We start from the raw sequence: 228,399 nt of genomic DNA, 5'->3' as shown, positions 1-228,399 counted from the left end.
CTACAAAAACATAGCCTTTCGTACCATTACTATCCTCTGCCAGCGATAAACCCTTAATTGAGTCTGACCGCCATTGTTCGGCATGTGGAGGGCTTGCGGTATTGAAAAGCAGTCCTGCTGTTAGACATCCGGTCAACGCGAATGCCAAAGAACACAAACCGGCAGCCTTAAAAAATCCCTTAAAATTCAACTTCATAATTAATCCTTTAAACGAGTGGCTAAGCCGTTGAAAGCATACTCTTATTTCCCCCCTGTTTAGCGCCCGACATCCCTTTTCAGATTTCTGCCTGAGGCAGGACATTTTCTTACCAGTTGTTCTTTTTGTGATCTAAATTGTAGTACAATAATATTAACCTGTACTACATTACACACACGGCAAACGCGAATGTCATCACGCTGGTACTACAAAGTTGCCGCGTTATGCATCGATCGGGGTAAAGTAGAGAAGAACATACAGAGCACAAGGACTCTCCATGACTCTCAATAAAACCGATCGCATCGTCATTACACTGGGTAAACAGATCGTTCACGGCAAATACGTGCCTGGCTCACCGCTTCCGGCCGAGGCGGAACTCTGTGAGGAGTTTGCAACCTCGCGCAACATCATCCGTGAAGTGTTCCGTTCGCTGATGGCGAAGCGGCTGATTGAAATGAAACGTTATCGCGGGGCGTTTGTGACAGCGCGTAACCAGTGGAATTACCTCGACACTGACGTACTGCAATGGGTGCTGGAAAACGACTACGACCCACGGCTTATCAGTGCAATGAGCGAAGTGCGAAATCTGGTGGAACCGGCGATTGCCCGCTGGGCGGCGGAGCGCGCGACCTCCAGCGATCTGGCGCAGATTGAGTCCGCGCTGAACGAGATGATTGCCAACAATCAGGATCGCGAGGCGTTTAACGAAGCGGATATTCGCTATCACGAGGCGGTGTTGCAGTCGGTGCATAACCCGGTATTACAGCAACTTAGCATTGCGATCAGTTCGTTGCAGCGAGCGGTTTTTGAACGAACCTGGCGAGGGGATGAGGCTAACATGCCACAAACTCTCCTGGAACATAAAGTGTTATTCGATGCGATACGGCATCAGGACGGCGATGCGGCAGAGCAGGCGGCGCTTACCATGATCGCCAGCTCGACACGAAGGTTAAAGGAAATCACATGACAGTGTGCTACATCGCAATTGACTGGGGAATATCTCCATAATCCCCAGCGTGTGCCTCTCTCATGACGATAACCACAATGATATGCGTGGTGAAGAAACCCAATTGCACGGCGCGCAGGCACCGGGCAATCCGTAGAACGTACCACGTAGCAGGCAGCAGCATTTGTTAAGGCGTATCGAGAGGCAGTGCAATGAAAATCACCAAAATTACCACGTATCGTTTACCTCCCCGTTGGATGTTCCTGAAAATTGAAACCGATGAAGGCGTGGTCGGTTGGGGCGAGCCAGTGATTGAAGGCCGCGCGCGCACGGTTGAAGCGGCAGTTCACGAGCTGGGTGACTATTTGATTGGTCAGGATCCTTCGCGCATCAACGACTTATGGCAAGTGATGTATCGTGCCGGATTTTATCGTGGTGGTCCGATCCTGATGAGCGCCATTGCCGGGATTGACCAGGCGTTATGGGATATCAAAGGCAAAGAGCTGAATGCGCCAGTCTGGCAACTGATGGGCGGCTTGGTTCGCGACAAAATCAAAGCCTACAGTTGGGTCGGTGGCGATCGTCCGGCGGATGTTATCGACGGCATTAAAACTCTGCGTGACATTGGCTTCGATACCTTCAAGTTGAATGGTTGCGAAGAACTTGGGCTGATTGATAACTCCCGCGCGGTGGATGCGGCGGTCAACACCGTGGCACAAATTCGTGAAGCCTTTGGCAATCAGATTGAGTTTGGCCTTGATTTCCACGGTCGCGTCAGCGCGCCTATGGCGAAAGTGCTGATTAAAGAACTGGAGCCGTATCGCCCGCTGTTTATTGAAGAGCCGGTGCTGGCGGAACAAGCCGAATACTACCCGAAACTGGCGGCACAGACGCATATTCCACTGGCGGCGGGTGAGCGCATGTTCTCACGCTTCGATTTTAAACGCGTGCTGGAGGCGGGCGGTATTTCGATTCTGCAACCGGATCTCTCCCACGCAGGCGGTATTACCGAATGCTACAAAATTGCCGCAATGGCAGAAGCCTATGATGTGACCCTTGCGCCGCACTGTCCGCTCGGACCGATTGCACTGGCGGCTTGCCTGCATATCGACTTTGTTTCCTATAACGCCGTACTTCAGGAACAAAGTATGGGCATTCATTACAACAAAGGCGCGGAGTTACTCGACTTTGTGAAAAACAAAGAGGACTTCAGCATGGTCGGCGGCTTCTTTAAACCGCTAACGAAACCGGGCTTAGGCGTGGAAATCGACGAAGCTAAAGTTATTGAGTTCAGTAAAAATGCCCCGGACTGGCGTAATCCGCTCTGGCGTCATGAAGATAACAGCGTAGCAGAGTGGTAATTCCTGCCACGTAAGCCCCTCATCGGGCACTAAAACAGCAATACAAAAATATAACCCTCTGTACATTACAGGGCATGGTGAGCGGCTTCGCTATGCCCAAAATCTGGAGACAGCTCGCTATGGATATTCCCGTTAATGCAGCAAAGCCGGGGCGTCGGCGTTATCTGACGCTGGTGATGATCTTTATTACGGTGGTCATTTGTTATGTTGACCGCGCTAACCTGGCCGTGGCTTCCGCCCATATTCAGGAAGAGTTCGGCATTACGAAAGCGCAAATGGGCTATGTATTTTCGGCCTTTGCCTGGCTTTATGCCTTATGTCAGATCCCTGGCGGTTGGTTTTTAGATCGCGTAGGTTCACGCGTGACTTACTTTATTGCGATATTTGGTTGGTCAGTGGCGACATTATTTCAGGGCTTTGCCACGGGATTAATGTCATTAATTGGTCTGCGCGCGATAACCGGTATTTTCGAAGCGCCCGCTTTCCCGACCAATAACCGGATGGTGACCAGCTGGTTCCCGGAACATGAACGCGCTTCCGCCGTTGGTTTTTATACGTCTGGTCAGTTTGTCGGTCTGGCGTTTTTGACTCCGCTGCTGATCTGGATTCAGGAAATGTTGAGCTGGCACTGGGTGTTCATTGTCACCGGTGGTATCGGCATTATCTGGTCGCTGATTTGGTTTAAGGTTTATCAGCCGCCGCGCCTGACCAAAGGCATCAGCAAAGCTGAACTGGATTACATTCGTGATGGCGGCGGTCTGGTGGATGGCGATGCGCCGGTGAAAAAAGAGGCGCGTCAGCCGTTAACAGCCAAAGACTGGAAACTGGTGTTCCATCGTAAACTGATCGGCGTCTATCTTGGGCAATTTGCGGTGGCTTCTACACTGTGGTTTTTCTTAACCTGGTTCCCGAACTATTTAACCCAGGAAAAAGGAATCACCGCGCTGAAAGCAGGCTTTATGACCACGGTGCCATTCCTCGCGGCGTTTGTCGGCGTCCTGCTCTCTGGCTGGGTCGCGGATCTGCTGGTACGTAAGGGCTTTTCACTGGGCTTTGCGCGTAAAACGCCGATTATCTGCGGCTTGCTGATCTCCACCTGCATTATGGGCGCTAACTACACCAACGATCCGATGATGATTATGTGCCTGATGGCGCTGGCATTCTTTGGCAACGGTTTTGCTTCGATTACCTGGTCGCTGGTTTCTTCTCTGGCACCGATGCGCCTGATTGGTTTAACCGGCGGCGTGTTTAACTTTGCCGGTGGTCTGGGCGGTATCACCGTTCCGCTGGTGGTGGGGTACCTGGCGCAGGGTTACGGTTTCGCACCTGCACTGGTTTATATTTCTGCCGTCGCGTTGATTGGCGCACTCTCTTACATTCTGCTGGTGGGCGATGTGAAGCGCGTTGGATAATCTTTCAACTGTGGAATATGCGCCACACCACTGCGCATAATCCACTTTCTTAAAGCCGGTGCGGTCAGGCATCGGCTTTTTACTATCTTGCCGAAGAGTTTTAAACGCAGTTTGCGGGTGGCGCGCCAGTAAGCGGCGTTGCTCTTCTCCGGCTGTTTCAGGAACACTGCACGCAGAATCTCTGCGCTATCCAGCGCATAGCTAATCCCCTCCAGCGAGCTGGCGCTGATAAATCCCGCCGCTTCACCAATCAGAAAGGCGTTGTCCTTACCGCAGACAAAATCCTGCCAGCGTGAGGGAAACAGCACCGTGCATTTTTCGCTTTTCACCGCCTTACCAAACTGGAACTGAAAGGCGCTCATTTTCTCTTTCAGCGCCGTGAATCGTGTCTGACCGTCTTTCATCGGATAGGCACCGCCAAAGATAAAATAACCGTCTTTGCTGATACTCCATGAATAACAGTCAGTTATCGCATTATCAAAGATGCAGGAGTAGAACGGCACCGGATGTTTCTCTGCGAACCACTGCTGGATAGCGACATATTTACGAATTTGATGGTCCGGGTAGAGATGTCGCCGCACCATCGAGTTGGCACCATCGGCACCGACCAGATAGCGGGCAGCAATATGCTGCTCCCAGCCGTCTGCACGAAAAATGACATGCCATTTGTCATCCTCACGCCAGATTTTCCGGCACAGGCTATCGTGATAAACCTCAACGCTGGCGGGGATCAGCGATTTCATCCACAAGTCGAAAGCGTGGCGATTAATATTGATATAGCTTCGCTGGTAGTTACGCGTGAGAGATGCGGCGACGTCGACGGTTTTGACGCTGAAAATCTGCGGATTAGCGATCACATCGACAGGAAGCGTCAGTCCATCGCGAATAAAAGATCGCTGCGCGTCCGGTGCCAGCAGACCGCCACAAGGTTTGCTGAAACCTTCAGTCCCATGCTGGTGCTTTTTATCCAGCGCGATCACCTGCATTTTGCCTGCTAACTTTCGCGCCAACGCCGACCCTGCCGGGCCGAGGCCAATAATCGCCACGTCAAAATGTTCCATCTTTTCACTCACATTCATCACGATGGCAAAAGACTAATGTCTGAAAGTGAAGTCCTTGTGAAGTATGATGGCGGGAACCGTTTTGTATCAGGACCGCGCCATGAAACAGATAACCTTTGCTCCCCGTAATCACCTGCTCACCAATACCAATACCTGGACGCCCGACAGCCAGTGGCTGATATTTGACGTGCGTCCTTCTGGCGCGTCGTTTACCGGTGAAACCATTGAGCGTGTGAATATCCATACCGGCGAGGTCGAGGTTATCTACTGCGCGTCACAGGGCGCGCACGTCGGCGTGGTGACCGTTCATCCGAAGTCAGAGAAGTATATCTTCATCCACGGCCCTGAAAATCCTGATGAAACATGGCATTACGATTTCCATCACCGTCGCGGCGTGGTTGTTGAAGACGGCAAGGTGAGCAATCTCGATGCAATGGATATTACTGCTCCGTACACCCCAGGGGCGTTACGCGGCGGCAGTCATGTACATGTCTTTAGCCCAAACGGTGAAATGGTGAGTTTTACCTATAACGACCACGTGCTGCATGAACGCGATCCAGCGCTGGATTTGCGAAACGTCGGGGTGGCAGCGCCGTTTGGTCCGGTCAATGTGCAAAAACAGCATCCGCGTGAATACAGCGGTAGCCACTGGTGCGTGCTGGTGAGTAAAACAACGCCCACGCCGCAGCCTGGCAGTGATGAAATCAATCGTGCTTATGAAGAAGGATGGGTAGGAAACCACGCTCTGGCGTTTATTGGCGATACGCTTTCGCAAAAGGGCGAGAAAGTGCCGGAGCTGTTTATTGTTGAATTGCCGCAAGATGAAATTGGCTGGAAAGCGGCAGGTGATGTGCCGTTAAGCGGAACGGAATCAACTCTGCCCGCGCCACCGCGTGGCGTCGTGCAGCGACGTTTAACCTTTACGCACCATCGTAATTACCCGGGGTTAGTCAACGTCCCGCGCCACTGGGTGCGGTGTAACCCACAAGGAACGCAAATCGCGTTTTTAATGCGTGATGATAACGGCATTGTGCAACTGTGGCTTATCTCGCCACAGGGCGGCGAACCGCGCCAGTTAACACATAACAAAACGGATATTCAGTCAGCATTCAACTGGCATCCATCGGGAGAATGGCTGGGCGTTGTGCTGGATAACCGTATTGCCTGCGTACACGCGCAAAGCGGCGAAGTTGAGTATTTAACCGAAAATCACGCCAACTCACCTTCAGCGGACGCGGTGGTCTTCTCGCCGGATGGTCAATGGCTGGCGTGGATGGAAGCCGGCCAGTTGTGGATAACCAAAACTGGCCGCTAAATCAGTTCACGGGCATTCTGGCTGGTGGAATGACGGCATTGATGGCTTGCGCGTCGGCTTCGCTTTTTTCCACGCGCGAGCGCACTGAACTGTCTTTGCGGAACGCATCCCATGGCAGAAGTAGCGTATCCATGACTGCGGTAAATGGCATATCGAGAATTGCCAGCGATTTGGTTCCCCAGTTTGTTGTGTCATCACCAATCATGGTGACACTGGCGCGGGTGCCGGGATACGTTCCCTCCTTCCCCCCGGTATGGGACATTACGCTGGAGCATCCTCCGAGTAACGTCATTCCGCTGCATATCATGAGCGCTAACAACACATTTCTTATCATAATAAATTCATCTGTTGATCGTTGGTGTTGGCATGATGTGTTATAGCGATCCCTTGCTGAAAATAACATCATCATCATGTCGCACTGTGGCGGCTATCGCACTTTAACGTTTCGTGCTGCCCCCCAGTCTATGCAATAGACCACAAACTGCAAAAAAAAGTCCGTCGAAAAGACTTGAAAAGTGCATATCCAGACCCATTTTTATACCGTAGCCAATGAGAACACGCCTGATGGGTGTTCTGGCTATCCGACCTGTCCATTGTGGAAGGTCTTACATTCTCGCTGATTTCAGGAGCTATTAATTATGCGTAACTTTGATTTATCTCCGCTTTACCGTTCTGCTATTGGATTTGACCGTTTGTTTAACCACTTAGAAAACAACCAGAGCCAGAGTAATGGCGGCTACCCACCGTACAATGTTGAACTGGTAGACGAAAACCATTACCGCATTGCTATCGCGGTGGCTGGCTTTGCCGAAAGTGAACTGGAAATTACCGCCCAGGACAATCTGCTGGTAGTGAAAGGTGCTCACGCCGACGAACAAAAAGAGCGCACCTATCTGTACCAGGGCATCGCTGAACGCAACTTTGAACGTAAATTCCAGTTAGCTGAGAACATTCATGTTCGTGGCGCTAACCTGGTGAACGGTCTGCTGTATATCGATCTCGAACGCGTGATTCCTGAAGCGAAAAAACCGCGCCGTATCGAAATCAACTAATTCTCTAAGGCCGCAGTGCGCGGCCTGACATTTGATGCTCGCCGTCAGGGAGCATATGCGAATCTTCGGATTTGCAGGTACTTACTCGCTTCTTAGAAGGAGAAATGACTATGCGTAACTTCGATTTATCCCCACTGATGCGTCAATGGATCGGTTTTGACAAACTGGCCAACGCACTGCAAAACGCCGGTGAAAGCCAGAGCTTCCCGCCGTACAACATTGAGAAAAGCGACGATAACCACTACCGCATTACCCTTGCGCTGGCAGGTTTTCGTCAGGAAGATTTAGATATTCAACTGGAAGGAACGCGCCTGAGCGTAAAAGGCACGCCGGAGCAGCCAAAAGAAGAGAAGAAATGGCTGCATCAAGGGCTTATGAATCAGCCGTTTAGCCTGAGCTTTACGCTGGCTGAAAATATGGAAGTCTCTGGCGCAACCTTCGTTAATGGTTTACTGCATATTGATTTAATTCGTAATGAGCCTGAACCCATCGCAGCGCAGCGTATCGCTATCAGCGAACGTCCCGCGTTAAATAGCTAATTAGCTATTCTCTTTGCCCCGCCAGTTTGGTGGGGCTTTTTTTGCCTGCAATCTTCAACAATGTTTTAATTTTCGCCAATTTAAGATGTTCCGGCACTTTCTTTACCGTGATAATGTGCGCCATAAGGCAAATCTGCTTCACCGATTCAGCCATAATCCGTAGCAATTAAAATGTTATTTCAAGAGAAATGGACGATGAGTGATATAGCATTAACGGTCAGTATTCTGGCTTTGGTGGCGGTCGTCGGGTTGTTTATCGGCAACGTCAAGTTTCGCGGTGTTGGATTGGGCATTGGCGGCGTGCTGTTCGGTGGGATCATCGTCGGCCATTTTGTTTCACAGGCGGGGATGACATTAAGCAGCGACATGCTGCATGTTATCCAGGAATTTGGTCTGATCCTGTTCGTTTATACTATCGGTATTCAGGTGGGGCCGGGCTTCTTTGCCTCGTTGCGTGTCTCCGGATTACGCCTCAATTTGTTTGCTGTTTTGGTTGTCATCCTCGGTGGTCTGGTCACCGCCATCCTGCATAAACTGTTCGATATTCCACTTCCCGTGGTACTGGGGATTTTCTCCGGCGCGGTCACCAATACACCAGCGCTGGGTGCAGGTCAGCAGATCTTACGCGACCTGGGGACACCGATGGAGATGGTCGATCAGATGGGGATGAGCTATGCGATGGCGTATCCATTTGGGATTTGCGGCATTTTGTTCACTATGTGGATGCTGCGGGTTATTTTCCGCGTCAATGTTGAGACTGAGGCGTTGCAACACGAGTCTACGCGGACTAACGGTAGCGTGCTGATCAGGACCATTAACATCCGTGTTGATAACCCTAACTTACATAATTTAGCGATTAAAGACGTACCGATTCTCAATGGCGATAAAGTTATCTGCTCGCGATTGAAACGAGAGGAAACCCTCAAAGTACCTTCTCCGGAAACCATTATTCAGTTGGGCGATTTGCTTCATCTGGTGGGGCAGCCTGCGGATTTACATAATGCGCAATTGGTGATTGGTCAGGAAGTGGATACCTCGCTGTCGACGAAAGGCACCGATCTGCGCGTCGAACGCGTGGTGGTCACCAATGAGAATGTGCTTGGTAAACGTATTCGCGACCTGCACTTTAAGGAGCGCTATGACGTCGTTATTTCGCGCCTGAACCGTGCTGGCGTTGAATTAGTTGCAAGTAGCGATATTAGCCTGCAATTTGGCGATATTCTCAACCTGGTTGGACGCCCGTCCGCGATTGATGCCGTTGCTAATGTATTAGGTAATGCGCAGCAAAAATTGCAACAGGTACAAATGTTACCGGTGTTTATTGGTATTGGGCTTGGCGTATTGTTGGGTTCCATTCCGGTGTTTGTGCCTGGATTCCCGGCTGCGTTGAAGTTGGGGCTGGCGGGTGGTCCGCTGATTATGGCGCTGATCCTCGGGCGTATCGGCAGCATTGGTAAGCTTTACTGGTTTATGCCGCCAAGTGCCAACCTGGCGCTGCGCGAACTGGGTATCGTACTGTTTCTCTCGGTAGTTGGCCTGAAATCCGGCGGCGATTTTATCCATACACTGGTGGATGGCGAAGGGTTAAGCTGGATAGGCTATGGCGCATTGATTACTGCAATTCCGCTGATCACGGCTGGCATTCTGGCGCGGATGTTAGTCAAAATGAATTATCTCACGATGTGCGGGATGCTCGCGGGTTCAATGACCGATCCTCCGGCACTGGCGTTTGCCAATAATCTTCATCCTACCAGTGGCGCGGCAGCGCTCTCTTACGCCACGGTGTATCCGTTAGTTATGTTCCTGCGCATTATCACACCACAGTTACTGGCGGTGCTTTTCTGGAGTATCGGCTAACGCTTTTCCGGGTGGAGTCGCCATAAATGGTTCTCCACCTGGCATTCACAATGCATTTCTGAACATTACCGCGTTGCTTAAACCAGTGAACCGCCGGTCAGGAAGGAAAAGATAAGGAATATCAGCAAAATGCTGCACACGATGCCGATACCAAAAAGCAAGGTATGGAAAGCCAGCGTCCCGCCGCCAAATACCAGTGCGCCTCGAATGCCCCAGCGATTTTCCTTACGCATACCGCCAACAAATGCGCAGAGTAGCGCGGCAATGGCCAGTGCGATACCGCCTTGATCGAGGATTTTATCGACATCCACGTCCTCTTTTTTCTCCACGGTGGTAATTTTTTCACCTTTTATTCCGGCGAGAAGACCTCTTTTAATTTCAGCCGTTTTGTCCGCCACGATGCTTTCCAGCGTTGGTGGTGGCGCGGCAAAAGGGCCGAATGAAAAGTGGATAATACCCATCAATAAAGCGATAGCACCGAACAGCATGCCCAGTGAACTGCTTTTATTTTGCGCTATGATACCCATCAGACCTCCTTGTAGTGGATGGCAAAAGCATATCAGGAAACGGGTGGACGAAATTCTTAAAAATAACCGCTAAAGGCAGAGCGTTAGTGAAAGTGCAAAGGAGCAACAATGAAAATTTCCCGCCTTGGAGAAGCGCCTGATTACCGCTTTTCGTTGGCTAATGAACGTACATTTCTGGCATGGATCCGTACCGCGTTGGGATTTCTGGCGGCGGGCGTCGGGTTGGATCAACTTGCGCCAGACTTCGCTACGCCCGTCATTCGTGAGCTGCTGGCGTTATTGTTATGCCTGTTTTCCGGCGGATTAGCGATGTATGGCTATCTGCGCTGGTTACGCAATGAAAAAGCGATGCGTCTGAAAGAGGACTTACCCTATACCAACAGCTTATTAATCATCAGCTTAATATTGATGATCGTAGCGGTAATAGTCATGGGGCTGGTGCTGTATGCCGGATAGTCGCAAAGCCAGACGCATTGCTGATCCCGGACTTCAGCCAGAACGGACATCGTTGGCGTGGTTTCGCACCATGCTGGGTTATGGCGCGCTGATGGCGCTGGCAATTAAACACAACTGGCATCAGGCCGGCGCGTTGTTCTGGATTTCTATTGGCATCCTCGCCATTGTGGCATTAATACTTTGGCGCTATACCCGTAATCGTAATTTAATGGATGTGACTAATAGTGATTTTTCTCAATTTAACGTCATCCGTGACAAATTTATGATCTCCCTCGCGGTGTTATCTCTTGCAATACTGTTTGCTGTAACGCATATACATCAACTAATCGTATTGATTGAGAGAGTCGCATGACAGGAAGTCAGGTTGTAAATGCTGAAGAGGACAGGCATAAACTGGTTGTAGAGTATAAAGATGCGCTACAACCTGCCGATTTTTATCAGAATTTCAAACAGCGGGGTCTTCGCTCCGTGCAACTTATTCCCCATATAGAATTTGATGACCGGGGCGAGCTGACAGCTTCTTCGGTGACGGCTGAACTGTGGGGGCAATTTTTAATCGCTCTGTTCGAGCGTTGGGTACGTGCAGATATTGGTCGTATATCAGTCGAACTTTTTGACGCTACGCTGCAAAAATGGTGCGGGAGCGAAAACGTACAACTTCGGCGGGAGTGTCAGGTGTGCGACTGGCGTCGCTTGTGCCGGCATTCCCTGGAGGATTCTCCTGGCAACGTGCTTTGTGTTGGCTATCAAGCTTTTTATTCCCACTCTGCGCCGCACATGCGGGTGATGCGTGACCTGATAAAGCAGCATCGTTCTCCTATGGAGTTGATGACGATGCTGCGGTGACGTGAGCTTAAACGGGCTGCCCCTGATGCGACATCCGCGTCGCCAGCGGTAGCCAGCACAGCACGATCAACAATCCCATTAAGGTCATCAACAACCCCAGGCTGCCCTGACCGGTTTGCGGCAGCATCGCGGAGAGCGACGCCAGCACGCCGGAACCAATGTTTTGCAGGCCGCCGACCAGCGCACCAGCCGTGCCAGCAAGGAAGGGGAATGGCTCCATTGCGCCGCTGGTTGCCAGCGGAAACAGCATCCCGGCACCGAAAAAGAACAGCGCGGCGGGAACGAGCAACGTCCAGACATTCATCACGCTAAACCAGCCGGGGATCCACATCATCATTCCTGCCAACAGGCAACAGATAACCGACTGCCACATTAACGTAGAGAAACGTTTATTCGGTCGACCAGCAAACCATGCGCCGAAGAATGCCGCTGGAATTGGCAGAATAAACAAAATACTGACTGTCATACTGCTCAACCCTAACACTGCCCCCATCAACACACCGGAACAGGCTTCGAAAGCGGCAATCCCTGCCAGACCACCAATTAACATCAGCAAATAGCAGTTAAAGCTGCCATTGCCAAAGAGTGTTTTATAACTGGTGAGCAGGCGCGTACGCGGCGCATCGGCAGGGCGTGTTTCCGGCATCCAGCGCGCCATGCTGAACGTCACACTGGCACAAAGCACCAGTAAAAACAGATAACAGGCCCGCCAGCTCCACAGGGTATTCAGCAGGCCGCCAATGAGTGGTGCGAGCAACGGACTTACGAGAATCCCCATATTTAACATGCTATTAGCGTGACGAAGCTGTGTCCGTTCATATAAATCACGCGGCAATGTACGCGCCATTACGCCGCCGACACCGGTCCCCATCCCCTGAATCGCACTGGCGGCAATTAACACCGTCAGGCTGGAAGTGGTGACTGCCACCAGTGTCGCCAACATAAAAATGGACATTCCGACGAGGATCACCGGGCGGCGTCCCACTCTGTCGGAAATTGGGCCATAAAATAGTTGTGAGATACCGTAGGTCAGCAGATAAGCGCCCATTACGCTCTGCACCGCCCCTTCACGGACGTTGAGATCTTGTGCCATATCGGCAATAGCAGGAATATAAATAGTTTGTGCCATCTGACCGACGGCCACGAGTAATACCAACATCAATAATAAATTGACGTTTCTATGCCTTTTCATTATCACGGACGCTTTTAAAAATATATTTAGAATAAGTTACTACGCATTCGAATAAATGCAGGAGAGGAATCTATCACATTGATAAATGTTAGCCAGATATATATACGGAATGATGAATAACAAAACGGCAGAAAATATAAACAACAGCGGCAATAAATGTTGCCGGAAGGGACTTTAGCTTAAATAAATACTGTAGGTCGGAAAGATGTGTCAGCATCGCATACGACACCAATCTGCCAGCAGAATATGAAAGGGGAGCGGTTTCCCGCTCCCCTTTGGTGCGACTTGAATCTGAATTACTTCAAGTATTTCAGAACAGCATCAAGCAGTTGCAGTGCAGCAACAATGAGTTTGAGGATAAGAATGGCAATATCCACCAGGCTCATACGCGTCTCCTGTGGTTCAGGAGCACTGCCAGCTGACGTACCTTTCCGCTGCCTGTTGCCAGCTGTTGCGCACGCAGCTTCTTCAGAAGAAACGTTGTGCTTGTTGACATAACACAGTGTGCTCACGCGGGGTTAAGGCGCTGACGGCACCACCCGTTTCAGCCAGGACTTATTGCGCCGGGTAACGATGCGGCCCCGCATAACACATTGCGTACAGTGATATTATAGAATCATACTGTACAAATAAACAGTAAAAATTAGACAAAATCCAAACTGTGATCGATACTCAATTATGCGCTAAATAAGTCAAAATTCGTGCCGAAATTGCGCGTTCTACGCGGAACACGTATACTTTCAGTGTTGACATAACACAGTGTGCTTTGCGGTTACCAGCCGCGGGCGGCTGACAAAACCTCGCTCCGGCGGGGTTTTTTGTTACCTGCATTTCAGTACAAAACGTGATCAACCCCCCAATTATTCCTTGATGAAAAATTTTCCATTGTCTCCCCTGTAAAGCTGTGCTTGTATAAATATTGTTAAACACAAAACCAACAAGGTCCCCAATGACTACTTCCATGCTCAACGCAAAACTACTACCAACTGCGCCATCCGCCGCAGTGGTCGTCGTGCGTGTGGTGGTCGTCGTCGGCAATGCGCCGTAGGGACTGGAACAACACACGATTCCAAAACCCCGCCGGCGCAAACCGGGCGGGGTTTTTCGTTTAAACACCTCCCGGAAAGTCGGCCCAGAAGAAAAGGACTGGAGCATGGCAAGTTCGGGCACAACATCGACACGTAAGCGTTTTACCGGCGCAGAATTTATCGTTCATTTCCTGGAACAGCAGGGTATTAAGATTGTGACGGGGATTCCGGGCGGTTCGATTCTCCCTGTTTACGACGCCTTAAGCCAAAGCACACAAATTCGCCATATTCTGGCTCGCCATGAACAGGGCGCGGGGTTTATCGCTCAGGGAATGGCGCGCACTGACGGCAAACCGGCGGTCTGTATGGCCTGTAGCGGACCGGGCGCAACCAATCTGGTGACCGCCATTGCCGACGCGCGGCTGGACTCCATCCCGCTGATTTGCATCACCGGCCAGGTTCCCGCCTCGATGATTGGCACCGACGCCTTTCAGGAAGTGGACACCTACGGCATCTCTATCCCCATCACCAAACACAACTATCTGGTCAGGCATATCGAAGAACTCCCGCAGGTCATGAGCGATGCCTTCCGCATTGCGCAATCAGGCCGCCCTGGCCCGGTGTGGATAGACATTCCTAAGGATGTGCAAACGGCGGTTTTTGAAATTGAAGAACAGCCCGCGGCGGCAGAAAAAACCGCCGCGCCCGCCTTTAGCGAAGAAAGTATTCGTGACGCTGCGGCAATGATTAACGCCGCCAAACGCCCGGTGCTTTATCTGGGGGGCGGTGTCATTAACGCGCCCGCGCGGGTGCGTGAACTGGCTGAGAAAGCGCAGCTGCCTACCACCATGACCTTAATGGCGCTGGGCATGTTGCCAAAAGCACATCCGCTGTCGCTGGGCATGCTGGGGATGCACGGCGTGCGCAGCACCAACTATATCTTGCAGGAGGCGGACCTGCTGATTGTTCTCGGTGCGCGTTTTGATGACCGGGCAATTGGCAAAACGGAAGAGTTCTGCCCGAATGCCAAAATTATTCATGTGGATATCGATCGCGCGGAGCTGGGTAAAGTTAAGCAACCGCACGTGGCGATTCAGGCGGATGTTGATGATGTGCTGGCGCAGCTGATCCCGCAGGTGGAAGCCCAGCCGCGTGCAGAGTGGCACCAACTGGTGGCGGATTTACAGCGCGAGTTCCCGTGTCCTATCCCGAAAGCGTGCGATCCATTAACACATTACGGGCTGATTAATGCCGTTGCCGCCTGTGTCGATGACAACGCGATTATCACCACCGACGTGGGTCAGCATCAGATGTGGACGGCGCAGGCTTATCCGCTCAATCGACCACGTCAGTGGCTGACTTCTGGTGGGCTGGGAACGATGGGCTTCGGTTTACCCGCAGCGATAGGTGCGGCGCTGGCTAACCCAGATCGCAAAGTGTTGTGTTTCTCCGGCGACGGTAGCCTGATGATGAATATTCAGGAGATGGCGACCGCCAGTGAAAACCAGCTGGATGTCAAAATCATCCTGATGAATAACGAAGCACTGGGGCTGGTGCATCAGCAACAGAGTCTGTTCTACAAGCAGGGTGTTTTTGCGGCCACCTATCCGGGAAAAATCAATTTTATGCAAATCGCTGCCGGGTTCGGCCTCGAAACCTGTGATTTGAATAATGAAACCGATCCGCAGGCGGCATTACAGGAAATTATCAATCGCCCTGGTCCGGCGCTGATCCACGTACGCATTGATGCTGAAGAAAAAGTGTACCCAATGGTGCCGCCAGGCGCGGCAAATACTGAAATGGTGGGGGAATAAGCCATGCAAAACACAACTTATGACAACGTGATTCTGGAACTCACCGTTCGCAACCATCCCGGTGTAATGACCCACGTTTGTGGGCTTTTTGCCCGTCGTGCTTTTAACGTCGAAGGCATTCTTTGTCTGCCGATTCAGAACAGCGACAAAAGCCACATCTGGCTACTGGTCAATGACGATCAGCGACTGGAACAAATGATAAGCCAGATAGACAAACTGGAGGATGTGGTGAAAGTGCAGCGTAATCAGTCCGACCCGACAATGTTTAACAAGATAGCCGTATTTTTTCAGTAACCGCTCAAGGCTTGAACAGTGGCGCGCTTATCGTTAAGGTAAGCGCGTTTTTTTACCCGCCAGGACAAGACCATGATAACCGTTGCCCTTATAGACGATCACCTTATCGTCCGCTCCGGCTTTGCGCAGCTGCTGGGGCTGGAACCTGATTTGCAGGTAGTTGCCGAGTTTGGTTCCGGGCGTGAGGCGCTGACTGGCTTACCTGGGCGCGGTGTGCAGGTGTGTATTTGCGATATCTCCATGCCCGATATCTCCGGTCTGGAGCTGCTAAGCCAGCTACCGAAAGGTATGGCGACAATTATGCTCTCCGTTCACGACAGTCCGGCGCTGATTGAACAGGCGCTTAACGCGGGGGCGCGCGGCTTTCTCTCTAAACGCTGTAGCCCGGACGAGCTGATCGCTGCCGTGCATACGGTTGCAACTGGCGGCTGTTATCTGACGCCGGATATCGCGATTAAACTGGCATCGGGCCGTCAGGACCCGCTAACCAAACGCGAACGCCAGGTGGCAGAAAAACTGGCGCAAGGGATGGCGGTGAAAGAGATTGCCGCCGAACTGGGGTTGTCGCCAAAAACTGTGCATGTACATCGTGCCAATCTGATGGAAAAACTGGGCGTCAGCAACGACGTTGAACTGGCGCGGCGCATGTTTGATGGCTGGTGATGAAGACATTTTTCTCCCGCTTGAATACTGTAGTTTCCTGCTTTTTTATCTTCTCTGCCGCATGGTTTTGCCTGTGGAGTATCAGCCTGCACCTGGTTGTACGACCGGATCTGGCGGTATTGCTGTTTCCGTTCGGTCTGCGACTGGGGCTGATGTTGCAATGCCCGCGCAGATACTGGCTGGTGCTGATGGGCGCAGAATGGCTGCTGATTTACTGGCTGACGCAGGCGGTTGGGTTAACGCATGATCCGTTATTGATGATCGGTAGTTTGCTGACGTTACTTCCTGTGGCGTTGATTTCCCGTTATCGCCACCAGCGCGACTGGCGCACGTTGCTGTTACAGGGCGCGGCACTGACGGCGGCGGCGTTATTACAGTCATCACCCTGGCTTTGGCATGGGTACGGAAACGAGCCCTGGAACGCCCTACTGATGACCTTAACCGGCGGCCTGACGCTGGCCCCCATTTGCCTGGTGTTCTGGCACTATCTGGCGAATAACACCTGGCTGCCGCTGGGGCCATCGCTGGTTTCCCAGCCGATCAACTGGCGTGGGCGGCATCTGGTCTGGTATTTGCTGTTGTTTGTTATCAGCCTGTGGTTGCAACTGGGGCTGCCGAACGAACTCTCGCGCTTTACCCCGTTTTGTCTGGCGCTGCCGATTATCGCCCTGGCCTGGCATTATGGCTGGCAAGGGGCGCTGATTGCGACGCTGATGAACGCCATCGCGCTGATCGCCAGTCAGACCTGGCGCGATCATCCGGTCGATTTATTGCTTTCGCTGCTGGTGCAAAGCCTCACTGGCCTGTTACTGGGCGCAGGCATCCAGCGGTTGCGTGAACTTAACCAGTCGCTACAAAAGGAACTGGCACGTAATCAACATCTTGCCGAGCGGTTGCTTGAAACCGAAGAGAGTGTGCGTCGCGACGTAGCGCGTGAACTGCACGATGATATCGGCCAGACCATCACTGCCATTCGTACTCAGGCTGGCATTGTCCAGCGGCTGGCGGCGGATAACGCCAGTGTGAAACAGAGCGGACAGCTCATCGAACAATTGTCGCTGGGCGTTTACGACGCGGTTCGCCGCTTGTTAGGGCGGTTACGTCCGCGCCAGTTGGATGATCTGACCCTGGAGCAGGCCATCCGTTCATTGATGCGGGAAATGGAGCTGGAAGGGCGCGGCATTGTCAGTCATCTCGAATGGCGGATAGATGAATCAGCGCTAAGTGAGAACCAGCGCGTAACCCTATTTCGTATCTGTCAGGAGGGGCTGAACAACATTGTGAAACATGCAGATGCCAGTGCGGTTATCCTGCAAGGCTGGCAGCAGGATGAGCGTTTAATGCTGGTGATTGAAGACGATGGTAGTGGTCTGCCGCCAGGTTCCGGGCAGCAAGGTTTTGGCTTGACCGGAATGCGCGAGCGCGTAACGGCGCTGGGCGGCACATTGACCATTTCCTGCCTGCACGGCACGCGTGTCAGCGTTTCTCTACCTCAACGTTATGTTTAAGGCTTGATGATGTTGCCGTTTCTGAAAGCACCTGCCGACGCACCGCTGATCAGCGATAAAAGTGAAATTGATGCTCGCTACCGCTACTGGCGTCGGCATATTTTGCTGACCATCTGGCTGGGCTATGCGCTGTTTTACTTCACGCGTAAAAGTTTTAACGCCGCCGTACCAGAAATCCTTGCCAACGGCGTGCTCAGCCGTAGCGATATCGGCCTGTTAGCAACGCTGTTTTACATTACCTACGGCGTATCGAAATTTGTCTCCAGCATTGTCAGTGACCGCTCTAATGCCCGTTATTTTATGGGGATTGGGCTTATCGCCACGGGCATCATCAACATTCTGTTTGGCTTCTCCACCTCGTTGTGGGCGTTTGCCGTGCTGTGGGTGCTGAACGCCTTTTTCCAGGGCTGGGGTTCGCCGGTGTGCGCGCGTCTGCTAACCGCCTGGTATTCTCGTACCGAGCGCGGCGGTTGGTGGGCGCTATGGAATACGGCGCATAACGTCGGCGGTGCGCTCATTCCCATTGTGATGGCAGCGAGCGCGCTGCATTACGGCTGGCGTGCCGGGATGATGATTGCCGGTTGTATGGCGATAGTCGTGGGGATTTTTCTTTGTTGGCGGCTGCGCGATCGCCCGCAGGCGTTAGGTTTACCGGCGGTCGGAGAATGGCGGCACGATGCGCTGGAAATCGCCCAACAACAAGAAGGGGCGGGGCTGACGCGTAAAGAGATCCTCACCAAATATGTGTTGTTGAATCCGTATATCTGGCTGCTTTCGTTCTGTTATGTGCTGGTCTATGTGGTTCGTGCGGCGATCAACGACTGGGGCAACCTGTATATGTCCGAGACGCTGGGCGTCGATCTGGTCACGGCGAATACGGCAGTAACGATGTTTGAACTGGGCGGGTTTATCGGTGCGCTGGTAGCCGGTTGGGGCTCGGACAAACTGTTTAACGGCAACCGTGGGCCGATGAATTTGATTTTTGCTGCGGGGATTTTGCTCTCCGTTGGCTCGCTGTGGTTGATGCCATTTGCCAGCTACGTGATGCAGGCAACCTGCTTCTTCACCATTGGTTTTTTTGTCTTTGGCCCGCAGATGTTAATTGGTATGGCGGCGGCAGAGTGTTCTCACAAAGAGGCGGCAGGTGCGGCGACGGGGTTTGTCGGCTTGTTTGCTTATCTGGGGGCGTCGCTTGCCGGTTGGCCGCTGGCGAAAGTGCTGGATACCTGGCACTGGAGTGGCTTTTTCGTGGTTATCGCCATTGCTGCCGGGGTTTCGGCACTGTTGTTACTGCCCTTTTTGAACGCCCAGGCACCACGCGAAGCGTGATGCATCTCACTTTTCTACCTCATATCCGGCAAAACTAAGAAATTTTCCTGGTTTTGCCTGGACGCTATCTCAAGCCTGATTTGCTGCAGGTTTTTACAATGCCATCATTCGTTAATTCTTTCCCAAAATAATTCAAGTTGCAGGAACGCGAGCAGCTAAGGCACCTGCGGCCTGAAGTATGAAGGGAAATCAGGAGTAACCCATGCTGGCTTTCTTAAACCAGGTTCGCAAGCCGACCCTGGATCTTCCGCTCGAAGTGCGGCGTAAAATGTGGTTCAAACCGTTCATGCAATCCTATCTGGTGGTCTTTATTGGCTACCTGACGATGTACCTGATTCGCAAGAACTTCAACATCGCACAGAACGACATGATCTCGACCTACGGGTTGAGCATGACGCAGCTGGGGATGATCGGCCTGGGCTTCTCCATCACTTACGGCGTGGGTAAAACGCTGGTTTCCTACTACGCCGACGGCAAAAATACCAAACAATTCCTGCCGTTCATGCTGATCTTGTCCGCTATTTGTATGCTGGGCTTCAGCGCCAGCATGGGCAGCGGCTCGGTTAGCCTGTTCCTGATGATTGCCTTCTACGCCTTAAGCGGTTTTTTCCAGAGCACTGGCGGTTCATGCAGTTACTCCACGATTACCAAATGGACGCCGCGTCGTAAGCGCGGGACCTTCCTCGGTTTCTGGAACATTTCCCACAACCTCGGCGGCGCGGGGGCGGCGGGTGTGGCGTTATTCGGCGCAAATTACCTGTTCGACGGTCACGTGATCGGCATGTTTATCTTCCCGTCGATTATCGCGTTGATTGTCGGTTTTATCGGTCTGCGTTACGGCAGCGACTCCCCTGAAGCGTATGGTCTTGGCAAAGCGGAAGAACTATTCGGTGAAGAGATCAGCGAAGAGGACAAAGAGACGGAATCCACCGACATGACCAAGTGGCAGATCTTTGTCGAATATGTTTTGAAAAACAAAGTGATCTGGCTGCTGTGCTTCGCCAACATCTTCCTGTACGTGGTACGCATTGGTATCGACCAGTGGTCAACCGTGTATGCTTTTCAGGAGTTGAAACTCTCTAAATCGGTGGCGATTCAGGGCTTTACGCTATTTGAAGCCGGTGCTCTGGTTGGCACGCTGCTGTGGGGCTGGCTCTCTGACCTGGCGAATGGACGCCGTGGCCTGGTGGCGTGTGTTGCACTGGCGCTGATTATCGCCACGCTTGGTGTGTATCAACACGCCAGCAACCAATATATCTATCTGGCTTCTCTTTTTGCATTAGGTTTCCTGGTATTCGGTCCGCAACTGTTGATTGGCGTAGCGGCTGTTGGCTTCGTACCGAAAAAAGCGATCGGCGCTGCCGATGGGATTAAAGGCACTTTCGCCTACCTGATTGGTGACAGCTTTGCCAAATTAGGTCTGGGAATGATTGCCGATGGTACGCCAGTGTTCGGCCTCACCGGCTGGGCAGGCACCTTCGCTGCACTGGATATCGCCGCTATTGGCTGTATCTGCCTGATGGCGATAGTCGCGGTGATGGAAGAACGAAAAATCCGCCGCGAGAAAAAAATTCAGCAGTTGACAGTGGCATAAACGTAACTGGTGACTTTTGCCCGGCATGACGCCGGGCTTTTTTTTATTATTCCGTGACTTCCAGGGTGGTGAAGGCAAACTTCTCGCCATCAAACAGCCCCTGACTGGTCAGTTTCAATGCGGGGATCACCGGCAGGGAAAGAAACGCCATCTGAATAAACGGTTCATCGGGTAACGGACCACATTCACGGGCAGCGACTTTTAACGCGTCAATTTGCTCCGCCAGTGACTGCGCCGTGTCGGTGCTCATCAGCCCGGCAATGGGCAACGGCAGATGACTCTGTACCTGGCCGTTACGGACCACGCACAGCCCGCCGCCATCCTGAATCACCTGGTTGGCCGCCAGCGCCATCTCTTCTGCGCTACGACCGATCACCACAATATTATGGCTGTCATGGCTGACTGTCGCCGCCAGCGCGCCTTCATTCAGGCCAAAGCCGCCGAGCAAACCACAGGCCGGAGCCAGACGTTGCCCGTAACGCTCAAGTACGGCAATAAAGCACACATCATCGCGATCAAAACCATTTTCGCTGTAGACGCTGGAGCGGGAGTGCGTGATCAGTTCGTTATGGATGACATCAATGACGCGATAGCGTTTTCCGGGGGTAAATTGCAGGGCAAAGTCGCTGGCGGAAACTGGCTGGCGGGCAATGGTATTGCCATATGGCGGGGCGGATTGTGCCAGTCTCGCCGACTCTTCTGCCTGCAAGGTTTGTGCGTCAATCGGTTCGCCTTTCACCAGTACCTGTTGCACTGTGACTTTACGCGCGTCACTTAACAGGACAATGTCGGCCTGCTTGCCGGGAGCCAGTAAACCGAGATGATTCAGACCAAAATGGCGCGCCGTCGACCAGCTGGCTACGCGATATGCCGCATGCAACGGCACATTGTGTTGTTCAATCAGGCGGCGAATTAAGGCGTCGATATGCCCTTCGTGAGCGATTTCCCACGGGTTACGGTCATCAGTACAAAGCATGCATTGTGGGCTGTTAAATTCGTTGATCAACGGAGCCAGCGCGTTGAGATTGCGGGCAGCGGACCCTTCGCGGATCATCAACGACATGCCGAGTTGTAATTTTCGGCGTCCTTCTTCCAGCTGATAACTTTCGTGGCAGTTTTCAATACCCGCGGCAATATAGGCGTTAAGTTCTTTACCGCTTAGACCGGGGCAGTGACCATCCAGAGTCAGATGGCGAAAGGCGTCCAGTTTATCGAGCAGCGCATTTTGTCCACTAATTACGCCAGGGTAGTCCATCATTTCGGCCAGACCAGTAACCTGCGGATGGTCGCGCCAGGCGAGCATCTGTTCGAGCGTAAAACTGGCACCATTAACATCGCAGCCTTCCAGAGCGGGTACGCAAGAGCTGACCTGCAAATACTGGTTTTGCTTTGCCTGTTCGGCACAGCGGGCAAACCAGGCAAATCCAGCTTCGCCCATCACGTTGACGATTTCATGAGGGTCGCAAATTACAGTTGTGAGGCCGCGTGGCAGGGTAGCTGTTTCAAAAGTGACCGGCGTCATCATGCTGGATTCAATATGCAGGTGAGCATCAATAAACCCCGGCACCGCCGTTGCGCCGCGGGCATCAATCCGCCGCAAAGCCTGAGCGTCGGCATATTCTTCGCCAACACCGGCAATGTAACGTCCTTTAATCACAATCGGGCCGGGAATTTCTCCGCCATTGATCAGATCCAGAATAGCGACATTATCAATAATATAATCGGCAACAGCGTCGCCACGGGAAACAGCCAGCAAATCCTGGTATTCAGCTCGACTAATGTGATGAAATTTATGGTTAATAGGATTATTCATATTTTTCTCATTTTGATTTTATCAATTTGATTATTATTTATCATAAAGAAACATCGCGTGATTATTAAAGAATATCCATTAATGTGCAATTGAAATGTGATAATTATCACTGAACCGTTGTTGTCATTTGTTTTACAAAAGCAAAGGATTAAATCTCCTCCAATGGACAAGAAAATGAATAATGATAATACCGATTACGTGAGTAATGAATCAGGGACGCTTTCTCGATTATTTAAACTGCCACAACATGGGACTACCGTCCGCACAGAATTGATTGCGGGGATGACCACTTTTTTAACTATGGTGTACATCGTTTTTGTTAACCCACAAATACTCGGTGCGGCACAAATGGACCCGAAAGTGGTGTTTGTCACCACTTGTTTGATTGCCGGCATCGGTAGTATTGCGATGGGGATATTTGCTAACTTGCCCGTGGCACTGGCGCCGGCAATGGGGCTGAACGCCTTCTTTGCGTTCGTGGTTGTAGGGGCGATGGGCATCTCCTGGCAGACCGGAATGGGGGCGATATTCTGGGGGGCAATAGGGCTATTTTTGCTGACTCTTTTTCGTATCCGTTACTGGATGATCTCTAACATTCCGTTAAGTTTACGTATTGGTATCACCAGTGGTATCGGGCTATTTATTGCCTTAATGGGATTAAAAAATACCGGTGTTATTGTCGCCAATAAAGACACGCTGGTGATGATTGGTGATTTAAGTTCCCACGGTGTGTTGTTAGGTATTTTAGGGTTTTTTATTATAACCGTGTTGTCATCGCGTAATTTTCATGCGGCGGTGTTGGTTTCTATCGTCGTTACTTCCTGTTGTGGATTATTTTTCGGAGATGTTCATTTCAGCGGAATCTATTCTATTCCACCTGATATTAGCGGTGTTATTGGCGAGGTTGATTTGAGCGGGGCATTATCGCTTGAGCTTGCCGGTATCATTTTCTCCTTTATGTTGATCAACCTATTTGATTCATCAGGAACATTAATTGGTGTAACTGATAAAGCTGGCTTAATAGATAGTAACGGTAAATTCCCTAACATGAATAAGGCGCTATATGTTGATAGCGTGAGTTCGGTGGCTGGCGCGTTTATCGGAACTTCCTCTGTTACCGCCTATATTGAAAGTACTTCTGGCGTAGCGGTCGGCGGTCGCACGGGGCTGACTGCGGTTGTTGTTGGCGTTATGTTCCTGCTGGTTATGTTCTTCTCACCGCTGGTGGCGATGGTTCCACCTTACGCCACCGCCGGGGCGTTAATCTTTGTTGGCGTGTTGATGACCTCAAGTCTGGCGCGCGTTAACTGGGATGATTTTACCGAATCGGTACCTGCATTTATCACCACAGTGATGATGCCCTTTACGTTCTCGATCACTGAAGGGATTGCGCTCGGCTTTATGTCTTACTGCATCATGAAAGTGTGCACCGGGCGCTGGCGCGATCTGAATCTGTGTGTGGTGGTTGTAGCGGCATTGTTTGCGCTGAAAATCATCCTGGTGGATTAGTATCTGATAAGCGTTTCCAGATATCATGAGTGCCGGTTACGCAGGAGAACTCATGATCTGGATAATGCTCGCTACGCTGGTGGTGGTGTTTGTGGTTGGTTTTCGGGTGCTGACATCCGGGGCCAGAAAAGCGATTCGCCGCCTCAGCGATCGGCTGAATATTGATGTTGTACCCGTTGAGTCAATGGTCGATCAAATGGGAAAGTCAGCCGGTGACGAATTTTTACGTTATCTGCATCGCCCGGATGAGTCGCACCTGCAAAATGCCGCGCAGGTGTTGCTTATCTGGCAGGTTGTCATTGTCGATGGCAGCGAACAGAACCTGCTGCAATGGCATCGGATTTTACAAAAAGCCCGCCTTGCCGCGCCGATTACCGATGCTCAGGTCAGGCTGGCGCTGGGTTTTCTGCGCGAAATAGAGCCTGAAATGCAGGAGATTAATGCATTCCAGATGCGCTACAACGCGTTTTTTCAGCCTGCTGAGGGCGTTTACTGGCTGCATTAAAACCGCTTTGCCTGATGCGACGCTGGCGCGTCTTATCAGGCCTACAGACCGAGTACGGATAAGGCGTTCACGCCGCATCCGCTATCGGATCTGACAGTAGACGGACGCATTCTCTACGTTCTATTTACAGCAGCACCTCTAGCCCGTGTTTTTGCACAATACTAAGTAGTTTTAATGACATGCCGCTGGGGCGTTTAGCGCCACTTTCCCATTTTTGTACAGTTGAAACGCTGGTATTGAGATAGTGAGCGAAGACGGGTTGACTCACTTTTAATTTTTCCCGTAGTGCTTTTATCTCAACAGGTTGTAAGTCTGGTACGCTGGTCAGGCAGGCTTTGTCAAAAGTACGCATTGTTTCGGCAGAAATGGCATCAACGCTGGACAATCCAGCAGCCGCGCTGTGAATGGCCTCAAATGCAGGGCTTTTGAATTTAGTTTTTGTAGTCATAGCAGATCTCTGTCAGTTCTTTACTGTTAATCATTGCTGTCAGTTGGGCTTTCGTCAGGAAGGCATAATGCTTTGCGAGTTCACGAAATCCAGACAGTTCCTGACTACTGATGTTCGACATATCCTGTTTTGCATATAAAAACGTGTAAAACCAATTGCTACCCCCTTTCGCCAGAATAATCGCACGCTCACGATTTTGGTGAAGGCGCTTTTTAAAAACGCCACCACCAAGCGCATCAGCTTTACCCTGATCTGTTTCTAAAATGGCCCGGCATAACTCTTCATCTGTTATTGCATGAGACTTGGCTTCCCTTGCAAACCATTTGGTTTTAAACACACGCATATCGTTGATGTCCTGTTATTAAAGCATATCACTAAGTGCGATACTTTATCCCTTGTTTCCAACGAAATCGCGTCAATGCATATCACCTTGCCATATGATTTTTATTTCCTCGAGCAGCCTCGAATTTTTCCCACAACACTGTAAAAGTTGCAAAAACGTTAAATGCATCACACATTTCAATGTTAGACTGATCGGCTTTTCCCCTGAAACATGCCACGGGTAACACCATGAGTGAATATATCGAAGAAAACCGCGGCGCGGACGCCATTACCCGACCGAACTGGTCAGCCGTTTTCTCGGTGGCGTTTTGCGTCGCCTGTCTGATTATCGTTGAGTTTTTGCCCGTCAGTTTGTTGACGCCGATGGCGCACGATTTAGGCATTTCGGAAGGGGTTGCCGGGCAATCGGTGACCGTAACCGCTTTTGTGGCGATGTTTGCCAGTTTGTTTATTACCCAGACCATTCAGGCCACTGACCGCCGCTACGTTGTCATTCTGTTCGCCGTTTTGCTGACGCTTTCCTGCTTACTGGTTTCCTTTGCCAACTCATTCAGTCTGCTGTTAATCGGTCGCGCCTGTCTGGGGCTGGCACTGGGCGGATTCTGGGCGATGTCGGCGTCGCTGACCATGCGCCTGGTACCGCCTCGTACGGTGCCGAAGGCGCTGTCGGTGATCTTCGGCGCGGTGTCCATTGCGCTGGTAATTGCCGCGCCATTGGGCAGTTTTTTAGGCGAGCTTATCGGTTGGCGCAATGTCTTTAATGCGGCGGCGGTGATGGGCGTGCTGTGTATTATCTGGATTATCAAATCATTGCCTTCGCTGCCTGGCGAACCGTCACATCAGAAACAAAATACCTTTCGCCTGTTGCAGCGTCCGGGGGTGATGGCCGGGATGATCGCCATCTTTATGTCCTTCGCCGGACAGTTTGCTTTTTTCACTTATATTCGCCCAGTGTATATGAATCTGGCGGGATTCGGCGTTGATGGCTTAACGCTGGTGCTGTTGAGTATTGGTATCGCCAGTTTTGTTGGTACATCGCTTTCGTCGTTTATTCTCAAACGTTCGGTGAAACTGGCCTTAGCGGGCGCACCGTTTGTGCTCGCCCTGAGCGCGCTGGTACTGACGCTGTGGGGAAGCGATAAAATTGTTGCTACCGGTGTGGCGATTATCTGGGGGCTGACCTTTGCTTTAATTCCCGTTGGCTGGTCAACGTGGATCACTCGCTCATTGGCCGATCAGGCAGAAAAGGCTGGGTCTATTCAGGTGGCCGTTATTCAGCTTGCCAATACCTGCGGTGCGGCAATCGGCGGTTATGCGTTGGATAACATTGGTCTGACTTCGCCGCTGATGTTGTCCGGCACATTGATGTTGCTGACTGCATTGTTGGTTACGGCAAAGGTGAAAATGAAGAAATCCTGATATCAGGTAAAGAAGCGTTGGTCAGTGGTTGTTGCCGCTCTTACATATCCGGGCATTCTACCTTACCCAACGCTTCCCAATAATTGCTCTGATTATTACGTTCCATCGCCACGATGGCCTCGCGTATGTGTTGTTTATTGTTTTCATCTGACAACATTAACTTTTCCCACGCTTCATCTGACAACGATGCCTTCGGGGTGCAAATTTTCCGCAAATCCTCTAATACCGTATTTTTCTCTTTTGCGGACTGCAGTGAGCTAAAAGGCGACTCGGCGTATACGATGCCTGGCATAGCGAAAAAAGTGAAAATAAGCAGTAGCGTCGTTGGTTTCATGGATTCAACCTTTTACAAATGTGTATCGAATGAAGCATAAGTGTAGTTTGCTTTTATCGCTCTCATCATGCTGTACGAAACGCGCTTACGCGGTCAGTAAGAAGTGCCAGACCTTATATTCCACTTTTATTCCTTTTTATTCTTATCGATAGCGTTTCGTTTTTTAAACCGCAGCGACCTTACCGCTATAGTCAGGTAATCATTAATAAAAGGATAAAAAAATGAAACTGACAACACATCATCTACGGACAGGGGCAGCATTATTTCTGGCGTGGATCCTGCTGGCAGGCTGCGACCAGCAAAACAGCGATGCAAAACACATTAAAGTTGGCGTCATTAACGGTGCCGAACAGGATGTGGCAGAAGTCGCTAAAAAAGTGGCCAAAGAGAAGTATGGTCTTGAAGTTGAATTGGTTGGATTTAGTGGTTCGTTGTTGCCGAACGATGCAACTAATCAGGGTGAACTGGATGCCAATGTCTTCCAGCATCGTCCTTTCCTTGAACAGGATAATCAGGCGCACGGTTACAAACTGGTGGCGGTAGGAAATACCTTTGTCTTCCCCATGGCTGGCTATTCGAAAAAAATTAAAACAGTCGATCAGCTAAAAGAAGGAGCGACTGTAGCGATTCCGAATGATCCGACCAATCTGGGGCGTGCGCTGTTACTGTTGCAAAAAGAGAAACTTATTACCTTAAAAGAGGGGAAAGGTTTACTGCCAACGGCGTTGGATATTACTGAGAATCCACGCCATTTGCAGATAATGGAGCTGGAAGGGGCACAGTTGCCACGTGTACTGGACGACCCGAAAGTGGATGTAGCGATTATCAGCACCACTTACATCCAGCAAACAGGACTTTCTCCGGTTAACGACAGCGTATTTATTGAAGATAAAAATTCACCATATGTGAACATTCTGGTGGCGCGGGAAGATAATAAGGATGCAGAAAACGTGAAGGAGTTTCTGCAATCTTATCAGTCACCAGAAGTTGCTAAAGCGGCAGAAACCCTCTTTAACGGTGGCGCGGTGCCTGGCTGGTAATGATCAACCGTACCGCGCCGGACGATTACATTTTTCTGGCGCGGCGGCGGGAATCCATTGAAATCAAAATCACCGATGACAGAATCAGTAGCGTTCCCAGCCAATCTGGTAATGTGAAGGTGATCCCCAGCAACAGCAAAGAGAGCAGCGTGCTACTTAATGGTTCTGCGCAACTCAAAATACTGGCTTTCGGCCCGCCAATTAACTGTGCACCTTTCAGATACAGACTAAAGGTCAGCGAAGTTCCAATTACCACCAGATAGAAAAAAGCCAGGATCAGGCTGCCATTAACCACGAAATTTGTTCCTTGCCCGGCATAAAAGGGCAGCAGGACCATCCCACCAATGAGCATACTCCAGCCGACGACGGGCAGCGTGCCGTAACGGGCAATGAGCGTTGAGGGGTATGTCGTATAGAATGCGGCAGCAAAGGCTGAAGCAACTCCCCAGAACAGCGCAGCAGGAGAGATCGACAACGATGTTGGATTACCGTGGGTGACCAGCAAAAATGTGCCTATCAGGGAGGTCAAAATCGCGGTAAATACCAGAATACCGGGGCGCGATTTTCGTACCAGTGAGAACCAGGCCACAATAATCGTTGGTGATAAAAATTGCAGCACCGTTGCTGTAGCTGCATTTGATTTTTCAATCGTCAGTAAGAAAGTTAGCTGGACGGTCAGAGCGCCAACAATGGAAAAAATAAGCAGGCTGATGGCATCTTTATGATTCTTAATGATTGAGAAGACTTTATCGCCGTGGACAAAAGAGAGCGTCAGCAGAATAAATCCGGCAAATATCAGCCGCGTCATGGTCAGAAACTGCGATGACATCTGACTTTGTTCCATGATGTATTGCGCGCAAACGCCTGAACTTCCCCATAATACGGCGGCAATCAGAACGTTCATCATCCCCTTTCTGGTGGAACCCATTTTTCCCTCTGCATACTGTTTTGTCGTTTATGTATGCAGGCATGATAGCAAAAATGGTGAGAATGACCCCTTCCGGTAAACCCGTCATTTGATGGGGCGAGCATTTATGAAACGAGTGAAATACTTGTTAAACCGTCAGGTTATGACGTTATCATTTTGTTCTGACAGCGTGCTACTGTTCGCTTTTTAAACGCGAAGAATGTTATGCAAATCCATAAAGTAGTAACCCCCGAGTTTGTGAAGAAGTTTGCCTGCGTCGGCCCCAACTGCCTGATTTCCTGCTGTCAGGGATGGAAGATACACATCGACAAGAAAACCCATCATACTTACCTCAACGAACAACACCCGAAAATTGCCCAGTTGGCGAAAGAGAATTTATTACGGGTGCGAAATGGTAAAAGCCGCTATTCGATAATCAAACTGGACGCGCAGGGTCAGTGTCCGTTTCTCGATGAAAATAAACTCTGCCTGGTCCATCGCGATCTGGGAGAAAAAGCACTTTCAGAAACCTGTTCTACTTATCCACGTAGCAAAAAACACTACGCGGATACAACTCGCCATTCGATGGTGCTCTCATGTCCAGAAGTAGCCCGACTGGTATTGTTTGATGCCGACAGCATGTTAGTGCACGAACAGGATGATCTGTTGGCGAAGGCGAAAAACACCTGCACCGCCAGCCAGCCGGTTAATCAGATCCACCAGATTGTGCATCTCTTTGCCTGGCACCTTCTACAGGCGCCATCGTTGAACGTTGAAGAAAACCTAATGGCGCTGGCACAGTTTATGGTTTATCTGCAGCGCATTGAGTTCGATCTGCACAACCATTTTGCGCAGGCTGAACAGTACCATCAGGAGCTATTAAGCGAGCTGGCGGCAGGTATTAGCCTGATGAGTCAATCAACGCCTACGGAGTCGGTGGGATTGAAGGTGCGTGCGCTGACGGTATTGGGGTCGCTTGTCGCGAATAAGAGCAGCAGGGATCGTATTATTACTGACTTGCATCGTAAGATGGCGGTGTATTTAGACGTGGCAAACAGCCCGGATAAGCAGGCTCTGGCTGATAAGTTTGCTGTCCTGAATAAACAGTGGCAGCAGCTTTGCCAGGATTCTATCCTTAGCGCCCCGCATGTATTGCGCAATTTACTGACCTACAAAATTTACCACTGCCATTTTCCGGATGCTGATTTCTCAACGGTCATGCGCCAGGTTTACCGTTTAATTCTCGACTATTTCTATATTAAGCATTTGTTGAGTCTGACATCGCTGGAAGCAACTCTGGATGAGGCAACGGTACTGAAAATTGTGGCGAGCCTTGCCGAGAAAACCTTGCATTCGTCAACGATTAACCAGCGGATGGATAAAGCGATCGACATGATCAATGCCGGGGACGATCTCTCCTGCCTGTTGTTGATTCGTTAAATTCGCCTGTCGGGGATTGGGTTAAGCGTTTGTCTGACATCTCGCTTCCGCTGTAATAAATATTAAGAACAACTTCGGTAAAGCAGGTTGAATCATGAACAGAAGAAATTATCTGCTTTAAACGGTATTACAAGGGATTGGTGAACGTCAGAAGAAGCATTTTGGCGGAAGATCACAGGAGTCGAACCTGCCCGGGACCGCTGGCGGCCCCAACTGGATTTGAAGTCCAGCCGCCTCACCGGAGACGACGATCTTCCGCGCCTCGATTGCTACATGGAGGCGGGGCGCATTATAGCTACTTCCTCGCCTTATCACATCCCCCATCACACTTTTTTCCGCTTCGTTTCGCCTTGCCATGATCCTCTTCACAGAAACTCTCGGCAAATCCATAAGTTACGCTTTGGCACAACCGCGCTCCCAGAAAAAAGAAACGTAAGTTGATAACAAAAAATAGCAATATCCGTATTCTTAAGGATGGTTTACGCCGTGCAATGAGCGGGAACGAACATGGTAATTGGATACTCTACTGTTTGTTATTTATTGAAAAAATTCCGGGTACGGCTGTGTCGTACCCGGTGAGATTGATTTTTACTGCATTGGCTCCGTTGACGTAACTTCGCCACTGGAAACGACGCCAGCATTCATGGTTTGGGTCACTTGCTGTTTTTCAGCGTTCACGGCATGGAGTTGCCCGTTAACCGTGGGTTTTAGTGGTGCATCGGCCTGAATATCGCCGCTTGCGGTAAGCTGAATATTGCCGTCGCCAGTCAATGGTAGCTCTGGCCATCCCCACTGTTGCAGGATATTCACCGGCACACCGCGTCCGTTCAGGCTGATATGAGTCTGGCGCTGCGGCGTTTGTGAAACACTGGCAGTGGCTTCCAGAATGCCTTTCTCGGTAAACGCGCTAAGTTCGCTGATATTCACCGTGCTGCTGTTGGCGGCCAGTGCCAGCGACGGACGGCGAACATCAACACGATTGAACGTCGCGGCGGCGGCATTCAGATTCGCTGTGCCACTCCAGACGCCCCATTGGTGATTGGCAACCAGTGTCAGATTCGCGCCATAGCCATCGAGCGCGGTGAGTTGCCACGGGAAGGCCGGGTCGATATCAATGATCAGGTTGCGGCTGGCGCTAAATCTCTTCAGTTGCAGACTGTTTAACCAGCCGGGTGTTGTTTCCATCCATAACTGTTGCCAGTTTTTTGGCAGGGTATATTCCAGCCCGACAATTGCCGCATCATCGAGGATCAGCGTTTTCCCGTCGCGTTGCCAGTTTCCTGACGTTCTCACCATGCCACCTTCCCAACGGCTGGTAAACTGGCGCAGCGCCACGCCCTGCGGGGAAAATTCTGCGTTCATAATCGGGTCAAACAAATGCAGCGAACCATAAATAAACTCGCTGGCATTCATCGACAGCTTTCCTTCCTGTGTCTGCCAGTCATCTTTACTGAAGGTCATGTTGCGTAAGCTGAGATCGAGATCGGTCACCGCCCAGTCCGGGCCTTGCAGGCGAGCATCTATCACTTCCAGGCGACCAATCTGTAACGAAGGCACAGAGCGCAATGGCGCAAAGAAATCAGTCAGCGATTTTTCGCTTTGCAGACGGATATCCGCCATGCGCAGGTTTTCCACCTGCCAGCTACCGTCGGCGTTACGCTGCGCGTTTCCGGTTAATGTACCGCGCGCGATATCGGCACCCAGATTGGTCAGCGTAACGCGATCGTTATCAATACTGCCTTCAACCAACACATTGGTGGCAGGAACATCATTGAGCGACAGGGAGCCAGCACTGAATTGAATCTGCGCTTTCGTTCCCAACACTTTACCGGCTTCTGGCGACCACGGAATAACGCCGCCATTTACCCGCTGAGCACTTAATTTCCACTCGCTATTTGGGCTATTAAATGCCATATCGCGCAGTTGCAGGCGATCGGCTTTGAACGGTAGCGGGGCGGTCTGGTCGGTGAGATTCAGCGTCCCGTTTTCCAGCAGAATGGTATCGACATGGCGCGGTTCGGTCAGTTGCCGACTACTCAAGGCGATATCAACACTTTTTGCCACCAGGGTCGCGGGCTGTCCATCACGACCAAACGTGACGTTCTCCAGTATGATATGAGACGGCGCGGAAAAGCGGTGATCCATTGCCCCGAAGACCAAATGGTAGTCGCTATTTTCGGAAATCCATGCGCTGATATGCTCCGCACCCCAACGGGTTTGCAGAAGAAAATAGAGGCCAGTTATCACTACGAGTAGCGCGACGAAAATGTAGAGAAGCAGCTTCCCAATAAATTTCATAGTCTTCCATCCCGCGAAATACACATAAGGGAGTTATGCACGATTTACGCGCATTCCTCAAGGCGGGAATGGTGAAAGAGAGTCGCTGCGGCGGTAAAGAAACTTACCGCCGCTAAGTGAATTACGGTTTTTCCGGCGGGAAAATCAGGTTCAGCACAATGGCAGTAATACCGCCAGCGGCAATACCTGAAGAGAGCAGGTTTTTCAGCCAGTCAGGGGCAAATTGCAAAATCAGCGGCTGCTGAGAAACGCCCAGACCGACGGCCAGCGACAGTGCAATAATCAGAATTGCCCGACGGTTCAGCGGCTCGCGGGAAACGATTCGTACACCGGATGCGGCGATGGTGCCAAACATCACAAGCGTAGCGCCGCCCAGAACTGGCTCTGGGATGTGTTGCACGAAACCACTCACTGCCGGGAACAGGCCCAGCACGATCAACATCAGCGCCACCACAAAACCGACATAACGGCTGGCAACACCCGTTAACTGAATTACACCGTTGTTCTGTCCGAAGCAGGAGTTCGGGAAGGTGTTAAATACTGCCGAGACAAACGAGTTCAGGCCGTTTGCCAGCACGCCGCCTTTCAGACGTTTCATGTACAGCGGGCCGGAAACCGGCTGTTCGGAAACGTCAGAGGTCGCGGTGATATCGCCAATGGTTTCCAGCGATGTGATCATAAAGACCAGCATCAGCGGCAGCAGTAGGCTCCATTCAATACCAAGACCGTAATAGAGCGGCGTTGGTACCATAATCAGTTCTTGCGTCATCGGTTCGTTGCTTTCTGGCAACATACCCATAAACCACGCCAGCGCATATCCGGCCGCCATCGCAATCACCAGCGAGGCCACGCGTAAGTAAGGGTTACGTTGGCGGTTAAGCAGGATGATTAAGGCTAAGACCACGCCCGCCAGCAGCAGGTTTTTCGGTGCGCCAAAGGTGTTATCGCTCATCGCCGCATAGCCGCCACCAATGGACGTTAATCCAACCTGAATTAGCGACAGGCCGATAATCATCACCACGACGCCAGAAACCAGCGGCGTAATAATGCGGCGCGCCAGATGCAGAACACGGGAGATCACCATCTCCGTGCAACTTGCCAACATCAGGGTACCAAACAGTGCCGCCATCATGGTGGGAACATCAGCACCACCGGTCTTCAGCGCCGTGCCGCCCATAATCAGCGGGGCAACGAAGTTGAAACTGGTCCCCTGAATCGACAACAACCCGGAACCTACCGGCCCCCAGGCTTTAATCTGAATAATCGATGCCACACCGGAGGCAAACAGCGACATACTAATAATGTGTTGTGTGTCCTGTGCCGGTAAACCTAGCGCCTGGCAGATGAGAAGCGCAGGGGTGATCACCGCGACAAACATCGCCAGCAGGTGCTGACAGGCGGCAAACAGAGTTTGAGCAAGCGGTGGACGATCTTCAAGACGATAAATCAGTTCGCTGTTTTGAGTCTGCGCAACCGGTTGCGCATTTTCTGACTCGAGGGTGGAAACAGACATCGAAAACAATCCCGTGGTAGCAAAGCGGGCATTTTAGCTGACCGAAAGGCAAAAGCAAACGTTTGCCAGTCATTCTTCTAAATATTTAAATGCGATAAATGCACTTTTTTATATAACTTTTGGTTGTTTTCTGCTTAAAATCCATGCCATTTTTCTATTTTCAGCTGAGAATTCGAACCAGGAAAGCATGACTCGATACTCGTCATATTTCGCCTTACTGCAAATGCGCGATGATGTATGACGAGTATGAAAGAGTGGTGCGGACACAAAGGAGTAACTATGTTTCATCTCGATACTTTAGCAACGCTTGTTGCCGCAACGCTAACGTTGCTGCTCGGGCGAAAGTTGGTCCATTCCGTCTCCTTTTTGAAGAAATACACCATACCTGAACCGGTTGCCGGAGGGCTTCTGGTGGCGCTGGCGCTGTTGGTGCTGAAAAAAAGTATGGGCTGGGAAGTCAACTTTGATATGTCGCTGCGCGATCCGTTGATGCTGGCTTTCTTTGCCACCATCGGCCTGAACGCCAACATTGCCAGCTTACGTGCCGGTGGGCGCGTGGTGGGGATTTTCCTGATTGTGGTGGTTGGTCTGTTGGTGATGCAAAACGCCATCGGTATTGGTATGGCCAGTCTGTTAGGTCTTGATCCGCTGATGGGGCTGTTAGCAGGGTCTATTACGCTTTCTGGCGGTCATGGGACTGGCGCGGCGTGGAGTAAATTGTTCATTGAACGTTACGGCTTTACTAACGCGACTGAAGTAGCGATGGCCTGTGCGACGTTCGGTCTGGTGTTGGGCGGTCTGATTGGTGGCCCAGTGGCGCGTTATCTGGTGAAACACTCCACCACGCCGGACGGTATTCCGGATGACCAGGAAGTACCGACCGCGTTCGAAAAGCCTGATGTGGGGCGCATGATCACCTCGCTGGTGCTGATTGAAACTATCGCGCTGATTGCTATCTGTCTGACGGTAGGGAAAATCGTTGCGCAACTTTTGGCTGGCACTGCTTTTGAATTACCAACCTTCGTTTGTGTGCTGTTTGTAGGCGTGATTCTGAGCAACGGTCTGTCAATGATGGGTTTTTATCGCGTCTTTGAACGTGCGGTATCGGTGCTGGGTAACGTTAGCCTGTCGTTGTTCCTGGCGATGGCTCTGATGGGCCTGAAGCTGTGGGAACTGGCTTCGCTGGCGCTGCCGATGCTGGCGATTCTGGTGGTACAGACCATCTTCATGGCGTTGTATGCCATCTTCGTCACCTGGCGCATGATGGGCAAAAACTACGATGCGGCGGTGCTGGCTGCGGGTCACTGTGGCTTTGGTCTTGGCGCGACACCAACGGCAATCGCCAACATGCAGGCGATTACTGAACGCTTTGGCCCTTCACATATGGCCTTCCTGGTGGTGCCGATGGTCGGTGCGTTCTTTATCGATATCGTTAACGCCCTGGTGATTAAGCTGTATTTAATGTTGCCGATTTTTGCGGGTTAACCGATGAAGCGGCGGTAGAAGTGCCGCCGCAACAAAGACAAATGCCTGATACGCTTCGCTTATCAAGCCTGCGTATTGATTCACAATTTATTGAATTTGTAGGTTTTTGTAGGGCGGATAAGGCGTTCACGCCGCATCCGGCAGGAAGGTAGATCAACCTGAAACGGCGGTCTTCTCACCGCCGCCTTTTACGCATTCGAGTAACGTTCAGTCTCTGGCATCCAGCGTTCTATCAGGGCTTTTGCCTGCTGTGGGTAACGTTCGTGAATATGTCGCGCCAGGCGCTGAACTTCCGGGATCATCGCCTGGTCGCGCAGTAAATCTGCCACTTTAAATTCGGCATTACCCGTCTGACGTGTGCCTAACAGTTCACCCGGTCCGCGTATCTCCAAATCTTTCTGCGCAATCACAAAACCGTCGTTACTGTCACGCAGCACTTGCAGGCGGATTTGCGCCGTTTTGGAGAGCGGTGTTTTGTAGAGCAGGACACAGTGAGAAGCCACCGCGCCACGACCTACACGCCCGCGAAGCTGGTGTAACTGCGCCAGACCCAGACGCTCCGGGTTTTCGATAATCATCAGACTGGCGTTAGGCACATCAACGCCGACTTCAATAACGGTTGTGGCAACCAGCAGGTGTAGCTCACCTTGTTTAAACGATGCCATCACCGCCTGTTTCTCGGCAGGTTTCATCCGCCCGTGCACCAGACCGACATTCAACTCTGGTAGCGCCAGTTTCAACTCTTCCCACGTGGCTTCCGCCGCCTGCGCTTCCAGTAATTCCGATTCTTCAATCAACGTACAAACCCAGTACGCCTGACGGCCTTCCGTTATGCAGGCGTGGCGCACGCGGTCGATAATATCGTTACGGCGCGTATCAGGAATTGCCACTGTCGTCACTGGGGTACGTCCTGGCGGCAGTTCATCAATGACCGAGGTGTCGAGATCGGCATACGCGGTCATTGCCAGCGTGCGGGGGATCGGCGTGGCGGTCATGATCAACTGATGTGGATGGAAGCCCTGTTGCTGGCCTTTCTCCCACAATGCCAGACGCTGATGCACGCCAAAGCGATGCTGTTCGTCGATAATCACCAGCGCGAGGCCGTTAAACTGCACCTGTTCCTGGAAAATGGCATGAGTGCCAACAATCATCTGCACCTGACCGCTGGCGATGGCTTCTTGCTGAGCCAGTCGCGCTTTACCTTTCTGCTTACCGGCGAGCCAGCCCACTTCGATACCGAGCGGTTCAAACCAGTTGCGGAAGTTATTGGCGTGCTGCTCGGCAAGTAACTCGGTTGGCGCCATCAATGCCACCTGTTTACCGTGAGCAATCGCACGCAGCGCGGCGAGGGCGGCAACCAGCGTTTTACCGGAGCCTACATCGCCTTGTACCAGGCGCATCATCGGTACATCGAGCGCCATATCGCGCTCAATCTCCGCCACTACGCGTGCCTGTGCGCCCGTTGGCTTGAACGGTAAGGCGGCGAGGAGTTTATTTTTCAGCGCGTCACTGGCGCTAAGCGGCTGGGCATGGAAACGTTGCGCTCCGGCGCGTAACGCCAGCATGCTAAGGTTGTGCGCCAGCAGTTCTTCCAGAATCAGACGACGTTGCGCCGGATGCTGCCCGGTTTCCAGATCGCTAAGTTGCAGCGTTGGCGGTGGGCGATGCAGAGTGCGCAACGCTTCCGGTAACGTCATCATTCCTTGTGACAGTTCCGGCGGCAGGAGTTCTTCAATTGCGCAGGTGTCGAGCAGATCCAGCGCCTGGTCGGTTAATTTACGCAGCGTCGCCTGCTTTACGCCTTCCGTTGTTGGGTAAACCGGCGTGAGCGTTTCCTGCAACTCTGGCGTACTGAGATCGCCCTGTACGCGGTATTCCGGGTGGATCATCTCCGCGCCATATTTACCGCGCTTTGCTTCGCCATAGGCCAGCACGCGGCGGCCCGTTGCCAGGCTATTTTTCATCGCCGCGCTGAAATTGAAAAAGCGCATGGTGAGAATGCCGGAACCGTCGCTAATCTGGCAGGTCATCATTCGCCGACCGCCGAAGGAGATATTGCAGTTCAGCACTTCGCCTTCCACCGTGGCATAAACGCCCGGCAGTAGCTCACCGATGGGGTAGAGATGGGTGCGATCTTCATAGCGCAGGGGAAGGTGTAATAACAAGTCCTGCACGGTATGCAGATTGATTTTCGCCAGTTTGTTACTTTGCGCTGCGCCCATGCCCGTTAGGGAACTGAGCGGGACAGCATCTAACAGGCGACCTTTCATGGCGCTTACCCTGCGGCCTGCATAGTGGCCCACCAGTTGGCATCAGCTTCAATCTCGCCTTGCTGATTGACATGAGGGTAGGGCAGACCTTTGCGTTTCGCGACTTTCGCCAGCACCGGATAGCCGCCTTCAAATAACAAACGTTGTTGCTCTGCTTCCGGCAACATACTGTTTTCACGCAGATACATGCCTGCGTTTTGCCGCTGGCGCTGGGCTTCGTAAAGAATGAGGGCTGAGGCAACGGAAACATTCAGCGACTGCACCATGCCGATCATCGGAATGATGATGTCCTGATCCGCCAGGGCTAATGCTTCCTGAGTGATGCCCGTTTTCTCCTGACCCATCAAAATACAGGTCGGGCGGGTGTAATCAATTTCGCGGAAATCGACAGCGTTATCAGAAAGATGGGTTGCCAGAATCTGCATGCCCTGGCCTTTCAGATGGGCGACGGCATCGCCAATGGTACGGTGCGTTTTCACCTGTACCCAACTGTTGCTGCCAGCCGCAGCCGAAGCCATAGTGCGCATCCGGCTGCCAGGCCAGACGGCGTGAACTTCATGTACGCCAACGGCATCTGCAGTACGAATAATCGCAGAAACGTTATGGGGTTTGTGGACCTGCTCCATGCAGACGGTCAGATCAGGCTGCCGCCTGGCGAGCATTTCGCAGATACGTGCATAACGTGTTGGGTTCATAAAACATTAATTTCGGTTTCGGGTGACTTTAATCACGTCTGGCATCACGCGGATTTTGCGCATGATATTCGCCAGATGCACACGGTCACGGGCGGTCAGACGAATAAAGGCGCTGTAGACGCGACCATCCTTTTCTTCTGTATTCAAACTTTGAATATTGGAGTTGGTCGTATTGATCGCTGCCGTCAGGTTAGCTAATGCGCCCTGATGATTGAACATCTCCACCTTGATTTCGGTGATGAACTCTTGCGCCGTCTCTTTATCCCATTCCACAGCCATAAATTTCTCTGGCTCTTTCTGGTAGCCACGGATGTTACGACAGGATTCATGGTGGATCACCAGACCTTTACCGGGGCTGACGTGAGCGATAATCGGGTCGCCAGGAATTGGGCGGCAGCATTTCGCAAAGGTGATCAGCACACCATCGGCACCTTTAATTGGCAGATGTCCGTGACTTTGGGTCGCCGGTGGAATGGAAGCGTCCCCATGTTGCAGATTCTTCGCGACCACCACGCTCATCGCGTTGCCAAGACCAATTTCCGCCAGCAGATCGTCAAGCGTAGCCAGCTTCATGCGGTCCAGTTCACGCTGAATATTTTCCTGCGGGATTTCATTGAGCTTACGGCTACCACCCAACGCATGGTTGAGCAGGCGGCGGCCCAGGCTTACAGAATCATCACGCTTGAGGTTTTTCAGCAACTGACGAATTTTGGCGCGCGCTTTCGAGCTGACGACAAAATTCAGCCATGCGGCATTCGGGCGAGCGCCAGGTGCGGTAATGATTTCAACGGTCTGGCCGCTGGAGAGCGGCTGCGACAGCGGGTAAGGCTGACGGTCGACGCGCGCGCCCACGCAGGCATGACCGATATCGGTATGCACCGCATAAGCGAAGTCGACGGGCGTTGCACCGGCAGGCAGTTCGACAATGCGCCCTTCCGGTGTGAAAACGTAAATCTCATCCGGGAAGAGATCGGATTTAACGCTCTCGATAAATTCAAACGAGCTACCGGCGCTCTGTTGCAGCTCCAGCAGGCTTTGCATCCAGCGCTGGGCGCGGATTTGTGCAGTCGTGCTGGTTTCGCCGTGCTCTTTATAAGCCCAGTGCGCGGCAACACCCATTTCCGCCATCTGATCCATATCTTCGGTGCGGATCTGGACTTCAACCGGCACGCCGTGCGGGCCAATCATCGAGGTGTGCAAAGACTGATAGCCGTTCGCTTTGGGAATGGCGATATAGTCTTTCACGCGACCCGGACGCGGCTTGTACAGGCTGTGCATCTGGCCGAGCACGCGATAACAGGTGTCGGAATCATTGACGATCACGCGGAAGGCGTAGATGTCCATGATCGAGTGAAAACGCTGCTCTTTGAGCACCATTTTGCAGTAGATCGAATAAAGATGCTTTTCGCGACCACTGACGCGGCACGGTATTCCCGCTTCCTGCAAACGCCCTTCGATTTCCGAGAGGATTTTTTGGATCATCTCTTTACGGTTGCCGCGCGCGGCTTTCACCACTTCTTTGATTACGCGATAACGGTTGGGATACAGCGCTTCAAAACCCAGCTCTTCGAGTTCGGTTTTAATGTGGTGGATACCTAAACGGTGCGCCAGCGGGCTGTAGATTTCGAGAGTTTCACGGGCGATGCGGCGACGTTTGTCCGGGCGAAGTGAGCCCAGCGTGCGCATGTTGTGGGTACGGTCTGCGAGTTTGATGAGAATGACGCGGATATCCTGCACCATCGCCATAATCATCTTGCGAAAGTTTTCGGCCTGCGCCTCTTTCTTATCGCGGAACTTGAGCTTATCAAGCTTTGATACTCCCTCTACCAGTTCGGCGACGCTTTTACCAAAAAGCTGTTCCATGTCCTGGTAGGTGGCGGGAGTATCTTCAATCACGTCATGCAGCAGCGCTGCCATTAGCGTTTCATAGTCGAGTTTCATCTCGGCCAGAATGCAGGCAACCGCGACCGGGTGCGTGATATAGGGTTCACCGCTTGAACGTGTTTGCCCCTCGTGAGCATCACGTGCAACGAGATACGCCTGCCGCAGACGTTTGATTTGGTCTTCCGGCAGGTAGTTTTGAATCAGTTGATTCAGGCTTTCAAACAGATACAAGGGCGACCCGCTTTGTGATTAACGACGACCTTCAGCAATAGCGGTAACGGCTTGTAATTCAGCGGCTTCCTGCTCTTGCTGTTCCTGGCGTTCGCGCACGTCGAGGATCTGGTTGTTGATCAGACCTTCTTCGATTTCGCGCAACGCGATTACTGTGGTTTTATCGTTTTCTTCCGGTACCAGCGGATCCTTTCCGCCTACCTGCATCTGACGAGCGCGACGCGCGGCGACCAGTACCAGGTCAAAACGGTTACCAATTTTCTCTACAGCGTCCTGAACAGTTACGCGTGCCATACTTAAAAAGCTCCACAGGTGAAGAAATGACTGGGCATGATACTGAAAGAAGGTTCAGTCTGCCAACAATTTGCTGATTAAAGCGTCATGACGCTGCTTTTGGCGGCTCATGCGCAAGCGTTCGGCGCGAATGATAGTCTTTAGATCACCCAGAGCGGTGTCGAAATCATCATTCACTATTAAATAATCATATTCGGCGTAATGGCTCATTTCTGCAACTGCTTGCGCCATACGCTTTGCAATGACCTCTTCGCTGTCCTGACCTCGACCCCGTAAACGACGGTCTAACTCAATTTTTGACGGCGGTAGAATAAAGATACTCCGCGCATGCGGCATTTTCTGGCGAATTTGCTGTGCGCCCTGCCAGTCAATATCCAGAAAAACATCCACGCCGCTCGCCAGTACTTGCTCAATGGCCTCGCGTGAAGTGCCATAGTAATTACCGAACACTTCCGCGTGCTCAAGGAATGCATCTCTGCTAATCATCTCTTTAAATTCATCATGATTAACAAAGAAGTAGTGTTCGCCATGGACTTCACCCGGACGCGGTGCGCGCGTGGTGTGTGAAACAGAAACCTGAGTGTCGTACAACGGTTGGGTTTTTAATAAAGCCTGAATCAGGCTGGATTTACCCGCGCCACTGGGGGCAGAAACAATATAAAGCGTGCCTTGAGCCATGAGTATCTTTCGTATGTGATTAAGCGAAATAAAGCCTACATACGGGCTTATTATACACGGCGCGGCCATGTGACGTAGCCCTTGCTCACACTTTTTGCGCAAAGTTGTTGCGTTTTGCGTACCTGTTTCCGCAATTCCCGGTCATTTACTGCAACAAAGACGATTCTCTGGAAGCGTCATCTCACACTTTATTTTTGTCCCTCGGTTTTGCATTCATCTCGTTGTATATCTGGCCGCCTGACTACAGCGGAGGTGACGATGAAAGTATGGATTGCAGTGTTAATGAGTATTTTATGCTGGCAATCATCAGCGAAGGCGGTCTGTCCGGCCTGGTCGCCAGCCAGAGCGCATGAAGAAATCTCCCGCCTACAACAGCAAGTAAAACAGTGGGACGATGATTACTGGAAAAAAGGGAAAAGTGACGTGGAAGATGGGGTTTACGATCAGTTAAGCGCCCGCCTTGCACAGTGGCAACGCTGTTTTGGCGAAGAGACAACGGGTGACGCTATGCCGCCGCCGGTGAGTGGCACGGTTATCCATCCGGTTGCGCATACGGGGGTACGTAAGTTAGCGGATAAAAATGCGCTACGTCTGTGGATGCATGAGCACAGCGATCTTTGGGTACAGCCAAAAGTTGATGGCGTTGCGGTAACACTGGTCTACCGTGATGGAAAACTGATTAAAGCGATCAGTCGTGGTAATGGGCTTAAAGGTGAGGACTGGACGCAGAAAATACGCTTGATTCCTTCTGTACCGCAATCTGTTAGCGGAGCTTTGGCCAACAGCACCCTGCAGGGTGAGATATTTCTCCAGCGTGAGGGGCATATCCAACAACAAATGGGAGGAATGAATGCCCGTTCAAAGGTCGCTGGCATTTTGATGCGCCAGGACAATAGCGACACGCTGCATTCACTGGGCGTGTTTATCTGGGCGTGGCCGGATGGACCACAGTTGATGGCCGAGCGATTACAGCAGCTTGCTACTGCGGGCTTTACTTTGACGCAGAAGTATACCCTTGCGGTGAAAAGCGCAGACGAGGTTGAGCGAGCACGTAATGAGTGGTGGAAAGCGAAATTGCCCTTCGTCACCGATGGCGTGGTGGTGCGAGCGGCTAAGGAAGCCGAATCCCGTCATTGGCTACCGGGTCAGGCGGACTGGCTGATAGCGTGGAAATATCAGCCTGTGGCCCAGGTTACTGAAGTAAACGCGATACAGTTTGCTGTCGGTAAGAGCGGAAAAATCTCGGTGGTGGCGTCACTCGCGCCTGTCATGCTGGATGATAAAAAAGTCCAGCGGGTGAACATTGGTTCCGTCAGACGATGGCAGGAGTGGGACATTGCACCTGGCGATCAAATCCTTGTGAGTCTTGCCGGTCAGGGTATTCCACGCATTGATGAAGTGGTCTGGCGCGGTGCTGAACGCACAAAACCGACGCCGCCAGAAAACCGTTTTAACGCGTTGACCTGCTACTTTGCTTCTGATGTTTGTCAGGAACAATTCATATCGCGATTAGTTTGGCTGGGATCAAAACAGGTTTTGGGGCTGGAGGGCATCGGTGTATCTGGCTGGCGCTCGCTACATCAGACGCATCGCTTTGAGCATATTTTTTCCTGGCTTTCATTAACGCCAGAGCAATTGCAGCACACGCCGGGGATCGCGAAGAGTAAAGGTGAGCAGTTATGGCATCAGTTTAACCTGGCACGTCAGCAGCCTTTTACTCGCTGGGTGATGGCAATGGGAATACCGTTAACCCAAACGGCGCTTAATGCCAACGACTTCAGCTCCTGGGCGCAACTTTTGCAGAGAAGCGAACAGTATTGGCAGCAACTACCGGGGACAGGGCTGCGTCGTGCAAGTCAGGTTATGGAATGGAAGGATAATGCGCAAATCAAGATGCTGGGCAACTGGCTGGCTGCCCAGCAGATCACAGGTTTTGTGCCTTAGTGACCTTCGTGGCTGTAATAAAAAACCGGTAATCCCAGTTTAAGACGCAGCGCCAGCAAGCGAGCGAAAAAGCCGAATACCAGGGTGGAAATAATCACCACATCATGGTTGGAAACATAGTGTTGCAGCGCGATATACAGCACGGCGGAAGCAAAGGAAACCCCGGCGTACAGCTCTTTCTGGAATACCAGAGGGATGCGTTTACAGAACATATCGCGCAAAACGCCGCCAAACACGCCAGTCGTCACAGCCGCGACAACGGCAATGATCGGGCCGTGTCCCATATCCAGCGCGACCTGTGCGCCAATGATAGAAAAAACCACCAGTCCGAGTGCATCGAGCACCAGAAAGACTTTACGCAGGTAAGGCATCACGGGAGCAACGATAGTGGTGAACACGGCGGCGGTGGCGACGATAATCACATACTCCGGGTGTTTGACCCAGCCAAGCGGATAGTGGCCCAGCAGAATATCGCGCACTGACCCTCCGCCAATTGCGGTGGCGGTCGCAATGATAATTACGCCAAATGTATCCATGCGCCGCCGTCCGGCCGCCAGCGCCCCTGTCATGGCTTCGGCAGTAATGCCAACCAAATACAAAATGTGTAACAGCATGGTTTTCCCCCTAAAAATCTGCCTGGCAGGGTAGCGACTTGTGTGCATTGTCACGATTGAGATTTTTTAAGGAGAGAATGGATTGATAATTTGTAGTTATGTGAAATTGCTATTTTCTGTAGCAGGAATGCATTTTTCTGATTTTGTGATAAGTAAAATGCATTAGAAAAAGTATGGAGTAAATAAATATGAGGACGAAACTATATGCGTAGCGCCGCTGTAATTAACAACGGCCTACGGAGATATGTCGCTTACTCGATGTTCTGAATCTGCTCGCGCATTTGCTCGATCAACACTTTCAGCTCGATGGCGGAGTTTGTCACTTCGGCATTGATAGATTTCGACGCAAGAGTGTTCGACTCGCGGTTGAACTCCTGCATCATAAAGTCCAGACGACGGCCAACCGCTTCTTTTTTCTTCAGAATGTTGTACGTCTCTTTAACATGCGCTTCGAGGCGGTCCAGCTCTTCGGCAACGTCAATTCGTTGTGCCAGCAGAACCAACTCCTGCTCCAGACGGTTGTTTTCCAGTTGCACCTGGGCGTCTTCCAGCTTCGCTACCAGACGCTCACGCTGCCATTGCAGGATTTCCGGCATATGGGCGCGGACTTTGACCACTTCGGCGGTGACGCCTTCCAGACGCTGCTCGATCAATGCTTTCAGCGCCTGACCTTCGGTTTCACGCGCGATGATAAAGTCGTCCAGGGTGCCATCCAACGCCGCAAGAATTTCAGCAGCAATGGCGTCGAGATCCTGCTCCTGAGCTGCCATCACGCCTGGCCAGCGCAGAATATCAACCGGGTTGATTTCCCCTTCGTCGCTCTGCATTTTTACCCAGTTCGCAGCAGTTACCAGCTGTTTAGCCAGTTTTTCGTTGAGGATCAGCTCACCTTGCGCGCTGACATCTGGCTCATAGCGCAGGGTACATTCCACTTTTCCGCGCGTCAGGCGAGAACGAATACGCTCGCGAACGACAGGTTCAAGGCTACGGAACTGCTCCGGCAGACGAAAGTAAGTTTCCAGATAACGCTGGTTTACCGAGCGCATTTCCCAGGTTGCGCTCCCCCATTCACCCTTGATTTCACGCCGGGCGTAGGCGGTCATACTGCGGATCATAGACGTTCCTGTTTATAAAAGGAGAGGTGGAAGGATTATAGCCATCGATGCCTTGTCAGGATAGGAATAACCGCCGGAAGTCCGTATAATGCGCAGCCACATTTGTTTCAAGCCGGAGATTTCAATATGCGTCCAGCAGGCCGTAGCAATAATCAGGTGCGTCCCGTTACCCTGACTCGTAACTATACAAAACATGCAGAAGGCTCGGTGCTGGTCGAATTTGGCGATACCAAAGTGCTGTGTACCGCCTCTATTGAAGAAGGCGTGCCGCGCTTCCTGAAAGGTCAGGGCCAGGGCTGGATCACCGCAGAATACGGTATGCTGCCGCGTTCTACTCATACCCGTAATGCCCGTGAAGCGGCGAAGGGTAAACAGGGCGGCCGCACGATGGAAATCCAGCGTCTGATCGCCCGTGCATTGCGCGCCGCAGTAGATTTGAAAGCCCTCGGTGAGTTTACTATTACGCTGGATTGCGACGTACTTCAGGCCGATGGCGGCACCCGCACTGCTTCTATCACCGGTGCTTGTGTTGCACTAGCCGATGCCCTGAATAAACTGGTTGAAAATGGCAAGCTGAAAACCAATCCAATGAAAGGGATGGTAGCCGCGGTTTCTGTCGGTATTGTTAACGGCGAAGCGATTTGCGATCTGGAATACGTTGAAGACTCAGCGGCTGAAACGGACATGAACGTGGTGATGACCGAAGACGGGCGCATCATTGAAGTGCAGGGAACGGCAGAAGGTGAACCGTTCACCCACGAAGAGCTACTCACCTTGTTGGCCTTGGCTCGAGGGGGAATCGAATCCATTGTAGCGACGCAGAAGGCGGCGCTGGAAAACTGATTTTTAAGGCGACTGATGAGTCGCCTTTTTTTTGTCTGTAGAAAAGTAAGATGAGGAGCGAAGGCATGAAACCATATCAGCGCCAGTTTATTGAATTTGCGCTTAGCAAGCAGGTGTTAAAGTTTGGCGAGTTTACGTTGAAATCCGGGCGCAAAAGCCCCTATTTCTTCAACGCCGGGCTGTTTAATACCGGGCGCGACCTGGCACTGTTAGGCCGTTTTTACGCTGAAGCATTGGTGGATTCCGGCATTGAGTTCGATCTGCTGTTTGGCCCTGCTTACAAAGGGATCCCGATTGCCACCACAACCGCCGTGGCGCTGGCGGAGCATCATGACCTGGACCTGCCGTACTGCTTTAACCGCAAAGAAGCAAAAGATCACGGTGAAGGCGGCAATCTGGTTGGTAGCGCGTTACAAGGGCGTGTGATGCTGGTGGATGATGTGATCACCGCCGGGACGGCGATTCGCGAGTCGATGGAAATTATTCAGGCCAATGGCGCGACGCTTGCTGGCGTGCTGATTTCGCTCGATCGTCAGGAACGGGGTCGCGGCGAGATTTCGGCGATTCAGGAAGTTGAGTGTGATTACAACTGCAAGGTGATCTCTATCATCACCCTGAAAGACCTGATTGCCTACCTGGAAGAGAAGCCAGAAATGGCGGAACATCTGGCGGCGGTTAAGGCCTATCGCGAAGAGTTTGGCGTTTAAAAATATGCGCTGCGCAGGGTTTTTGCTGTGCGCAGCGTGATGCGTTTTAAGATATCGTGTTAATCTGCTTTCGCCAGCAGTGGCAATAGCGTTTCCGGCCTTTTGTCCGGGAGGGTCGGCGAGTCGCCGACTTAACGCCAGTAGTATGTCCATATACCCAAAGCCGCTTCATTGTACTTAAGTACGCTTCGCGTACGTCGCGCTGACGCGCTCAGTACAGTTACGCGCCTTAGGGATGGTTTGATGGTATTGCCGCTGTTGGCGCCTCTTTTGGCCGCTGTGATGTGGAGAGTGGAATGGATGCTACCCGGATAACCCTTCTGGCGCTCGATTTGTTCGGCTCGCCGGGCTGGAGTGCCGATAAAGAAATACAGCGGCTGTATGCGCTCAGTAATCATGTCGGACGCCATTACCGATGCATTATTCTTTCTAAGCGCCACGGTGGTCAGCGGATGCTGCTAGCCCCTGATTACTTGCTCAAAACCGTACAGCGCAACATTCTTAAGAACGTACTTTCACGATTTCCGCTTTCCCCTTTTGCTACCGCCTACCGGCCAGGTTGCCCAATCGTCAGCAACGCGCAGCCTCACTGCCAACAGTCGCAGATCCTGAAACTCGATATCGAAAACTTTTTCGATAGCATTAGCTGGTTACAGGTCTGGCGTGTGTTTAGCCAGGCTCAGTTGCCACGCAATGTGGTAACCATACTGACTTGGCTTTGTTGCTATAACGACGCGTTACCTCAGGGGGCGCCAACTTCGCCTGCCATTTCCAATCTTGTGATGCGCCGTTTTGATGAGTGCATTGGGGCATGGTGCCAGACACGAGGAATTATCTATACCCGCTACTGCGATGACATGACCTTTTCAGGTCACTTCAATGCCCGCCAGGTTAAAAATAAAGTGTGCGGATTGTTAGCGGAGCTGCTGGGCCTGAGCCTCAATCAACGCAAAAGCTGCCTGGTCGCGGCCTGTAAGCGCCAGCAGGTAACCGGGATTGTTGTTAATCACAAACCACAGCTTGCCCGTGAAGCGCGCCGGGCGCTGCGTCAGGAGGTGCATTTGTGCCAAAAATATGGCGTTATTTCGCATCTTAGTCATCGTGGTGAACTTGATCCTTCTTGCGATCTCCACGCACAGGCAACGGCGTATCTGTATGCTTTGCAGGGAAGAATAAACTGGTTATTGCAAATCAACCCTGAGGATGAGGCCTTTAAACAGGCGAGGGAAAGTGTAAAGCGAATGTTGGTGGCATGGTAAGAAAAGCGTCAGGCAGACGTTTCTGCCTGAACGTTTAGGGGAGAATTACTGCAACTGCGCAGCAATCAGTGGCCAGCGGGCGTCAAAATCATCCGTCGGGCGGTATTTAAACTCGCTGCGGACAAAGCGTGACAGCATACCTTCACAAAATGCCAGCAACTGGCTTGCCAGCAGCGTTTCATCGGTGGTGTAACCTTCACCCTCACGCATTCTCTTTTCACGCAATACCTGACGCAACTGCGCTTCAATACGCTCGAACAGTTGGTTGATGCGCCCTTGCAGGCGGTCTTGTTCAAACATCAGCGCATGCCCTGTAAGGATGCGGGTCAGGCCAGGATTACGCTCACCAAAACCGAGGAGCAACAACACAATCAGACGTAGGCGCGTTGTGGTGTCCTTCTCATCTTTCAGAATCAGATTGATGCGAGTAATCAGGCTATCTTCGATAAACTCAATCAGGCTATCGAACATGCGGGTTTTACTGGGGAAGTGGCGATACAGAGCCGCTTCGGAAACGCCGACGGAGGCGGCCAGTTTCGCTGTCGTGATACGTTGGCTTCCATCGCTGGATTCCAGCATCAGCGCCAGAGACTGAAGTATTTCTTCGCGACGGTTCCTTTTCGCAGTTTGTTTTTCTGCCATGTTACAAAATACCCCTGAAAATAAGCACTTGCCAGGCGGCACCCACGCTATGACCGCAAACGAAATGTTTGCGGCAATGTTATGACGTTATTCGGATGCGTATGTGTTACTGACGACCAGAGTGACCAAAGCCGCCTTCACCGCGGTCGGTGGCGTCAAAATCTTCCACCAGATTAAATTCGGCCTGTACCACCGGAACAAAAATCATCTGCGCGATACGTTCGCCTGGTTGAATGGTGAAGCTGTCCTGGCCACGGTTCCACACGGAAATCATCAACTGGCCCTGATAGTCAGAATCGATCAATCCTACCAGGTTGCCGAGCACGATACCGTGCTTATGTCCCAATCCGGAGCGCGGCAGCATCATCGCCGCCAGTGAAGGGTCGGCAATATGAATCGCCAACCCGGTAGGTACCAGGGTGGTGTCGCCCGGCGCCAGTTCTACGGCGTCGTCGAGACAGGCGCGCAGGTCAAGTCCGGCAGAACCAGAAGTGGCATAAGTCGGGAGCGGAAATTCCTTCCCAACGCGCGGGTCCAGAATCTTAACGTCGATTTTTTTCATCATAACGGGTCACGATCTCGTCGAGTAATAATTGGCCAAGGAGCTCTTTGCGCTCAAGCGGTAAGACTTTATCTCCGTCTTGCCAGAAAAGGTGTAATGCATTGCTGTCGCTGTTAAATCCTTGAGTTGGCCGGGAAACATCGTTCGCGCAGATCAGATCAAGGTTTTTACGAATACGTTTTTGCCGGGCGTATTCTTCCACATTATTTGTTTCGGCCGCAAATCCAACAACATAAGGCCTTTGGTCTTTTAGTGCGGCAACTCCAGCGACGATATCAGGGTTTTTGACCATTTTTATTGTTAATTCATCCCCCTGAGTCGCCTGCTTTTTGATTTTTTCACTGGCGACAGCGGCTGCGCGATAATCAGCCACGGCGGCACAACCGATAAAAATATTTTGCTGCTGTACAGAGGCCTTCACAGCGGCTTCCATCTCCAGTGCGGTCATCACATCCACACGTTTAACAAACGGCGGTGTCGGTAGCGAAACCGGTCCGGAAACCAGTGTAACGTTCGCTCCGCGACGGGCAGCGGCTGCGGCGATAGCAAAGCCCATCTTGCCGGAGCTGTGATTAGAGATATAACGCACGGGATCGAGCGGTTCACGCGTCGGGCCGGCGGTAATCATAATATTCAGATGTTTCAGGTCGTTGACGGGCGAAAAATGTGCGACAGCCATATCCACAATGGTTAATGGATCGAGCATTCGCCCAGGGCCGATATCACCACAGGCCTGACTGCCGCTATCTGGCCCCCAGATCAGTAAACCACGTGAGGCAAGTACCTCTAAATTATGTTGGGTAGCCGCAGCACGATACATCTGCTGGTTCATGGCTGGCAGTACGGCAACAGGCGCAGGCGTGGCCAGGCAAATCGTTGACACCAGATCATTCGCCATCCCGGCAGCTACGCGGGCAATCAAATCAGCGGTGGCTGGGGCGAGAATTACTAAATCAGCCCATTTACCCAGCTCAATATGACCCATAGCCGCCTCGGCTGCTGGATCCAGCAGACTATCGGAAACGGGATACCCAGAAACCGCCTGCAAGCTAAGTGGGGTGATAAAGGCTTTTGCCGCTTCGGTCATGGCTACGCGGACGTCTGCTCCGCGATCGCGCAAACGACGCACCAGCTCAGGGATTTTATAGGCAGCAATACCGCCGCTGACGCCGAGAACGATTTTTTTACCGGCCAGGCTCATGATGATTTTTCCTGTAGGGGGACACCAGAAGTTGGCGATTTTATCACAATACTTTTGTTGTCGTGCTTTCACCTGAGAATCACTTTGCGAGGCGCTTTCCAGGATTGAAAACTGGCCGTCGATTTAACCAAACGACTATGACAGGATGCGCCCTCCACAAAGGAGGTGAAGGTGAAAAGCAATGTAGAATTGTTGATGCCACGCGAAAAAATGCTGAAGTTGGGCATTGGCGCGTTAACGGATGTTGAACTGCTGGCGTTATTTCTGCGTACGGGTACGCGCGGTAAGGATGTGTTAACCCTGGCGAAAGAGATGCTGGAGAATTTTGGGTCGCTTTACGGCTTGTTATCCTCTGAATATGAACAATTTAGTGGCGTTCATGGAATTGGTGTGGCGAAATTCGCCCAGTTAAAGGGAGTTGCGGAACTGGCGCGGCGTTACTACAACGTGCGGATGCGCGAAGAAAGCCCGTTGCTCAGCCCAGAGATGACGAGGGAGTTTTTACAAAGCCAACTTACGGGAGAGGAACGAGAGATCTTTATGGTGATCTTTCTCGATTCCCAACACCGGGTCCTTACTCACAGCCGACTCTTTTCCGGCACGTTAAATCATGTGGAAGTCCATCCACGAGAAATTATTCGTGAAGCGATAAAAATAAACGCCTCGGCGCTGATCCTTGCCCATAATCACCCTTCTGGTTGTGCTGAACCCAGTAAAGCGGATAAACTCATTACCGAACGGATAATAAAAAGTTGTCAGTTCATGGATTTACGCGTGCTCGACCATATCGTGATTGGGCGTGGAGAATATGTTTCTTTTGCCGAACGCGGCTGGATTTAATCCGCTATGCGCGATCCTTCGGGATCTTTGTCTGTTCGGGACTTGAGCACATCGCCGAGTCAGCGTATACTACGCCACCTTTGAGAATCTCGGGTTTGGCATTTGGGCCTGGCAATCGAGAGTTCACATAGAACTGCGATGACCGGGCTGTAAAGCCTGACGAGGCGCCAATACCCCATACGAAGCTCGAGCTAATTTGATTTTTGGAGAATAGACATGTCCCGAGTCTGCCAAGTTACTGGCAAGCGTCCGGTGACCGGTAACAACCGTTCCCACGCACTGAACGCGACTAAACGCCGTTTCCTGCCGAACCTGCACTCTCACCGTTTCTGGGTTGAGAGCGAGAAGCGTTTTGTCACCCTGCGCGTATCTGCTAAAGGTATGCGTGTAATCGATAAAAAAGGCATCGATACAGTTCTGGCTGAACTGCGTGCCCGTGGCGAAAAGTACTAAGTACTTAGAGGAAATAAATCATGGCTAAAGGTATTCGTGAGAAAATCAAGCTGGTTTCTTCTGCTGGTACTGGTCACTTCTATACCACTACGAAGAACAAACGTACTAAGCCGGAAAAACTGGAACTGAAAAAATTCGATCCAGTTGTTCGCCAGCACGTGATCTACAAAGAAGCGAAAATCAAATAATTTTCGCTTTGATGTAACGAAAAACCTCGCTACGGCGGGGTTTTTTGTTATCTGCCTGCCCCCATATTGACTGCATCTGTTCATTCCTGGAGATGCTATGCCTGAATTACCCGAAGTTGAAACCAGCCGTCGCGGCATAGAACCGCATCTCGTTGGTGCAACCATTCTTCATGCGGTGGTGCGCAACGGACGCTTGCGCTGGCCGGTTTCGGAAGAAATCTACCGTTTAAGCGATCAACCAGTGCTAAGTGTACAGCGCCGTGCTAAATATCTGCTGCTGGAGCTGCCTGAGGGCTGGATTATCATTCATCTGGGCATGTCTGGCAGTTTGCGCATACTTACGGAAGACCTTCCCCCTGAAAAGCATGACCATGTTGATTTGGTGATGAGCAACGGTAAAGTGCTGCGCTACACCGATCCGCGCCGCTTTGGTGCCTGGCTGTGGACCAAAGAGCTGGAAGGGCACAACGTGCTGGTCCATCTTGGACCGGAGCCGCTTAGCGACGATTTCAACGGTGAGTACCTGCATCAGAAGTGCGCGAAGAAAAAGACGGCGATTAAGCCCTGGCTGATGGATAACAAACTGGTGGTAGGCGTAGGGAATATCTATGCCAGCGAATCTCTGTTTGCGGCGGGGATCCATCCGGATCGGCTGGCGTCATCACTGTCGCTGGCAGAGTGTGAATTGTTAGCTCGGGTGATTAAAGCGGTGTTGCTGCGTTCAATTGAGCAGGGCGGCACGACGCTGAAAGATTTTCTGCAAAGTGATGGTAAACCGGGCTATTTCGCGCAGGAATTGCAGGTTTACGGGCGAAAAGGTGAGCAGTGTCGGGTGTGCGGTACGCCGATTGTGGCGTCTAAACATGCGCAGCGGGCAACGTTTTATTGCAAGCACTGCCAGAAATAATTGATGCTTGCCGGATGGCATACCATCCGGCATAAACGCTACGCTAACTTCGCCATCAGCGCCTGATGGACATTCTCCGGCAGGAAATGGGTGACATCGCCCTGATGGCGCGCCACCTCTTTCACCAACGATGAAGATATAAACGACCACTCTTTCGACGGCATCAGAAACACACTTTCCAGTTCTGGCATTAAGTGGCGATTCATATGCGCCAGCTGCATTTCATATTCAAAATCTGCCACCGCACGCAGGCCACGAATCAGCACCGTAGCGTGTTGATTGCGGGCGAAGTTTGCCATCAAATCGCTAAATCCGACCACTTCAACGTTTCCCAGATGCGCAGTTGCCTGTTGTGCCAGCGCCACACGCTCTTCCAGAGTAAACATCGGTTTTTTACTGGGGCTGGCGGCAATCGCCAGAATAACGTGATCGAACATCTGCGTGGCGCGCGTCACGATATCGATATGACCATTGGTAATGGGATCGAAAGTACCCGGATAAATCGCCCGTTTTTGCATAACAACCTCAATGCGTTTTCGGTGGCAGGTAAGGTTCCAGCAGTTGAAGCAGACGCTGTAGCGCGCCCTGGTTTTGATACAGCACTTCAACGGCATGACGGCCATAGAAACTACGGTAATCGGCGTCGGTGAGTAAAGAGGAAACCTCTTTTGCAAGCGTAGTGGCATCGGTGACGGTAATCAGCCCGCTTGCCTGCTCCAGCCGCGCGCAAATGTCTTTAAAGTTAAAGGTATGCGGCCCCATCAACACCGGGATAGCGTGTGCGGCGGCCTCCAGCGGATTATGCCCACCGCGTTCAACCAGTGAACCGCCAACAAACGCGAGATCGGCAATACCGTACAGCAACATCAGTTCGCCCATCGTATCGCCAACCACAACCTGCGTGCTGGTGGAGGGGACTTCCCCTGAGGAGCGTGTGATATAGCTTAGTCCAGCCTGGCGGACAAGGTTAATCGCATCCGGGAAGCGTTCCGGATGACGGGGTACCAGGATGAGCAATAAATTCGGGAACTGTTGTAACAGCGCCTGATGGGCGGCAATCACTACGCTCTCTTCGCCATCATGAGTGCTGGTGGCAATCCATACCGGACGATGCGGCGCCCACTGGCGGCGCAGTGTTACTGCTTTAGCGGCCAACTGTGGCGTCACTGAAATATCGAATTTCAGGCTACCGGTAACGGTCACCTGATTATTTTTTGCACCCAGTGTCACAAAGCGCGCAGCATCTTCTTCATTTTGCGCAGCAATCAGCGTAATACGGCGGAGCAAGCGACGAACAAATTTACCCAGTTTGGAGTAACCTGCGGCAGAGCGTGCAGAGAGTCGCGCATTAGCGATAACCAGTGGAATTTTACGTTTATGTAGCGCCGCAATCAGGTTAGGCCATAGTTCGGTTTCCATAATCAACACCAGTTTTGGGTCGACTTTATTCAGGAAACGGTTGAGCGCATCGGGCAGATCGTAAGGCAGATAGACGTGCTGAACATCTTTTCCAAAAGCCGATTGTACGCGCTCCGAACCAGTCGGCGTCATAGTCGTGACTGTGATTGGTAAATCAGGATAGCGATGACGCAGCGCGCGCACCAACGGGATTGCCGCCAGGGTTTCACCGACGGAGACGGAGTGCAGCATAATGCCGCCTGGTGTTAGCGGATGGCGGTAAAAACCGTAACGTTCACCCCAGCGTTTTCGATAGGCCGGAGCCTTACGTCCGCGCACCCAGAGCCGTATCCAGATTAGCGGCTGAATAAGGTAGAGAAGGGCGGTGTAAAGCAATTCGAGCATAATAAATAGCTGACTTATGGATGTGCTGGGGATTCTATGTATTTAACGGTGGCTTTACCATTACTTTTCCCGTTTTTGACTTAAATAGCTTCAGTTTGGTCTGATCTGCCGCTACATCTTCATTTTTTTTGTATTTTTATGCGAATCATTGAAACTCGGCCCCATTTTCAACTCTACATTGGCCGTACCGACATTATCGACATGCTATTTTTTATCTGTTTGATTTATATGATTAAAACATATTTCGTGTATAAAAATCATTCGGGTCGGATTGCTGCGAAAGAAATGATACACTAGCACGTCAAGTAAGTGCGTTATCAGTATTCAGGTAGCTGTTGAGCCTGGGGCGGTAGCGTGCTTTTTTTCTGCTTAACTTAATCAGACAATCACACAAAAGAGTCGCTAGTGGAAAAGCCATTTCGAAAAATTCTGGTCATAAAGATGCGATATCATGGAGATATGTTATTAACTACTCCTGTCATCAGTACGCTCAAGCAGAATTATCCTGATGCAAAAATCGATATGCTGCTTTATCAGGATACCATCCCTATTTTGTCTGAAAACCCGGAAATTAATGCGCTCTACGGGATAAGCAATAAAGGTGCGGGAACATTCGATAAAATTAAAAATGTGCTTTCGTTGATAAAAACTCTGCGTGCGAATAATTATGACCTGGTCATTAATCTTACGGATCAGTGGATGGTGGCGCTGCTGGTACGTTTTTTACCCGCACGGATGAAAATATCGCAACTTTATGGTCATCGGCAGCATGGCATTTGGAAAAAAAGCTTCACCCACTTAGCGCCAATACACGGCACACATATTGTTGAGCGTAATTTATCGGTCCTTGAGCCATTAGGTATTACCGATTTCTACACCGACACAACAATGAGTTACGCCGAAGATTGCTGGAAGAAGATGCGCCAGGAGTTAGATGCCCTGGGCGTAAAAGATCATTATGTTGTCATCCAACCGACAGCGCGTCAGATATTTAAGTGCTGGGATAACGATAAATTTTCTAAGGTTATCGATGCGCTGCAACAGCGAGGGTATCAGGTTGTCCTGACCTGTGGGCCTTCGGCAGATGATCTCGCTTGTGTAGATGAGATTGCACGAGGTTGCGAAACAAAACCCATTACTGGCCTTGCAGGTAAAACACGTTTTCCTGAACTAGGCGCGTTAATTGATCATGCAGTGCTTTTTATTGGTGTGGATTCTGCGCCGGGGCATATTGCGGCGGCGGTGAAGACGCCAGTTATTAGTCTATTTGGGGCCACTGATCATGTATTCTGGCGCCCATGGACTGAGAATATTATTCAATTCTGGGCGGGGAATTATCAGAAAATGCCGACCCGTCATGAACTTGACCGCAACAAAAAATATCTTTCTGTTATTCCAGCGGAAGATGTGATCGCCGCTACGGAAAAGCTGTTGCCAGAAGATGCCCCATCAGCTGACAGGAATACACAATTATGATCGTGGCGTTTTGTTTATATAAATATTTTCCATTTGGTGGGCTTCAACGTGACTTTATGCGCATTGCATCAACAGTTGCCGCACGGGGCCACCATGTTCGGATCTATACGCAGTCGTGGGAAGGTGATTGCCCGAAAGCATTTGAGCTTATTCAGGTGCCAGTTAAGTCCCATACCAACCATGGACGCAATGCAGAGTATTATGCCTGGGTACAAAATCATCTCAAAGCGCATCCCGCTGATCGCGTTGTTGGGTTTAATAAGATGCCAGGGTTGGATGTTTATTTTGCCGCTGATGTTTGTTACGCCGAGAAAGTTGCGCAAGAAAAAGGTTTTTTATATCGTTTAACATCACGATATCGCCATTATGCCGCATTTGAGCGAGCGACTTTCGAGCAGGGTAAATCGACGAAACTTATGATGCTGACCGATAAGCAAATCGCCGATTTCCAGAAGCATTATCAAACTGAATCTGAACGTTTTCAAATTCTTCCTCCCGGTATTTATCCGGACAGAAAATACAGCGAGCAAATCCCAAACAGTCGTGAAATTTATCGGCAGAAAAATGGCATAAAAGAGCAACAAAACTTATTACTGCAGGTTGGATCAGATTTTGGTCGTAAAGGTGTTGATCGCTCAATTGAAGCTTTGGCATCGTTACCGGAATCATTACGTCACAATACGCTTTTATTTGTTGTTGGCCAGGATAAACCGCGGAAATTTGAAGCGTTGGCAGAAAAACTCGGCGTGCGGAGCAATGTGCATTTCTTCTCCGGTCGCAATGATGTGTCAGAATTAATGGCAGCCGCTGATTTATTACTGCATCCCGCTTATCAGGAAGCCGCGGGTATCGTTCTTCTTGAAGCGATCACTGCTGGATTACCTGTTTTAACAACTGCAGTATGTGGGTATGCGCATTATATTGCAGATGCCAATTGTGGAACGGTCATTGCTGAACCTTTCTCCCAGGAACAATTAAATGAGGTTTTACGTAAAGCGTTAACTCAGTCTCCATTACGAATGGCCTGGGCGGAGAATGCTCGCCATTATGCCGATACTCAGGATTTGTATAGCCTGCCAGAGAAAGCCGCAGATATCATTACAGGTGGTTTAGATGGTTGAATTAAAAGAGCCGCTTGCCACACTTTGGCGTGGTAAAGATGTTTTTGCAGAAGTCAAAGAACTGAACGGCGAGGTCTTTCGTGAACTCGAGACGCGTCGCACATTACGCTTTGAGCTGTCCGGGAAAAGCTATTTTCTTAAATGGCACAAGGGGACGACATTAAAAGAGATTGTAAAAAATCTACTCTCATTACGGATGCCCGTTTTGGGCGCAGACAGAGAGTGGCACGCTATTCATCGCCTGAGTGATGTTGGCGTTGATACAATGAAGGGCATTGGGTTTGGTGAGAAAGGTTTAAACCCATTAACCCGTACATCATTTATTATTACCGAAGATCTCACTCCCACGATTAGCCTTGAAGATTATTGTGCTGATTGGGCAGTCAACCCGCCTGATATACGTGTAAAGCGTATGCTGATTACACGAGTGGCAACCATGGTGCGTAAAATGCACGCCGCAGGGATAAATCACCGTGACTGCTACATTTGCCACTTTTTACTTCATTTGCCATTTACTGGCCGGGAAGATGAATTAAAAATTTCGGTTATCGATCTGCATCGGGCACAGATACGTGCAAAAGTACCGCGTCGTTGGCGCGATAAAGACCTGATTGGTTTGTATTTCTCATCAATGAATATTGGGCTGACGCAGAGAGATATCTGGCGATTTATGAAGGTTTATTTTGGGATGCCTTTACGTAAGATATTATCTCTTGAACGGAATTTATTGAACATGGCAAGTGTTAAGGCCGAGCATATTAAAGAGCGAACACAACGCAAAGGATTATAAAAATATTTATCAGTATGTACTGGAACTAACTTCATTATGACTATTTATTTTATAAACTGGATTGCAGATTATGAATTAAGAATGATCCAGTACCTGAAAAAAAAGTACAAGATAAAAAATATAACAACACCAAAAAAATACAACTGGGTTAATAAGAAAATTTCGAAATTAGGGATGGATAATGCATGGCTGGGGCGATTATTCATCAAGCATTACCTCAATGATATCAGAAAAGATGACATAATTATCTTTAATGACAGTGTTATTAATAAAGGTATCAATAAACAAATATTAAAAAACATTAACTGTCATAAAGTTTTGCTTCTAAGAAATACTGTCAGCGAAGATTTTATTTTTGATAACACTAATTATTTTGATATTATCTATGATTTTGAGCATAGATTTATAGGGAATGAAAAGACCAAGGCAATAGAACAATTTTTTCCTATAGGAATGGATGAAATTAGAAATTATAGTTTATCTGACAAAAATAACAGTCAGCCAATATGTTTTTTTCTTGGGCGTGATAAAGGACGTCTTCAAATAATTAATGAATTAGCCGATAGATTAACAACACTAGGATGTAAGTTAGATTTTAATGTTGTCAAAGATAAAACATCATCTCCGACTTCAAAGTATTTGATTGAAGAACAAATACCGTATGAAGAGAATATTAGAAGAACATTAAATGCTAATATAATTGTTGATATAACTAAAGAAAACCAATCTGGCTGGACTCTTCGTATACTTGAGGCACTATTTTTCAATAAAAAATTAATTACTAATAATATAAATATACTTGGTTCAGAAATCTATAGTGAGTCTCGCTTTTTTATAATAGGTCATGATGATTGGGATAAGTTAGAGTATTTTATTAACTCATCTGTTAAACCAATGGATTATGATAGCTTATATAAATTCAGCCCTGATAAAATGATGTCAACAATTGTTTCTGATTTTATAGAAAAATAAAATCATTAAAACAGTGAGCTTTACTCAATTAATGAGAGTTTCAATGAAAATAGCATTTATCGGCGAAGCTGTTTCTGGATTTGGCGGCATGGAAACAGTCATTCGTGATGTTATTACTACCTTCAGGAAACAACATATCCATAGTGAAATGTTTTTCTTTTGTCGTAATGATAAAATGGATAAGGGATGGCTGGACGGTATTAAGTACTCGTGTTCATTTTCCAATATTCGCTTAGGTTTTTTGCGTCGCGCGAAACATATTCATGCGTTAAGCAAATGGCTTCAGGATTATCAGCCAGATGTTGTTATTTGTATTGACGTGATCTCGTGTTTGTATGCGGCCAAAGCTCGTAAAAAATCAGGAATTGATGTGCCAGTATTTTCATGGCCGCATTTTTCTTTAGATCACAAAAAACATGCTGAATATATCACCTGTGCCGATTATCATTTAGCAATCAGCTCTGGCATTAAACAGCAAATGATTAATCGGGGTGTAGCAGAATCGACGATAAATGTTATTTTTAATCCAGTCGAAGCTAAAGACACAGTCATTCCTGCGCCTGAGGAAGGCGAAACGGCAACGTTCATTTATGTTGGGCGTATGAAATTCGAGGGCCAGAAGCGGGTTAAAGACCTCCTTGATGGCTTATCACAAGCGCAAGGTAACTGGAAACTCCATGTATTGGGTGATGGTTCCGATTTCGAAAAATGCCAGGCTTATAGTAGAGAACTAAATATTGATGATCGAATTGTCTGGTATGGTTGGCAACAACATCCCTGGGAATTGGTCCAGCAAGATATTAAAAAAGTGAGTGCGTTATTGCTCACGTCATCTTTTGAAGGTTTCCCAATGACCCTACTTGAAGCCTTGTCATGGGGAATTCCTTGCATCAGCGCCGATTGTGTCTCCGGGCCTGCTGACATTATTCAACCTGATGTTAATGGTCATCTGTATCAATCGGGAGATATTGCTGGTTTTGTAACGCTTCTCAATAAATATATAGCAGGTGAAATTTATATCGAACATGAAACAATTCCTGCGTCGATCGATAAATTTTACCAATCGAAGTATTACGATAGATTACATAAGATAATTATTTCTGCTATTTCCCGGAGGAAATAATGCAGCAGGTGTTTTTCCAGGAAACTGAGTTTCTTAATTCAGTTATTGATTATAATCATAAAGTAGAAACAGAAAATCTTTGTCTGGATATCGCTTATGGGACTGACAGAAATTTTCTATTTGGTTGCGGAATTTCGATTGCTTCAATATTAAAGTATAATGAAGGAAGTCGATTGTGTTTCCATATTTTTACTGACTATTTTGGTGATGATGATCGTAAGTATTTTGATGCCCTGGCGCTGCAGTATAAAACCAGAATTAAAATATATCTGATTAATGCTGATCGACTCCGCTCATTGCCTAGCACTAAGAACTGGACTCATGCAATATATTTTCGCTTTGTTATTGCAGATTACTTTATTAATAAGACGTCTAAAGTCCTTTATCTGGATGCAGATATCATTTGTCAGGGGACTATTGAGCCACTAATTAATTTCTCATTTCCTGACAATAAAGTCGCAATGGTTGTTACAGAAGGGCAAGCTAAGTGGTGGGAAAAACGCGCCCATTCGTTAGGTGTTGCGGGAATTGCTAAAGGTTACTTTAACTCCGGTTTTTTATTGATTAATACTGACCAATGGGCGGCTCAGCAGGTTTCTGCACGAGCCATAGCAATGCTAAATGATCCAGAAATAGTCAAAAAAATAACACATCCTGATCAGGATGTATTAAATATGTTGCTGGCAGACAGACTTATTTTTGCTGATATAAAATATAACACCCAGTTTAGCTTAAACTATCAACTCAAAGAAAGTTTTACAAACCCAGTAACCAACGATACTATTTTTATCCACTATATCGGTCCAACCAAGCCCTGGCATGATTGGGCCTGGGATTATCCTGTATCACAAGCCTTTATGGAGGCAAAAAATGCTTCGCCATGGAAGAGCACGGCGTTGCTGAAACCGAACAATAGCAATCAATTAAGATATAGCGCAAAACATATGCTTAAAAAGCATAGATATCTAAAAGGATTTAGCAATTATCTTTTTTATTTTATTGAAAAGATAAAGCATTAAAACTGGGAAACTATAAAGTAATGATATAAGGGTAGCATTGTGGACTCATTTCCTGCCATAGAGATAGATAAAGTTAAAGCCTGGGATTATCGGCTAGTTAATATAAATACTTCTGAATGTTTAAATGTTGCCTATGGTGTCGATGCTAATTATCTTGATGGTGTAGGTGTTTCCATCACATCAATTGTCCTAAACAATCGACATATTAATCTTGATTTTTATATTATTGCTGACGTTTATAATGATGTTTTTTTTCAAAAAGTCGCAAAGCTTGCAGAGCAATACCAATTAAGAATCACGCTATATAGAATTAACACTGATAAGCTCCAGTGCTTGCCTTGTACACAGGTCTGGTCAAGAGCAATGTACTTCCGTTTATTTGCATTTCAATTATTGGGTTTAACGCTTGATCGTTTGCTTTATCTTGATGCAGATGTTGTTTGTAAAGGCGATATTAGCCAACTATTGCATCTGGATTTAAACGGAGCGGTCGCTGCTGTTGTTAAAGATGTTGAGCCAATGCAGGAAAAGGCGGTATCCAGGTTGTCTGATCCTGAATTACTTGGGCAGTACTTTAATTCCGGCGTCGTTTATTTAGATTTAAAAAAATGGGCTGACGCAAAACTAACAGAAAAAGCGTTGTCTATTCTTATGAGTAAAGATAATGTTTATAAATACCCTGATCAGGATGTTATGAATATCTTACTGAAAGGGATGACAATATTTTTGCCTCGTGAGTACAATACAATTTATACAATTAAAAGTGAATTAAAAGACAAAACACATCAAAACTATAAAAAGCTGATTACAGAAAGCACTCTGCTTATTCATTATACAGGTGCAACTAAACCGTGGCACAAATGGGCAATTTATCCATCGGTAAAATACTATAAAATAGCTTTAGAAAATTCACCATGGAAAGATGACTCTCCACGAGATGCAAAATCAATTATTGAATTTAAAAAAAGATATAAACACCTTTTAGTGCAGCATAATTATATCTCAGGAATTATAGCAGGAGTCTGTTATCTTTGCCGAAAATATTACCGTAAATAACATTTAACTGGGTTATTATGATTCAGAAGAGCAAGATCAAAGACTTGGTTGTTTTTACCGATGAAAACAATTCAAAGTATCTCAATGTATTAAATGACTTCTTGTCTTATAATATAAATATCATCAAGGTTTTTCGTTCTATTGATGATACAAAAGTTATGCTTATTGATACCGATTACGGTAAATTGATTCTTAAGGTTTTTTCTCCGAAAGTTAAGCGTAACGAACGTTTCTTTAAGTCTCTGTTAAAAGGTGATTATTACGAACGCCTTTTTGAGCAAACCCAAAAAGTACGAAATGAAGGGTTAAATACACTCAATGACTTTTATTTATTGGCTGAACGCAAAACCTTACGATTTGTCCATACTTATATCATGATCATCGAGTATATTGATGGCATAGAGTTGTGTGATATGCCCGATATTGATGATGTGCTAAAAAATAAAATTCAGCAATCAATTAATTCCTTACATCAACATGGCATGGTTTCTGGCGACCCCCATCGTGGTAACTTCATTATAAAAAATGGTGAGGTTCGAATTATTGATCTCTCCGGAAAACGTGCTTCAGCGCAGCGTAAAGCGAAAGATCGTATTGACTTAGAGCGTCATTACGGTATTAAAAATGAGATTAAAGATCTAGGCTATTATCTTTTAGTATATCGTAAAAAAATGCGCAATTTTATGCGGCGTTTGAAAGGGAAACCAGCGCGCTAAAATAGAAATATCCACAATTACGTGTCTTCACCAGGACAGTTTTAAGCGGAGTTATTTATTTCACAGGTTTATCATGAAGAATATTAGATACATTGACAAAAAAGATGTTGAAAACCTGATTGAAAATAAAACATCTGATGATGTTATTATTTTTCTTTCTGGGCCTACATCGCAAAAAACACCTTTGTCAGTATTACAAACAAAGGATATTATTGCTGTCAATGGTTCTGCGCAATATCTGTTAAGTAATAATATCGTTCCTTTTATATATGTACTTACAGATGTCCGCTTTTTACATCAGCGTCGTGATGATTTTTATAAATTTAGCCAGAGAAGTCGTTATACCATAGTAAATGTTGACGTTTATGAACACGCTTCCAAAGAAGATAAACTTTATATCCTCCAGAACTGTCTTGTATTACGGTCTTTTTACCGCCGGGAAAAAGGTGGTTTTATAAAGAAGATTAAATTTAATATTTTGAGACAGATTCACAAAGAACTGCTGATCTCTGTACCGTTGTCTAAAAAAGGTCGTCTGGTCGGATTTTGCAAGGACATTAGTCTTGGTTATTGCTCATGCCATACTATTGCCTTTGCTGCAATTCAAATAGCATATTCACTTAAGTATGCACGGATTATTTGTTCCGGTCTTGATTTAACGGGTAGTTGTTCGCGTTTCTATGACGAGAATAAGAATCCCATGCCCTCGGAATTAAGTAGGGATTTATTCAAAATCTTGCCATTTTTCCGTTTTATGCATGATAATGTAAAAGATATTAATATTTATAATTTATCAGATGATACGGCTATTTCTTACGATGTAATTCCATTTATTAAACTTCAAGATATCAGTACGGAAGAGTCAAAGGATAAGACAAGAAAAAAAATGCAATATAAAGCTTCAACTGATTCTTATGCTAATTAGTTATCCTGAAACTAAAATAATATGGTATAAAAATGCGTTTAGGAACTTTTCACAAAAAGAAAAGATTTTATATAAACAAAATCAAAATTAATTTCCTTTCTTTTTTATTTCGTAAGAAAATCAATAACCAAGTTACAGAGCCAGCACAAATTAAATCATGCCTAATCATTCATGATAATAATAAACTCGGTGATCTAATTGTATTAAGTTCGATTTATCGTGAGCTTTATAGTAAAGGAGTTAAAATAACCATTCTCACAAATAGAAAGGGTGGGGAGTTTCTCTCTAATAATAAAAATATATTTGAGTTCTGTATCAAAGAATCGACGGGTTCCCTTAAAATGCTTACTCTATGTAAGCATCTGCGGGATTTACAGTTCGATATTGTATTAGACCCCTTTGAAACAATGCCCTCATTTAATCATAGTTTAATATTATCAAGTTTAAAAGATTCTTACATTCTGGGTTTTGATCAATGGTATAAGCGTTACTATTCATTTTACCATCCCCACGATGAATGTTTAAAAGAACATATGAGTACACGAGCAACAGAAATACTGAAGCATATTTATGGTGAGGGTGAATTTTCCACCGACTACGACTTGCATTTACCTGTAGATGTTGAAAATAAAATAAAAGATTTTATTGGAAATACAAGAATAATCATCATTAACCCATTAGGTGCAAAAAAAATATGCCGACTTACCTTTGAGCAAATAAAAATTATATATCAAGAAGTGAAAGCACAGTTTGAAAATTATCGAGTGATATTTACCGGGTTACCACAAGATTTATTGACAATACCAATACCTGAAATTGAAACACTACCATTTGACGAGTTTATTTATACTGTTGCGTTGACCCGGTATAGTGATTTTGTCATTTCTGTTGATACAGCTCTTGTTCATATCGCTGCGGCTTATCATAAACCAACGCTTGCATTTTATCCTAATTCACGTACTCCGGAATATCCCTCACATTTAATTTGGGCCCCGAATAATCATCAATCTATACAAATAGTATCTCCAACATTTACGATAAAAGATATCGATACTGAAACTTTAACTGATTCAGTAAAGAGATTAAGTTGTATAGATAAGAAGTGAGTTAAAACTCACTTCTTAAACTTGTCTATTCTTGATTAATAGTATTGTTGCGATTATTAATAACGAGTAAGAGGACTATCGCGGATATAACGATAATTGGAATGCTGCGTGCCCATATGATCACATCACTGAGTCCAATCCCCACAATGCCGAGCGTTAATATCAACAAACCCAATGCGCGTTTTTTATATACTGTATAAAATAGTGAAAAATAGAGGAAAAGGGTGGAAAAAATCCCCATCAGACCTTTCAGTGACCCTGCTTCAATTATCTCATTATGTAGGTGTACGTTAGCAAAATCCAATGCCCCTCTTAGTCTATTGTTTTCTGCGACTAACAAATTCATACTTTCAGCGCGCGACTCTGCAGATCTAAATGAAAGAGGCGATTCTTTGAATAAATCAAAACCAATTTCGTACATTGCCAGTCTTGCACCTAAGGAAGTTACGCTATTAGCATTGGTATAACTGTTTAAATCATTTAATGCTTCGTTATAGCGATATTGAATTGGTTTATTAAATATAATTACAACACTGGTCAATATAGCAATTAGAAGAACAATAGCGGAAGTGAATTTTTTTGGGGATTTGTTGTAATATGTAATTAGTGCAACAGCACAAATTACAGGGAAAAGGAGTAGAGTTGCTCTGGTTTGTGTCAGTGCCAGAACATAAAGTACCGCGCAACTATTTAATAAAAATAAAAAAGGATGGTTTTTTTTAGTATAAAGAATTGCAACACCACTAACTATCCCTATTAGCATTGTTGAATATGCTGCTCCTGTTGCCGCTCCTATACCAAAAGAAATGCGGTCATATTCATGAATGCTATTAGTATAAATTGCATATGCAGCAATTATAAATGACAGGGAATATAAAATGTATAACACACTTTCTTTTTTTGTTTTTAGCTGGCTAGTTAGTGCTAAAAAAACAATAAAAGATCCAAATATAAATATTTTGGCAGTATTTAAATAACTGTGGTAAGTAGCACGAAATGGAGAGTTGTCTACTTTAAACACAGAATACCAAATTAAATCAAGCAATCCTATAAAAAATATAGAAAGTGGAAGGATAAGGTTTTTTATATTATAATTTCCTTGTCTGCCACGTAAAATTAGTGATAACAAGCAAACTATAGCAGTGATATTATATATCTTTATGCTGAAAGTGTTATCGATGAATGCAATTATCAATGAAAAAAAACATAATATATAAGTCATTATCTCTAGAATCACAGATGATTTCAGAGTGTAAGGTTTCCATGAGTGAAATTTAATGAAGGTTGGCATGTTTTACCTTTATAATGATGATAATTTTTCCAAAACTGCTTGACCGTTGAGATTAATTAAACTTTTCCCCGGTGCCATGCAAACTACCTGATTCTTCCCATAACCGCCAATTAATCCCGGGTCTGTCGGCCCATAAACTGTGATATTGGGTTTATCGAGTGCCGCAGTTAAATGGCTTAATCCTGTATCGACTGACACAACAAATTTAGCTCCAGCCAGCACACGGGCAACGCCTTCCAGAGTCATCTTCGGCAGTACGTCGACATAATCAAAGCCTTCCGCCAGCCTTTTTGCCCGCTCTTCTTCATGCGGCGCTCCCCACGGTAGTTTAATTCGAATCCCTGAACCTGCCAGTAAACCAATTAATTCTCGCCAGTGCTCTTCCGGCCAGTGTTTATCATCGCGGGTGGTCGCATGAAGGAATACAGCATACTCCCCAGCATCCGGTAGTGGATTTGTCAGGAAATGCTGCGCAATAGCATAATCGCCCTGGGCCTGCGGTTTGCTATACCCAAGGCTTTTTGCAAACAGTTCACGGGTACGTTCTACAGCATGCTGCTGTTTCGCAATATGATGTTTGCGATTGTAAAACAGGCTGGCTAAAGGCTCGCGAGCGGTTTGCCAGTCCATTCCATGTTTAACGCCATGTGCTAAACGTGTCACCAGCGCTGCGCTTTTTACCAGCCCCTGGGCGTCGATAATTGCGTCATAGTTTTCTGCCTGAAGGGCTTCACGAAACGCTTTCCGTTCCGCTTTTATGGGGGCCGAGAACCAGGCTTTGCGCCAGCGTCGTATCGCCACCGGGATAACCCGCTCAACGGCGGCGTGCCAGGACGGAATTTGCGCGAATCCCTCTTCCACCACCCAATCAAACTTAATCCCCGGGATTGCCTGCTGGGCATCGGTGAGTGCGGGCAGCGTATGGAGAACATCGCCCATCGACGATGTTTTAACGATCAGAACCCGCATCCGTCAGGCTTCCTCTTGTAACAATAGCGCGTTGAGTTCTTCCAACACGTGCTGGGGAGTAATGTCGATCAAGCTCTGATGATAACCCTCTGCAGCGTCACCTTTACGCACTTTGTGATAGCCGGTAATCAGGCGGATCACGCGCGCTTTGTGGGAAAGCGGCGGCGTAAAGTCCGGACTGCTCGGCCCATACAGAGCAACCAGTGGACGATTGAGCGCCGCAGCAACGTGCATCAGGCCAGAATCGTTAGTGACAATGGCTTTACAGGCGGCAATCAAAATGACTGCCTGCTCAAGCTGTGTTTCCCCCGCCAGGTTCCGACACCATGCCTGCTGCTCGGTATTCAAAGCGGCAAGAATCTCATTGCCCGCCTCATGATCTTTCGCAGAGCCAAACAGAACCACCTGATAACCTTCATCAATCAGCTGCTTTGCCAGCTCTGCATAGTGGTAGTGTGGCCAGCGTTTCGCCGGGCCAAACTCCGCACCCGGGCAAAAGCCAATCATCGGACGTTCTGATGAGAGCGAAAATTGGTTACAGGCATACGATTTTTCACCTTCGCTCACCTGCAATTGCGGCCATAACAACGGTTTTGGTAGATCTTGTGCGGTACGCATTACGCCTTTGTCATAGGCCAGCGCCACATAGCGTTCCACCATTAGCGGCCAGGCTTCTTTATCGAGCACACGTACATCGTTGAGTAAACCGTAGCGCATCTCGCCGCGCCAGCCGGTGCGATGAGGAATACCCGCGAAGAAAGGCACTAATGCGGATTTGAAGGAGTTGGGTAAGACGTAGGCGCGGTCGTAGCGCTTTTCACGCAGACTATGACCCAGTTTGCGGCGTTCACCGATTTCCAGCGCCCCGTGACCGAGAGGCATCGGGATAGCTTCGTTAACTTCCGGCATCCGCGATAATAATGGACGGCACCATGCCGGTGCCATCACGTCGATTATCGCCTGGGGATAGCGCGCCTGGAGCGTGCGATAGAGACTTTGCGACATCATCATGTCGCCAACCCACGACGGGCCGATCACCAATATTTTCATTCACTTCATCCTTCAAGCTGTCTCTGCGGCGGCTGCCTGCGTTCACTCCGGTCACTTACTTTTGTAAGCTCCCGGAGATTCACTTCGTTGCCGCCTTGATACCGCTCGAATGATTTTGTGAATTTACGTTGATGTCGCGATTCAGCCAGGCCATGTATTCCGTTACACCTTCAGCAACAGTTTTGAACGGTTTGTCGTAACCCGCAGCGCGCAGATTAGTCAGATCCGCCTGAGTAAACGCCTGGTAGCGGCCTTTCAGTTTATCCGGGAACGGAATGTATTCGATCTGACCTTTCTTGTGATAAGCAAGCGTTGCATCTGCTACTGCCTGGAAGGATTCCGCACGGCCAGTACCGAGGTTGAAGATGCCGGAAACGCCATTTTCCAGGAACCACAGATTCACATCAGCCACGTCGCCCACGTAGACGAAGTCGCGTTTAAAGTTCTCGCTACCTTCGAACAGTTTCGGAGACTCACCGTTGTTAAGCTGGGTGTTGAGATGGAAAGCGACGCTCGCCATGCTGCCTTTATGGCCTTCACGCGGTCCATAAACGTTGAAATAGCGGAAACCAACAATCTGCGAGTTCGCTTCTGGCAGGATTTGACGAACATATTCATCAAACAGGAACTTCGAATAACCGTAGACATTCAGTGGTTTTTCGTATTCGCGGGATTCAATAAAGTCGGAGGTGCGACCGCCGTAAGTGGCTGCGGAAGAGGCGTACAGGAACGGGATTTCGCGCTCCAGACAGTAGTGCAGCAGCTCTTTGGAGTATTGATAGTTGTTATCCATCATATACTTGCCGTCCCACTCGGTAGTGGAAGAGCACGCGCCTTCGTGGAAAATCGCTTCGACATCGCCGAACTCTTCACCCGCCATAATCTGGATCAGGAAGTCTTCCTTATCCATATAGTCCGCGATGTTCAGGTCCACCAGGTTCACAAACTTGGTGCCGTCTTTCAGGTTGTCCACCACCAGAATATCGGTGATGCCTTTATCATTCAGGGCCTTAACGATGTTGCTGCCGATAAAGCCCGCGCCGCCGGTAACGATGATCATAACTGTAACCTTCGAATTATGGAGTCAGAGACAATCTCAGACACGAATGCTTCTATCATATCACTACACGGCGTTGGCTTCAGCCATTCGCCGAAAGTGAGGGGGATGGACGTTATTTATTCTAAATTTTACAGAAGTGTTAACGCGTCATCTCGTCGCGAACTATAAGTTTGGGTAATATGTGCTGGAAATTGCCCTGTCTGGAGAACCGCAATGCGTGGAGAATTTTATCAGCAGTTAACTAACGATCTGGAAACCGCAAGGGCGGAAGGGTTGTTTAAAGAAGAACGCATTATTACGTCTGCGCAGCAAGCAGACATCACTGTGGCTGATGGAAGTCACGTCATAAACTTTTGCGCCAATAACTATCTCGGACTGGCGAATCATCCGGAGCTGATTGCGGCGGCAAAAGCGGGAATGGATTCTCACGGTTTCGGCATGGCTTCGGTGCGATTTATCTGCGGCACCCAGGATAGCCATAAAGAGCTTGAGCAGAAACTGGCAGCATTTCTCGGCATGGAAGATGCGATTCTCTATTCTTCCTGTTTTGATGCCAACGGCGGTCTGTTTGAAACACTGCTGGGCGCGGAAGACGCCATTATCTCCGATGCTCTGAACCATGCCTCGATCATCGACGGCGTGCGGCTGTGCAAAGCCAAACGCTATCGCTATGCCAACAACAATATGCAAGAGCTGGAAGCGTGCCTGAAAGAAGCGCGTGAATCCGGGGCGCGCCATGTGTTAATCGCCACCGATGGTGTGTTCTCTATGGATGGCGTAATTGCCAACCTGAAAGGGGTTTGCGATCTCGCGGATAAATACGACGCTTTGGTGATGGTTGATGACTCTCATGCCGTCGGTTTTGTCGGTGAAAACGGACGTGGCTCCCATGAATACTGCGATGTGATGGGCCGTGTCGATATCATCACCGGCACGCTGGGTAAAGCACTGGGCGGGGCTTCTGGTGGTTACACCGCAGCGCGTAAAGAAGTGGTTGAGTGGCTGCGTCAGCGTTCTCGTCCTTACCTGTTCTCCAACTCACTGGCACCTGCCATTGTGGCTGCTTCCATTAAAGTGCTGGAGATGGTCGAAGCGGGCAGTGAGCTTCGTGACCGTCTGTGGGCGAACGCGCGTCAGTTCCGTGAGCAGATGTCGGCGGCGGGCTTTACCCTGGCGGGTGCTGATCACGCCATTATTCCGGTCATGCTTGGCGATGCTGTAGTGGCGCAAAAATTTGCCCGTGAACTGCAAAAAGAGGGCATTTACGTCACCGGTTTCTTCTATCCGGTCGTTCCGAAAGGTCAGGCGCGTATTCGTACCCAGATGTCTGCGGCGCATACCCCTGAGCAAATTACGCGTGCGGTAGAAGCGTTCACGCGTATTGGTAAACAACTGGGCGTAATCGCCTGAGTGAGGATGTGAGATGAAAGCGTTATCCAAACTGAAAGCGGAAGAGGGCATCTGGATGACCGACGTTCCTGAACCGGAACTCGGACATAACGATCTGCTGATTAAAATCCGTAAAACAGCCATCTGCGGGACTGACGTTCACATCTATAACTGGGATGAGTGGTCGCAAAAAACCATCCCAGTACCGATGGTTGTAGGCCATGAATATGTTGGTGAGGTGGTTGGCATCGGTCAGGAAGTGAAAGGCTTCAAGATCGGCGATCGCGTTTCTGGCGAAGGCCATATCACCTGTGGTCATTGCCGCAACTGTCGTGGTGGTCGTACCCATTTGTGCCGCAACACGATAGGCGTTGGTGTTAATCGCCCGGGCTGCTTCGCCGAATATCTGGTGATCCCGGCATTCAACGCCTTCAAAATCCCCGACAATATCTCCGATGACTTAGCCGCAATTTTTGACCCGTTCGGAAATGCGGTGCATACGGCGCTATCATTTGATCTGGTCGGCGAAGATGTTCTGGTTTCTGGTGCAGGCCCAATTGGTATTATGGCCGCGGCGGTAGCGAAACACGTTGGTGCACGCAACGTGGTGATCACTGATGTTAACGAATACCGTCTGGGGCTGGCGCGCAAAATGGGCATCACTCGTGCGGTTAACGTCGCGAAAGAGAATCTCAACGACGTAATGGCAGAACTGGGCATGACTGAAGGCTTTGATGTTGGTCTGGAGATGTCCGGTGCGCCGTCAGCGTTTCGCACGATGCTGGACACCATGAATCACGGTGGCCGTATTGCGATGCTGGGTATACCGCCGTCTGATATGTCTATCGACTGGACAAAAGTGATCTTTAAAGGACTGTTCATTAAAGGTATTTACGGTCGTGAGATGTTTGAAACCTGGTACAAGATGGCGGCGCTGATTCAGTCTGGTCTGGATCTCTCGCCAATCATTACCCATCGTTTCTCCATCGACGATTTCCAGAAAGGCTTTGATGCCATGCGTTCGGGCCAGTCTGGGAAAGTTATTCTGAGCTGGGATTAACACGAACAAGGGCTGGTATTCCAGCCCTTGAAGCTGATGGAAAACACAAAATTGCCTGATGCGCTACGGCTTATCAGGCCTACGTGGTTCCTGCAACATATTAAATTTGCACAATTTGGTATGCCGGATAAAGCGTTTACGCTAGATCCGGCATAAACAAAGCGCACTTTGTCTACAATCTGAAAATCCAAAATTCCAGCCATTTTCCCTGAGGATAATCCGTTAAATATGTAAAATCCTGTCAGTGTAATAAAGATATCGTAATTGCGCTGTTATCTTATATTTCTGCTCTCATTATCTCTCTAGCCTGAAGTTACTTTCTCACCCGTAAAAATAATATTTCACAGGCTTAATAGTTTCTTAATACAAAGCCTGTACAACGTCAGGGTAACTTCAGAGGTCGTCGGTAATTTATGATGAACAGCACCAATAAACTTAGTGTTATTATCCCGTTATATAATGCGGGCGATGATTTCCGCACTTGTATGGAATCTTTAATCGCGCAAACCTGGACTGCTCTGGAAATTATTATTATTAACGATGGATCAACGGATAATTCTGTTGAAATAGCAAAGCATTACGCAGAAAAACATCCGCATGTTCGCTTGCTGCATCAGGCGAATGCTGGCGCATCGGTGGCGCGTAATCGCGGGATCGAGGCAGCGACGGGCAAATATGTTGCTTTTGTCGATGCTGATGATGAAGTCTATCCCACTATGTACGAAACGCTGATGACCATGGCGTTAGAGGACGATCTCGACGTGGCGCAGTGCAACGCTGACTGGTGTTTTCGTGAAACGGGGGAAACCTGGCAATCCATTCCCACCGATCGCATACGCTCAACCGGCGTATTAACCGGCCCGGACTGGCTGCGGATGGGACTTTCTTCTCGCCGCTGGACTCACGTTGTCTGGATGGGCGTTTATCGCCGCGATGTTATTGTAAAAAATAACATTAAATTTATTGCCGGATTACATCATCAGGATATTGTCTGGACAACAGAATTTATGTTTAACGCGCTGCGTGCGCGATATACCGAGCAATCGTTATATAAATATTATCTGCATAATACGTCAGTGAGTCGGTTGAATAGACAAGGGAATAAAAACCTTAATTATCAACGGCACTATATTAAGATTACCCGACTGCTGGAGAAATTAAATCGAAATTATGCCGACAAAATTACAATTTATCCGGAATTTCATCAGCAAATAACTTACGAAGCATTGCGTGTTTGCCATGCGGTGCGCAAAGAGCCAGATATTCTTATCCGCCAACGGATGATTGCTGAGATATTTACTTCCGGCATGTATAAGCGCCTGATTACTAATGTCCGCAGCGTAAAGGTGGGTTATCAGGCATTACTGTGGTCTTTCCGCTTATGGCAATGGCGCGACAAAACACGATCGCACCATCGCATTACGCGTAGCGCCTTTAATTTGCGCTAGCGTTAAACTTCGCCGCTTCGGGCTGTTTGCCCCAGCCTTGCCACTGATGCTGGAAGTAAACGATCAGCGTGCTCTGGCTGATGCTTTCGCTTAATACTTCAAAGAAGCGATTCGCATAAACGGGTTCCAGCGGTTTTTTCGGTTTACACAGCTTCACGCCATGGAACGGATTACGCGGCGCGTTGGGCACCGTATTTTTCGGTGGCGTAGACGTATCGACCTGCGGTTCATTCAGCAAGCTGCTGGCTTTCACCAGCGTAATGTCTGGCGGCAGGTTATAAACCATCTGTTGTAGCACGCGTACCGTTGAAGGGTGAGGATGCCCGATGGCGATGGTCGAACCGTTGCGACGCGCCAGGTCAATTGCGCGATTGAACTGCACACGGATGTCCGCTTCATTTTGCGAATCGTCGAGGAACACCTTCCGTTTAATAACCTTCACGCCAGTGCCTTGTGCGGCGCGCATCGCCTGGGTATTACCGATGGTTACGCTGTCGAGGAAGTAAAGATTGTAACGCGCCAGCGCCTGCATCACTTTCTGCATACCAAACAGGTTAGAGGTCATCTTGCTGCCCATGTGGTTGTTGATCCCCACGGCATAGGGCACGTTATTGACCGCACTACGAATAATGCGCTCAATTTCGTCGCTGCTCATCTCCGGGCGCAGCGTGTTTTTCTCCAGCGGCTGTTTACTCAATGGTGCCATTGGCAGATGGATCAACACCTCGTGACCGCTGTTATGCGCTTTGGTCGCCATCTCTCTGGCGTGCGGTGAGTCGGGCAACACGGCGACGGAGATAGCGGAGGGCATCGCCAGCACCTGGTTTTCGTTGTGCGGGCGATAACCAAAATCATCAATGACAATGGCTAGTTTGCCAGCAAGTACGGGGGAGGAAAGCGCTAACAGAGCGGCAAATGCAAAAACGTTACGACGAAATGGAAACAAAACTTATCTTCCCAACCACGGCTGTGGATTGACCGCCTGACCCTGGCGGCGAATTTCGAAATAGAGTGAAGGCCGACCCTGACCACCACTGCTGCCCACCAGTGCAATTGGCTGGCCCGCGCGAACCTGCGAACCAACGCTCACCAGTGCGCTCTGATTATAGCCGTAAAGACTCATGTCGCCTTTACCGTGCTCAACCACCACCACCAGACCGTAGCCTTGCAGCCAGTCAGCCAGAATCACCCGACCGTCGGCAATCGCTTTAACTTCAGTGCCTTCAGAGGCACCGATAACCATCCCTTTCCAGCGCAGTTCGCCTTGTAGCTGTTCGCCATAGCGATGCAGCGTTGGCCCGCGAACCGGCCAGAATGCCTGACCGCGCGGTGCGCCCAGACCACCGGTACGGGACATTAGCGATTTTTCGCTTTCGGTCGGTTTGTAGGTGGTGCCTTTACGCGTCGCTTCTTTCTGACGGTCGCGAACCGCCTGGGCTTCGCGCGCTTCACGTTCAGCACGCGCTTTCGCTGCCGCTTCTGCACGGGCAATGCTGTTACGCAGACGGGATTCGTTGGCACGCAGTTCACTTAGCTGCTGCTGACCTTGCTGGATGGAAGATTCCAGCCCCGCCAGCGTCTTTTTACGCTCGTTCAGCGCCTGAGTCAGTTTCGCCTGTTGGGCGCGCTGCTCATATAACAGCGTTTGTTGCTCGCTTTGTTTCTCTTCCAGTTCAGCACGCTGCATGGCGACTTCTTCACGCGTTTGCTTCAACTGGGCGATGGTTTCTTGTCGCGCCTGGTTGAGATAGCCGAAGTAAGCCTGCAATCGTTGACCGCGCTGGCTTTCTTCACCGCTGAGAATCAGCTGAATACCGGTATGTTCACCCTGACGAAACGCAGCATCCAGTTGCGCGGCGAGGCTGCGTTCCTGGGCGGCTTTTTGCTGCTCCAGTTTGGCAATCGACGCGTTCATCTCATCAATCTGTTTATTCAGTTGATTGAGCGTGTTTTGCGTTTCGCGCAGCTTGCGGGTGGCTTCGGAGATCGCCTCTTCCTGCTTTTTCAGCTGAGCAAGCAGGCTTGAGCGTTGTTGCTGCTGTTGGCGTACCGCGCGCTCTTTCGCGGCGATATCGGCCTGAATAGACTTGAGTTGGTCGCGGTCATCCGCGTGGGCGGAAAACGTGCACAACAATACGCCAGCGCTAAGAACGCTGGCGTAAATGATGGGCCTGACTGCAAACCTGCGCGGTTTCGTGGCCCGTGTCATGGTATTAATCGCCTTTCCCCTCATGGGGAGGGATTATTCCACGATGAACAGCGGCTTACCAGTCATCTCTTGCGGGATTTCCATCCCCATCAGCGACAACATGGTCGGTGCGATGTCAGAAAGCTTACCGCCTTCAACCGCTTTCACGTTCTTATCACCAACGTAAATCAGCGGAACTGGCAGGTTGGTGTGTGCTGTGTGTGCCTGACCCGTTGCCGGATCGCGCATCTGTTCAGCGTTACCGTGGTCAGCGGTGATCAGCAGTTGTCCACCCACGGACTCAACGGCTTTTGTCACTTCTTCAACACAGTGATCCAGCGCTTCTACCGCTTTAACCGCCGCTTCCATCACTCCGGTGTGACCTACCATGTCGCCGTTCGGATAGTTACAGATAATGGTGTCGTATTTGCCGCTCTTGATTGCCGCAACCAGTTTTTCGGTCAGCTCTGCGGAGCTCATTTCCGGCTGCAGGTCGTAGGTAGCGACTTTCGGCGAGTTGATCAGAATGCGGTCTTCGCCTTTGAACGACTCTTCTACACCACCGTTAAAGAAGAAAGTGACGTGAGCATATTTTTCAGTTTCGGAAATACGCAGCTGAGTTTTGTCGTTTTTCGCCATCCACTCGCCGAAGGTGTTAACCAGAGACGCCGGTGGGTAAGCCACTGCGGTTTTGATGTCGGCAGCGTATTCGGTCAGCATCACGAAATCGACGTTAACCACTTTCTTACGCGCGAAGCCGTCGAAATCAGCGTTCACGAACGCACGAGTAATTTCACGCGCACGGTCAGCACGGAAGTTCATGAAAATCAGCGCGTCGCCGTCTTCCATTGCTGCATCCGGCTGGCCTTCTGCACGAATAACGGTCGCTTTCACGAACTCGTCGTTTTCGTCGCGAGCATAAGCAGCCTGCAAACCAGCAACGGCGGTATCGGCCTGGAATTCACCCTGCGCCAGAGTCAGCAGGTCATAAGCTTTTTCAACGCGATCCCAACGGTTGTCGCGGTCCATCGCGTAGTAACGACCAATGATGGACGCTACGCGGCCTTTACCCAGCGCGGCAAATTTCTCTTCGAATTTTTTCAGCGAAGATTCAGCACTGCGCGGCGGAGTGTCGCGACCGTCAAGGAATGCGTGCAGGTAGATTTTTTCTGCGCCGCGTTCAGCGGCCAGTTCTACCATCGCCATGATGTGATCTTCGTGGCTGTGTACGCCGCCTGCGGAGAGCAGACCCATAATGTGTACTGCTTTACCTGCGTTTTTCGCTTTATCTACCGCACCAGTCAGTACCGGGTTAGCGAAGAAAGCGCGATCTTTGATTTCAACGTCCAGACGAGTCAGGTCCTGATACACGATGCGGCCGGCACCCAGGTTAACGTGGCCTACTTCGGAGTTACCCATCTGACGGTCAGGCAGACCGACTTCCAGACCGGAAGCGTCGATCAGGGTATGCGGACGATTGGCCCACAGTGCATCCATTACCGGGGTTTTAGCACTAAAAATGGCGTTATCCTGCTGTTCTTCGCGATAGCCATAGCCATCCAGAATCACCAGTACCATAGGTTTTTTAGAAACCGACATTGCGACAACCTCATACTCAAGAGTCAAAATTTGCGTAATTTTACTACAGCTGAATCGATAAAATAGCCTCTGAAGATCAAAATATACGACCGCTCGCGGCAAGCCGATGCCAGATTTGCGATTTTTTTTCGTCGCGCCCCGCAAAATTGCATTCCAGTTAACGCGCTGGCTGTATTTGCCGCACTGCGCAGGTATACTCCTTTCCTGGTTTTTTTAATCACTACGTCGGGAGTTGTTACCCCCCATGCAAGAAATTATGCAATTTGTTGGCCGTCATCCCATACTGAGTATCGCCTGGATCGCGTTACTGGTGGCGGTTCTTGTGACTACGTTTAAGAGCCTGACCTCGAAAGTGAAGGTGATTACTCGTGGTGAAGCTACGCGTCTGATCAACAAAGAAGACGCTGTGGTTGTGGATTTACGTCAGCGTGATGACTTCCGTAAAGGCCATATCGCAGGTTCTATCAATCTGTTGCCGAGCGAAATCAAAGCCAACAATGTTGGTGAGCTTGAGAAGCACAAAGACAAACCGGTTATCGTGGTAGACGGTTCTGGCATGCAGTGCCAGGAGCCTGCAAACGCGCTGACGAAAGCTGGTTTTGCGCAAGTATTCGTGCTGAAAGAAGGCGTCGCTGGCTGGGCTGGCGAAAACTTGCCTCTGGTGCGCGGCAAATAATTTACCTGTCGTCTTTCATGATGCAGGCCGTTAGCTGCAATTATGCCCCCAGCGACTTATTGTTATAAGCTTCTGGGGACACTCCATTTTGCTGCCGCCCTGCAACATGAAATTTCAGGGTAAAAAAACAGGAGCTAAGTTATGGCCAATGTTGAAATCTATACCAAAGAAACCTGCCCGTATTGCCATCGTGCAAAAGCACTGCTGAGCAGCAAGGGCGTGAGTTTTCAGGAGCTGCCGATTGATGGCAACGCCGCCAAGCGTGAAGAGATGATCAAACGCAGCGGTCGCACCACGGTTCCCCAGATTTTTATTGACGCACAGCACATTGGCGGCTGTGATGACTTGTATGCATTGGATGCACGTGGTGGACTGGATCCCCTGCTGAAATAACGTGTGAACGTTGGCATTACATTGCGCAGTATTTAAGGACAACACTTAAGGGTTTTCTACACATGTCAGAACAAAACAACACCGAAATGACTTTCCAGATCCAACGTATTTATACCAAGGATATTTCTTTCGAAGCGCCGAACGCGCCGCACGTTTTCCAGAAAGATTGGCAGCCAGAAGTTAAACTTGATCTGGATACGGCATCTTCTCAACTGGCAGATGACGTTTACGAAGTGGTACTGCGTGTTACCGTAACGGCATCCCTGGGCGAAGAAACTGCGTTCCTGTGTGAAGTTCAGCAGGGCGGTATTTTCTCCATCGCGGGTATTGAAGGCACCCAGCTGGCACATTGCCTGGGCGCATACTGCCCGAACATTCTGTTCCCGTATGCTCGTGAATGCATCACCAGCATGGTATCCCGCGGTACATTCCCGCAACTGAACCTTGCGCCGGTTAACTTCGATGCGCTGTTCATGAACTATTTGCAGCAGCAGGCTGGCGAAGGTACTGAAGAACATCAGGATGCCTGATGAACCAACGTAATGCTTCAATGACTGTGATCGGTGCCGGCTCGTACGGCACCGCTCTTGCCATCACCCTGGCAAGAAATGGCCACGAGGTTGTCCTCTGGGGCCATGACCCTGAACATATCGCAACGCTAGAACGCGACCGCTGTAACGCTGCGTTTCTCCCCGATGTGCCTTTTCCCGATACGCTCCATCTTGAAAGCGATCTCGCCACCGCGCTGGCAGCCAGCCGCAATATTCTCGTCGTCGTACCCAGCCATGTCTTTGGTGAAGTGCTGCGCCAGATTAAACCGCTGATGCGTCCTGATGCGCGGCTGGTGTGGGCGACTAAGGGTCTGGAAGCGGAAACCGGGCGTCTGTTACAGGACGTGGCGCGTGAGGCGTTAGGCGATCAAATTCCACTAGCGGTTATCTCTGGTCCAACATTTGCGAAAGAACTGGCGGCAGGTTTACCGACGGCTATTTCGCTGGCCTCTACCGACCAGACCTTCGCCGATGATCTCCAGCAGTTGCTGCACTGTGGCAAAAGTTTCCGCGTTTACAGCAACCCGGATTTCATTGGCGTGCAGCTTGGCGGCGCGGTGAAAAACGTCATTGCCATTGGCGCGGGGATGTCCGACGGTATCGGTTTTGGCGCAAATGCGCGTACGGCGCTGATCACCCGTGGACTGGCTGAAATGTCGCGTCTTGGTGCGGCGCTGGGTGCCGATCCTGCCACCTTTATGGGCATGGCGGGGCTGGGCGATCTGGTGCTTACCTGTACCGACAACCAGTCGCGTAACCGCCGTTTTGGCATGATGCTCGGTCAGGGCATGGATGTACAAAGCGCGCAGGAGAAGATTGGTCAGGTGGTGGAAGGCTACCGCAATACGAAAGAAGTCCGCGAGTTGGCGCATCGCTTCGGCGTTGAAATGCCAATAACCGAGGAAATTTATCAAGTATTATATTGCGGAAAAAACGCGCGCGAGGCAGCATTGACTTTACTAGGTCGTGCACGCAAGGACGAGCGCAGCAGCCACTAAACCCAGGGAACCTTTGTTACCGCTATGACCCGGCCCGCGCAGAACGGGCCGGTCATTATCTCATCGTGTGGAGTAAGCAATGTCGTGTGAAGAACTGGAAATTGTCTGGAACAATATTAAAGCTGAAGCCAGAACGCTGGCGGACTGTGAGCCAATGCTGGCCAGTTTTTACCACGCGACGCTACTCAAGCACGAAAACCTTGGCAGTGCCCTGAGCTACATGCTGGCGAACAAGCTGTCATCGCCAATCATGCCTGCCATTGCTATCCGCGAAGTGGTTGAAGAAGCCTACGCCGCCGACCCGGAAATGATTGCTTCTGCGGCCTGCGATATTCAGGCGGTACGTACCCGCGACCCGGCAGTCGATAAATACTCAACCCCATTGTTATACCTGAAAGGTTTTCATGCCTTGCAGGCCTATCGCATCGGTCACTGGCTGTGGAATCAGGGCCGTCGTGCACTGGCTATTTTTCTGCAAAACCAGGTTTCTGTGACGTTCCAGGTCGATATTCACCCGGCGGCAAAAATTGGCCGTGGCATTATGCTCGACCACGCGACGGGCATCGTCGTTGGTGAAACGGCGGTGATTGAAAACGACGTGTCGATTCTGCAATCCGTCACCCTTGGCGGTACTGGGAAAACCAGCGGTGACCGTCACCCGAAAATTCGTGAAGGCGTGATGATTGGCGCGGGCGCGAAAATTCTCGGCAATATTGAAGTTGGGCGCGGCGCGAAGATTGGCGCAGGTTCCGTGGTGCTGCAACCGGTGCCGCCGCATACTACTGCCGCTGGCGTTCCGGCACGCATTGTCGGTAAACCAGACAGCGATAAGCCATCAATGGATATGGACCAGCATTTCAACGGTATTAACCATACGTTTGAGTATGGGGATGGGATTTAATATATAGGCCGGATAAGGCGCTCACGCCGCATCCGGCAACTTATCCCTATTGTTATTATTATTCTGCGGTAATAATCACCTTGTTTCTCTTATTTTATAAGTTATAAATCGGAGCATCGCAAATAATATAGTAATTTTCTACTCTATATATGAAATCCAAATCTGGTTTTAAGTGTAACGTGATCATCTTTCCTTGCGTTAAATTTTCATATTCTTCTTCACTAATTCAGAGATTATCAGCAAATTTTTGTGGGCTTACATTATCGCTAAATATTTCGGCATTAATAAATATAAGTTTAATTTTTCCCCTACATCGCTTAGGTTTGTTTTCATATTACGTGAGTAGGTTCAAAATATATAAAATGAGCAGTCACCAATGATGCCTTGTAGTATCGGTTAATAATGCCAATATTACAAGGTTACTATTAAAAAACTCACTGATATGATGGTTATCATTTGTCTCGTGAAGGTACTCAAATTTTATCTCTTATTTATCACTAATTAAAAATGTCATATTGAGTATATATATCCCACTATTATAGTAGAATCAACCATCTTCGATGACCACAGGCATAGGGATTTTCTTGAATAAATATGATTTTCTTGTCATTATAAGAAATGTTTGAAGAGTTAATTGATGGTTTTTATTTGTACAAAAGAGTTTAGTATGCAAGATAATCTAAATAAGAATATTTCGCGTCTAATCGGAATTGTTGTCATATTGTTTTTATGTTATTTTATTCTTCCGCGATCATTGTTTATAATATGTGTAATTTCATATATAATATATGCAAGCATTATATATGCTGATGTAAAACATAAACCGTCAAATAAACAGCCACATGAATCGCCACTGCCACCGCTAGCATGGTGGCAGAAAGTTAAAGCCGATACAGATAACTGGCTTGATATATATTGTAAAGGCTGTGAATCTCCGGCGGAAGAGGCTTTTCTTCGTAGCATGGTTGTGGAGTTCAACCTTAAACCTAAGTTTGGGAAATTAGTTTCTCCGGGTTTGGTACTAGAAATGCAGGTACCTTGCGGTCATTATCGCTTCGATTTTGTTGCGAACGGTCGTCAGATTATAGAAATTGATGGTGCTGCGTGGCACTCATCTCCCGAGCAAATTGAACGAGATCGTGCTCGTGATGCATACTCAGTCAAGCAGGGATTCATGGTATTACGTATTTCAGCCAAGACTGTTTTCAACACACCAAACCTTGCTATTGAGCAAGTAAAAAAAGCTCTCGAAAGAACACCAAACTACACAAAACCTGTTAGCAAAGAAGTCGTAACTCAGCCATCTTTAAAGAATTTATCATTTTCAGGTGTGTTGAATGACGTGAACCATTATGTGCATTGTCAAAGTATCAAGCAGGAAGCTTTATCTACTTTTCATTTAGCTATTGAAAAAGAAAAAATTTTACTTGAAACACTTGTATCAGAGATTGAGCGTGAAATACGTGTTGAAAGCATGGAGTCTCAAGAGAGAGAGTTATATGAAAGCGCCAGATCTCAGATTGAATCTTTACTTAAAAATGATGGTAAATTAAATTTCCATTCTACTGAAGTTTATCAGTGGGAAAAAATCATCAAGCCATCTCCAGTTAAGGATCCGAAAATCCAGGCGCAAATTGAGAAGGAGTATGAAAGAGTTATGGATGAGAGAGACCGAAGACTTGCACAACTATCACAACGATGCGCAGCAGAGCTAATATTTTCTATAAAATTTCGGAGTAAACTTAAGGAATATCACTACCCTACTATAAACGATATATTCAAATAGCTACATACTCTAATTTAGTGATATCGCAGAACACACAAATGACAACTCGTAGAATCGGTTTACACTCCCGATTCTACGAGGTTTCAATGACACCACGACAGTAACTTGACCACGTCAAATCCTGCCTCTCAACACCGCTCCCGGATACCCCAGCTGCCGCCAGGCTTCATACACCACTACCGACACCGCATTGGACAGGTTCATGCTTCGGCTGTCCGGCACCATTGGAATACGAATTTTTTGTTCAGCGGGCAGGGCATCAAGAATGCTCGCTGGCAGGCCGCGCGTTTCCGGGCCGAACATCAGATAGTCGCCATCCTGATAGCTTACGGCGCTATGTGCGGGCGTACCTTTTGTAGTGAGAGCAAACAGGCGCTGGGGATTTTCTGCTTCGAGGAACGCGCTGTAGTCATGATGACGCGTAACGGCGGTAAATTCGTGGTAGTCCAGCCCTGCGCGGCGTAGGCGCTTATCGTCCCAGGCAAATCCCATTGGTTCGATGATATGCAGACGAAAGCCGGTGTTAGCGCAAAGACGGATGATGTTGCCAGTATTTGGCGGAATTTCTGGTTCGTAAAGTACGATGTTTAGCATACTGCCCCCTTAGTGCGGGGGCAGGATAGCAGAAAATTGGTGAGCCGTGCGGCCTTTTCCCCTCACCCCGGACTGTGCATCCGAGAGAGGTGATTCAGTCTGAGGGAGCACAAACAACACCGATCGGTCCCCTCTCCCTGAGGGAGAGGGTTAGGGGGCTCAAACGACTATGCCGCATTCCCTTTCGCCATCGGAGCCAGCGCCGCAGGCAACTCTTTACCCAGCCCCTGCACCAACGAATCTTGCGTAATTTCGCTGATCGATTTCGCGCCCGTCAGCGTCATTGCCACTTTCATCTCTTTCTCAATCAGATTCAGTAGGTTAGCCACGCCCGCCTGGCCCGCTGTTGCCAGCGCATATAGGAAAGCACGACCCAGCAGTACGGTATCGGCACCGAGCGCAATCATACGCACGACATCAAGCCCGTTACGAATGCCGCTATCTGCCAGAATGGCGATATCCCCTTTTACCGCGTCCGCAATAGCAGGCAGTGCGCGGGCAGAAGAGAGCACGCCATCTAACTGACGACCGCCGTGGTTAGAAACCACAATCCCGTCAGCGCCAAAACGTACCGCATCACGGGCATCTTCTGGGTCGAGGATCCCTTTGATCACCATCGGGCCATCCCAGAAATCGCGGATCCACTCAAGGTCTTTCCAGGAGATGGACGGATCGAAGTTATTCCCCAGCCAGCCGATGTAATCTTCCAGCCCGGTCGGTTTGCCAAGGTAAGCCGAGATATTCCCTAAATCATGTGGACGACCATTCAGGCCCACATCCCACGCCCATTGTGGATGAGTCACCGCCTGCAAGTAGCGGCGCATTGCCGCATTTGGGCCGCTCATACCCGAATGCGCATCACGGTAGCGTGCGCCCGGCGTTGGCATATCCACGGTGAAAACCAGCGTAGAACAACCCGCGGCTTTTGCTCGTTCCAGTGCGTTACGCATAAAACCGCGATCGCGCAGTACGTAAAGCTGGAACCACATTGGGCGCTTGATGGCGGGTGCGACTTCCTCAATCGGGCAAACGGAAACCGTTGAGAGAGTAAACGGAATGCCATGCGCATCCGCCGCTTTTGCGGCCTGAACTTCGCCACGTCGCGCATACATGCCGCACAAGCCCACTGGAGCCAGCGCCACCGGCATCGACAATTTCTCATTAAACAGCGTCGTTTCCAGGCTTAAGTCGGACATGTTTTTCAGAATGCGCTGGCGCAGCGCCACTTCTGATAAATCTTCCATGTTACGACGCAGGGTATATTCAGAATATGCGCCGCCATCCATATAGTGGAACAGGAACGGCGGCAGAATGCGTTGTGCTGCGGCGCGATAATCGCTGGCTGCAGAAATAATCATGCGTTTTTCTCCCTCGAATGCTCATTATGCTCACCGGGCAGGCGGGTAATACGTGCACGGCGCGCCTGATCTTCATCGAATCTTTTCATGGTGCTGTGGACAAAACTGAGATGCGCCATCATCGCTTTACGCGCCCCGTCGGCATCCCCGGCAAAAATGGCGTCAATGACTGCCTGATGCTGCTCGGTCAGTTGTGAAAAAACGGGCGGCACGAGATACATCCGTTGACGGCTTTGCATCACCGAGGATTGCAGAACATCAAAGAAACCACGCATGGTTTGTAGCAGCACGATGTTATGCGAGGCTTCGGCAATCGCCAGATGAAAACGAACGTCCGCTTGCGAAGCGAGGTCCGGGTCTTCGCTGAGCGTTGCCTCAAAGCAAAGCTGAATTTTCTCTTTGTCACCAGGCGTGGCGCGCATCGCTGCATGCCATGCGGTGCTGGCTTCAATGGCGTAGCGGGCTTCCAGAATATCGAAACTGTAATCCGGATCATCGGCCATCAGCGTTTTCAGCGGCTGGACGATGTTTTGCTCCGACCACGCGTCATGACGCCAACGCACAAATGTGCCACCACCGCGACGACTAAGAAGTACGCCTTCGCTCACCAGTTTTGCCAGCGCTTCGCGCAGTGAATTACGCGACACGCCGAGTTGCATCGCCAGTTGGCGTTCAGCGGGCAACTTCATGCCCGCCTCCAGCTGTTTTTCATCAATCAGCGCCCGCACACGGGAGGCAACCTCGTCTGACAGGCGTCTGGGTGTAGCAATCATTAAGGAATCATCCACGTTAAGACGTAAGCCTGAAGCGTGGTGATCACGCCGACCATGCAGGTGAATATCAGGCTGTGTTTGACGGTAAAGCGGAACAGGTCTGACTCTTTGCCAACCAGGCCTACCGCCGCACAGGCGATAGCGATGGATTGCGGGGAGATCATCTTCCCGGTAACACCGCCGGTGGTATTGGCGGCAACCAGCAACAGGTCAGAGACGCCAATTTGTTGTGCGGCCGTGGCTTGCAGAGCGGCAAACAGAGCGTTAGATGACGTATCCGACCCGGTCAGGAATACCCCCAGCCAGCCGAGGAACGGCGAGAAGAAGGTGAATGCATGACCGGTGTGCGCCAGTGCCAGCGCCAGTGTTGACGACAGCCCGGAATAGTTCGAGATAAAGGCGAACGCCAGCACCATACCGATGGAGTAGATGGGCAGCGCCAGTTCTTTCAGCGTGCTGCCGAAGGTGCTGAGAGCGTCAGACGGTTTCATCTTCAGCCAGACAACCGAGAGCAGCGCAGCAAACAGAATGGCGGTACCGGTGGCAGAGAACCAGTCGAACTTAAACACGGCGGCGTAAGCGGTAGCTTCGCTGACCACCGGCGGCATACGAGCAACCAGTTTGTCGAGATACGGCACCGGAATGTTGATCACCCATTCATACAGCGCGCCGCCCGAAGCGAAAAGTGCTTTAAACGGTGGGATACTCCAAAGTGTTACGGTGGCGGTCAGGAACAGGAACGGTGTCCAGGCACGCAGCACCTGACCCGCCGTGTAACCTGTGTGAGCCAGCGTCATATCAACCTGCGATGCACCCAGATCGCCGAAGCGGAAAACGCGTACTGGCTGCCAGCGTTTGAGGAACAGTGTCAGGCAGAGCAGCGATACCAGCGAAGAGATAATGTCCGGCAGTTCCGGCCCAATGAAGTTGGAGCTGAGATACTGTGCGATGGCAAACGAACCACCTGCAACCACGACCGCAGGCCACGTCTCTTTAATACCGCGCCAGCCGTCCATAATCGCCATGATCCAGAACAGGACGATAATGGTCATAAACGGTAGCTGACGACCCACCATCTGGCCGATCTCAAAGCTGTCGATGCCTGTTACCTGTCCGGCAACCAGAATTGGAATACCCATCGCACCAAATGCCACTGGCGCGGTGTTAACAATCAGGCACAGTCCGGCGGCGTACAGAGGTTTAAAGCCCAGGCCGACCAGCAATGCGGCGGTGATCGCCACCGGTGCGCCGAAGCCTGCAGCCCCTTCGAGAAATGCGCCGAAACAGAAACCGACGATCAGCATTTGCAGACGCTGGTCTGGGGTTATTGAGAGAATAGACGAGCGGATAATGTCAAACTGTCCGGTTTTCACCGAGATCTTATAGACGAACACCGCCGCAATAATGATCCACGCGATGGGCCACAAACCGTAGAAGAAGCCATAAACCACCGAGGCCAAGGCATTGGCGACCGGCATTTTATAGAACAGCAAAGCCACGGCCAGGGCGATGGCAACCGTCCAGGTGGCGGCAACGTATCCTTTCAGTTTGAGCTTAATCAGCGCAAAGAAGAAAAACAGGATGGGAAGCGATGCTATCAGGCTGGAAAGCCAGATATTCCCGGCGGGATCATAGTTTTGTTGCCAGAGATTCATTGCAGGTCTCCTGGAGTCCACGCACATCGTGTAATGAGTCTGTTGCTCATCTCCGTGTCACACGTTGTGTAAAAGTGGTACTGCCAATTTTGTTGTGTAGGGATAATGACAATGAATGGTTAACCAAATGTTATTTATTGGCAACGTTAATGTGAGTTTTAATTGGGAAAATGTGAACCAGAGGTCAGATAAGCGAAGAATTGGTAGGGCCAATTTTTTGGCGAAGGGAGATGTCTGGTAAAGAAAAGGGCAATCCTCATCAGAGAATTGCCCTTAGATTGTTGACCCGGTGCGCCTTATCTTGCCGGAATATTCGGCCTACAGGAATGTGCAGAATCACCCTGTAGGCCTGATGCGCGTAACGCATCAGGCAATTTGGCGTTTACCCATTCGTTAATGGATGATTACCACTGAATACCGGCACCGAGTGCGGCGGAGTATTCACCCTGGCTATTGGTACTACCTTGTAATTTGTAGACCCAACGACCATTGGCGCTCACCATCGACACACCTAAAGCAACAGCTGATTCACCGTTGTAAGTACCGCCACCAATAGAGGCCATGCTGGCACCCGGAGTGTAAGCCTGCGGCAGGCCGGTCATCGCCATTGCAGAAGCGATACCACCACTCAGCTTGCTTTCAGTTTTGGACAGTTTGTTATCCATCTCAACCATGCGCTGATCGGTGTATTGCTTCGTTTCCTGTACGCTTTGCTTCAACTGCGCGTAGTTCACCGCGTCGTTGTTGTTCACGCCAGCGGAAACGTTGCTGATGCGAGTCGTACCGCCGTTGCCACCACCGAGGGTGATGTTGCTGTAGTCGATAGAACCATCAGCTTTGGTGTCGTAACGCACACCGCCTGCTTCAGAAGACTTCAACTGCGCAACGTTAACGGCGTCGGTAGCATTTTTACCGGCGGCTACGTTGGTGATACGACGCTGATTGGTAGAAGAACCCACAGAGATCGTGTTTTCTTCGTTGGCCACGGAGCCTGTACCCAGAGCGACGCTGTTGTCAGCGGCAGCAATGGAACCAGAGCCAATTGCGACGCTATCTTTACCCTGCGCGTTAGCATCGACGCCATCGGTATTGGTCTTGAAGTACTTGGTGCTACCGGTGGTCACGATGTCGCCAATACCGTTTTCGATATTAGTAACGCGAGTATCCAGATTAGTGACCTGATTGTTCAGGTTAGTAATGCTCTGGGTATTCTGGGAAACCTGCGCGTCCGTTACTTTCAACTGACCCACGTTAACCGCATCAGTATCAGCCGAACCTGCTGCGACGTTGGTGATCTGGCGTTGACCGTCTTCACTGCCGACAGAGAACTCACCGACAGAGTTCTGCGGTGCATCCATGTTGTAACCGGTGTAGCCAGTCTGTGCGCCACGGGTAGTCTGAGAACCGTTACCCATCGCAATACTGTTGGCATGGTTTGCACTTGCGTTGCTACCGATAGCAATACCGTTGATCGCATCTGCCAGCACCAGAGTGTTCAGGCCGATACCAATGCCAGCATTACCGTTAACGATAGTTTTCGCACCCATTGCCAGCGAGTCTTCACCGACTGCCAGTGAATCTTCAGCCGTTGAGTTAGCGTGGAAGTATTTGGTCGGCGTGGTAGCGACTGCACCAATGGCATTCTGCAACTGGCGAACCGTAACGGCGTCATGGGCTTCGGAACCATCGGCTACGTTGATGATTTGACGATATTTACCGTCATCACCAATTGACAATGCGCCGAGTAATTCACCGTCAGTGGTGTCGTAGCCAATCTCTACGCCATTTTCCGTTACGCTGGTGTTACGAGAACCTTTAACAATCACACGGTCGGAAACAGAGCTGCTACCCAGTGCGATACCCGTATCAACTTCGCTGCTGCTGTCCTGACCAATAGCTACACTGCTGGCACCAGAGGCAACAGCGTTATAGCCTACTGCGGTAGCACCAATACCAGAGGCGCTGGCGTCGTTGAACGCTAAGCTGTCGTCGTTGGTACGCACATAGTTAATACCTGCACCATTCTCTGCGATGTACGTCGTATCGGTGTTTCCGGCAAGCTGATTGATGATTTGGCTATTCTGCTCGATCAGCAGGTTAGCGGCATTCAGTTGGGAACCGTTGACGGCGTCAGTGCTGCCCGCTTCAATCAGACCATCAGCCACATTGGTGATTACACTGGCTTTGCCTTCATGGTTGGCGCTGTAGGCACCCGCAGCGTCATCCCACAACAGGGCATTATCATCGAGCGCATCCAGAGCTTCACCGACGTTGTTGTAATCGGTATTTGCAATGGTGTAAGTCGGCGCAGTGATAGAACCGTCAGAGTTGACTTCTGCATCTCCACCCAGGGCATCAGCAATGTACTTATTGGTGTCGTAGAGTTGCGAACCGTTAATGGCATCGCTGCTGGTATCAGAAATTGCACCGTCTGCGACATTAGTAATAATGCTGGCCGTTTTATCTATCCCGCGACCGGCGCTAAATGCACCTTGACCGTTATTTGCTGTTGCATCCCACAGCAGAGCATCATCGAGAGTGGTGTCGATTGCGTTCAGAGCTTCACCGACGTTGTTGTAACCGGTATTTGCAATGGTGTAAGTCGGCGCAGTGATGGTGCCATCAGCGTTAACTTCTGCGTCACCACCCAGCGCATCGGCAATGTACTTGTTGGTGTCGTAGAGTTGCGAACCGTTAATGGCATCGCTGCTGGTATCAGAAATTACACCATCTGCGACGTAAGTAATGACGCTGTCGGTACCACCGTGTTTGGCGCTGAATTTTTTGGCGGTAGTATCCCAGAGCAGAGCATCACCGAGCGAATCGGTAAATGACGAGTTAATGGCTGCCAGAGCATCACCGACGTTAGTGTAGGCATTATTACCAATAGTGTAGGTTGGTCCGGTTAATACGCCCGTATCGCTGATATCGGCACCACCGCCAAGATAAGTCGTGAAGGAATCAGCTAAACCATAAAGCTGGCTACCATTAATGGCATCGAAGCTGTTGGAAGAAACTGTGCCAGCCAGTACGTTGGTGATTTTGCTGGTGGCATCGGTACCGTGCGCGGCGCTGAATGCACCAGCATTTGAATTAGCGGTCGCATCCCACAACAGGGCGTCATTATCCAGAGCAGTAAGAGCTGCGCCAACGTTGGTGTATTCATTGCCGCCAATATTATATTTAGGGCCGGTAAATACGCCGGTATCACTCATTGTTGCGCCACCGCCCAAATAGGACGTAATGGTGCTTGCCGTACTCTGAAGTTGTGAACCGTTAATGGCATCGGTGCTGGTGGTAGAAACAGTGCCTGCCAGTACGTTGGTGATTTTGCTGGTGGCATCGGTGCCGTGCGCGGCGCTGAATGCATTTTTAGCATCATTCCACAGCAGGGCATCATCCTTAAGGTCACCAACGGAATTCGTCAGGTTGGAGATGTTGGTGGTGTTGGTTGCAATACTTGCCGTATTCGTGGCAATGTTGCTGGTATTAGTAGCGATATTGGTGGTATTGGCCTCGACATCGTCATTGGTAGCTTTCAGCTGAGAACCGTTAACCGCATCCGTACTGGTAGCAGAAATAGTGCCGGCTTTAACGTTGGTGATGATGCTGGTGGCATCTGTACCATGTGCCGCACTATATCCCTTTTTAAGGGAGTCCCATTGTATCGTATTATTGTTTAGATCCGCTAAGGCGTCGCCAACATTGCCATAAATACCATTTTTCAGTCTGTAATTCGGGGAAGTAACGACGCCTTGCGAATTGACGGTAGCTCCCCCACCAAGATGGTCCGCTACTGACTTACTGATAGCATAAAGCTGTGATCCATTGATAGCATCAGTACTGTCAGTGCTGATATTACCTGCTGCCATATTGACAATTTGTCGCTGAACTGTTGTGTTCCCCACAGAGACGGAATTCTCTTCAGTCGCTACAGAACCAGCGCCCAGAGCAACGGAATTTTTCCCTTGAGCACTGGCTTGACTACCAATTGCAATGCCATTTTCTAAACCGGCATAACTACCTTGCCCTAGAGCAATAGCATTTGCGCCACCTGTAATACTACCATTACCCAGCGCGATAGCATTTACGCCGTCAGCTTTATTCCCCTGACCGATGGCAATTGCACCAGCAGCTACGGCCTGGCTTTGATTGCCCAGAGCAATCGTGTTATCGGCATCTGCAATACCCCCAGAGCCCAACGCGATACTATTAAGCCCATTTGCCTCAGCTTTAGTACCAACGGCCGTCGCATTTTCAGCGGCTTCACTCTCAGCGCCCATCGCAATGGCGGCAGAGCCACTGGCAGTGGCTATTCTGCCTATTGCAAGGCTGTCCAAAGCGTTAGCCTGACTACTACGGCCTATGGCAACGGCGTTTCCCGCAGCGCTAGTACCGAAACCTAATGCCATACTGTAATCGGAATTTGCTTTGGCGGAATGACCGAGTGCTATGGCATTCGAACCACTGGAACCAGAAGAGATGCCTATCGCCATGGAATGGCTTCCAGAGGAAGCAGAGGAAGCCCCTATGGCTATAGCACGATCGCCCGAAGAGCTGGCTTTCACGCCTAAAGCCAGAGAGGAATCTCCTCCTGCACTACTGTATGCGCCGATTGACGTGCTCCATCGGCCCAGCGCTTTGGCGTAGTAACCCAATGCCGTCGATGCACCATTTGTATCGGTCTGGGTACTTGCTTGAGATCCCTCACCAATAGCAACCCAACCGTCGCCATTATTCTGACCTGCCGGGGTAGTTGGAGTACCCGGTTCGTTCCCTGCATTTGCTCCAAACGACGACAACAGCCCACCAGCGACCAGCGCAGAAATTAACAGCTTACTGCGTCCGCTCTTCTTGCCACGACTCTTCGCCGTTTCGCTGGCAACGCTGTAACTGCCCGTCGCCGGATTCCAGATAACTTTAAATATTTTGTTCATTATTGATGCTCTCTATTCCTTGATATAAGCGCAGAAGCTGCATTTATTTTTTGCTTTTTCGCTGCTGATATGCAGCAGAGTGAAGGTCGTCGAACTGAAGGTTTGCCATATTGATGGCGAGCTTCAGGTATTTAAGATTATTAGGAGATACGCCTTTCAGCGTCAGGTTAATGTCTTGCCATTGACCTGGTAATAATTTCAGCGAGGAGTTCATTGAGGTGCTGAAAAGTAATTGCTGCCATTTTGCTAAGTCTTTAGCATCGGCAGGTTTTTCGTTGCCCCAGGTGGCATGAAAACCAATATTGGATACGGGAACGCTTAATAAGTTGACCAGTGAAATACGAATAACGCTGCCATTTTCTACGGCGTCAATAGACAGTATGCGTCCTGCTAGACCGACTGAGCCGTTATTTAAAATGAAGTATTGTGTTTGTGTCGGGTTAAATTCAGTGAAGACAAACTCATTCTGCTTGTCCTTGACTGATTTCACGACGCCAGCAAGCGTTTTGGTACTGTTTATGATGCTATTTTGTTGTTTTTCAAAAAGTTCAATTTTGCTTTTATATTGTTCTTGCTGTTTTTTTAGCGCGTCTATTTGACTTTGTTGCAATGCTTGCTGCCTGGTGAACTCGTCGATTGAGTTTACTTTTTCAATATAGTCACACCCCGTTAATGCACAGAGTGACGATATCGTTAACACATTTAATAGTGCTTTTTTTATGCTCATGGGATGAATTCCTTTTCATAATCCTGATGCGTTGAAAACTACGGTATAATTATTTTTTGTGTGAATGATTTAATATTTTATATTCACAATAAAAATGGATGAGAGAGTTTTTAATTAATGGGCATTGAGAGTGTGTTATTAAATGTCAAATTGTTTTAGTTTGTCGATGATAATGAGTAAATCGCGCGAATTTTAATGATCGGTGTCAATCAATGTCAAATATTTAATGGAGTAAAAGCGAGGAAGGTAAGAAGTTAATATTTGTATGGTGGATGTTTTGATAAAATAAATGTGATGATGGTTGGAAAATATAAATAATTAAGCATTAATACACGAATAATCATATTTAATATTTATATATAGTGCTTTTATTACGCAGAATATTTTCAGAATTTAGCCTGTGACAATGAGGCAAGCGAGCGGGCAACATTGAACATGCGATGTTAAGAATGTTAACGATATTCGGTATCTGAAACCAGCTCCTGCATGTGTCAGCAGGAGCGAGTAAAAATAGAGGAAGCGGTGATTACATTGATTAGAAGGGAACTTAAAACGCAGTCTTTGAGAACCCGGTCATCTCTTCCAGGCCCATTTCACGGCCCAGCGCGGTCATTGGGTGTACAACCACCAGTCCGCGAACGCTCTTCTTCAGTTTGCCCATATCAGCTTGCTCTTTTTTGGTAATCGCACGCTGGAATGGCATCTTCATCAGCTTTTGCGCTTCTTTACTGAGTTTCTGGCTATGAACTTCGCGCAGACGCGCAATTTCAGCTTCCAGCGTGACTTTCTCTTTTTCCAGCTCGGCATATTTGTCTGCGGCTTCAACCAGTGACAGATCGGCTTGCTGATGGCGGATGGCGTCCAGGCGATCGCTGAGACGTTTGATTTCGTTTTTTTCGACTTCTTTCATTTGATGGCTTCTGATAAAGATAAATTTATAGTCCCTAGTATGCGCGACGGGGTGCTTTGTTCACAACTGATGGTGTTGTAATAGTTCTTCCTTGCAACAATTTACATACTCAAAAACCATGTAACATTTTGATTTGTAATAAAATTAAAAGAAAAAGATAACCAGTGAGGATGAACATAGAGGATTAAGCACGTTTTCCTTAATCCCTTCTTTACTGGGATCCTAAACTAAAATTGGCGGCCGCGCATTCCCGGCGCGGGGTAATACGGAGATATTATCATGGGCAAATTAGGTGAAAACGTTCCGCATCTGATCGACAAAGCCGTAGATTTTATGGCATCAAGCCAGGCGTTCCGGGAGTATCTGAAAAAGCTTCCTCCCCGCGACGCTATTCCGTCCGGTATACCTGAGGAAAGCGTGCCGTTATATCTGCAACGTCTGGAGTATTATCGTCGGCTTTATCGGCCGAAGCAGGTTGAGAAGCAGTAATCGCTTACTTTTGAAAGGCTTTTTTTAAGCTGATTTTGGAAATCAGCTCTGTCAGTGAAAGGACCATTGTTGAACGCACAGCTTGTTGGTAACGCTGAATTTGCATCGCATACAAACTGGAATCCGTTGGTTCAAATTGTGGTGGCGGTGGGATCGCCGCCACGCAGTGCAGCTCGCCAAATGGCCCAATAATTTCATCATCGGTAAAGGCGTACTCGTTACCGTCGTGATTCAGCTCTTCACGCAGCGCCATCAAGAGTTCCGCATCTTCATATTCGTTGCGGCTAATCACGCCAAGCCCATAAATCAGCTTTAAGCGCACGGAAAGGTCGCCCAGCGGACCATCGCCGTCGAGTAACGGTTCTACAGCATACTTCACCGCGTAATCGTCTTTGCGGAATACCTGAAGCACCAGAAGATTCACCGCCTCGGTCAGGAGATCAACGGCGGTGATCAAAAAGCTTCGCACGGTTTTGCCAGCATTCAGACGCTCAAGCACACGGTTTTCAAAGGCCTGGGTTTGTTCCATTGTTGCCTGCATATCTGACAATCTGTTGTTCAGGCGCAGGGTTTTCTGCGCCTGGTCTACCATTATTTTGCGTTATAAGCCGTGACTGCTTCGGCGACTACCTCGCTGTTAGCATCAAGCCCGGAAATTTGCGCCAGCGCTTCCTGCGGGCCTTTCTCGGTAATCAGTGCCGCCAGTTCCTGCGCCTGCGGATCATCTTCACTACGGAAATGCATCGCGGCGGCGATACCTTCAATCAGGTTTTTGTGCGGCAAACCGTACTCCAGCGTACCCAACAGCGGTTTTACCAAACGATCGCCAGCGCTCAGTTTACGCAGCGGCTGACGCCCTACACGCTCCACATCATCCTTCAGATACGGATTTTCAAAACGACCGAGGATTTTCTGGATGTATGCTGCATGTTTGTCAGCATCAAAGCCATAGCGCTTGATCAGTACAGCGCCGCTTTCTTCCATCGCACCTTTTACCACTGCACGGATTTTCTCGTCGAGAATTGCATCACGAATGGTCTGATGGCCCGCCAGTTTTCCGAGGTACGCGGTTATAGCATGACCTGTGTTCAGGGTGAAGAGTTTACGCTCGACAAATGCCATCAGGTTGTCTGTTAATTCCATACCTGGGATGTTCGGCAGTGTGCCTTTGAACTGGGTTTTATCGACAATCCATTCGCTGAAGGTTTCTACAGTGACTTCCAGCGGATCGTTAGTTGCAGAAGCGGAAGGCGGTACGATGCGGTCAACGGCGGAATCGACAAAGCCAACATGCTCTTCTACCCACGCTTTGGCATCTTCCGGCAGGGCGTTCATCACATGGCCTTTCAGTTGCGTGGTTCCGCGTACCATGTTTTCACAGGCGATGATGTTCAGCGGGGATTCATTACCTTGTTCTTTACGTTTCACCAGCCCTTTAGCGATGGCAGGAGCTATACGTTCCAGCACGACCGGGCCAACGGCGGTAGTGACTAAATCAACCTGAGCAATCAGATCAACGACATCATCACCAATGCTGCTGACGGCATTTACACCGGAAACGGTATCCACCTGCTCGGTTTCGCCGACCACATGAACCTGATAGCTATGACGGGCATTCAGGGCATCAAGCACCACCTGATTTACATCGGCAAACGTCAGTTGGATACCCGCGTCCGCCAGCAGTTTACCGATAAAGCCACGACCGATATTACCTGCGCCAAAATGTAATGCTTTCATAGTATTAACCTTCATCAATGTTTTTACCCGAGAGGGCTGGGGTGAGGCATTTCCCTCACCCAAACCCTCTCCGTGAGGAGAGGGGCAGCGCCGGATGCGGCGTAAACGCCTTATCCGGCCTACAAGAACGTGCAAATTCAACAAACTGCGCTTTGTTTTGTAGGCCTGATAAGCGAAGCGCATCAGGCAATCAGCCCCACCTTCTCCATGTGGAGAGGGTGGGATTGGATTACTTACGACCTGCCAGCAGTTCCAGCACTTCATCCACGCTGGTAGTGTGTGCCAGACGCTCGATGACGGACTCATCATCCAGGGCGTTGGTCAGGCTGGTGATAACCTGAATGTGCTCGTTGTTACGGGCTGCAATACCAATCACCAGACGGGCAATGTCATCTTCTTCTTCACCGAAGCGCACGCCTTCCGGGTACTGGCAGAACACCACGCCCGTTTTCAGCACGCGATCTTTCGCTTCAACCGTACCGTGCGGCACGGCGATAGACTCACCCAGGTAAGTCGGGGTCAGTTTTTCACGGTCCAGCATCGCCTGTACGTATTCCGGCTCAACATAACCGCCTTTCACCAGCTGCTCGCCAGCAAAACGAATCGCTTCTTCTTTGGTGGCCGCTTTGCGACCGAGGAAGATGTTTTCCGCGCCGAGCTTGAACAGGTTGGCATTAGAATCGTCAAAGCTGTCTTTCAGGCTGTCTTTTACTTTCACTTCGTTTTCAGTATGACGCTGGGCAGCAACCAGACGTTCAGTCAGGCTGGTGTACAGGCCGCTATCGAGGAAGTTAGTCAGCGAAATATGTTGTGCCTGCGGAACCTGGCGCATAGCGCGTTCGGTCAGATCACGGTGAGTGATGACCAGGTCCACATCCGGCGGTAGGTTGTTGATCGCGCTGTTGGTAACTGAAATCTGCGACAGACCCGCATCCTGAATTTTCTTACGCAGCACACCTGCGCCCATCGCACTGGAACCCATACCGGCGTCACAGGCAACGATGATTTTACGTACGTGGCTCAGGTCGTTAGTCACATCGCCAGCAGACAGCGGAGACGTGCCTTTAGACTCAGCTTTCATTTCCTGAACGCGACGTGCTGCAGCTTCAATATCATCTTCTTCTTTTACTTTGCTGGTTTTCAGCAAAATAGCAGAGACAACGAAGGACACTGCCATCGCCGCACACACACCTGCGATGTTAGCGAAATAAGCACCTTTTGGCGTCATCGCCAGTACCGCGAGGATAGAACCCGGAGATGCCGGAGAAACCAAACCACCGCCCAGAATAGTCAGCGTGAACACGCCAGTCATACCGCCGAGGATAACGGCCAGAATCAGACGCGGATTCATCAACACATACGGGAAGTAAATTTCGTGGATACCACCCAGGAAGTGGATGATTGCCGCACCGCCCGCAGACTGTTTAGCGCTACCACGACCAAAGAACATGTACGCCAGCAGAACACCCATACCCGGACCCGGGTTAGCTTCAATCAGGAAGAAGATGGATTTACCCAGTTCATGGGACTGCTGAATACCCAGCGGCGAGAAGATACCGTGGTTAATGGCGTTGTTGAGGAACAGGATTTTCGCTGGCTCAACAAAGATGGACGCCAGCGGCAGCATGTCATGGACAACCATGAAGTTAACGCCCGCAGCCAGCATTTTGGACAGGGCTTCAACCAGCGGACCAATCCCCATGAATGCCAGAATAGCGAGGATCATCCCCATGATACCGGCAGAGAAGTTGTTCACCAGCATCTCAAAACCGGATTTGATTTTACCGTCTACCCAGCGGTCGAAATGCTTAATGCACCAGCCACCCAGCGGACCTGCAATCATAGAACCGAGGAACATCGGCATATCTGCGCCGACGATAACGCCCATGGTGGTGATGGCACCGACTACGCCGCCACGTTCGCCGCCTACCAGCTTACCACCGGTATAACCGATCAGTAGCGGCAGGAGGTAGGTGATCATCGGCCCGACCAGCTTCGCCAGCGTTTCGTTCGGTAACCACCCTGTTGGAATAAATAACGCGGTGATGATACCCCACGCGATAAACGCGCCGATATTCGGCATCACCATGTTGCTGAGGAAACGACCAAAGCTTTGCACTTTGATCTTAATATCGGATGACATAAAAACACCCCTTCTTATGTTTGCTGTCGCGCAGGCTGGAAGCCCGAGGTTTTTTGTTAATGTGGCGGCAGAGGTAGCCGGACCTTGTAGATACTGCGAAATCTGGCACTGAATCGGTTAACTGTCCAGTTGGTGGCCTTTTGTGTGATGCTAGTCACATAAATATAGGGGGTAGAGAGGTAATTGACGTGATGTTCATCACAAAACGCTTGTGTAAAAAAGCAACAAGACGGCGATTTTCGCTAAAAATGGCATTTAAATGTGAGTAACGTCACATTTTTATTTTGACGGTTTGTTGAATCTTTGTGATCTAAATCACAAGATATTTTCTCACGGCGTTCACCTGATGTGATCTACAGCATGTTATGCCTTAGTCATAAAATCGTTATGTAACTAAGCAACTCATCGCTTCTTAAAATTATTCTTCGGTGTGATGGCGAGAATCGCAAACCCGGATTATTGTCAAATAATCAGCCCGACGCGTATCTGGCTGCCAGCCCATAACAACTCTGATAAGCGTGAATTCGAGGCAGCTATGTTTCTAAACTATTTCGCGTTGGGAGTGCTGATCTTCGTCTTTCTGGTGATTTTTTATGGAATCATCGCGATACATGACATCCCCTATCTGATTGCCAAAAAGCGCAACCATCCTCATGCCGATGCCATTCATACCGCAGGGTGGGTCAGCTTGTTTACGCTCCACATTATCTGGCCGTTCCTGTGGATCTGGGCCACGCTTTACCAACCGGAACGCGGCTGGGGGATGCAGTCGCATATTACGCCGCAAGAGAGGGCACCTGACCCGGACATCGCTGCGCTTTCTGACCGTATCTCCCGGCTGGAACATCAACTCGCCGCCGAGAACAAACCTGACTACTCCACGTTTCCGGAGATCTAATCATGGATCTGTTGATTGTCTTAACTTACGTGGCGCTGGCGTGGGCAGTATTTAAAATCTTCCGCATTCCGGTGAATCAGTGGACGCTGGCGACGGCGGCGCTCGGCGGTGTGTTTTTGGTGAGTGGTTTGATTTTATTGATGAATTATAACCATCCCTACACTTTTACGGCGCAAAAGGCGGTGATAGCTATCCCTATCACGCCACAGGTGACGGGGATCGTGACTGAAGTCACCGATAAAAATAATCAGCTTATTCAGAAGGGCGAGGTGCTTTTTAAGCTCGACCCGGTACGTTACCAGGCGCGAGTAGACAGACTTCAGGCTGATCTGATGACGGCGACGCATAACATCAAAACGCTGCGGGCGCAGCTCACTGAAGCGCAGGCTAACACCACTCAGGTTTCAGCGGAGCGCGATCGGCTGTTTAAAAATTATCAACGCTACCTGAAAGGCAGCCAGGCGGCGGTGAATCCGTTCTCGGAACGTGACATCGACGATGCGCGGCAGAATTTTCTCGCGCAGGATGCGTTAGTGAAAGGCTCGGTGGCGGAGCAGGCGCAGATCCAGAGCCAGCTCGACAGCATGGTCAACGGTGAGCAATCGCAGATTGTGAGCTTAAGAGCGCAACTTACTGAAGCAAAATATAACCTTGAGCAGACCGTCATTCGCGCGCCAAGCAATGGCTACGTTACTCAGGTACTGATCCGCCCAGGTACATACGCAGCTGCCTTGCCGCTGCGTCCGGTTATGGTTTTCATCCCTGAGCAAAAACGGCAAATTGTCGCCCAATTTCGGCAAAACTCGCTGTTACGTCTGAAACCCGGCGATGATGCGGAAGTGGTGTTTAACGCGCTGCCTGGGCAGGTGTTCCACGGCAAACTGACCAGTATTTTACCTGTCGTGCCTGGCGGCTCGTATCAGGCGCAGGGGGTACTGCAATCATTAACGGTCGTGCCCGGCACGGACGGTGTGCTGGGAACCATTGAACTGGACCCTAACGATGATATCGATGCCTTACCCGACGGCATCTACGCCCAGGTGGCGGTTTACTCCGACCATTTCAGCCATGTTTCGGTGATGCGGAAGGTACTGCTAAGAATGACCAGTTGGATGCATTATCTTTATTTGGATCATTGAGACTTATATCACCTGTGTTTTGCGTGAGCCTGGGCCATACTGATATTTTTCCTCGCACAAAGGACTCGGCATGAAACTCGTCGGTAGCTACACCAGCCCGTTTGTACGCAAACTTTCTATTCTGTTGTTAGAAAAGGGCATAACTTTCGAATTTATTAATGAACTGCCCTATAGCGCGGACAATGGCGTGGCGCAATTTAACCCGTTAGGGAAAGTGCCGGTGCTGGTGACCGAAGAGGGCGAATGCTGGTTTGATTCGCCGATCATCGCCGAATATATTGAATTAATGAATGTCGCTCCGGCGATGTTGCCGCGCGATCCGCTGGAGTCGTTGCGAGTGCGCAAAATTGAGGCGCTGGCCGACGGCATTATGGATGCCGGGCTGGTGTCGGTGCGTGAACAGGCGCGTCCGGCGGCGCAGCAGTCTGAAGATGAATTGTTACGCCAGCGGGAGAAAATCAACCGTAGCCTGGATGTGCTGGAAGGATATCTGGTCGATGGCACGCTCAAAACTGATACAGTCAATCTGGCGACTATCGCCATTGCCTGTGCCGTCGGGTATCTCAATTTCCGCCGCGTTGCGCCGGGCTGGTGTGTGGACCGCCCACACTTAGTCAAACTGGTCGAGAATCTCTTTAGCCGCGAAAGCTTCGCTCGCACCGAACCGCCAAAGGCTTGATGCGCGATATGTCCTCCTGACCCATCTCACGTTACAATCCGTGGTTATGTTAAACGCCCTTCTCCGTGCGAGAGGGCCTTGATGAGCCTGGTTTCCTATGACAACCGAAACGCGTTCCCTCTATAGTCAGCTTCCAGCTATCGATCGCTTATTGCGTGATAGCTCTTTCCTTTCTTTGCGTGATACTTATGGCCATACCCGTGTCGTGGAGTTGCTGCGTCAGATGCTTGACGAAGCGCGGGAAATGATTCGCGACAGCCAGTCGCTGCCTGCATGGTGTGAAAACTGGGCGCAAGAGGTTGATGCTCGTCTGGCGAAAGAGGCGCAGAGCGCGCTGCGTCCGGTGATCAACCTGACGGGAACCGTGCTGCATACGAACCTTGGGCGGGCATTGCAGGCGGAAGCGGCGGTTGAGGCTGTTACGCAAGTTATGCGTTTGCCGGTGACGCTGGAATATGATCTGGATGACGCCGGACGCGGGCATCGCGATCGTGCGCTGGCGCAGTTGTTATGTCGCATCACCGGCGCAGAAGATGCCTGTATCGTCAATAACAATGCGGCGGCGGTGCTGCTGATGTTGGCAGCTACTGCCAGTGGTAAAGAAGTGGTGGTTTCTCGCGGCGAACTGGTGGAGATTGGCGGCGCGTTTCGTATTCCCGATGTCATGCGCCAGGCGGGCTGCACCCTACACGAAGTGGGGACCACCAACCGCACACACGCGAATGATTATCGTCAGGCAGTGAATGAAAATACCGCGCTGCTGATGAAGGTGCATACCAGTAATTACAGCATTCAAGGCTTCACCAAAGCGATAGACGAAGCTGAACTGGTGGCGCTCGGCAAAGAACTGGATGTTCCCGTGGTGACTGATTTAGGTAGTGGTTCGCTGGTGGATCTCAGTCAGTATGGTTTGCCAAAAGAGCCTATGCCGCAGGAGTTGATTGCGGCGGGCGTCAGCCTGGTGAGCTTCTCCGGCGACAAGTTGTTAGGCGGGCCGCAGGCAGGGATTATCGTTGGTAAAAAAGAGATGATCGCGCGTTTGCAGAGTCACCCGCTGAAACGTGCATTACGTGCAGATAAAATGACACTCGCGGCGCTGGAAGCCACGTTGCGTCTTTATTTACACCCTGAAGTACTGAGTGAAAAATTACCGACCCTGCGTCTGCTTACCCGCAGCGCAGAGGTCATTCAAATCCAGGCGCAACGGTTGCAGGCACCCCTTGCCGCTCACTATGGCGCGGAGTTTGCGGTACAGGTTATGCCATGCCTTTCGCAGATTGGCAGTGGTTCGCTGCCGGTGGATCGTCTGCCGAGCGCGGCATTGACGTTTACGCCTCATGACGGACGCGGTAGCCACCTTGAGTCATTAGCTGCTCGCTGGCGTGAATTGCCGATTCCGGTGATTGGGCGCATTTACGACGGGCGTCTGTGGCTGGACCTACGCTGCCTTGAAGATGAGCAACGGTTTTTGGAGATGTTGTTGAAATGATTATTGCGACTGCCGGACACGTTGACCACGGCAAAACGACGTTATTACAGGCGATTACGGGCGTAAATGCCGACCGTCTGCCGGAAGAAAAGAAGCGTGGGATGACCATCGATCTCGGCTATGCCTACTGGCCGCAGCCAGATGGACGCGTGCCTGGTTTTATCGACGTTCCCGGTCATGAAAAGTTTCTTTCCAACATGCTGGCGGGCGTTGGTGGTATCGATCACGCACTGCTGGTGGTGGCGTGCGATGACGGCGTGTTGGCACAGACCCGTGAGCATCTGGCGATTTTGCAGCTTACCGGTAACCCGATGCTGACAGTGGCATTGACTAAAGCCGATCGCGTGGACGAAGCGCGTGTTGATGAGGTTGAACGCCAGGTAAAGGAGGTGCTGCGGGAATACGGTTTTGCTGAGGCAAAACTGTTTATCACCGCAGCGACCGAAGGACGGGGAATTGATGCCCTGCGCGAACATCTGCTTCAGTTGCCGGAACGCGAACACGCCAGCCAACATAGTTTCCGCCTCGCGATCGACCGCGCATTTACCGTAAAAGGTGCCGGGTTGGTGGTCACCGGTACGGCGTTAAGCGGGGAAGTGAAGGTAGGCGATTCACTATGGCTGACAGGTGTAAATAAACCGATGCGCGTGCGTGCGCTGCATGCGCAAAACCAGCCAACTGAAACCGCCCATGCCGGGCAGCGTATCGCGCTTAACATCGCTGGTGATGCGGAAAAAGAACAGATTAACCGTGGCGACTGGCTGCTTGCCGATGTGCCGCCAGAGCCGTTCACACGAGTGATTGTCGAGTTACAAACCCATACGCCGCTGACCCAGTGGCAGCCGCTGCATATTCACCACGCCGCCAGCCACGTTACGGGGCGCGTTTCGCTGCTGGAAGATAACCTTGCCGAGCTGGTGTTCGACACGCCGCTGTGGCTGGCGGATAACGATCGCCTGGTGCTGCGCGATATCTCTGCCCGTAACACGTTGGCGGGGGCGCGGGTGGTGATGCTTAACCCGCCGCGTCGCGGTAAACGTAAGCCGGAATATCTGCAATGGCTGGCGTCACTGGCACGCACACAAAGCGATGCCGACGCACTGACCGTTCATCTGGAGCGCGGTGCGGTTAACCTTGCCGATTTCGCCTGGGCGCGTCAGCTCAATGGTGAAGGGATGCGCGAATTACTGCAACAGCCGGGCTATATTCAGGCTGGTTACAGTTTGTTGAACGCTCCAGTTGCCGCCCGCTGGCAACGTAAAATTCTCGACACATTAGCAACTTATCATGAGCAACATCGCGATGAACCAGGTCCAGGACGCGAGCGTCTGCGGCGCATGGCGTTGCCGATGGAAGATGAAGCACTGGTGCTGTTGCTGATTGAAAAGATGCGCGAAAGCGGCGACATTCACAGCCATCATGGTTGGCTGCATCTGCCGGATCACAAAGCGGGATTTAGCGAAGAGCAGCAAGCAATCTGGCAAAAAGTGGAACCGCTGTTTGGCAACGAGCCGTGGTGGGTGCGTGACCTGGCAAAAGAGACGGGAACTGACGAACAGGCAATGCGCCTGACACTACGGCAGGCGGCGCAGCAGGGGATAATTACGGCGATCGTTAAAGATCGTTATTACCGTAACGATCGGATTGTCGAGTTTGCCAACATGATCCGCGATCTCGATCAGGAGTGTGGCTCGACCTGTGCGGCAGATTTCCGCGATCGCTTAGGTGTTGGTCGAAAACTGGCAATTCAAATTCTGGAATATTTTGACCGCATTGGTTTTACGCGTCGTCGGGGAAATGATCATTTATTGCGTGACGCATTATTATTTCCGCATAAATAAGATAATGATTAATTCATATTAAATGCGAATTACTTTAAAAGTCTTATAAATTTTGAAAAAGCGCATTAGAACATGAGTCTAATGTGCTTTTTTTAATATACGATTCTAAAAAGAATAATATCGATCAACTTTTTAAATATAAATCCTCTGTAAGCTGCCCGCCCTTTTACCCTCGTTCTGGAGTGTGTTATGGCAGCTTCCACATTTTTTATTCCTTCTGTTAATGTCATTGGCGAAGATTCTTTAAAAGATGCGCTGAATATGATGGAGGAATATGGTTTTCGCCGTATATTAATTGTTACTGACAGAATGCTAGCGAAATTAGGTATGGCGGGAGAGGTACAAAAAGCCTTATATGACCGCAATATTTTTAGCATTATTTATGAGGGTACCCAACCTAATCCGACCACGAAGAATGTCGCAGAAGGTTTGAAAATGTTGAAGGAAAATAACTGCGACAGCGTGATCTCCTTAGGCGGCGGTTCTCCGCACGACTGTGCAAAAGGTATTGCACTGGTAGCCGCTAACGGTGGTGATATCCGTGATTATGAAGGCGTAGACCGCTCTGCAAAACCACAGTTGCCGATGATTGCCATTAATACCACGGCGGGTACAGCGTCTGAAATGACCCGTTTTTGCATCATCACCGACGAAGTGAGACATATCAAAATGGCGATTGTGGATAAACACGTTACCCCGCTGCTTTCGGTTAATGATTCCTCGCTGATGATCGGTATGCCTAAGTCACTGACTGCAGCTACCGGGATGGATGCTCTCACTCATGCCATCGAAGCGTATGTGTCTATTGCGGCAACGCCAATTACTGATGCCTGCGCGCTGAAAGCAATGACCATGATTGCGGAAAATCTACCGTTAGCCGTCGAAGATGGCAGCAACGCTAAAGCGCGTGAAGCAATGGCTTATGCCCAGTTCCTCGCAGGTATGGCATTCAATAACGCTTCTCTGGGTTATGTTCATGCGATGGCGCATCAGTTAGGTGGCTTTTACGATCTACCGCACGGCGTTTGTAATGCCATTCTGCTGCCGCACGTGCAGTTATATAACAGTAAAGTTGTTGCATCACGTTTGCGTGACTGCGCCGCGGCGATGGGTGTGAACGTCACAGGTAAAAATGATGCTGAAGGGGCAGAAGCCTGTATTAACGCGATTCGCGACCTGGCGAAGAAAGTGGATATCCCGGCAGGTCTGCGTGACCTGAACGTTAAAGAAGAAGATTTCCCGGAGCTGGCAAGCAATGCCCTGAAAGACGCTTGTGGCTTTACTAACCCGATTCAGGCAACTGAGGAAGAAATTGTGGCGATTTATCGCGCTGCAATGTAATCCCCATTCTCCTGCGGCTGGCGTATTGTCAGCCGCTATCTCAAAATTTGCGATTTTTGAGATAGTTTCTTTAGTCTGCTATACACTATCTCAATATTGCGCTTTTTTGAGATAAGCAAATGGCTATCAAATCACCTCCCAGACTGATTCCTTTATCACACTTATCGGGTGAGGAACTCCAGGCCCACTTACGCTTTAACCGGGTTACCGATGAAAAAGGACGTTATCTGCCTTTTGATGAGTTGCAGTACCGCATCAAAAAAGGGGAAAACATTGAAGTGGCGTGGACGCTTACCCGGCTGGCGCGCAACGCGGCGATCCAGCGAATCAATTATTGCAATGAAGCGGGTGAGCAGGCCGGATTCAACATTACGCCAGTGATTGCAGAAGCGTGCGAGCTTGTCGACAAACATGCAACCGCGCTGGCGCTGAAAGATCAGACTGAACGGTTACGCGGGGCGGGCGCCGAGTTAAGCCAGTTACGCCTGGAAGAGCCGATTACCAGTTCCCAACTGGAAGGTGCGAATACCACGACGCTGGTGGCGAGAAAAATGCTGGAAACAGGGCGGGCGCCACGCACTGAAGACGAGTATATGATTGCGGGAAATGCCCGGCTGATGGCGGAAATTCCGCAATTACTCACAGAACCGCTGACACCTGCGCTTATACGTCAGTTACATGCTATTGGTATGGGGGGAATAAATGACGCGAAATATCGTCCGGGTGAATTTCGTGAAACAGATGATGTCGTGATCGCCGATTATGACGGCAATATTGTGCACCAACCGCCCGCTGCGGCATTGTTGCCGGAACGACTGGAAAAAGTTTGCCAGTGGTTAAACAGCCATGAAGGGTATATTCACCCGCTGGTCCGCGCCTGCATTCTGCATTTTATGCTGGCCCATGAACATCTGTTTCGCGATGGCAACGGGCGCACCAGTCGGGCGCTGTTTTACTGGTATATGCTGAAATCGGGCTACGATGTCTTTAAATATATTTCCATCAGCCGTTTGCTTCATGTTGCACCAGTCAAATATGCCACCAGCTACCAGTACACTGAATCAGATGGTATGGATCTGACTTATTTCCTTGAATATCAGGCGGGTGTCATTAAACGTGCTGTGCAAAACTGGCAGCAGCATATTGATGAAATTATGCAACGAAGCGCAAAACTTGACCGCCTATTGTTTAGTTCTGGTGTGCTTAGGCGACTGAATCCGCGTCAGGTGACGCTTCTGAATGTGATGCTCGCCAATCCGGGGAAAGAGTACACAGTTTCTGAAACCAGCGCGAGTCTGGGCGTCTCTGATAATACAGCGCGAACTGATTTACGGACGATTGTTAAAGAAGGATTTGCGCAAGAGAAGAAAATTAATGACCAGCAAGTAGTGTACGTCGCACATTACCCGCTGTAGTCCTTGCCAGTAAATTCGTGATAACCGTCGTAAAGCTGTTACCGACTGGCGAAGATTTCGCCAGTCACGTCTACCCTTGTTATACCTCACACCGCAAGGAGACGATCATGACCAACAATCCCCCTTCAGCACAGATTAAGCCCGGCGAGTATGGTTTTCCCCTCAAGTTAAAAACCCGCTATGACAACTTTATTGGCGGCGAGTGGGTCGCGCCCGCCGATGGCGAGTATTACCAGAACCTGACGCCGGTAACCGGGCAGTTGTTGTGCGAAGTGGCGTCTTCGGGCAAACGAGATATCGATCTGGCGCTGGATGCTGCGCATAAAGTGAAAGATAAATGGGCGCATACCTCGGTGCAGGATCGCGCAGCGATTCTGTTTAAGATTGCCGATCGGATGGAGCAGAACCTCGAGCTGTTAGCGACGGCTGAAACCTGGGATAACGGCAAACCCATTCGCGAAACCAGTGCTGCCGATGTGCCGCTGGCGATTGACCATTTCCGCTATTTCGCCTCGTGTATTCGGGCGCAGGAAGGCGGGATCAGTGAAGTTGATAGCGAAACCGTGGCTTATCACTTCCACGAACCGTTAGGTGTGGTGGGGCAGATTATCCCGTGGAACTTCCCGCTGCTGATGGCGAGCTGGAAAATGGCTCCTGCGCTGGCGGCGGGCAACTGCGTGGTGCTGAAACCCGCACGACTTACCCCGCTTTCTGTACTGCTGCTAATGGAAATCGTCGGTGATTTACTGCCGCCGGGCGTGGTGAACGTGGTCAACGGTGCGGGCGGCGAAATTGGCGAATATCTGGCGACCTCGAAACGCATCGCCAAAGTGGCGTTTACTGGCTCAACGGAAGTGGGTCAGCAGATTATGCAGTACGCCACGCAAAACATTATTCCAGTAACCCTGGAGCTGGGCGGCAAATCGCCCAATATCTTCTTTGCTGACGTGATGGATGAAGAAGATGCCTTTTTCGATAAGGCGCTGGAAGGCTTTGCATTGTTTGCTTTTAACCAGGGCGAAGTCTGTACCTGCCCAAGCCGTGCTTTAGTGCAGGAGTCTATCTACGAACGCTTCATGGAACGCGCCATCCGCCGTGTTGAAAGTATTCGTAGCGGTAACCCGCTCGACAGCGTGACACAAATGGGCGCGCAGGTATCTCACGGGCAACTGGAAACCATCCTCAATTACATTGATATCGGTAAAAAAGAGGGCGCAGATGTGCTCACCGGCGGGCGGCGCAAGTTGCTGGAAGGCGAGCTGAAAGATGGTTACTACCTTGAACCGACTATCCTGTTTGGTCAGAACAATATGCGTGTTTTCCAGGAAGAAATATTTGGCCCGGTGCTGGCGGTAACCACCTTTAAAACGATGGACGAGGCGCTGGAGCTGGCGAACGACACACAATATGGCCTGGGTGCAGGCGTCTGGAGTCGTAACGGCAATCTGGCCTATAAGATGGGGCGCGGCATTCAGGCCGGGCGCGTGTGGACCAACTGTTATCATGCCTACCCGGCACACGCAGCGTTTGGCGGCTACAAACAGTCGGGCATCGGACGCGAAACCCATAAGATGATGCTGGAGCATTATCAGCAAACCAAGTGTCTGCTGGTGAGCTACTCGGATAAACCGTTGGGGCTGTTCTGATGTTTTAGGCAGGCAACATTAATTGTTGCCTGCCTATGTTTTAGTTGTATAAAGCGGCAGTCGCTTTTAACTCATCGCTGAAAGAATAAATATCATCGAGAGACTCAATAGGATGGCGGGTTTCGTTTTTCTCTAAGTCAAATAGGCCAATATATTTTTGATTTCGATTGAAATGTAATCTACAGAGTGGCTTTCGATTATTGTCATCTACAAGTATACCAAAATAGCTTTTTGTATCTCTGTGGACTATTCGTGGTGCATCAAGCACTACGCGAACTATAGCTTTAACAATATGAAATCCTTCAAGCTCCTCCATAGTAGTAGCAATATCGGTTTCTTCTTTATTAATACATTCTACTTCTTCATTGTGTGAATTCGAATCAATTACAGATAATGAACCACCACCTATTGCCGATTTCAATCTTTCGTTTATTTGAGAGTTAATATATTGATTGGCAGCTTTCTTTGTTAATTTTGCAAACGTATCTTTTACTTTTTGTGTTAACATACCTTCATAAATTCTTGCTGCAAAGAATTTTACAAAATCCTCTTCAGGATTATTCATTTGTGCATGGAGAACTTTTTTAATTAAACTAACATATTTTAATTCACCTGCAGCATTAATTATTGATTCCAAATCAAATGCTGATTTAGTAAGTTTCTTTATCTCGGGAACAACTGTTTCATCTAAGTCAAGTAGATCTATCTCAAGAAATGGTTTTTCATCCATTTTATTAGGCGCTTCTAAATCAGTAAAAAATTTATAAACTTGTCCATTGGTTAGAATAGATATTCTTGCATTTGTTACATGGAAGTATCGAAAAAGCTGTGAAGCGTGATTTATATTTAGAGGATCGCCGATTTTTTTGCATTCAATGAGAATCTGAACCTCACCACTTTTTAAGATCGCATAGTCAATCTTTTCACCTTTCTTCGTTCCAATATCGCATACAAACTCTGGGATAACTTCGGTAGGATCAAAGACATCATAACCTAACACATTGTTAATGAACGGCATTACGAAAGCATTTTTGGTAGCCTCCTCAGTTTCAATGACCCCGGCTTGTTGTTTTATTTTTGCGGATAATGAATTCAGCTTATCTATAAACTCCATAGACATTATAACTCCTTTTATATATTTAATAAAAATGCGCTTTATAAAAATATAGAAAATATTTATATATTAACGTTTTATCATTGGTCATAGTTAATGTATAACACAAAAAATAATGTTTGCACATTGTAAATACAATGGTGAAACAAGCTTGATATTTATCAAGAAAATAAAACAATGTCTGTTATTCTTTTATTAGTTATTTTAAACGTTCTATGAATACGAGTTGGAGCTATAGCAAGACTGGCTTCGATATCGCATGGATAATCTAATACAAGGTTTTTTAACGCCTAATACTATGAGTTATACGTAAATTGCGAGTCTCCTCGCATTTTTTCAACAAGTTACTGCACGTGGTTATTCTTCTTCCGAGCGACATTCCTGAATCAATTTTAGCCACCTGACGGCCTCTATAAATCGCGCTATCGTGATTGCTATCGCTAATTATATGCGTATCGTATGTATAATCATGGAAGGACAGGGATGTGAAAAGTGCAGACGTGATCGCCATCCTGAAACAGCATGGCTGGGAACATATTCGAACCCGCGGCAGTCATCATCAGTTTCGCCATCCTGTTCATCCGGGCCTGGTGACGGTCCCGCATCCTAAAAAAGATATTAAGCTAGGTACGCTGGCACAAATTGAGCGTCAGGCTGGTTTAACATTTTAAAATTTCAGGAGGCAATATGTTTTATCCCGCCTATATCCATAGCGATTCCGACGGTAGCGCCAGCGGTTTTTTCCCTGATGTTCCTGGCTGTTATTTTGCCGGGGATACGCTTGATGACGCTTTCCAGGATGCGCGAAGTGCACTGGTCGCACACTTTGAAACCTTGTGCGAGATGAATGAAGAGTTGCCTCTTCCTGGCTCCGTAGACGAACATCTGGCTCAGCAGGCACAGGACTTTATTGGCGGGCAATGGTTGCTGGTGGATATCAATATGAATCAGTTCGAAGGTCGGGCTGAACGTATCAATATTACGATGCCGAAAAGGTTACTGAACAAGATTGATACCTACGTGCGCAATAACCCTGATTACGCCAACAGAAGTGCATTTCTGGCAGAAGCTGCCCGGCGTGTTTTGCCAGGAGTTTAATCTCGTGTTTCGATGGTGAGCGGGCGAACCAGGCTGTACAACCACAAACCAAAACAAGCGATAGTGCCAATCACCACGGTGAGGAACACACTGACTGACAGGCCTGCAAGCATTCCTGCGGGCAGGGCCAGCAGGCCGTGGATTACGGTGTCGTTCCATCTGACCTGATCGTAGCCAAACATGCCTAAAACGCCGCAAACCAGGCCGTAAATCACCATTGGTGTTCCGAGACCAATCAATAATAAACGGTAGATAATTGAAGGTTTAATACGCTTAATCTGTACTGTGGATGTTTTACTGGAGTTATTCATTAGTTTGGCCAATAGTTCCATTATTTCAATATGATAAGCCTCGACCTGTTTAAAAGCCAGGCAGCACATTTCAGAAAGTATATAAAAAACAATATGTCGTTATATAAATAAGGAAATTGCACTGCATCATGGCATTTCATAATATGCGTTAATTGTTCTTTTTTATATTCTCTGAGGAAAATATGTTCCTGGATTATTTTGCACTGGGAGTGCTTATTTTTGTATTTCTGGTGATCTTCTATGGGATTATTATTTTACATGATATTCCCTACCTGATTGCGAAAAAACGCAACCATCCTCATGCCGATGCCATTCATGTTGCCGGTTGGGTGAGTTTGTTTACGCTGCACGTTATCTGGCCCTTTTTGTGGATTTGGGCCACGCTTTACCGCCCGGAGCGGGGATGGGGAATGCAAAGCCATGATTCATCCGTTATGCAACTACAACAGCGCATTGCCGGGCTGGAGAAACAGCTCGCCGACATGAAAGCTCCTTCTGCCGAGTAATATTTATGGATTTACTGATTATTTTGACCTATGTGGCTTTCGCATGGGCAATGTTTAAGATTTTTAAAATTCCCGTGAATAAATGGACCATCCCTACTGCGGCACTGGGTGGCATATTTATTGTCAGCGGCTTAATTCTATTAATGAACTATAACCATCCATACACCTTTAAAGCGCAAAAAGCGGTTATTTCCATTCCGGTTGTTCCGCAGGTGACGGGTGTAGTAATTGAAGTGACGGACAAGAAAAATACGCTGATTAAAAAAGGCGAAGTGCTATTTCGACTGGATCCGACGCGTTATCAGGCGCGGGTGGATCGGCTGATGGCGGATATCGTCACCGCAGAACATAAACAGCGGGCATTGGGGGCAGAGTTAGATGAGATGGCGGCGAATACCCAGCAGGCAAAGGCCACACGGGATAAATTTGCCAAAGAGTACCAGCGTTACGCACGCGGCAGCCAGGCGAAAGTAAATCCGTTTTCAGAACGGGATATCGATGTGGCGCGGCAAAACTATCTGGCGCAGGAAGCCTCAGTGAAGTCATCGGCGGCGGAACAAAAACAGATCCAGAGCCAACTGGATAGCCTGGTGTTGGGGGAACATTCTCAAATCGCCAGCCTGAAAGCGCAGCTTGCGGAAGCAAAATATAACCTTGAGCAGACGGTAGTGCGTGCGCCGAGCGACGGTTACGTGACTCAGGTACTGATTCGTCCAGGAACGTATGCCGCGTCGCTACCGCTGCGTCCGGTAATGGTGTTTATACCCGATCAGAAACGACAAATCGTGGCGCAGTTCCGCCAGAACTCCTTGCTGCGACTGGCTCCTGGCGACGATGCGGAAGTGGTGTTTAATGCCCTGCCAGGTAAGGTCTTCAGCGGTAAGCTGGCTGCCATTAGTCCAGCCGTTCCCGGCGGGGCTTATCAGTCGACCGGCACTTTACAGTCCTTAAATACAGCAGCAGGTTCTGATGGCGTTATCGCGACTATTGAGCTGGATGAGCATACTGATTTGAGCGCATTACCAGACGGTATTTACGCCCAGGTGGCGGTCTATTCCGATCATTTCAGCCATGTTTCGGTTATGCGCAAAGTGCTGTTACGCATGACCAGCTGGGTGCATTACCTTTATCTCGACCACTAATCTTTGTTTTCCGCCGCTTGTTCAGGCCGCAGTTGCTGCGACTGGGCAAGCTGGTGGCGAATTTCACGCAGCATCTCGTCCAACACATACTGGACCCGCCAGGGCTGGTATTCCCGTTTACGGAAGATAGCCACCAGATCCAGCCACCATTCATACGGTTGCTGAAAGCAGGGGATCAGCGTGCCGTCTTGCAGGTCGCTCTGCACACTTTTGTCTGGCGCAAACACAATCCCCAGGTGATTTCGCGCTAGCTCCAGCGCCGACTGAGTATTGTCACAGACGTAATTTCCCTTAACACGATAATCACGTACTTCTTTACTTCCGGCGACGTTGAAGCGCCAGATATTCGCGTCATCGATCATCATCGAGTCGATCAAAATACAGGAGTGATGTTCAAGTTCGTCTGGTCGGCTAATGGGGTGTTTCTCAAGATAAGTTTGGCTGGCATAGGCGGTTACTGCATATTGCGTAATAAAACTGGCAACCAGCGATTCATCTTTTGGCGGCGCATAGCTGATTAAAACATCACAATCATCGGGAAATTCGACACCTTCATAAAAGGCGTTGCGCTCAAGATTGCAGGTTTTTAGCGATAAGGTGATTTCACCGATATCTTTAATTTTGTCGATAACGTGTTTGGATAAATAGGTAATAATGCCAGTTGGTGCGTAGATGGTAACCCGACCACGTTTCTCATGCTTATAATCTGCAATAAAATTATTAAGCTGCTCGTTTCTGTCGAGCATATCATTAATGTACGGTAATAGCGCGGTGCCAAAAGGCGTCAGCATCAATTGCCGTGTGGTTCTGTCAAAGACTTTTAAGCCAACTTTTGATTCAAAATCAGCAAGATATTTACTAACATTGGCCTGCGCGATGCCAAGCACGGTGGCAGCATGGCTGATATTTTCACTGGCAGCGATTACCGAGATAATTTTTAACTCCCGGTACTTGAGTTGTAATTTTGTCATCGCAACAGTCCAATTTATATATAATTTTATATATTACTATATAAATATGAATCTTGCACCGGAGAAATTGTAAGTATTACTATGCCGACTCTTTTTTATCTTAATTTAAAATGGAATGTCGGACATGTTAATTAACCGCAATATTGTGGCGTTATTTTTTATGCCTTTTATGGCAAGTGCAACTGCCGCAGAATTATCTGTTGGTGCTGGCGCAGTTTATAATGAATCGCCTTATCGCGGTTATAATGAAAATACCAAAGCAATTCCGCTGATCAGTTATGAGGGCGATTCTTTTTATGTCCGCCAGACGACGTTGGGTTTTATTCTGTCGCAAAGTGAAAAAAATGAACTTAGCCTGACTGCATCCTGGATGCCGCTGGAATTTGATCCTGCCGATAATGACGACCATGCTATGCAACAACTCGATAAGCGTGACAGTACGGCAATGGCGGGAGTTGCCTGGTATCACCATGAGCGTTGGGGGACCGTGAAAGCTTCTGCGGCAGCTGATGTTCTGGATAACAGTAACGGTTGGGTAGGTGAGTTATCGTTATTCCACAAAATGCAGATAGGTCGCCTGTCGCTGACACCTGCTCTTGGCGTTCTCTATTATGACGAGAATTTCAGTGACTATTACTATGGCATTTCAGAGAGCGAGTCTCGTCGCAGCGGTCTGGCGAGTTATACCGCGCAAGATGCCTGGGTGCCTTATGTCAGCCTGACGGCAAAATACCCCATCGGAGAACACGTCGTATTAATGGCGAGTGCCGGATACAGTGAGCTGCCAGAAGAGATCACTAACAGCCCAATGATTGACCGTAATGAAAGTTTTACTTTTGTCACCGGCGTGAGTTGGCGTTTTTAATTGACTGGGTAGAAAAGCTGACCGGAATCATCTCGGGCATTCCCCTATGAAAAGTACGGCATTGATAATCATTTTCAATATCATTTAATTAACTATAATGAACCAACTGCTTACGCGGCATTAACAATCGGCCGCCCGACAATACTGGAGATGAATATGAGCTATACCCTGCCATCCCTGCCGTATGCTTACGATGCCCTGGAACCGCACTTCGATAAGCAGACTATGGAAATCCACCACACCAAACACCATCAGACCTACGTCAACAACGCCAACGCGGCGCTGGAAAGCCTGCCCGAATTCGCTAACCTGCCGGTTGAAGAGCTGATCACCAAACTGGACCAGCTGCCAGCAGACAAAAAAACCGTTCTGCGCAACAACGCTGGCGGTCACGCTAACCACAGTCTGTTCTGGAAAGGTCTGAAAAAAGGCACCACCCTGCAGGGCGATCTGAAAGCGGCTATCGAACGTGATTTCGGTTCCGTTGATAACTTCAAAGCAGAATTTGAAAAAGCGGCAGCTTCCCGCTTTGGTTCCGGCTGGGCATGGCTGGTGCTGAAAGGCGATAAACTGGCGGTGGTTTCTACTGCTAACCAGGACTCCCCGCTGATGGGCGAAGCCATTTCTGGCGCTTCCGGCTTCCCGATTGTGGGCCTGGATGTGTGGGAACACGCTTACTACCTGAAATTCCAGAACCGTCGTCCGGACTACATCAAAGAGTTCTGGAACGTAGTGAACTGGGATGAAGCTGCGGCACGTTTCGCGGCGAAAAAATAATCGCATCTTGCCTGCTGCAATGAGGCGTTTACGCCTCTTGTCAGCATAAAAAACAAACCATCGTGCATAACGGTGGTTTTTTTGTGATCAATTTCAAAAGAAAAACAATGATCCTATAAAATTAAAACGACGTTTCAATTGGTGTGGTGTTGATCACTTTTATTGCCATGATGAATGTCTATCTTCGTTTCCATCAACACTGATGCTCCGTTAAGGAACTTCGCATCAGCCTATAAAAATATGCCAACAGGTGATGGAAATGCAGATAAAACGCACGATAGAGAAAATCCCGGGGGGGATGATGCTCATCCCGCTGTTCCTTGGCGCACTGTGTCATACTTTCTCGCCGGGGGCGGGGAAATATTTTGGATCATTCACCAACGGGATGATTACTGGCACGGTGCCAATTCTGGCGGTGTGGTTTTTCTGCATGGGGGCGTCTATCAAATTAAGCGCGACGGGAACAGTGTTGCGTAAATCCGGTACGCTGGTGGTAACCAAAATTGCCGTTGCGTGGGTGGTTGCGGCCATTGCTTCGCGCATTATTCCTGAGCACGGTGTCGAAGTTGGATTTTTTGCCGGGCTTTCAACGCTGGCGCTGGTGGCGGCAATGGACATGACCAACGGCGGTCTGTATGCCTCTATCATGCAACAGTACGGCACCAAAGAAGAGGCCGGGGCATTTGTGTTGATGTCGCTGGAATCTGGTCCGCTAATGACGATGATTATTCTGGGAACCGCTGGGATTGCTTCGTTTGAACCGCATGTTTTCGTTGGCGCAGTGTTGCCGTTCCTGGTGGGGTTCGCGCTGGGGAACCTTGATTCTGAATTGCGCGAGTTTTTTAGCAAAGCGGTGCAGACGCTGATTCCGTTCTTTGCCTTCGCGCTGGGCAATACCATTGATTTAACCGTGATTGCCCAGACAGGTTTGTTGGGGATCCTGTTGGGTGTGGCGGTGATTATCGTGACCGGTATTCCGTTGATTATTGCCGATAAATTGATTGGCGGTGGCGATGGCACTGCCGGAATTGCCGCCTCCAGTTCTGCCGGGGCCGCGGTGGCAACGCCGGTACTGATTGCGGAAATGATCCCGGCCTTTAAACCGATGGCGCCTGCGGCAACTTCGTTGGTGGCGACGGCGGTAATTGTGACGTCGATTCTGGTGCCAATTCTTACCTCTGTCTGGTCACGTAAAGCCAAAGCCAGAGCGGCGAAGATCGAAATTCTGGGTACGGTGAAATAACCTCTCTTATTCCATATCATCGCCGGATGAATTGACGTTCATCCGGCGTTTTACCTTAAATAACAAATACCTCATCAATCGTCCGACATTCGCTTTCTGTTAACTCCCCACCGGCATTGCGCGATACTCCTGTGCAGTAACCAAACTTACGTGATACCACCGTCTTGATGGTAGTGACAAAATCTTCACCGATGGCGTAGATGGACATATAAGTACCAATCTGTTGCTGAATATCTTGTAAAGCTGCCAGGTCGCCGCGTTTGAAGGCTTCGCGGGCTCCGACAAACAGCTCTGGCATAACGTTATTTAAGCCAGAGATTATCCCCGCGCCGCCAGCCAGCAAATTAGGAATGTAATACTCGTCATACCCCGAAAGCACCGCAAAATCAGGACGCACAGCCTGAGTTGCCTGAATCATGCTGCGGGTGTGTGACTGGCAATCGACAGTATCTTTAATTCCGGCAAACTCAGGAAACTCACTCGCCAGTGTGGCGACCAGGTCTGGGGTTAAATCACAACCGGTCCGCGCCGGGAAGTTATATGCGAACCATTTGCCCTGTAATTCGCGACCCAGGTGACGGAAATAGCTTAATAATTGCTTTGCCGTTTGGCTGTAGTAGTAAGGCGGGAGGATCATCACCGCATCGTAGCCAACGCGATACGCTTCTTGCGCCATAACCAGCACATCATGTGTGCATGTGGATGAGACGTTGGCCACCATTTTTAGCTTGCTCATGGCTCGTGCTTCACGAATAAGCATGAGCCTCTCTTCCAGGGTGAAGGAGGCAAACTCACCAATGCTTCCCATTAGCAATATCACATCGATATTAGCGTCAGTGAGTCGCTGCAGATGCTGCTTCAATCCGTTAAGGTCTATATTCCCGTCTTTATCCATCGGCGTGATGGAAGGACACCAGACGCCAGAAAACAGTGATTTATCAGCCACGCTGTAAACTCCTCATAATGAAATGGTGTTTCAAAAACATCTCATTGATAACATGTCTACAGTTTTGTCATGTGAACCGTGCTCTCATTTTGCGCGCCTGACGTAAAATAAATATGGTCTAATGGGGAAATTTCTCGGTGGAGAGGGAACAGATGCGATATCCGGTTGATGTATACACAGGCAACATTCGGGATTATCCGGAAAGCCGTCCAAGTGCAATTGCGAAAATCCAGGTCGATGGCGAGTTAATGTTGACAGAACTGGGGCTGGAAGGCGACGAACAGGCAGAGAAAAAGATTCACGGTGGGCCGGACAGGGCGCTGTGTCATTATCCTCGCGAGCATTATCTCTACTGGGCGCGGGAATTTCCGGAACAGGCAGAGTTGTTTGTTGCACCTGCGTTTGGTGAAAACCTCTCAACCGACGGTCTGACGGAAAATAATGTTTATATTGGCGATATTTTCCGCTGGGGAGAGGCGTTGATTCAGGTCACCCAGCCGCGCTCTCCGTGCTACAAACTCAATTACCACTTTGATATCAGTGATATAGCTCAGTTGATGCAAAACACGGGTAAAGTCGGCTGGCTGTATAGCGTGATTGCGTCGGGGCTGGTATCTGCTGATGCGCCGCTGGAGTTGGTTTCCCGCGTTAGCGATGTGACCGTGCAAGAGGCTGCCGCCATCGCATGGCATATGCCGTTTGATGATGAGCAGTATCACCGCTTGCTTTCCGCAGCCGGGCTATCGAAAAGCTGGACGCGGACGATGCAGAAACGCCGACTTAGCGGCAAGATTGAAGATAATTCGCGGCGGTTGTGGGGGAAATAACCCCCGGAGAGTAGGCCTGATAAGACGCGACCAGCGTCGCATCAGGCGTCATGCTCAAATGCCGGATGCGGCGTAAACGTCTTATCTGGCCACAAATGCTGCCCTTTGCGTAGTAGAGAGTAGGCCTGATAAGACGCTATCAGCGTCGCATCAGGCATCATGCTCAGACGCCGGATGCGGCGTAAACGCCTTATCCGATCTACAAAAGCGGAGTTTAACTCCGCTTATACAGCGGCAGCCAAATCACCAGACGTAAACCGCCCAGCGGGCTGTCTTCCGCTTTCACCCAACCACGGTGCTGCTGAATGGCGGTTTCGACAATCGCCAGCCCCAAACCTGTACCGCCAGATTCACGATCGCGCGCTTCATCTGTACGATAGAACGGGCGGAAAATCTGTTCGCGATCTTCCGGGCTAACGCCAGGACCATCGTCGTCCACCGTAATGGTGATACCGTCTTTGTCAACCGCAAAGCCCACTTCAATCTTCGTATGGGAATAACGCAGAGCATTACGCACAATGTTTTCCAGCGCACTTTCCAGGGCGTTCGGGTTGCCGTACAGCGGCCACGGCCCTGGCGGGAAGTTAACCGTAAACGACTTGCCCATCTGTTCCGCTTCGAATGCCGCGTTATCCAGCACTTCGTTCCACAACTGGTTGGCTTTGATTGTCTCGCTCACCAGCGCGTTTTTCTGCTGATTACGTGACATCACCAACAGGTCGTTGATCATGCTGTCCAGACGCTGGGCTTCGGTTTCGATACGCTCCAGTTCCTTGCTTTCACCACTACGACGACGCAGTAACGCCGTACCCAGTTGCAGACGCGTCAGCGGCGTGCGCAGCTCGTGAGAGATATCAGAAAGCAGGCGCTGCTGGGAGGTCATCATGCGTTCCAGTGCGGTCACCATCTGGTTAAAACTGGCACCTGCGGCAAGAAATTCTTGTGGCCCCGCTTCCAGTTCCGGATGCTGGCGTAAGTTCCCCTGGGCAACTTCATCGGCAGCGTTTTTCAGCTTACGCGCCGGTTTTGCCAGGCTCCAGGCCAACCACAACAGCAGCGGCGTACTGACCAGCATGGTGACAATCAGCAGTAATAGCGGGCGGTCAAACAGTAAGTTTATGAAATCGGATTGAGAACTGCTGGCCGGGCGAATCAGATACAGTTGGTAATTATCTTCGCCATCACGCACGGAGAATGGTCCCACCAGTTCCACGCGACCATACTTTTTCTTCTGCGGATGATCGGCGTTATCGGCCTGACCAATAAAGTTGCGAATGATTTGCATTTCGCTGCGTTCAGCGCCGATCACGCGGCCTTCAGTGGTCACCAGTAATAAACGCTGGCCTGGTGGCGCCCACTTATCAATGGCCCGGAACAGGCGACGCCACCACATTAAATCGTTGGGTGGATCGTTCGCCAGTTCCGCTTCGACATGCTGCTCAATCATCAGCCCCTGACGCTGTTCGCTATCCAGAAGCTCGGTCATCTGGCGTGAATCGAGCTTGGGTAACATCAAAACCAGCATCAACACCAGCGCCAGCGTCAGCCAGAAGATGGCGAAGATGCGCGCGGTTAAGCTGCCTATCATGAAGCGGAAACCATCAGATAGCCGCGACCACGCAATGTTTTAAACCACGGATGACCGTCTTTACGATCCGGCAGCTTACGACGCAGGTTGGAAATATGCATATCGATAGCACGGTCGAAAGGCGTCAGGCGTTTGCCCAGTACTTCCTGGCTTAAATGCTCGCGAGAAACCACCTGACCCAGATGCTGCGCCAGTAGGTAGAGCAGGGTAAACTCAGTACCGGTTAACTCCAGTGTTTGCCCGTCGAAGCTGGCTTCCTGACGGCCTGGATTCAGCACTAAGGCGTCAACTTCCAGCGTCGGCGAACCGTTATCGCTGTTCTGCTGTTGCTCGCTCCAGTGCGAACGGCGCAGGATCGCGCGAATACGCGCAACCAGTTCACGGTCGTTAAACGGTTTCGGGAGATAGTCATCCGCACCCAGCTCAAGGCCGAGGACGCGATCAAGTTCACTGCCGCGAGCCGTCAACATAATGACTGGCGTCTGGTGTGTCTGGCGAAGTGCTTTCAGCGTATCGATACCATTTTTCTTCGGCATCATCACATCAAGCAAAAGTAAATCAATGCTGTCGTCCAGAAGAGCAAGCGCCTGTTCCCCATCGTGGGCAACAATCACGTTGAAGCCTTCCATCTCGAGCAGCTCCTTTAACAGGGATGTCAGCTCTCGGTCATCATCAACTAACAGGATTTTATTCATTGTTTAAATACCTCCGAGGCAGAAATTACGTCATCAGACGTCGCTAATCCATGACTTTACGTTGTTTTACACCCCCTGACGCATGTTTGCAGCCTGAATCGTAAACTCTCTATCGTTGAATCGCGACAGAAAGATTTGGGAGCAAATGATGCGCATAGTTACCGCTGCCGTCATGGCCTCAACGCTGGCAGTCAGTTCATTAAGCCACGCTGCTGAAGTCGGTTCAGGCGATAACTGGCATCCGGGAGAAGAACTTACGCAGCGCAGTACGCAGAGCCATATGTTCGACGGCATAAGTTTAACCGAACATCAGCGTCAGCAGATGCGAGATCTTATGCAACAGGCCCGGCACGAACAGCCACCTGTTAATGTTAGCGAACTGGAGACAATGCATCGCCTTGTCACCGCAGAAAATTTTGATGAAAACGCTGTGCGCGCACAGGCAGAAAAAATGGCGAACGAGCAAATAGCTCGTCAGGTTGAGATGGCAAAAGTCCGCAACCAAATGTATCGCCTGTTAACGCCGGAGCAGCAAGCGGTTTTAAACAAGAAACATCAACAACGAATGGAACAGTTGCGCGACGTGACGCAATGGCAAAAAAGTTCATCGTTGAAGCTATTGAGTAGTAGCAACTCACGTTCCCAGTAGTAAACCCTGTTTTCCTTGCCATAGACACCATCCCTGTCTTCCCCGCCATGATGGCGGGGTTTTTTTTATCAGGTACTTAGAAAAAATCCTTTTAAATCAGTCTCCCATGCAGCCGCCAGAAGCGGCTACAACGGGTTACAGTGTTTCTTGGCGTAGTCAACGTGTAGTCAAATCGTCAGCCCTCCACCAAGTGGGTTTAACGTTACTGCGTGCTTCAGATAATCAGGGGCCAGGTGTGCATAAACCATTGTCTGCTGTATGCTGGCGTGCCCCAGAATCTGCTGTAACGCAATAATATTCCCCCCATTCATCATGAACCAACTTGCGAACGTGTGCCGAAGCACATGCGTAGCCTGACCACGTGGAAGATCGGGCTTAACCTTTTTGAGCCGTTCGCAGAAGTTTTCATAATCAACTTTGAACAGTGGCCCTGTGTCGCTGGTCTTGATCTCTTTCTCCAGATCTTCCGATATCGGAACCGTTCGCTTTTTCCCGTTTTTGGTTTTGAGGAACGTCACACGCCCGTGATTAACCTGCTCTCCCCGTAACGTACTTCCTTCGCCCCAGCGAGCACCCGTACTGAGACATAGCAGCGCTACGCGTCGATCATCCCCTGTCAGGGTATCCAGCAATTTGCCGATCTCTGATTTTGTGAGATAGGTCATGGCTGGCGGCGTTTCTTTCAGTGGCTCCAGCCCCTTACAGGGGTTTTCCTTCCTGAACTCATCCAGTTTGATCAGCGCGCTGAACATACCTGATAGCCGATACATATCACGGTTGATTGTGGCGGAGCTGATCCCATCATCCAGCCGCTGGCTACGGTGTTGCGCTATCGTACGTTTGCTTAAACGGTTTACTGCTGGATCTCCCAGCGCCCTGATTGTTTTGCTCAGGTGCCGTTTTTCAATCTCACCATTTTCCAGCGTTTGTCCGTACAGCAACCACCAGGTATCTAACAACTCGCTTAAGGTGCGGCGATCTACGCTCGCGCCTAACCATTCTTTTTTGTCGGCATTGACTACAACATACCGCTCAAAAAGTACTGCCTCTTGCTTCTTATCGAAGCGCCTGCGGATGCGTTTTCCATTACGCCCACGCGGGTACACGTCTACTTCATATTGACCACCTTCGAGCTTCTTAATCGACATAGCGAAGCCCTCCAGTGAGGTTGTCGTTATGCGCTTTTTGTTCTAGCGCATAGAAAAACCAGATTTTTAGCCAGCCTTGAGGCCTGATCGGCGTGACATTGTTTTTCCTGGCCCATCAGGGGAGAGAGGCGGGGATACCTGCCCCGCAGATGGTGCAGTTTTGCCAGTCATTAGCCAAAGTGTGTATTTCTGAAATCTTGGGTGGTTTGTGAAGCTAACCATAAACTTTTCAGTAACTTGTATTCCTTTCATTTCATAGTTTGTGATGGATGGATAAGGAATTTCCAGCATTTCAGCTAGTTGTGTCCTTGTTACTCCCTCAGCCTCTCTAATCAGGCGAATTTTTTCGCCCAAGCTTGACGAGTTTGTCATATCTGATCTATCCTCATTTTCGATGGGTCATATCTGACTCATTAAAACATCCGCCAGAAGCAGCTACAGCCAGCTAGAAGCGGCTGAACAACAAAGGGGATTATTACACATGAAAGAGAAATACCCAGAGGGCTACATTGAATTACGCCATCCGGTGGATGCGGTGCCTGCCCCAAAATTTGCCGAAATGATCGGTAAAACCGCCAATGCGGTTGGCGATATGGTTCGTGACGGCAAGCTGCCGGTGGTTCAGATGAAGAATCCTGAGTCTCTGACGAACCGCTCAGAGAACTGGATCTACATCCCTGAATTCAACCGTGCGATGCGTGACGCTTATTTCAATCGTCCGAAAGAGCAGCGCGATGCCTGGTTACTGTGGATTGGGCTTTGATTATGAAAAAGCGCTATTCACAGCATGGGTCACATGCCGGAAGCATTCCGGGATTGGTTCAGGTAAGCAAAAACGTTTATGTCTTTAACGGCTTCACTATCCGCAAATCATCACGCAATGCTTTTAATCGAAGCAATTCGTATTTGATAAATAAGCGGGATGATAACGGCGGTATTGATAATTATTATGGGCGTGATTTTGCCTTAGCTGAAGCAATGCGAACTATTGAACGGCTGAATGGTGGTAAAGGTTATGAAAACTGAAATGGTTATCGGGCTTTCTCTCTTTGCTGTTCTTGCGTTGTATTTAATTCAATTTTTAATCCGACTGCGGAGTAGAAAAGTAAAGCAGCAAAGAGCTAAGGCACTTGCTGAATATAAAACCCGCCGTGAAGAAGTTGAACTAAAAGCCCGTAGGCAACTGTAGCAGGTACACAATATGAACGATAACGCCCCATCACTTGCCAGCCTGTTAAAGCACGGTTGCCAGGTCACGCATTACCGCAATACACGCGGCTGGATTGAATGCCCGGACGGGCGTTTCTTTAAACCGGAACCAAATAAGGTGCGCTTTATTAAAGGTATGAGTAAGCCTTTTGTTTATACGAAGAAGATAAACAAAGGCTTATTTAGTGCCTTAGCAAGATTATTTAGAAAACTGCTTTAGTAATTAAGTAACTGATAAAACTTTTTCTGCCTGTCATCACTTTATTAAGTGATGTGCATTCACTCACCTAAATAACGGGGTTAATTATGTTTAAGTTCGACTTAGGGCAGCAAGTATCAATTAAAGCCAGCGGCGAGAAAGGCACCGTTGAGGCTTGCGCTAAATACATAGCAAGCGGCAACCATTATTACATTCATTATCGCGCGGCTGATGGGCGTGCGGTAACTAAATGGTTCGAAGAACATCACATTGAAGTTTGCGACCCAAATACAACGGAAAGCACCGATTCCATTACTGAGATCGGTGCACAAATCGAATCATTGATTAAGAGAGTTTGCGACGCTTTGCAAAAGCAGGGAGAAGAAGCGCAAGTTCAGCGTGAATTTCTGATGAAACACCTGCAATTGCAGATGGAGAATTTGAAAGAGCAGCCGTCGATTCCAGAGTAGACAAGACTTTTTCCTGTTGCTCAGGAGTTAAGGCATTAAACATCGCTACAGCAAGTAATGAAACGGCATTCGTCTGATACCTGGTCATTTCATTGGCTTGAGTAAGCGTAGAAATCAGCTTGTTAAATGCTCCCTGTGTATCTGGCTTTTTATCGTTAGACACGGTGTCTCCTTTTGGGTGGGTAGTAGTTGTGCCGCTCGCTTCTTGCTGGAAGGCGGCATCACGAAATTACCACAAAACCATGCGCCGGGCATGGCTAAAACCCGGCTCTTATCCGAGGCATTACTTGCGAGTGGTGCGCCTGATAAGTGGCAGTGATGGGGGATAGGATTATGAATATCGGACAAGAGAAACCAGTATCCGGGCGTCAGATGTTCCTTGAACAGCGCGCCCGTTTGCAGTCGAGCATTTCAGTTTCCCGCACCAATGACACGGCGAGCCGTTTCAATCGCCTGGGCGAGACTCAGAAAAAGGTGATCATCCTGCTGGCAAACGAAGCTGCGCAGCGGTTTAAAGATCTGCCGTCGCTGACTCATTCCCATCTCACTATGCCTTTTGAACAGTTCAGCTCTCAGGACAAAGTGAGCCTGATGTTAGGCATTAAGCGCCTTGCCGAGCTTGCTGCGGCGTTGCCGTGGGAGTTTCCCGATCACGCTGCGCCACGCCTTGAAATTCAGGCGTTACGCGAATCACCACCACTCGCGCCGGATGGCGCAGTCAATTAACCACTGAATGATTAACCAGTAGTCAGGCGCATCACCGCGCCGGGCTTCCTGCACCCAGGAGAAAGCAAGATGATTCGATCTCTACTCAAATGGCCCGGTGGCAAAAGCCGCGTGATGCCTGAATTACTGCCGCATTTACCAAAGGCTGGTTGCCTCGTTGAGCCTTTTGTTGGCGGCGCTTCCGTGTTCCTCAATACCGATTATCGCCGGTACATTCTTGCGGATATCAACCCAGATCTGATCCGCCTTTATCGTGAGGTAAAAAGCAATCCTGAGCTGGTGATTGATCTTGCCCGCCCGCTCTTTGCGACCGGCAATTCCAAAGAGGAATACTTACAGAACCGCCGCATTTTCAACGGTACAAAAGGCTTGCTTGATGTGGCCCGCGCGGCTCTGTTTCTGTACCTCAACCGCCACGGCTACAACGGCGTGGTGCGTTACAACCAGAGCGGTGGTTATAACGTCCCGTTTGGTCAGCACAAAAGCGCGCCTTACTTCCCGGAGGCGGAGATCCGCCAGTTTGCTGAGAAGGCCAACGACACCAAAGCTATTTTTCTGTGCAGCTCGTTTCAAAACACCCTCAAAGTGATGGTTGGAACGGATGAAGCCATCTACTGCGATCCCCCGTACCTGCCTGCCAGCGAAACCGCCAATTTCACCCAATACCACACCGAGCCATTCACCGAGAAGCACCACCGCCAGTTAGCGGCGGAGCTGCTGGAAGTGAACCGCAAATATGGCGCGCCGGTTGTCATTTCCAACAGTGACACCGAAACCACCCGCGAGATTTACCACCGTTTCCGCCTGCATGAAATCGACGTGCAGCGCTCTGTTAGCACTGACGCCAGCAACCGCCAGAAGGCCAAAGAGGTGATCGGCACTTTGGGCATCGTTGAGGGATGCCCGGCAGGTGGTTGCGGGAACTGTGAGAGCTGCGGGCAGTGTGCTGAGGGGGCGTGATTGTGACGGCTTATTACAACGAGATCGATCCCTTTGCGGCTCAATGGCTGCGCAATCTTATTGACGCTGGGCACATAGCGCCGGGCGTTGTTGACACCCGTTCTATTGAGGAAGTAACACCAAATGACCTTAACGGATTCACTCAATGCCATTTCTTTGCAGGGATCGGCGTCTGGTCTTACGCCCTGCGCCGGGCTGGATGGGCGGACGATCGCCCTATCTGGACAGGCTCTTGCCCGTGCCAACCTTTCAGCCAGTCAGGCAAAAGAGCAGGGGTTACTGACGAGCGGCACCTTTGGCCCCATTTCCACTATCTCATTGAGCAGTGCCGCCCTGAGACTGTCTTTGGTGAGCAGGTTGCAAGCAAGGACGGCCTCGGTTGGTTCGACATTGTACAGACTGACTTGGAAGGAACGGGCTACGCCGCAACAGCTCTCGATCTTTGCGCTGCGGGCTTCGGTGCCCCGCATATAAGACAGCGCCTCTTCTGGGTGGCCCACTCCGAACGCGAGCAACGTCAAAAACGCGTATCAGGATCCATTGAAAGTTATAGCCAGAATGATGGCGGGCAGGCAGTCGAATCTGCAAGATTTTGCCTGCCTAGCGGGGTGGAATACTCCAACAGCAACGGATGGGAAAGGGGGGTATCAGGGAGGGAGGATTCGCAACGGGAAGCTGTCAACGGATCGGCTGGATGTGACAGCACAGTTATCCGGTTGGACAACTCCGAGTGCATCGGACGGAACCAGGGGCGGGAGGGGGATCACTCCGGCGATGACGGGCAGCAGTCTGACCCAGCAATCAAAAATGATTGGCCCCATCAGGTTAACGGCTTCTGGCAAGATGCTGACTGGCTCTTCTGCCATGATGGAAAGTGGAGGCCAGTTAAACCAGGACTTAAGCCGCTGGTTAATGGGGTTGCCGGAAGAGTGGGCCAGTTGCGCGCCTACGGAAATGCCATCTGCGCGGAAGTCGCAGCAACCTTCATAAGTGCTTACATGGATGCGGTGAAATGACCACCGCAGCCAGTGGGCGTGGCGCTCCAACGCCGCCCCCTCCGTATCCGGGTAGCGCACCAGACGCCACCCGGTACGCTTACGAATGGCAGAAGCCGAAAGCTGCCATTTGTGTTGATAAGACTCCCGTTGTTGATCTAGTCGAGCTGGGTCAAGAACAGGAGTTTTTGGCGTGGGTGAAAGTTACCCTTGCGCCGCTACCTCGCTTTATTCGCCTGCGTCTGGCTTCCCGTATTGACAGCATTCACACCATGAAGGGCAGGCACATCGCCCGTCTGGCGCTACGCGATATTATTCGCAGGGATCTCCCGCCCATCAACATGGTGAATGAGCAATACGCTATTGCGGTGACCGATGAGGCTAAATCTCAGGCTGATACAGCATTCAAAGGGGTAAACCCGCTTTACCACACGTTTCACACTCTTCACGGATTGGTTGAGCGCTTTAACCGCCTGCCGGATTTCACGCCGGAAGATGTTGAGCTGCTGGCGCAGGATATTGCTATCTATATGCGGTCTGTGCTGAGCGAAGTTCACGAAACGGTAGAGACTCAGAGTGATCGCAAATATGCCGGATACCTTTACACCGAAGCGGCTATCCTCGCGCGGCTTTTCTTCCTGACGCCTCCGAGCTGGGCAAAGTATTGCCGGGGAACGCTGTTTATTGATGAGGCTACTACTGGCATCAGTAAGATGCTGGATGATCGCTATTGGCATCGTAACCTGAAAAAGTACGCGGCGCGCTGGCGTGAGCACCTGCATATCGCCTTTGGTGATGTGAAGCGGGGCGCTGCGCCTTATTGCAGTAAGCACCACGTTGATGAGTGGGATGCCAGGCGCAAACGCAGCCGCGCGATCATGGCTCGCCTTGAGCTGGAAGACCAGGACACCAAAGAGCGTATTTCGCTTATTGAGCAGATCGATAAGAGCATTTCTAATCCAGCATTACGCCGCGTTGAACTCATGACCCGCATTGGTGGTTTTGAGAAAGTCGCCACCGAAAGCGGATACGCGGGACAGTTTTTTACCCTGACAGCGCCATCCAAATACCACGCATATACCGTATTCGGTCATCGTAATGCCAAATGGAACGGTGCCAGCCCAAGAGCCACGCAGCGTTATCTTAACCGGGTATGGCAACAGATCCGCGCTGAGCTGGCCCGCCGTGAAATCCCTGTTTTTGGTTTGCGGGTGGCTGAGTCTCATCACGATGGTACGCCGCACTGGCACGGCCTGCTGTTCTCCCTGCCGGAACATTCTGCCGAGCTGCTGGAAGTGATGGAAGACTACGCAACCCGCGAGGATGCGGAAGAGTTGCAGGGCAAACACGGCAACCAACCGCGTTTTGATATGAAGCCGATCGATCATGAAATCGGCAGCGCCACCGGCTATGTGGTGAAGTACATCAGTAAGAATATTGACGGCTACGCGCTCGACGGTGAAACCGACGACGAGAGCGGCAGGCCGCTGAAAGAAACTTCAAAACATGCAACCGCCTGGGCATCTTGCTGGGGCATCCGTCAGTTTCAGTTTCTGGGCGGCGCGCCGGTATCTGTCTGGCGTGAGCTGCGCCGGTTCCGCAATCAGGAACAGGCCGACAAGATAAACCCGCTATTTGCTGAGCTGCACCGTGCTGCGGATGCTGGCGACTGGCAGCAATACACCCAATTGCAAGGCGGGGCGTTGGTTGCCCGCCGTGATCTGCCGTTGCGCATTTGGTACCAGCAGAAAGACGAACCAAATGATTACGGCGAGTATCTGGATCTTATCAAAGGTCTGATGATGCCGGCCGTTCACATCCCACCAATTGAAACCCGCCTGCATACCTACCGCATTGTGCGTAAGAAACCGGAAGTTTTAGACGACTCCGGGCAGGCCGTTGACTTTGATTTTGACCTTCGGGGCGCGTCCGCGCCCTCTAGGACTCGTGTCAATAACTGTACTGAGGTCAAAAAACATACAAATTCAGAGGGTGAAAATTCGCCACCAGTTGAGCCTGAACAGTATGAAATTGGTCAAATGACCCACGAGCAGAAAAAAAGGCTCAACGAAAGCATCAGAAACTACAAACCGGAACGGCAAAAATCACCTGCTGATGAGTTTGAGGCGCTGGCTAATGCCATTACGGCATCAGATTGTGATGATATTGAGCAGGCCAGGGCCGAGAGCTATCTAAAAGTTGCTCAGGAATTGAGGCAGCAGGAAAGGGATATGCCTGCTGTTACCGGGCCAGTTCCTGTATCAGTCGATCGCATTGCGGCACTGGATGATTTTGCCAAATCTATAGGCATAGAACTGAGCACAGGTCAGTTAACGTTATTGCTACGCGGTGAGCGTTTGCGAATTGATGGCTTTATTGTCTCCGCAACCAGCAGCGGAGAGCTGAGGCGCAGAAAAGATAACGGAGCTGACCGTAAGACTGCCGATTTGTGGCAGCATATGAAGCTAAGTCATAATGTTGACAGCAGAGATATCAGGCATGATCCCGTTGGCAGCTATGCGGAAATGTTGAAAAAAGCTGATCCGGCTGCGTGGGACAGGTTGTTTGGCACCAGGAATCAGGGGCAGCGCGTATGTTTGACGAAGAACAGCGAGAGCAGGAAGTAATTGATTTCATCAGTAACAAAATTAAGCGATGCCGTAAGTGTGGTAACGAGCTGCACTACAAGGAAAAGTATTATTTTAATGATCGCATTTGCTGCACCTGCAAGGGGTTAAAACCGTTTGACGCTCCCGACGATATTGCTTTGTCTGAAAGCTGCGAGCCAGAACCAGCGCGGCTGGCAGATGAAGGCCATGATGCGCGAACCAGTACCGAGCGTGAGCTATTTAACCGATATCCCGAATGGCAGTTGATGAATGAGAGGGCGGCAAAGAAATGGCGTGAAGAGCATCCGCCTGAAGAAAGCTGTCTCCCATCTTCCCGATCAGCGGTAAATTCCGCAGGGCCATTGTCTGTTGAGCGAATCAATGAGCTGATGGCTAAATATGACGCCAGTGAAGCCGTGGATATCAGGCAGGAAGAGTTGATATCGCTTCTGTGGGAAGTGCTCTACCACCGCAAAATTAATCCAGTTTTCTGAGATGGGTTTATCTCAGGTGTGTAAGACCACTGGAAAAGAATCAAATGGCAATCGTTATAGCCTTCGCAACTTGTTGCGCAGGTTATAACGATTCTGCGGGCGCGGGCGGCAAAGAGTCCGCTAGCGCCACAACGTGGCGCTTAATGCAAATAGGTCTGGCTCAGGTGATAGCGTTGCTTGTTGTACGTTTTTGATGTACATTTAATATGTACATCAAAGGAGGTTATATGCGAACCTATACCACATCTCAGGCCCGGCAAAATATTGCTGAGGTAATGGAGGCGGCTACGGCTGGCGAGCCTGTAGAAATTACCCGCCGCGATGGCTCTGCCGCTGTGCTTATCAGCCGGGATGATTTCAATGCGTGGCAGGAAGCAAAACTGGATGCTGAATTTGCTGAAATTATGGGGCGACACGGTCGTACCATTAAGGCGCTGGCTGACAGATGAAATGGATCAGCGCTCAGGAGGTGATAGCGTTTCATGATCGTCTGCTTGCAGCTTTGCCCGGCGTTCAGGGGATGCCAGAACCGGGAAGAGCAGAGGCGATCATTTATCGTGTTCAGAACCAGCTTTACTATGAAGGCGTTGAGGATATTCACGAACTCGCTGCGATGTATCTCGTCGCCATTTCGCGTGGTCATATCTTCAATGACGGCAATAAGCGAACCGCCTTTTTCGTTGCGATGGCTTTTTTAAAGCGCAATGGTATTGATATCCGTGATGAAGGTAATGAACTGGAAGAACTGACCGTATCCGCAGCGACGGGTTCATTAAGCAGTGGCGATGTTGCTGCTGTTTTGCGCCGACTATCCATCAATCCCCACTGACATGAGAAGCTGTCTTTTAAAGGCGGCTTTTCTTCCCTCCGGGCCTTCTTTCTCTGTCGCACAATAGTGCACAAATTTGCACAATTTTTTTGATGCTGTTTATGACCTTTCCGCCCTGTGGTGGCGCGGTCTGCCCCCAGATCGGGAAATGCACAAAAAACGAAGCAAATGTCGCGCGCAGGTGACGGGGGAACAGCCCACGCGACGGAGGGTCGGGAGGTGATGCCTTTAATTGCCATTCTCCGGCCTTTTTCGCCTTCTCCGCGCGTTTTCTCACTTCTGGATGTGTTCGGGGTAAAATGCAGATTGCGCCTGCCAGAGTGGCGCTAATGCGCTCTGAGTGAGGGGGGTTAAGGTTGTGCTGAGTGGTGCTCAGGTGGTGGCCGGTCATACGGGAATTGAAAATAACTGAAGGAGAACCGCCGCAGGATGTGCGGCGGGTGGGGCGGGTCACTCGTCTTTGAGTAGAGCGTAGGGATTAAAGCGGATCACTTCCTGACCGAGCCAGTCATTGACGCCCTTCATTGCTTCCATCACGGGCAACATTTCGTTGATGGCGAAGACACGCGCAGCCTTCTCAACATCACCGAGCGATCCGTTGCCTTCCGGCATTGCGCCCATCAGTTGCGGCGGGATGCGGTGAGCGTCGCGCAAATCGTTGCGCGTTGCTGATTTGATGTTAAGAAACTCATCCTTTGCCGATATCTGGCTGAACGGCAACAGTTGCACGCCGTCTTTGCCGCCACCCGGCGCGTGGATCAGCACGTTTTTGAAGGAGCCTTTCCCTCTGGCCTGTGACAGCGTTTTTTGCACCACCTTTATGCTTTCCTGATCCACCTTCTCCGAACCGACATAGAGAATGCATCCGGCATGGGAGCCGTTGTCGTAATAGAGTTTGCGGAATTTATCGGCGGAATGTGACAGGCTGGCGGACAGAAGCGCCCCCATGTATTCCGGCATACCGTAGATTTCCTGATGAATGTCCGGGTTCATGATGTGGCAGACCTCGCCCGCCTTGAACTCATATTCATCTTTCCACTGCCGGATAAACCAGTAGGTATCAAGATCGCTTCCCCGTCGCGTGTTCAGCGCCGGAACATGCTTAAGTTTTAGCGGCTCTCCCAGGCGATTAGACCGACGCTCAAGATAGGCATTGCCGAAGACAAACCAGTCCAGCGCAAACGCAGAGAAGGCCTGCCGCGAGAGTAACGGATGAGGGATATAGCACCCGGTCAGCACATTGCGTTTGAAGTAAAGCGCCGACTGATGCAGTGGGGACTGTGCGAACGCACGGGTTAACCCCTTCCAGTCTATTGGCGTCTCGTAGTACCGGCCGTTATCGACGCAGCACATGCTGTCCAGCAGATCATAGCCGTCTGTTACCGAATATGGCCCGTCAAACGTGAAGGCGCTGAGCGCCGGATCGCTTCTGAGCGCGTCAGAGATATCAGGCTGTCCGGCACTGCCACTGCTGGCGGTGTGTTTGTTTTTGTAGGTGCGCTTCTTCATCAGAACTCCATAGCAAACCCGCCGCTGCCACTCTCCTGGCCCAGCGGTTCGTTAATAATGGCGAGCATATTCGCCCAGGCTAAATCACCGTGGCTGACGCCGCGCGAGCGGTCAGTGTCATAGGTGATGAATCCGCCAGGCGTCTTTACCTTGCGAACAGAGTTAAAGGCGTTGATCAGGGCGCGCTCACTGCGATCATATTCCCAGCGACCGGCGCGGATCAGCTGTAGCATTTTCAGCACCAGGGCGCGCTTTGACGTCATTGACATGGTGTAGGGCATTGCCATCGGGAAGAACTTCTTCACTATCTGGTAAACGGCCTCACCGTTACCGCCCGTCACGTCGATGCCGACATGCTGCACGTTGTATTTGAAGGTGAAGTTTTCGATAACTTTCGCCTGCTCTTCAAATTCAAGGCCGCGCACCTGTTCCGTTTCCACCGTGCGGAATTTACCGCCCGGCACCAGTGGCGGCACCACAACGCAAATCGCGCCGCTGTCACCGTTGCCGCTGCTGCCGTTGGCGTCATAACCTATCCACACCGGGCGGTTACCCATCGGCCTGGACGCAAAAGGTTTCCAGTCCGGCCATTCGTCGTAACCATCTGCCCCGCAGCCAATCAGGGCGTTAAGGTTGAAGGCTGACTCGCCATCGCGCACGAACTCGCACATGTACAGGTTGCGGAATTCATCCTCACTGTTTTCATCCTGAATTTCTTCAAGATCGGTATACTCCCAGCCGTGGTCTATCACATCCTTCAGGGTGACAATCTGACGCCAGGTTTTATCCGGGCATAGCAGGCCGCTGTTCAGCGTTTTCCAGCCCACATCAAACGCTTTGCGCTGTGCCTTCGGGCGTTTCTCATTCCAGCGATCGCCCGTCCAGAACGGGTAAGCCTCATGGGTCTCGCCTGACGGTGTGGAAAAGTAAGTACGTGTCAGCCCCTTCAGCGTTGCCATCGCCCCCGCAACCTTTCGCAGGTTGGTGAAGTTGCTGACCCAGAAGAATTCGTCAAACTTCAGGTTGCCCGTATATGACTGCGCCGTTGCAGCGGACGTGCCGAGGAAATGCAGTTCTGCGCCGTTACTCAGTACGATTTTGTCACCGCCCTTAAGCTCAACGTCCACCTCTTCCGCCATCTTCTGAATGAATCCCCTGAACTGGTGCGCCTGTCGGCGGGATGCAGACAAAAATATCTGGTTGCGCTGGTACGGGTATTTCACATCGTCGCGCAGCGCATCAAGCAACGCCTCGCGTGCAAAGTACCAGGTTGCGCCAATCTGGCGGGACTTCAGTATCATGCGGTTTCGGTGGTGGCGTTGCTCATACCATCCGCGTTGATGCCACGAAAGCGAATCAAGTATTTTCTCCCGCAGCGCGACGATCTGTTCTTCGGTGAAGTGATTTTTCAGCTTGCGCTTGCGCGGCTTTTTGCCCGTGCCAGCCCCTGCCGGTTGTCCGTCAGACAGCTTTTTCAGTTGCCGGGTCAGCAGGTCAATCTCCTTGAAATCTCCCCCGGTCTTGTCTTTTTTGTCCGTAAGCTGGATGAGGCGGGCATCCATAGACTGGCTGACGCGCTGGACGGGTGGCGTTTCATCCCATTCATCGCGTTTCTTCCAGGCGTAAATTGTGTTCTGATTAATCCCCATCAGGCGTGCGATCTCCGCTGGCGGGTAGCCCTGCCAGTAAAGTTGTTTTGCCCTCTGACGTACAAAAGCGTCCTGTATCATCTGCCCTCCACCGTTTATGGAGTGAAGATTACCCCGCGCGCGATCCCGCTATCGCCCCCTTTATGGTCTGGCCCTCCTCCGACAACAAAACCTCGTTGAGACAGCAAGTTACGCTCTGCCATCATGGCCGTACAGAAACCACTCAACAGGATTATCGACATGGCTAGCGCAGCTAAACCAGCCCGTAAGAAATTCCGCGTTGCTGTCTCCGGTGCCACCGTTGACGGGCGTGAGATTCGCCCTGAGCACCTTCGTGATGCAGCAGCAAACTACAGCCCGGACGTGTACGGCGCACGCGTCAACGTGGAGCACTATCTTTCGCCTTTCCCCGGCAGTGATTTCGGCGCTATGGGGGATGTGACGGCGCTGAGTGCTGAAGATATCAGCGAAGGCCCGCTCGCCGGACGCACCGCGCTTTACGCCGAAATTGAACCTTCTGAGCGCATGAAGAAGCTGACGGATGAAGGCAAGAAAATTTACTCCAGCATTGAACTGCACCCGCAGTTTGCGCTTAACGGCAAGGCGTATGTGATGGGGCTGGCGATGACCGATACCCCGGCAAGCCTCGGCACCGAGCGCCTGAAATTTGCCGCGCAGCAGCGTCAGCAGGTTATGTCATTCAACAATCAGCAGGGCGAAGCCCCGCTGTTCACCGATGCCATTGAGGCAGAAATTATCGAACTGGCTGAGCAGCGCAGCGATGAAGGTAAACAGTGGTTCGGGCGCGTCATGGGGATTATCGGCAAAGGCCGTAAATCTGACGGTGAGCAGTTCAGCCAGGTGCGTGACGCCGTGGAGAACGTCGCCCAATCCCATGCCGATCTGCTGGACAGCTTCAACGACCTGAGCCGCGCTCGCGAACAGGACAGCCAGGCCATCCAGAAGCTGACCTCCGATCTTGCCGCGCTGACCAGCAAGCTGGGAAGCACAGACGCCAATTTCAGCCAGCGGGAACCCGCGAGCGGTGGCGCTAACGCGCAACTGGCTGATTACTGATATTCACAAAGAGAGCAGAGAACATGGATAACAATACCCGCCAGCTATTTGATCAGTACATCGCCCGGCAGGCACAGCTCAACGGCGTTTCCACCGCCGCTATTGCTGCAAAATTCGCTGTAGACCCGACGCGTCAGCAGCGCCTGGAGCAGGCCGCACAGGAGAATGATTCCTTCCTGAGCAAAATTAACGTGTTTGGCGTCAACCAGCAGATCGGCCAGAAAGTCCTGATCGGCAGTAAAGGCCCGATGGCTGGCGTAAACAACAGCGTCACCAGTCGTCGCAACCCTGGCTCAAATCATTCAATGGAGCCGTTCGACTACATGTGTCGCAAGGTCAACTATGACTACGGCATCAGTTATGAACAGCTTGATGCGTGGGCGCATATGCCGGAGTTCCAGCCGCTGATCAGCAAGGCAATGGCCCGCCAGATGTCGCTTGACCGCATCATGATTGGCTTTAACGGCGTTAAGTACAGCGATCCGTCTGACCGTGCCGCTAACCCGCTGTTGCAGGACTGTGGCATTGGCTGGCTGGAAAAGATCCGCCAGGAAGCGCCGCACCGCGTCATTTCCAATGTGACGATCACCTCGCGCGATGAAGATAACAAGGTTGTCGCAAAAGGCACCTACGGCAACATTGGCGCTGCGGTGTACGACGCCAAAAACAGCCTGATGGATGAATGGCACAAACGTAACCCGGATAACGTGGTGATTCTGGCGGGCGACCTGCTGACGAGCAGCAATTTCTCAGCCATCAACGCCTTAAGCCAGACCAACCCGAATACCGAAATGCTGGCCGGTCAGTTGATTGTCGCGCAGGAGCGCGTAGGCAATATGCCGACCTTTATCGCGCCTTACTTCCCGGTAAATGGCGTGCTGATCACGCCGTTCAAAAACCTGTCGGTGTACTACCAGCGTGGCGGTCTGCGCCGGACGATCAAAGAAGAGCCGGAATACAACCGTGTCGCAACGTATCAATCTTCAAACGATGACTTCGTCATTGAAGACTACGGCAATGTTGCGTTCATTGACGGCATTCAGTTCGCCCAGGCCGAACCGGCAGGCGAGTGACAGAAGCGGCGGGGCATTGCCCCGCCATGACGGGGAGAAGTGACGATGTTAACACCGGCACAACGACATTTTCAGAAGGTCATGGCAGAACGCCGGGGCCAGGCGGATGAAGAATCCGATATCCAGCGCACCGCGCATGAGCAAATTCTGCATCGCCTGCGTATGGACTTGTCCCGCCTCAGCGGCGTGCAGTCCGAAGAAACCAAAGCCGAAATGAAAAAATCCATGCTGCCTGAATATGAGGGATGGATTGAAGGCACGCTCGACGGCGACAGCGGGCGGCAGGATGAAGTCATTACCAGGCTGATGGTCTGGGCGATTGACTGTCGTGACTATGCGCTTGCGTTGAGGCTGGGGCGCTATGTAGTACGCCACGGGCTGACGTTGCCGGATAACTTCAACCGCACGGCAGCGACCTTCCTGACCGAAGAAATGAGCAAGCCACTGTTGACGCTCGCGGCTGCTGATGCCGACGCTGATTTGTCGTCCGGTATCGCAGTGCTTGACGAAGTGGCGGGAATTGTCGCCGACAGTGATATGCCGGATGTGGTGCGCGCCAAGTTGTGCAAGGCCCGTGCACTTGCCCGCCGCGGTGCGACTGATATCACGACCAAAGTGGAAGCGCTGGCGCTGTTCCGTGAGGCGCTTACGCGCAACCCCAACGCCGGGGTGAAAAAAGAGATTGCCACGCTTGCCCGTGAAGTTAAGAAGCTGTCTGCGGATAGCGGCACGGGTGAAGGAGATACGGCCAGCACCGACAAAACTGACGGTACTGCAGAGCCTGTTCCTGAAAAGACCACCACCGCCAGCGCAGCAGGTAAAGCGACGGCGCGTAAAACCACGACTAAGACGGCAACAGGCAAAGCGATAAAACGCAAGCCTGCCAGCCAGAAAAAGAATTAACGACTTCGGCCCCGTCCGACAGGCGGCGCGGGTGGATATCTGCCCGTTTACGGTCTTTTAACCACCCGCCCACCGCCTGATTTATGGGAGATAAGTGCATGAGCAGCCTTGTGGCTAATAAGCGCGTGTTGCCTGCCGACAGCGATACCCCAGATGTTGATGATGGTGATACCACCGTCAGTGCCGGGGACTTCTGGCCGGTGATTAAACTCGCCGATCTCCGTCTGGCCGCGCGCATCACAGGTGGTATCACCACGTCCAGGCTGATGCACGTCACCACGGAAGCGGTCGCCCATGTCACCTCGCAGTTGCTGGACTGGCGCGCCTGTCAGCTCAAAGCAGGTTTTCAGACTCTGGAAGATGTGCCTTCAGCCCTGCCATCAGGTGAGATGGAAAAGCTGATGATCAATGGTGAAAACGTGAAGGTCTACCGCTTCCTGCGTGCGGTTTATTCGATTGCCAGGGCGCTGGTACTTGAAGGTTATCGCGATGTCGATACCACGGCTAAAGGCGACAAAGACGCCGCCGCGCTTGACCTGCAACGGGATGATCTCTGGCGGGATGCCCGCTGGAGTATTGCCGACATTCGCGACACGCCGCGCCTCTATGCGGAGCTTTGCTGATGAAAGTGAAGGCATTGCAGGGGGATACGGTGGATTTGCTTTGCTGGCGTCACTACGGCACCACCCAGGGCGTGACCGAAAAAGTGTTATCTGCCAATCCCGGACTGAGCCAGCAGGTTTTTCTTGATGCCGGTCAGGAGATTGAACTGCCGGAAATCGCGAGCAAAGCGCAGCGGGAGATGGTGCAGCTTTGGGATTGAGAGGTTGCCATGAGCGACGTACCTACGGGGATGCTGGAACAAACAATGAAATGGATTGCTACATATCTGCCGACGCTCTACGCGGCAGGTGCAGCGTTGAGCATATCGGCGCTGATGAGTCTGTATGACGGCCAGTCAATGCTGAAAACCGCCACCGGTTCACTGGTCTGCGGGATTGTCACGCTGGCGGTTGCCGGATCGCTTGAATATCTGGGCCTGCCATCCAATGCCGTCACCTTCGTGGGTGCGTCAATCGGATTTATGGGGGCTGACAAGGTACGCAACAAAGTGACCGGCTTTATTGAAACCCGTATCGGGGGAGCGAAAGGAAATGAGTGAATTTAAATTCAGTCAGAGAAGTGAAAATAACCTGAAAGGTGTTAACGCTGACCTTGTGAAAATCGTCCGTCGTGCCCTTCAGATTTCAGCCGTCGATTTTGGTATCACCGAAGGGTTGCGCTCTGTTGAGCGGCAAAAACAGCTTGTTGCTGAGGGGAAAAGCCAGACGATGAACAGCAGGCATATTTCAGGCCATGCGGTGGATGTGTTTGCGTACCCCACTCCGGCAGGCTCATGGGACTGGAAATATTACCAGCAGATTTCCGACGCCTTCAAACAGGCAGGCAAAGAGCTGAATATTCCCGTTGAATGGGGCGGCGACTGGAAGACCCTGAAAGATGGGCCGCACTTCCAGCTACCTTATGCGGTTTACCCTGCATGATTCCGGCATGGTTCAGGTCACACTGGCGCGTCCTTCTGGTTGCGCTAATTCTGGGGGGCGCGTTCTTTTCTGGTTCATGGCACGGCACCCGTCAGGCTAATACGGCCTGGGCGCTGAAATGGAAACAGCGTGATGCTGACGATGCTACAGAACTGGCTAAGCGTCAGGTAGAGGCCAGGGAAGAAGAACAACGCCGACAGGGGGAAGTTGATGAGATCAGAAAACAAGCCCGCCAGCAGCTTGCTGGCGTCCAGGCTGATGCCGATCGTGCCCGTGCTGCTTCTCGTGGGCTGCACGACAGGGCCGATAAACTCGCTAAGCAACTGGAAGAACGTGAACGCGCCTGCGGTGCCGGTACTACCGGCAGAGGCGAGACAGAAACCAGCGGAGCCGTATTGCTCGCCGACCTGTTCCGCCGCGCTGACGAGCGAGCGGGAGAGCTGGCAAGAGAGGCTGATGAGGCAAGAGCCAGAGGGCTGGCCTGTGAAGCCGCATACGGTTCAATAGCGACTCCGCCTAAGAGGTAGCGCCATGTTAAAAGCTGATTCACTCCGCGAGACCCTGACCAGCGCTAACAAATGGTGCAGGGCCAACCCTGAAGCCTTCACCGTTTTTGTGGAAGAAGGGAACATCGAGACGACCGGCGAAACACCATCGTTTATGTACCGTTATACCCTGGTGCTGTTTGTGATGAATTTTGCCGGTGATATTGATGATTTCACGTTGCCGTTAATGGCATGGCTCTGGCACAACCAGCCCGATCTGCTGCTGAACCCTGAGAAAAACCGGGACATTAAATTTACGACCCTTATCAACAACGACGATACCGCCGACATTCTTTTTGAAATGCCGCTGCGCGAGCGCGTGAAGGTCACTCTGGATGCAAACGGCATTCCGCGCGCGGAACATTTGCCGGAGCCTAAGCCGCGCATCCCGTCAGCGGACGGTGACTGGAGCGCCATCTTTGAGGATGTGACATGGGAGGCTGACGCCCATGAGTAACGATCTCTTCCGTGAGCTGGATCAGGTCTTCAGCGACATACTGGCGGGCACCTCTCAGGCCGGACGTATTCGCACCGCCCGCGCGGTTGGTCAGGCACTGCGAAAGAGCCAGCAACAGCGCATTAAAGCCCAGCAAAACCCGGAAGGCTCGCCATATCCTGCCCGCCGTCGCCGGGTGCTACGTTCTCAACAGGGCATTGTGTTTGTCTGGCAGGGCGAGATCCGCCGCCTCAAAAACTGGCACGGTGGCCGGGGAAAATACGGGCGAACCATTACCGGCTTTGACGAAGAGCGCAACGATATTCGCACCTTTTACCGCAGCGACATTGAGCGTTACATCGAGATCAATACACGCTCAGTGCGCCGCAGCACCGCAAAGAAAGTGCCGATGTTTCAGAGGCTGCGCAGCTATCGCTTTCTCAAAATGCGCGCTGATGCTGGCGGCACTTCCGTGGGTTATGACGGTGTGGTGGCACGCATTGCGCGTGTGCACCAGTACGGCCAGCGCGATCAGGTCGGGCCGGGTGCCTTTGCTAAATATCCGGTGCGTGAGCTGCTGGGCTTTACCGCTGGCGATGAGCGGATGATTACGGAACAGGTGGTTAACAGCCTGGGGAGTGCCGCACGATGAGCGCTGAACTGATCCGCCTGCTGGAAAATATCCTCCGCGTCGGCGTCGTTATTGCTGTTGATGAAGAGAGCTGGCGCGTGCGCGTGCAAAGCGGCGAGCTTCAGACCGACTGGCTGCGCTGGAACACCACGCGCGCCGGAGCATTCAGTATCTGGGTGCCGCCTTCCGTGGGTGAGCAGGTCTGGCTGGGCTGTATCGGTGGCAACCCTGAAACAGCGGTCATTATCGGCAGTCTCTACAGCAGTGACAACCCTGCGCCGGGCAGCAGCCTGAAAGAGATTGTGCTGACAGCGCCAGACGGAGCCTCTTTCCGCTATGACGCAGAAGCCAGCGCGCTGGAAGCGCAGGGCATGAAGACAGCACATATCAAAGCCTCTGCCAGCGTCACGCTTGAAACACCGATTGTAGAATGTACCGACCATCTGAAAGCGCGGACGTTCGAACTGTCGGAGGGCGGCACGATGAAGGGCAATGTTACCCATTCTGGCGGATCGCTTACGTCTAACGGGGTGACGGTTCATTCGCACGTACATAGTGGTGTGCAGGGTGGCAGCAGCAACACCGGGGGGCCGAAATGACAGTCCGCTATATTGGCATGAACCCGGACGGCACGGGCCAGCTTACCGATACCGATCAGCTGTGGAATTCAGTGCGCGACATACTGACCACGCCGCTGGCAAGCCGGGTGATGCGGCGGGATTATGGCAGCATGATCCCCGATCTGCTGGATGAACCGCAAAACGAAGTGACGCGCCTGCAATGTATGAGTGCGGCGGTGATCGCCCTGACGATGTGGGAGCCGCGTATTGCCCTGAACGGCATCAATATCAGTTATTCAAAGGATGGCGTTGTCACCGCTGAACTGGTCGGCATTATCACCGAAACCATGCAGACGGCAGGCAGTGCGCTGACGCTCAGGAGTGGCAGCAATGGCAACAGTTGATTTATCGCAGCTACCGCAGCCGCAAATTATCGAAGTGCTGGACTTTGAAGTCATTCTCAGCGAGGTCAAAGCCGTCATGCTGGCGGCATTCCCGCAGGAACAGCAGGTTTCTGTTGCCGCCGCGCTGGAGCTGGAATCCGAACCGCTGAACGTGATCGCCCAGGTGGTTGCCTACCGTGAAATGATGCTCAGGCAGCGGATTAATGATGGCGCGGCGGCGTGCATGTTGAGCCATGCCGTATCGTCCGATCTTGATAATCTCGCGGGCAACCTGAACACCGAACGCCTGATCATCAACCCGGAGACGGCAACTACTGACGCGGTAACGGAAAGTGATACCGCACTGCGTTTGCGGGCGCAGGCTGCGTTTGAAGGGCTAAGCGTGGCGGGGCCAACTGGCGCATATGAATATTTTGCCAAAAGTGCCAGCGGCAAAGTGGCGGACGCCAAAGCGATCAGCCCGTCGCCTGCCGTGGTGGTGGTCTCTGTGCTGTCCACCGAAGGCGACGGCACTGCCAGTGCGGAATTGCTGGCGACGGTGGATAAAGCGCTGTCTGCTGACGATAAGCGCCCCGTTGCCGATCGTCTGACCGTTCAGGCAGCGGAGATAGTGAATTATCAGATCAATGCGCTGCTGTATTTCTACCCCGGCCCGGAGTCTGAACCAATCCATACCGCCGCGCAGGACGCGCTTCAGTCCTGGCTGAATCAGCAGGGCAAGATTGGCCGTGACGTTGCCCGCTCAGCCATTATGGCGGCGCTGCATGTTCAGGGCGTGCAGAGGGTAGAACTGCTGGAGCCTGCCAGCGATATTGTGATCGCCGATACGCAGGCGGCGCGGTGTGAGTCCTTCACGATCGAGACTGGGGGCACCGATGAATAACAACATGCTGCCGCCTTCGGCCAGCGGTTTTATGCGCAGTACGGAGAAGGTGACGGAACGGCTTACCGATATTCCTGTTGACCTGCGCAAGCTGTGGAACCCGGACGAATGTCCGGCTGATCTTCTGCCTTATCTCGCCTGGGCGCTGTCTGTTGACCGCTGGGATAAGAACTGGTCAGAACAGACTAAACGGCAGGTGATTAAAGCTTCCTGGCTGGTTCACCGTCAGAAGGGCACCATTTCCGCTTTGCGCCGCGTCGTTGAACCTTTCGGCTTTCTGCTGCGCGTGATCGAGTGGTGGCAAAGCGGCGAAGAACCGGGAACATTCAAGCTTGAAATCGGTATTCAGGAACAGGGGATTACGGAGGAAACCTATCTTGAGCTTGAGCGCCTTATTGACGATGCAAAGCCGAGAAGTCGCCACCTGACTGGCCTGTCCCTTTCGCTTCAGTCGCAGGGGTATATCGAAGTCGGGGCGGGATGTTATATCGGCGATACGCTGACCGTTTACCCTTATTTTCCGGAAACCATATCCGTGGGCGGTGGTGACTACACCGGCGCGGCAGTCCATTTAATTGATACCGTGGAGATCGCAAGTGGCGACTAAATATTTTGCCCTGTTAACCAACATCGGGGCGGCAAAGCTGGCAAACGCCACGGCATTGGGTGCGAAGGTTGAGATCACCCAGATGGCCGTGGGTGATGGCAATGGTGTGCTGCCGACACCGAACCCGGCACAAACCGCGCTGACGCATGAGCTGCGCCGCGCGCAACTGAACATGCTGACTATCGATCCCGTAAACACCAATCAGATTATTGCGGAACAGGTTATACCTGAAGACGTGGGCGGGTGGTGGATCCGTGAGATCGGCCTGTTTGATAAAGACGGCGATATGATTGCGGTTGCCAACTGTGCTGAGACCTACAAACCGCAGTTGCAGGAAGGCAGCGGGCGCGTGCAGGTCATTCGCGTAATCCTGATCGTCAGCAGTACCGAGGCGGTAACGCTGAAAATCGATCCGTCCGTGGTGCTGGCAACCCGTAAATATGTTGATGATGCCGTTATTGAAGTGAAGGCATATGTGGATCAGCAACTGGCCGCACATCTTGCCGCCGCTGACCCGCACCCCCAATATCTCAAAACAGCGGATATTGATAAATATATCCCTGTGGGCTTTCCGCTTCCGTGGCCGCAGGCAACGCCTCCAGAGGGGTGGTTAAAGTGTAACGGCGCAACATTTGATACAGCAAAATATCCGAAGCTGGCAAAAGTTTACTCAACTGGCAAATTGCCAGATCTGCGAGGCGAATTTTTGCGGGGCTGGGATGATGGGCGCGGTGTCAACTCTGGTCGGGGTTTGTTAAGTACAGAATTGGGAATGCTGGAAAAGCACCGACATATTATCGTGGCAAATGAAGGTTACGATACTACGGATGAATGGGATATCGGGGTAATCGTTAAATCAACATACGTGCAAGGGCGAGGGATTGACGCGGCAGCGCCCGGAACTTTGATTGCTTCACCTACGTTGCATACAAAAGGCCGGGTTGGCAATACTGGCGGCGCGGAAACACGCCCACGTAACGTCGCGTTTAACTACATTGTGAGGGCCGCATAATGACGCAGGCAAAATTAAACAGTGAACTTATTGCCACGGTGGCAGGTGAAATCACAGTGTTTAACTACGAGGGCGAGACGCGAGAATACCTTTCTTCATCAGTTGAGTATTTGGCTATAGGAGTAGGTCTTCCCGCAAATTCCTGTACTGACGCCCCGGGCGAGGCTAAAGCCGGTTCGGCTATTTGCCGGACAGCCGATTTGAAAGCGTGGGAATACGTTGCTGATCATCGTGGCGAAACGGTATACAGCACTGAAACAGGTGAAGAGGTTTCCATTACTGCGCCGGGTGATTATCCGGAAAAAACCACTACGCTGGCACCGTCTACGCCATACGATACGTGGAACGGTAGCGAGTGGGTGACGGATACCAAAGCGCAGCACGCGGCGGACGTGGAAGCGGCAGAGCAACAGAAAACAGCGTTATTGAGTGGGGGTCAGGCAACGATCAGTCTCTGGCAGACGGAGCTACAGTTAGGCATTATCAGCGATGAAGATAAAACTAGCCTGATCGTCTGGATGCACTACATCAAAGCCGTGCAGGCGGTGGACACGTCAAAAGCGCCGGATATCATCTGGCCGGATAAGCCGGAATAAGTTTTCATTCCGGCACGTATGGCCGGTTATAACCGTGCTGGCCGTGCGTATCGAGTACAGTCATTTTTAACGGTGCTGTAGCACAGTCAGTTATGGCGGTGTGTTCCGGAAGATAAAGCGGGCAAAGCCCGCTTTAGTTTTATGGGGTGCAGTCAGAACAGGCCCGACAGCGTACTACTGGCAGAATTATAGGCGGACGTGGCTTTATCCTTCAGCCCTGAAAGCAGATCGCCAACAGACGACGCTTGCAGGCGTTCGCGCAGGTCTTCATCGCAGCGCTGGAAGCTGATCGAAAACTCTATTTTTTTCGCCTTTCCGTAGCGGTCAAATTCCGTATGCGTGGCCTGTAGTCCGGTCAGCACATACATCCCGTAAATCTGCCCCGCGCCGCTGATTAAAGGCCACGGACGCCCAGTGTATGCCTGCGTTGCCAGCACGGTAAGAGATACGTCTCCGCCTGTAATTTCAGGGTAGAGCACTCCATCAAGGTTGATCTGCGTCTCACCTGCGCCGATGTACTGCCATTTTGCCGATCGGTTGATGCGATCATTCTTCACATGACGCCAGTTCAGCGAGTGGCGCAGTTGCTGGTAAGGCAGCGTCTTCAGTTCAAAAACGAACATCCCATATATCATCATCATAATGTTGCCTCCCCTTAATCTCTGTCTTTGAAACTGCCGCGATTAAGCCGCGCAAGGCGGGCAATTTCGGCATTCACCGCGTCGGCAGCAATGCGGCCAATTTCGCGCGCGTCCTGCCGGTCAACGCCGTGCAGGTGTACGTGGATTTCTCCCGTAAAGCCGCCAGTGGCAACCGGTATATTGTTGGCGCTGCGGCTGACTGGCGGAAGTTCCGCCTGTTTTACGGGAAGCGATGCCGCCACCACTGCGGGGCGTGCGCTTAACCCGTTGTTCCTGACCGTGCTGGCCAGCTGCGATTCTTTCCATTCCCCACGAACGGCCAGAGCACGCGGCAGGTTTTTAAATACAATATCGCCGGGGCCGATCTTCTTCGTGTTGTCGGCTGTCGCTTTGGTGTTGCTGTCGATGTTCTGCAATCGACGCATAGTGCCGTTATCGCCGGTCAGCGGTGATGTGGGTTGCGGCGTTCCGGGCGGGGGTGTATTCCCGTTATTGTTTTTACCTGATGAGACTGGCGACCAGTTCCATCCCTTTTGCACCATTTTTTTCTGCTGCGGATCCCACTCCCACATAACAGGGTCTTTTTTAAGGCTTTCAGCTTTCAGGCGTGCAGCTTCCAGACCAGAAGGGATAAGGCCGAGTTTTTCCAGTACCCAGCCAATGCCTTCCATGAGGGTTGTCAGAGGTAATAGCAGCAACTGAAGGGCGCTACCCAGGACTTTACCGAATGTTTCCCCTGCTGATGCGCATTTATCAAGGGATTCACGGCTACTTTCCACAGGTGATAAGAGTTTTACAAACCAGTCCCAGACTTCACCAACGACTTTGGCTATTGCTGAGAAGGCCAGCGTCAAAGGGAAAAAGGCATCACGGAAAGGTGCCAGTTGCTGCATAACTCCGCTGAAAAAACCGGTGAAAAAGGCTCTTATCGGCTCCCAGAATCTCCAGATTAGCAATCCGGCAGCGATAAAAGCCGCCGCTATCAGACCAATCGGACTAAGTAGAAGTGAGAGCGCTGCACCCAGTACAGATACTGAGGTCGTGATAATGCTCCATATGGTCGTAAAGCCTGTCAGGCGAAGAGCGAGCATTCCGATGTTTTTGAACAGAGATCCTAATGCAGCCCCTGGGGAAAGAAACGCACCCATAAGACCGGCACGAATGCCGGGCGTGATGATCGATATGCCTCGCAGCTTACTAAGCATTGATGTGAGAACAGGCCCCCAACCGCGCACACTTGCCATTGCCGGGCCGGAAGCTGTTCCGAGCGTTCGTAGGGCGGAGATTGTTCCGGTTGCGCCCCCTGTCAATAGGGTAAAACCTAACTGGAGTTTAGCCAGTGGCCCCATCAGCAGGCCGATCGCCAGCGATGTGCCGCCAATGGCGGCGGTCAGTGCCAGAATGCTGCCGCCGACAACCAGCAGGGATTGAGCGAGCTTCGGATTCTCCTTCGCCCACTGCGTCATATTCCCCACAACATCACTCAGCCCCTGAGTCAGGGCGCGAAGCTGGTTATCGACGAGATCGTTAATCTGGATGCGAAACCCTTCCCATGCGCTGTCCAGATTCTTGAGATCGCCATCAAGGTTATCCGCCATTATTTTGGCGGCTTTCTGTGCCTCACCTTTGGCGTTTTTCAGTGCTTCCAGCAGCTTTTGAAGTTCGCCGCTCCCGGCTGACATAACCAGTGCCTGCAATGACTTTGACGCCTCTTCACCGGCGATATCTTTAAAGAAAGAGAGCTTGTCGGTATCGCCGTACTTGCTGATCTTTTTATAGAGTTCAGTGAGAACCTCTTCAGCAGGGCGCATTTTCCCCGTGGCATCAGCAACGTCTACTCCCAGTTCTTTGAGAGCGGTTTTTGCCCTGCCGGTTGGCGCGGCAAGGCGTGAAAACGCGGCCTGTAATCCTGTCCCGGCGATACTCCCGCGCAGGCCAACGTTTGCCATCACGCCGATCATGGCTGTTGTCTGTTCAACACTGACGCCAAGATTGGAAAGACCTGTCCCGGCGTACTTCATAGCCTCACCGATATTTTGCAGATCGGTGTTGGTACGTGTGAACGCGCCAGTTAATACGTCACTGACGCGATCCATTTCTTTGGGATCGAGGCGGAACTGAGACAGGATGTTTGAGCTGATATCGGCGCTTTCACCTAAATCCATGCCACCGGCCAGTGCCATATTGAGCACGCCGGGCAGTGCTGCCTGAATGGCCTGCGGAGTGAAACCGGCCATAGCGAGAAACGCCTGCCCGCTGGCGGCGTCAGTCGTGGTGAACTGCGTTTCAGCGCCCAGCTTTTTGGCCTGTTCACGAAGTGCTGAAAAGTCTGTTGAGCTTTTATCTATACGGGTCAGCGCCTGCACGCGGGACATTTCCCGGTCAAACCCAACAGCGGGGGATAAGAAGCGTCCCGCTGCGTAACCGGCAGCAGTGGCCCCGGCAACGGCCATCGTGCCACCGCCGCGAAGTTTACCCGCTGTTTGCTGCATCTGGTCATAGCGCGCCCGTGCCTGTGTGACAGCGGCAAGCTGTCGCCGTTCCCGCTCCAGCGTCTGGTTGTACTGTTCGGTTCGACGTATCGCGCTCTGAATGGTGCGATCACTGCCGACCAGTGAAACGCCGTGGCTGCGCAGCGCCTGTGAGGCAGCACGCAGCTTAACCATTTCCTGCGTGCGTGCAGAGTTAAGGCGCTCCAGCTTTGCGGCCAGTGCTGCCATATGTGCTTTTTGCTTGTCTGTAAGCTGTGTACCTTCCCGCTGCGCCTGATTCAGCCCTTCAAGCGTCCGGCTGGCTTCGTCAATTTTGCGAGAGGTCTTTTGTACGCTGTCGCGCAGACGGTTGAACGTGCGGGACTGGCTGTCCAGATCTTTAATGCTGGATTGCGTTTTTTTGAGGGATTCAGACAAACCGCCCGCACTCTGGCGGGCGGCATTGACCGGGCGGGTAAGTTTATCGATCGCGCTGAACGCGACGCGGATATTAAGGCTTTTCACTGTCACTGGCTCCACTTCGGACAGCCGCCCGCTCACGCCAGGCTATGACTTCGCCCAGTTCCATCGTGAAGACTTCAGAGGGCGGCCAGTTGAAAACAACCGCGATATCAGCGACCAGATCGTCGATCAGGTCGAACCGCAGGAGTGTTACTGATTCTCCGTCTCCGCCTCGTTCGATGCTCCAGACCCCGCAGGCGTCAAAAAAGGGACGAGCGCTTCTGACAGGCTGACAAAATCACGGGTATCCATTTCGTTGATCTCGGTTTGTTTGAGGCGCGGTGACGTGACGCGGGTCAGCAATATCGCTACTGAATCCACATCCATATTCATCACGTTAACCAGCTTCAGCCCGCGCAGGGAACCAGCCTGTTTGATCTCATCAGTGATCGTTACCTGAGTAATTTTCTCATCGCCGCGAACAACGGGTTTTGCCAGCGTAATGGCGTTATCGTTTTTTTTGCTCATTGTTGAATACTCCGGGCGGCACGGGTGTGCCGCCACTTATCAGGTTAATCAGTTACCCATTCCCAGCGCAGACGTAATGCGGTCAGGGTAGATATTCTTGCCGTCTTTCTTGTAGATGAAGTTCAGCAGATCAAACTCAAACAACGGCTTATCGTCGATGGTGAGCTTGTAGTAGGTGTTCTTCATCGTGTAGCTGACGGAGGTGTCTTCTCCCTGCTTGCTTTCACCGCCGTCCATTTCGGTGATGCGGCCGCGCAGTTCGACCTCAACCAGCAGGCTTTCACCATCGGTGTAATACTCGCCGGCGAAGCGGAAGCGGGTCTCGTCGATATCGCCGCAGTAGTTCAGCAGAAGCGACTGAACCAGACCGCCAACCACCATCGTGGTATCCAGCGCGCCACTGTCCAGACCGAGATCCACCGCAGCGGATCCAATCATCCCGCCGCCCTGAAAGTCTTCCGTTTTACGTGTCAGCTTTGGCAGCGTCACGGAAGAGACTTTGCCGATGCAGTTGCTGCCGTTCACAAAGCAGGTGAACAGGCGCAGTTTGTGGGGAACCGCCATTTATGCACCTCCCAGCGAAGAGAACGCCGATTCAAAGTATTCATCGGTGAAGGTCTGGTACATCGTCAGATCCTCCATCGGCGGAACCGGCGTATATTTATAGCGAATGCGCACCTGACCCTGTCGAAGCCCGGTTGTCGGGTTATCCAGGATATCAAACCAGCATTCAGCGCCGATTAGCCGCCCCTGCGTCACCAGCGAGCTGAGTTTCCCGCTGATACCGCTCACCACGTCCTTGACGTTCGCTGGGGTAAGCGGTTCGTCAATGGCCTCAAACTGCGCTTCCGCAATGCTGTCAGCCAGAATCTGGGCGGTACGGGTATAAACCTCAAAGATGTAATCTTTGGTATCCGTGACGCGGTTTCCCCAGAACCGGAATCCGTTACGCTTGATGAGCGTCGTGATCTCCTTGTTGTTCAGTTCGTTCGCGTCGCTGTCTTCTGCCTGAAGCGACCAGAAAACATCCTGAGAAATACCCAGCACGTTGTTGACTGATACGTTGGAAAGCGATTTATGCCAGCCCTGATTGTTGTCAATCAGCGCACGCAGGCCGCAGGCATACGCCGGGGCCGGGAAGGTTTCGTTTTCTCCGGTCAGCGGGTTATAGGCGATGAAATCAGGCCAGATAAGCATAAGTTCGCGGTAGGCGAAGGTTGCGCGATAGGTGATGGCTTCCGCCATCGTCTTACAGCCGTAACAACTGGCATAGACAAACGCGCGCAGGTTTTGCGCAATGACGCACAACGCGGAGGTCACTTCTTCCGTGTCGTATCCCGGCACAGCCAGAATGCGCGGACGATAGCCGACCTTCTGTTCTGCCGTCAGGAATGCGTACATGCCGGTATAGCTGCCGTCTTCTGCCGTGCCGCCCATGATAAGCTGTGCCTGCGTTTTACCGCCTTCCTCTTCCGTAGCTGCTGCCACGCGCACAACGATCACCTTCGGGCTGGTCTGGTCAGCGATGGCCTTAAGCGTTTTGTACAGGGAGCCGGTTTTACCCGCCTTACCCAGCACGTTGTTAACCCGCGTCACTAACACGGGGGTATTCAGGGGAAAGGCTTCCGCATCGGCATCATCCGCCACGGCGACGACCCCAATGACATTCGATTCAATGTCATTGATAGCCGCCACAAGGTCGGTATTCTCCCGGATGCGGGCACCATGAAAGCGATCTTCCGCCATAGTTTCCACCATTACGTTATTGAGTTCGCAGTGATAATCCCCCATGTTTGACCGCCACTCACGCTATTACGGGTCTGGCAGGACGGTGACAACAAAAACCGATTTGGTATCTCCCGCGCGCGTGGGATCCTTCGCCGGAAGAAGGGGGAAAGCATGGCACTTACAGACCTGACCAAATCACTTAACGACGCAGTCAGCAGTTATAACGATTCACTGACCGAAGCGGTAAAAAGTCCGGGATTCAACATTACGATGGGCGGCAAGGTACTGACGCAGCTTGATGATCGGATCATGTCGTTGTCACTGACGGACAACAGGGGCTTTGATGCTGATCAGCTATCTATTTCCATTGATGACAGTGACGGTATGGTTGCACTGCCGCCGCGCGGGGCTGAGCTTGCCGTATCATTTGGCTGGCTGGGTGAACCGCTGATTTACAAGGGGCTGTACACGGTTGACGAGGTTTCCCACGAAGGCCCGGCAGATACCATTGGCGTTACTGCCCGCAGCGCTGATTTTCGTGAAGAATTCAACGTAAAGCGCGAAGTCTCATGGCATGACGTGACCGTTGAGCGAGTTGTGTCGGCAATAGCGCACCGCTACGGACTGAAGGCGCAGATCAGTGAAATGCTCATAGATATTGAGATTGATCACGCCGACCAGACGCAGGAAAGCGATATGTCATTCCTTACTCGCATGGCGGACATGCTGGGCGCAATTGCCACCGTCAAGAACGGCAGTCTGCTGTTTATCCTGCCGGGTGGTGGTGTGACCGCTGACGGGAAGGCGCTCCCCTCTGCCAGTATTGATCGCACAAGTGGCGACCGGCATCGCTTTCGTATTGCCGATCGGGATGCCTATACCGGCGTCCGGGCTTACTGGCTGGATCTGAATTTTGGCAAAAAGAAAAAGGTCAGCGTTAAGCGCCGCAAACCTGCAAAGCCCAAAAAAGAGAAGAGCAGCAGCCGCGAGGGCGATTACATGGAGGGCGCAGACGGTAACGTTTATGTGCTGCGCAAAACCTACCAGAATGAAGAGGCGGCGAAACGTGCGGCGGCGGCAAAGTGGCAACAGCTTCAGCGTGGCGCAGCAGAGTTTTCGATCACCCTGGCGCGTGGCCGCGCTGAGCTTTACCCGGAAATGCACGTCACGGTAAGTGGTTTTAAGGATGAAATAGATAATCAGGATTGGATCATTGCGCGTGCTGAGCACGTCATAGACGACAGCGGTTTTACCACCCGGCTGGAGCTGGAAGCGAAAATACCTGACTGGATCGCGGAAACTGAATAAAATGAAATGGAGTTCAACTCCCACAGGGGAGCCATCATTATGTTCAGATGTCCATTTTGCGGCGCTATGGCCCGCACACGTACCAGCCGTAAAATAACCGATATGACAATCCGGCAATATCACCAGTGTCAGAATCTGGAATGTAGCCGGTCATTCACCACGCTTAACAGTGTGGAAAGGGAAGTAACAAAACGCGCAGGTGTTGCATCGCTACCGCCTGACTTCATCCCCCGCGATGCCTTCCCGGCATCACATTACGGCAGAGACCAGCTTAATCTGGCTCTCTGACCATAGTCAAAGCGCCCCCGTAAATCCATTCAGTGCGGGGGCAACTTCAAGTAAAACGCTTTCTCCAGAGAAAATATCTTTGATAACATCGGTCAGCATATTAATAGCGATGATGGGATAGGGATATGAAAAAGGTGTTGTTAATACTGGCTTTGGTTTCTCTCGTTGGATGCAAGCCAAGCGCAGAAAAAGCAGTTGAATTAGGTAAGAAGGAAATAGCAACTGACGTTAGGGATCCAGATAGCGTTAAATTTAGATATTTAAGATTTGTTCAGACTGAGCAATCATCGGAAGGCGCTACTGTTGGCTACGTATGCGGCCAGATCAATGGAAAAAATGGCTTCGGAGCCTATGAAGGATTTTCTCCATTCATCATGAAAATCAGCATGAAACCCAAAGGTATATTTTCAGCTGGCGTTTCATACTATGTAACAGATAAAAAAATCTATACCCGATTTAGCGAGCCAGTACCTTCTAGCTACAGAGATAAGTGCGGCGCTGATGAGTGATAGTCGTTTCGGTAAGATGCCGGGCAATTTGCCCGGCTTTTTATATCGAAGTGTAGTCAAAATGTAGACGAATATTAGAATAAATCCTTTTATTCCATTGTGTTACTGGCTGGATTCCTTCACCATCCCTGTCTTCCCCCACATGATGTGGGGGTTTTTTTTATCCGCAATTTGCCTGTTACTTGATGCATTGCAGATGATTTGCATCCGTTATACTACCGTCAGTTGATAGCGGGAGTATTTATGAATCAATCTTATGGGCAGCTGGTCAGTCGGGCAGCGATTGCTGCAACGGCGATGGCTTCGCTGTTATTACTGATTAAAATTTTTGCATGGTGGTATACCGGATCAGTGAGTATTCTCGCTGCGCTGGTGGATTCGCTGGTGGATATCGGCGCGTCATTAACTAACTTATTGGTCGTGCGTTACTCACTGCAACCTGCCGACGATAATCACTCCTTTGGTCACGGTAAAGCTGAATCGCTCGCCGCGCTGGCGCAAAGTATGTTTATCTCCGGCTCCGCGCTGTTCCTGTTTTTGACCGGTATTCAGCATTTGGTTTCTCCGACACCGATGAAAGACCCGGGTGTTGGGGTTATCGTGACTATTGTGGCGCTAATTTGTACGATTATTCTTGTCTCGTTTCAGCGTTGGGTCGTTCGCCGGACGCAAAGCCAGGCAGTGCGGGCAGATATGCTACATTATCAGTCTGATGTTATGATGAACGGCGCGATTTTGCTGGCGCTGGGATTGTCCTGGTACGGCTGGCATCGTGCTGATGCCCTGTTTGCTTTGGGAATCGGCATCTATATTTTATATAGCGCGTTACGCATGGGGTATGAGGCGGTCCAGTCATTATTGGATCGCGCGCTGCCCGATGGCGAACGACAGGAAATTATTGATATCGTGACTTCCTGGCCGGGAGTTAGCGGCGCTCACGATCTTCGCACGCGGCAGTCAGGGCCGACCCGCTTTATTCAGATTCATTTGGAAATGGAAGACTCTCTGCCTTTGGTTCAGGCACATATGGTGGCGGATCAGGTAGAGCAGGCTATTTTACGGCGTTTTCCGGGTTCAGATGTGATTATCCATCAGGATCCTTGTTCTGTCGTACCCAGGGAGAGTAAACGGTCTACGCTTTCATAATCCGTACAAAAGAGAGCCAGACCCGCATTTTGTGTATAAAATACCGCCATTTGGCCTGACCTGAATCAATTCAGCAGGAAGTGATTGTTATACTATTTGTACATTCGTTGGATCACTTCGATGTGCAAGAAGACTTCCGGCAACAGATTTCATTTTGCATTCCAAAGTTCAGAGGTAGTCATGATTAAGAAAATCGGTGTGTTGACAAGCGGCGGTGATGCGCCAGGCATGAACGCCGCAATTCGCGGGGTTGTTCGTTCTGCGCTGACAGAAGGTCTGGAAGTAATGGGTATTTATGACGGCTATCTGGGTCTGTATGAAGACCGTATGGTACAGCTAGACCGTTACAGCGTGTCTGACATGATCAACCGTGGTGGTACATTCCTCGGTTCTGCGCGCTTCCCGGAATTCCGCGACGAGAACATCCGCGCCGTGGCTATCGAAAACCTGAAAAAACGTGGTATCGACGCGCTGGTGGTTATCGGCGGTGACGGTTCCTACATGGGGGCAATGCGTCTGACCGAAATGGGCTTCCCGTGCATCGGCCTGCCGGGCACCATCGACAACGACATCAAAGGTACTGACTACACCATTGGTTTCTTCACGGCATTGAGCACCGTTGTTGAAGCTATCGACCGTCTGCGTGACACCTCTTCTTCTCACCAACGTATTTCCGTGGTGGAAGTGATGGGCCGCTACTGTGGCGATCTGACTCTGGCTGCGGCTATTGCTGGTGGCTGTGAATTCGTTGTGGTTCCGGAAGTTGAATTCAGCCGTGACGATCTGGTAAACGAAATCAAAGCCGGTATCGCGAAAGGTAAAAAACACGCGATTGTGGCGATCACTGAACATATGTGTGACGTCGACGAGCTGGCACACTTCATCGAAAAAGAAACTGGTCGTGAAACCCGCGCAACTGTGCTGGGCCACATCCAGCGTGGTGGTTCCCCGGTACCTTACGACCGTATTCTGGCTTCCCGTATGGGGGCTTACGCTATCGATCTGCTGCTGGCAGGCTACGGTGGTCGTTGCGTAGGTATTCAGAACGAACAACTGGTTCACCATGACATCATCGATGCTATCGAAAACATGAAGCGTCCGTTCAAAGGTGACTGGCTGGACTGCGCGAAAAAACTGTATTAATGATTTCGGAAAAAGGCAGATTTCTTTAGCCTGAAGCCGATGACAGAGGCAAAAATGCCAGATGCGCTTCGCTTATCAGACCTACATGAATTCTGCAATCTATTGAGTTTGCAAGCTTTTGTAGGCCGGATAAGGCGTTCACGCCGCATCCGGCATGAACAAAGCGCACTTTGTCAGCAATATGAGGCGGATTTCTTCCGCCTTTTTAACTCCCCCATATATACCCGCAAGTTATAGCCAATCTTTTTTTATTCTTTAATGTTTGAATCCCTTTCTGGCACGCTTTGTTCATCACAACACAACATAAGAGAGCCGGGCGATGAACAAGTGGGGCGTAGGGTTAACTTTATTACTGGCAGCGACCAGCGTTATGGCAAAGGATATTCAGCTTCTTAACGTTTCGTATGATCCAACGCGCGAACTGTACGAACAGTACAACAAAGCCTTCAGCGCCCACTGGAAACAGCAAACCGGCGATAACGTGGTGATTCGCCAGTCGCACGGCGGTTCGGGTAAACAGGCGACGTCGGTAATCAATGGCATAGAAGCTGATGTCGTCACGCTGGCGCTAGCCTATGACGTGGATGCCATTGCTGAACGTGGTCGTATCGATAAAGAGTGGATCAAGCGTCTGCCGGATAACTCCGCACCTTATACTTCTACCATTGTCTTCCTGGTGCGCAAGGGCAATCCGAAGCAGATTCACGACTGGAACGATTTGATTAAGCCTGGTGTTTCGGTGATCACCCCGAACCCGAAAAGTTCTGGTGGTGCTCGCTGGAACTACCTGGCCGCCTGGGGCTACGCCTTGCATCACAACAACAACGATCAGGCAAAAGCGCAGGAATTCGTGCAGTCGTTGTATAAAAACGTCGAAGTACTGGATTCCGGCGCGCGCGGCTCAACGAATACCTTTGTTGAGCGCGGCATTGGCGACGTGCTGATTGCCTGGGAAAACGAAGCTCTGCTGGCGGCGAATGAACTGGGGAAAGATAAATTCGAAATCGTCACGCCGAGCGAGTCTATTCTCGCAGAGCCTACGGTGTCAGTTGTCGATAAAGTGGTAGAGAAAAAAGGCACTAAAGAGGTGGCGGAAGCTTACCTGAACTATCTCTACTCGCCAGAAGGCCAGGAGATTGCGGCTAAAAACTACTATCGTCCGCGCGATCCTCAGGTAGCGAAAAAATATGAAAATGCCTTTCCGAAGCTGAAGTTATTCACCATTGATGAAGAGTTCGGTGGCTGGACGAAAGCGCAAAAAGAGCATTTCTCTAACGGCGGTACGTTTGACCAAATCAGCAAACGTTAATTTTGTTGAAGGCAATCAGACCCGGTGGCATCTCGCGACCGGGTTTTTTATTTGTCACGATTTTGCGTTACCCTTGCATCTCTTTGAGGTACAGGGAAAAAAAGATGAAAAAAGCAGGTCTTCTTTTTTTAGCGATGATGGTTATCGCTGTTGCTGCTACAGGCATTGGTTACTGGAAATTGACCGGTGAAGAGTCGGACACGTTGCGCCAGATTGCCCTTGAGCAATGTTTACCCAACCAGCAGCAAAACCAAAACCCTTCGCCATGTGCGGAAGTCAAACCCAATGCCGGATATGTGGTTTTAAAAGACCTCAACGGTCCTCTGCAATATTTGTTGATGCCAACGTATCGTATTAACGGCACTGAAAGTCCATTGTTAACCGATCCTTCAACGCCTAATTTCTTCTGGTTAGCCTGGCAGGCGCGTGATTTTATGAGCAAAAAATACGGCCAGCCAGTCCCCGATCGCGCGGTATCTCTGGCGATTAACTCCCGTACCGGGCGCACGCAAAACCATTTTCATATCCATATCTCTTGTATTCGTCCTGATGTGCGCGAACAACTGGATAATAATCTGGCGAATATCAGCACCCGTTGGTTACCGCTGCCCGGAGGGCTGCGTGGGCATGAATACCTGGCACGTAGGGTAACTGAAAGCGAGCTGGTAAAACGGAGTCCGTTTATGATGCTGGCAGAAGAAGTGCCAGAGGCACGGGAACATATGGGCAGTTACGCGCTGGCGATGGTGCGGCAGAGTGATAACTCGTTTGTATTGCTGGCGACGCAGCGCAATCTGCTGACGCTGAATCGTGCTTCAGCCGAGGAACTTCAGGATCATCAGTGTGAGATTTTGCGTTAAAGCGAGGAGTTGTTGAGGAAAGCTAAGTGCCGGATGCGATATCCGGCACCAGTCAGACTTAAGCCTGTTTAGCCGCTTCTGCAGCTTTAACGATCACTGCGAAGGCGTCAGCTTTCAGAGAAGCACCGCCAACCAGCGCACCGTCGATGTCCGGCTGAGCGAACAGTTCTGCGGCGTTAGACGCGTTTACAGAACCGCCGTACTGGATGATCACTTGTTCAGCGATGTTAGCGTCAACTTTAGCGATGTGGTCACGGATAAATTTGTGAACAGCCTGAGCCTGCGCCGGAGTTGCAGATTTGCCAGTACCGATTGCCCATACTGGTTCGTAAGCGATTACCGCACCTTCGAATGCCGCAGCACCCTGAGTTTTCAGTACCGCGTCGATCTGACGTGCGCAAACTTCTTCCGTTTTGCCCGCTTCGTTTTCAGCTTCGGTTTCACCGATGCACAGAACCGGAGTCAGACCCTGCTCTTTCAGCACCGCGAATTTTTTCGCGATCAGTTCGTCAGACTCTTTGTGGTAAGTACGACGTTCAGAGTGACCGATGATGATGTACTGTGCGCCGATGTCTTTCAGCATAGCAGCAGAGGTTTCACCAGTGAATGCGCCGGACAGGTTCAGATCCACGTTCTGCGCACCCAGCATGATGTGGCTGCCTTCAGCTTCACGCTTCGCCATATCGATGTACATTTCTGGTGGCGCGATTGCAACGCCACAGCCATCAACGCCTGCCAGCTCTTTACGCAGGTTAGAAACCAGCTCATGAACCATGTGGCGGCTGCCGTTCAGTTTCCAGTTACCCATCACTAAAGGATGTCGCATTTTAATTCTCCACGCTTATAAGCGAATAAAGGAAGATGGCCGCCCCGCGGGGCAGCAGGTCTGTGAAACAGTATAGAGATTCATCACTGGAAAGGCTTTGCTTTTTGTCATTTATTCAACCCTTCAAGCGATTCAGATAGCGCCAGCTTAATCGGTTCAACAGCGAAGGTCAGTCCCTTTTCGCCGTTGTCCGCGACAACATAGCGCAGTGCGCCTTCTGTCTCTGTGTAATAACGTTTGTTTTTCCCCGCAGTAAGGAGCGACTGTAGCTTTTTCTGGCTTTGTGTTTTGGTCATCAGCGGGGTGAGTGTGCGGATCACCGCCGCCATGTATTCATGAGCTTTTGCTTTGGCGGCTTTTTGCTCTGGTCCCTGGATTGGTAGCCAGGTAATTTGAATGCTTTTGATTTTTAAAGTGCCACGCTCCAGCGCCGTAGAGGCATACAAGTTCTCGTTAATTTTACTGGCGGCGCGAGTCAGATTGGCTTTGTCGGGGCTGCTGTCGATGGCGCGAAACTCGTTCAGTGGCAGGTTGGGGTTCTGGCTGTTAAAGTTTTCTCGAAACTGGCTGATGGAGAGATCGAAGGTAGGGGCGCCAGCAAGCAGATAGGGCGCAGTGGTCGCCGTACCTGGTGTTTGTGCATGCACCGTTGTGCTAACGGCTGATGCAGAACATAAGAGAAAAAACAGCGTAAACCCTGGCTTCATCGACAGTACCTTTTGTTATGACTGGCTCCGATTAAAACGATATCGGTCTCCCTTGTCAAAAGGGTAGAATCCTGGAAAAGACAACCATCAAGGAACTTACATGACCATACAGCAATGGTTATTCTCGTTTAAAGGGCGTATTGGGCGCCGTGATTTCTGGATTTGGATTGGCCTCTGGTTCGTTGGCATGCTGGTGCTTTTCTCACTGGCAGGTAAAAACTTACTCGATATCCAGACCGCCGCGTTTTGCCTGGTGTGCTTACTTTGGCCGACAGCGGCAGTAACGGTCAAACGACTGCACGATCGCGGGCGTTCCGGCGCATGGGCATTTTTAATGATTGTAGCGTGGATGCTGCTGGCGGGTAACTGGGCGATTTTACCGGGCGTCTGGCAATGGACGGTGGGGCGTTTTGTCCCGACGTTGATTCTGGTGATGATGCTTATTGATCTTGGCGCATTTGTCGGTACGCAGGGCGAAAATAAATTTGGCAAAGATACTCTGGATGTGAAGTATAAAGCCGACAATAAATCAAGTAATTAACCTTTAATATATCTTTTATTGCTATTTTTTTCCGGGATCGTTATTTCCACGCTGGAAATGACAATGCCCGGAAAATCCTCCCCATTTCCTCACCTTAAGCAATATCAAAAAAAATGGTAATCCATAAGATCATTACTTGTTTGTTCTTCTCTTAACGGCGCATTATTCTTAAGTCGTAATCGACAGAGAGGCGAATATACAGAGGTGCCCTATGAAAGATGTCGTAGATAAATGCAGTACTAAAGGATGTGCGATTGATATCGGTACGGTGATTGATAACGACAACTGTACCAGTAAGTTTTCGCGCTTTTTTGCCACCCGCGAAGAAGCCGAGTCCTTTATGACCAAACTGAAAGAGCTTGCCGCCACTGCATCCTCTGCGGATGAAGGGGCCAGCGTGGCCTATAAGATTAAGGATCTGGAGGGGCAAGTTGAGCTTGATGCGGCCTTCACCTTCTCATGCCAGGCCGAGATGATTATTTTTGAGTTATCCCTGCGTTCGTTAGCTTGATGGAGTCGCTTTAGAAGGAGTTAAACATGGCTTATAAACACATTGGCGTGGCAATTTCCGGAAATGAAGAAGATGCCTTACTGGTGAACAAAGCCCTGGATCTCGCCAGACATAATGACGCTCACCTGACATTGATTCATATTGATGATGGCTTAAGCGAGTTGTATCCGGGCATTTACTTCCCTGCAACAGAAGATATTCTTCAACTATTGAAAGATAAGTCAGATAACAAGCTGTATAAACTGACGAAAAATATTCAGTGGCCGAAGACCAAACTGCGTATTGAACGCGGAGAAATGCCGGAAACACTGCTTGAAATTCTGCAACAAGAGCAGTGCGACCTCCTTGTCTGTGGGCATCACCACTCATTTATCAACCGTTTGATGCCAGCATACCGCGGGATGATCAATAAGTTGAATGCGGACCTGCTCATCGTGCCGTTTATCGATAAGTAACCGCTTACCAGTAATGCTCCGCTGTCATGTGGCCCGGTCGACGACGTAAATGTTTCGTCATCTGCCGGGTTTCTTTTAGCAGCTGTTGCGTATCGCGCACCATTTGCGGATTACCACACAGCATCACGTGACTGGTTTCTTTATCCATTGGTAGGCCAACCGCGTTTTCCAGTTCACCGCTTTCAATTAACGCCGGTATTCGCCCGGTGAGCGAACCCGCAGCCGTTTCCCGACTGACCACCGTCTGAATACGCAGTTTCCCTTTGTAGCGTTTTTCCAGTTCTTGCATCAGCGGCAGATAGCTTAAGTCGGCGGCATATCGTGCGGCGTGAACCAGCACCAGGTTTTTGAAGCGATCTAAATCTTTGCCCAATTGCAGAATTGATAAATAAGGGCCAATCGCTGTACCGGTTGCCAGCATCCACAGTGTTTCGCAGTCCGGCACTTCATCCAGCACAAAGAAGCCAGCCGCCTCGCTAACCACTTGCACTTCGTCACCCGGTTTTAGCGCCGCCAGTCGCGGGCTTAATTTGCCATCGGGAACGGTGGCCAGGTAAAACTCCAGATCGGGATTATCGGGCGAGTTAACGTAGGAGTAAGCGCGCTGGACGCGTTCGCCGTCAATTTCAAGGCCAAGTTTAGTGAATTGCCCGGCGGTAAACGGAAGCACGGGAGCGTGAACGGTGAGACTAAACAGGGCGTCGGTCCAGCTCTGCACTTTAGTGACTTTGCCTGTTACCCAATCAGCCATGTTTTTCTCCTGTTTTGATTGACTTGCCTTATCTTCGTTCTCCGAACAAAAAAATTCCAGTCCCGAAGGACTGGAAGGCTCAATCGATCAAATCACTCAGAGAATGTGCACCTGCATATCCGGGTCTTTACGATCCAGATAGTGAATCGACTGAATGCGACGAATGGTGCGGGATTTACCACGGATCAGCAGCGTTTCGGTAGTGGCGATATTGCCTTTGCGGCTAATACCTTCCAGTAGATCGCCCTTAGTGATACCGGTTGCGGAAAAGATGACGTTATCGCTGCGCGCCATATCGCCCAGACGCAACACTTTACCCGCTTCGATGCCCATTGCTTTGCAGCGTGCCAGTTCCTGTTCACCAATGCGGCGATTTTCTGCGTTGTCGCCTTTGACATCATGACGAGCCAGCAGACGGCCATTCATATCGCCATCTAACGCCCGAATCACCGCCGCAGAAACCACGCCTTCCGGCGCGCCGCCAATGCCGTACAGCACGTCAACTTCGCTGTCTGGCATACAGGTGAGAATTGAGGCCGCAACATCGCCATCCGGAATCGCAAACACGCGTACGCCGAGTTGCTGCATTTCTGCGATAACGGCATCGTGGCGCGGTTTCGCCAGAATCGTTACCGTCAGTTCGCTCAATGGTTTGCCGAGCGCCGCGGCAACATTGCGCAGGTTATCCGCCAACGGCAGATTCAGGTCAATGGCGCCCTTAGCTCCCGGTCCGACGATCAGCTTTTCCATATACATATCTGGCGCGTTGAGGAAGCAGCCTTTATCGCCTACTGCCAGCACCGCCAGCGCGTTAGCCTGGCCCATCGCCGTCATGCGCGTGCCTTCAATCGGATCAACAGCAATATCCACTGCATCACCGCGACCAGTACCGACTTTTTCACCAATGTAGAGCATCGGTGCTTCGTCGATTTCACCTTCACCAATGACGATGGTGCCGTCAATGTTGACCTGGTTGAGCATAATGCGCATGGCGTTAACCGCTGCGCCGTCAGCGGTATTTTTATCGCCGCGTCCTAACCATTTGTAGCCAGCCAGCGCCGCAGATTCAGTGACGCGGGAAAATTCGATGGCAAGTTCTCGTCTCATAGCAAACTCTAAGCAGTAAGGAATGGCGCGAAGTGTAGCACAGGGGAGGGAGCGGATTATTGATGTGTGCGGGGGGTGCCCCCGCACGATTTCAGAGTCTGTGTGATGCCGGATATGTATCCGGCTCATAGGCCTGATAAGACGCGTCAGCGTCGCATCAGGCGATCAGCATCAGACAATCGGTTCAGGTGCCTGACATTACTCGTCGTGTTCTTCCCAGGCCATCGCGCGTTTGACCGCTTTTTTCCAGCCAGCGTAACGGTAATTACGCTCGGTAGTTTCGATGCCAGGACGGAACTCGCGTTCAATCACTGCTTTCTCTTGCAGTTCGTCGAGATTTTGCCAGAAGCCAACCGCCAGACCAGCAAGATAGGCCGCACCCAACGCAGTCACTTCGCGAACTTCCGGGCGCTCAACGCGCGTGCCGAGAATATCGGACTGGAACTGCATCAGGAAGTTATTTGCCACCGCGCCACCGTCCACGCGCAGGGCGTGCAGACGAATGCCTGAGTCGGCCTGCATTGCTTCCAGCACGTCACGCGTCTGATAGGCAATAGACTCCAGCGTCGCACGGATGATGTGGTTGGCGTTCACCCCACGAGTTAAGCCGAAAATGGCCCCGCGCGCATACGGATCCCAGTAGGGCGCACCCAGTCCGGTAAACGCCGGAACGACATACACACCGTTGGTGTTTTGTACTTTAGTTGCAAAGTATTCGGAATCGTAGGCGTCGTTAATCAACTTCATTTCATCGCGTAGCCACTGAATGGAGGCGCCCGCCATAAATACCGCACCTTCCAGTGCGTAGTTTACTTCTCCGCTCGGGCCACAGGCGATGGTGGTCAGCAGACCGTTTTCTGATTTCACTGCTTTCTCGCCGGTGTTCATCAGCATAAAGCAGCCGGTACCGTAGGTATTCTTCGCCATCCCTTCTTTCACGCACAACTGGCCGAAGAGTGCCGCCTGCTGGTCGCCCGCAATCCCGGCGATCGGAATACGCGTGCCGCCTTTGCCGCCAATGTTGGTCTGACCGTACACTTCGGAAGAACGACGTACTTCTGGCAGCATCTCACGCGGGATATCCAGCGCGTCGAGCATTTTGTCGTCCCAGTCCAGAGTATGGATATTGAACAACATGGTTCGAGACGCATTAGTGTAATCAGTGACGTGAACGCGGCCCTGAGTCATTTTCCAGATAAGCCAGGTATCAACCGTACCAAACAGCAGTTCACCACGGCGAGCACGCTCGCGGGAACCTTCCACATGGTCGAGGATCCACTTCACTTTGGTGCCAGAGAAGTACGGGTCAATCACCAGACCGGTGTTGTTACGAATGTACTCTTCCATGCCGTCACGCTTGAGATGCTCACAGATCTCGGCGGTACGACGGCACTGCCAGACAATAGCGTTATAGATAGGCTTGCCGGTTTCTTTTTCCCAGACGATGGTGGTTTCACGCTGGTTCGTAATACCGATAGCTGCAATTTGATCGGAATTAATATCTGCTTTCGCCAGCACTTCTACCAGTGTGGAGCTTTGGGTGGCCCAGATTTCCATCGGGTCGTGTTCTACCCAGCCTGGTTTTGGGTAAATTTGCTCAAATTCGCGCTGTGACACGCTAATGATATTGGCATCGTGATCCATCACGACTGCGCGGGAGCTGGTGGTGCCCTGGTCGAGCGCAACGATATATTTTTTTTCAGTCATGTTTAATTGTCCCGTAGTCACATTACAGCGAAGCTTTTTGTTCTGAAGGAGTTGTGATCTCCTTTTCTTCCACAACACAGATATCGCAAGGCAAATGGCGACCAATCAGTTTGCGGTAGGCGAATGCACCTACAATCGCGCCAACGATAGGGCCAAAAAGCGGCACCAGGAAGTAAGGAATGTCTCTGCCGCCAGTAAAGGCGACATTGCCCCAGCCCGCCAGCCAGGCAAAGGCTTTCGGACCGATATCACGTGCTGGGTTCATGGCAAAGCCCGTTAATGGACCCATAGATGCGCCAATGACCGCAATCAGTAGACCAATCAGCAAGGGAGCCAAAGGGCCGCGCGGTACGCCGTTACCATCGTCCGTTAACGCCAGGATCAGCCCCATCAGAATAGCGGTAATCACCATCTCAACTGCGAAGGCCTGCACAAAATTGATATGAGGATTAGGATAAGTAGAGAAAGTACCCGCCAGATCAACACTTTCGACGCTTCCGCGAACAATATGATGGGTCTGCTCGAAGTCGAAGAATAAATTGTAGTAAAGCCCGTAAACTAATGCCGCAGCGCAGAAAGCTCCGGCGACTTGTGAAACGATATAAGGAATAACCTTGCGCTTGTCGAAACAGGCAAACAGCCACAGCGCAATGGTGACAGCTGGATTAAGATGTGCGCCGGAAACCCCTGCGGTTAGATAGATGGCCATCGCCACCCCCAGTCCCCAAATAACACTGATTTCCCACTGACCAAAAGACGCGCCAGCGACTTTAAGTGCAGCAACGCAACCGACACCGAAAAAAATCAACAACCCGGTACCGAGGAATTCAGCGATGCACTGGCCTTTCAAGGTTGATGTTTGACTCATAATCGGATCCTGAAGAGTTAATGTTTGTTGTATGCGTGAAAGTCACGGACCTCCACGATGCTTGTAGGCATGCTGTAAACTTATCGTTAACGAGCGAAAACGAGAAATATCGAACTTAAAATGTGTGTGCTTCGTCATAAAATGAGCGTTATCGCGCTATTTTTTTCATCTGTCTATACATGATGTATGTTTGTTAGAACATTAATGTAACAATTTTATTAACATTTTCGATTGGTGTGGATTATGTCACCAGGAGAAGGATGAAAAGTGTGGCAAACCGTAATCTACAAGGCGTGCCGCTGGACAGCGATGGCGCGGCTTCATACAATCGGAGCTAACTAAAATGCGCTCGTATTTATTAAGGCGTCACCGGTAATCGGGACGAGGATTTTTATCCATCAACGCCTTGCAATTCAGGAGAGGTATGACAATGTCATTAGAAGTGTTTGAGAAACTGGAAGCAAAAGTACAGCAGGCGATTGATACCATCACTCTGTTGCAGATGGAAATCGAAGAGCTGAAAGAAAAAAACAACTCACTGTCGCAGGAAGTTCAAAATGCCCAGCATCAGCGCGAAGAGCTGGAGCGTGAGAACAACCATCTGAAAGAACAGCAGAACGGCTGGCAGGAACGTCTGCAGGCCCTGCTGGGTCGTATGGAAGAGGTTTAATCTCTTCCACGCAGAGGCGCCGCAAGGCGCCTTATTTTTTACTTCAGTGTTTTTTGAGCGAATGCGCATAAAAGACCTGACACAAGCACGGGACGTAATAGTGACCCCAGAAAGACTGAACTGATATATTTTCCAGCCATGCCAGGGACCCCGGACCACAGATTGCTGTGCTGAAGGTGGCTAAGAAAAACAACTAATATCCATAGTATTAATAAGATAATGCATCTCGTATCAATAATATATCAATCAGATCATTGACGGGCAGAAAGCATCATTTTCATTACTTCTTCTTGATATTCGTCCAAATAATCTGGGTCGATGGCTGCGACCAGTTGTATCAAATTAGTGTTATCCAGTAGAGTCATGAAAATAGCATGTCTTACTTTGCCATCACTCATTGTTTGCACTCCTTCCTGATAAGCGCAGGTAAATCCCTGAACATCACAAACATGCATTTCTGCAGTTCCGTTTTGAGTCGCGGTAAGTTCCTCGATTGAATGTACACCGAGTTCATTTTGTGAGAAGGCAACAATAGCTAAAATAGCATGGGCATCCCGAGTCACCAGGGTTGGCCCTTGTTTTACTATATTGGCAACCCACTGTTTGCTCGGAACCGTGACGGTGATACCTGGCCTCGGGAAAGTATAATCCCATGTGCTGTGCCGTTCCCACACCGTATAGCTGCTATAGATAAGAAATAATCCCATTAACCAACAAGTGCCGCGAATAAAGCTGCGGCTGCTTCTTTTTTTTATCGTTATACAGATGATTGTGGCGGTAATAAATGATAGGGCAAGTGGGTTAAAAAATACGTTAGCAAAATATAAAATCATTTCACCGGTGTTGCCAGATAAAAGGAATTTGTAGCGGAAATGGTTAACGGCTATAAGAAATAAATATAAAATTAAAAGAATAATATTTTGCATGAATACGTCCATGTATAAAAAAGGGGAATTTAATTCCCCTTTTAACGCATGGCAGATACTTATTCAATATCCAGCGGATCTTCAGAAAGAATAATCCCGGTATTGTCGGCATAGAGATGGTCGCCGGAGAAGAAGGTGACGCCGCCAAAATTGACGCGGACATCGCTTTCGCCAATGCCTTCGCCAGCGGCACCAACCGGAATTGCGGCCATCGCCTGGATGCCGATGTCCAGTTCTTCCAGATCATCTACCTGACGCACCGCGCCGTAAATGACCAGGCCTTCCCATTCATTTTGTACTGCCAGACGCGCCAGTTCAGCATCGACCAGTGCGCGACGAACAGAACCACCGCCATCGACGACAAGGACACGACCACGGCCATTCTGTTCGAGCAGATCGTACAGCAACCCGTTGTCCTCGAAACATTTTACCGTGATGATTTGTCCGCCAAACGACGCCCGTCCACCAAAGTTGGAGAACAGCGGTTCCACGACGTTGACATCTTCTTGATAGATGTCACAAAGCTCGGAAGTATCGTATTTCATAGGCTTAACATTCAGTTGCTGCGAGAATTTTCAGTATATCGCGCTATGTGGGTTGTTGGCAAAATCATCAATTGTTAATTGATATTTGTCAGTTATGTAGCCCACTGGCTTAAGAATATTCCCAAAACAAACAGCAGGTTAGTTAGTAATGCTCCTTTGACGGTGCGTTCCAGCATCGGACGCATCGCCACCGGGTCCATTTCATGCATCACATAACGGGCTTGCTTCACCAGCAACGGTGCTGCCAGCAGGAACAGCCAACCCCACAGGCTATGCAGTGAAAAGAGATTAAACAGCGCCAGACACACCAGCGAGCCCATCAGCAGGCAAGCATGGTAACGACGGGCGTTCACTTCACCTAAGCGCACTACCAGTGTGTTTTTGCCATTCTCGCGGTCGCTATTGATATCGCGCAGATTGTTAATGTTGAGCACCGCCGTTGCCAGCAGACCACAGGCCGTTGCCGGAAGGATCAGCGCCGGAATCAGCGTATGCGCCTGCAAATACCAGCTGCCCATCACGCTCAACCAGCCAAAGAACACCAGTACGGAAATATCACCCAGGCCGATATAACCATAAGGGCGATTGCCCACGGTATAGGTGATAGCGGCGATAATTGATAACCCACCAAGAATCAGGAAGCCGACAAAATCAGCCAGGTTATGACACGCCACTGCGACCAGCGCCAGTCCAGAGAGGCAAATGAGCACGACGGTAATAATGAGCGCCCGTTTCATCTCTTGCTGGGTAATGACCCCTTTTTGCATGCCGCGCAGCGGTCCAATACGGTCAGGTTTGTCGCTACCTTTGACGGCATCACCGTAGTCATTGGCGAGGTTAGAGAGGATCTGTAATAGCCCGGCGGTAATGAGTGCCAGCAGAGCGACCAGCGGATCGAAGTGACCTTGCCACCATGCCAGCGCCGTCCCGACGATAATTGCAGCAAAGGCGAGGGGGAGGGTTTTAGGTCGTAAACTTTCCAGCCACGCCTGAGTTCGGCTAATTTGTTGTTCAGTCATAATACGCGCCAATAAAAATGGGGCCTTTCAGCCCCATCAAACAATGATGAAAATGATTGAACGCGATTATAGGATAAAACGGCTCAGATCTTCATCTGCCACCAACGCATCCAGATGTTTGCTCACATAATCTGCGTCAATAGTGATGGTTTGACCGCTTAAATCGCTGGCGTCGTAGGAAATCTCTTCCATCAAACGCTCCAGAACGGTATGTAAACGACGCGCACCGATGTTTTCGGTAGATTCGTTTACCTGCCATGCCGCTTCTGCAATGCGTTTGATACCGGAGTCGGTGAACTCAATATTCACGCCTTCGGTCGCCATCAGTGCTTTGTACTGCACGGTGATAGAGGCATTCGGCTCGGTCAGAATACGCTCAAAGTCGCTGGTGGTCAGGGCCTGCAGCTCAACGCGGATCGGCAGACGACCTTGCAGTTCTGGGATCAGGTCAGACGGTTTCGCAACCTGGAATGCGCCAGAAGCGATGAACAGAATGTGGTCTGTTTTGACCATCCCGTGTTTGGTAGAAACAGTACAACCTTCTACCAGCGGCAGCAGGTCACGCTGAACGCCTTCACGAGAAACATCCGGGCCGGAGGATTCGCCGCGCTTACAGATTTTGTCGATTTCGTCGATGAACACGATCCCGTGCTGTTCTACGGCGTCGATAGCGTCTTGCTTCAATTCTTCCGGATTTACCAGTTTCGCCGCTTCTTCTTCAATCAGCAGCTTCATGGCGTCTTTGATTTTCAGCTTACGCGCTTTTTGCTTCTGACCGCCCAGGTTCTGGAACATAGACTGCAACTGACTGGTCATCTCTTCCATTCCCGGAGGCGCCATAATTTCAACGCCCATCGGTGCTGCGGCAAGATCGATCTCGATTTCTTTGTCATCGAGTTGGCCTTCACGCAGTTTTTTGCGGAATGCCTGACGGGCAGCGGAAGGTTCCTGCTGCTGTTCGGTCTGTCCCCAGTTGTTTTTAGCCGGTGGGATCAGCACGTCGAGAATACGTTCTTCTGCCAGTTCTTCAGCGCGATAACGGTTTTTCTCGATAGCTTGTACACGCACCATTTTCACTGCGGCATCGGTCAGGTCGCGAATAATAGAATCGACTTCTTTACCTACATAACCGACTTCGGTGAATTTGGTTGCTTCAACTTTGATGAACGGCGCGTTCGCCAGCTTAGCCAGACGACGGGCGATTTCAGTTTTACCGACGCCGGTCGGGCCGATCATCAGAATGTTTTTCGGGGTTACTTCATGGCGCAACTCTTCGTTGAGCTGCATGCGGCGCCAGCGGTTACGCAGTGCAATCGCCACGGAACGCTTAGCGTTATCCTGGCCGATGATGTGCTTATCAAGTTCGCTGACGATTTCGCGTGGGGTCATTTCAGACATGGGAGATCCTTACGCTTTGTAGCTTAATTCTTCGATGGTATGGAAATGGTTGGTATAGATGCAAATATCGCCTGCAATATCCAACGCCTTTTCAGCAATTTCACGGGCGCTAAGTTCTGTGTTTTCTAACAGAGCGCGTGCCGCAGCCTGGGCGTAAGGGCCGCCGGAGCCGATAGCAATAAGATCGTTTTCTGGCTGCACCACGTCACCGTTACCGGTGATGATCAGCGATGCAGTTTCGTCCGCGACCGCCAGCAGTGCTTCAAGTTTGCGCAACATGCGATCGGTACGCCAGTCTTTTGCCAGCTCAACTGCCGCTTTAACCAGATGGCCCTGATGCATTTCCAGTTTACGTTCAAACAGTTCGAACAGCGTGAAGGCATCCGCCGTGCCGCCGGCAAAGCCTGCGATTACTTTATCGTTATACAGGCGGCGAACTTTTTTAACGTTGCCTTTCATTACGGTGTTACCCAGTGTGGCCTGACCATCACCGGCGATTACTACGTGGCCATTACGGCGTACGCTTACTATAGTTGTCACGAGCAGACCCCTTGGTTAGGAATACAGAATTCAAGCCCCGCACAATTGTGCGGGGCATAATGCAAGTATAGATGGGGGAGATTTTGAGGGTTTCAACCCCCGGTGGCGAGCCGAATGCAGTTTGTATGGCCTGCCATCTTCAAACGATTGAGGGTGTTGTCAGCGTTCTCTTTGCCTTTCACCGGCCCGATGACCACACGATTCCAGCCATTGTTGGTGGTAATCTTCGAGTCAAAGCCTTCGAAAGCCAACTGCGCACGTACAGTCTCAGCCTGTTCAGCACCTTTAAATGAACCGCACTGAACCATCCAGCGACGTTCATCTTTCTTCTCCACTGTTGGTTTTGGCGCTTCAGCCGCGCGTGCTACTGGTGCGGCCTGCTGTGGCTTCGGCTGCGAGGTTGTATGCGCAGGCGTTTGCAGCAGATCCTGGTACGGTTGCTGGGTAGAAGCCGGTTTAGACTGGCGCGGTTGCGCTTGTACCGGCGCGGCTTGCGACGTACGCGTCTGTTGCTGCCAGCTTTGCTCGGTCGTACGCGACTGCTGAGCCAGGCGTTGCTGTTCCGCTAACTGCTGCGCCTGACGCTGGCGTTGCAGCGTTTGCTGGCGCTGTGCCGGTGTCTGCTCATTCCACGGGACTTCGGCGAGCTGCGTTGGTTGCTGACGCATATCAGCCTGCATTTGTTCAAGAAGCTGGCGCTGCTCCGGAGTCAGCTGATCCGGCGTTTTCACTTCGCCGCCAGCAGACGGTTCTGTTGGCGCACGTACGCCCGGCTGGCGACTTTCCAGCTCTTTAATATAGCGCCAACGTTCTTCCGGTTTCGGAGGTAGTCCGTTTCCGGTCACTTTCTGGCTTTGCAGCGTCTCAGACTCTTCTTTCTTGTGGTGCGTAATGAAGTACAGACCCCCGATAAAGGTCACAAGAACGGCTGCAGCAATAGCGACCATTGCGGGAGAAACCGCAGGCATATTTCGTTGCTTTTTCCGTGAGGTGCTCTTTTTTCGCCGCGAAGGTGCCGGTTGGCTGCGGCGTACATAATCTCGTTGTGCCACTATCGTTTCGCTGTATTTATTCGTTCGTCAGCCCGCCATGTTACTTAAGCGGCGGGCCTTTGACCAGTCACGGAAGCCTTAAAGGTTTACTTTAAGATAACGTGCGCGTCGATCCCCGGATAATAAGCTCGCAGTCCATTAAACGTGAGCCGCTTCCGACCGTTTGCCCCTGCATTTGATCAAGCAGTAACAGCATAGCTTCCCGACCAATTTCGTAGCGCGGCTGTGCAATGGTTGTCAGCGGCGGATCGCAAAATTGTGTCAGGTCGATGTTGTCAAAACCGATTATGGAAAGGTCGTCAGGGACTTTCAGCCCCTGGCGTTTCGCCTGAGAAAGTGCGCCGAGCGCCATGACATCGCTATGACAGAAGACGGCAGTTGGCGGTTGCGGAAGGTCGAGCAGCTGTTGCATGGCTTTACTTCCGGCTTCGAAGGTGAAGTCGCCCCGGGCGATATATTGCGGATCAACCATAATGCCGCAGCGACGCAGTGCCTGCACGTAGCCTTGTAGACGGTAGTGACACAATGGCATCTCTTCGGGGCCGGCAATACAGCCAATCAGTTTATGCCCTTGTTCATACAGATAATTTACGGCATCAAAGGCAGCGGTCAGGTTGTCGATATGAACCGTAGGCAGTTCCAGCTCTGGTGCGAATTCGTTCGCCATCACCATCGGCGGCAGATTACGTTGTTCCTCTATGCTTGCATCAAACGGCAGCCTTGAACCCAGCAGCAACATGCCATCAATTTGTTTGGTGATGATCAAGTCGATAAAGGTCTTTTCCTGCTGATTTTGGTGTGCGCAGTCGCCAATCAGTACCAGATATCCATGACTTGCCGCCGTGACTTCGATACCGCGAATAATTTCGCTAAAGAAGGGGTCGCAGATATCCGGGACAATCACCAGAATCGTTCGGGATTCATTACGCTTAGCGTTACGCCCCATTGGCTGCGGAAAATAACCCACTTCCCGGGCTGCTTTTTCAACCCGATTACGGGTGGCCAGGGAGACTTTATCTGGATTCATTAATGCTCGGGAGACGGTCGCTGTAGAGACTTTTGCCTTCAGGGCAACGTCTTTCATTGTTGCGGCAGTTTCCTGCTTCTTCGCTTTCACACTCACTCCTCGCCTGGCACGTCAGGCGTACTACATCCATGTTTACTTCATATCGGCAACATTTTTAGCAGATAGTGCGTGAAAACGGTTACAGAATTTTCATGAAAAGTGTGATGAATATTTAATTTTTCGATCCGCCTCGCATCGTGAGTGGTTTACCCCTCAATGGGATCAACATCCAGCACCCATTTCACTTTGCGTGAATCCGGTATGGTATTGATAAGCGCCAGTGTGCCATTGATGATGTGTTGTAAACGCACGCGGGAAGGGTGCTGCAACAAGATTTGCCAGCGCCAGCGACCGCCGCGTTTAGGCGCCAGCGCCGGAACCGGGCCGAGAACCCACAATTTGTCATCCGCCAATGGGCTGGAGAGAAGCAGATTACGCAACTGTTGCAGGAACAGCGGCGCGTGCTGATTGTTATGATCCTCCGCGCGCACAATCACATGGCTGGTCCACGGCGGCAGTTGCATCATTCGCCGCTCGGCCAACGCCTGTTCCGCAAAAGCGTCATAACCTTTATACAGCAAGGTTTGTAAGAGAGGATGTTCCGGATGGTGCGTTTGCAGCACCACTTCGCCTTGTTTACCTGCGCGTCCGGCACGGCCTGCCACCTGGGTGTATAGCTGGGCAAAACGCTCCGCCGAGCGAAAATCGGCAGAAAACAGCGCGCCGTCCACGTCCAGTAATGCAACCAGCGTTACATCCGGGAAATGGTGACCTTTCGCCAGCATTTGCGTGCCAATCAAAATTCGCGCGCCGCCGCGATGCACTTCTGCCAGTTGCTGCTCCAGCGCGCCTTTACGGCTGGTGGTATCGCGGTCGATACGTGAAATGGCTACACCAGGGAAAAGCGGCGCTAACGTCTGTTCAAGTTGTTCTGTTCCCAGACCCACCGGCACCAGATGGGTAGAGCCGCAGGACGGACACTGGCGCGGTACTGGACGCTGACTGTCGCAATGATGGCAGCGCAAATGCTGCTGCGCCTGATGCAACGTGTAGTAGTGATCGCAACGTGGACATTCGGCAATCCAGCCGCAGTCGTGGCACAGCAGTGCAGGCGCAAAACCACGGCGGTTAAGAAAGAGAATGACCTGGTTATCGGCCTGCAAATGCTGGCGCATACGGGTGATTAACGCCGGAGCCAGCCCCGCCTGCACCTTCTGACCTTTTAAATCCAGTACATGTTGAATTGCCGGACGCGCATTACCCGCCCGACGTGTCAGACGCAGCAGGCGGTATTTTTTCTGCTGCACGTTGCATAACGTTTCCAGCGCGGGTGTTGCCGAACCGAGAATTATCGGGATTTGCTCGCTGTGCGCGCGATATACCGCCAGGTCGCGGGCATGATAGCGCCAGCCTTCCTGCTGCTTGTAGGAACTATCGTGCTCTTCATCGATAACAATCACACCGAGATTTTTAAACGGTGTAAACAGTGCGGAACGGGTGCCAATCACAATCGCCGCCTCGCCATTTTTCGCTTTCAGCCAGGCCGAAAGGCGCTCACTGTCATTCAGGCCGGAATGCAGAACTTCCACTGGCGCATTAAACCGTTCACGAAAACGGGCGATCGTCTGGGGTGTCAGGCCGATTTCCGGCACCATCACCAGCGCCTGCTTGCCCTGAGCGAGCACGTTTTCCAGCACGCTCAAATAAACCTCTGTTTTACCGGAACCGGTAACGCCCGCCAGCAGCCAGGCAGAAAAAGTATCCGCCGCGCTATGAATTGCGCCAACGGCGGTGGCTTGTTCGGTATTCAGCCGTAGACGTTCGCCAGTAACAGCATAGTTCGTTCGCCAGTCGCTAAATTCCGGCGTTTCGCTTGCCAGCTCGCAAAGACCTTTTTTGCGCAGCGCCTGTAGTGCGGCATCGTTGAATTCAAGTTCCGCTACCTGGTCACGCCAGATTTTCCCTTGCCGCAACGCCGCCAGCGCCTGTTGTTGCTTAGGCGAACGTTTCAGGCTGTTGATATCCACCGCCTGGCCTTGTTCGGTAGCAAACCAGTACCACATGGGCGCGTTCGCCGCAGGCCGCCCCTGGCGCAATAAAATCGGCAAGGCATGAAACAATACATCGCCAATTGGATGATGATAGTAATCCGCCGCCCAAAGCAGTAAGCGCCAAACGGAACTGGAAAAAACGGGTTCACTGTCCAGCACTTCTACTACGGTTTTCAGTTCGTTGAGCGGCAACTCGCTGACGTCGCTAACTGACACGACAATCCCGATGCGCTCCTGCTGTTTGCCAAACGGCACGCGCACGCGACACCCGGCTTTAACAGTCATGCCTTCTGGCAGGAGATAGTCAAAGGTGCGGGGAAGCGGAACGGGCAAGGCAACGTGGGCAACGGGCATAGCATCATCCTGACTTGAAATTCGGTGGAACAGTATACACATTGCGGTAGAGGAGTGCGGATCAGTTTGCATACGCTGGTTAATTTCTGTATGATTCGGCGCCTTTGATACGAAATGATCGTATTGAAACTATACTTTAAACATCGCGTGGTGTCTGGCGTTAGGGCTGGAAGAGCGACGCGGCCTTAAACCGAGGTTTTCCCATGAAAAAAGATATTCACCCGAAATACGAAGAAATTACTGCTAGCTGCTCTTGCGGTAACGTAATGAAAATCCGCTCCACCGTTGGTCATGATCTGAACCTCGACGTGTGCAGCAAGTGCCACCCGTTCTTCACTGGCAAACAGCGTGATGTTGCTACCGGTGGCCGTGTTGACCGCTTCAACAAGCGTTTCAACATCCCGGGCAGCAAATAAGACCGGATTTCCGAAAAAAGCGCCGAACGGCGCTTTTTTTGTGCCTGAAAACTTTCATTAGCAGGATAACGTATTGGATTGTTATCTTTCCTTTACATCGCGAAAATCCATTTTATCAATATCGTATTTTTTCATGCGCAAATACAGTTTTTTTCTGGGGATCTGAAAGTAATCGGCAACGTCGTTGATACGTCCCTGGAAGAAGTTGAGTGCATCAATAATTATTTGTCTTTCATAGCTTTCTACACGTTCATCAAGTGGTGTTGGATCAGCATCCATCATCTGCAAACTGACTGAATCGTCCAGCATTAAAACACCCACAGCCACCAATTCTGCTGCATTTATTAATTCAATGATATTACCGGGCCAGGTTCGCGCCATCAGTCGCTTATAAAACGTTTTCCCCAGCAGCGGTTGTTGGCGATTTAATCGTTTACAGGTGAGAGTCAGATAATGGTGAAAAATAGGCTCAATATCCCCCGGGCGTTGACTTAGCGGTGGGCATTCGATGTGGGTAAGTGAAAAAAGAAAATACAATGCGGGAATAATTTTTTGTGTGGCGGCAAGTGCAGCCAGAGGGCTTTGATTAACAACAATCAGACGAAACGACCGATCCTGTGGGCGTTCCTGGAGTTGAATCAAGAGACGCTGATTTTCTTGCGTTAAATATTCAAGTTCTTTTAATAACAGCGTGCCACCTTTGGCTTCTTCCACCCATTCTTCCAGCGGTTGCTGACTATTAGCGCTGAGTGTGCGTTCAATTAAAGGCCTTTCCTTGCGAGAACTAAATTGGTGAAGATAATGGGCGGCTAATGTTCTGCCGGTTCCAGGTTCGCCGTAAAAACAGACGGGAAGATCGGTTTCTGCCAGAGTTTCAAGCTGCTGACGTGTCTGACGAACCCAGCCACTGTTACCAATTAAGTGCCGATTAAATTGCGCTCGTCGCCATTTTTTTTGTTCCAGATAATCTTCACGCTCTGCCAGCGCTTTTTCGATAAGCGATAAAAATTGTTCCGGATTGATCGGTTTTTGCAGGAAATCCCACGCTCCTTTTTTTACCGCTTCAACGGCCATTGGGACATCGCCGTGGCCGGTGATCATCAGAATGGGAAGATTAGGATCAATCAGCATTATTTTTTCCAGCAGCATAATGCCTGAAATATCCGGCATGCAAACGTCGCATACCACGATTCCTTCCCAGGTATCTTGCAGCAATTGCAGCGCTTCTGAAGGATTGCTACAGGTACATACGGTATAACCCTCTTGCTGTAAGAGAGAACTGTAGGCTTGCAGAACATCATTGTCGTCATCAATGAGCAGTATTGTTGGAGTTGTATCTGTCATGCTTAAAGTTTCCTGAAACATAGAATAACCAACGCATGGCGGTCGAGGGTAGACGCGATATATAGCTCTCCCTGGCACTGACGCATAATAGAATGACTAATCGAAAGACCAATACCTAAACCTACAGCTTTGTCAGTCGTAAATGGTGTTAATAGTCGATCAGCCAGAAGCACTGGCCAGCCTTTTCCATTATCAGCAATATAGAGCGTTAACGTGGTGTCTTCTTCTTCAAAGTTAATGGTTATTGTGGGCGGTTTTTCCTGACTGGCTTCCAGGGCATTCGTAAATAAATTAACTAAAACTTGTTGAATCAAAACATCATCGCCATAAACGGCAGGAAAATTATCCGGGTAGTGAAGAGATGCTTTCAGTGGCCGATGTTTCAATGCCAGAAGCTCCCAGGATGAATAAATTACCTGCTGTAAATTAATTGCTCCACCTACGAGTTCACTATCGCGGCGGCGGGCGAAGTTTCGCAGTCGTTTAACGATATTATCCATGCGCTCAACCAGCGATCGCATCGTAACGATATAGTTTTTCGCCAAACCAGCGTCTTGTTGCTCTATAGCGCGATTGGCGCTGAACAGGTACATAGATAATGCATTAAGCGGTTGATTGATTTCATGTGCCAGTGTTGTCATTGTCTGCCCGACTACGGCCAGTTTGGCGGTTTGGATCAATTCACTTTGTGCTGTTCGCAGATTTTTTTCTGTCGCGATTCGATCACAGATTTCCTGCCCCAGTTGACGTTGCTGCTGATTAATTTGCGCTATCGTCTGGCGGAGCAGGTTGGCAATTCTACCAAGCTCATCATTGCCGGAGACTGGAATATCTGCATCGAGTTCACCGTTACTTAATTTGACGACGGCATCATTCAGTAAGCGAAAACGGCGGATCATTCTTGGCCGAATGTAGAAGTAATTCACCAGAATAACGAACAGTAAAGCCGTCACCATAGCGGCAAAAATCAGTAGTCCACTAATTTGCATTATTTTTTCTAATCGCAGATTGAAAGTTTGTAGCTGTTGATGGCTATTACCCAGTTGCGTTTCTAATTGGCCGCGTATTTGCGTAAATACACGCTCTTTATCCCTGATGGTATTCATAAGGGTCTGTTGAGCCTGCCGCCAGGCGGCCAGAGTTCCGGGTAGATAACTTTTCTGTGTACCCAGTTCCCACAGGGAATAAACTGTCTGGTGTAATGTGATAGTGCTGGAATAAGAAGCTAACGACCGCACATTTTCGTCAATGCTATGCTTCAAAAAATCCAGGTATTGAATATGTTGTCTTAACGACTCGGTATCATTGTTATGCGTGTTAAGCATCTCCTTTAAGGTACTGACGATTTCAGTTTCTATATGTGAGAGTTCGAAAACGAGCTGCAACTCGTTTTGAATAGATTGCAGTGCATTTTGCAACCCCTGGTTTTCGTGAAGATCTTTCCGTTGGCTGAGTTGATTGAGCAATGATGATTGTTGCCAACTTAAATCCTGAGTCAGGGAGTTGAGTTCATTATTGAAATCGTCATGCAACCAGTTAACTCTTGACGATATAACGTCGAGTTTTCCGTTTTCCTTATTATGTTCATTTAATGCTTTATCGAGATTACTCAGCAATTTGCGACTACTGGCGACCTGTTGGTTAAGCGCACTTTGATGTACTGAATCAAGATGGGGATTAATTGACTGAATTTTTTGTAGCCGTTGTTCAATTTGCTCTCTTACCTGAAGGCGGCTATCGGTGTTGGTTGTCTGTTGTAGCTCATTGAATTCATTTACCAATGCCGTAAGGTTTTCTTCAAAAAGAAATGAAGCCTGAATTCGTGGGAAATAATCGTCAAGTGCGTAGCGAACCTGGGAATTTTGTTCATGCCAGGAATAAAGGCTAACTACACTAACGAATAGCGTAAGAACGGCACTAAAAACAAAGGCGAGACGCAAGCTCGTCCCGATAGTATGTAGTTGTTTCACTTTAATGACTCAAGTTGCGTATTCACTAATTGCTGCTGCTGCAGGAAAAACTGCTGCCATGCCATAATCTGGGCTTCACGAAAACCTGATTGCAGTTCGAATTGCTGTAGATATGTAGGATTAACAGACTGTTGCGGAGTAACGGGAACCGCGGTTAATAGCGCGCGCACCTCTGGCAATGTCCGCTTAAGTCGATGTTCTGCGGCGTATAATGCTTTCCAGCTTTTCTGAAGCTCGGTAAGGCGAAAAGTAATCGCATAATCAAATAACAATTGCACAAGCTTTTGGCGTTGCATGATCAACGGGTAATCAAGCGAAGGAGATGTAAATAACCGCATTTGTTGGTCAGCGAGTGGAGTGCCGGAGGGCAGAGGATATACCGGATACTTCCCTGAATCAGAATCGCTCAGTGCTTGCTGGCCTTCCTGACTCAACAAGAAATCAATAAAACGTCCCGCCTCTTGTGGATGATTACTGCCTTCTGTAATGGCAATAAACATAGGCGCTGCGCGCGAGTTGGGGAAATAGCTGAAACGTAAAGTTGAATTATTAAGCAGTACGTTAGCGTAATTGTCGATTACCGGACCAGCGTCCCCCAGTCCTGTACTGATCTTATTTGCTACGCCGAAGCTACGTGATGAAATGGTGGCGAGATTACCGCCTATTTTCAGTAGTGTACTCCAACCGCTACTCCATCCTTGTTGTTGCAGGAGATCTTCAATCATCAGATGAGTAGTATCTGAACGAGAAGGACTGCTCATTAATAGCGTTCCTTGATAACGCGACTTACTTAATTCCTGCCATGACGTTGGCACAGGCTCTTTTTTGTCTTCCAGATGCGCCACATTGATAAGAATGCCGTAGCCCGATATGGCAACAGCAACGGTGGTTGAACGAATGGATTCCGGTACTAACTTTCTACTTGTTTCTATTTGATTATTAAATGGCTGGAGCAGATTTTTACTTTGTAACCGCTGTAGCAACATCGGGGATGAACTCAGTACCAGATCAATATTTTCACCCAATGGATTTTCCAGCAGGCGCTCAATAGATGCACTGGTTCGGTTGAGCGTACGGATTTTGGTTGCCTGTGGTTGCTTTTGCCATTGACTGATAATGTGCTCTGTCGCTTCCGAAGAAAGCGTTGTAGCAATCACTAATTCATGCGCTGAGGCAACGCTGATATATAAAATCCAACAGATTAGCGCTCTTTGTATAATGCGAATCATGTCAAAAATCCCATTAATAAGAGATAAATTCCTGGGCTGTAATCCATGTTGTTATCCATTAGTTAACATAAGCAACGAACTTTAAGCCATATGTTTTTGTATTTGTAAATTATCATTAATTCGGCAAGCAACCAGCATTACTATATCCGCAAGTGACTGTTACGGAAATGTGCATTAATTAATTTCCACATTTTCGCTCTCAGATTCAGGTTCTGACTGTATAGCAGTAAAAAATGAAATTTGTTATTGGCGGCTTCATCCCATTTTTTACTCGTTGAGGATGGTAATAACAAGCACTATCGTAAATAGGGTCATCTGCGGTGGCCTGATGCAGACTTAGCGCCTCAGTAATCATGACGGAGTTCCAGTCTTCAGAAACCATAAAAAAGGCCCTAATTTGAGCGCAAATCAGCGTGTTACGACGGATATCCTGAAGGTGTTCAGACTCTGCTTTTTGTTGTGCGGTGATGAAGGTTTTCATGTTGTGCAGCATGGTTCTCTGGCATAACAAGAACAAGTATCTTCAATGATCCCGATTATAGAAGCAAAATATGTGATTGAACTCAAAAAATGAAAATTTTAATAAAACTAATTTTTTTTAAATTGGGCCTGTTGTAACACGTTAAGGTTTAAATAATAACCATGTTGCATTTTCCAACATCAAATATGGGAAAGAAATGGAACATTGAATTTGTTTTTTTGAGTCAGTTTTGACTCATTTGCCCTGTATTGTAACTTAAACTCTCTTGCTTCACTATCTTCAAAACTCACTAAGCAAAGGCTTTTTAAATACTCTTCAGAGAGTAGTAATGAGCATTGCTATGAATATTATTATTTGATTAAACAACACTATGAACTGGAAGGTGATATATGCTTTCTTTATTGAAACCTAAAGTGGCAACACATAAGGTTCCTGAAAGTGAAGTGAAAAGTACCTATAATCGTTACCGTATGCAGGCGTTATTCAGCGTATTTATCGGTTATCTTTCGTATTACATTGTCAGGAATAACTTTGTTCTCTCTACACCGTATTTAAAACAAGAGCTCAATCTTTCTGCGACGCAAATAGGGCTGTTAAGCAGTTGTATGCTGATAGCCTACGGTATTAGTAAAGGGATAATGAGCAGTCTGGCGGATAAAGCTAATCCTAAAGTATATATGGCAGTGGGTTTAATACTTTGTGCTCTCGTTAACGTGGCACTTGGTTTTAGTTTCGCATTCTGGATGTTTGCAGGACTTGTCATTCTGAATGGTTTCTTTCAGGGAATGGGTGTTGGCCCGTCATTTATTACGATCGCCAACTGGTTTCCTCGTAAAGAACGGGGCATTGTCGGCGCGGTCTGGAATATTTCGCACAACGTGGGTGGTGGTATTGTTGCTCCGATTGTCGGCGGCGCATTTGCCGTACTGGGCACTGAACACTGGAAAATAGCAACATATGTTATTCCAGCGATTGTCTCTGTTGTCATTGCTATCGTGGTACTGATGTCAGGTAAAGGTTCACCGGTAAGTGAAGGTTTGCCGCCATTAAACGAAATCGTTCCGGACGACGTCAGCATTAAAGCAAAAGATGATCGTGCGCCGGAAGATATGACGGCCTGGCAAATTTTTTGTACCTATGTGCTTAAAAATAAGAATGCCTGGTTTGTCTCTTTCGTTGATGTTTTTGTCTATATGGTGCGTTTCGGAATTATCAGCTGGTTACCTATTTATTTGTTAAGCGTGAAGCATTTTACAAAGACCGAAATGAGTACGGCATTTTTAATCTTCGAATGGGCGGCTATTCCAACGACATTATTTGCTGGCTGGTTGAGTGATAAATTATTTCATGGTCGCCGTATGCCGCCAGCGATTATCAGTATGGTATTGATTTTCTTCTGCCTGTTGGGCTACTGGAAAAGCGATTCTCTACTCTCTATTACTATTTTCGCTGCTTGCGTGGGCTGCCTTATCTATGTTCCGCAGTTCCTGGCCTCTGTTCAGACAATGGAAATTGTTCCCAGTTTTGCCGTGGGCTCCGCTGTCGGTTTGCGTGGTTTCATGAGCTATATTCTTGGAGCGACGCTTGGTACAAGCCTGTTTGGTATTATGGTCGATGAGGTTGGTTGGGATGGTGGTTTTTATCTTCTGCTTGCTGGTGTTATCTGTTGCATCATTTTCTGTACGTTAACGCACTTTGGTGCGATTGCTATGGAAAAACAACGTCAAAATGATGCTGAGACGTATCAACCAGAGCTTCAGACCCAAAAAAGCTAAGTTTTAGGGCCAGTCACGATGTGATTGGCCCACTTGCTTCTCCGCACAATTACCTTTCATCATCGATTTCGTACCCGTTTGGTTGCGTAAAGCGCATTTCGAGTTATGGCAAAACGCGATTAACGTTTGCGGCGGGAACGCCAGCCGTGTTCACAGTAATCCATTACCAGGAAAACAGCGGCCATTCTTTGGCAACCGTGGTGAGTTGTGGCGCATCGAAAACGGCTTGTGGCGAAACCACCGTTTCCTCAAGCGGGATATTTTTACCGTATCGTTCTTTAAGCTTTCCCTGGACCAGCGGGTTGCTAAGATCGAATTCTTTCAGCTTTTGCTGTTCACCTATGCGCATTCCCAGCGCGTTCTGATAAACCTTCCAAACGACTTCCGAGCAGTACTGACGATCATCGCTCCACGAGAAGCTAAAGTCATACGGTTTGCCGAGATAACGTTTTGCCGTTTGCGCCAGTTTTTGCTGTTGTTCGGTATTCAGTCCGCCTTCAACGCGGCGAACAATGTATTTGCCATCTTCACCGTGGGCGATCCACTGCTTGAGGGGGGTGTATTTCACCGGGCCGACCGCTTCAAAAACGTAGGGCTTTTTGTTGCGTATCACCAGCATACCGGTGTGGCTGTAATCGGAATGAGTTGCCAGTTGGATCGCTTTACTTTGCGATGAGGGAGAGATCTGAAAGATGATGTCGCCGGTTTGTGGTTGCCAGGCAAAGGCAGGTACAGAAACCAGCAGGCTGAGGATCAGCAGCCTGTTTTTCATAGTTAAACGTCCATGTATAAAAAAAGCGGCTGGTTAACGCCAGACCGCTTTTTTCAGCATTAGTATTCCCACGTCTCCGGGTTAATCCCCATCTCACGCATGATCTCTTTTGCCGCTTCCGGAATTTCGTCGCTGCGCTCTTTACGCAGGTCGGCATCATCCGGCAGAGGTTGCCCGGTAAAGGCATGCAGAAACGCTTCGCACAGCAGTTCGCTGTTGGTAGCGTGACGCAGGTTGTTCACCTGACGACGCGTGCGTTCATCGGTGAGGATTTTTAACACCTTAAGAGGAATGGAAACCGTAATCTTTTTGACTTGTTCACTCTTCTTGCCGTGCTCAGCGTATGGGCTGATATATTCGCCGCTCCATTCAGCCATGAGATACTTAATCCTCTTCGTCAATAAATTGAAACCAGACCACACAATTAATGTGGGTAATGGCCATAAACCCGCATAGTTTACCGTACAGGCGCTACCGTGACATCGTGTAATGCACCTGTCGGCGTGATAATGCATGTAATTTTAACGGTTATTGGGGAATTGCTCAATCTATACGCAAAGAAGTTTAGATGTCCAGATGTATTGACGTCCATTAACACAATGTTTACTCTGGTGCCTGACATTTCACCGACAAAGCCCAGGGAACTTCATCACATGACGCGTAAACAGGCCACCATCGCAGTGCGTAGTGGGTTAAATGACGACGAACAGTATGGTTGCGTTGTCCCTCCAATCCATCTTTCCAGCACCTATAACTTTACCGGATTTAACGAGCCGCGCGCGCATGATTACTCGCGTCGCGGCAATCCAACGCGCGATGTGGTTCAGCGTGCGCTGGCAGAACTGGAAGGCGGTGCTGGTGCAGTGCTTACTAATACCGGCATGTCCGCGATCCACCTGGTGACTACCGTCTTTTTGAAACCCGGCGATCTACTGGTTGCGCCACACGACTGCTACGGCGGCAGCTATCGCCTGTTTGACAGCCTGGCGAAACGCGGTTGCTATCGCGTGTTGTTTGTTGATCAAGGTGATGAGCAGGCATTGCAGGCGGCACTGGCGGAAAAACCTAAACTGGTGCTGGTAGAAAGCCCAAGTAATCCATTGTTACGCGTCGTGGATATTGCGAAAATCTGCCATCTGGCAAGGGAAGTCGGGGCGGTGAGCGTGGTGGATAACACCTTCTTAAGCCCGGCATTGCAAAATCCGCTGGCATTGGGTGCCGATCTGGTGTTGCATTCATGTACGAAATATCTGAACGGCCACTCTGACGTGGTGGCCGGCGTGGTGATTGCTAAAGACCCGGACGTTGTCACTGAACTTGCCTGGTGGGCAAACAATATTGGCGTGACGGGCGGCGCGTTTGACAGCTATCTGCTACTGCGAGGGTTGCGTACTCTGGTGCCGCGTATGGAGCTGGCCCAGCGCAACGCGCAGGCGATTGTGAAATATCTGCAAACCCAGCCGTTGGTGAAAAAACTGTATCACCCGTCGCTGCCGGAAAATCAGGGGCATGAAATTGCCGCGCGCCAGCAAAAAGGCTTTGGCGCAATGTTGAGTTTTGAACTGGATGGCGATGAGCAGACGCTGCGTCGTTTCCTGGGCGGGCTGTCGTTGTTTACGCTGGCGGAATCGTTAGGGGGAGTGGAAAGTTTAATCTCTCACGCCGCAACCATGACACATGCAGGCATGGCGCCAGAAGCGCGTGCTGCCGCCGGGATCTCCGAGACGCTGCTGCGTATCTCCACCGGTATTGAAGATGGCGAAGATTTAATTGCCGACCTGGAAAATGGCTTCCGGGCTGCAAACAAGGGGTAAAAATGAGTGTGATTGCGCAGGCAGGGGCGAAAGGTCGTCAACTGCATAAATTTGGTGGCAGTAGTCTGGCTGATGTGAAGTGTTATTTGCGTGTCGCGGGCATTATGGCTGAGTACTCCCAGCCCGACGATATGATGGTGGTTTCCGCCGCCGGTAGCACCACTAACCAGTTGATTAACTGGTTGAAACTAAGCCAGACCGATCGTCTCTCTGCGCATCAGGTTCAACAAACGTTGCGTCGTTATCAGTGCGATCTGATTAGCGGCTTGTTACCCGCCGAACAAGCCGATAGCCTCATTAGCGCCTTTGTCAGCGATCTGGAGCGTCTGGCGGCGCTGCTCGACAGCGGTATTAACGACGCGGTGTATGCAGAAGTGGTGGGCCACGGGGAAGTGTGGTCAGCACGCTTAATGTCTGCGGTGCTTAATCAACAAGGGCTGCCAGCGGCATGGCTTGATGCCCGCGAGTTTTTACGCGCCGAACGCGCCGCACAACCGCAGGTTGATGAAGGGCTTTCTTATCCGTTGCTGCAACAGCTACTGGTACAACATCCGGGCAAACGTCTGGTGGTGACTGGGTTTATCAGCCGTAACAACGCTGGTGAAACGGTGCTGCTGGGGCGTAACGGTTCCGACTATTCCGCGACACAAATCGGTGCGCTGGCGGGCGTTTCTCGCGTAACCATCTGGAGCGACGTCGCCGGGGTATACAGCGCCGACCCGCGTAAAGTGAAAGATGCCTGTCTGCTGCCGTTGCTGCGTCTGGATGAAGCCAGCGAACTGGCGCGTCTGGCGGCTCCCGTTCTTCACGCCCGTACTTTACAGCCAGTATCCGGTAGCGAAATCGACCTGCAGCTGCGCTGTAGTTACACGCCAGACCAAGGTTCCACGCGTATTGAACGTGTGCTGGCCTCCGGTACTGGTGCGCGTATTGTCACCAGCCATGATGATGTCTGCTTGATTGAGTTTCAGGTGCCCACCAGCCAGGATTTCAAACTGGCGCATAAAGAGATCGACCAAATCCTGAAACGTGCTCAGGTGCGTCCACTGGCAGTTGGCGTGCATAACGATCGCCAGTTGCTGCAATTTTGCTACACCGCAGAAGTCGCTGACAGTGCGCTGAAAATCCTCGACGAAGCGGGATTACCCGGCGAACTGCGCCTGCGTCAGGGGCTGGCACTGGTGGCGATGGTTGGGGCGGGCGTCACCCGTAACCCGCTGCATTGCCACCGCTTTTGGCAGCAATTGAAAGGCCAGCCGGTCGAGTTTACCTGGCAGTCGGATGACGGCATCAGCCTGGTGGCAGTACTGCGCACCGGACCAACCGAAAGCCTGATTCAGGGGCTGCATCAGTCCGTCTTCCGTGCAGAAAAACGCATCGGCCTGGTGCTGTTCGGCAAGGGCAATATCGGCTCCCGCTGGCTGGAACTGTTCGCCCGCGAGCAGAGTACGCTCTCGGCACGCACCGGCTTTGAATTTGTGCTGGCAGGCGTGGTGGACAGCCGTCGCAGCCTGTTGAGCTACGACGGGCTGGACGCCAGCCGCGCGTTAGCCTTCTTCAACGATGAAGCGGTCGAGCAGGATGAAGAGTCGCTGTTCCTGTGGATGCGCGCCCATCCGTATGATGATTTAGTGGTGCTGGATGTTACTGCCAGCCAGCAGCTTGCTGATCAATATCTCGATTTCGCCAGCCACGGTTTCCACGTCATCAGTGCCAACAAACTGGCGGGAGCCAGCGACAGCAATAAATATCGCCAGATCCACGACGCCTTCGAAAAAACCGGGCGTCACTGGCTGTACAATGCCACCGTCGGTGCGGGCTTGCCGATCAACCATACCGTGCGCGATCTGATCGACAGCGGCGATACTATTTTGTCGATCAGTGGGATCTTCTCCGGCACGCTCTCCTGGCTGTTCCTGCAATTCGATGGTAGCGTGCCGTTTACCGAGCTGGTGGATCAGGCCTGGCAGCAGGGCTTAACCGAACCTGACCCGCGTGACGATCTCTCTGGCAAAGACGTGATGCGCAAGCTGGTGATTCTGGCGCGTGAAGCAGGTTACAACATCGAACCGGATCAGGTACGCGTGGAGTCGCTGGTGCCTGCCCATTGCGAAGGCGGCAGCATCGACCACTTCTTTGAAAATGGCGATGAACTTAACGAGCAGATGGTGCAACGGCTGGAAGCTGCCCGTGAAATGGGGCTGGTGCTGCGCTACGTAGCGCGTTTCGATGCCAACGGCAAAGCGCGTGTAGGCGTGGAAGCGGTACGTGAAGACCATCCGCTGGCATCATTGCTGCCGTGCGATAACGTCTTTGCCATCGAAAGCCGCTGGTATCGCGATAATCCGCTGGTGATCCGTGGGCCTGGCGCAGGGCGCGACGTCACCGCCGGGGCGATTCAGTCGGATATCAACCGACTGGCGCAGTTGTTGTAATCCTGAGCCAGAGAAAGCAGTATTTTCGTTACGCGCCCTGCGGAAAGCGGGGCGCTGTGAGTAAATTCTGCCTGTTTATGTAGCCAGTCGATAAAATGTCTGCTGGTTGCTAATGAGAGCATTTCAGCTTTGCTGTTATTTCCGCCCGTTAATGCACATACCATTTTACGATTTTTTCCCTGAACCCAGAGTTGCCACTGATTTTTCCACCAGCCGTGATAAGTTGTTCCCTGAAAACTCCAGGACGTATTATCGGTACAGTCAGTTATTTCCTCTTCAATAAACCAAATTTCACCTTGCTGTTGGCGAAACAGATCAGCCCAAACCGTAATAATGGCGCCTCTTAAAAAACACTCGTGTGAAATAACCTGTGTTTTAACTGTCGGGAATAGAATATTCAGTACCCTGAAATGCCCGTGCGCTGTGATAACCGGACGCAGAATAGCGCCTTTAGCATTGCGCTTGAGCGCTGCACTGCCATACTGAATTTCATCAAACTGACTGCGGCGTAGAAATTGTGCTTCGCGCATATCAACGCGTTGTACAATATTATTGTTGTGTAACTCTGGTTCTGCATTTCCTCTGTATCGATAATGCAGACTTTCTCCAGCCTGATGCTGCGTGTAATTAGTAGAAAGATGAAGAATATTACCGCGCAGAGCATCAAAACTCATTAAAACATACAGTTTCTGTCCACTGCTACCCCCCTGAAATGGCACCAGAAGAGCAACCGTTTCGATTATTTCGGGAGGCGTTATTTCTTTCTGATATTGTTTAGGTGTCCAGACTTTTTTGCAGTTACGGCATTGAATGCGTTGCGAACCCTGTGGATTGTGACCATAACAAATTGTCTCTGTGCCATAACATACCGGGCAGAAATGCCCCTTCTCCGAGGCCCATGTAGATAAGTGAACTGTCAACCAGTCACGAAATTGTTGTTCGTCAAACAACGGTGGATAGCTTCCACATGCCCGGCAGTGCAATGCTGCATAACCCAGTCGATAGTCAGGCCAGCTGTAATCTGTCGATGTTGACCGTCCTAAATTACGGCAACCAAACGACTTGCAGGCATTAATCGTAAACAGAGTCGACATATATCACCAACGATTTCACAAGGTCGTTGATTTTGTCCGGCAACGCTCCCTTGTGGATGTGATTACTCTCACATAAATAACTCTTTCAGAACGTAATGTAGCAATCCTTTAAATCACTGAAAGGGACTATTTATGAAAATTAAAATGCTTGCTGCGGGTATTGCATTAACACTGCCGTTCTGGGCTTGCGCCAAAGATGTCACTATCATTTATACCAATGATCTCCATGCACATGTAGAGCCTTATAAAGTGCCATGGATCGCTGACGGTAAACGAGATATTGGCGGCTGGGCAAATATCACTACGCTGGTTAAACAAGAAAAAGCAAAAAATAAAGCGACATGGTTTTTTGATGCAGGTGACTATTTTACCGGGCCCTATATTAGCAGCCTGACCAAAGGCAAAGCTATTATCGATATTATGAATACCATGCCGTTTGATGTCGCCACAATAGGCAACCATGAATTTGACCACGGCTGGGACAACACATTATTACAGTTGAGTCAGGCAAAATTCCCGATTGTGCAGGGCAATGTTTTTTATCAGAACAGCAGTAAATCATTCTGGGATAAGCCCTATACCATCATCGAAAAAGACGGTGTGAAAATAGGCGTTATAGGTTTGCACGGAGTATTTGCCTTTAATGACACGGTATCCGCTGCCACGCGAGTGGGTATTGAGGCGCGCGATGAAATTAAATGGCTACAACGTTATATCGATGAACTCAAAGGCAAGGTTGATTTGACCGTCGCCCTGATCCACGAAGGTGTTCCGGCCCGCCAGTCCAGTATGGGAGGCACAGATGTGCGTCGCGCGTTGGATAAAGATATTCAGACGGCAAGTCAGGTGAAAGGACTGGATATTTTGATCACCGGACATGCACATGTGGGTACGCCGGAACCGATTAAAGTCGGCAATACGCTCATCCTCTCTACTGACAGCGGCGGGATTGATGTGGGCAAACTGGTACTGGACTATAAAGAGAAGCCGCATGATTTTACGGTGAAAAACTTCGAGCTTAAAACCATTTACGCCGACGAGTGGAAGCCCGATCCACAAACGAAACAGGTGATCGACGGCTGGAATAAAAAACTTGATGAAGTGGTGCAACAAACGGTGGCGCAATCGCCGGTTGAATTAAAACGTGCCTATGGTGAATCGGCTTCCCTCGGGAACCTGGCGGCTGACGCTTTACTGGCAGCGGCAGGTAAAAACACCCAAATAGCCTTAACCAACTCTGGCGGTATCCGCAATGAGATCCCTTCGGGGGCGATTACGATGGGCGGCGTCATCAGTACGTTCCCGTTCCCCAACGAACTGGTGACGATGGAACTCACGGGTAAACAGTTACGCAGTTTGATGGAACACGGCGCAAGTTTGAGTAATGGCGTTTTGCAGGTATCGAAAGGCCTGGAAATGAAGTACGACAGCAGTAAGCCGGTTGGTCAGCGGGTTATCTCACTGACTGTGAATGGCAAACCGATTGAAGATGCGACGGTTTACCCTATTGCTACTCAGAGTTTCCTTGCTGATGGTGGAGATGGTTTTAGCGCCTTTACCGAAGGGAAAGCGCGCAACACAACGGGCGGTTATTACGTTTATCACGCCGTGGTTGATTACTTCAAAGCGGGTAACACCATCACGGATGAACAGCTCAACGGTATGCGTGTGAAAGATATCAAGTAAACATACGCATTGAGTTGGTTTACACCTTATTGCCGGATGACGATATCGACGTACATCTCATTCGGCATGTGTATTACGCCGATTCCCGCACCACCAGTTGCCCGGAAAGCGCAATTCTTTGGGTTTGCAAATCCGGGTCTTTTAATTTGCGAATCATCAGGGTCGCTGCCTGGCGTCCGGTTTCTTCACTGGCGGAAGATACATAGGTGAAAACAGGAGAGGTCAGGTTGATATGCAGCATATCTTCAAAACCAATTAGCGCTACCTGCTGGGTCAGAAAGACGTCTTTCCCGACGGTACGCCCCACCTGATGTATGCCGTTGATGCTGCCAATCATGGCCTCGGGCGAATGGCAGAGCAGGGCGGTAATGGCGTTGTTATTTTCCAGCAACTGGCGCGTTGCCATGCTGGCAGCCCAGGTGTCACCGTCACAGGCTGGCGTGAACTCGTCACGACAAGCAATGCCAAATTTTGCCAGGGTCTGGCGAAAACCAACCAGTCGCTGCTGACGGATAAGATCACTTTCTCTGCCACCGAGATAGGCAATGTAACGATGGCCGCGCTCAATTAAATAACGTGTGGCAAGACTTGCTGCCTGCTGGTTGTCACGCAACACCAGGTTGCACTCATCTTTGATAGGCGTTTGTGACGCGACAACAAGGGGAAGCGAACACTGGCGGATTAGCGTGGGGAGGGTTTCACGATGCGCATCGGAAGCCAGATAAATCACTCCGGCAACACCTTGTTGCTTGAAGGAAAGTAAACAACGTTCAAGATGTTCATGTTCGTTCTGTGGTTGCCCAAGGAATACCATATAGCCCCTGGCTTCCAGTTCCTGAACAATACTGGCCATCACTTTGATGGAAAAGCTATCGCTAAAATCACGTAAAATCAGTCCGATAATATTTGACGTGTGGGAACGTAAATTGGCGGCGGCAACATTATGCACGTAGCCCAGTTCGTCAATAGCAGCATGAACTTTCCCGATGGTCGCCTCTGAGATTTTCCCTTTCTGGCGCAGCACTAGCGACACGGTAGAGACGGAAACTCCGGCTCTTTTGGCAACATCAATTATGCTGACTTTCTTCAAACTCACTCCCTGAACAACGTTGATTCTTTAAATAGCAAGAAGGTTCTGGTCAGGGACCAGAACCTCTGACATCGAGTAATCTTAAGGCTATTTACCGATCATCGTCGACATGGTTTGCGCGATAAATTGCGCTCGCGCGCCAAAAATGACCTGAATGCCGTTATCGCCAACAAAAACCACGCCACGGGCGCCAATATTATTTAGACCATCCTGATCCACCGCTTCTTTATCAGAGACTTCCAGACGTAAACGCGTGATGCAGGAGCCTACCGATTTAATGTTTTGCTGACCGCCAAGCAGCGTGATGATTTCTGTTGCCAGCTCGTCATCGGTTTTATCATTAGCGCTAACCGTAGTTTCAGTACGACCAGGCGTTTTCACATCAAAACGACGAATAACAAAGCGGAAGGTGAAGTAGTAGATCACCGCCATTGGCACGCCGACGATAATGGCGCTCAGGAAGTTGGTTTTATAGCCGTTAAAGGATGGCAGGATGCCAAACGAAATATAGTCAATCAGCCCCGCAGAGAAGGATTTGGCAATATGTGCATGCAGCAGATACATCGCCATATAGGAAAGGCCCGCCATTATGGCATTGAAGATATACAGCACAGGGGCGACAAAGATAAATGTAAATTCAACGGGTTCTGTAATACCGGTCAGAAAACAGGTTAATGCGGCAGAGAACAGAATACCGGCGGCAATTTTCTTATTCTTTGTGTGCGCTTCATGGTACATCGCCAGGCACGCCGCAGGCAGGGCAAACAGCATCAGGGGGAATTCGCCTTGCATAAATTTACCGGCGTCATGATAACTGTCGCTGCTAAATGATTTCACCCCTTCTTCCAACATCTTGAACCAAATCGTCTGATCGCCGTGAATCATTTGCCCGGCATGGGTAGTGTAATCCCCAAAAGAATACCAAAACGACGGATACCAGATGTGGTGCAAGCCAAGCGGAATGAGCGCTCGTTCAGTTACACCAAAAATAAAGGTCGATGCTGCCTGGTTGTTACCATTAACGATAACCGATAATGCATCGATTCCTGACTGAATGTGTTGCCAGACATAGGGCAGTAACAGGCCAAGAATGAAGGAGAGAAAAGCCGTCGCGATAGCGACAAAGCGTTTCCCGGAGAAAAAACCAAGGAATTCTGGCAATTGCATGGTATGAAAACGGTTGTAACACCACGCCGCCAGGATCCCGCATATCAGGCCGCCAAAAACGCCCATTTGCAATGTAGGGATACCCACCACCATCGCGTATTTGCCGCCTTGCCCGGCCATTTCTGGCGTGATGCTAAGTACGGTGCTGATGGTGATATTGGTGACAAAAACGGAAACGGCTGCGGATAACGCCGCAATTCCTGATTCAGAAGCCAGCCCTACGGCGGAACCGATAGCAAAAAGCATCGGCAAGTTATCAAAAATAATGCCGCCTGCATTCATCATCAACGGCAAATGGAATTTATCTCCGAACGCCAGTAACAGCCCAGCGGCAGGCAGAAGCGAAATTGGCAGCATTAGGGCGCGACCAATCATCGACAATTTAGAAAGTGACTTCACGAAACTCGACATCAGATTCATGCTGATTTCCCCCGAATAGCGCATAAATCTGCGCGAATTAGTCTTTTTTTGTATAAGTAGAACGTTCTAGTAGAACGTTCTACTTATCGTGGGGGATGCATAATTGCTCTGCAACATAATTTTGGAGAAATTGTTAATAGTTTGAAGTAGTTCAAATAATAAACATGCAGTATTGAATGCAAATTATGGTATCTATTTGTTTTATTTAAATAAGTGTCTAGCTAACACAGACGAGCATATTAATTAACTCTTATTTAAATAAATTTGAAGCCGATGGCTTATCCGTTTATTCATTACTTCGCGCGCGATAATGTGAGAGAACCCATTTACCCTCACATTCAAATGAAGAAAATTCATCTTCACTGATTATTCCTCACCATCATGGGGCATTTTTCGGTTGACGCCCCTCGGCTTTTCCTTCATCTTTACATCTGGACGTCTAAATGGATAGATGTTCACAACACAACATATAACTACAAGCGATTGATGAGGTAAGGTATGAGCTTTTTTCACGCCAGCCAGCGGGATGCCCTGAATCAGAGCCTGGCCGAAGTCCAGGGGCAGATTAATGTTTCGTTCGAATTTTTCCCGCCGCGTACCAGTGAAATGGAGCAGACCCTGTGGAACTCCATCGATCGTCTTAGCAGCCTGAAACCGAAATTTGTTTCAGTGACCTATGGCGCAAACTCCGGCGAGCGCGACCGTACGCACAGCATCATTAAAGGCATTAAAGACCGTACTGGTCTGGAGGCTGCACCGCATCTCACCTGCATTGATGCGACGCCTGACGAGCTGCGGACCATCGCCCGCGACTACTGGAATAACGGTATTCGCCATATCGTGGCGCTGCGTGGCGACCTGCCGCCGGGAAGCGGTAAGCCGGAAATGTATGCCTCTGACCTGGTGACGCTGTTAAAAGACGTCGCGGATTTCGATATCTCCGTGGCGGCGTATCCGGAGGTGCATCCGGAAGCGAAAAGCGCCCAGGCGGATTTGCTTAACCTGAAACGCAAAGTGGACGCCGGCGCCAATCGCGCAATTACCCAATTCTTCTTTGATGTCGAAAGCTACCTGCGTTTTCGTGATCGCTGCGTTTCGGCGGGTATCGATGTGGAAATTATTCCTGGCATTTTGCCCGTCTCTAACTTTAAACAGGCGAAGAAATTTGCTGACATGACCAACGTACGCATTCCGGCGTGGATGGCGCAAATGTTTGATGGTCTGGATGACGACGCCGAAACCCGCAAGCTGGTGGGCGCGAATATTGCGATGGATATGGTGAAGATTTTAAGCCGTGAAGGAGTGAAAGATTTCCACTTCTATACGCTTAACCGCGCTGAAATGAGTTACGCGATTTGCCACACATTGGGTGTCCGACCTGGTTTATAAGTGCTTTGGTTTCTGTAAAAATCACACGGTGATCACAAAATTAAAACAAAGCACAAAATGCCTCCTCGAAGCGAGGGGGCAGACAAGTAAAACTATTGACTCGCTTTTTCTCCTTCATTCCTTAAAAGAACAGAGAGAAAACAGGGATAAAACCCTTTTTTATAAGGTATTTGTCCGTAATCGGACATAATCAAAAAGGCTTATTTAAGATCAATTTGATCTACATCTCTTTAACTAATGATATGTAAGATCCCAACTATCGCATCCGTGGATTAATTCAATTATAACTTCTCTCTAACGCTGTGTATCGTAAGGGTAACACTGTAGAGGGAGTATATTGATGAGCACGTCAGACGATATCCATAACACAACAGCAGCCGGAAAATGCCCGTTCCATCATGGCGGTCATGACCAGAGCGCCGGTGCGGGAACAACCACTCATGACTGGTGGCCAAAACAACTCCGTGTTGACCTGTTAAACCAACATTCTAACCGTTCTAACCCACTGGGTGAGGACTTCGACTACCGCAAAGAATTTAGCAAGCTAGATTACTACGGCCTGAAAAAAGATCTGAAAGATCTGCTGACAGAGTCTCAACCGTGGTGGCCAGCAGACTGGGGCAGCTACGCTGGTCTGTTTATTCGTATGGCCTGGCACGGCGCGGGGACTTACCGTTCAATCGATGGTCGCGGCGGCGCGGGTCGTGGTCAGCAACGTTTTGCACCGCTCAACTCCTGGCCGGATAACGTCAGCCTGGATAAAGCGCGTCGTCTGTTGTGGCCAATCAAACAAAAATATGGTCAGAAAATCTCCTGGGCCGACCTGTTTATCCTCGCGGGTAACGTGGCGCTGGAAAACTCCGGTTTCCGTACCTTCGGTTTTGGTGCCGGTCGTGAAGACGTCTGGGAACCGGATCTGGATGTTAACTGGGGTGATGAAAAAACCTGGCTTGCCCACCGTAACCCGGAAGAACTGGCAAAACGCCCATTAGCAGCAACCGAAATGGGGCTGATTTACGTTAACCCGGAAGGACCAAATGCCAGTGGCGAACCACTTTCTGCGGCTGCAGCTATTCGCGCGACATTTGGCAATATGGGGATGAACGACGAAGAAACCGTTGCGCTGATCGCGGGTGGTCATACGTTAGGTAAAACTCACGGCGCAGGCCCGGCAACGCACGTAGGTCCTGATCCAGAAGCGGCCCCGATCGAAAACCAGGGCTTAGGCTGGAAAAGTGATTTTGGTTCCGGTGTCGGTGCTGATGCCATTACGTCAGGTCTGGAAGTGGTCTGGACCCAGACGCCGACCCAGTGGAGCAACTATTTCTTCGAAAACCTGTTCAAGTATGAGTGGGTACAGACTCGTAGCCCGGCAGGCGCCATCCAGTTTGAAGCTGTAGATGCACCGGAAATTATCCCAGATCCGTTCGATCCGTCGAAGAAACGTAAGCCGACGATGCTGGTCACTGACCTGACGCTGCGTTTTGATCCAGAGTTTGAGAAGATTTCACGTCGCTTCCTTGACGATCCGCAAGCGTTCAACGAAGCCTTTGCCCGTGCGTGGTTCAAACTGACGCACAGGGATATGGGGCCGAAATCTCGTTACATCGGACCGGAAGTGCCGAAAGAAGATCTGATCTGGCAAGATCCGCTGCCACATGCGTTCTTCAACCCGAGCGAGGAAGATATCCTTAACCTGAAGACGGCGATTGCTGAGTCTGGTCTCTCTGTGAGCGAGCTGGTTTCTGTTGCCTGGGCTTCTGCCTCCACCTTCCGCGGTGGGGATAAACGTGGCGGTGCCAACGGTGCGCGTCTGGCATTAGCTCCGCAGCGCGACTGGGAGGTTAATGCCGCAGCAGCACGCGCATTGCCGGTGCTGGAGGGGATCTATAAATCCTCACACACGGCTTCACTCGCTGACATTATTGTTCTCGCCGGTGTTGTTGGTGTCGAAAAAGCGGCGAGTGCTGCGGGTATCAGCATCAGTGTTCCGTTCACACCAGGTCGCGTAGATGCACGTCAGGATCAGACGGATATCGAGATGTTCGAGCTGCTCAAACCTGTTGCTGATGGTTTCCGTAACTATCGCGCTGCGTCGGGCGAGGCTACCACTGAATCACTGCTGATCGATAAAGCGCAGCAACTGACGCTGACTGCACCAGAAATGACTGTGCTGGTGGGCGGGATGCGTGTGCTGGGCGCCAACTTCGATGGCAGCAAAAACGGTGTCTTCACTGACCGTGTGGGCGTATTGAGCAATGACTTCTTTGTGAACTTGCTGGATATGCGCTACGAGTGGAAAGCGACCGACGAATCGAAAGAGCTGTTCGAAGGCCGTGATCGTGAAACGGGTGAAGTGAAATACACCGCCAGCCGTGCGGACCTGGTATTTGGTTCTAACTCCGTTCTGCGTGCACTGGCAGAAGTTTACGCCAGCAGCGATGCCCACGAGAAATTTGTTAAAGACTTCGTGGCAGCATGGGTGAAAGTGATGAACCTCGACCGTTTCGACCTGCTGTAATCTGACCTTCTTCAGCGACTGCCTTTCAGGCAGTCGCTGAAGTTTCTTTACCGGCGTATAGTGTCCACAGGAAAACTACACACTGGATCTCTCATGTCTGCCGCAGGAAAGAGCAACCCACTGGCAATCAGTGGCCTGGTTGCGCTCACACTTATCTGGAGTTATAGCTGGATTTTCATGAAGCAAGTCACCAGCTACATCGGTGCCTTCGACTTCACCGCCTTACGCTGCATTTTCGGCGCTCTCGTTTTATTCATCGTTCTTTTGTTACGTGGTCGCGGAATGCGCCCGACGCCGTTTAAATACACCTTAGCCATTGCCCTGTTACAAACCTGCGGGATGGTTGGCTTGGCGCAGTGGGCGCTGGTCAGCGGTGGAGCGGGGAAAGTGGCGATCCTGAGCTATACCATGCCGTTCTGGGTGGTGATTTTCGCCGCGTTGTTTCTCGGTGAACGCCTGCGACGTGGGCAATATTTCGCGATTCTGATTGCCGCTTTCGGTTTATTTTTGGTGTTGCAGCCGTGGCAACTCGATTTCTCTTCGATGAAAAGCGCCATGCTGGCGATCCTCTCCGGCGTCAGTTGGGGGGCGAGCGCCATTGTCGCTAAACGCCTTTACGCCCGTCATCCGCGCGTGGATCTATTGTCGTTAACATCCTGGCAGATGCTGTATGCGGCGCTGGTGATGAGCGTGGTCGCCTGGCTGGTGCCGCAACGTGAAATTGACTGGCAGCCCACCGTGTTCTGGGCGCTGGCCTACAGTGCAATTCTGGCGACGGCGCTGGCGTGGAGCTTATGGTTGTTTGTATTGAAAAACTTGCCTGCCAGTATTGCCAGTTTAAGCACACTGGCCGTTCCCGTTTGCGGCGTACTCTTTTCCTGGTGGCTGCTCGGTGAGAATCCTGGTGCGGTTGAAGGTAGCGGTATTGTGCTGATTGTGCTGGCATTGGCGCTGGTGAGCCGTAAGAAAAAAGAAGCCGTCAGTGTAAAAAGGATCTGAATTTTTTCTTCATGTGGGGCGAGCTCTTATTTAACAAAATAGCGATAGTGCCCCACAATCCGCCAGCTAAACAGCACATCTTCTTCCTGCGCGCCCGCGCCAATGTTATGTATCACCAGCGGCGTACCGTCGCGGGCGAAGCCATCTGAAACTACCCCAATATGTGCCAGCCCGTTGTCCAGTCGCCAGGAGACAATATCGCCCGCTTGATAGTCACCAGCGTTTTTGCTGGTGGGGCGTGTTTTATCGTGGCGGGTAAACCAGGTTTCCAGATTAGGCACCCGACGGTGATCGATGTTGCTGTCAGGGCGCTTTAACTTCCACTTTTGCGGATAATCGGCAAAATTCTTCGCCATATCTTCGTGAACCAGTTTCTGCAAATCGACCTTCTGGCTGCGCAAGGCGCGGATCACCACATCGGAACATACGCCGCGTTCTTGCGGGACATCACCGCCAGGATAGGTAAGCTGCACATACGCCGGATCGTAAAATAGCGTGCTGCCAATTTGCTGTCTGGCACCGTCCGCGATGGCAAGATTGGTGTTGGCCTGGATTTGTACCACGGCTGGTGGAACGGCGGGAGATTTTAAGGGGGGGGCTGGTAAATGCCGTTAGCAGGCTGACCAGCGCCAGTGAAGCTTTCATCTGTTTCATCCGTGAAAATAAGAGTCACAGATTCGACCTTCCGGGCTAACGATTGTTCTGTGGAGAAAATGTCCAGAAGCGGATAAAAAAACTCCCAATCAACGTGGGAGTTTCAGATTACTGGCACAGAGTGCCGGATGCAGCGTGAACGCCTTATTTGGCCTACAAAAACACGCAAATTCAATATATTGCAGAGATTAGGTAGGCCACATAAGCGTAGCGCATCAGGCTATTTTGTGTTCAAACTCCCGGATAAGCCGGGAGTTTGACATAGGTTATTCCCACTCTTGCAGGAAACGCTGACCGTACTGGTCGGCTACCAGCAGTGCGGCGTAAACCTGATCTGGCGTCGCGCCGCCAGGCATGTTGTGAATGGTTTCACCTTCTGCACATGCCGCTTCTGCCACAATTCGCATTTTCGCCGGGACATCTTCTTTAATATCCAGTTGAGCGAGAGTTATTGGCAAACCTACCGCATGGCTAAGTGCGGCTACGGTTTCGATTTCCTCAACCGGCGCGTTTTCCAGAACCAGCTGCGTCAGCGTACCGAATGCCACTTTTTCACCGTGATAATAGTGATGCGCATCTGGGATAGCGGTCAGGCCGTTATGCACCGCGTGTGCCGCCGCCAGACCACCGCTTTCAAAACCAACGCCGCTCAAATAGGTGTTCGCTTCAATCACGCGCTCCAGCGCCGGAGTCACTACATGCTGTTCGGCGGCAAGCATCGCTTTTTCGCCTTCTTCCAGCAGGGTGTTGTAGCACAGTTCAGCCAGCGCCAGCGCCGCCTGAGTACACTTACCGCCCGCCATGGTGGTCGCGCCGCTACGAGAGCATGCACGCGCTTCAAACCAGGTCGCCAGCGCATCACCAATACCCGCTGCTAACAGACGCGCAGGTGCGCCCGCGACGATTTTAGTATCGACAATGACCATATTCGGGTTATTTGGCAGCAGCAGATAGCGGTCAAATTCACCATCATCGGTGTAAATAACAGACAACGCACTGCACGGCGCGTCGGTAGAAGCGATGGTCGGTGCGATTGCTACCGGAACACCCATGAAATGCGCCAGTGCTTTGGCGGTATCAAGGGTTTTACCGCCGCCAATACCGAGAATCGCGCCACACTGTGCCGTTTCGGCAATGCCGCGCAGACGATCGATCTCATTTTGCGAACATTCACCGCCAAAGGGGGCGATTTCAACAACCAGCCCGGCATCTTTAAAGCTTTGCTCGACGGTTGCCTGAGCAAAACCTAATACAAATTTATCGCCAACAACCAACCAACGTTCTGCCAGCGGCTTCAGGTATTCGCCCAGGCGATTAATGACATCAGCGCCCTGGATGTATTTACCCGGTGATTGAATAATGCGGTCCATAATTGCTCCTTTAGAGATGAGTAGTGCCAAATGCGGCATTCCAGTCGTGCTCGAACTTCTCTATAGCCGACTCTACCGCAGGGGGGTTGAGCATTTGTTGCGCTACATCTAAGGGCAGTGTGATGGATTCACATCCTGCCAACAAACAATCCAGCGCCTGACGTGGTGTTTTAAAGCTGGCAGCCAGCACCATGCTTTCTGGCGCGTGCATTTCCAGTAACGCTTGCAGCTCCTGGACGGTACGAATGCCGTCTCCGCCCTGAGCGTCCACGCGATTTACATAGGGAGCAACGTATTTTGCCCCTGCCAGCGCGGCCAGCAATCCTTGCGCGGCGCTGTACACTGCGGTGCCAAGTGTAGTAATACCCTCTTTTTTCAACAATTTAATTGCTGCCAGACCTTCTGAGGTTACCGGAATTTTCACCACAATGCCCGGAATAACGTCGCGCAGGCGCTTCGCTTCCTCCACCATCCCCTGCGCGTCGCGGCTCATGGTCTGAGCAAACAGAATGCCTTCATCACCAATCGCTTTTTGCAGACGCGGCAGCACTTCCCAGATGGACTCCTTGCTGGCAGCGATAATGCTCGGGTTAGTTGTCACCCCGGCAATCGGGAATATGCGTGCCAGACGTTCGACTTCTGCGACGTTAGCGGTGTCCAGATACAGTTCCATGATGTTTCCTTTTACAGTTCCAGTTCATGTTGCAGCAGGCTGGCGATAGCGTCGGCAGAGGCGGCGTTAACCAGCGCGTTACGGAATTCTTCGTGCATGATGCGACGAGCGAGACGCGAGAAAATGCGCATATGCTGATCGCCCGCGGCGTGTTTGTTCAGCGTTAACATAATGATGAATTGCGCTTCATCATCGCCCCAGCGCACCGGCGCTTGCAGACGCGCTACGCTGATGGTGGATTGCTCAATGTGTTCTGATTTGCTGTGTGGAATGGCGAAACTAAAGCCCAGACCGGTAGAGAAAACGGCCTCGCGTGCCCACAAGTCGGCTTCCAGTTTACGCGGATAGCGGCAGCGGCCCGCCAGCAGCAGGTTATCGGTCATGCCTTTGAGCACTTCTTCTTTGCTGCGCCAGTCACTTTCCAGCGTGATGCACTCAGCGGTGACCAGCGGTGCGTCCTGTTGCGTCATACGGAATTGCGCCAGCAGGTGTTCCACTTCCAGCGAAGTTCGGCAGGCCATTGCCTGGTTGAGCAACTGGCGGCATTCGCGGCTATCAAGCTGTGCCATTCGCGCTTTCGCTGCCGGAATTGACGGTGCGCTCATGCTCAGTTCATCCAGACCTAAACCAATCAGCAACGGCAGCACGGAACCTTTCGCCCCCAGTTCTCCGCACAGACCAATCCATTTCCCCTGGCGATGCACCGCCTGCACGGCGTAATCGAGCGCCCGCAAGAATGCCGGATTCAGGCTGTTGTAGTGACGAGTAACCTTAGCGTTATCGCGATCCACCGCCAGCAGATACTGCGTCAGGTCGTTACTGCCGATACTAAAGAAATCAATCTCTTCGCAGCATTGATCGATGATGAACATCACCGACGGCACTTCCAGCATAATGCCGAGCTGAATCTTCTCATCAAACGGAATGTGTTCGTTACGTAGCTGCTGTTTGGCTTCTGCCAGTTTTTCTTTCACCCATAAGATCTCTTCCATTGAGGAGATCATCGGGATCATGATTTTCAGGCTGCCGTGAGCAGAGGCGCGCAGGATCGAGCGTAGTTGTGTGGTGAACAGCGAGGCGTATTCTTCATAAATACGCACCGCGCGATAACCGAGGAACGGGTTAGCTTCTGCCGGAATGTTCAGATAATCAACGGGTTTGTCACCGCCAATATCCATAGTGCGCACAATAATGCTGCGCCCGTTGGCGGACTCCAGCGCCTGACAAAAAATGTTGTACAGCTCGCTTTCGCCCGGTGCACTGGTGCGATCCATATAGAGCATTTCAGTGCGGAACAAACCAACGCCTTCCGCGCCATTGCCAAATGCGGCCTGCGCTTCCACGGAGTGGGCGATGTTCGCCGCGACTTCGATACGGATACCGTCAGCGGTACGCGCTTGCTGGGTCAGCCAGACACGCTGTTGCTCACGCAGAGCGTCCTGTACGCGGGCTTCTTGCTGATAATAACGGGCTACGGCTTCCCCTGGCTCAACCACAATTGCCCCGGCGTTGCCGTCGATATAAATCGTTTGTTGCTGCCACGGGGTAAGGGCATCGATATCCACACCAACCAGCGTCGGAATGTTGAACGAACGAGCAAGAATTACCGTGTGTGAGGTGGTGCCGCCGCTTTTGAGCAACAATCCTTTGAGGTGATTTTTATCCAGTTCGAGGAACTGGCTGGGGGTCAGTTCATCCGCCATACAAATAGCGGGATGTGTCAGTTTACCTGGCGCCGGAAAGCGTTGTTCACCGTAGATTTGCTGGAGTAACTGGAAGCACACGTCGCGCACATCCAGCGCACGCTCTTGCAGGTAGCTACTGCTGGAACGGGCGAACTCTTCGCAAAAGTGATTCGCACTGGCGACAATTGCTTCGGCGCAGCTTAATCCCTCGCTGACGCCTGCCAGTAAATGTTCGCGCAGGGAAGTGTCGCCAGCCAGCGAGCGGTGCGCTTCCAGAATCGCGCTGGTGGCACCGTCGCTATCCAGCAGACGAAACTCAATGTTTTTCATCACCAGCGTCAGGCCGTTTTCCAGCGCGGATTGCTCAGCGTCCACACCTTTGGCGGCGGGAAGATTACCCAGTGCGTTGAGATCTAACGATGAAATTGGCGTCAGCGTGCCGCCTGCGCTACCGCTACATACGGTGCGGGCGCGAATAATGCGCGGATTCAAATTAGTGAGTGAAACCGGCAGCGGCTCCAGCTCGTCAGATTTAACTTCTGCCAGCGGCGCATCGCAGTGGGGGAATTCATCACGTAGCCACTGGCTCAAACGCTGGTGTGCTGCTTGTTCGTCAGCCCCGGAAATCAGTAACTGGCAGTTATCGCCCACCAGTGTATCGGTGCCAATCAGCGCCAGGGCGCTTTTGGCGTTGCCTTTACGGTCAGTACGCAGGTTATGCCACTCAATTTGAGATGAAAAAGTATTACACAGCGTTTCAACGTGGCTTGCCGGACGCGCATGTACGCCGTTAGGCAGCTCACAAATAAATTCCACAATCAGGGCCATTGCCTCTCTCCCGGTACGGTTTTCTGTTTACAGGATAAGAGCGCATGGCAACGACCTGCCATGTGACAAATCTGCCAAAAGCTGGACAAATGTAATGTAACCGCCAATTTGCGACGCGTCTCACAAGACGCGCCATTCCGGCATGATTCCGAGTTAACGCAAGTTATGAGGCGGATCGCATTTTTGTACTGACATTACAAAAGTCCAGTAAATGGCCTTTTTATCCACTGTTTGACCTGCTTGCGATTGCCTATTGTTTCTCCCATCAAAAAATATGGACATAGGCTTGGGTAAGCCTGGGAGCGACTTATGAATGAGTTGGTACAGATCCTGAAAAACACTCGTCAGCACTTAATGACGGGCGTTTCACACATGATTCCCTTCGTGGTATCGGGCGGTATTTTGCTGGCGGTTTCCGTCATGTTGTATGGCAAAGGCGCAGTGCCGGATGCCGTAGCCGATCCGAATCTGAAAAAACTGTTTGATATCGGCGTTGCAGGTTTGACGCTGATGGTGCCTTTCCTCGCCGCTTACATCGGTTATTCCATTGCAGAACGTTCTGCGCTGGCCCCGTGTGCTATCGGTGCCTGGGTTGGTAACAGCTTTGGTGCGGGCTTCTTTGGTGCGCTGATCGCCGGGATTATCGGCGGCATTGTGGTGCATTACCTGAAGAAAATCCCGGTGCATAAAGTTCTGCGCTCGGTGATGCCTATCTTCATTATTCCGATCGTCGGTACCTTAATTACCGCTGGCGTCATGATGTGGGGGCTGGGCGAGCCGGTAGGCGCGTTGACTAACAGCCTGACTCAGTGGCTTCAGGGTATGCAGCAAGGCAGCGTTGTGATGCTGGCGGTGATTATGGGGCTGATGCTGGCGTTCGATATGGGCGGCCCGGTTAACAAAGTGGCCTATGCGTTTATGCTGATTTGCGTCGCTCAGGGTGTTTATACCGTGGTGGCAATTGCTGCCGTGGGGATCTGTGTTCCGCCGCTGGGCATGGGGCTGGCAACGCTGATTGGTCGTAAAAATTTCTCCGCAGAAGAGCGCGAAACCGGTAAAGCGGCGCTGGTAATGGGCTGTGTTGGCGTCACCGAAGGGGCGATTCCTTTCGCTGCCGCCGATCCGTTGCGTGTCATTCCTTCCATTATGGTAGGGACTGTCTGTGGCACGGTGACCGCAGCAATGGTAGGTGCGCAGTGCTATGCAGGCTGGGGTGGTCTGATTGTGCTGCCGGTGGTTGAAGGCAAGTTGGGTTACATCGCGGCAGTGGCTGTTGGGGCTGTAGCAACGGCTATCTGCGTTAACGTGCTGAAAAGTCTGGCGCGTAAAAATGGGTCTTCGACTGATGAGAAGGAAGACGACCTGGATCTGGATTTTGAAATTAATTAATTGAGGAACGAGCCATGACGAAAATTATTGCAGTAACCGCATGTCCTTCAGGTGTTGCCCATACCTATATGGCGGCAGAGGCGCTGGAAAGTGCCGCGAAAGCGAAAGGCTGGGAAGTGAAAGTAGAAACCCAGGGGTCGATTGGTCTGGAAAACGAACTGACTGCGGAAGACGTGGCGAGCGCCGATATGGTGATTCTGACCAAAGATATCGGCATCAAGTTTGAAGAGCGTTTTGCTGGCAAGACCATCGTGCGCGTCAACATCAGCGATGCGGTAAAACGTGCTGACGCCATCATGAACAAAATCGAAGCCCATCTGGCACAGACTGCTTGAGTTTTTAGCCCGCCTGAAACGGCGGGCTTGTTTTTCCCTACAGGAGTTCCTCATGACGAATCGTATCTCTCGCCTTAAAACTGCATTGTTTTCCAATACCCGTGAAATCTCGCTGGAGCGTGCGCTGCTTTACACTGCCAGTCATCGGCAAACTGAAGGCGAGCCGGTGATATTGCGTCGGGCGAGAGCAACAGCGTATATCCTTGAACATGTTGAAATTTCGATTCGTGATGAAGAACTGATTGCCGGTAACCGCACCGTAAAACCGCGCGCCGGGATTATGTCGCCGGAAATGGACCCTTACTGGTTGCTGAAAGAGTTGGATCAGTTCCCGACGCGCCCGCAAGACCGCTTCGCCATTAGCGAAGAAGATAAACGTATCTACCGCGAAGAGTTGTTCCCGTACTGGGAAAAACGTTCGATGAAAGATTTCATCAACGGGCAGATGACGGATGAAGTAAAAACCGCGACCAGCACGCAGATTTTTAGCATCAACCAGACGGATAAAGGCCAGGGACACATTATTATTGATTACCCGCGCCTGCTGAATCACGGGCTGGGTGAGCTGGTGGCGCAGATGCAGCAACATTGCCAGCAACAGCCTGAGAATCACTTTTATCAGGCAGCGCTGTTACTGCTGGAAGCCTCGCAGAAACACATTTTGCGTTACGCCGAACTGGCGGAAACGATGGCGGCAAACTGCACAGATGCCCAGCGTCGCGAAGAACTGCTGACTATTGCGGAGGTCTCCCGCCATAATGCCGAACATAAGCCGCAGACGTTCTGGCAGGCGTGCCAGTTGTTCTGGTACATGAACATCATCCTGCAATACGAATCCAACGCTAGTTCGCTGTCGCTGGGGCGCTTCGACCAGTATATGTTGCCGTTCTATCAGGCATCATTAACTCAGGGGGAAGATCCGGCGTTCCTGAAAGAACTGCTCGAATCTTTATGGGTGAAATGCAACGACATCGTACTGTTACGTTCTACCAGCAGCGCGCGTTATTTCGCAGGTTTCCCAACCGGGTATACCGCACTGCTCGGTGGGTTAACCGAGAACGGACGTAGCGCAGTGAACGTACTTTCGTTCCTTTGCCTCGATGCCTATCAAAGCGTGCAATTACCGCAACCGAACCTGGGCGTGCGCACTAACGCCTTGATCGACACGCCGTTCCTGATGAAAACCGCAGAAACCATTCGCCTCGGCACCGGTATTCCGCAAATCTTCAACGATGAAGTGGTGGTGCCCGCATTCCTCAACCGTGGCGTTTCGCTGGAAGATGCGCGCGATTATTCAGTGGTGGGCTGCGTGGAATTATCTATTCCTGGCAGAACCTACGGTCTGCACGACATCGCGATGTTTAACCTGCTGAAAGTGATGGAAATCTGCCTGCATGAGAATGAAGGCAATGCCGCGCTGAGCTATGACGGTTTGCTGGAACAGATCCGCGCCAAGATCAGCCACTACATCACCCTGATGGTTGAAGGCAGCAATATTTGTGATATCGGCCATCGCGACTGGGCACCTGTACCGCTGCTCTCGTCTTTTATCAGCGATTGTCTGGAAAAAGGTCGCGATATTACCGATGGCGGCGCGCGTTATAACTTCTCCGGTGTACAGGGGATCGGTATCGCCAACCTGAGTGATTCTCTCCATGCGTTGAAAGGGATGGTTTTTGATCAACAGCGTTTAAGTTTTGACGAATTGTTGTCGGTATTAAAAGCGAACTTCGCAACGGCAGAAGGCGAAAAAGTCCGCGCTCGCTTAATTAATCGCTTCGAGAAATACGGTAACGATATCGACGAGGTGGATAACATCAGCGCCGAGCTGTTGCGCCATTACTGCAAAGAAGTGGAAAAATACCAGAACCCGCGTGGTGGTTACTTCACGCCGGGATCGTATACCGTTTCTGCTCATGTCCCGTTGGGATCGGTGGTTGGTTCGACGCCAGACGGTCGTTTTGCCGGAGAACAACTGGCAGACGGCGGCTTGTCACCCATGCTGGGCCAGGATGGGCAAGGACCAACGGCGGTACTGAAGTCCGTCAGTAAGCTCGATAACACGCTGCTTTCTAACGGGACGTTGCTGAACGTGAAATTCACTCCAGCTACCCTGGAAGGTGACGCGGGATTACGCAAACTGGCCGACTTCTTACGGGCATTTACCCAGCTGAAGTTGCAGCATGTTCAGTTTAACGTGGTGAACGCCGACACGTTACGTGAAGCCCAATTACGCCCGCAGGACTATGCGGGGCTGGTGGTACGCGTTGCCGGATACAGCGCCTTCTTTGTCGAACTGTCGAAGGAGATCCAGGATGACATCATCCGCCGGACAGCGCATCAGCTGTAACGTTGTGGAAACGCGCCTCGATGATGTGGCGCGCATTTTCAACATTCAGCGTTATTCGCTGAATGACGGCGAGGGCATTCGCACGGTGGTCTTTTTTAAAGGCTGTCCGCATCTTTGCCCGTGGTGTGCTAATCCGGAGTCGATCTCCGGCAAAATCCAGACGGTGCGCAGAGAGGCGAAATGTCTGCACTGCGCGAAATGTTTGCGCGATGCGGATGAATGCCCCTCCGGGGCGTTTGAACGGATTGGTCGCGATATCAGCCTTGACGCTCTGGAACGGGAAGTGATGAAAGATGACATTTTCTTTCGCACGTCCGGTGGCGGCGTCACGCTTTCTGGTGGCGAAGTGTTGATGCAGGCGGAGTTTGCTACCCGTTTTTTGCAACGACTGCGGCTGTGGGGCGTGTCATGCGCCATCGAAACTGCCGGAGACGCGCCAGCCAGCAGGTTGTTACCGCTGGCGAAATTGTGCGATGAAGTGTTGTTCGATTTAAAAATTATGGACGCGACTCAGGCGCGGGATGTGGTGAAGATGAACCTGCCACGCGTACTGGAGAACCTGCGTTTGCTGGTGAGTGAGGGTGTCAACGTGATCCCGCGTTTGCCGCTGATCCCCGGCTTCACACTCAGCCGGGAGAATATGCAGCAGGCGCTGGACGTGCTGATCCCGCTGAATATCAGGCAGATCCACCTGTTGCCGTTTCATCAGTACGGCGAGCCGAAATACCGCCTGCTGGGGAAAACATGGTCGATGAAAGAGGTTTCTGCGCCGTCGTCAGTCGATGTGGCAACAATGCGCGAAATGGCAGAACGGGCCGGATTTCAGGTTACCGTGGGAGGTTAAAATGGCATACCTGGTGGCAGTAACCGCCTGCGTGAGCGGCGTGGCGCATACTTATATGGCGGCGGAACGGCTGGAAAAGTTGTGTCAGATAGAGAAGTGGGGCGTCAGCATTGAAACCCAGGGCGCGCTGGGAACGGAGAATCGTTTAGCGGACGAGGATATCCGCCGGGCGGATGTCGCGCTGTTGATTACGGATATTGAGCTTTCCGGTGCCGAGCGATTTGAACATTGTCGCTACGTGCAATGCAGTATCTACGCGTTCCTGCGTGAGCCGCAGCGGGTGATGAGCGCGGTGCGCAAAGTGCTTTCTGCGCCGCAGCAAACCCATCTTATTCTGGAGTAGTTGGTTTTTCTGTCAGTTGGCTGTGGTACTGCCGACGATATTCCGACGGCGAGCGTTCGGTATTTTTACGAAACAGACGGCAGAAGTAGTTGCTGTCGACAAAGCCGCAGGCGTGCGCCACTTCTTTTACCTTCAGGTCATACCCTTTCAATAACGTTTTAGCGTGCTCCAGTCGCGTGTGATTCAGGTATTCGTTAAAACCAATGGCCCCCGTTTTTTGAAACAGATGCGAGAGGTAATTTGGCGAAATATAGAATGCCTGTGCGACAGATTCGCGGGTAAGCGCGGAGGCATAGCGTTCGTCGATATAATCACGAATAGCTTCGAATAGAGCCTGGCTGCGTGAGGCGGTCTGGATTTGGCTGCCAAGCAAATCGCGGCAGTGGCTAAGCAGGCTGGCGACGATAAGCCTTGCCGTTTGCTGCTCCTGTGGCTGCATTTGCATTTCATTGAGCGTTTGTAGCAGAAAAGAACCAATGCGCGGGCCGCGTCGGGCGACGTGCTGCTTCGCCAGATTTTGATACTGTTTGCCATCCCATTGCACGACGCTGAAGCCGAGTTGCTGTTTGCCAAACAGCACGCTAAAGGTGGTCGCGGGTGTTTTCCATTGTGGGAAATTCCAGCCGCCAGCGGGAACGTACAGCACATCGCCGGGAACTAACGTTGCTCCAGCGCCGGTATCAACAAACTCACCTTCCAGCACAATTTCCAGCCGTGGAAAATCGACCTGATACGCAAGATCGGGCGCCGGACCGTTGCTGCTGGCAAAGTAAATCTGGCGCAGCGACAGCGGGCCGTTTATCAGGCGGGAGAGCAGATAGCTGACGTCGTGATACATGTTATTCCCTTAGGTATGTAGACGGGAAAACAGTAACTGGCATTATAAAAAAAGGCCACCTGAAAAGTGTGGCCTGATGGGAGTTCGATGTAAACATTGTGGCAGTTTCAGTCGCCTTGTATTGCCGGATGCGGCGTGAACGCCTTATCCGGCAAATAGCATCTGGCTGATAATTACTGATTACCCACCTGATCGCCATACGGCAGAGTGTCGTAATCGATCAGCGCATTTTTCTTATACGGGTTACCAATCCAGCGGGTAGTTTCTTTGAACTGCGGATTCACCACCGAACGGGTTGGATCGTAACCGTCGTAAGATAAACCTGCCAAATCCGACCAGGTGTGGATCAGTTCCGCCAGGCTGTATTTACGATCAACATCCTGCGAGAAATCACGCGGATGAGTCGCCTGCCATTTTTCCGACGTCCACAGCAGGAACGGAATGGTGTACATATGGCGCGTCGGGTTATCTTCGTTACGCCCCTGAGTTTTGTGTGGCGGCGTGTCGTAAACCTCTTCACCGTGGTCAGAGAAGTAAACCAGGAAACCGTTCGGGTCTGCTGCTTTAAAGTCTTTAATCAGGCTGGCAACCACATGATCGTTATACAGGTTAGCGTTGTCATAGTCGTTATATGACTCCAGCTCTTCTGCGCTTAATCCCGGCGGAACATGATCGGTATTGCCATCAAACTTGCCCTGATTTTCCGGGTAACGGTATTTGTATTTGATATGCGTACCCAGCAGATGAACGATGATCAGTTTCTTCGGCGCAGGGTCCTTCAGCACTTCCTGGAACGGCTTCAGCACGTTGGTGTCGTATTCACGCGCACTCTGCGTACGTTGCTGGTTCATGTAGTACTGCTTGTCGGTCTGGCGCGAAAATACCGTCAGCATGGTGTTGCGGGCAGTCATCGTCTGCTGGTTGGTTATCCAGAAGGTTTTATAACCTGCCTGTTTCATCATGTTCATCAGTGACGGCTGTGTCAGATACAGGTCCGGGTTCTTTTCGTTGGCAAAGGTCAGCGCCTGTTGCAGGATTTCAATGGTGTACGGACGAGACGTAACCACGTTATTGAACACGGTCAGGTTCGGATCGGTTTTATGCAGCGCATCCAGTTCCGGCGTGGTTTCACGCGGATAGCCGTACAGGCTCATGCGTCCACGCTGGGTCGATTCGCCAATCACCAGCACTAAGGTGCGCGGTTCGTTACCCGATTCGTCTTTGAAATTAGCCAGTGGCGGTAATGCGTTATTTTCATTCAGCAGCTTCGTCAGTGAGTTAAGTTGTTGACGATACTGATAATAACCGGTCAGAAATTGCCACGGCGCGGCAGGTTCCATGCGAGATGCCAGATTATCCAACGTTTTCTCAAACGGCTTGTGTTTGATAAACGTGTTCATGGCGATAGGGTGCAGAATCAAACCATAAAGCAGGGCAAAAGAGATGATATAACGCCACGGCTTTGGAATATAGACCGGGCGCAGGCGCGTCCACAGCAAAATTGCCACCGCCGTATAGGCCAGGGCAATAAGCACAATCTTCAGACTGAAATACTGGCTTAAGTACTCGCTGGCTTCGTTGGTGTTGGTTTCAAACATCACAAACAGAACGCTCTGCGAGAACTCCTGACCGTAGATGACGTAGTAGCACAACGCTGCCAGAGACGCCGCCCACAGCATTACGCCGATTACTGCTGCGATAATCTTAATCCGCTTCGGAAAGAGGAATACCGGGATCAACCACAGCGAACTGAACAGCAGCGAGTCGCGAATGCCGTTGGTGCCGCTGTAGCCGCTGATGTAAATAATGGCCTGTAACAGGGTAGAGAAAAACCAAAAGTAGAGCAGTGCCCAACCCAGGGCTTTCCAGCTAAAAATGGGTTTAGTCTGGACTTCAGTGGAATGCATAGTAAGAACCCGTTTTGGATAATAGCGCCGAATGTAAGGACAAAACCTTAAGGATATCTGAAGGGATATCCAGAATCTGGGTGAAATGCAGACAGAAATATATTGAAAACGAAGGTGTTAGAACAGAAGTATTTCAGAAAACCCTCGCGCTATTGCACGAGGGTTGATAGAGGAGGGGGGTTAGCCAGTATTACGCATACCTGCCGCAATTCCGGCAATAGTGACCATCAACGCTTGTTCGACGCGGGGATCCGGTTCCTGTCCTTCTTTTTCTGCCAGGCGCGAACGATGCAGCAACTCTGCCTGCAGTACGTTCAGCGGGTCAGTGTATATATTTCGTAGCTGAATAGACTCGGCAATCCACGGTAGATCGGCCATCAGATGGGAGTCGTTGGCAATCGCCAGCACCACTTTGATGTCTTCTTCTTGCAGATTGCGTAACTCTTTACCTAACGGCCACAGTGCTTTGTCGACCAGGCGTTGGTCATAGTATTCCGCCAGCCACAGGTCTGCTTTGGCGAAGACCATCTCCAGCATGCCGAGACGCGTTGAGAAGAACGGCCAGTCGCGGCACATGGCTTCCAGTTCGCTCTGCTTGCCATCTTCGACCACTTTTTGCAGCGCCGTACCTGCACCCAGCCAGGCGGGGAGCATCAGGCGGTTTTGTGTCCAGGCAAAAATCCACGGAATGGCGCGCAGAGACTCGACGCCGCCGGTTGGACGACGTTTCGCCGGGCGTGAACCTAACGGCAGTTTGCCCAGTTCCTGTTCTGGCGTAGCGGAGCGGAAGTAAGGGACAAAGTCTTTGTTTTCACGCACGTAGCCACGGTAGAGATCGCAGGAGATGACTGACAGTTCATCCATAATGCGACGCCAGCTCTCTTTCGGCTCAGGCGGTGGCAGCAGGTTGGCTTCCAGAATCGCCCCGGTGTACAGCGACAAGCTGCTAACGGTGATTTCTGGCAGACCGTATTTAAAGCGGATCATCTCGCCCTGCTCGGTTACGCGCAGGCCGCCTTTCAGGCTTCCCGGCGGTTGCGACAGCAGCGCCGCATGGGCTGGTGCGCCGCCGCGACCAATGGAACCGCCGCGACCGTGGAACAGTGTCAGTTCAATGCCCGCTTTTTCGCAGGTTTTGATTAACGCGTCCTGTGCCTGATATTGCGCCCAGGAGGCCGCCATCACGCCCGCATCTTTTGCTGAGTCGGAATAGCCAATCATCACCATCTGTTTGCCCTGAATCAGACCGCGATACCAGTCGATATTCAGCAGTTGGGTCATGACATCGTTGGCGTTGTTCAGGTCATCGAGAGTTTCAAACAGCGGTGCGACTGGCATTGCAAATCCAATACCCGCTTCTTTCAGCAGCAGGTGAACAGCCAGTACGTCGGACGGCGTTTTCGCCATCGAGATCACGTAGGCGGCAATAGAGCCTTGCGGCGCTTCGGCAATCACTTGACAGGTATCAAGCACTTCGCGTGTTTCGGCGCTTGGTTGCCAGTTGCGCGGCAGAAGCGGACGTTTGGAGTTCAGTTCGCGGATCAGGAATGCCTGCTTGTCGGCCTCTGACCAGCTTTCGTAATCGCCAATGCCGAGATAGCGGGTCAGCTCGCCCAATGCTTCGGTATGACGAGTGCTCTCCTGGCGAATATCAATACGCACCAGCGGTACGCCGAAACATTTCACGCGGCGCAGGGTGTCGAGCAGATCGCCGTTGGCGATAATACCCATGCCACACGCCTGAAGTGACTGGTAGCAAGCGTAGAGCGGTTCCCACAGTTCTTCATTCTGCGTCAGCAGACCTTCCGGCTTCGGCAGCTCTTCGCCTTTCAGACGCGCCTCCAGCCAGGCCTGTGTCGCCATCAGGCGAGAACGCAGGTTTTTCATCAGATAGCGATACGGTTCTGCGGCACCTTCTTCGCCAACCAGCGCCAGCAGTTCTGGGGTAGCCTCAACCATCGACAGTTCAGAAACCAGAACCTGAATATCTTTCAGGAACAGGTCGGTGGCTTTCCAGCGGCTGAGCAGCAGGACACGGCGGGTGATATCGGCGGTTACATTAGGGTTGCCGTCGCGGTCGCCGCCCATCCACGAGGTAAAGCGTACCGGAACAAATTCGACCGGCAGCTTATAGCCGAGGTTCTCTTCCAGTTGTTCGTTCAGTTCGCGCAGGTAATTTGGTACGCCTTGCCACAGGCTGTTTTCCACCACGGCAAAGCCCCATTTCGCTTCATCAACCGGAGTTGGGCGCAGCTTACGGATTTCATCAGTATGCCAGGACTGAGCGATCAACTGGCGCAGGCGGCGCATCAGCTGGTGGTGTTCGTAGTCGGCGATATCTTTGTTATCGAGCTGCTTTAAGCAGGCGTTCACTTCCACCATTTTGTGGATCAGTGTACGACGGGTAATTTCGGTTGGATGAGCCGTGAGGACCAGTTCCAGCGACAGAGATTCCACCGCTTTTTTGATGGTGTCTTCGCTCAGTTCCGGCTGGTTTTTCAGTTTACGCAGGGTGCGGGCGATCACTTCCGGATTGCTGGCAGCCTCGCCTTTCGGCGAAATGCTGTGGTATTGCTCGGCAGTGTTGGCCAGATTCAGGAACTGACTAAACGCACGCGCAACGGGCAGCAGCTCGTCGTTCGACAAATTTTGTAAAGTGGTGAGTAACTCCTGGCGGTTAGCATCATTGCCAGCGCGTGAAGATTTGGACAACTTACGGATAGTTTCTACGCGTTCAAGAATGTGTTCTCCCAACGCATCCTTGATGGTTTCTCCCAGCACTTTGCCGAGCATACTGACATTACTACGCAATGCGGAATATTGTTCGTTCATATGACCCCAGACACCCATCTTATCGTTTGATAGCCCTGTATCCTTCACGTCGCATTGGCGCGAATATGCTCGGGCTTTGCTTTTCGTCGTCTTTTATAAAGCCACGTAAAAGCGGTGACGTCAAATGCTGCGAAATCGCTTCAGCAAACGAATAAATAGCAGGAATTTACGCCATTAAATTCACAACGTTTTAAATAAGCGTAACTTATGGGAATGTTAAAAAATCGCCATACATAACACCAAAGGTGTAGGTCGGATAAGATGCGCAAGCATCGTATCCGACATTATTTGTGGCACCGGAGTGTGGCAACGGTGCCGGATGTGGCGCGAGCGCCTTATCCGGTCTACGTTTTAATGCCAGCAAAAATGGTGAATCACCTGGGTAATCAATTCACGGGTGGGCTTGATAAAACGCGTCTCCAGATATTCATCAGGCTGATGGGCTTGATTGATTGAGCCCGGGCCTAGCACCAGCGTCGGGCATAGCGTCTGAATAAACGGTGCTTCAGTACAGTAGTTCACCACTTCGGTCTTTGCACCGAGCAATTTCTCAACCACTTCAACCAGTTGATGATTTGGCGGGCATTCATAGCCTGGGATCGGTGGGTGCAACTCTTCGACCGTCAGACGGCCCGGCCAGCGTTCGCTCACCGGAGCCAGCGCGTCGTTGAGCAAACCATTAAGTTCGTTGAGCGTCATGCCCGGCAGCGGGCGAATATCCATATGCAACTCACAGCAGGCGCAAATTCGGTTAGAGGCGTCGCCGCCATGAATATGCCCGAGGTTGAGCGTGGGATACGGCACGGTAAACGCTTCATAGTGATAACGTTCTTTAAGATTATCGCGCAATTGCAAAATATGGCCGATGGCGTCGTGCATCAGTTCAATAGCGTTAACCCCGCGCGACGGATCGCTGGAGTGGCCCGACTGACCCATAATTCGAATGGCATTTGAGATGTGGCCTTTATGCGCGCGTACCGGTTGCAGCGACGTTGGTTCGCCAATGATGGCGCAATCCGGTCGCAGGGAGGTGGTTTCGGCAAAATAACGCGCTCCTGCCATACTGGTTTCTTCATCGGCAGTCGCCAGAATGTAGAGCGTTTTTTTCAGTTTAGTGACGTCGACATCGCGTAGCGCATCGAGGATAAACGCAAAAAAGCCTTTCATGTCGGCGGTGCCTAAGCCGTAAAGCTTGCCGTCATGCTCCGTCAGTGTAAACGGATCGCGCGTCCAGCGACCGTCATCAAATGGCACCGTATCGGTATGCCCCGCCAGCAACAAGCCGCCAGCCCCCTGTCCGGTACTTGCCAGCATATTAAATTTGTTGCGAGTTCCTGGCACAGGCTGCACTTCCACATTGAAGCCTAAATCTTTAAACCAGTCCGCCAGCAGAGTGATTAAATCTGCATTACTTTGATCGAGTGCCTCTTCCGTGGCGCTTATTGAAGGTGTGGCAATCAGAGCGCGGTAAATCTCGATAAATGGCGGTAATTTGTTTTTCATTGTTGACACACCTCCGGTCATGATAGTATCAATATTCATGCAGTATTTATGAATAAAAATACACTAACGTTGAGCGTAATAAAACCCACCAGCCGTAAGGTGAATGTTTTACGTTTAGCCAGGCAAACAGACATAAGAAGGTGAATAGCCCCGATGTTGAATACGCTGATTGTGGGTGCCAGTGGTTACGCTGGCGCAGAGCTAGTGACCTATGTAAATCGCCATCCGCATATGAACATAACCGCTTTGACTGTCTCAGCGCAAAGCAATGATGCGGGAAAGTTAATCTCCGATTTGCATCCGCAGCTCAAAGGCATCGTTGATCTGCCGTTGCAGCCGATGTCGGATATCAGCGAGTTTAGCCCAGGGGTGGATGTGGTGTTTCTCGCCACCGCCCATGAAGTTAGCCACGATTTAGCGCCGCAATTTCTTGAAGCGGGCTGTGTGGTGTTCGACCTTTCCGGCGCATTTCGCGTTAACGACGCCGCCTTCTATGAAAAATATTACGGCTTTACCCATCAATACCCGGCATTGCTTGAGCAGGCGGTCTATGGCCTGGCGGAGTGGTGTGGCAATAAATTAAAAGAAGCGAACTTGATTGCGGTGCCGGGCTGTTATCCGACGGCGGCACAGCTGGCGCTGAAACCGTTGATTGATGCCGATCTTCTCGACCTCAGTCAGTGGCCGGTGATTAACGCCACCAGCGGCGTGAGCGGTGCAGGGCGTAAGGCAGCGATTTCAAATAGCTTTTGTGAAGTGAGCCTGCAACCGTATGGCATCTTTACCCATCGCCACCAGCCGGAGATCGCTACGCATCTCGGTGCTGACGTCATCTTCACCCCGCATCTGGGCAATTTCCCGCGCGGTATTCTCGAAACCATTACCTGCCGCCTGAAACCGGGCGTGAGTCAGGCGCAAGTGGCGCAGACATTACAGCAGGCGTATGCGCATCAACCGTTGGTGCGTCTGTATGACAAAGGCGTTCCGGCACTAAAAAATGTCGTCGGGCTGCCGTTTTGCGATATCGGATTTGCCGTTCAGGGCGAGCATCTGATTATTGTGGCGACCGAAGATAACTTACTGAAAGGCGCGGCGGCACAGGCAATCCAGTGTGCCAATATTCGTTTCGGCTATGCCCAAACGCAGTCTCTTATTTAAGGGTGCAATGATGAATCCATTAATTATCAAGCTGGGCGGCGTACTGCTGGATAGCGAAGAGGCGCTGGAACGGCTGTTCAGCGCACTGGTGAAATATCGTGAGTCACATCAGCGTCCGCTGGTTATTGTCCACGGCGGCGGCTGCGTGGTGGATGAGCTGATGAAAGGGCTGAATCTGCCGGTGAAAAAGAAAAACGGCCTGCGGGTGACGCCTGCGGATCAGATAGACATTATCACCGGAGCGCTGGCGGGAACGGCAAATAAAACCCTGCTGGCATGGGCGAAGAAACATCAGATTGCGGCCGTAGGTTTGTTTCTCGGTGACGGCGACAGCGTCAAAGTGACCCAGCTTGATGAAGAGTTAGGCCATGTTGGACTGGCGCAGCCAGGTTCGCCTAAGCTTATCAATACGTTGCTGGAAAACGGTTATCTGCCGGTGGTCAGCTCCATTGGCGTAACGGACGAAGGGCAACTGATGAACGTCAATGCCGACCAGGCGGCGACGGCGCTGGCGGCAACGCTGGGTGCAGATCTGATTTTGCTCTCCGACGTCAGCGGCATTCTCGACGGTAAAGGGCAACGTATTGCCGAAATGACCGCCGCGAAAGCGGAACAACTGATTGAGCAGGGCATTATTACCGACGGCATGATTGTAAAAGTGAACGCGGCGCTGGATGCTGCGCGCACGCTGGGCCGTCCGGTAGATATCGCCTCCTGGCGTCATGCGGAACAGCTTCCGGCACTGTTTAACGGTATGCCGATGGGTACGCGGATTTTAGCTTAAGTTTTGTTGGCCGGAGGCGCAGCTTTCCGGCATTGATTTTCAACATAAGGAAACAGAGTTATGGCACTTTGGGGCGGGCGTTTTACCCAGGCAGCAGATCAACGGTTCAAACAATTCAACGACTCACTGCGCTTTGATTACCGTCTGGCGGAGCAGGATATTGTTGGCTCTGTGGCCTGGTCCAAAGCCCTGGTAACGGTAGGCGTGTTAACCGCAGAAGAACAGGCGCAACTGGAAGAGGCGCTGAACGAGCTGCTGGAAGATGTTCGCGCCAGGCCACAACAAATCCTCGAAAGCGACGCCGAAGATATCCATAGCTGGGTGGAAGGCAAACTGATCGACAAAGTGGGTCAGTTAGGCAAAAAACTGCATACCGGGCGTAGCCGTAATGATCAGGTAGCGACTGACCTGAAACTGTGGTGCAAAGATACCGTTAGCGAGTTGCTGACGGCTAACCGTCAGCTGCAATCGGCGCTGGTGGAAACCGCACAAAACAATCAGGACGCGGTGATGCCAGGTTACACTCACCTGCAACGCGCCCAGCCGGTGACGTTCGCTCACTGGTGCCTGGCGTATGTTGAGATGCTGGCGCGTGATGAAAGCCGTTTGCAGGACGCGCTTAAGCGTCTGGATGTCAGCCCGTTAGGCTGTGGCGCACTGGCGGGAACGGCCTATGAAATCGACCGTGAACAGTTAGCCGGCTGGCTGGGTTTTGCTTCGGCGACACGTAACAGTCTCGACAGCGTTTCTGACCGTGATCATGTGCTGGAACTGCTTTCTGCTGCCGCTATCGGCATGGTGCATCTGTCGCGTTTTGCTGAAGATCTGATTTTCTTTAACACCGGCGAAGCGGGGTTTGTCGAGCTTTCTGACCGCGTGACTTCTGGTTCATCATTAATGCCGCAGAAGAAAAATCCGGATGCGCTGGAGCTGATTCGCGGTAAATGTGGGCGGGTGCAGGGCGCGTTAACTGGCATGATGATGACGCTGAAAGGTCTGCCGCTGGCTTACAACAAAGATATGCAGGAAGACAAAGAAGGTCTGTTCGACGCGCTCGATACCTGGCTGGACTGCCTGCATATGGCGGCGCTGGTGCTGGACGGCATTCAGGTGAAACGTCCGCGTTGCCAGGAAGCGGCGCAGCAAGGTTACGCGAACGCCACTGAACTGGCGGATTACCTGGTGGCGAAAGGCGTACCGTTCCGCGAGGCGCACCATATCGTGGGTGAAGCAGTGGTGGAAGCCATTCGTCAGGGCAAACCGCTGGAAGAGCTGCCGCTCAGTGAGTTGCAGAAATTCAGCCCGGTGATTGGCGAAGATGTCTATCCGATTCTGTCGCTGCAATCGTGCCTCGACAAGCGTGCGGCAAAAGGCGGCGTCTCACCGCAGCAGGTGGCGCAGGCGATTGCTTTTGCAAGGGCGCGGTTGGGGTAAGAACATTTATATGTACAAATTTGAGCCTGGCTTATCGCCGGGCTTTTTTATGGCAAAAAAAAGCGGATCCTGGAGATCCGCAAAAGTTCACGTTGGCTTTAGTTATTCGAGTTGAGAAACTCTCGAAACGGGCAGTGACTTCAAGGGTTAAAAGAGGTGCCGCTCCGTTTCTGTGAGCAATTATCAGTCACAATGCTTGATAGGGATAATCGTTCGTTGCTATGCTACCTATCGCCATGAACTATCGTGGCAATGGAGGATGGATAATGAATATTCGTGATCTTGAGTACCTGGTGGCACTGGCCGAGCACCGCCATTTTCGGCGTGCGGCAGATTCCTGCCACGTTAGCCAGCCGACGCTTAGCGGGCAAATTCGTAAGCTGGAAGATGAGCTGGGCGTGATGTTGCTGGAGCGGACCAGCCGTAAAGTGTTATTCACCCAAGCGGGAATGCTACTGGTGGATCAGGCGCGTACCGTGCTGCGCGAGGTGAAAGTCCTTAAAGAGATGGCAAGCCAGCAGGGGGAGACGATGTCCGGGCCGCTGCATATTGGCTTGATTCCCACGGTTGGGCCTTACCTGTTGCCGCATATTATCCCGATGCTGCACCAGACCTTTCCGAAGCTGGAAATGTATTTGCATGAAGCCCAGACCCATCAGTTACTGGCGCAACTGGACAGTGGCAAACTCGACTGCGTGATCCTCGCGCTGGTGAAAGAGAGCGAAGCATTCATTGAAGTACCGTTGTTTGATGAACCCATGTTGTTGGCAGTCTATGAAGATCACCCGTGGTCTAATCGCGAATGCGTGCCGATGGCCGATCTGGCAGGGGAAAAACTGCTGATGCTGGAAGATGGTCACTGTCTGCGCGATCAGGCAATGGGCTTCTGCTTTGAAGCTGGAGCGGATGAAGATACACACTTCCGCGCGACCAGTCTGGAGACGCTGCGCAACATGGTGGCCGCAGGTAGCGGGATCACTTTATTGCCTGCGCTGGCTGTACCGCCAGAACGCAAACGCGATGGCGTCGTTTATCTGCCGTGCATTAAGCCGGAACCACGCCGTACCATTGGTCTGGTTTATCGTCCAGGCTCACCGCTGCGCAGCCGCTATGAGCAGCTGGCAGAGGCCATCCGCGCAAAAATGGATGGCCATTTCGATAAAGCGTTAAAACAGGCGGTTTAAGCCGTTTAATGCCGCTACCCGATAGGCTTCCGCCATGGTCGGGTAGTTAAAGGTGGTGTTGACGAAGTACTCAATAGTGTTGCCGCCACCTTTCTGTTCCATAATCGCCTGACCGATATGAATAATTTCGGCAGCGCGCTCACCAAAGCAATGGATCCCCAGAATCTCTTTCGTTTCCCGATGGAACAAAATTTTCAGCGTACCCACGTTCATGCCAACGATTTGTGCACGTGCCAGATGTTTAAACTGGGCGCGGCCTACTTCATACGGTACTTTCATCGCGGTCAGCTGCTGTTCGGTTTTGCCCACAGAGCTGATTTCTGGGATGGTGTAAATACCGGTAGGGATATCTTCAATCAAGTGCGCGGTGGCTTCACCTTTTACCAGCGCCTGCGCGGCAATGCGCCCCTGGTCATAGGCCGCTGAAGCCAGGCTTGGATAACCAATCACGTCGCCCACCGCGTAAACGTGCGGCTGCGCGGTCTGATACATGCTGTTGACCTTCAGCTGTCCGCGACTGTCAGTTTCCAGCCCAATGTTCTGTAACGCCAGCGAATCGGTATTACCCGTGCGACCGTTGGCATAGAGCAGACAGTCAGCTTTCAGTTTTTTGCCCGACTTCAGATGCATGATCACACCGTCGTCACAGCCTTCGATCTTCTCGTACTCTTCGTTGTGACGAATCACTACGCCACTGTTCCAGAAGTGATAGGAGAGCGAATCTGACATCTCTTGATCGAGAAACGCCAACAGGCGATCGCGGGTATTGATCAGATCTACTTTTACATCCATACCGCGGAAGATCGACGCATATTCACAGCCGATCACTCCAGCACCGTAAATAAGTACATGGCGCGGTTCGTGGTGCATGCTAAGAATTGAGTCGCTGTCGTAAATGCGTGGATGGGTGAAATCGACGTCTGCTGGATGATAAGGGCGTGAGCCGCAGGCTATGACAAATTTTTCTGCGGTTAACGTTTCGACCGTGCCGTCCGGGCAGTCCAGCGCCAACGTATGCTCGTCAACAAAGTGAGCGTTCCCCTGCAATATTTCACAGTGATTACGTTCGTAAAATCCCTGACGCATGCGCGTTTGTTGATTAATCACGTTATCGGCATGGTTAAGGATATCGGCAAAAGAAGAGCGGAGCAGTCGGGAATGGTCGCTGTAAAGTGGGTTTTGATTGAATTCTATAATGCGGCTGACGGCGTGACGGAGAGCTTTCGACGGGATAGTGCCCCAGTGGGTGCAACCGCCGCCAACATTTTGATAACGCTCGATAACTGCGACGCGCGCACCTTGCTTAACAAGACCCATTGCAGCGCCTTCGCCGCCGGGGCCGGAACCTATTACTATGGCATCGTAATCGTAGGAATGTGGCATGGTAGGGCTTACCTGTTCTTATACATAAAAGCAACAGAATGGTAACATTTTATCGCGGGTAAGCCAATTGATCCCCGTCATTTATCTGGCTATATCGTGAGCGGCCTTTGCTTTGTCTTCCTCCTTCTTATTTTATTTATTCACTATTAATTGCTTTTTCTTATGGCTGATAGTTTTATCTTGTTGAAGTGTGCTTTTTTGTTATTGTCTATGTTAAATATTCTTATAAAACAAACATATAAATATTTTATATTGATGCCTTATTTGTATTTATACCATCAATAAAATCCGTTAATTAACCTGTTTATAAGTGAATAAAGGAATAGTCGATGATCGAACACTATATTCGTGGGTTTGAGGAAGAGTTGCGCGAGATCCGCCACCAAATCCACGAAAACCCGGAGTTGGGGCTACAAGAATTTAAAACCAGTGCTCTGGTTGCGGAAAAGCTGCGCCAGTGGGGCTATGAGGTTGAGCAAGGGCTGGCGACGACGGGGATAGTGGCCACGTTAAAAGTGGGCGACGGAGAGAAAAGTATTGGCCTGCGGGCGGATATGGATGCGCTGCCAATTTATGAAAATAGTGGCAAGCCCTGGGTCAGTAAACATCCCGGTTTAATGCACGCATGCGGGCATGACGGCCATACCACGATATTACTAGGTGCTGCGCGTTATCTTGCCGAAACTCGTCGTTTTAACGGCACGTTACGTCTTATCTTCCAGCCCGCAGAAGAGATGATTAACGGCGGCGAGATTATGGTCAAAGAAGGTCTTTTTGACCACTTCCCCTGCGATGTGATTTTCGGCATGCACAACATGCCGGGCTTGCCGGTTGGCAAGTTTTTCTTCCAGCCAGGGGCGCTAATGGCGTCAATGGATCAGTTCCACATCACAGTTCGCGGCTGTGGAGGGCATGGCGCAATTCCTCACAAAGCCATCGATCCGGTGCTGGTCGCGGCACATATCACCACTGCATTACAAAGCATTGTGTCGCGCAATGTCGATCCGCTGGAAGCGGCGGTAATTACCGTTGGCAGCATTGTTGCAGGAGAGGCGGCTAACGTCATTCCTGACAGTGCTGAGATGAAAATCAGCGTCCGCTCTCTTAGCCGCGATACCCGACAACTTCTTCTGACCCGTATTCCGGCTCTGGCGCAAGCCCAGGCTGCCAGCTTTGGCGCTACGGCTGAGGTTACGCATGTTAACGGTACACCGGTATTAGTAAATGACGAGGAGATAGCGCGCTTCGCCTGGCAGGTGGCGTGTAAAACGTTTGGTGAAGATCGGGCCGAGTTTGGCATCAAGCCCCTGATGGGCAGTGAGGATTTCTCTTTCATGCTGGAAGCCCAGCCGAAAGGCGCTTTTTTGCTGTTCGGTAATGGCGATGTCGGGGAAGGTTCCTGCATGGTGCATAACCCGGGCTACGACTTCAACGATGCAAGTCTGGTCCCGGCGTGCAGCTACTGGGGCGCACTGGTAGAAGCCTGGCTGCAATAAATAAAACAACACACAACAACACTTTCTGGCAAGGAACATGGAATGACGGCGATCGTAAATGGAAGCGTGATTGTGAAGAAAAAGCCCAGCGGTAAGCGGGTGATTTTTGCTTCGGCGTTTGGCAATGCGCTCGAATTTTTTGATTTTGGCGTTTACAACTTTTTTGTGGTCTATATCAGTACGCTTTTCTTCCCGCCCAGCGCTGATCATAATGTCGCGCTATTACTGGCATTTGCAACGTTTGGCGTGAGTTTTTTTATGCGCCCGCTTGGTGGAATTATCGTCGGGGCCTGGGCCGATCGTTTCGGACGCAAACCCGCGATGGTGTTCACCATTGCCCTGATGAGCCTCGGTACGCTGATGATCGGCATCGCGCCGACCTATGCGACGGCGGGCTATTGGGGAACGGCGACGTTGGTACTGGCGCGTCTGATTCAGGGTGTTGCGGCAGGTGGTGAAGTCGGCGCCTCAATGTCTTTACTGGTTGAATCAGCTCCGGCAAATCGTCGTGGTTTTTACAGCAGTTGGTCGCTGGCGACCCAGGGGCTGGCAACGACCTTTGGTGGTGTTGTCGCTTTAGGTCTGAGCACTTGGCTACCGTTTGCCACAGGTTCAGAAACCGTAATGGCAGAATGGGGCTGGCGTGTGCCATTTTTTATTGGCGTGTTATTAGCACCGATCGGTTGCTGGTTGCGTCTGAGCCTGGAAAATGACGTACCTGAACCTGTACACAATAAAAAAGCTGCTGCCAGCGAAAGCGCGTTCTCTCTGCTCCTGCAACATAAAGCGACTATCATTAACGGCGTTTTACTCGCTATCGGTAGCACGGTAGCAACCTATATTTCCCTCTTTTACTATGGCACCTGGGCGGCGAAGTATCTGGCAATGCCTCAACACTATTCTCATGCAGCGATGTTACTGGCGGGGGTAATTACGTTTGTGGGCGCGCTGTTGGTGGGGATGCTATGTGATTCGGTCGGGCGTAAAAAGCTGATTTTAATCTCCCGTGTGATGGTGCTGATCTGTAGCTGGCCGTCATTCTGGTTGTTGGTGAATTACCCAAGCCCCGGCATGTTGCTGACGGTAGTTTTCGTGATGGTCAGCTTTACCACGCTTGGTGGGGTACCAGTGATGTTGTTGATCTCTGAACTGTTGCCGAAACGGATTCGGGCATTGGGTTTTGCGCTGGTTTATAGCATTGGTGTAGCAATCTTCGGCGGTTTTGCGCAATATTTCGCCACGCAATCCATCGTGTTACTGGATAGTCTGACGGCTCCGGCGTGGTATCTGGGCGGAGGCACGTTGCTGTCGATGCTGGCGTTATTGTTTGTAAAAGAACCGGCCAAAGAGTTGCAGTAAATGTGTTTTATTGCGCTACCGTTCATTCACAACACTGGAGCAATCCAGTATGTTCATTCTCTGGTATAGTGCCAGCAGTACTTTTGGCAAGGATTCAGACATCGTGATGGGCGTAAGAGCGCAGCAAAAAGAAAAAACCCGACGTTCGCTGGTAGAAGCCGCATTTAGCCAATTAAGTGCTGAACGCAGCTTCGCCAGCCTGAGTTTACGTGAAGTGGCGCGTGAAGCGGGCATTGCTCCCACCTCTTTTTATCGGCATTTCCGCGACGTAGACGAACTTGGCCTGACCATGGTTGACGAGAGTGGTTTGATGCTGCGTCAGCTTATGCGCCAGGCGCGTCAGCGTATCGCTAAAGGCGGGAGTGTGATCCGTACCTCGGTATCCACATTTATGGAGTTCATCGGTAATAATCCTAACGCCTTCCGGTTATTATTGCGGGAACGCTCCGGCACCTCCGCCGCGTTTCGTGCCGCCGTTGCGCGTGAAATTCAGCACTTCATTGCGGAACTTGCGGACTATCTTGAACTCGAAAACCATATGCCGCGCGCGTTTACTGAAGCGCAAGCCGAAGCAATGGTGACGATTGTCTTCAGTGCGGGTGCCGAGGCGTTGGATGTCGGCGTCGAACAACGTCGGCAATTAGAAGAGCGACTGGTACTGCAACTGCGAATGATTTCGAAAGGGGCTTATTACTGGTATCGCCGTGAACAAGAGAAAACCGCAATTATTCCGGGAAATGTGAAGGACGAGTAATGAAACAAGCAAATCAAGATAGAGGTACGCTGCTGCTGGCGTTAGTTGCTGGCTTATCGATTAATGGTACTTTCGCAGCGCTGTTTAGCTCCATTGTGCCATTTTCTGTATTCCCGATTATTTCCCTGGTGCTGACGGTTTACTGCCTGCATCAACGCTATCTTAATCGCACTATGCCGGTCGGCTTGCCGGGTCTGGCAGCTGCCTGTTTTATTCTCGGCGTTCTGCTTTATAGCACTGTGGTTCGTGCAGAATATCCGGATATCGGTTCTAACTTCTTCCCGGCTGTGCTGTCCGTTATTATGGTGTTCTGGATTGGCGCGAAGATGCGTAACCGTAAGCAGGAAGTTGCTGAGTAATCGGTATCATGCCGGATGCTGGCGCATCCGGCATGGGGTTTACTTCGCGGTCAGTAATACGCCGCACTCCATATGGTGCGTGTAGGGGAACTGATCAAACAGAGCCAGACGTTCAACCTTGTGCGTCTGGCTTAATGTTTCCAGATTCTTACACAGCGTTTCCGGGTTGCAGGAGATATACAGAATACGCGGATATGCCTGCACCATTTTCTCGGTTTCACTGTCCAGACCGCTGCGCGGTGGGTCGACAAAAATGGTTTCGCACTGATAACTCTTTAAGTCGATCCCTTGCAGGCGGTTAAACTCGCGCACACCATTCATCGCCTGAGTAAATTCTTCCGCCGCCATACGAATAATTTGTACGTTATCAATATGGTTAGCTGCGATGTTGTATTGCGCGGCAGCGACCGACGGCTTGGCGATTTCGGTGGCTAATACCCGATCAAAATTGCGCGCCAGTGCTAATGAAAAGTTACCGTTGCCGCAGTACAGCTCCAGCAAATCGCCTTTTGAGCCTTTGGTGACGTCCAGCGCCCATTCCAGCATCTGAATATTCATCGCCGCGTTTGGCTGGGTGAAACTGTTCTCCACCTGACGGTAGATCATCTCTTTTCCGGCGACCGGCAGACGCTCGTCGATGTAATCTTGATCCAGCGCGATTTTGGTTTTCGTTGCCCGACCAATCAGATGCACATTCAGATTCTGCGCGCGCAACGCATCGCGCAGGGCTTCCGCCTGCTGACGCCATTCGTCATCCAGCTTTTTATGGTACAGCAGAGAAACCACCGCCTGATTACTCAGCGTGGTGAGGTAATCAATCTGGAACAACTTGTGGCGCAGAACGGGATTATTACGCACACCCGCAATCATCGCCGTCATCAACTGGTTGATGAGTTCACTGGCGGCAGGGAAGCTATCCACGCGGATACGGCTTTTGGTTTGTTGATCGAAAATGATGTGGTACAGGTCATCGCCATCGTGCCAGATGCGGAACTCTGCACGCATCCGGTAATGGCTGACCGGCGAGCGAAACACTTCCGGAACCAGGTCAGAAAACGGTGCCATCATACTTTGCAAACGTACCACTTTTTCGGCTAACTGCGCTTCATACTGTTCTGTTGGAAGGTGTTCGGGGGTCATGATGTATCCTGAAAAATTAAAGTACGCGGCGATTGTAGGGATTGCTCATCAGATGTCCAGATCTTGATGAATTCCTATTTGTGAGCTACGTCTGGACAGTAACTTGTTACAACCTGTAGCATCCACTTGCCGGTCCTGTGAGTTAATAGGGAATCCAGTGCGAATCTGGAGCTGACGCGCAGCGGTAAGGAAAGGTGCGATGATTGCGTTATGCGGACACTGCCATCCGGTGGGAAGTCATCATCTCTTTGTATCTTCAGATACCCCTCCAAGCCCGAAGACCTGCCGGCCAACGTCGCATCTGGTTCTCATCATCGCGTAATATTGATGAAACCTGCGGCATCCTTCATCTATTGTGGATGCTTTACAATGATTAAAAAAGCTTCGCTGCTGACGGCGTGTTCCGTCACAGCCTTTTCTGCTTGGGCACAGGATACCAGCCCGGATACTCTCGTTGTTACTGCTAACCGTTTTCAGCAGCCAGTAAATACTGTCCTTGCACCTACTGATATTGTTACCCGTGAGGATATTCAACGCTGGCAGTCGAAAGACCTCAACGATGTTATGAGTCATCTCCCTGGTGTAAATATCTCTCAAACTGGTGGAATGGGGACGAGTTCTTCTCTTTATGTTCGTGGCACTGAATCGCGCCATGTTTTGGTGTTGATTGATGGTGTGCCGATGGCTCGTGCCGGTATCGACAATGCAATTGATATTAGCCAGTTCCCGGTATCACTTGTACAGCGTGTTGAATATATTCGTGGGCCGCGTTCTGCCGTTTATGGTTCTGGTGCCATCGGAGGTGTGGTGAACATTATTACAATGAGTAATGATGAGAACGCTCAGATCAACGCAGGAATGGGTACAAATGGTTATCAAGCCTATGATGGAGTAATAAATAAACGTTTTGGCGATACGATGGTAACAGCAGCAGGCGCTTACCAGACGACCAAAGGTTTTAACATTCAGCCTGGCTCACCATACAGTGGTGATAGCGATCGCGATGGATATCGCAACAAACTTTTCTGGGGGGGGCTGCAGCATAAGTTTAACGATAACTTCTCGGGGTTCTTCCGTGGGTACAGCTACACAGCTAATAATGATTACGACCAGGGCTCGATGTATGGTTCTGCTACCGGCAACGAAGAAGCTCAGAATTACAACCAGTCCTGGGATACTGGCCTACGCTATAACTCCGGCATCTATTCGTCTCAGTTAATTGCTAACTATCAACGACTCAAGAATTATAACTACACAAATAATCTTGGTCGTTATGCGGGAGATGCCACCCTGGATGACATGGAACAGCGTTATATTCAGTGGGGTAATAGCATTGAGGTTGGGCATGGTGCAATTAGCGGCGGGATCGATTGGAAACAGGAAAAACTGACGTCCAGCAGTATTACAAAATCAGATGATTACAAACGCGATACCACCGGGTTATACCTGACTGGACAGCAACAGATTTCCAATGTGACTTTGGAAGCTTCAGGCCGAGAAGATCATGATGAACAGTTTGGCTGGCATGGTACCTGGCAGACAGCTGCTGGTTGGGAGTTTATTGATGGCTACCAGGCAACACTTTCTTACGGTACCAGTTTTCTTGCACCTTCTCTTGGACAGCAATACGGGGCTGCTCGCTTTGCTTCAATTTATGGTCCAGGTATTGCAGCCAACCCAAATTTGAAGCCAGAAGAATCTAAACAGTGGGAGATTGGAATTGAGGGGGTAACTGGGACTCTGGATTGGCGGCTCTCAGGATATCGTTATGAAATTCAGAACCTGATTGATTATAAAAGCATAAATAATGTCAACCAGTACATTAATGTGAAATCAGCCACGATTAAAGGGCTGGAATGGACGGGAAATATTACAACCGGTCCCGTTGAACATCGCTTGACGTTACAATATGTTGACCCGCGCGATGATGAAACAGATAAAGTGCTATACCGTCGGGCAAAACAGCAGGTTAAGTACGAGTTGACTGGACAAGCTTATGGTTTCGAATGGGACGTTTCTTACCAATATATAGGTCAACGATACGACAACGCTTATGACGAGATCTCTGGTTCATCACATACAGTTAAATTAGGCGGTGTGAGCTTGTGGGATCTTGCGGTTGCATATCCGGTCACCTCTCACCTGACAGTTCGTGGTAAAATAGCTAACCTGTTCGACAAAGATTACGAGACAGTCTATGGCTACCAAACTGCAGGACGGGAATACACCTTGTCTGGCAGCTACACCTTCTGAACCACGTCCCACCGTGCTGGTGTTTGATTCCGGCGTCGGTGGGTTGTCGGTCTATGACGAGATCCGGCATCTCTTACCGGATCTCCATTACATTTATGCTTTCGATAACGTCGCTTTCCCGTATGGCGAAAAAAGCGAAGAGTTTATTGTTGAGCGTGTGGTGGAAATTGTCACCGCCGTGCAAGTGCGTTATCCCCTTGCGCTGGCTGTGGTCGCTTGCAACACCGCCAGTACCGTCTCACTTCCTGCATTACGCGAGAAGTTTGCGTTCCCGGTTGTCGGTGTCGTTCCGGCAATTAAGCCAGCGGCACGCCTGACAGCTAATGGCATTGTCGGATTGCTGGCAACTCGTGGTACGGTAAAACGTTCTTATACCCACGAGCTAATCGCGCGTTTCGCTAATGAATGTCAGATAGAGATGCTGGGCTCGGCAGAAATGGTTGAGCTGGCTGAAGCGAAGTTGCATGGCGAAGAAATCTCTCTGGATGCGCTAAAACGTATCCTGCGCCCGTGGTTAAGAATGAAAGAGCCGCCAGATACCGTTGTTCTGGGTTGCACCCATTTTCCTCTACTACAAGAAGAACTGTTAAAGGTGCTGCCAGAGGGAACCCGGTTGGTGGATTCTGGCGCAGCGATTGCCCGCCGAACGGCCTGGCTGCTGGAACATGAAGCTCCGGATGCGAAATCTGCCGATGCGAATATTGCCTTTTGTATGGCAATGACGCCAGAAGCTGAACAGTTATTACCCGTTTTACAGCGTTACGGCTTCAAAACGCTCGAAAAACTGGCAGTTTCAGGCTGATTTGGTTGAATGTTGCGCATTCGGAAAATTATTTTAAATTTCCTCTTGTCAGCTCAGAATAACTCCCTATAATGCGCCACCACTGACACGGAACAACGGCAAACACGCCGCCGGGTCAGCGGGATTCTCCTGAGAATTCCGGCAGAGAAAAGCAAAAAAATACTTGACTCTGTAGCGGGAAAGCGTAATATGCACACCCCGCGCCGCTGAGAAAAAGCGAAGCGGCACTGCTCTTTAACAATTTAT

Annotated in this window: 220 protein-coding genes, 1 tRNA gene, 4 pseudogenes, 1 riboswitch and 1 other annotated feature (1 of these 227 only partly in view); of the genes and pseudogenes, 133 read left to right on the top strand and 92 right to left on the bottom strand. The window is 50.6% G+C overall.

The features are described 5' to 3' along the window. Positions 1–196, bottom strand: the 5' portion of a protein-coding gene (locus tag FEK66_RS01130) for a hypothetical protein (RefSeq protein ID WP_135495455.1). 461 nt of this gene lie to the left of the window's left edge; only the first 196 of its 657 coding nucleotides appear in the window; the start codon lies at positions 194–196; its stop codon lies off the left edge, out of view. Between the two features lie 277 nt (positions 197–473). Here FEK66_RS01130 and dgoR point away from each other — a divergent pair, with 277 nt between their 5' ends. From dgoR to FEK66_RS01105, 5 genes and pseudogenes are all read left to right on the top strand, one after another. Further along, positions 474–1,163 carry a D-galactonate utilization transcriptional regulator DgoR gene (gene dgoR, locus FEK66_RS01125; protein ID WP_130206792.1) on the top strand — a complete coding sequence of 230 codons (690 nt, stop codon included), beginning with the start codon at positions 474–476 and terminating at the stop codon, positions 1,161–1,163. A 28-nt stretch (positions 1,164–1,191) separates the two neighbouring features. Beyond that, positions 1,192–1,293 (top strand): annotated as a pseudogene (locus FEK66_RS01120) (2-oxo-3-deoxygalactonate kinase); the annotation flags it as partial. Further along, positions 1,287–1,358, top strand: a pseudogene (locus tag FEK66_RS01115) (2-dehydro-3-deoxy-6-phosphogalactonate aldolase); the annotation flags it as partial. The pseudogenes FEK66_RS01120 and FEK66_RS01115, both read left to right, overlap by 7 nt. Then, the gene (dgoD, locus tag FEK66_RS01110) at positions 1,355–2,503 is read left to right on the top strand and encodes a galactonate dehydratase (protein WP_135495427.1); all 1,149 of its coding nucleotides are present in this window, start codon (positions 1,355–1,357) and stop codon (positions 2,501–2,503) included. The pseudogene FEK66_RS01115 and the gene dgoD, both read left to right, overlap by 4 nt. A gap of 74 nt (positions 2,504–2,577) precedes the next feature. Continuing rightward, positions 2,578–3,915: an MFS transporter gene (locus FEK66_RS01105; protein ID WP_167854262.1), complete on the top strand. Its 1,338-nt coding sequence runs from the start codon at positions 2,578–2,580 to the stop codon at positions 3,913–3,915. Here the strand turns inward: FEK66_RS01105 and cbrA are convergent. After that, complete coding sequence (gene cbrA / locus FEK66_RS01100) at positions 3,876–4,976, bottom strand: colicin M resistance lipid reductase CbrA (protein ID WP_135495425.1); 1,101 nt, start codon at positions 4,974–4,976, stop codon at positions 3,876–3,878. The genes FEK66_RS01105 and cbrA overlap by 40 nt on opposite strands. Before the next feature lie 100 nt (positions 4,977–5,076). On the opposite strand from cbrA, the gene FEK66_RS01095 reads away from it, so the two are divergent. Then, complete coding sequence (locus FEK66_RS01095; protein WP_205714130.1) at positions 5,077–6,291, top strand: DUF3748 domain-containing protein; 1,215 nt, start codon at positions 5,077–5,079, stop codon at positions 6,289–6,291. Between the two features lies 1 nt (position 6,292). Here FEK66_RS01095 and FEK66_RS01090 read toward each other — a convergent pair whose 3' ends face one another. Then, positions 6,293–6,625, bottom strand: coding sequence for a YceK/YidQ family lipoprotein (locus FEK66_RS01090; RefSeq protein ID WP_135495424.1), 333 nt, complete (start codon positions 6,623–6,625; stop codon positions 6,293–6,295). Positions 6,626–6,863: 238 nt separating this feature from the next. Then, positions 6,864–6,936, top strand: a sequence feature (ROSE (Repression Of Heat Shock gene Expression) occurs in the 5'-region of heat shock genes and acts as an RNA thermometer to modulate expression.). Between FEK66_RS01090 and ibpA the strand changes: the two genes are divergently transcribed. The 3 genes from ibpA (at position 6,930) to FEK66_RS01075 (ending at position 9,739) form a co-directional block, all read left to right on the top strand. Then, positions 6,930–7,343, top strand: coding sequence for a small heat shock chaperone IbpA (ibpA, locus tag FEK66_RS01085; RefSeq protein ID WP_001243437.1), 414 nt, complete (start codon positions 6,930–6,932; stop codon positions 7,341–7,343). It overlaps the preceding feature by 7 nt. Before the next feature lie 110 nt (positions 7,344–7,453). Further along, a complete protein-coding gene (gene ibpB / locus FEK66_RS01080; RefSeq protein ID WP_001243426.1) occupies positions 7,454–7,882 on the top strand; it encodes a small heat shock chaperone IbpB in 429 nt (142 codons plus the stop codon). A gap of 195 nt (positions 7,883–8,077) precedes the next feature. Beyond that, a complete protein-coding gene (locus tag FEK66_RS01075) occupies positions 8,078–9,739 on the top strand; it encodes a putative transporter (RefSeq protein WP_130206782.1) in 1,662 nt (553 codons plus the stop codon). A 77-nt stretch (positions 9,740–9,816) separates the two neighbouring features. Here FEK66_RS01075 and yidI read toward each other — a convergent pair whose 3' ends face one another. Beyond that, the gene (gene yidI, locus FEK66_RS01070) at positions 9,817–10,266 is read right to left on the bottom strand and encodes a protein YidI (RefSeq protein ID WP_130261106.1); all 450 of its coding nucleotides are present in this window, start codon (positions 10,264–10,266) and stop codon (positions 9,817–9,819) included. Positions 10,267–10,374: 108 nt separating this feature from the next. Here yidI and FEK66_RS01065 point away from each other — a divergent pair, with 108 nt between their 5' ends. Genes FEK66_RS01065 through FEK66_RS01055 form a run of 3 tightly spaced genes read left to right on the top strand, consistent with a single transcriptional unit; the run spans position 10,375 to position 11,568 of the window. Next, the gene (locus FEK66_RS01065) at positions 10,375–10,722 is read left to right on the top strand and encodes a YidH family protein (protein ID WP_000703955.1); all 348 of its coding nucleotides are present in this window, start codon (positions 10,375–10,377) and stop codon (positions 10,720–10,722) included. Continuing rightward, entirely contained in the window at positions 10,712–11,074 is a 363-nt protein-coding gene (locus FEK66_RS01060; RefSeq protein WP_130206779.1) for a DUF202 domain-containing protein, read from the top strand. The genes FEK66_RS01065 and FEK66_RS01060 overlap by 11 nt, the downstream gene beginning before the upstream one ends. After that, the gene (locus FEK66_RS01055; RefSeq protein WP_135495423.1) at positions 11,071–11,568 is read left to right on the top strand and encodes a radical SAM protein; all 498 of its coding nucleotides are present in this window, start codon (positions 11,071–11,073) and stop codon (positions 11,566–11,568) included. The genes FEK66_RS01060 and FEK66_RS01055 overlap by 4 nt, the downstream gene beginning before the upstream one ends. Before the next feature lie 7 nt (positions 11,569–11,575). Here FEK66_RS01055 and emrD read toward each other — a convergent pair whose 3' ends face one another. Beyond that, the gene (gene emrD / locus FEK66_RS01050) at positions 11,576–12,760 is read right to left on the bottom strand and encodes a multidrug efflux MFS transporter EmrD (protein WP_130261104.1); all 1,185 of its coding nucleotides are present in this window, start codon (positions 12,758–12,760) and stop codon (positions 11,576–11,578) included. A gap of 296 nt (positions 12,761–13,056) precedes the next feature. After that, positions 13,057–13,146 (bottom strand): type I toxin-antitoxin system toxin TisB, encoded by a 90-nt coding sequence (gene tisB, locus FEK66_RS01045; protein WP_000060506.1) that lies wholly within the window; start codon positions 13,144–13,146, stop codon positions 13,057–13,059. A gap of 563 nt (positions 13,147–13,709) precedes the next feature. Between tisB and ivbL the strand changes: the two genes are divergently transcribed. The 7 genes from ivbL (at position 13,710) to uhpT (ending at position 20,990) form a co-directional block, all read left to right on the top strand. Beyond that, positions 13,710–13,808 carry an ilvB operon leader peptide IvbL gene (gene ivbL / locus FEK66_RS01040; RefSeq protein ID WP_001300753.1) on the top strand — a complete coding sequence of 33 codons (99 nt, stop codon included), beginning with the start codon at positions 13,710–13,712 and terminating at the stop codon, positions 13,806–13,808. Between the two features lie 105 nt (positions 13,809–13,913). Continuing rightward, positions 13,914–15,602: an acetolactate synthase large subunit gene (gene ilvB / locus FEK66_RS01035; protein WP_135495422.1), complete on the top strand. Its 1,689-nt coding sequence runs from the start codon at positions 13,914–13,916 to the stop codon at positions 15,600–15,602. A 3-nt stretch (positions 15,603–15,605) separates the two neighbouring features. After that, a complete protein-coding gene (gene ilvN / locus FEK66_RS01030; RefSeq protein WP_135495421.1) occupies positions 15,606–15,896 on the top strand; it encodes an acetolactate synthase small subunit in 291 nt (96 codons plus the stop codon). Between the two features lie 72 nt (positions 15,897–15,968). Continuing rightward, entirely contained in the window at positions 15,969–16,559 is a 591-nt protein-coding gene (uhpA, locus tag FEK66_RS01025) for a transcriptional regulator UhpA (RefSeq protein ID WP_130206774.1), read from the top strand. After that, complete coding sequence (gene uhpB, locus FEK66_RS01020; RefSeq protein ID WP_131161589.1) at positions 16,559–18,067, top strand: signal transduction histidine-protein kinase/phosphatase UhpB; 1,509 nt, start codon at positions 16,559–16,561, stop codon at positions 18,065–18,067. Before uhpA ends, uhpB begins: the two co-directional genes overlap by 1 nt. 9 nt (positions 18,068–18,076) lie before the next feature. Continuing rightward, positions 18,077–19,396, top strand: coding sequence for an MFS transporter family glucose-6-phosphate receptor UhpC (gene uhpC, locus FEK66_RS01015; protein ID WP_135495453.1), 1,320 nt, complete (start codon positions 18,077–18,079; stop codon positions 19,394–19,396). A 202-nt stretch (positions 19,397–19,598) separates the two neighbouring features. Further along, a complete protein-coding gene (gene uhpT / locus FEK66_RS01010; RefSeq protein WP_130206773.1) occupies positions 19,599–20,990 on the top strand; it encodes a hexose-6-phosphate:phosphate antiporter in 1,392 nt (463 codons plus the stop codon). Between the two features lie 46 nt (positions 20,991–21,036). On the opposite strand, the gene adeD is transcribed toward uhpT, so the two are convergent. After that, positions 21,037–22,803, bottom strand: a complete 1,767-nt coding sequence (gene adeD / locus FEK66_RS01005; RefSeq protein WP_135495420.1) for an adenine deaminase — start codon at positions 22,801–22,803, stop codon at positions 21,037–21,039. A gap of 174 nt (positions 22,804–22,977) precedes the next feature. On the opposite strand from adeD, the gene adeQ reads away from it, so the two are divergent. After that, entirely contained in the window at positions 22,978–24,312 is a 1,335-nt protein-coding gene (adeQ, locus tag FEK66_RS01000; RefSeq protein ID WP_016159934.1) for an adenine permease AdeQ, read from the top strand. Between the two features lie 52 nt (positions 24,313–24,364). Next, complete coding sequence (locus FEK66_RS00995; RefSeq protein WP_130206763.1) at positions 24,365–24,817, top strand: DUF1198 family protein; 453 nt, start codon at positions 24,365–24,367, stop codon at positions 24,815–24,817. Positions 24,818–24,941: 124 nt separating this feature from the next. On the opposite strand, the gene FEK66_RS00990 is transcribed toward FEK66_RS00995, so the two are convergent. Both FEK66_RS00990 and FEK66_RS00985 read right to left on the bottom strand, forming a co-directional pair. Beyond that, positions 24,942–25,265, bottom strand: coding sequence for a DNA-binding transcriptional regulator (locus FEK66_RS00990; protein ID WP_135495419.1), 324 nt, complete (start codon positions 25,263–25,265; stop codon positions 24,942–24,944). Continuing rightward, complete coding sequence (locus FEK66_RS00985) at positions 25,249–25,602, bottom strand: type II toxin-antitoxin system RelE/ParE family toxin (RefSeq protein WP_135495418.1); 354 nt, start codon at positions 25,600–25,602, stop codon at positions 25,249–25,251. The genes FEK66_RS00990 and FEK66_RS00985 overlap by 17 nt, the downstream gene beginning before the upstream one ends. A gap of 233 nt (positions 25,603–25,835) precedes the next feature. On the opposite strand from FEK66_RS00985, the gene nepI reads away from it, so the two are divergent. Beyond that, the gene (gene nepI / locus FEK66_RS00975) at positions 25,836–27,026 is read left to right on the top strand and encodes a purine ribonucleoside efflux pump NepI (protein WP_135495417.1); all 1,191 of its coding nucleotides are present in this window, start codon (positions 25,836–25,838) and stop codon (positions 27,024–27,026) included. Positions 27,027–27,066: 40 nt separating this feature from the next. Here the strand turns inward: nepI and yicS are convergent, their stop codons facing one another. Further along, positions 27,067–27,360 carry a protein YicS gene (gene yicS / locus FEK66_RS00970; RefSeq protein ID WP_064526021.1) on the bottom strand — a complete coding sequence of 98 codons (294 nt, stop codon included), beginning with the start codon at positions 27,358–27,360 and terminating at the stop codon, positions 27,067–27,069. Positions 27,361–27,581: 221 nt separating this feature from the next. Here yicS and nlpA point away from each other — a divergent pair, with 221 nt between their 5' ends. Then, positions 27,582–28,400: a lipoprotein NlpA gene (nlpA, locus tag FEK66_RS00965; RefSeq protein ID WP_135495416.1), complete on the top strand. Its 819-nt coding sequence runs from the start codon at positions 27,582–27,584 to the stop codon at positions 28,398–28,400. Between the two features lie 3 nt (positions 28,401–28,403). Here nlpA and FEK66_RS00960 read toward each other — a convergent pair. Continuing rightward, positions 28,404–29,328 (bottom strand): annotated as a pseudogene (locus FEK66_RS00960) (carboxylate/amino acid/amine transporter). A gap of 204 nt (positions 29,329–29,532) precedes the next feature. Between FEK66_RS00960 and fliB the strand changes: the two are divergent. Further along, positions 29,533–30,747: a flagellin lysine-N-methylase gene (gene fliB, locus FEK66_RS00955; protein ID WP_135495414.1), complete on the top strand. Its 1,215-nt coding sequence runs from the start codon at positions 29,533–29,535 to the stop codon at positions 30,745–30,747. A gap of 162 nt (positions 30,748–30,909) precedes the next feature. Here fliB and FEK66_RS00950 read toward each other — a convergent pair. The 3 genes from FEK66_RS00950 to xanP form a co-directional block, all read right to left on the bottom strand. After that, a tRNA-Sec gene (locus FEK66_RS00950) sits at positions 30,910–31,004 on the bottom strand. Positions 31,005–31,335: 331 nt separating this feature from the next. Beyond that, the gene (locus FEK66_RS00945) at positions 31,336–33,045 is read right to left on the bottom strand and encodes an AsmA family protein (RefSeq protein WP_135408488.1); all 1,710 of its coding nucleotides are present in this window, start codon (positions 33,043–33,045) and stop codon (positions 31,336–31,338) included. A 121-nt stretch (positions 33,046–33,166) separates the two neighbouring features. Then, positions 33,167–34,558 carry a xanthine/proton symporter XanP gene (gene xanP, locus FEK66_RS00940; protein ID WP_130222452.1) on the bottom strand — a complete coding sequence of 464 codons (1,392 nt, stop codon included), beginning with the start codon at positions 34,556–34,558 and terminating at the stop codon, positions 33,167–33,169. 279 nt (positions 34,559–34,837) lie between these two features. On the opposite strand from xanP, the gene gltS reads away from it, so the two are divergent. Further along, a complete protein-coding gene (gltS, locus tag FEK66_RS00935; protein WP_130206745.1) occupies positions 34,838–36,043 on the top strand; it encodes a sodium/glutamate symporter in 1,206 nt (401 codons plus the stop codon). A 188-nt stretch (positions 36,044–36,231) separates the two neighbouring features. Here gltS and recG read toward each other — a convergent pair whose 3' ends face one another. The 5 genes from recG to gmk are packed head-to-tail and all read right to left on the bottom strand — an operon-like array spanning position 36,232 to position 42,095. After that, positions 36,232–38,313: an ATP-dependent DNA helicase RecG gene (recG, locus tag FEK66_RS00930; RefSeq protein ID WP_135495413.1), complete on the bottom strand. Its 2,082-nt coding sequence runs from the start codon at positions 38,311–38,313 to the stop codon at positions 36,232–36,234. A 5-nt stretch (positions 38,314–38,318) separates the two neighbouring features. Continuing rightward, positions 38,319–39,008, bottom strand: coding sequence for a tRNA (guanosine(18)-2'-O)-methyltransferase TrmH (trmH, locus tag FEK66_RS00925; protein ID WP_001070180.1), 690 nt, complete (start codon positions 39,006–39,008; stop codon positions 38,319–38,321). A 6-nt stretch (positions 39,009–39,014) separates the two neighbouring features. After that, entirely contained in the window at positions 39,015–41,123 is a 2,109-nt protein-coding gene (gene spoT / locus FEK66_RS00920; RefSeq protein WP_130206741.1) for a bifunctional GTP diphosphokinase/guanosine-3',5'-bis pyrophosphate 3'-pyrophosphohydrolase, read from the bottom strand. An 18-nt stretch (positions 41,124–41,141) separates the two neighbouring features. Then, positions 41,142–41,417, bottom strand: coding sequence for a DNA-directed RNA polymerase subunit omega (gene rpoZ, locus FEK66_RS00915; RefSeq protein WP_000135058.1), 276 nt, complete (start codon positions 41,415–41,417; stop codon positions 41,142–41,144). A gap of 54 nt (positions 41,418–41,471) precedes the next feature. Continuing rightward, positions 41,472–42,095 (bottom strand): guanylate kinase, encoded by a 624-nt coding sequence (gene gmk, locus FEK66_RS00910; RefSeq protein ID WP_010344504.1) that lies wholly within the window; start codon positions 42,093–42,095, stop codon positions 41,472–41,474. Between the two features lie 258 nt (positions 42,096–42,353). Here gmk and ligB point away from each other — a divergent pair, with 258 nt between their 5' ends. Then, entirely contained in the window at positions 42,354–44,039 is a 1,686-nt protein-coding gene (ligB, locus tag FEK66_RS00905) for an NAD-dependent DNA ligase LigB (protein ID WP_135495412.1), read from the top strand. Here ligB and FEK66_RS00900 read toward each other — a convergent pair. Then, positions 44,036–44,653 carry a trimeric intracellular cation channel family protein gene (locus tag FEK66_RS00900; RefSeq protein WP_064526048.1) on the bottom strand — a complete coding sequence of 206 codons (618 nt, stop codon included), beginning with the start codon at positions 44,651–44,653 and terminating at the stop codon, positions 44,036–44,038. The genes ligB and FEK66_RS00900 overlap by 4 nt on opposite strands. Before the next feature lie 251 nt (positions 44,654–44,904). Continuing rightward, positions 44,905–45,768, bottom strand: a complete 864-nt coding sequence (locus tag FEK66_RS00895) for a YicC/YloC family endoribonuclease (RefSeq protein WP_000621326.1) — start codon at positions 45,766–45,768, stop codon at positions 44,905–44,907. Between the two features lie 126 nt (positions 45,769–45,894). Here FEK66_RS00895 and rph point away from each other — a divergent pair, with 126 nt between their 5' ends. The 3 genes from rph (at position 45,895) to FEK66_RS00880 (ending at position 48,577) form a co-directional block, all read left to right on the top strand. Further along, positions 45,895–46,611, top strand: a complete 717-nt coding sequence (rph, locus tag FEK66_RS00890; protein ID WP_130206735.1) for a ribonuclease PH — start codon at positions 45,895–45,897, stop codon at positions 46,609–46,611. Positions 46,612–46,676: 65 nt separating this feature from the next. Then, a complete protein-coding gene (gene pyrE, locus FEK66_RS00885; protein WP_124035007.1) occupies positions 46,677–47,318 on the top strand; it encodes an orotate phosphoribosyltransferase in 642 nt (213 codons plus the stop codon). Positions 47,319–47,614: 296 nt separating this feature from the next. Continuing rightward, positions 47,615–48,577, top strand: a complete 963-nt coding sequence (locus tag FEK66_RS00880; RefSeq protein ID WP_130206733.1) for a reverse transcriptase family protein — start codon at positions 47,615–47,617, stop codon at positions 48,575–48,577. A gap of 45 nt (positions 48,578–48,622) precedes the next feature. Here the strand turns inward: FEK66_RS00880 and slmA are convergent, their stop codons facing one another. The 3 genes from slmA to coaBC form a co-directional block, all read right to left on the bottom strand. Beyond that, positions 48,623–49,219: a nucleoid occlusion factor SlmA gene (slmA, locus tag FEK66_RS00875; RefSeq protein WP_130206731.1), complete on the bottom strand. Its 597-nt coding sequence runs from the start codon at positions 49,217–49,219 to the stop codon at positions 48,623–48,625. A 106-nt stretch (positions 49,220–49,325) separates the two neighbouring features. Then, a complete protein-coding gene (gene dut / locus FEK66_RS00870; protein WP_000976070.1) occupies positions 49,326–49,784 on the bottom strand; it encodes a dUTP diphosphatase in 459 nt (152 codons plus the stop codon). After that, positions 49,762–50,982, bottom strand: coding sequence for a bifunctional phosphopantothenoylcysteine decarboxylase/phosphopantothenate--cysteine ligase CoaBC (gene coaBC / locus FEK66_RS00865; protein ID WP_130206729.1), 1,221 nt, complete (start codon positions 50,980–50,982; stop codon positions 49,762–49,764). Before coaBC ends, dut begins: the two co-directional genes overlap by 23 nt. 171 nt (positions 50,983–51,153) lie before the next feature. Between coaBC and radC the strand changes: the two genes are divergently transcribed. The 4 genes from radC (at position 51,154) to mutM (ending at position 53,370) form a co-directional block, all read left to right on the top strand. Continuing rightward, complete coding sequence (radC, locus tag FEK66_RS00860) at positions 51,154–51,822, top strand: DNA repair protein RadC (RefSeq protein WP_130215158.1); 669 nt, start codon at positions 51,154–51,156, stop codon at positions 51,820–51,822. 216 nt (positions 51,823–52,038) lie between these two features. Continuing rightward, the gene (gene rpmB / locus FEK66_RS00855) at positions 52,039–52,275 is read left to right on the top strand and encodes a 50S ribosomal protein L28 (protein ID WP_000091955.1); all 237 of its coding nucleotides are present in this window, start codon (positions 52,039–52,041) and stop codon (positions 52,273–52,275) included. Between the two features lie 20 nt (positions 52,276–52,295). After that, entirely contained in the window at positions 52,296–52,463 is a 168-nt protein-coding gene (rpmG, locus tag FEK66_RS00850; RefSeq protein WP_001051798.1) for a 50S ribosomal protein L33, read from the top strand. Positions 52,464–52,560: 97 nt separating this feature from the next. Beyond that, the gene (gene mutM / locus FEK66_RS00845; RefSeq protein ID WP_130206725.1) at positions 52,561–53,370 is read left to right on the top strand and encodes a bifunctional DNA-formamidopyrimidine glycosylase/DNA-(apurinic or apyrimidinic site) lyase; all 810 of its coding nucleotides are present in this window, start codon (positions 52,561–52,563) and stop codon (positions 53,368–53,370) included. 38 nt (positions 53,371–53,408) lie between these two features. Here mutM and coaD read toward each other — a convergent pair whose 3' ends face one another. Together coaD and waaA are read right to left on the bottom strand one after the other, a co-directional pair. Beyond that, positions 53,409–53,888: a pantetheine-phosphate adenylyltransferase gene (gene coaD, locus FEK66_RS00840; protein ID WP_001171866.1), complete on the bottom strand. Its 480-nt coding sequence runs from the start codon at positions 53,886–53,888 to the stop codon at positions 53,409–53,411. Positions 53,889–53,895: 7 nt separating this feature from the next. Beyond that, on the bottom strand, positions 53,896–55,173 hold the full coding sequence (gene waaA / locus FEK66_RS00835; RefSeq protein WP_135495411.1) for a lipid IV(A) 3-deoxy-D-manno-octulosonic acid transferase: 1,278 nt from the start codon (positions 55,171–55,173) through the stop codon (positions 53,896–53,898). Positions 55,174–55,578: 405 nt separating this feature from the next. Here waaA and rfaQ point away from each other — a divergent pair, with 405 nt between their 5' ends. The 10 genes from rfaQ to FEK66_RS00785 all read left to right on the top strand — a co-directional run bounded on the left by rfaQ (position 55,579) and on the right by FEK66_RS00785 (position 65,477). Further along, complete coding sequence (gene rfaQ / locus FEK66_RS00830) at positions 55,579–56,649, top strand: lipopolysaccharide core heptosyltransferase RfaQ (RefSeq protein WP_130206721.1); 1,071 nt, start codon at positions 55,579–55,581, stop codon at positions 56,647–56,649. Continuing rightward, entirely contained in the window at positions 56,646–57,770 is a 1,125-nt protein-coding gene (rfaG, locus tag FEK66_RS00825) for a lipopolysaccharide glucosyltransferase I (RefSeq protein WP_130258375.1), read from the top strand. The genes rfaQ and rfaG overlap by 4 nt, the downstream gene beginning before the upstream one ends. Continuing rightward, a complete protein-coding gene (gene rfaP, locus FEK66_RS00820; RefSeq protein WP_130206717.1) occupies positions 57,763–58,560 on the top strand; it encodes a lipopolysaccharide core heptose(I) kinase RfaP in 798 nt (265 codons plus the stop codon). The genes rfaG and rfaP overlap by 8 nt, the downstream gene beginning before the upstream one ends. A 36-nt stretch (positions 58,561–58,596) precedes the next feature. Beyond that, on the top strand, positions 58,597–59,532 hold the full coding sequence (gene rfaS / locus FEK66_RS00815; protein ID WP_130206715.1) for an LPS core biosynthesis protein RfaS: 936 nt from the start codon (positions 58,597–58,599) through the stop codon (positions 59,530–59,532). A gap of 43 nt (positions 59,533–59,575) precedes the next feature. Beyond that, positions 59,576–60,655, top strand: coding sequence for a lipopolysaccharide 1,6-galactosyltransferase (gene waaB, locus FEK66_RS00810; protein ID WP_135495410.1), 1,080 nt, complete (start codon positions 59,576–59,578; stop codon positions 60,653–60,655). Beyond that, a complete protein-coding gene (waaO, locus tag FEK66_RS00805; protein ID WP_130206709.1) occupies positions 60,655–61,674 on the top strand; it encodes a lipopolysaccharide 3-alpha-galactosyltransferase in 1,020 nt (339 codons plus the stop codon). The genes waaB and waaO overlap by 1 nt, the downstream gene beginning before the upstream one ends. A gap of 39 nt (positions 61,675–61,713) precedes the next feature. Next, on the top strand, positions 61,714–62,730 hold the full coding sequence (gene rfaJ / locus FEK66_RS00800; protein WP_135495409.1) for a lipopolysaccharide 1,2-glucosyltransferase RfaJ: 1,017 nt from the start codon (positions 61,714–61,716) through the stop codon (positions 62,728–62,730). A gap of 17 nt (positions 62,731–62,747) precedes the next feature. Further along, positions 62,748–63,446, top strand: coding sequence for a lipopolysaccharide core heptose(II) kinase RfaY (gene rfaY / locus FEK66_RS00795; protein WP_130206705.1), 699 nt, complete (start codon positions 62,748–62,750; stop codon positions 63,444–63,446). 73 nt (positions 63,447–63,519) lie between these two features. Beyond that, on the top strand, positions 63,520–64,371 hold the full coding sequence (gene waaZ / locus FEK66_RS00790; RefSeq protein WP_131161547.1) for a 3-deoxy-D-manno-oct-2-ulosonate III transferase WaaZ: 852 nt from the start codon (positions 63,520–63,522) through the stop codon (positions 64,369–64,371). Positions 64,372–64,403: 32 nt separating this feature from the next. Then, positions 64,404–65,477, top strand: coding sequence for a glycosyltransferase family 9 protein (locus FEK66_RS00785; RefSeq protein WP_131161548.1), 1,074 nt, complete (start codon positions 64,404–64,406; stop codon positions 65,475–65,477). 25 nt (positions 65,478–65,502) lie between these two features. Here the strand turns inward: FEK66_RS00785 and FEK66_RS00780 are convergent, their stop codons facing one another. The 4 genes from FEK66_RS00780 to rfaD all read right to left on the bottom strand — a co-directional run bounded on the left by FEK66_RS00780 (position 65,503) and on the right by rfaD (position 69,847). Continuing rightward, entirely contained in the window at positions 65,503–66,768 is a 1,266-nt protein-coding gene (locus FEK66_RS00780) for an O-antigen ligase (protein WP_138158609.1), read from the bottom strand. Between the two features lie 9 nt (positions 66,769–66,777). After that, a complete protein-coding gene (gene rfaC / locus FEK66_RS00775; protein ID WP_130258365.1) occupies positions 66,778–67,737 on the bottom strand; it encodes a lipopolysaccharide heptosyltransferase RfaC in 960 nt (319 codons plus the stop codon). 3 nt (positions 67,738–67,740) lie between these two features. After that, positions 67,741–68,787 (bottom strand): ADP-heptose--LPS heptosyltransferase RfaF, encoded by a 1,047-nt coding sequence (rfaF, locus tag FEK66_RS00770; RefSeq protein WP_130206695.1) that lies wholly within the window; start codon positions 68,785–68,787, stop codon positions 67,741–67,743. Positions 68,788–68,866: 79 nt separating this feature from the next. Then, a complete protein-coding gene (rfaD, locus tag FEK66_RS00765; protein ID WP_000587766.1) occupies positions 68,867–69,847 on the bottom strand; it encodes an ADP-glyceromanno-heptose 6-epimerase in 981 nt (326 codons plus the stop codon). Between the two features lie 213 nt (positions 69,848–70,060). On the opposite strand from rfaD, the gene kbl reads away from it, so the two are divergent. The 3 genes from kbl (at position 70,061) to waaH (ending at position 73,744) form a co-directional block, all read left to right on the top strand. Then, entirely contained in the window at positions 70,061–71,257 is a 1,197-nt protein-coding gene (kbl, locus tag FEK66_RS00760) for a glycine C-acetyltransferase (RefSeq protein ID WP_064526086.1), read from the top strand. Positions 71,258–71,270: 13 nt separating this feature from the next. Further along, on the top strand, positions 71,271–72,296 hold the full coding sequence (gene tdh, locus FEK66_RS00755) for an L-threonine 3-dehydrogenase (protein ID WP_130206693.1): 1,026 nt from the start codon (positions 71,271–71,273) through the stop codon (positions 72,294–72,296). Between the two features lie 413 nt (positions 72,297–72,709). Beyond that, positions 72,710–73,744 (top strand): UDP-glucuronate:LPS(HepIII) glycosyltransferase, encoded by a 1,035-nt coding sequence (waaH, locus tag FEK66_RS00750; protein WP_130206691.1) that lies wholly within the window; start codon positions 72,710–72,712, stop codon positions 73,742–73,744. On the opposite strand, the gene FEK66_RS00745 is transcribed toward waaH, so the two are convergent. Genes FEK66_RS00745 through gpmM form a run of 3 tightly spaced genes read right to left on the bottom strand, consistent with a single transcriptional unit; the run spans position 73,731 to position 77,531 of the window. Then, positions 73,731–74,690 (bottom strand): divergent polysaccharide deacetylase family protein, encoded by a 960-nt coding sequence (locus FEK66_RS00745; protein ID WP_135495408.1) that lies wholly within the window; start codon positions 74,688–74,690, stop codon positions 73,731–73,733. The genes waaH and FEK66_RS00745 overlap by 14 nt on opposite strands. A 3-nt stretch (positions 74,691–74,693) precedes the next feature. Next, positions 74,694–75,953: a murein hydrolase activator EnvC gene (gene envC / locus FEK66_RS00740; RefSeq protein ID WP_001626259.1), complete on the bottom strand. Its 1,260-nt coding sequence runs from the start codon at positions 75,951–75,953 to the stop codon at positions 74,694–74,696. A gap of 33 nt (positions 75,954–75,986) precedes the next feature. Further along, positions 75,987–77,531: a 2,3-bisphosphoglycerate-independent phosphoglycerate mutase gene (gene gpmM / locus FEK66_RS00735; protein WP_064526112.1), complete on the bottom strand. Its 1,545-nt coding sequence runs from the start codon at positions 77,529–77,531 to the stop codon at positions 75,987–75,989. A gap of 244 nt (positions 77,532–77,775) precedes the next feature. Here gpmM and FEK66_RS00730 point away from each other — a divergent pair, with 244 nt between their 5' ends. The 6 genes from FEK66_RS00730 (at position 77,776) to FEK66_RS00705 (ending at position 82,836) form a co-directional block, all read left to right on the top strand. After that, a complete protein-coding gene (locus tag FEK66_RS00730; protein ID WP_001156181.1) occupies positions 77,776–78,207 on the top strand; it encodes a rhodanese-like domain-containing protein in 432 nt (143 codons plus the stop codon). Between the two features lie 141 nt (positions 78,208–78,348). After that, positions 78,349–78,600, top strand: coding sequence for a glutaredoxin 3 (gene grxC, locus FEK66_RS00725; protein ID WP_000024392.1), 252 nt, complete (start codon positions 78,349–78,351; stop codon positions 78,598–78,600). A gap of 62 nt (positions 78,601–78,662) precedes the next feature. After that, on the top strand, positions 78,663–79,130 hold the full coding sequence (gene secB, locus FEK66_RS00720) for a protein-export chaperone SecB (RefSeq protein ID WP_130206686.1): 468 nt from the start codon (positions 78,663–78,665) through the stop codon (positions 79,128–79,130). Then, the gene (gene gpsA / locus FEK66_RS00715) at positions 79,130–80,149 is read left to right on the top strand and encodes an NAD(P)H-dependent glycerol-3-phosphate dehydrogenase (RefSeq protein ID WP_001076194.1); all 1,020 of its coding nucleotides are present in this window, start codon (positions 79,130–79,132) and stop codon (positions 80,147–80,149) included. Before secB ends, gpsA begins: the two co-directional genes overlap by 1 nt. A 79-nt stretch (positions 80,150–80,228) precedes the next feature. Next, on the top strand, positions 80,229–81,050 hold the full coding sequence (gene cysE, locus FEK66_RS00710) for a serine O-acetyltransferase (protein WP_001277565.1): 822 nt from the start codon (positions 80,229–80,231) through the stop codon (positions 81,048–81,050). A gap of 667 nt (positions 81,051–81,717) precedes the next feature. Beyond that, a complete protein-coding gene (locus FEK66_RS00705) occupies positions 81,718–82,836 on the top strand; it encodes a DUF559 domain-containing protein (protein ID WP_167854261.1) in 1,119 nt (372 codons plus the stop codon). 114 nt (positions 82,837–82,950) lie between these two features. On the opposite strand, the gene trmL is transcribed toward FEK66_RS00705, so the two are convergent. From trmL to FEK66_RS00670, 7 genes are all read right to left on the bottom strand, one after another. Beyond that, positions 82,951–83,430, bottom strand: coding sequence for a tRNA (uridine(34)/cytosine(34)/5-carboxymethylaminomethyluridine(34)-2'-O)-methyltransferase TrmL (gene trmL, locus FEK66_RS00700; RefSeq protein WP_138211389.1), 480 nt, complete (start codon positions 83,428–83,430; stop codon positions 82,951–82,953). A 167-nt stretch (positions 83,431–83,597) separates the two neighbouring features. Next, the gene (gene lldD, locus FEK66_RS00695; RefSeq protein ID WP_130206682.1) at positions 83,598–84,788 is read right to left on the bottom strand and encodes a quinone-dependent L-lactate dehydrogenase; all 1,191 of its coding nucleotides are present in this window, start codon (positions 84,786–84,788) and stop codon (positions 83,598–83,600) included. Continuing rightward, positions 84,785–85,561 (bottom strand): transcriptional regulator LldR, encoded by a 777-nt coding sequence (gene lldR, locus FEK66_RS00690; protein WP_130261179.1) that lies wholly within the window; start codon positions 85,559–85,561, stop codon positions 84,785–84,787. The genes lldD and lldR overlap by 4 nt, the downstream gene beginning before the upstream one ends. Next, a complete protein-coding gene (gene lldP / locus FEK66_RS00685) occupies positions 85,561–87,216 on the bottom strand; it encodes an L-lactate permease (protein WP_130215198.1) in 1,656 nt (551 codons plus the stop codon). The genes lldR and lldP overlap by 1 nt, the downstream gene beginning before the upstream one ends. 404 nt (positions 87,217–87,620) lie before the next feature. Continuing rightward, the gene (locus tag FEK66_RS00680; protein WP_135495406.1) at positions 87,621–92,153 is read right to left on the bottom strand and encodes a YadA-like family protein; all 4,533 of its coding nucleotides are present in this window, start codon (positions 92,151–92,153) and stop codon (positions 87,621–87,623) included. 43 nt (positions 92,154–92,196) lie between these two features. After that, positions 92,197–92,880: a DUF3251 domain-containing protein gene (locus FEK66_RS00675; protein WP_130206676.1), complete on the bottom strand. Its 684-nt coding sequence runs from the start codon at positions 92,878–92,880 to the stop codon at positions 92,197–92,199. Positions 92,881–93,427: 547 nt separating this feature from the next. Beyond that, the gene (locus tag FEK66_RS00670; RefSeq protein WP_135493198.1) at positions 93,428–93,790 is read right to left on the bottom strand and encodes a YibL family ribosome-associated protein; all 363 of its coding nucleotides are present in this window, start codon (positions 93,788–93,790) and stop codon (positions 93,428–93,430) included. A 279-nt stretch (positions 93,791–94,069) separates the two neighbouring features. Here FEK66_RS00670 and yibT point away from each other — a divergent pair, with 279 nt between their 5' ends. Next, positions 94,070–94,279 (top strand): protein YibT, encoded by a 210-nt coding sequence (gene yibT / locus FEK66_RS00665; RefSeq protein ID WP_135410572.1) that lies wholly within the window; start codon positions 94,070–94,072, stop codon positions 94,277–94,279. A 4-nt stretch (positions 94,280–94,283) separates the two neighbouring features. Here the strand turns inward: yibT and mtlR are convergent, their stop codons facing one another. From mtlR to mtlA, 3 genes are all read right to left on the bottom strand, one after another. After that, the gene (mtlR, locus tag FEK66_RS00660) at positions 94,284–94,871 is read right to left on the bottom strand and encodes a mannitol operon repressor MtlR (protein ID WP_130206672.1); all 588 of its coding nucleotides are present in this window, start codon (positions 94,869–94,871) and stop codon (positions 94,284–94,286) included. After that, positions 94,871–96,016, bottom strand: coding sequence for a mannitol-1-phosphate 5-dehydrogenase (gene mtlD / locus FEK66_RS00655; RefSeq protein ID WP_130206670.1), 1,146 nt, complete (start codon positions 96,014–96,016; stop codon positions 94,871–94,873). Before mtlD ends, mtlR begins: the two co-directional genes overlap by 1 nt. Before the next feature lie 229 nt (positions 96,017–96,245). After that, positions 96,246–98,159 (bottom strand): PTS mannitol transporter subunit IICBA, encoded by a 1,914-nt coding sequence (gene mtlA, locus FEK66_RS00650; RefSeq protein WP_135495404.1) that lies wholly within the window; start codon positions 98,157–98,159, stop codon positions 96,246–96,248. Between the two features lie 535 nt (positions 98,160–98,694). Between mtlA and FEK66_RS00645 the strand changes: the two genes are divergently transcribed. The 8 genes from FEK66_RS00645 (at position 98,695) to aldB (ending at position 108,607) form a co-directional block, all read left to right on the top strand. Continuing rightward, positions 98,695–99,057, top strand: coding sequence for a DUF3302 domain-containing protein (locus tag FEK66_RS00645; protein WP_135495403.1), 363 nt, complete (start codon positions 98,695–98,697; stop codon positions 99,055–99,057). Between the two features lie 2 nt (positions 99,058–99,059). Beyond that, entirely contained in the window at positions 99,060–100,196 is a 1,137-nt protein-coding gene (locus FEK66_RS00640) for an HlyD family secretion protein (protein WP_000364939.1), read from the top strand. 70 nt (positions 100,197–100,266) lie between these two features. Then, positions 100,267–100,875 carry a glutathione S-transferase gene (locus FEK66_RS00635; protein WP_130206664.1) on the top strand — a complete coding sequence of 203 codons (609 nt, stop codon included), beginning with the start codon at positions 100,267–100,269 and terminating at the stop codon, positions 100,873–100,875. Between the two features lie 97 nt (positions 100,876–100,972). Then, the gene (gene selA / locus FEK66_RS00630; RefSeq protein ID WP_131161556.1) at positions 100,973–102,364 is read left to right on the top strand and encodes an L-seryl-tRNA(Sec) selenium transferase; all 1,392 of its coding nucleotides are present in this window, start codon (positions 100,973–100,975) and stop codon (positions 102,362–102,364) included. Next, positions 102,361–104,205 (top strand): selenocysteine-specific translation elongation factor, encoded by a 1,845-nt coding sequence (selB, locus tag FEK66_RS00625; RefSeq protein WP_135495402.1) that lies wholly within the window; start codon positions 102,361–102,363, stop codon positions 104,203–104,205. Before selA ends, selB begins: the two co-directional genes overlap by 4 nt. A 189-nt stretch (positions 104,206–104,394) precedes the next feature. Further along, positions 104,395–105,546, top strand: a complete 1,152-nt coding sequence (gene yiaY, locus FEK66_RS00620; RefSeq protein WP_130206658.1) for an L-threonine dehydrogenase — start codon at positions 104,395–104,397, stop codon at positions 105,544–105,546. 119 nt (positions 105,547–105,665) lie between these two features. Next, entirely contained in the window at positions 105,666–106,961 is a 1,296-nt protein-coding gene (locus FEK66_RS00615) for a Fic family protein (protein WP_135495401.1), read from the top strand. Between the two features lie 107 nt (positions 106,962–107,068). Beyond that, positions 107,069–108,607 (top strand): aldehyde dehydrogenase AldB, encoded by a 1,539-nt coding sequence (gene aldB, locus FEK66_RS00610; RefSeq protein WP_001551836.1) that lies wholly within the window; start codon positions 107,069–107,071, stop codon positions 108,605–108,607. A 40-nt stretch (positions 108,608–108,647) separates the two neighbouring features. Here aldB and FEK66_RS00605 read toward each other — a convergent pair whose 3' ends face one another. Further along, positions 108,648–109,727, bottom strand: coding sequence for a type I restriction endonuclease (locus tag FEK66_RS00605; RefSeq protein ID WP_171020853.1), 1,080 nt, complete (start codon positions 109,725–109,727; stop codon positions 108,648–108,650). A 479-nt stretch (positions 109,728–110,206) separates the two neighbouring features. On the opposite strand from FEK66_RS00605, the gene FEK66_RS00595 reads away from it, so the two are divergent. Beyond that, complete coding sequence (locus FEK66_RS00595) at positions 110,207–110,392, top strand: type II toxin-antitoxin system HicA family toxin (RefSeq protein ID WP_130206652.1); 186 nt, start codon at positions 110,207–110,209, stop codon at positions 110,390–110,392. 16 nt (positions 110,393–110,408) lie between these two features. Continuing rightward, positions 110,409–110,819 carry a type II toxin-antitoxin system HicB family antitoxin gene (locus FEK66_RS00590; protein ID WP_130206650.1) on the top strand — a complete coding sequence of 137 codons (411 nt, stop codon included), beginning with the start codon at positions 110,409–110,411 and terminating at the stop codon, positions 110,817–110,819. Here the strand turns inward: FEK66_RS00590 and FEK66_RS00585 are convergent. Next, a complete protein-coding gene (locus tag FEK66_RS00585) occupies positions 110,816–111,130 on the bottom strand; it encodes a hypothetical protein (protein ID WP_130206648.1) in 315 nt (104 codons plus the stop codon). The two genes, FEK66_RS00590 and FEK66_RS00585, sit on opposite strands and share 4 nt — an antisense overlap. Before the next feature lie 182 nt (positions 111,131–111,312). On the opposite strand from FEK66_RS00585, the gene FEK66_RS00580 reads away from it, so the two are divergent. Next, positions 111,313–111,636 carry a DUF3302 domain-containing protein gene (locus FEK66_RS00580; RefSeq protein WP_130206646.1) on the top strand — a complete coding sequence of 108 codons (324 nt, stop codon included), beginning with the start codon at positions 111,313–111,315 and terminating at the stop codon, positions 111,634–111,636. A 5-nt stretch (positions 111,637–111,641) separates the two neighbouring features. Further along, on the top strand, positions 111,642–112,778 hold the full coding sequence (locus FEK66_RS00575; RefSeq protein WP_130259278.1) for an HlyD family secretion protein: 1,137 nt from the start codon (positions 111,642–111,644) through the stop codon (positions 112,776–112,778). Here the strand turns inward: FEK66_RS00575 and FEK66_RS00570 are convergent. Further along, a complete protein-coding gene (locus FEK66_RS00570; RefSeq protein ID WP_130206642.1) occupies positions 112,775–113,749 on the bottom strand; it encodes a LysR family transcriptional regulator in 975 nt (324 codons plus the stop codon). The genes FEK66_RS00575 and FEK66_RS00570 overlap by 4 nt on opposite strands. A 124-nt stretch (positions 113,750–113,873) precedes the next feature. Here FEK66_RS00570 and FEK66_RS00565 point away from each other — a divergent pair, with 124 nt between their 5' ends. From FEK66_RS00565 to kdgT, 3 genes are all read left to right on the top strand, one after another. Further along, positions 113,874–114,614 carry a MipA/OmpV family protein gene (locus FEK66_RS00565; RefSeq protein WP_130206640.1) on the top strand — a complete coding sequence of 247 codons (741 nt, stop codon included), beginning with the start codon at positions 113,874–113,876 and terminating at the stop codon, positions 114,612–114,614. Positions 114,615–114,770: 156 nt separating this feature from the next. Beyond that, positions 114,771–115,391 (top strand): superoxide dismutase [Mn], encoded by a 621-nt coding sequence (gene sodA / locus FEK66_RS00560; RefSeq protein ID WP_001361705.1) that lies wholly within the window; start codon positions 114,771–114,773, stop codon positions 115,389–115,391. A 259-nt stretch (positions 115,392–115,650) separates the two neighbouring features. Then, a complete protein-coding gene (kdgT, locus tag FEK66_RS00555) occupies positions 115,651–116,634 on the top strand; it encodes a 2-keto-3-deoxygluconate transporter (protein ID WP_135490501.1) in 984 nt (327 codons plus the stop codon). Positions 116,635–116,689: 55 nt separating this feature from the next. On the opposite strand, the gene FEK66_RS00550 is transcribed toward kdgT, so the two are convergent. Further along, positions 116,690–117,580 carry a dihydrodipicolinate synthase family protein gene (locus FEK66_RS00550; RefSeq protein WP_130206636.1) on the bottom strand — a complete coding sequence of 297 codons (891 nt, stop codon included), beginning with the start codon at positions 117,578–117,580 and terminating at the stop codon, positions 116,690–116,692. Between the two features lie 152 nt (positions 117,581–117,732). On the opposite strand from FEK66_RS00550, the gene yiiM reads away from it, so the two are divergent. Next, positions 117,733–118,407 carry a 6-hydroxyaminopurine reductase gene (gene yiiM, locus FEK66_RS00545; RefSeq protein ID WP_135408541.1) on the top strand — a complete coding sequence of 225 codons (675 nt, stop codon included), beginning with the start codon at positions 117,733–117,735 and terminating at the stop codon, positions 118,405–118,407. Between the two features lie 214 nt (positions 118,408–118,621). Here the strand turns inward: yiiM and cpxA are convergent, their stop codons facing one another. Continuing rightward, positions 118,622–119,995, bottom strand: coding sequence for an envelope stress sensor histidine kinase CpxA (cpxA, locus tag FEK66_RS00540; protein WP_000580414.1), 1,374 nt, complete (start codon positions 119,993–119,995; stop codon positions 118,622–118,624). Next, positions 119,992–120,690 (bottom strand): envelope stress response regulator transcription factor CpxR, encoded by a 699-nt coding sequence (gene cpxR / locus FEK66_RS00535; RefSeq protein ID WP_130206632.1) that lies wholly within the window; start codon positions 120,688–120,690, stop codon positions 119,992–119,994. Before cpxR ends, cpxA begins: the two co-directional genes overlap by 4 nt. A 148-nt stretch (positions 120,691–120,838) precedes the next feature. Between cpxR and cpxP the strand changes: the two genes are divergently transcribed. Next, entirely contained in the window at positions 120,839–121,339 is a 501-nt protein-coding gene (gene cpxP / locus FEK66_RS00530; protein WP_130206850.1) for a cell-envelope stress modulator CpxP, read from the top strand. A gap of 167 nt (positions 121,340–121,506) precedes the next feature. Here the strand turns inward: cpxP and FEK66_RS00525 are convergent, their stop codons facing one another. Together FEK66_RS00525 and FEK66_RS00520 are read right to left on the bottom strand one after the other, a co-directional pair. Beyond that, on the bottom strand, positions 121,507–122,487 hold the full coding sequence (locus FEK66_RS00525; protein ID WP_135495400.1) for a tyrosine-type recombinase/integrase: 981 nt from the start codon (positions 122,485–122,487) through the stop codon (positions 121,507–121,509). Between the two features lie 66 nt (positions 122,488–122,553). Further along, on the bottom strand, positions 122,554–122,859 hold the full coding sequence (locus FEK66_RS00520) for a helix-turn-helix transcriptional regulator (RefSeq protein ID WP_135495399.1): 306 nt from the start codon (positions 122,857–122,859) through the stop codon (positions 122,554–122,556). A gap of 109 nt (positions 122,860–122,968) precedes the next feature. Here FEK66_RS00520 and FEK66_RS00515 point away from each other — a divergent pair, with 109 nt between their 5' ends. From FEK66_RS00515 to FEK66_RS00465, 13 genes are all read left to right on the top strand, one after another. Further along, a complete protein-coding gene (locus tag FEK66_RS00515) occupies positions 122,969–123,250 on the top strand; it encodes a Cox family DNA-binding protein (RefSeq protein ID WP_135495398.1) in 282 nt (93 codons plus the stop codon). A gap of 2 nt (positions 123,251–123,252) precedes the next feature. Continuing rightward, positions 123,253–123,513: a hypothetical protein gene (locus tag FEK66_RS00510; RefSeq protein ID WP_167854260.1), complete on the top strand. Its 261-nt coding sequence runs from the start codon at positions 123,253–123,255 to the stop codon at positions 123,511–123,513. Then, entirely contained in the window at positions 123,503–123,676 is a 174-nt protein-coding gene (locus FEK66_RS25585) for a hypothetical protein (RefSeq protein ID WP_167854259.1), read from the top strand. The genes FEK66_RS00510 and FEK66_RS25585 overlap by 11 nt, the downstream gene beginning before the upstream one ends. Before the next feature lie 12 nt (positions 123,677–123,688). Then, positions 123,689–123,916 (top strand): phage filamentation protein Fil family protein, encoded by a 228-nt coding sequence (locus tag FEK66_RS00505; protein ID WP_124304216.1) that lies wholly within the window; start codon positions 123,689–123,691, stop codon positions 123,914–123,916. Between the two features lie 86 nt (positions 123,917–124,002). Beyond that, positions 124,003–124,365 carry a hypothetical protein gene (locus FEK66_RS00500; protein ID WP_135495397.1) on the top strand — a complete coding sequence of 121 codons (363 nt, stop codon included), beginning with the start codon at positions 124,003–124,005 and terminating at the stop codon, positions 124,363–124,365. 333 nt (positions 124,366–124,698) lie between these two features. Beyond that, positions 124,699–125,091, top strand: a complete 393-nt coding sequence (locus FEK66_RS00495) for a hypothetical protein (RefSeq protein ID WP_135495396.1) — start codon at positions 124,699–124,701, stop codon at positions 125,089–125,091. Positions 125,092–125,160: 69 nt separating this feature from the next. Continuing rightward, positions 125,161–126,051, top strand: a complete 891-nt coding sequence (locus FEK66_RS00490; protein ID WP_135495395.1) for a Dam family site-specific DNA-(adenine-N6)-methyltransferase — start codon at positions 125,161–125,163, stop codon at positions 126,049–126,051. Beyond that, entirely contained in the window at positions 126,048–127,067 is a 1,020-nt protein-coding gene (locus tag FEK66_RS00485; RefSeq protein WP_135495394.1) for a DNA cytosine methyltransferase, read from the top strand. Before FEK66_RS00490 ends, FEK66_RS00485 begins: the two co-directional genes overlap by 4 nt. Next, positions 127,064–129,673 (top strand): replication endonuclease, encoded by a 2,610-nt coding sequence (locus FEK66_RS00480; RefSeq protein WP_135495393.1) that lies wholly within the window; start codon positions 127,064–127,066, stop codon positions 129,671–129,673. The genes FEK66_RS00485 and FEK66_RS00480 overlap by 4 nt, the downstream gene beginning before the upstream one ends. Further along, the gene (locus FEK66_RS00475; RefSeq protein ID WP_135495392.1) at positions 129,640–130,149 is read left to right on the top strand and encodes a hypothetical protein; all 510 of its coding nucleotides are present in this window, start codon (positions 129,640–129,642) and stop codon (positions 130,147–130,149) included. The genes FEK66_RS00480 and FEK66_RS00475 overlap by 34 nt, the downstream gene beginning before the upstream one ends. Positions 130,150–130,193: 44 nt before the next feature. Continuing rightward, positions 130,194–130,343, top strand: coding sequence for a hypothetical protein (locus FEK66_RS25580; RefSeq protein WP_167854258.1), 150 nt, complete (start codon positions 130,194–130,196; stop codon positions 130,341–130,343). A gap of 33 nt (positions 130,344–130,376) precedes the next feature. Further along, on the top strand, positions 130,377–130,598 hold the full coding sequence (locus FEK66_RS00470) for a type II toxin-antitoxin system Phd/YefM family antitoxin (protein WP_006117881.1): 222 nt from the start codon (positions 130,377–130,379) through the stop codon (positions 130,596–130,598). After that, positions 130,595–130,978, top strand: a complete 384-nt coding sequence (locus FEK66_RS00465) for a type II toxin-antitoxin system death-on-curing family toxin (protein ID WP_006117882.1) — start codon at positions 130,595–130,597, stop codon at positions 130,976–130,978. Before FEK66_RS00470 ends, FEK66_RS00465 begins: the two co-directional genes overlap by 4 nt. 450 nt (positions 130,979–131,428) lie before the next feature. Here the strand turns inward: FEK66_RS00465 and FEK66_RS00455 are convergent, their stop codons facing one another. Both FEK66_RS00455 and FEK66_RS00450 read right to left on the bottom strand, forming a co-directional pair. After that, positions 131,429–132,487 carry a phage portal protein gene (locus FEK66_RS00455; RefSeq protein WP_078001914.1) on the bottom strand — a complete coding sequence of 353 codons (1,059 nt, stop codon included), beginning with the start codon at positions 132,485–132,487 and terminating at the stop codon, positions 131,429–131,431. Next, positions 132,487–134,217 (bottom strand): terminase family protein, encoded by a 1,731-nt coding sequence (locus tag FEK66_RS00450; protein ID WP_097755674.1) that lies wholly within the window; start codon positions 134,215–134,217, stop codon positions 132,487–132,489. The genes FEK66_RS00455 and FEK66_RS00450 overlap by 1 nt, the downstream gene beginning before the upstream one ends. 159 nt (positions 134,218–134,376) lie before the next feature. Between FEK66_RS00450 and FEK66_RS00445 the strand changes: the two genes are divergently transcribed. The 16 genes from FEK66_RS00445 (at position 134,377) to FEK66_RS00370 (ending at position 144,407) form a co-directional block, all read left to right on the top strand. Continuing rightward, on the top strand, positions 134,377–135,213 hold the full coding sequence (locus tag FEK66_RS00445; protein ID WP_135495391.1) for a GPO family capsid scaffolding protein: 837 nt from the start codon (positions 134,377–134,379) through the stop codon (positions 135,211–135,213). Positions 135,214–135,236: 23 nt separating this feature from the next. Next, on the top strand, positions 135,237–136,286 hold the full coding sequence (locus FEK66_RS00440; protein ID WP_109536489.1) for a phage major capsid protein, P2 family: 1,050 nt from the start codon (positions 135,237–135,239) through the stop codon (positions 136,284–136,286). A gap of 45 nt (positions 136,287–136,331) precedes the next feature. Continuing rightward, a complete protein-coding gene (gpM, locus tag FEK66_RS00435; protein WP_135495390.1) occupies positions 136,332–137,189 on the top strand; it encodes a phage terminase small subunit in 858 nt (285 codons plus the stop codon). Positions 137,190–137,287: 98 nt separating this feature from the next. Further along, the gene (locus FEK66_RS00430) at positions 137,288–137,812 is read left to right on the top strand and encodes a head completion/stabilization protein (protein ID WP_135495389.1); all 525 of its coding nucleotides are present in this window, start codon (positions 137,288–137,290) and stop codon (positions 137,810–137,812) included. After that, positions 137,812–138,012 carry a tail protein X gene (locus tag FEK66_RS00425; protein WP_058651652.1) on the top strand — a complete coding sequence of 67 codons (201 nt, stop codon included), beginning with the start codon at positions 137,812–137,814 and terminating at the stop codon, positions 138,010–138,012. The genes FEK66_RS00430 and FEK66_RS00425 overlap by 1 nt, the downstream gene beginning before the upstream one ends. Positions 138,013–138,021: 9 nt before the next feature. Beyond that, positions 138,022–138,351, top strand: coding sequence for a phage holin, lambda family (locus FEK66_RS00420; protein WP_001514729.1), 330 nt, complete (start codon positions 138,022–138,024; stop codon positions 138,349–138,351). Continuing rightward, positions 138,344–138,733: a M15 family metallopeptidase gene (locus tag FEK66_RS00415; RefSeq protein WP_109536486.1), complete on the top strand. Its 390-nt coding sequence runs from the start codon at positions 138,344–138,346 to the stop codon at positions 138,731–138,733. The genes FEK66_RS00420 and FEK66_RS00415 overlap by 8 nt, the downstream gene beginning before the upstream one ends. Continuing rightward, positions 138,730–139,260 (top strand): DUF2514 domain-containing protein, encoded by a 531-nt coding sequence (locus FEK66_RS00410; protein ID WP_135495388.1) that lies wholly within the window; start codon positions 138,730–138,732, stop codon positions 139,258–139,260. Before FEK66_RS00415 ends, FEK66_RS00410 begins: the two co-directional genes overlap by 4 nt. 4 nt (positions 139,261–139,264) lie before the next feature. Further along, a complete protein-coding gene (locus FEK66_RS00405) occupies positions 139,265–139,735 on the top strand; it encodes a phage tail protein (RefSeq protein ID WP_135495387.1) in 471 nt (156 codons plus the stop codon). Beyond that, positions 139,728–140,366 carry a phage virion morphogenesis protein gene (locus FEK66_RS00400; protein ID WP_135495386.1) on the top strand — a complete coding sequence of 213 codons (639 nt, stop codon included), beginning with the start codon at positions 139,728–139,730 and terminating at the stop codon, positions 140,364–140,366. Before FEK66_RS00405 ends, FEK66_RS00400 begins: the two co-directional genes overlap by 8 nt. Then, a complete protein-coding gene (locus FEK66_RS00395) occupies positions 140,363–140,944 on the top strand; it encodes a phage baseplate assembly protein V (protein WP_135495385.1) in 582 nt (193 codons plus the stop codon). Before FEK66_RS00400 ends, FEK66_RS00395 begins: the two co-directional genes overlap by 4 nt. Further along, positions 140,941–141,309 (top strand): GPW/gp25 family protein, encoded by a 369-nt coding sequence (locus FEK66_RS00390; protein WP_135495384.1) that lies wholly within the window; start codon positions 140,941–140,943, stop codon positions 141,307–141,309. The genes FEK66_RS00395 and FEK66_RS00390 overlap by 4 nt, the downstream gene beginning before the upstream one ends. Further along, on the top strand, positions 141,296–142,192 hold the full coding sequence (locus tag FEK66_RS00385; RefSeq protein ID WP_135495383.1) for a baseplate J/gp47 family protein: 897 nt from the start codon (positions 141,296–141,298) through the stop codon (positions 142,190–142,192). The genes FEK66_RS00390 and FEK66_RS00385 overlap by 14 nt, the downstream gene beginning before the upstream one ends. Continuing rightward, positions 142,185–142,799 (top strand): phage tail protein I, encoded by a 615-nt coding sequence (locus FEK66_RS00380; RefSeq protein WP_135495382.1) that lies wholly within the window; start codon positions 142,185–142,187, stop codon positions 142,797–142,799. The genes FEK66_RS00385 and FEK66_RS00380 overlap by 8 nt, the downstream gene beginning before the upstream one ends. Next, the gene (locus FEK66_RS00375; protein ID WP_135495381.1) at positions 142,789–143,811 is read left to right on the top strand and encodes a phage tail protein; all 1,023 of its coding nucleotides are present in this window, start codon (positions 142,789–142,791) and stop codon (positions 143,809–143,811) included. The genes FEK66_RS00380 and FEK66_RS00375 overlap by 11 nt, the downstream gene beginning before the upstream one ends. After that, positions 143,811–144,407, top strand: a complete 597-nt coding sequence (locus FEK66_RS00370; protein ID WP_135495380.1) for a tail fiber assembly protein — start codon at positions 143,811–143,813, stop codon at positions 144,405–144,407. The genes FEK66_RS00375 and FEK66_RS00370 overlap by 1 nt, the downstream gene beginning before the upstream one ends. 152 nt (positions 144,408–144,559) lie before the next feature. On the opposite strand, the gene FEK66_RS00365 is transcribed toward FEK66_RS00370, so the two are convergent. From FEK66_RS00365 to FEK66_RS00340, 6 genes are read right to left on the bottom strand one after another with little or no spacing between them, the layout of a single operon-like run. Then, complete coding sequence (locus tag FEK66_RS00365) at positions 144,560–145,048, bottom strand: phage tail protein (RefSeq protein WP_014072465.1); 489 nt, start codon at positions 145,046–145,048, stop codon at positions 144,560–144,562. Positions 145,049–145,062: 14 nt separating this feature from the next. Continuing rightward, on the bottom strand, positions 145,063–148,044 hold the full coding sequence (locus FEK66_RS00360) for a phage tail tape measure protein (RefSeq protein ID WP_138211388.1): 2,982 nt from the start codon (positions 148,042–148,044) through the stop codon (positions 145,063–145,065). Continuing rightward, on the bottom strand, positions 148,031–148,186 hold the full coding sequence (locus FEK66_RS00355; RefSeq protein ID WP_032424037.1) for a GpE family phage tail protein: 156 nt from the start codon (positions 148,184–148,186) through the stop codon (positions 148,031–148,033). Before FEK66_RS00355 ends, FEK66_RS00360 begins: the two co-directional genes overlap by 14 nt. A 5-nt stretch (positions 148,187–148,191) precedes the next feature. Then, positions 148,192–148,509 (bottom strand): phage tail assembly protein, encoded by a 318-nt coding sequence (locus FEK66_RS00350; protein WP_135495379.1) that lies wholly within the window; start codon positions 148,507–148,509, stop codon positions 148,192–148,194. Positions 148,510–148,557: 48 nt separating this feature from the next. Continuing rightward, complete coding sequence (locus FEK66_RS00345) at positions 148,558–149,073, bottom strand: phage major tail tube protein (RefSeq protein ID WP_006117904.1); 516 nt, start codon at positions 149,071–149,073, stop codon at positions 148,558–148,560. Continuing rightward, positions 149,074–150,255 carry a phage tail sheath family protein gene (locus tag FEK66_RS00340; protein WP_135495450.1) on the bottom strand — a complete coding sequence of 394 codons (1,182 nt, stop codon included), beginning with the start codon at positions 150,253–150,255 and terminating at the stop codon, positions 149,074–149,076. It lies immediately after the preceding gene. Positions 150,256–150,408: 153 nt separating this feature from the next. Between FEK66_RS00340 and FEK66_RS00335 the strand changes: the two genes are divergently transcribed. The 7 genes from FEK66_RS00335 to cdh all read left to right on the top strand — a co-directional run bounded on the left by FEK66_RS00335 (position 150,409) and on the right by cdh (position 156,800). Next, positions 150,409–151,545: a contractile injection system protein, VgrG/Pvc8 family gene (locus FEK66_RS00335; RefSeq protein ID WP_135495378.1), complete on the top strand. Its 1,137-nt coding sequence runs from the start codon at positions 150,409–150,411 to the stop codon at positions 151,543–151,545. A gap of 39 nt (positions 151,546–151,584) precedes the next feature. Next, positions 151,585–151,833: an ogr/Delta-like zinc finger family protein gene (locus FEK66_RS00330; protein ID WP_135495377.1), complete on the top strand. Its 249-nt coding sequence runs from the start codon at positions 151,585–151,587 to the stop codon at positions 151,831–151,833. A gap of 125 nt (positions 151,834–151,958) precedes the next feature. Beyond that, complete coding sequence (locus tag FEK66_RS00325; RefSeq protein ID WP_135495376.1) at positions 151,959–152,342, top strand: hypothetical protein; 384 nt, start codon at positions 151,959–151,961, stop codon at positions 152,340–152,342. A gap of 243 nt (positions 152,343–152,585) precedes the next feature. After that, on the top strand, positions 152,586–153,488 hold the full coding sequence (gene fieF / locus FEK66_RS00320; RefSeq protein WP_064530279.1) for a CDF family cation-efflux transporter FieF: 903 nt from the start codon (positions 152,586–152,588) through the stop codon (positions 153,486–153,488). Between the two features lie 180 nt (positions 153,489–153,668). Further along, complete coding sequence (gene pfkA / locus FEK66_RS00315) at positions 153,669–154,631, top strand: 6-phosphofructokinase (RefSeq protein WP_032185626.1); 963 nt, start codon at positions 153,669–153,671, stop codon at positions 154,629–154,631. A gap of 319 nt (positions 154,632–154,950) precedes the next feature. Continuing rightward, positions 154,951–155,940, top strand: a complete 990-nt coding sequence (sbp, locus tag FEK66_RS00310) for a sulfate/thiosulfate ABC transporter substrate-binding protein Sbp (RefSeq protein WP_130215254.1) — start codon at positions 154,951–154,953, stop codon at positions 155,938–155,940. Positions 155,941–156,044: 104 nt separating this feature from the next. Further along, entirely contained in the window at positions 156,045–156,800 is a 756-nt protein-coding gene (gene cdh / locus FEK66_RS00305) for a CDP-diacylglycerol diphosphatase (RefSeq protein WP_130259282.1), read from the top strand. Between the two features lie 58 nt (positions 156,801–156,858). Here cdh and tpiA read toward each other — a convergent pair whose 3' ends face one another. Next, on the bottom strand, positions 156,859–157,626 hold the full coding sequence (gene tpiA / locus FEK66_RS00300) for a triose-phosphate isomerase (protein ID WP_130206626.1): 768 nt from the start codon (positions 157,624–157,626) through the stop codon (positions 156,859–156,861). Positions 157,627–157,733: 107 nt separating this feature from the next. Next, entirely contained in the window at positions 157,734–158,333 is a 600-nt protein-coding gene (locus tag FEK66_RS00295; protein ID WP_130206624.1) for a YiiQ family protein, read from the bottom strand. 100 nt (positions 158,334–158,433) lie between these two features. Here FEK66_RS00295 and FEK66_RS00290 point away from each other — a divergent pair, with 100 nt between their 5' ends. From FEK66_RS00290 to uspD, 3 genes are all read left to right on the top strand, one after another. Continuing rightward, a complete protein-coding gene (locus FEK66_RS00290) occupies positions 158,434–158,874 on the top strand; it encodes a DUF805 domain-containing protein (RefSeq protein WP_064530283.1) in 441 nt (146 codons plus the stop codon). Between the two features lie 211 nt (positions 158,875–159,085). Further along, positions 159,086–159,385, top strand: a complete 300-nt coding sequence (locus tag FEK66_RS00285; protein ID WP_032204720.1) for a DUF406 domain-containing protein — start codon at positions 159,086–159,088, stop codon at positions 159,383–159,385. Between the two features lie 26 nt (positions 159,386–159,411). Then, the gene (gene uspD / locus FEK66_RS00280; protein WP_130206622.1) at positions 159,412–159,840 is read left to right on the top strand and encodes a universal stress protein UspD; all 429 of its coding nucleotides are present in this window, start codon (positions 159,412–159,414) and stop codon (positions 159,838–159,840) included. A 4-nt stretch (positions 159,841–159,844) separates the two neighbouring features. Here the strand turns inward: uspD and fpr are convergent, their stop codons facing one another. From fpr to glpF, 4 genes are all read right to left on the bottom strand, one after another. Further along, entirely contained in the window at positions 159,845–160,591 is a 747-nt protein-coding gene (gene fpr, locus FEK66_RS00275) for a ferredoxin--NADP(+) reductase (protein ID WP_135495375.1), read from the bottom strand. 96 nt (positions 160,592–160,687) lie between these two features. After that, complete coding sequence (gene glpX, locus FEK66_RS00270; RefSeq protein ID WP_130206618.1) at positions 160,688–161,698, bottom strand: class II fructose-bisphosphatase; 1,011 nt, start codon at positions 161,696–161,698, stop codon at positions 160,688–160,690. A gap of 198 nt (positions 161,699–161,896) precedes the next feature. After that, entirely contained in the window at positions 161,897–163,405 is a 1,509-nt protein-coding gene (gene glpK, locus FEK66_RS00265) for a glycerol kinase GlpK (RefSeq protein WP_130206616.1), read from the bottom strand. Positions 163,406–163,427: 22 nt separating this feature from the next. Next, on the bottom strand, positions 163,428–164,273 hold the full coding sequence (gene glpF / locus FEK66_RS00260; RefSeq protein WP_130206614.1) for a glycerol uptake facilitator protein GlpF: 846 nt from the start codon (positions 164,271–164,273) through the stop codon (positions 163,428–163,430). Between the two features lie 424 nt (positions 164,274–164,697). Between glpF and zapB the strand changes: the two genes are divergently transcribed. Then, positions 164,698–164,943 carry a septal ring assembly protein ZapB gene (zapB, locus tag FEK66_RS00255; protein ID WP_001296623.1) on the top strand — a complete coding sequence of 82 codons (246 nt, stop codon included), beginning with the start codon at positions 164,698–164,700 and terminating at the stop codon, positions 164,941–164,943. A 251-nt stretch (positions 164,944–165,194) separates the two neighbouring features. Here the strand turns inward: zapB and FEK66_RS00250 are convergent, their stop codons facing one another. The 8 genes from FEK66_RS00250 to priA all read right to left on the bottom strand — a co-directional run bounded on the left by FEK66_RS00250 (position 165,195) and on the right by priA (position 173,894). After that, on the bottom strand, positions 165,195–165,869 hold the full coding sequence (locus tag FEK66_RS00250) for a hypothetical protein (RefSeq protein WP_138211387.1): 675 nt from the start codon (positions 165,867–165,869) through the stop codon (positions 165,195–165,197). A 59-nt stretch (positions 165,870–165,928) separates the two neighbouring features. Then, positions 165,929–166,414, bottom strand: coding sequence for a ribonuclease E activity regulator RraA (rraA, locus tag FEK66_RS00245; RefSeq protein WP_000872908.1), 486 nt, complete (start codon positions 166,412–166,414; stop codon positions 165,929–165,931). Positions 166,415–166,506: 92 nt separating this feature from the next. Beyond that, complete coding sequence (gene menA, locus FEK66_RS00240) at positions 166,507–167,433, bottom strand: 1,4-dihydroxy-2-naphthoate polyprenyltransferase (RefSeq protein ID WP_130206608.1); 927 nt, start codon at positions 167,431–167,433, stop codon at positions 166,507–166,509. Between the two features lie 66 nt (positions 167,434–167,499). Next, positions 167,500–168,831, bottom strand: coding sequence for an HslU--HslV peptidase ATPase subunit (gene hslU, locus FEK66_RS00235; RefSeq protein ID WP_001293348.1), 1,332 nt, complete (start codon positions 168,829–168,831; stop codon positions 167,500–167,502). A gap of 9 nt (positions 168,832–168,840) precedes the next feature. Continuing rightward, a complete protein-coding gene (gene hslV, locus FEK66_RS00230) occupies positions 168,841–169,371 on the bottom strand; it encodes an ATP-dependent protease subunit HslV (RefSeq protein WP_000208242.1) in 531 nt (176 codons plus the stop codon). 92 nt (positions 169,372–169,463) lie between these two features. Then, positions 169,464–170,423, bottom strand: coding sequence for a cell division protein FtsN (ftsN, locus tag FEK66_RS00225; protein WP_135495374.1), 960 nt, complete (start codon positions 170,421–170,423; stop codon positions 169,464–169,466). A 91-nt stretch (positions 170,424–170,514) separates the two neighbouring features. Next, the gene (cytR, locus tag FEK66_RS00220) at positions 170,515–171,540 is read right to left on the bottom strand and encodes a DNA-binding transcriptional regulator CytR (protein WP_130206604.1); all 1,026 of its coding nucleotides are present in this window, start codon (positions 171,538–171,540) and stop codon (positions 170,515–170,517) included. Positions 171,541–171,695: 155 nt separating this feature from the next. Then, positions 171,696–173,894: a primosomal protein N' gene (gene priA, locus FEK66_RS00215; protein WP_130206602.1), complete on the bottom strand. Its 2,199-nt coding sequence runs from the start codon at positions 173,892–173,894 to the stop codon at positions 171,696–171,698. A gap of 203 nt (positions 173,895–174,097) precedes the next feature. Here priA and rpmE point away from each other — a divergent pair, with 203 nt between their 5' ends. Continuing rightward, on the top strand, positions 174,098–174,310 hold the full coding sequence (gene rpmE / locus FEK66_RS00210) for a 50S ribosomal protein L31 (protein ID WP_000710769.1): 213 nt from the start codon (positions 174,098–174,100) through the stop codon (positions 174,308–174,310). A gap of 81 nt (positions 174,311–174,391) precedes the next feature. Here rpmE and FEK66_RS00205 read toward each other — a convergent pair whose 3' ends face one another. From FEK66_RS00205 to FEK66_RS00190, 4 genes are all read right to left on the bottom strand, one after another. After that, on the bottom strand, positions 174,392–175,654 hold the full coding sequence (locus FEK66_RS00205; protein ID WP_131161569.1) for a sigma-54 dependent transcriptional regulator: 1,263 nt from the start codon (positions 175,652–175,654) through the stop codon (positions 174,392–174,394). A gap of 2 nt (positions 175,655–175,656) precedes the next feature. After that, the gene (locus FEK66_RS00200) at positions 175,657–177,624 is read right to left on the bottom strand and encodes an ATP-binding protein (RefSeq protein ID WP_135495373.1); all 1,968 of its coding nucleotides are present in this window, start codon (positions 177,622–177,624) and stop codon (positions 175,657–175,659) included. Next, the gene (locus tag FEK66_RS00195) at positions 177,621–178,853 is read right to left on the bottom strand and encodes an ABC transporter substrate-binding protein (RefSeq protein ID WP_135495372.1); all 1,233 of its coding nucleotides are present in this window, start codon (positions 178,851–178,853) and stop codon (positions 177,621–177,623) included. Before FEK66_RS00195 ends, FEK66_RS00200 begins: the two co-directional genes overlap by 4 nt. 205 nt (positions 178,854–179,058) lie before the next feature. After that, positions 179,059–179,334 (bottom strand): hypothetical protein, encoded by a 276-nt coding sequence (locus FEK66_RS00190; protein ID WP_131161572.1) that lies wholly within the window; start codon positions 179,332–179,334, stop codon positions 179,059–179,061. 389 nt (positions 179,335–179,723) lie between these two features. Here FEK66_RS00190 and FEK66_RS00185 point away from each other — a divergent pair, with 389 nt between their 5' ends. Then, positions 179,724–181,109: an MFS transporter gene (locus FEK66_RS00185; protein ID WP_130206592.1), complete on the top strand. Its 1,386-nt coding sequence runs from the start codon at positions 179,724–179,726 to the stop codon at positions 181,107–181,109. Positions 181,110–181,272: 163 nt separating this feature from the next. On the opposite strand, the gene FEK66_RS00180 is transcribed toward FEK66_RS00185, so the two are convergent. Further along, a complete protein-coding gene (locus FEK66_RS00180; protein ID WP_130206590.1) occupies positions 181,273–181,881 on the bottom strand; it encodes a YiiX family permuted papain-like enzyme in 609 nt (202 codons plus the stop codon). Positions 181,882–181,940: 59 nt separating this feature from the next. Next, positions 181,941–182,258, bottom strand: a complete 318-nt coding sequence (gene metJ, locus FEK66_RS00175) for a met regulon transcriptional regulator MetJ (protein ID WP_000852812.1) — start codon at positions 182,256–182,258, stop codon at positions 181,941–181,943. Positions 182,259–182,534: 276 nt separating this feature from the next. Here metJ and metB point away from each other — a divergent pair, with 276 nt between their 5' ends. Next, positions 182,535–183,695, top strand: a complete 1,161-nt coding sequence (gene metB, locus FEK66_RS00170) for a cystathionine gamma-synthase (RefSeq protein WP_001353720.1) — start codon at positions 182,535–182,537, stop codon at positions 183,693–183,695. A gap of 2 nt (positions 183,696–183,697) precedes the next feature. Continuing rightward, a complete protein-coding gene (gene metL / locus FEK66_RS00165; RefSeq protein WP_130206588.1) occupies positions 183,698–186,130 on the top strand; it encodes a bifunctional aspartate kinase/homoserine dehydrogenase II in 2,433 nt (810 codons plus the stop codon). On the opposite strand, the gene FEK66_RS00160 is transcribed toward metL, so the two are convergent. Next, positions 186,094–187,224, bottom strand: a complete 1,131-nt coding sequence (locus FEK66_RS00160) for a cytoplasmic protein (protein ID WP_135495371.1) — start codon at positions 187,222–187,224, stop codon at positions 186,094–186,096. The genes metL and FEK66_RS00160 overlap by 37 nt on opposite strands. 132 nt (positions 187,225–187,356) lie before the next feature. On the opposite strand from FEK66_RS00160, the gene FEK66_RS00155 reads away from it, so the two are divergent. Next, the gene (locus tag FEK66_RS00155) at positions 187,357–188,910 is read left to right on the top strand and encodes a bifunctional UDP-sugar hydrolase/5'-nucleotidase (protein ID WP_138211386.1); all 1,554 of its coding nucleotides are present in this window, start codon (positions 187,357–187,359) and stop codon (positions 188,908–188,910) included. A gap of 73 nt (positions 188,911–188,983) precedes the next feature. On the opposite strand, the gene malI is transcribed toward FEK66_RS00155, so the two are convergent. Further along, entirely contained in the window at positions 188,984–190,000 is a 1,017-nt protein-coding gene (gene malI, locus FEK66_RS00150; protein ID WP_135408555.1) for a Mal regulon transcriptional regulator MalI, read from the bottom strand. A gap of 87 nt (positions 190,001–190,087) precedes the next feature. Beyond that, a complete protein-coding gene (locus FEK66_RS00145) occupies positions 190,088–191,587 on the bottom strand; it encodes a PTS transporter subunit EIIC (RefSeq protein WP_138211385.1) in 1,500 nt (499 codons plus the stop codon). A 498-nt stretch (positions 191,588–192,085) separates the two neighbouring features. On the opposite strand from FEK66_RS00145, the gene metF reads away from it, so the two are divergent. The 3 genes from metF to yijE all read left to right on the top strand — a co-directional run bounded on the left by metF (position 192,086) and on the right by yijE (position 196,496). Beyond that, positions 192,086–192,976: a methylenetetrahydrofolate reductase gene (metF, locus tag FEK66_RS00140; protein WP_130206580.1), complete on the top strand. Its 891-nt coding sequence runs from the start codon at positions 192,086–192,088 to the stop codon at positions 192,974–192,976. A 340-nt stretch (positions 192,977–193,316) separates the two neighbouring features. After that, the gene (gene katG / locus FEK66_RS00135; protein ID WP_130222342.1) at positions 193,317–195,497 is read left to right on the top strand and encodes a catalase/peroxidase HPI; all 2,181 of its coding nucleotides are present in this window, start codon (positions 193,317–193,319) and stop codon (positions 195,495–195,497) included. Positions 195,498–195,590: 93 nt separating this feature from the next. Next, entirely contained in the window at positions 195,591–196,496 is a 906-nt protein-coding gene (gene yijE, locus FEK66_RS00130) for a cystine transporter YijE (RefSeq protein WP_130206576.1), read from the top strand. A 26-nt stretch (positions 196,497–196,522) separates the two neighbouring features. Here the strand turns inward: yijE and FEK66_RS00125 are convergent. From FEK66_RS00125 to ptsP, 4 genes and pseudogenes are all read right to left on the bottom strand, one after another. Beyond that, positions 196,523–197,141, bottom strand: a pseudogene (locus FEK66_RS00125) (DUF1287 domain-containing protein). Positions 197,142–197,416: 275 nt separating this feature from the next. Beyond that, positions 197,417–198,520, bottom strand: a complete 1,104-nt coding sequence (gene gldA / locus FEK66_RS00120; RefSeq protein WP_130206574.1) for a bifunctional L-1,2-propanediol dehydrogenase/glycerol dehydrogenase — start codon at positions 198,518–198,520, stop codon at positions 197,417–197,419. A gap of 10 nt (positions 198,521–198,530) precedes the next feature. After that, positions 198,531–199,193, bottom strand: coding sequence for a fructose-6-phosphate aldolase (gene fsa, locus FEK66_RS00115; RefSeq protein ID WP_135495370.1), 663 nt, complete (start codon positions 199,191–199,193; stop codon positions 198,531–198,533). Positions 199,194–199,204: 11 nt separating this feature from the next. Then, positions 199,205–201,706, bottom strand: coding sequence for a phosphoenolpyruvate--protein phosphotransferase (gene ptsP / locus FEK66_RS00110; RefSeq protein ID WP_135408564.1), 2,502 nt, complete (start codon positions 201,704–201,706; stop codon positions 199,205–199,207). Between the two features lie 309 nt (positions 201,707–202,015). Here ptsP and FEK66_RS00105 point away from each other — a divergent pair, with 309 nt between their 5' ends. The 5 genes from FEK66_RS00105 to FEK66_RS00085 are packed head-to-tail and all read left to right on the top strand — an operon-like array spanning position 202,016 to position 206,967. Then, on the top strand, positions 202,016–203,095 hold the full coding sequence (locus FEK66_RS00105) for a PTS fructose transporter subunit EIIC (protein ID WP_130215303.1): 1,080 nt from the start codon (positions 202,016–202,018) through the stop codon (positions 203,093–203,095). A gap of 14 nt (positions 203,096–203,109) precedes the next feature. Further along, the gene (locus tag FEK66_RS00100) at positions 203,110–203,430 is read left to right on the top strand and encodes a PTS fructose-like transporter subunit IIB (RefSeq protein ID WP_130206566.1); all 321 of its coding nucleotides are present in this window, start codon (positions 203,110–203,112) and stop codon (positions 203,428–203,430) included. A gap of 52 nt (positions 203,431–203,482) precedes the next feature. After that, entirely contained in the window at positions 203,483–205,780 is a 2,298-nt protein-coding gene (locus FEK66_RS00095) for a formate C-acetyltransferase (RefSeq protein ID WP_135495369.1), read from the top strand. Continuing rightward, the gene (locus FEK66_RS00090; protein ID WP_135495368.1) at positions 205,746–206,624 is read left to right on the top strand and encodes a [formate-C-acetyltransferase]-activating enzyme; all 879 of its coding nucleotides are present in this window, start codon (positions 205,746–205,748) and stop codon (positions 206,622–206,624) included. Before FEK66_RS00095 ends, FEK66_RS00090 begins: the two co-directional genes overlap by 35 nt. A gap of 1 nt (position 206,625) precedes the next feature. Then, positions 206,626–206,967, top strand: coding sequence for a PTS fructose-like transporter subunit IIB (locus FEK66_RS00085; RefSeq protein WP_130206560.1), 342 nt, complete (start codon positions 206,626–206,628; stop codon positions 206,965–206,967). Here the strand turns inward: FEK66_RS00085 and FEK66_RS00080 are convergent. The 4 genes from FEK66_RS00080 to argE all read right to left on the bottom strand — a co-directional run bounded on the left by FEK66_RS00080 (position 206,954) and on the right by argE (position 214,047). Then, the gene (locus FEK66_RS00080) at positions 206,954–207,805 is read right to left on the bottom strand and encodes an AraC family transcriptional regulator (RefSeq protein ID WP_130206558.1); all 852 of its coding nucleotides are present in this window, start codon (positions 207,803–207,805) and stop codon (positions 206,954–206,956) included. The genes FEK66_RS00085 and FEK66_RS00080 overlap by 14 nt on opposite strands. Before the next feature lie 173 nt (positions 207,806–207,978). Further along, positions 207,979–209,712 (bottom strand): phosphoethanolamine transferase CptA, encoded by a 1,734-nt coding sequence (locus FEK66_RS00075; protein ID WP_135495367.1) that lies wholly within the window; start codon positions 209,710–209,712, stop codon positions 207,979–207,981. A 180-nt stretch (positions 209,713–209,892) separates the two neighbouring features. Continuing rightward, the gene (ppc, locus tag FEK66_RS00070) at positions 209,893–212,544 is read right to left on the bottom strand and encodes a phosphoenolpyruvate carboxylase (protein ID WP_130206554.1); all 2,652 of its coding nucleotides are present in this window, start codon (positions 212,542–212,544) and stop codon (positions 209,893–209,895) included. Between the two features lie 351 nt (positions 212,545–212,895). Continuing rightward, positions 212,896–214,047: an acetylornithine deacetylase gene (gene argE, locus FEK66_RS00065; RefSeq protein ID WP_138211384.1), complete on the bottom strand. Its 1,152-nt coding sequence runs from the start codon at positions 214,045–214,047 to the stop codon at positions 212,896–212,898. Positions 214,048–214,200: 153 nt separating this feature from the next. Between argE and argC the strand changes: the two genes are divergently transcribed. The 4 genes from argC (at position 214,201) to oxyR (ending at position 218,607) form a co-directional block, all read left to right on the top strand. After that, on the top strand, positions 214,201–215,205 hold the full coding sequence (gene argC / locus FEK66_RS00060; RefSeq protein WP_138211383.1) for an N-acetyl-gamma-glutamyl-phosphate reductase: 1,005 nt from the start codon (positions 214,201–214,203) through the stop codon (positions 215,203–215,205). A 7-nt stretch (positions 215,206–215,212) separates the two neighbouring features. Beyond that, positions 215,213–215,989: an acetylglutamate kinase gene (gene argB / locus FEK66_RS00055; RefSeq protein WP_130206548.1), complete on the top strand. Its 777-nt coding sequence runs from the start codon at positions 215,213–215,215 to the stop codon at positions 215,987–215,989. 60 nt (positions 215,990–216,049) lie between these two features. Beyond that, entirely contained in the window at positions 216,050–217,423 is a 1,374-nt protein-coding gene (gene argH / locus FEK66_RS00050) for an argininosuccinate lyase (protein WP_131161583.1), read from the top strand. Between the two features lie 266 nt (positions 217,424–217,689). After that, positions 217,690–218,607 (top strand): DNA-binding transcriptional regulator OxyR, encoded by a 918-nt coding sequence (gene oxyR / locus FEK66_RS00045; protein ID WP_130206544.1) that lies wholly within the window; start codon positions 217,690–217,692, stop codon positions 218,605–218,607. Here the strand turns inward: oxyR and sthA are convergent. Beyond that, on the bottom strand, positions 218,590–219,990 hold the full coding sequence (sthA, locus tag FEK66_RS00040; protein ID WP_135495366.1) for a Si-specific NAD(P)(+) transhydrogenase: 1,401 nt from the start codon (positions 219,988–219,990) through the stop codon (positions 218,590–218,592). The two genes, oxyR and sthA, sit on opposite strands and share 18 nt — an antisense overlap. A gap of 329 nt (positions 219,991–220,319) precedes the next feature. On the opposite strand from sthA, the gene FEK66_RS00035 reads away from it, so the two are divergent. From FEK66_RS00035 to FEK66_RS00020, 4 genes are all read left to right on the top strand, one after another. Next, positions 220,320–221,486, top strand: a complete 1,167-nt coding sequence (locus FEK66_RS00035) for a M20 aminoacylase family protein (RefSeq protein ID WP_135495365.1) — start codon at positions 220,320–220,322, stop codon at positions 221,484–221,486. A 42-nt stretch (positions 221,487–221,528) separates the two neighbouring features. Continuing rightward, complete coding sequence (locus FEK66_RS00030; protein WP_130206540.1) at positions 221,529–222,845, top strand: citrate-proton symporter; 1,317 nt, start codon at positions 221,529–221,531, stop codon at positions 222,843–222,845. Positions 222,846–222,948: 103 nt separating this feature from the next. Next, positions 222,949–223,599: an HTH-type transcriptional repressor FabR gene (fabR, locus tag FEK66_RS00025; RefSeq protein ID WP_001309117.1), complete on the top strand. Its 651-nt coding sequence runs from the start codon at positions 222,949–222,951 to the stop codon at positions 223,597–223,599. Next, positions 223,599–223,958 (top strand): YijD family membrane protein, encoded by a 360-nt coding sequence (locus FEK66_RS00020; RefSeq protein WP_000806411.1) that lies wholly within the window; start codon positions 223,599–223,601, stop codon positions 223,956–223,958. Before fabR ends, FEK66_RS00020 begins: the two co-directional genes overlap by 1 nt. Positions 223,959–223,997: 39 nt before the next feature. Here the strand turns inward: FEK66_RS00020 and trmA are convergent, their stop codons facing one another. Then, positions 223,998–225,098, bottom strand: a complete 1,101-nt coding sequence (trmA, locus tag FEK66_RS00015; protein WP_000187026.1) for a tRNA (uridine(54)-C5)-methyltransferase TrmA — start codon at positions 225,096–225,098, stop codon at positions 223,998–224,000. Positions 225,099–225,211: 113 nt separating this feature from the next. Further along, positions 225,212–225,403: riboswitch (cobalamin riboswitch) on the top strand. Positions 225,404–225,467: 64 nt separating this feature from the next. Here trmA and btuB point away from each other — a divergent pair. Then, positions 225,468–227,351, top strand: a complete 1,884-nt coding sequence (btuB, locus tag FEK66_RS00010; protein ID WP_135495364.1) for a TonB-dependent vitamin B12 receptor BtuB — start codon at positions 225,468–225,470, stop codon at positions 227,349–227,351. Further along, positions 227,296–228,153 carry a glutamate racemase gene (murI, locus tag FEK66_RS00005; protein ID WP_135495363.1) on the top strand — a complete coding sequence of 286 codons (858 nt, stop codon included), beginning with the start codon at positions 227,296–227,298 and terminating at the stop codon, positions 228,151–228,153. The genes btuB and murI overlap by 56 nt, the downstream gene beginning before the upstream one ends. Positions 228,154–228,399 lie beyond the last annotated feature (246 nt).

The sequence above is a fragment of the Escherichia sp. E1130 genome, from assembly GCF_005781065.1.
GTDB lineage: Bacteria > Pseudomonadota > Gammaproteobacteria > Enterobacterales > Enterobacteriaceae > Escherichia.
Note: the sequence above shows the minus strand (reverse complement) of the source record. Positions and strands in the feature narration are given on the sequence as shown.

What these genes read in the sequence shown, in the direction of transcription:
- dgoR (WP_130206792.1), top strand. Translation starts at nt 474, where the DNA reads ATGACTCTCAATAAAACCGATCGCATCGTCATTACACTGGGTAAACAG.
- dgoD (WP_135495427.1), top strand. Translation starts at nt 1,355, where the DNA reads ATGAAAATCACCAAAATTACCACGTATCGTTTACCTCCCCGTTGGATG.
- FEK66_RS01105 (WP_167854262.1), top strand. Translation starts at nt 2,578, where the DNA reads ATGGTGAGCGGCTTCGCTATGCCCAAAATCTGGAGACAGCTCGCTATG.
- cbrA (WP_135495425.1), bottom strand. Translation starts at nt 4,976, where the DNA reads ATGGAACATTTTGACGTGGCGATTATTGGCCTCGGCCCGGCAGGGTCG.
- FEK66_RS01095 (WP_205714130.1), top strand. Translation starts at nt 5,077, where the DNA reads ATGAAACAGATAACCTTTGCTCCCCGTAATCACCTGCTCACCAATACC.
- FEK66_RS01090 (WP_135495424.1), bottom strand. Translation starts at nt 6,625, where the DNA reads ATGATAAGAAATGTGTTGTTAGCGCTCATGATATGCAGCGGAATGACG.
- ibpA (WP_001243437.1), top strand. Translation starts at nt 6,930, where the DNA reads ATGCGTAACTTTGATTTATCTCCGCTTTACCGTTCTGCTATTGGATTT.
- ibpB (WP_001243426.1), top strand. Translation starts at nt 7,454, where the DNA reads ATGCGTAACTTCGATTTATCCCCACTGATGCGTCAATGGATCGGTTTT.
- FEK66_RS01075 (WP_130206782.1), top strand. Translation starts at nt 8,078, where the DNA reads ATGAGTGATATAGCATTAACGGTCAGTATTCTGGCTTTGGTGGCGGTC.
- yidI (WP_130261106.1), bottom strand. Translation starts at nt 10,266, where the DNA reads ATGGGTATCATAGCGCAAAATAAAAGCAGTTCACTGGGCATGCTGTTC.
- FEK66_RS01065 (WP_000703955.1), top strand. Translation starts at nt 10,375, where the DNA reads ATGAAAATTTCCCGCCTTGGAGAAGCGCCTGATTACCGCTTTTCGTTG.
- FEK66_RS01060 (WP_130206779.1), top strand. Translation starts at nt 10,712, where the DNA reads ATGCCGGATAGTCGCAAAGCCAGACGCATTGCTGATCCCGGACTTCAG.
- FEK66_RS01055 (WP_135495423.1), top strand. Translation starts at nt 11,071, where the DNA reads ATGACAGGAAGTCAGGTTGTAAATGCTGAAGAGGACAGGCATAAACTG.
- emrD (WP_130261104.1), bottom strand. Translation starts at nt 12,760, where the DNA reads ATGAAAAGGCATAGAAACGTCAATTTATTATTGATGTTGGTATTACTC.
- tisB (WP_000060506.1), bottom strand. Translation starts at nt 13,146, where the DNA reads ATGAGCCTGGTGGATATTGCCATTCTTATCCTCAAACTCATTGTTGCT.
- ivbL (WP_001300753.1), top strand. Translation starts at nt 13,710, where the DNA reads ATGACTACTTCCATGCTCAACGCAAAACTACTACCAACTGCGCCATCC.
- ilvB (WP_135495422.1), top strand. Translation starts at nt 13,914, where the DNA reads ATGGCAAGTTCGGGCACAACATCGACACGTAAGCGTTTTACCGGCGCA.
- ilvN (WP_135495421.1), top strand. Translation starts at nt 15,606, where the DNA reads ATGCAAAACACAACTTATGACAACGTGATTCTGGAACTCACCGTTCGC.
- uhpA (WP_130206774.1), top strand. Translation starts at nt 15,969, where the DNA reads ATGATAACCGTTGCCCTTATAGACGATCACCTTATCGTCCGCTCCGGC.
- uhpB (WP_131161589.1), top strand. Translation starts at nt 16,559, where the DNA reads ATGAAGACATTTTTCTCCCGCTTGAATACTGTAGTTTCCTGCTTTTTT.
- uhpC (WP_135495453.1), top strand. Translation starts at nt 18,077, where the DNA reads ATGTTGCCGTTTCTGAAAGCACCTGCCGACGCACCGCTGATCAGCGAT.
- uhpT (WP_130206773.1), top strand. Translation starts at nt 19,599, where the DNA reads ATGCTGGCTTTCTTAAACCAGGTTCGCAAGCCGACCCTGGATCTTCCG.
- adeD (WP_135495420.1), bottom strand. Translation starts at nt 22,803, where the DNA reads ATGAATAATCCTATTAACCATAAATTTCATCACATTAGTCGAGCTGAA.
- adeQ (WP_016159934.1), top strand. Translation starts at nt 22,978, where the DNA reads ATGAATAATGATAATACCGATTACGTGAGTAATGAATCAGGGACGCTT.
- FEK66_RS00995 (WP_130206763.1), top strand. Translation starts at nt 24,365, where the DNA reads ATGATCTGGATAATGCTCGCTACGCTGGTGGTGGTGTTTGTGGTTGGT.
- FEK66_RS00990 (WP_135495419.1), bottom strand. Translation starts at nt 25,265, where the DNA reads ATGACTACAAAAACTAAATTCAAAAGCCCTGCATTTGAGGCCATTCAC.
- nepI (WP_135495417.1), top strand. Translation starts at nt 25,836, where the DNA reads ATGAGTGAATATATCGAAGAAAACCGCGGCGCGGACGCCATTACCCGA.
- yicS (WP_064526021.1), bottom strand. Translation starts at nt 27,360, where the DNA reads ATGAAACCAACGACGCTACTGCTTATTTTCACTTTTTTCGCTATGCCA.
- nlpA (WP_135495416.1), top strand. Translation starts at nt 27,582, where the DNA reads ATGAAACTGACAACACATCATCTACGGACAGGGGCAGCATTATTTCTG.
- fliB (WP_135495414.1), top strand. Translation starts at nt 29,533, where the DNA reads ATGCAAATCCATAAAGTAGTAACCCCCGAGTTTGTGAAGAAGTTTGCC.
- FEK66_RS00945 (WP_135408488.1), bottom strand. Translation starts at nt 33,045, where the DNA reads ATGAAATTTATTGGGAAGCTGCTTCTCTACATTTTCGTCGCGCTACTC.
- xanP (WP_130222452.1), bottom strand. Translation starts at nt 34,558, where the DNA reads ATGTCTGTTTCCACCCTCGAGTCAGAAAATGCGCAACCGGTTGCGCAG.
- gltS (WP_130206745.1), top strand. Translation starts at nt 34,838, where the DNA reads ATGTTTCATCTCGATACTTTAGCAACGCTTGTTGCCGCAACGCTAACG.
- recG (WP_135495413.1), bottom strand. Translation starts at nt 38,313, where the DNA reads ATGAAAGGTCGCCTGTTAGATGCTGTCCCGCTCAGTTCCCTAACGGGC.
- trmH (WP_001070180.1), bottom strand. Translation starts at nt 39,008, where the DNA reads ATGAACCCAACACGTTATGCACGTATCTGCGAAATGCTCGCCAGGCGG.
- rpoZ (WP_000135058.1), bottom strand. Translation starts at nt 41,417, where the DNA reads ATGGCACGCGTAACTGTTCAGGACGCTGTAGAGAAAATTGGTAACCGT.
- gmk (WP_010344504.1), bottom strand. Translation starts at nt 42,095, where the DNA reads ATGGCTCAAGGCACGCTTTATATTGTTTCTGCCCCCAGTGGCGCGGGT.
- ligB (WP_135495412.1), top strand. Translation starts at nt 42,354, where the DNA reads ATGAAAGTATGGATTGCAGTGTTAATGAGTATTTTATGCTGGCAATCA.
- FEK66_RS00900 (WP_064526048.1), bottom strand. Translation starts at nt 44,653, where the DNA reads ATGCTGTTACACATTTTGTATTTGGTTGGCATTACTGCCGAAGCCATG.
- FEK66_RS00895 (WP_000621326.1), bottom strand. Translation starts at nt 45,768, where the DNA reads ATGATCCGCAGTATGACCGCCTACGCCCGGCGTGAAATCAAGGGTGAA.
- rph (WP_130206735.1), top strand. Translation starts at nt 45,895, where the DNA reads ATGCGTCCAGCAGGCCGTAGCAATAATCAGGTGCGTCCCGTTACCCTG.
- pyrE (WP_124035007.1), top strand. Translation starts at nt 46,677, where the DNA reads ATGAAACCATATCAGCGCCAGTTTATTGAATTTGCGCTTAGCAAGCAG.
- FEK66_RS00880 (WP_130206733.1), top strand. Translation starts at nt 47,615, where the DNA reads ATGGATGCTACCCGGATAACCCTTCTGGCGCTCGATTTGTTCGGCTCG.
- slmA (WP_130206731.1), bottom strand. Translation starts at nt 49,219, where the DNA reads ATGGCAGAAAAACAAACTGCGAAAAGGAACCGTCGCGAAGAAATACTT.
- dut (WP_000976070.1), bottom strand. Translation starts at nt 49,784, where the DNA reads ATGATGAAAAAAATCGACGTTAAGATTCTGGACCCGCGCGTTGGGAAG.
- coaBC (WP_130206729.1), bottom strand. Translation starts at nt 50,982, where the DNA reads ATGAGCCTGGCCGGTAAAAAAATCGTTCTCGGCGTCAGCGGCGGTATT.
- rpmB (WP_000091955.1), top strand. Translation starts at nt 52,039, where the DNA reads ATGTCCCGAGTCTGCCAAGTTACTGGCAAGCGTCCGGTGACCGGTAAC.
- rpmG (WP_001051798.1), top strand. Translation starts at nt 52,296, where the DNA reads ATGGCTAAAGGTATTCGTGAGAAAATCAAGCTGGTTTCTTCTGCTGGT.
- mutM (WP_130206725.1), top strand. Translation starts at nt 52,561, where the DNA reads ATGCCTGAATTACCCGAAGTTGAAACCAGCCGTCGCGGCATAGAACCG.
- coaD (WP_001171866.1), bottom strand. Translation starts at nt 53,888, where the DNA reads ATGCAAAAACGGGCGATTTATCCGGGTACTTTCGATCCCATTACCAAT.
- waaA (WP_135495411.1), bottom strand. Translation starts at nt 55,173, where the DNA reads ATGCTCGAATTGCTTTACACCGCCCTTCTCTACCTTATTCAGCCGCTA.
- rfaG (WP_130258375.1), top strand. Translation starts at nt 56,646, where the DNA reads ATGATCGTGGCGTTTTGTTTATATAAATATTTTCCATTTGGTGGGCTT.
- rfaP (WP_130206717.1), top strand. Translation starts at nt 57,763, where the DNA reads ATGGTTGAATTAAAAGAGCCGCTTGCCACACTTTGGCGTGGTAAAGAT.
- rfaS (WP_130206715.1), top strand. Translation starts at nt 58,597, where the DNA reads ATGACTATTTATTTTATAAACTGGATTGCAGATTATGAATTAAGAATG.
- waaB (WP_135495410.1), top strand. Translation starts at nt 59,576, where the DNA reads ATGAAAATAGCATTTATCGGCGAAGCTGTTTCTGGATTTGGCGGCATG.
- waaO (WP_130206709.1), top strand. Translation starts at nt 60,655, where the DNA reads ATGCAGCAGGTGTTTTTCCAGGAAACTGAGTTTCTTAATTCAGTTATT.
- rfaY (WP_130206705.1), top strand. Translation starts at nt 62,748, where the DNA reads ATGATTCAGAAGAGCAAGATCAAAGACTTGGTTGTTTTTACCGATGAA.
- waaZ (WP_131161547.1), top strand. Translation starts at nt 63,520, where the DNA reads ATGAAGAATATTAGATACATTGACAAAAAAGATGTTGAAAACCTGATT.
- FEK66_RS00785 (WP_131161548.1), top strand. Translation starts at nt 64,404, where the DNA reads ATGCGTTTAGGAACTTTTCACAAAAAGAAAAGATTTTATATAAACAAA.
- FEK66_RS00780 (WP_138158609.1), bottom strand. Translation starts at nt 66,768, where the DNA reads ATGCCAACCTTCATTAAATTTCACTCATGGAAACCTTACACTCTGAAA.
- rfaC (WP_130258365.1), bottom strand. Translation starts at nt 67,737, where the DNA reads ATGCGGGTTCTGATCGTTAAAACATCGTCGATGGGCGATGTTCTCCAT.
- rfaF (WP_130206695.1), bottom strand. Translation starts at nt 68,787, where the DNA reads ATGAAAATATTGGTGATCGGCCCGTCGTGGGTTGGCGACATGATGATG.
- rfaD (WP_000587766.1), bottom strand. Translation starts at nt 69,847, where the DNA reads ATGATCATCGTTACCGGCGGCGCGGGCTTTATCGGCAGCAACATCGTT.
- kbl (WP_064526086.1), top strand. Translation starts at nt 70,061, where the DNA reads ATGCGTGGAGAATTTTATCAGCAGTTAACTAACGATCTGGAAACCGCA.
- tdh (WP_130206693.1), top strand. Translation starts at nt 71,271, where the DNA reads ATGAAAGCGTTATCCAAACTGAAAGCGGAAGAGGGCATCTGGATGACC.
- waaH (WP_130206691.1), top strand. Translation starts at nt 72,710, where the DNA reads ATGATGAACAGCACCAATAAACTTAGTGTTATTATCCCGTTATATAAT.
- envC (WP_001626259.1), bottom strand. Translation starts at nt 75,953, where the DNA reads ATGACACGGGCCACGAAACCGCGCAGGTTTGCAGTCAGGCCCATCATT.
- gpmM (WP_064526112.1), bottom strand. Translation starts at nt 77,531, where the DNA reads ATGTCGGTTTCTAAAAAACCTATGGTACTGGTGATTCTGGATGGCTAT.
- FEK66_RS00730 (WP_001156181.1), top strand. Translation starts at nt 77,776, where the DNA reads ATGCAAGAAATTATGCAATTTGTTGGCCGTCATCCCATACTGAGTATC.
- grxC (WP_000024392.1), top strand. Translation starts at nt 78,349, where the DNA reads ATGGCCAATGTTGAAATCTATACCAAAGAAACCTGCCCGTATTGCCAT.
- secB (WP_130206686.1), top strand. Translation starts at nt 78,663, where the DNA reads ATGTCAGAACAAAACAACACCGAAATGACTTTCCAGATCCAACGTATT.
- gpsA (WP_001076194.1), top strand. Translation starts at nt 79,130, where the DNA reads ATGAACCAACGTAATGCTTCAATGACTGTGATCGGTGCCGGCTCGTAC.
- cysE (WP_001277565.1), top strand. Translation starts at nt 80,229, where the DNA reads ATGTCGTGTGAAGAACTGGAAATTGTCTGGAACAATATTAAAGCTGAA.
- FEK66_RS00705 (WP_167854261.1), top strand. Translation starts at nt 81,718, where the DNA reads ATGCAAGATAATCTAAATAAGAATATTTCGCGTCTAATCGGAATTGTT.
- trmL (WP_138211389.1), bottom strand. Translation starts at nt 83,430, where the DNA reads ATGCTAAACATCGTACTTTACGAACCAGAAATTCCGCCAAATACTGGC.
- lldD (WP_130206682.1), bottom strand. Translation starts at nt 84,788, where the DNA reads ATGATTATTTCTGCAGCCAGCGATTATCGCGCCGCAGCACAACGCATT.
- lldR (WP_130261179.1), bottom strand. Translation starts at nt 85,561, where the DNA reads ATGATTGCTACACCCAGACGCCTGTCAGACGAGGTTGCCTCCCGTGTG.
- lldP (WP_130215198.1), bottom strand. Translation starts at nt 87,216, where the DNA reads ATGAATCTCTGGCAACAAAACTATGATCCCGCCGGGAATATCTGGCTT.
- FEK66_RS00680 (WP_135495406.1), bottom strand. Translation starts at nt 92,153, where the DNA reads ATGAACAAAATATTTAAAGTTATCTGGAATCCGGCGACGGGCAGTTAC.
- FEK66_RS00675 (WP_130206676.1), bottom strand. Translation starts at nt 92,880, where the DNA reads ATGAGCATAAAAAAAGCACTATTAAATGTGTTAACGATATCGTCACTC.
- FEK66_RS00670 (WP_135493198.1), bottom strand. Translation starts at nt 93,790, where the DNA reads ATGAAAGAAGTCGAAAAAAACGAAATCAAACGTCTCAGCGATCGCCTG.
- yibT (WP_135410572.1), top strand. Translation starts at nt 94,070, where the DNA reads ATGGGCAAATTAGGTGAAAACGTTCCGCATCTGATCGACAAAGCCGTA.
- mtlR (WP_130206672.1), bottom strand. Translation starts at nt 94,871, where the DNA reads ATGGTAGACCAGGCGCAGAAAACCCTGCGCCTGAACAACAGATTGTCA.
- mtlD (WP_130206670.1), bottom strand. Translation starts at nt 96,016, where the DNA reads ATGAAAGCATTACATTTTGGCGCAGGTAATATCGGTCGTGGCTTTATC.
- mtlA (WP_135495404.1), bottom strand. Translation starts at nt 98,159, where the DNA reads ATGTCATCCGATATTAAGATCAAAGTGCAAAGCTTTGGTCGTTTCCTC.
- FEK66_RS00645 (WP_135495403.1), top strand. Translation starts at nt 98,695, where the DNA reads ATGTTTCTAAACTATTTCGCGTTGGGAGTGCTGATCTTCGTCTTTCTG.
- FEK66_RS00640 (WP_000364939.1), top strand. Translation starts at nt 99,060, where the DNA reads ATGGATCTGTTGATTGTCTTAACTTACGTGGCGCTGGCGTGGGCAGTA.
- FEK66_RS00635 (WP_130206664.1), top strand. Translation starts at nt 100,267, where the DNA reads ATGAAACTCGTCGGTAGCTACACCAGCCCGTTTGTACGCAAACTTTCT.
- selA (WP_131161556.1), top strand. Translation starts at nt 100,973, where the DNA reads ATGACAACCGAAACGCGTTCCCTCTATAGTCAGCTTCCAGCTATCGAT.
- selB (WP_135495402.1), top strand. Translation starts at nt 102,361, where the DNA reads ATGATTATTGCGACTGCCGGACACGTTGACCACGGCAAAACGACGTTA.
- yiaY (WP_130206658.1), top strand. Translation starts at nt 104,395, where the DNA reads ATGGCAGCTTCCACATTTTTTATTCCTTCTGTTAATGTCATTGGCGAA.
- FEK66_RS00615 (WP_135495401.1), top strand. Translation starts at nt 105,666, where the DNA reads ATGGCTATCAAATCACCTCCCAGACTGATTCCTTTATCACACTTATCG.
- aldB (WP_001551836.1), top strand. Translation starts at nt 107,069, where the DNA reads ATGACCAACAATCCCCCTTCAGCACAGATTAAGCCCGGCGAGTATGGT.
- FEK66_RS00605 (WP_171020853.1), bottom strand. Translation starts at nt 109,727, where the DNA reads ATGTCTATGGAGTTTATAGATAAGCTGAATTCATTATCCGCAAAAATA.
- FEK66_RS00590 (WP_130206650.1), top strand. Translation starts at nt 110,409, where the DNA reads ATGTTTTATCCCGCCTATATCCATAGCGATTCCGACGGTAGCGCCAGC.
- FEK66_RS00585 (WP_130206648.1), bottom strand. Translation starts at nt 111,130, where the DNA reads ATGAATAACTCCAGTAAAACATCCACAGTACAGATTAAGCGTATTAAA.
- FEK66_RS00580 (WP_130206646.1), top strand. Translation starts at nt 111,313, where the DNA reads ATGTTCCTGGATTATTTTGCACTGGGAGTGCTTATTTTTGTATTTCTG.
- FEK66_RS00575 (WP_130259278.1), top strand. Translation starts at nt 111,642, where the DNA reads ATGGATTTACTGATTATTTTGACCTATGTGGCTTTCGCATGGGCAATG.
- FEK66_RS00570 (WP_130206642.1), bottom strand. Translation starts at nt 113,749, where the DNA reads ATGACAAAATTACAACTCAAGTACCGGGAGTTAAAAATTATCTCGGTA.
- FEK66_RS00565 (WP_130206640.1), top strand. Translation starts at nt 113,874, where the DNA reads ATGTTAATTAACCGCAATATTGTGGCGTTATTTTTTATGCCTTTTATG.
- sodA (WP_001361705.1), top strand. Translation starts at nt 114,771, where the DNA reads ATGAGCTATACCCTGCCATCCCTGCCGTATGCTTACGATGCCCTGGAA.
- kdgT (WP_135490501.1), top strand. Translation starts at nt 115,651, where the DNA reads ATGCAGATAAAACGCACGATAGAGAAAATCCCGGGGGGGATGATGCTC.
- yiiM (WP_135408541.1), top strand. Translation starts at nt 117,733, where the DNA reads ATGCGATATCCGGTTGATGTATACACAGGCAACATTCGGGATTATCCG.
- cpxA (WP_000580414.1), bottom strand. Translation starts at nt 119,995, where the DNA reads ATGATAGGCAGCTTAACCGCGCGCATCTTCGCCATCTTCTGGCTGACG.
- cpxR (WP_130206632.1), bottom strand. Translation starts at nt 120,690, where the DNA reads ATGAATAAAATCCTGTTAGTTGATGATGACCGAGAGCTGACATCCCTG.
- cpxP (WP_130206850.1), top strand. Translation starts at nt 120,839, where the DNA reads ATGCGCATAGTTACCGCTGCCGTCATGGCCTCAACGCTGGCAGTCAGT.
- FEK66_RS00525 (WP_135495400.1), bottom strand. Translation starts at nt 122,487, where the DNA reads ATGTCGATTAAGAAGCTCGAAGGTGGTCAATATGAAGTAGACGTGTAC.
- FEK66_RS00520 (WP_135495399.1), bottom strand. Translation starts at nt 122,859, where the DNA reads ATGACAAACTCGTCAAGCTTGGGCGAAAAAATTCGCCTGATTAGAGAG.
- FEK66_RS00515 (WP_135495398.1), top strand. Translation starts at nt 122,969, where the DNA reads ATGAAAGAGAAATACCCAGAGGGCTACATTGAATTACGCCATCCGGTG.
- FEK66_RS00510 (WP_167854260.1), top strand. Translation starts at nt 123,253, where the DNA reads ATGAAAAAGCGCTATTCACAGCATGGGTCACATGCCGGAAGCATTCCG.
- FEK66_RS25585 (WP_167854259.1), top strand. Translation starts at nt 123,503, where the DNA reads ATGAAAACTGAAATGGTTATCGGGCTTTCTCTCTTTGCTGTTCTTGCG.
- FEK66_RS00505 (WP_124304216.1), top strand. Translation starts at nt 123,689, where the DNA reads ATGAACGATAACGCCCCATCACTTGCCAGCCTGTTAAAGCACGGTTGC.
- FEK66_RS00500 (WP_135495397.1), top strand. Translation starts at nt 124,003, where the DNA reads ATGTTTAAGTTCGACTTAGGGCAGCAAGTATCAATTAAAGCCAGCGGC.
- FEK66_RS00495 (WP_135495396.1), top strand. Translation starts at nt 124,699, where the DNA reads ATGAATATCGGACAAGAGAAACCAGTATCCGGGCGTCAGATGTTCCTT.
- FEK66_RS00490 (WP_135495395.1), top strand. Translation starts at nt 125,161, where the DNA reads ATGATTCGATCTCTACTCAAATGGCCCGGTGGCAAAAGCCGCGTGATG.
- FEK66_RS00480 (WP_135495393.1), top strand. Translation starts at nt 127,064, where the DNA reads ATGACCACCGCAGCCAGTGGGCGTGGCGCTCCAACGCCGCCCCCTCCG.
- FEK66_RS00475 (WP_135495392.1), top strand. Translation starts at nt 129,640, where the DNA reads ATGTTTGACGAAGAACAGCGAGAGCAGGAAGTAATTGATTTCATCAGT.
- FEK66_RS25580 (WP_167854258.1), top strand. Translation starts at nt 130,194, where the DNA reads ATGGCAATCGTTATAGCCTTCGCAACTTGTTGCGCAGGTTATAACGAT.
- FEK66_RS00470 (WP_006117881.1), top strand. Translation starts at nt 130,377, where the DNA reads ATGCGAACCTATACCACATCTCAGGCCCGGCAAAATATTGCTGAGGTA.
- FEK66_RS00465 (WP_006117882.1), top strand. Translation starts at nt 130,595, where the DNA reads ATGAAATGGATCAGCGCTCAGGAGGTGATAGCGTTTCATGATCGTCTG.
- FEK66_RS00455 (WP_078001914.1), bottom strand. Translation starts at nt 132,487, where the DNA reads ATGAAGAAGCGCACCTACAAAAACAAACACACCGCCAGCAGTGGCAGT.
- FEK66_RS00450 (WP_097755674.1), bottom strand. Translation starts at nt 134,217, where the DNA reads ATGATACAGGACGCTTTTGTACGTCAGAGGGCAAAACAACTTTACTGG.
- FEK66_RS00445 (WP_135495391.1), top strand. Translation starts at nt 134,377, where the DNA reads ATGGCTAGCGCAGCTAAACCAGCCCGTAAGAAATTCCGCGTTGCTGTC.
- FEK66_RS00440 (WP_109536489.1), top strand. Translation starts at nt 135,237, where the DNA reads ATGGATAACAATACCCGCCAGCTATTTGATCAGTACATCGCCCGGCAG.
- gpM (WP_135495390.1), top strand. Translation starts at nt 136,332, where the DNA reads ATGTTAACACCGGCACAACGACATTTTCAGAAGGTCATGGCAGAACGC.
- FEK66_RS00430 (WP_135495389.1), top strand. Translation starts at nt 137,288, where the DNA reads ATGAGCAGCCTTGTGGCTAATAAGCGCGTGTTGCCTGCCGACAGCGAT.
- FEK66_RS00425 (WP_058651652.1), top strand. Translation starts at nt 137,812, where the DNA reads ATGAAAGTGAAGGCATTGCAGGGGGATACGGTGGATTTGCTTTGCTGG.
- FEK66_RS00420 (WP_001514729.1), top strand. Translation starts at nt 138,022, where the DNA reads ATGAGCGACGTACCTACGGGGATGCTGGAACAAACAATGAAATGGATT.
- FEK66_RS00415 (WP_109536486.1), top strand. Translation starts at nt 138,344, where the DNA reads ATGAGTGAATTTAAATTCAGTCAGAGAAGTGAAAATAACCTGAAAGGT.
- FEK66_RS00410 (WP_135495388.1), top strand. Translation starts at nt 138,730, where the DNA reads ATGATTCCGGCATGGTTCAGGTCACACTGGCGCGTCCTTCTGGTTGCG.
- FEK66_RS00405 (WP_135495387.1), top strand. Translation starts at nt 139,265, where the DNA reads ATGTTAAAAGCTGATTCACTCCGCGAGACCCTGACCAGCGCTAACAAA.
- FEK66_RS00400 (WP_135495386.1), top strand. Translation starts at nt 139,728, where the DNA reads ATGAGTAACGATCTCTTCCGTGAGCTGGATCAGGTCTTCAGCGACATA.
- FEK66_RS00395 (WP_135495385.1), top strand. Translation starts at nt 140,363, where the DNA reads ATGAGCGCTGAACTGATCCGCCTGCTGGAAAATATCCTCCGCGTCGGC.
- FEK66_RS00390 (WP_135495384.1), top strand. Translation starts at nt 140,941, where the DNA reads ATGACAGTCCGCTATATTGGCATGAACCCGGACGGCACGGGCCAGCTT.
- FEK66_RS00385 (WP_135495383.1), top strand. Translation starts at nt 141,296, where the DNA reads ATGGCAACAGTTGATTTATCGCAGCTACCGCAGCCGCAAATTATCGAA.
- FEK66_RS00380 (WP_135495382.1), top strand. Translation starts at nt 142,185, where the DNA reads ATGAATAACAACATGCTGCCGCCTTCGGCCAGCGGTTTTATGCGCAGT.
- FEK66_RS00370 (WP_135495380.1), top strand. Translation starts at nt 143,811, where the DNA reads ATGACGCAGGCAAAATTAAACAGTGAACTTATTGCCACGGTGGCAGGT.
- FEK66_RS00365 (WP_014072465.1), bottom strand. Translation starts at nt 145,048, where the DNA reads ATGATGATGATATATGGGATGTTCGTTTTTGAACTGAAGACGCTGCCT.
- FEK66_RS00350 (WP_135495379.1), bottom strand. Translation starts at nt 148,509, where the DNA reads ATGAGCAAAAAAAACGATAACGCCATTACGCTGGCAAAACCCGTTGTT.
- FEK66_RS00345 (WP_006117904.1), bottom strand. Translation starts at nt 149,073, where the DNA reads ATGGCGGTTCCCCACAAACTGCGCCTGTTCACCTGCTTTGTGAACGGC.
- FEK66_RS00340 (WP_135495450.1), bottom strand. Translation starts at nt 150,255, where the DNA reads ATGGCGGAAGATCGCTTTCATGGTGCCCGCATCCGGGAGAATACCGAC.
- FEK66_RS00335 (WP_135495378.1), top strand. Translation starts at nt 150,409, where the DNA reads ATGGCACTTACAGACCTGACCAAATCACTTAACGACGCAGTCAGCAGT.
- FEK66_RS00330 (WP_135495377.1), top strand. Translation starts at nt 151,585, where the DNA reads ATGTTCAGATGTCCATTTTGCGGCGCTATGGCCCGCACACGTACCAGC.
- FEK66_RS00325 (WP_135495376.1), top strand. Translation starts at nt 151,959, where the DNA reads ATGAAAAAGGTGTTGTTAATACTGGCTTTGGTTTCTCTCGTTGGATGC.
- fieF (WP_064530279.1), top strand. Translation starts at nt 152,586, where the DNA reads ATGAATCAATCTTATGGGCAGCTGGTCAGTCGGGCAGCGATTGCTGCA.
- pfkA (WP_032185626.1), top strand. Translation starts at nt 153,669, where the DNA reads ATGATTAAGAAAATCGGTGTGTTGACAAGCGGCGGTGATGCGCCAGGC.
- sbp (WP_130215254.1), top strand. Translation starts at nt 154,951, where the DNA reads ATGAACAAGTGGGGCGTAGGGTTAACTTTATTACTGGCAGCGACCAGC.
- cdh (WP_130259282.1), top strand. Translation starts at nt 156,045, where the DNA reads ATGAAAAAAGCAGGTCTTCTTTTTTTAGCGATGATGGTTATCGCTGTT.
- tpiA (WP_130206626.1), bottom strand. Translation starts at nt 157,626, where the DNA reads ATGCGACATCCTTTAGTGATGGGTAACTGGAAACTGAACGGCAGCCGC.
- FEK66_RS00295 (WP_130206624.1), bottom strand. Translation starts at nt 158,333, where the DNA reads ATGAAGCCAGGGTTTACGCTGTTTTTTCTCTTATGTTCTGCATCAGCC.
- FEK66_RS00290 (WP_064530283.1), top strand. Translation starts at nt 158,434, where the DNA reads ATGACCATACAGCAATGGTTATTCTCGTTTAAAGGGCGTATTGGGCGC.
- FEK66_RS00285 (WP_032204720.1), top strand. Translation starts at nt 159,086, where the DNA reads ATGAAAGATGTCGTAGATAAATGCAGTACTAAAGGATGTGCGATTGAT.
- uspD (WP_130206622.1), top strand. Translation starts at nt 159,412, where the DNA reads ATGGCTTATAAACACATTGGCGTGGCAATTTCCGGAAATGAAGAAGAT.
- fpr (WP_135495375.1), bottom strand. Translation starts at nt 160,591, where the DNA reads ATGGCTGATTGGGTAACAGGCAAAGTCACTAAAGTGCAGAGCTGGACC.
- glpX (WP_130206618.1), bottom strand. Translation starts at nt 161,698, where the DNA reads ATGAGACGAGAACTTGCCATCGAATTTTCCCGCGTCACTGAATCTGCG.
- glpK (WP_130206616.1), bottom strand. Translation starts at nt 163,405, where the DNA reads ATGACTGAAAAAAAATATATCGTTGCGCTCGACCAGGGCACCACCAGC.
- glpF (WP_130206614.1), bottom strand. Translation starts at nt 164,273, where the DNA reads ATGAGTCAAACATCAACCTTGAAAGGCCAGTGCATCGCTGAATTCCTC.
- zapB (WP_001296623.1), top strand. Translation starts at nt 164,698, where the DNA reads ATGACAATGTCATTAGAAGTGTTTGAGAAACTGGAAGCAAAAGTACAG.
- FEK66_RS00250 (WP_138211387.1), bottom strand. Translation starts at nt 165,869, where the DNA reads ATGCAAAATATTATTCTTTTAATTTTATATTTATTTCTTATAGCCGTT.
- rraA (WP_000872908.1), bottom strand. Translation starts at nt 166,414, where the DNA reads ATGAAATACGATACTTCCGAGCTTTGTGACATCTATCAAGAAGATGTC.
- menA (WP_130206608.1), bottom strand. Translation starts at nt 167,433, where the DNA reads ATGACTGAACAACAAATTAGCCGAACTCAGGCGTGGCTGGAAAGTTTA.
- hslU (WP_001293348.1), bottom strand. Translation starts at nt 168,831, where the DNA reads ATGTCTGAAATGACCCCACGCGAAATCGTCAGCGAACTTGATAAGCAC.
- priA (WP_130206602.1), bottom strand. Translation starts at nt 173,894, where the DNA reads ATGCCCGTTGCCCACGTTGCCTTGCCCGTTCCGCTTCCCCGCACCTTT.
- rpmE (WP_000710769.1), top strand. Translation starts at nt 174,098, where the DNA reads ATGAAAAAAGATATTCACCCGAAATACGAAGAAATTACTGCTAGCTGC.
- FEK66_RS00205 (WP_131161569.1), bottom strand. Translation starts at nt 175,654, where the DNA reads ATGACAGATACAACTCCAACAATACTGCTCATTGATGACGACAATGAT.
- FEK66_RS00195 (WP_135495372.1), bottom strand. Translation starts at nt 178,853, where the DNA reads ATGATTCGCATTATACAAAGAGCGCTAATCTGTTGGATTTTATATATC.
- FEK66_RS00190 (WP_131161572.1), bottom strand. Translation starts at nt 179,334, where the DNA reads ATGAAAACCTTCATCACCGCACAACAAAAAGCAGAGTCTGAACACCTT.
- FEK66_RS00185 (WP_130206592.1), top strand. Translation starts at nt 179,724, where the DNA reads ATGCTTTCTTTATTGAAACCTAAAGTGGCAACACATAAGGTTCCTGAA.
- FEK66_RS00180 (WP_130206590.1), bottom strand. Translation starts at nt 181,881, where the DNA reads ATGAAAAACAGGCTGCTGATCCTCAGCCTGCTGGTTTCTGTACCTGCC.
- metJ (WP_000852812.1), bottom strand. Translation starts at nt 182,258, where the DNA reads ATGGCTGAATGGAGCGGCGAATATATCAGCCCATACGCTGAGCACGGC.
- metB (WP_001353720.1), top strand. Translation starts at nt 182,535, where the DNA reads ATGACGCGTAAACAGGCCACCATCGCAGTGCGTAGTGGGTTAAATGAC.
- metL (WP_130206588.1), top strand. Translation starts at nt 183,698, where the DNA reads ATGAGTGTGATTGCGCAGGCAGGGGCGAAAGGTCGTCAACTGCATAAA.
- FEK66_RS00160 (WP_135495371.1), bottom strand. Translation starts at nt 187,224, where the DNA reads ATGTCGACTCTGTTTACGATTAATGCCTGCAAGTCGTTTGGTTGCCGT.
- FEK66_RS00155 (WP_138211386.1), top strand. Translation starts at nt 187,357, where the DNA reads ATGAAAATTAAAATGCTTGCTGCGGGTATTGCATTAACACTGCCGTTC.
- FEK66_RS00145 (WP_138211385.1), bottom strand. Translation starts at nt 191,587, where the DNA reads ATGAATCTGATGTCGAGTTTCGTGAAGTCACTTTCTAAATTGTCGATG.
- metF (WP_130206580.1), top strand. Translation starts at nt 192,086, where the DNA reads ATGAGCTTTTTTCACGCCAGCCAGCGGGATGCCCTGAATCAGAGCCTG.
- katG (WP_130222342.1), top strand. Translation starts at nt 193,317, where the DNA reads ATGAGCACGTCAGACGATATCCATAACACAACAGCAGCCGGAAAATGC.
- yijE (WP_130206576.1), top strand. Translation starts at nt 195,591, where the DNA reads ATGTCTGCCGCAGGAAAGAGCAACCCACTGGCAATCAGTGGCCTGGTT.
- gldA (WP_130206574.1), bottom strand. Translation starts at nt 198,520, where the DNA reads ATGGACCGCATTATTCAATCACCGGGTAAATACATCCAGGGCGCTGAT.
- fsa (WP_135495370.1), bottom strand. Translation starts at nt 199,193, where the DNA reads ATGGAACTGTATCTGGACACCGCTAACGTCGCAGAAGTCGAACGTCTG.
- ptsP (WP_135408564.1), bottom strand. Translation starts at nt 201,706, where the DNA reads ATGGCCCTGATTGTGGAATTTATTTGTGAGCTGCCTAACGGCGTACAT.
- FEK66_RS00105 (WP_130215303.1), top strand. Translation starts at nt 202,016, where the DNA reads ATGAATGAGTTGGTACAGATCCTGAAAAACACTCGTCAGCACTTAATG.
- FEK66_RS00100 (WP_130206566.1), top strand. Translation starts at nt 203,110, where the DNA reads ATGACGAAAATTATTGCAGTAACCGCATGTCCTTCAGGTGTTGCCCAT.
- FEK66_RS00095 (WP_135495369.1), top strand. Translation starts at nt 203,483, where the DNA reads ATGACGAATCGTATCTCTCGCCTTAAAACTGCATTGTTTTCCAATACC.
- FEK66_RS00090 (WP_135495368.1), top strand. Translation starts at nt 205,746, where the DNA reads ATGACATCATCCGCCGGACAGCGCATCAGCTGTAACGTTGTGGAAACG.
- FEK66_RS00085 (WP_130206560.1), top strand. Translation starts at nt 206,626, where the DNA reads ATGGCATACCTGGTGGCAGTAACCGCCTGCGTGAGCGGCGTGGCGCAT.
- FEK66_RS00080 (WP_130206558.1), bottom strand. Translation starts at nt 207,805, where the DNA reads ATGTATCACGACGTCAGCTATCTGCTCTCCCGCCTGATAAACGGCCCG.
- FEK66_RS00075 (WP_135495367.1), bottom strand. Translation starts at nt 209,712, where the DNA reads ATGCATTCCACTGAAGTCCAGACTAAACCCATTTTTAGCTGGAAAGCC.
- ppc (WP_130206554.1), bottom strand. Translation starts at nt 212,544, where the DNA reads ATGAACGAACAATATTCCGCATTGCGTAGTAATGTCAGTATGCTCGGC.
- argE (WP_138211384.1), bottom strand. Translation starts at nt 214,047, where the DNA reads ATGAAAAACAAATTACCGCCATTTATCGAGATTTACCGCGCTCTGATT.
- argC (WP_138211383.1), top strand. Translation starts at nt 214,201, where the DNA reads ATGTTGAATACGCTGATTGTGGGTGCCAGTGGTTACGCTGGCGCAGAG.
- argB (WP_130206548.1), top strand. Translation starts at nt 215,213, where the DNA reads ATGATGAATCCATTAATTATCAAGCTGGGCGGCGTACTGCTGGATAGC.
- argH (WP_131161583.1), top strand. Translation starts at nt 216,050, where the DNA reads ATGGCACTTTGGGGCGGGCGTTTTACCCAGGCAGCAGATCAACGGTTC.
- oxyR (WP_130206544.1), top strand. Translation starts at nt 217,690, where the DNA reads ATGAATATTCGTGATCTTGAGTACCTGGTGGCACTGGCCGAGCACCGC.
- sthA (WP_135495366.1), bottom strand. Translation starts at nt 219,990, where the DNA reads ATGCCACATTCCTACGATTACGATGCCATAGTAATAGGTTCCGGCCCC.
- FEK66_RS00035 (WP_135495365.1), top strand. Translation starts at nt 220,320, where the DNA reads ATGATCGAACACTATATTCGTGGGTTTGAGGAAGAGTTGCGCGAGATC.
- FEK66_RS00030 (WP_130206540.1), top strand. Translation starts at nt 221,529, where the DNA reads ATGACGGCGATCGTAAATGGAAGCGTGATTGTGAAGAAAAAGCCCAGC.
- FEK66_RS00020 (WP_000806411.1), top strand. Translation starts at nt 223,599, where the DNA reads ATGAAACAAGCAAATCAAGATAGAGGTACGCTGCTGCTGGCGTTAGTT.
- trmA (WP_000187026.1), bottom strand. Translation starts at nt 225,098, where the DNA reads ATGACCCCCGAACACCTTCCAACAGAACAGTATGAAGCGCAGTTAGCC.
- btuB (WP_135495364.1), top strand. Translation starts at nt 225,468, where the DNA reads ATGATTAAAAAAGCTTCGCTGCTGACGGCGTGTTCCGTCACAGCCTTT.
- murI (WP_135495363.1), top strand. Translation starts at nt 227,296, where the DNA reads ATGGCTACCAAACTGCAGGACGGGAATACACCTTGTCTGGCAGCTACA.